The sequence below is a fragment of the Pseudomonas sp. GW821-FHT02H06 genome, assembly GCF_059421525.1.
Genome location: NZ_JBWKVD010000010.1, coordinates 1 through 211,039, shown reverse-complemented (window position 1 = coordinate 211,039; position 211,039 = coordinate 1). Strand labels below are relative to the sequence as shown.

192 protein-coding genes, 1 tRNA gene and 5 pseudogenes are annotated in these 211,039 nt (G+C 60.8%); 99 read left to right on the top strand and 99 right to left on the bottom strand.

What is annotated here, in order from left to right:
* Nucleotides 1-355: 355 nt before the first annotated feature.
* Nucleotides 356-2,017, bottom strand: coding sequence for a VRR-NUC domain-containing protein (locus tag AC07VF_RS17825; RefSeq protein ID WP_495009026.1), 1,662 nt, complete (start codon nt 2,015-2,017; stop codon nt 356-358).
* A gap of 163 nt (nt 2,018-2,180) precedes the next feature.
* Between AC07VF_RS17825 and AC07VF_RS17820 the strand changes: the two genes are divergently transcribed.
* On the top strand, nt 2,181-2,684 hold the full coding sequence (locus AC07VF_RS17820; protein ID WP_495009025.1) for a nucleoside 2-deoxyribosyltransferase: 504 nt from the start codon (nt 2,181-2,183) through the stop codon (nt 2,682-2,684).
* 178 nt (nt 2,685-2,862) lie between these two features.
* On the opposite strand, the gene AC07VF_RS17815 is transcribed toward AC07VF_RS17820, so the two are convergent.
* Nucleotides 2,863-3,072, bottom strand: a complete 210-nt coding sequence (locus tag AC07VF_RS17815) for a hypothetical protein (protein WP_495009024.1) — start codon at nt 3,070-3,072, stop codon at nt 2,863-2,865.
* A 65-nt stretch (nt 3,073-3,137) separates the two neighbouring features.
* Nucleotides 3,138-4,040 carry a LysR family transcriptional regulator gene (locus AC07VF_RS17810; RefSeq protein WP_495009023.1) on the bottom strand — a complete coding sequence of 301 codons (903 nt, stop codon included), beginning with the start codon at nt 4,038-4,040 and terminating at the stop codon, nt 3,138-3,140.
* A gap of 130 nt (nt 4,041-4,170) precedes the next feature.
* On the opposite strand from AC07VF_RS17810, the gene AC07VF_RS17805 reads away from it, so the two are divergent.
* On the top strand, nt 4,171-5,268 hold the full coding sequence (locus AC07VF_RS17805) for an AbrB family transcriptional regulator (protein ID WP_495009022.1): 1,098 nt from the start codon (nt 4,171-4,173) through the stop codon (nt 5,266-5,268).
* A 107-nt stretch (nt 5,269-5,375) separates the two neighbouring features.
* Nucleotides 5,376-6,158, top strand: coding sequence for an exodeoxyribonuclease III (locus tag AC07VF_RS17800; protein ID WP_495009021.1), 783 nt, complete (start codon nt 5,376-5,378; stop codon nt 6,156-6,158).
* A 225-nt stretch (nt 6,159-6,383) separates the two neighbouring features.
* On the opposite strand, the gene AC07VF_RS17795 is transcribed toward AC07VF_RS17800, so the two are convergent.
* The 3 genes and pseudogenes from AC07VF_RS17795 to AC07VF_RS17785 form a co-directional block, all read right to left on the bottom strand.
* Nucleotides 6,384-7,628 (bottom strand): D-mannose isomerase, encoded by a 1,245-nt coding sequence (locus AC07VF_RS17795; RefSeq protein ID WP_495009020.1) that lies wholly within the window; start codon nt 7,626-7,628, stop codon nt 6,384-6,386.
* A gap of 261 nt (nt 7,629-7,889) precedes the next feature.
* Nucleotides 7,890-8,753 carry a methyl-accepting chemotaxis protein gene (locus tag AC07VF_RS17790; protein WP_495009069.1) on the bottom strand — a complete coding sequence of 288 codons (864 nt, stop codon included), beginning with the start codon at nt 8,751-8,753 and terminating at the stop codon, nt 7,890-7,892.
* Nucleotides 8,748-9,515 (bottom strand): annotated as a pseudogene (locus AC07VF_RS17785) (MCP four helix bundle domain-containing protein); the annotation flags it as partial. The gene AC07VF_RS17790 and the pseudogene AC07VF_RS17785, both read right to left, overlap by 6 nt.
* A gap of 192 nt (nt 9,516-9,707) precedes the next feature.
* On the opposite strand from AC07VF_RS17785, the gene AC07VF_RS17780 reads away from it, so the two are divergent.
* The 3 genes from AC07VF_RS17780 to AC07VF_RS17770 all read left to right on the top strand — a co-directional run bounded on the left by AC07VF_RS17780 (nt 9,708) and on the right by AC07VF_RS17770 (nt 12,111).
* Nucleotides 9,708-10,196, top strand: a complete 489-nt coding sequence (locus tag AC07VF_RS17780) for a GFA family protein (protein ID WP_282373496.1) — start codon at nt 9,708-9,710, stop codon at nt 10,194-10,196.
* A 165-nt stretch (nt 10,197-10,361) separates the two neighbouring features.
* A complete protein-coding gene (locus AC07VF_RS17775) occupies nt 10,362-11,909 on the top strand; it encodes an FAD-dependent oxidoreductase (protein WP_495009019.1) in 1,548 nt (515 codons plus the stop codon).
* 46 nt (nt 11,910-11,955) lie between these two features.
* A complete protein-coding gene (locus tag AC07VF_RS17770) occupies nt 11,956-12,111 on the top strand; it encodes a hypothetical protein (RefSeq protein WP_495009018.1) in 156 nt (51 codons plus the stop codon).
* A 10-nt stretch (nt 12,112-12,121) separates the two neighbouring features.
* On the opposite strand, the gene AC07VF_RS17765 is transcribed toward AC07VF_RS17770, so the two are convergent.
* Nucleotides 12,122-13,219, bottom strand: a complete 1,098-nt coding sequence (locus tag AC07VF_RS17765; RefSeq protein WP_495009017.1) for an MBL fold metallo-hydrolase — start codon at nt 13,217-13,219, stop codon at nt 12,122-12,124.
* Between the two features lie 236 nt (nt 13,220-13,455).
* Here AC07VF_RS17765 and AC07VF_RS17760 point away from each other — a divergent pair, with 236 nt between their 5' ends.
* The gene (locus AC07VF_RS17760) at nt 13,456-14,085 is read left to right on the top strand and encodes a TetR/AcrR family transcriptional regulator (RefSeq protein ID WP_463583530.1); all 630 of its coding nucleotides are present in this window, start codon (nt 13,456-13,458) and stop codon (nt 14,083-14,085) included.
* A 9-nt stretch (nt 14,086-14,094) separates the two neighbouring features.
* Here AC07VF_RS17760 and AC07VF_RS17755 read toward each other — a convergent pair whose 3' ends face one another.
* Entirely contained in the window at nt 14,095-14,775 is a 681-nt protein-coding gene (locus AC07VF_RS17755; RefSeq protein ID WP_495009016.1) for a DJ-1/PfpI family protein, read from the bottom strand.
* A gap of 160 nt (nt 14,776-14,935) precedes the next feature.
* Here AC07VF_RS17755 and AC07VF_RS17750 point away from each other — a divergent pair, with 160 nt between their 5' ends.
* The 4 genes from AC07VF_RS17750 (at nt 14,936) to AC07VF_RS17735 (ending at nt 20,322) form a co-directional block, all read left to right on the top strand.
* Complete coding sequence (locus AC07VF_RS17750; RefSeq protein WP_495009015.1) at nt 14,936-15,919, top strand: GlxA family transcriptional regulator; 984 nt, start codon at nt 14,936-14,938, stop codon at nt 15,917-15,919.
* Nucleotides 15,920-16,649: 730 nt separating this feature from the next.
* Nucleotides 16,650-17,999 (top strand): GntT/GntP/DsdX family permease, encoded by a 1,350-nt coding sequence (locus tag AC07VF_RS17745; protein ID WP_495009014.1) that lies wholly within the window; start codon nt 16,650-16,652, stop codon nt 17,997-17,999.
* Nucleotides 18,000-18,860, top strand: a complete 861-nt coding sequence (locus AC07VF_RS17740) for a MurR/RpiR family transcriptional regulator (RefSeq protein WP_237253794.1) — start codon at nt 18,000-18,002, stop codon at nt 18,858-18,860. It abuts the gene before it with no gap.
* Nucleotides 18,861-18,864: 4 nt separating this feature from the next.
* Nucleotides 18,865-20,322 carry an N-acyl-D-amino-acid deacylase family protein gene (locus AC07VF_RS17735; protein ID WP_495009013.1) on the top strand — a complete coding sequence of 486 codons (1,458 nt, stop codon included), beginning with the start codon at nt 18,865-18,867 and terminating at the stop codon, nt 20,320-20,322.
* 125 nt (nt 20,323-20,447) lie between these two features.
* On the opposite strand, the gene fahA is transcribed toward AC07VF_RS17735, so the two are convergent.
* On the bottom strand, nt 20,448-21,746 hold the full coding sequence (gene fahA / locus AC07VF_RS17730; protein ID WP_495009012.1) for a fumarylacetoacetase: 1,299 nt from the start codon (nt 21,744-21,746) through the stop codon (nt 20,448-20,450).
* Nucleotides 21,743-23,059, bottom strand: coding sequence for a homogentisate 1,2-dioxygenase (hmgA, locus tag AC07VF_RS17725; protein ID WP_495009011.1), 1,317 nt, complete (start codon nt 23,057-23,059; stop codon nt 21,743-21,745). The genes fahA and hmgA overlap by 4 nt, the downstream gene beginning before the upstream one ends.
* Before the next feature lie 108 nt (nt 23,060-23,167).
* Between hmgA and AC07VF_RS17720 the strand changes: the two genes are divergently transcribed.
* Nucleotides 23,168-23,962 (top strand): IclR family transcriptional regulator, encoded by a 795-nt coding sequence (locus AC07VF_RS17720; protein WP_495009010.1) that lies wholly within the window; start codon nt 23,168-23,170, stop codon nt 23,960-23,962.
* Between the two features lie 130 nt (nt 23,963-24,092).
* Here AC07VF_RS17720 and hppD read toward each other — a convergent pair whose 3' ends face one another.
* The 3 genes from hppD to glcC form a co-directional block, all read right to left on the bottom strand.
* Nucleotides 24,093-25,169 (bottom strand): 4-hydroxyphenylpyruvate dioxygenase, encoded by a 1,077-nt coding sequence (gene hppD, locus AC07VF_RS17715; protein ID WP_282370896.1) that lies wholly within the window; start codon nt 25,167-25,169, stop codon nt 24,093-24,095.
* Nucleotides 25,170-25,311: 142 nt separating this feature from the next.
* Nucleotides 25,312-25,944 (bottom strand): maleylacetoacetate isomerase, encoded by a 633-nt coding sequence (gene maiA / locus AC07VF_RS17710; RefSeq protein ID WP_346626463.1) that lies wholly within the window; start codon nt 25,942-25,944, stop codon nt 25,312-25,314.
* Between the two features lie 136 nt (nt 25,945-26,080).
* Nucleotides 26,081-26,866: a transcriptional regulator GlcC gene (glcC, locus tag AC07VF_RS17705; protein ID WP_282370892.1), complete on the bottom strand. Its 786-nt coding sequence runs from the start codon at nt 26,864-26,866 to the stop codon at nt 26,081-26,083.
* 286 nt (nt 26,867-27,152) lie between these two features.
* Between glcC and glcD the strand changes: the two genes are divergently transcribed.
* From glcD to AC07VF_RS17680, 5 genes are all read left to right on the top strand, one after another.
* The gene (gene glcD / locus AC07VF_RS17700) at nt 27,153-28,652 is read left to right on the top strand and encodes a glycolate oxidase subunit GlcD (RefSeq protein WP_346629644.1); all 1,500 of its coding nucleotides are present in this window, start codon (nt 27,153-27,155) and stop codon (nt 28,650-28,652) included.
* The gene (glcE, locus tag AC07VF_RS17695; RefSeq protein ID WP_495009009.1) at nt 28,652-29,749 is read left to right on the top strand and encodes a glycolate oxidase subunit GlcE; all 1,098 of its coding nucleotides are present in this window, start codon (nt 28,652-28,654) and stop codon (nt 29,747-29,749) included. The genes glcD and glcE overlap by 1 nt, the downstream gene beginning before the upstream one ends.
* 3 nt (nt 29,750-29,752) lie before the next feature.
* Nucleotides 29,753-30,976, top strand: coding sequence for a glycolate oxidase subunit GlcF (gene glcF, locus AC07VF_RS17690; RefSeq protein ID WP_495009008.1), 1,224 nt, complete (start codon nt 29,753-29,755; stop codon nt 30,974-30,976).
* A 66-nt stretch (nt 30,977-31,042) separates the two neighbouring features.
* Entirely contained in the window at nt 31,043-31,450 is a 408-nt protein-coding gene (locus AC07VF_RS17685; RefSeq protein ID WP_122625337.1) for a heme-binding protein, read from the top strand.
* A gap of 58 nt (nt 31,451-31,508) precedes the next feature.
* Complete coding sequence (locus AC07VF_RS17680) at nt 31,509-33,686, top strand: malate synthase G (RefSeq protein WP_495009007.1); 2,178 nt, start codon at nt 31,509-31,511, stop codon at nt 33,684-33,686.
* A 343-nt stretch (nt 33,687-34,029) separates the two neighbouring features.
* Here the strand turns inward: AC07VF_RS17680 and gntR are convergent, their stop codons facing one another.
* A complete protein-coding gene (gene gntR, locus AC07VF_RS17675) occupies nt 34,030-35,046 on the bottom strand; it encodes an HTH-type transcriptional regulator GntR (protein WP_192174334.1) in 1,017 nt (338 codons plus the stop codon).
* A 268-nt stretch (nt 35,047-35,314) separates the two neighbouring features.
* On the opposite strand from gntR, the gene AC07VF_RS17670 reads away from it, so the two are divergent.
* The 3 genes from AC07VF_RS17670 (at nt 35,315) to csrA (ending at nt 38,101) form a co-directional block, all read left to right on the top strand.
* The gene (locus tag AC07VF_RS17670) at nt 35,315-35,842 is read left to right on the top strand and encodes a gluconokinase (protein ID WP_192174361.1); all 528 of its coding nucleotides are present in this window, start codon (nt 35,315-35,317) and stop codon (nt 35,840-35,842) included.
* Nucleotides 35,843-35,970: 128 nt separating this feature from the next.
* Complete coding sequence (locus AC07VF_RS17665; protein ID WP_192174335.1) at nt 35,971-37,323, top strand: GntP family permease; 1,353 nt, start codon at nt 35,971-35,973, stop codon at nt 37,321-37,323.
* A gap of 589 nt (nt 37,324-37,912) precedes the next feature.
* The gene (gene csrA, locus AC07VF_RS17660; RefSeq protein WP_037012727.1) at nt 37,913-38,101 is read left to right on the top strand and encodes a carbon storage regulator CsrA; all 189 of its coding nucleotides are present in this window, start codon (nt 37,913-37,915) and stop codon (nt 38,099-38,101) included.
* 279 nt (nt 38,102-38,380) lie between these two features.
* On the opposite strand, the gene AC07VF_RS17655 is transcribed toward csrA, so the two are convergent.
* A complete protein-coding gene (locus AC07VF_RS17655; RefSeq protein ID WP_282370873.1) occupies nt 38,381-38,617 on the bottom strand; it encodes a DUF465 domain-containing protein in 237 nt (78 codons plus the stop codon).
* A gap of 163 nt (nt 38,618-38,780) precedes the next feature.
* Between AC07VF_RS17655 and AC07VF_RS17650 the strand changes: the two genes are divergently transcribed.
* Nucleotides 38,781-40,034, top strand: a complete 1,254-nt coding sequence (locus tag AC07VF_RS17650) for a M20/M25/M40 family metallo-hydrolase (RefSeq protein WP_495009006.1) — start codon at nt 38,781-38,783, stop codon at nt 40,032-40,034.
* 22 nt (nt 40,035-40,056) lie between these two features.
* Here the strand turns inward: AC07VF_RS17650 and AC07VF_RS17645 are convergent, their stop codons facing one another.
* Complete coding sequence (locus tag AC07VF_RS17645) at nt 40,057-40,989, bottom strand: ketopantoate reductase family protein (protein ID WP_495009005.1); 933 nt, start codon at nt 40,987-40,989, stop codon at nt 40,057-40,059.
* Nucleotides 40,990-41,169: 180 nt separating this feature from the next.
* Complete coding sequence (locus tag AC07VF_RS17640; protein WP_495009004.1) at nt 41,170-42,537, bottom strand: pyridine nucleotide-disulfide oxidoreductase; 1,368 nt, start codon at nt 42,535-42,537, stop codon at nt 41,170-41,172.
* Between the two features lie 952 nt (nt 42,538-43,489).
* Between AC07VF_RS17640 and AC07VF_RS17635 the strand changes: the two genes are divergently transcribed.
* Nucleotides 43,490-43,804: a hypothetical protein gene (locus AC07VF_RS17635; protein WP_463583545.1), complete on the top strand. Its 315-nt coding sequence runs from the start codon at nt 43,490-43,492 to the stop codon at nt 43,802-43,804.
* Between the two features lie 11 nt (nt 43,805-43,815).
* Here AC07VF_RS17635 and AC07VF_RS17630 read toward each other — a convergent pair whose 3' ends face one another.
* The 3 genes from AC07VF_RS17630 to AC07VF_RS17620 all read right to left on the bottom strand — a co-directional run bounded on the left by AC07VF_RS17630 (nt 43,816) and on the right by AC07VF_RS17620 (nt 45,470).
* Nucleotides 43,816-44,289, bottom strand: coding sequence for a hypothetical protein (locus tag AC07VF_RS17630; protein WP_423574782.1), 474 nt, complete (start codon nt 44,287-44,289; stop codon nt 43,816-43,818).
* Between the two features lie 86 nt (nt 44,290-44,375).
* Nucleotides 44,376-44,636, bottom strand: a complete 261-nt coding sequence (locus AC07VF_RS17625) for a DUF1652 domain-containing protein (RefSeq protein ID WP_282370862.1) — start codon at nt 44,634-44,636, stop codon at nt 44,376-44,378.
* Between the two features lie 357 nt (nt 44,637-44,993).
* Nucleotides 44,994-45,470: a GNAT family N-acetyltransferase gene (locus AC07VF_RS17620; protein WP_192174343.1), complete on the bottom strand. Its 477-nt coding sequence runs from the start codon at nt 45,468-45,470 to the stop codon at nt 44,994-44,996.
* A 343-nt stretch (nt 45,471-45,813) separates the two neighbouring features.
* Here AC07VF_RS17620 and AC07VF_RS17615 point away from each other — a divergent pair, with 343 nt between their 5' ends.
* Nucleotides 45,814-46,746: a hypothetical protein gene (locus AC07VF_RS17615; protein WP_192174344.1), complete on the top strand. Its 933-nt coding sequence runs from the start codon at nt 45,814-45,816 to the stop codon at nt 46,744-46,746.
* A gap of 1,082 nt (nt 46,747-47,828) precedes the next feature.
* Here AC07VF_RS17615 and dctM read toward each other — a convergent pair.
* The 8 genes from dctM to AC07VF_RS17575 all read right to left on the bottom strand — a co-directional run bounded on the left by dctM (nt 47,829) and on the right by AC07VF_RS17575 (nt 56,692).
* Nucleotides 47,829-49,112, bottom strand: coding sequence for a C4-dicarboxylate TRAP transporter large permease protein DctM (dctM, locus tag AC07VF_RS17610; protein ID WP_065989499.1), 1,284 nt, complete (start codon nt 49,110-49,112; stop codon nt 47,829-47,831).
* Entirely contained in the window at nt 49,112-49,744 is a 633-nt protein-coding gene (locus tag AC07VF_RS17605) for a TRAP transporter small permease (protein ID WP_192174346.1), read from the bottom strand. Before AC07VF_RS17605 ends, dctM begins: the two co-directional genes overlap by 1 nt.
* A gap of 120 nt (nt 49,745-49,864) precedes the next feature.
* Nucleotides 49,865-50,863: a TRAP transporter substrate-binding protein gene (locus AC07VF_RS17600; RefSeq protein ID WP_495009003.1), complete on the bottom strand. Its 999-nt coding sequence runs from the start codon at nt 50,861-50,863 to the stop codon at nt 49,865-49,867.
* 178 nt (nt 50,864-51,041) lie between these two features.
* Nucleotides 51,042-51,866, bottom strand: a complete 825-nt coding sequence (locus AC07VF_RS17595) for an HpcH/HpaI aldolase/citrate lyase family protein (protein ID WP_495009002.1) — start codon at nt 51,864-51,866, stop codon at nt 51,042-51,044.
* A 69-nt stretch (nt 51,867-51,935) separates the two neighbouring features.
* On the bottom strand, nt 51,936-53,135 hold the full coding sequence (locus AC07VF_RS17590) for a CaiB/BaiF CoA transferase family protein (RefSeq protein ID WP_346628269.1): 1,200 nt from the start codon (nt 53,133-53,135) through the stop codon (nt 51,936-51,938).
* A gap of 129 nt (nt 53,136-53,264) precedes the next feature.
* Nucleotides 53,265-54,614: an MmgE/PrpD family protein gene (locus tag AC07VF_RS17585; protein WP_495009001.1), complete on the bottom strand. Its 1,350-nt coding sequence runs from the start codon at nt 54,612-54,614 to the stop codon at nt 53,265-53,267.
* Between the two features lie 10 nt (nt 54,615-54,624).
* Nucleotides 54,625-55,788: an acyl-CoA dehydrogenase family protein gene (locus tag AC07VF_RS17580; protein WP_495009000.1), complete on the bottom strand. Its 1,164-nt coding sequence runs from the start codon at nt 55,786-55,788 to the stop codon at nt 54,625-54,627.
* A 64-nt stretch (nt 55,789-55,852) separates the two neighbouring features.
* Nucleotides 55,853-56,692 (bottom strand): HTD2 family dehydratase, encoded by an 840-nt coding sequence (locus tag AC07VF_RS17575; RefSeq protein ID WP_495008999.1) that lies wholly within the window; start codon nt 56,690-56,692, stop codon nt 55,853-55,855.
* A 129-nt stretch (nt 56,693-56,821) separates the two neighbouring features.
* Here AC07VF_RS17575 and AC07VF_RS17570 point away from each other — a divergent pair, with 129 nt between their 5' ends.
* Complete coding sequence (locus AC07VF_RS17570; RefSeq protein WP_463583657.1) at nt 56,822-57,742, top strand: LysR family transcriptional regulator; 921 nt, start codon at nt 56,822-56,824, stop codon at nt 57,740-57,742.
* On the opposite strand, the gene AC07VF_RS17565 is transcribed toward AC07VF_RS17570, so the two are convergent.
* The 4 genes from AC07VF_RS17565 to deoC all read right to left on the bottom strand — a co-directional run bounded on the left by AC07VF_RS17565 (nt 57,743) and on the right by deoC (nt 61,545).
* Nucleotides 57,743-58,123 (bottom strand): cupin domain-containing protein, encoded by a 381-nt coding sequence (locus AC07VF_RS17565; protein WP_495008998.1) that lies wholly within the window; start codon nt 58,121-58,123, stop codon nt 57,743-57,745.
* Nucleotides 58,124-58,841: 718 nt separating this feature from the next.
* The gene (locus AC07VF_RS17560) at nt 58,842-59,681 is read right to left on the bottom strand and encodes an AraC family transcriptional regulator (RefSeq protein ID WP_495008997.1); all 840 of its coding nucleotides are present in this window, start codon (nt 59,679-59,681) and stop codon (nt 58,842-58,844) included.
* Nucleotides 59,682-59,748: 67 nt separating this feature from the next.
* Nucleotides 59,749-60,702: an alpha/beta hydrolase gene (locus AC07VF_RS17555; RefSeq protein WP_495008996.1), complete on the bottom strand. Its 954-nt coding sequence runs from the start codon at nt 60,700-60,702 to the stop codon at nt 59,749-59,751.
* A 162-nt stretch (nt 60,703-60,864) separates the two neighbouring features.
* Nucleotides 60,865-61,545, bottom strand: a complete 681-nt coding sequence (deoC, locus tag AC07VF_RS17550; RefSeq protein ID WP_495008995.1) for a deoxyribose-phosphate aldolase — start codon at nt 61,543-61,545, stop codon at nt 60,865-60,867.
* A gap of 130 nt (nt 61,546-61,675) precedes the next feature.
* Here deoC and deoR point away from each other — a divergent pair, with 130 nt between their 5' ends.
* A complete protein-coding gene (gene deoR, locus AC07VF_RS17545) occupies nt 61,676-62,446 on the top strand; it encodes a DNA-binding transcriptional repressor DeoR (RefSeq protein ID WP_495008994.1) in 771 nt (256 codons plus the stop codon).
* Nucleotides 62,447-62,688: 242 nt separating this feature from the next.
* Here deoR and AC07VF_RS17540 read toward each other — a convergent pair whose 3' ends face one another.
* The 5 genes from AC07VF_RS17540 to AC07VF_RS17520 all read right to left on the bottom strand — a co-directional run bounded on the left by AC07VF_RS17540 (nt 62,689) and on the right by AC07VF_RS17520 (nt 68,254).
* Nucleotides 62,689-63,774, bottom strand: coding sequence for an aldose 1-epimerase family protein (locus AC07VF_RS17540; RefSeq protein ID WP_495008993.1), 1,086 nt, complete (start codon nt 63,772-63,774; stop codon nt 62,689-62,691).
* Nucleotides 63,771-65,102: an L-fucose:H+ symporter permease gene (gene fucP, locus AC07VF_RS17535; protein ID WP_192175007.1), complete on the bottom strand. Its 1,332-nt coding sequence runs from the start codon at nt 65,100-65,102 to the stop codon at nt 63,771-63,773. Before fucP ends, AC07VF_RS17540 begins: the two co-directional genes overlap by 4 nt.
* A gap of 68 nt (nt 65,103-65,170) precedes the next feature.
* The gene (gene rbsK / locus AC07VF_RS17530) at nt 65,171-66,091 is read right to left on the bottom strand and encodes a ribokinase (RefSeq protein ID WP_495008992.1); all 921 of its coding nucleotides are present in this window, start codon (nt 66,089-66,091) and stop codon (nt 65,171-65,173) included.
* A gap of 487 nt (nt 66,092-66,578) precedes the next feature.
* Nucleotides 66,579-67,529, bottom strand: a complete 951-nt coding sequence (locus AC07VF_RS17525; RefSeq protein WP_495008991.1) for a DUF979 domain-containing protein — start codon at nt 67,527-67,529, stop codon at nt 66,579-66,581.
* Nucleotides 67,526-68,254 (bottom strand): DUF969 domain-containing protein, encoded by a 729-nt coding sequence (locus AC07VF_RS17520; protein ID WP_423574797.1) that lies wholly within the window; start codon nt 68,252-68,254, stop codon nt 67,526-67,528. The genes AC07VF_RS17525 and AC07VF_RS17520 overlap by 4 nt, the downstream gene beginning before the upstream one ends.
* A gap of 306 nt (nt 68,255-68,560) precedes the next feature.
* Here AC07VF_RS17520 and AC07VF_RS17515 point away from each other — a divergent pair, with 306 nt between their 5' ends.
* Nucleotides 68,561-69,487, top strand: a complete 927-nt coding sequence (locus tag AC07VF_RS17515) for a LysR family transcriptional regulator (protein ID WP_495008990.1) — start codon at nt 68,561-68,563, stop codon at nt 69,485-69,487.
* Between the two features lie 6 nt (nt 69,488-69,493).
* Here the strand turns inward: AC07VF_RS17515 and AC07VF_RS17510 are convergent, their stop codons facing one another.
* On the bottom strand, nt 69,494-70,381 hold the full coding sequence (locus tag AC07VF_RS17510; protein ID WP_495008989.1) for a LysR family transcriptional regulator: 888 nt from the start codon (nt 70,379-70,381) through the stop codon (nt 69,494-69,496).
* A gap of 120 nt (nt 70,382-70,501) precedes the next feature.
* Here AC07VF_RS17510 and AC07VF_RS17505 point away from each other — a divergent pair, with 120 nt between their 5' ends.
* Nucleotides 70,502-70,990, top strand: a complete 489-nt coding sequence (locus tag AC07VF_RS17505) for a multidrug/biocide efflux PACE transporter (protein ID WP_495008988.1) — start codon at nt 70,502-70,504, stop codon at nt 70,988-70,990.
* A 119-nt stretch (nt 70,991-71,109) separates the two neighbouring features.
* Complete coding sequence (locus AC07VF_RS17500; RefSeq protein ID WP_495008987.1) at nt 71,110-71,547, top strand: carboxymuconolactone decarboxylase family protein; 438 nt, start codon at nt 71,110-71,112, stop codon at nt 71,545-71,547.
* A 15-nt stretch (nt 71,548-71,562) separates the two neighbouring features.
* On the opposite strand, the gene AC07VF_RS17495 is transcribed toward AC07VF_RS17500, so the two are convergent.
* Together AC07VF_RS17495 and AC07VF_RS17490 are read right to left on the bottom strand one after the other, a co-directional pair.
* Nucleotides 71,563-72,714 (bottom strand): MFS transporter, encoded by a 1,152-nt coding sequence (locus AC07VF_RS17495; protein WP_495008986.1) that lies wholly within the window; start codon nt 72,712-72,714, stop codon nt 71,563-71,565.
* Between the two features lie 683 nt (nt 72,715-73,397).
* Nucleotides 73,398-74,039, bottom strand: a complete 642-nt coding sequence (locus AC07VF_RS17490) for an HD domain-containing protein (RefSeq protein ID WP_495008985.1) — start codon at nt 74,037-74,039, stop codon at nt 73,398-73,400.
* A 304-nt stretch (nt 74,040-74,343) separates the two neighbouring features.
* Here AC07VF_RS17490 and rarD point away from each other — a divergent pair, with 304 nt between their 5' ends.
* Complete coding sequence (gene rarD, locus AC07VF_RS17485) at nt 74,344-75,228, top strand: EamA family transporter RarD (protein ID WP_495008984.1); 885 nt, start codon at nt 74,344-74,346, stop codon at nt 75,226-75,228.
* Nucleotides 75,229-75,252: 24 nt separating this feature from the next.
* Here rarD and zapE read toward each other — a convergent pair whose 3' ends face one another.
* Both zapE and AC07VF_RS17475 read right to left on the bottom strand, forming a co-directional pair.
* Nucleotides 75,253-76,374, bottom strand: coding sequence for a cell division protein ZapE (gene zapE / locus AC07VF_RS17480; protein ID WP_495008983.1), 1,122 nt, complete (start codon nt 76,372-76,374; stop codon nt 75,253-75,255).
* A 9-nt stretch (nt 76,375-76,383) separates the two neighbouring features.
* The gene (locus tag AC07VF_RS17475; RefSeq protein WP_495008982.1) at nt 76,384-77,592 is read right to left on the bottom strand and encodes an MFS transporter; all 1,209 of its coding nucleotides are present in this window, start codon (nt 77,590-77,592) and stop codon (nt 76,384-76,386) included.
* Nucleotides 77,593-77,795: 203 nt separating this feature from the next.
* On the opposite strand from AC07VF_RS17475, the gene AC07VF_RS17470 reads away from it, so the two are divergent.
* The 3 genes and pseudogenes from AC07VF_RS17470 (at nt 77,796) to AC07VF_RS17460 (ending at nt 81,518) form a co-directional block, all read left to right on the top strand.
* Complete coding sequence (locus AC07VF_RS17470; RefSeq protein ID WP_495008981.1) at nt 77,796-79,241, top strand: SulP family inorganic anion transporter; 1,446 nt, start codon at nt 77,796-77,798, stop codon at nt 79,239-79,241.
* 339 nt (nt 79,242-79,580) lie between these two features.
* Nucleotides 79,581-80,660, top strand: a pseudogene (locus tag AC07VF_RS17465) (sensor histidine kinase); the annotation flags it as partial.
* A gap of 105 nt (nt 80,661-80,765) precedes the next feature.
* Nucleotides 80,766-81,518 carry a methyl-accepting chemotaxis protein gene (locus tag AC07VF_RS17460; protein ID WP_442969493.1) on the top strand — a complete coding sequence of 251 codons (753 nt, stop codon included), beginning with the start codon at nt 80,766-80,768 and terminating at the stop codon, nt 81,516-81,518.
* Nucleotides 81,519-81,524: 6 nt separating this feature from the next.
* On the opposite strand, the gene AC07VF_RS17455 is transcribed toward AC07VF_RS17460, so the two are convergent.
* Together AC07VF_RS17455 and AC07VF_RS17450 are read right to left on the bottom strand one after the other, a co-directional pair.
* On the bottom strand, nt 81,525-82,088 hold the full coding sequence (locus AC07VF_RS17455) for an isochorismatase family protein (protein ID WP_192175021.1): 564 nt from the start codon (nt 82,086-82,088) through the stop codon (nt 81,525-81,527).
* Nucleotides 82,089-82,360: 272 nt separating this feature from the next.
* A pseudogene (locus tag AC07VF_RS17450) lies at nt 82,361-83,260 on the bottom strand (LysR family transcriptional regulator).
* Nucleotides 83,261-83,379: 119 nt separating this feature from the next.
* Between AC07VF_RS17450 and AC07VF_RS17445 the strand changes: the two are divergent.
* The 10 genes from AC07VF_RS17445 to AC07VF_RS17400 all read left to right on the top strand — a co-directional run bounded on the left by AC07VF_RS17445 (nt 83,380) and on the right by AC07VF_RS17400 (nt 91,437).
* Complete coding sequence (locus AC07VF_RS17445; RefSeq protein ID WP_495008980.1) at nt 83,380-84,129, top strand: 3-oxoacyl-ACP reductase family protein; 750 nt, start codon at nt 83,380-83,382, stop codon at nt 84,127-84,129.
* Between the two features lie 164 nt (nt 84,130-84,293).
* Nucleotides 84,294-84,383, top strand: a tRNA-Ser gene (locus tag AC07VF_RS17440).
* Nucleotides 84,384-84,854: 471 nt separating this feature from the next.
* Entirely contained in the window at nt 84,855-85,349 is a 495-nt protein-coding gene (locus AC07VF_RS17435; RefSeq protein WP_192175023.1) for a helix-turn-helix domain-containing protein, read from the top strand.
* Between the two features lie 67 nt (nt 85,350-85,416).
* Entirely contained in the window at nt 85,417-85,851 is a 435-nt protein-coding gene (locus AC07VF_RS17430; RefSeq protein WP_495008979.1) for a DUF4124 domain-containing protein, read from the top strand.
* Between the two features lie 211 nt (nt 85,852-86,062).
* On the top strand, nt 86,063-86,461 hold the full coding sequence (locus AC07VF_RS17425) for a YybH family protein (RefSeq protein ID WP_495008978.1): 399 nt from the start codon (nt 86,063-86,065) through the stop codon (nt 86,459-86,461).
* A 185-nt stretch (nt 86,462-86,646) separates the two neighbouring features.
* On the top strand, nt 86,647-88,149 hold the full coding sequence (locus AC07VF_RS17420; protein WP_495008977.1) for a purine-cytosine permease family protein: 1,503 nt from the start codon (nt 86,647-86,649) through the stop codon (nt 88,147-88,149).
* A gap of 193 nt (nt 88,150-88,342) precedes the next feature.
* Nucleotides 88,343-88,636 (top strand): DUF6388 family protein, encoded by a 294-nt coding sequence (locus AC07VF_RS17415; RefSeq protein WP_122537871.1) that lies wholly within the window; start codon nt 88,343-88,345, stop codon nt 88,634-88,636.
* Between the two features lie 139 nt (nt 88,637-88,775).
* A complete protein-coding gene (locus AC07VF_RS17410; protein WP_346628296.1) occupies nt 88,776-89,465 on the top strand; it encodes a crotonase/enoyl-CoA hydratase family protein in 690 nt (229 codons plus the stop codon).
* A gap of 152 nt (nt 89,466-89,617) precedes the next feature.
* Nucleotides 89,618-90,373 (top strand): lysophospholipid acyltransferase family protein, encoded by a 756-nt coding sequence (locus tag AC07VF_RS17405; protein ID WP_495008976.1) that lies wholly within the window; start codon nt 89,618-89,620, stop codon nt 90,371-90,373.
* A 92-nt stretch (nt 90,374-90,465) separates the two neighbouring features.
* Nucleotides 90,466-91,437 (top strand): magnesium and cobalt transport protein CorA, encoded by a 972-nt coding sequence (locus tag AC07VF_RS17400; RefSeq protein ID WP_192175029.1) that lies wholly within the window; start codon nt 90,466-90,468, stop codon nt 91,435-91,437.
* Between the two features lie 289 nt (nt 91,438-91,726).
* On the opposite strand, the gene AC07VF_RS17395 is transcribed toward AC07VF_RS17400, so the two are convergent.
* From AC07VF_RS17395 to AC07VF_RS17355, 9 genes are all read right to left on the bottom strand, one after another.
* On the bottom strand, nt 91,727-92,449 hold the full coding sequence (locus AC07VF_RS17395) for an amidotransferase (protein ID WP_495008975.1): 723 nt from the start codon (nt 92,447-92,449) through the stop codon (nt 91,727-91,729).
* 149 nt (nt 92,450-92,598) lie between these two features.
* Nucleotides 92,599-94,740 (bottom strand): 3-hydroxyacyl-CoA dehydrogenase NAD-binding domain-containing protein, encoded by a 2,142-nt coding sequence (locus tag AC07VF_RS17390; protein WP_346628299.1) that lies wholly within the window; start codon nt 94,738-94,740, stop codon nt 92,599-92,601.
* A gap of 67 nt (nt 94,741-94,807) precedes the next feature.
* Nucleotides 94,808-96,013, bottom strand: coding sequence for an acetyl-CoA C-acetyltransferase (locus AC07VF_RS17385; protein WP_495008974.1), 1,206 nt, complete (start codon nt 96,011-96,013; stop codon nt 94,808-94,810).
* Between the two features lie 805 nt (nt 96,014-96,818).
* Nucleotides 96,819-97,673: a transglutaminase family protein gene (locus AC07VF_RS17380; protein ID WP_192175033.1), complete on the bottom strand. Its 855-nt coding sequence runs from the start codon at nt 97,671-97,673 to the stop codon at nt 96,819-96,821.
* A complete protein-coding gene (locus AC07VF_RS17375; RefSeq protein ID WP_065989404.1) occupies nt 97,670-98,629 on the bottom strand; it encodes an alpha-E domain-containing protein in 960 nt (319 codons plus the stop codon). Before AC07VF_RS17375 ends, AC07VF_RS17380 begins: the two co-directional genes overlap by 4 nt.
* A gap of 12 nt (nt 98,630-98,641) precedes the next feature.
* A complete protein-coding gene (locus AC07VF_RS17370; protein WP_074891898.1) occupies nt 98,642-100,051 on the bottom strand; it encodes a circularly permuted type 2 ATP-grasp protein in 1,410 nt (469 codons plus the stop codon).
* Nucleotides 100,052-100,510: 459 nt separating this feature from the next.
* A complete protein-coding gene (locus AC07VF_RS17365) occupies nt 100,511-100,849 on the bottom strand; it encodes a ribonuclease E inhibitor RraB (protein WP_192175034.1) in 339 nt (112 codons plus the stop codon).
* A 249-nt stretch (nt 100,850-101,098) separates the two neighbouring features.
* On the bottom strand, nt 101,099-101,335 hold the full coding sequence (locus AC07VF_RS17360) for a hypothetical protein (protein ID WP_192175035.1): 237 nt from the start codon (nt 101,333-101,335) through the stop codon (nt 101,099-101,101).
* A 168-nt stretch (nt 101,336-101,503) separates the two neighbouring features.
* Entirely contained in the window at nt 101,504-103,576 is a 2,073-nt protein-coding gene (locus tag AC07VF_RS17355) for an LTA synthase family protein (protein ID WP_495008973.1), read from the bottom strand.
* 3 nt (nt 103,577-103,579) lie between these two features.
* On the opposite strand from AC07VF_RS17355, the gene AC07VF_RS17350 reads away from it, so the two are divergent.
* Nucleotides 103,580-103,843 (top strand): hypothetical protein, encoded by a 264-nt coding sequence (locus tag AC07VF_RS17350; RefSeq protein ID WP_495008972.1) that lies wholly within the window; start codon nt 103,580-103,582, stop codon nt 103,841-103,843.
* Nucleotides 103,844-103,846: 3 nt separating this feature from the next.
* Here AC07VF_RS17350 and AC07VF_RS17345 read toward each other — a convergent pair whose 3' ends face one another.
* The 6 genes from AC07VF_RS17345 to AC07VF_RS17320 all read right to left on the bottom strand — a co-directional run bounded on the left by AC07VF_RS17345 (nt 103,847) and on the right by AC07VF_RS17320 (nt 107,919).
* Entirely contained in the window at nt 103,847-105,049 is a 1,203-nt protein-coding gene (locus AC07VF_RS17345) for a type II toxin-antitoxin system HipA family toxin (RefSeq protein ID WP_495009068.1), read from the bottom strand.
* A 5-nt stretch (nt 105,050-105,054) separates the two neighbouring features.
* The gene (locus AC07VF_RS17340; RefSeq protein WP_495008971.1) at nt 105,055-105,306 is read right to left on the bottom strand and encodes a helix-turn-helix domain-containing protein; all 252 of its coding nucleotides are present in this window, start codon (nt 105,304-105,306) and stop codon (nt 105,055-105,057) included.
* 125 nt (nt 105,307-105,431) lie between these two features.
* Entirely contained in the window at nt 105,432-106,292 is an 861-nt protein-coding gene (gene speE, locus AC07VF_RS17335) for a polyamine aminopropyltransferase (protein ID WP_346629596.1), read from the bottom strand.
* Between the two features lie 197 nt (nt 106,293-106,489).
* Nucleotides 106,490-106,681, bottom strand: coding sequence for a PLDc N-terminal domain-containing protein (locus tag AC07VF_RS17330; RefSeq protein ID WP_037009073.1), 192 nt, complete (start codon nt 106,679-106,681; stop codon nt 106,490-106,492).
* 109 nt (nt 106,682-106,790) lie between these two features.
* Nucleotides 106,791-107,315 carry a hypothetical protein gene (locus AC07VF_RS17325; RefSeq protein WP_495008970.1) on the bottom strand — a complete coding sequence of 175 codons (525 nt, stop codon included), beginning with the start codon at nt 107,313-107,315 and terminating at the stop codon, nt 106,791-106,793.
* A gap of 67 nt (nt 107,316-107,382) precedes the next feature.
* Nucleotides 107,383-107,919, bottom strand: a complete 537-nt coding sequence (locus AC07VF_RS17320; RefSeq protein ID WP_122624151.1) for an ankyrin repeat domain-containing protein — start codon at nt 107,917-107,919, stop codon at nt 107,383-107,385.
* Between the two features lie 518 nt (nt 107,920-108,437).
* Here AC07VF_RS17320 and AC07VF_RS17315 point away from each other — a divergent pair.
* On the top strand, nt 108,438-108,716 hold the full coding sequence (locus AC07VF_RS17315) for a DUF3509 domain-containing protein (protein WP_074891912.1): 279 nt from the start codon (nt 108,438-108,440) through the stop codon (nt 108,714-108,716).
* Between the two features lie 155 nt (nt 108,717-108,871).
* Here AC07VF_RS17315 and AC07VF_RS17310 read toward each other — a convergent pair whose 3' ends face one another.
* From AC07VF_RS17310 to aroC, 6 genes are all read right to left on the bottom strand, one after another.
* Nucleotides 108,872-109,588 carry a helix-turn-helix transcriptional regulator gene (locus AC07VF_RS17310; RefSeq protein WP_282373315.1) on the bottom strand — a complete coding sequence of 239 codons (717 nt, stop codon included), beginning with the start codon at nt 109,586-109,588 and terminating at the stop codon, nt 108,872-108,874.
* Between the two features lie 322 nt (nt 109,589-109,910).
* Entirely contained in the window at nt 109,911-110,594 is a 684-nt protein-coding gene (gene mtnC, locus AC07VF_RS17305; protein ID WP_495008969.1) for an acireductone synthase, read from the bottom strand.
* A gap of 5 nt (nt 110,595-110,599) precedes the next feature.
* Nucleotides 110,600-111,145, bottom strand: a complete 546-nt coding sequence (locus AC07VF_RS17300; protein WP_074891918.1) for a 1,2-dihydroxy-3-keto-5-methylthiopentene dioxygenase — start codon at nt 111,143-111,145, stop codon at nt 110,600-110,602.
* Between the two features lie 106 nt (nt 111,146-111,251).
* Nucleotides 111,252-111,866 (bottom strand): methylthioribulose 1-phosphate dehydratase, encoded by a 615-nt coding sequence (locus AC07VF_RS17295; protein ID WP_495008968.1) that lies wholly within the window; start codon nt 111,864-111,866, stop codon nt 111,252-111,254.
* A complete protein-coding gene (locus AC07VF_RS17290; protein ID WP_346628333.1) occupies nt 111,863-113,017 on the bottom strand; it encodes an MFS transporter in 1,155 nt (384 codons plus the stop codon). Before AC07VF_RS17290 ends, AC07VF_RS17295 begins: the two co-directional genes overlap by 4 nt.
* A 31-nt stretch (nt 113,018-113,048) precedes the next feature.
* The gene (gene aroC, locus AC07VF_RS17285; RefSeq protein ID WP_192175043.1) at nt 113,049-114,140 is read right to left on the bottom strand and encodes a chorismate synthase; all 1,092 of its coding nucleotides are present in this window, start codon (nt 114,138-114,140) and stop codon (nt 113,049-113,051) included.
* A gap of 127 nt (nt 114,141-114,267) precedes the next feature.
* Here aroC and AC07VF_RS17280 point away from each other — a divergent pair, with 127 nt between their 5' ends.
* Together AC07VF_RS17280 and AC07VF_RS17275 are read left to right on the top strand one after the other, a co-directional pair.
* Nucleotides 114,268-115,263 carry an alpha/beta hydrolase gene (locus AC07VF_RS17280; RefSeq protein WP_346629591.1) on the top strand — a complete coding sequence of 332 codons (996 nt, stop codon included), beginning with the start codon at nt 114,268-114,270 and terminating at the stop codon, nt 115,261-115,263.
* 134 nt (nt 115,264-115,397) lie between these two features.
* Nucleotides 115,398-116,198, top strand: coding sequence for a hypothetical protein (locus AC07VF_RS17275; RefSeq protein ID WP_346629590.1), 801 nt, complete (start codon nt 115,398-115,400; stop codon nt 116,196-116,198).
* Nucleotides 116,199-116,461: 263 nt separating this feature from the next.
* Here AC07VF_RS17275 and prmB read toward each other — a convergent pair whose 3' ends face one another.
* Complete coding sequence (gene prmB / locus AC07VF_RS17270; RefSeq protein ID WP_346629589.1) at nt 116,462-117,370, bottom strand: 50S ribosomal protein L3 N(5)-glutamine methyltransferase; 909 nt, start codon at nt 117,368-117,370, stop codon at nt 116,462-116,464.
* Between the two features lie 254 nt (nt 117,371-117,624).
* Here prmB and AC07VF_RS17265 point away from each other — a divergent pair, with 254 nt between their 5' ends.
* The 3 genes from AC07VF_RS17265 to AC07VF_RS17255 all read left to right on the top strand — a co-directional run bounded on the left by AC07VF_RS17265 (nt 117,625) and on the right by AC07VF_RS17255 (nt 119,470).
* Nucleotides 117,625-118,248 carry a cysteine hydrolase family protein gene (locus AC07VF_RS17265; protein WP_192175047.1) on the top strand — a complete coding sequence of 208 codons (624 nt, stop codon included), beginning with the start codon at nt 117,625-117,627 and terminating at the stop codon, nt 118,246-118,248.
* A gap of 234 nt (nt 118,249-118,482) precedes the next feature.
* Nucleotides 118,483-118,803, top strand: a complete 321-nt coding sequence (locus AC07VF_RS17260) for a hypothetical protein (protein WP_192175048.1) — start codon at nt 118,483-118,485, stop codon at nt 118,801-118,803.
* Nucleotides 118,804-118,909: 106 nt separating this feature from the next.
* Nucleotides 118,910-119,470 (top strand): Smr/MutS family protein, encoded by a 561-nt coding sequence (locus tag AC07VF_RS17255; protein ID WP_065989376.1) that lies wholly within the window; start codon nt 118,910-118,912, stop codon nt 119,468-119,470.
* Between the two features lie 76 nt (nt 119,471-119,546).
* Here AC07VF_RS17255 and AC07VF_RS17250 read toward each other — a convergent pair whose 3' ends face one another.
* On the bottom strand, nt 119,547-119,732 hold the full coding sequence (locus AC07VF_RS17250) for a hypothetical protein (RefSeq protein WP_192175049.1): 186 nt from the start codon (nt 119,730-119,732) through the stop codon (nt 119,547-119,549).
* 626 nt (nt 119,733-120,358) lie between these two features.
* On the opposite strand from AC07VF_RS17250, the gene folE reads away from it, so the two are divergent.
* Nucleotides 120,359-120,904, top strand: coding sequence for a GTP cyclohydrolase I FolE (gene folE, locus AC07VF_RS17245; protein ID WP_065989346.1), 546 nt, complete (start codon nt 120,359-120,361; stop codon nt 120,902-120,904).
* A gap of 79 nt (nt 120,905-120,983) precedes the next feature.
* Entirely contained in the window at nt 120,984-121,349 is a 366-nt protein-coding gene (locus AC07VF_RS17240; RefSeq protein ID WP_282373082.1) for a glutathione S-transferase N-terminal domain-containing protein, read from the top strand.
* A 442-nt stretch (nt 121,350-121,791) separates the two neighbouring features.
* On the opposite strand, the gene AC07VF_RS17235 is transcribed toward AC07VF_RS17240, so the two are convergent.
* The 3 genes from AC07VF_RS17235 to AC07VF_RS17225 are packed head-to-tail and all read right to left on the bottom strand — an operon-like array spanning nt 121,792 to nt 124,041.
* A complete protein-coding gene (locus AC07VF_RS17235) occupies nt 121,792-122,178 on the bottom strand; it encodes a lysozyme inhibitor LprI family protein (protein WP_495008967.1) in 387 nt (128 codons plus the stop codon).
* Between the two features lie 33 nt (nt 122,179-122,211).
* Entirely contained in the window at nt 122,212-122,814 is a 603-nt protein-coding gene (locus AC07VF_RS17230) for a glutathione S-transferase family protein (RefSeq protein WP_369306134.1), read from the bottom strand.
* Nucleotides 122,815-122,874: 60 nt separating this feature from the next.
* Nucleotides 122,875-124,041, bottom strand: coding sequence for an aminotransferase-like domain-containing protein (locus tag AC07VF_RS17225; protein WP_495008966.1), 1,167 nt, complete (start codon nt 124,039-124,041; stop codon nt 122,875-122,877).
* An 81-nt stretch (nt 124,042-124,122) separates the two neighbouring features.
* On the opposite strand from AC07VF_RS17225, the gene AC07VF_RS17220 reads away from it, so the two are divergent.
* Together AC07VF_RS17220 and AC07VF_RS17215 are read left to right on the top strand one after the other, a co-directional pair.
* Nucleotides 124,123-124,566, top strand: coding sequence for a MarR family transcriptional regulator (locus tag AC07VF_RS17220; RefSeq protein WP_192175054.1), 444 nt, complete (start codon nt 124,123-124,125; stop codon nt 124,564-124,566).
* Between the two features lie 128 nt (nt 124,567-124,694).
* A complete protein-coding gene (locus tag AC07VF_RS17215) occupies nt 124,695-125,882 on the top strand; it encodes a benzoate/H(+) symporter BenE family transporter (protein WP_495008965.1) in 1,188 nt (395 codons plus the stop codon).
* Between the two features lie 412 nt (nt 125,883-126,294).
* On the opposite strand, the gene AC07VF_RS17210 is transcribed toward AC07VF_RS17215, so the two are convergent.
* The 3 genes and pseudogenes from AC07VF_RS17210 to AC07VF_RS17200 form a co-directional block, all read right to left on the bottom strand.
* Entirely contained in the window at nt 126,295-126,999 is a 705-nt protein-coding gene (locus AC07VF_RS17210) for a methyl-accepting chemotaxis protein (RefSeq protein WP_495009067.1), read from the bottom strand.
* A gap of 204 nt (nt 127,000-127,203) precedes the next feature.
* A pseudogene (locus tag AC07VF_RS17205) lies at nt 127,204-127,350 on the bottom strand (HAMP domain-containing protein); the annotation flags it as partial.
* Nucleotides 127,351-128,430: 1,080 nt separating this feature from the next.
* Nucleotides 128,431-129,360 carry a S66 peptidase family protein gene (locus AC07VF_RS17200; protein ID WP_495008964.1) on the bottom strand — a complete coding sequence of 310 codons (930 nt, stop codon included), beginning with the start codon at nt 129,358-129,360 and terminating at the stop codon, nt 128,431-128,433.
* Nucleotides 129,361-129,793: 433 nt separating this feature from the next.
* Here AC07VF_RS17200 and AC07VF_RS17195 point away from each other — a divergent pair, with 433 nt between their 5' ends.
* The 10 genes from AC07VF_RS17195 to AC07VF_RS17150 all read left to right on the top strand — a co-directional run bounded on the left by AC07VF_RS17195 (nt 129,794) and on the right by AC07VF_RS17150 (nt 139,272).
* On the top strand, nt 129,794-131,596 hold the full coding sequence (locus tag AC07VF_RS17195) for a KAP family P-loop NTPase fold protein (protein ID WP_495008963.1): 1,803 nt from the start codon (nt 129,794-129,796) through the stop codon (nt 131,594-131,596).
* Nucleotides 131,596-132,351: a Qat anti-phage system associated protein QatB gene (locus tag AC07VF_RS17190; protein WP_495008962.1), complete on the top strand. Its 756-nt coding sequence runs from the start codon at nt 131,596-131,598 to the stop codon at nt 132,349-132,351. The genes AC07VF_RS17195 and AC07VF_RS17190 overlap by 1 nt, the downstream gene beginning before the upstream one ends.
* Nucleotides 132,348-133,658, top strand: a complete 1,311-nt coding sequence (gene qatC / locus AC07VF_RS17185; RefSeq protein ID WP_495008961.1) for a Qat anti-phage system QueC-like protein QatC — start codon at nt 132,348-132,350, stop codon at nt 133,656-133,658. The genes AC07VF_RS17190 and qatC overlap by 4 nt, the downstream gene beginning before the upstream one ends.
* A gap of 122 nt (nt 133,659-133,780) precedes the next feature.
* On the top strand, nt 133,781-134,620 hold the full coding sequence (locus tag AC07VF_RS17180; protein WP_495008960.1) for a hypothetical protein: 840 nt from the start codon (nt 133,781-133,783) through the stop codon (nt 134,618-134,620).
* A 103-nt stretch (nt 134,621-134,723) separates the two neighbouring features.
* A complete protein-coding gene (locus tag AC07VF_RS17175) occupies nt 134,724-135,593 on the top strand; it encodes a hypothetical protein (RefSeq protein ID WP_495008959.1) in 870 nt (289 codons plus the stop codon).
* 194 nt (nt 135,594-135,787) lie between these two features.
* The gene (locus AC07VF_RS17170; RefSeq protein WP_495008958.1) at nt 135,788-137,515 is read left to right on the top strand and encodes a hypothetical protein; all 1,728 of its coding nucleotides are present in this window, start codon (nt 135,788-135,790) and stop codon (nt 137,513-137,515) included.
* Between the two features lie 312 nt (nt 137,516-137,827).
* Nucleotides 137,828-138,034, top strand: a complete 207-nt coding sequence (locus AC07VF_RS17165; protein WP_495008957.1) for a hypothetical protein — start codon at nt 137,828-137,830, stop codon at nt 138,032-138,034.
* Between the two features lie 3 nt (nt 138,035-138,037).
* The gene (locus AC07VF_RS17160; RefSeq protein WP_282372086.1) at nt 138,038-138,313 is read left to right on the top strand and encodes a YrhB domain-containing protein; all 276 of its coding nucleotides are present in this window, start codon (nt 138,038-138,040) and stop codon (nt 138,311-138,313) included.
* A gap of 121 nt (nt 138,314-138,434) precedes the next feature.
* Nucleotides 138,435-138,740, top strand: a complete 306-nt coding sequence (locus AC07VF_RS17155) for a hypothetical protein (protein ID WP_282372085.1) — start codon at nt 138,435-138,437, stop codon at nt 138,738-138,740.
* A 193-nt stretch (nt 138,741-138,933) separates the two neighbouring features.
* Nucleotides 138,934-139,272, top strand: a complete 339-nt coding sequence (locus tag AC07VF_RS17150) for a hypothetical protein (RefSeq protein ID WP_495008956.1) — start codon at nt 138,934-138,936, stop codon at nt 139,270-139,272.
* Nucleotides 139,273-139,797: 525 nt separating this feature from the next.
* Here AC07VF_RS17150 and AC07VF_RS17145 read toward each other — a convergent pair.
* From AC07VF_RS17145 to sseB, 5 genes are all read right to left on the bottom strand, one after another.
* Nucleotides 139,798-140,088, bottom strand: a complete 291-nt coding sequence (locus tag AC07VF_RS17145) for a T6SS immunity protein Tdi1 domain-containing protein (protein WP_282372082.1) — start codon at nt 140,086-140,088, stop codon at nt 139,798-139,800.
* A 402-nt stretch (nt 140,089-140,490) separates the two neighbouring features.
* A complete protein-coding gene (locus tag AC07VF_RS17140; RefSeq protein ID WP_423574226.1) occupies nt 140,491-141,054 on the bottom strand; it encodes a hypothetical protein in 564 nt (187 codons plus the stop codon).
* Between the two features lie 151 nt (nt 141,055-141,205).
* Nucleotides 141,206-141,652 carry a GNAT family N-acetyltransferase gene (locus AC07VF_RS17135; protein ID WP_495008955.1) on the bottom strand — a complete coding sequence of 149 codons (447 nt, stop codon included), beginning with the start codon at nt 141,650-141,652 and terminating at the stop codon, nt 141,206-141,208.
* Nucleotides 141,653-141,796: 144 nt separating this feature from the next.
* Nucleotides 141,797-142,237 (bottom strand): hypothetical protein, encoded by a 441-nt coding sequence (locus tag AC07VF_RS17130; RefSeq protein WP_495008954.1) that lies wholly within the window; start codon nt 142,235-142,237, stop codon nt 141,797-141,799.
* 82 nt (nt 142,238-142,319) lie between these two features.
* Nucleotides 142,320-143,237, bottom strand: a complete 918-nt coding sequence (gene sseB / locus AC07VF_RS17125; RefSeq protein WP_495008953.1) for an enhanced serine sensitivity protein SseB — start codon at nt 143,235-143,237, stop codon at nt 142,320-142,322.
* A 143-nt stretch (nt 143,238-143,380) separates the two neighbouring features.
* Here sseB and AC07VF_RS17120 point away from each other — a divergent pair, with 143 nt between their 5' ends.
* Nucleotides 143,381-145,582 carry a TonB-dependent receptor gene (locus AC07VF_RS17120; protein WP_282372077.1) on the top strand — a complete coding sequence of 734 codons (2,202 nt, stop codon included), beginning with the start codon at nt 143,381-143,383 and terminating at the stop codon, nt 145,580-145,582.
* A gap of 200 nt (nt 145,583-145,782) precedes the next feature.
* On the opposite strand, the gene AC07VF_RS17115 is transcribed toward AC07VF_RS17120, so the two are convergent.
* A complete protein-coding gene (locus AC07VF_RS17115) occupies nt 145,783-147,255 on the bottom strand; it encodes a mechanosensitive ion channel domain-containing protein (protein ID WP_495008952.1) in 1,473 nt (490 codons plus the stop codon).
* Nucleotides 147,256-147,346: 91 nt separating this feature from the next.
* Nucleotides 147,347-148,108, bottom strand: a complete 762-nt coding sequence (locus tag AC07VF_RS17110; protein ID WP_495008951.1) for an SDR family oxidoreductase — start codon at nt 148,106-148,108, stop codon at nt 147,347-147,349.
* A gap of 251 nt (nt 148,109-148,359) precedes the next feature.
* Between AC07VF_RS17110 and AC07VF_RS17105 the strand changes: the two genes are divergently transcribed.
* The 3 genes from AC07VF_RS17105 (at nt 148,360) to AC07VF_RS17095 (ending at nt 151,484) form a co-directional block, all read left to right on the top strand.
* Nucleotides 148,360-149,364, top strand: a complete 1,005-nt coding sequence (locus AC07VF_RS17105; protein ID WP_495008950.1) for an NADP-dependent oxidoreductase — start codon at nt 148,360-148,362, stop codon at nt 149,362-149,364.
* Nucleotides 149,365-149,490: 126 nt separating this feature from the next.
* Nucleotides 149,491-150,834: a CDP-diacylglycerol--serine O-phosphatidyltransferase gene (pssA, locus tag AC07VF_RS17100; protein WP_346629570.1), complete on the top strand. Its 1,344-nt coding sequence runs from the start codon at nt 149,491-149,493 to the stop codon at nt 150,832-150,834.
* Nucleotides 150,835-150,839: 5 nt separating this feature from the next.
* Nucleotides 150,840-151,484 (top strand): TetR family transcriptional regulator, encoded by a 645-nt coding sequence (locus AC07VF_RS17095; protein WP_346628331.1) that lies wholly within the window; start codon nt 150,840-150,842, stop codon nt 151,482-151,484.
* A gap of 245 nt (nt 151,485-151,729) precedes the next feature.
* On the opposite strand, the gene AC07VF_RS17090 is transcribed toward AC07VF_RS17095, so the two are convergent.
* The 4 genes from AC07VF_RS17090 to AC07VF_RS17075 form a co-directional block, all read right to left on the bottom strand.
* Nucleotides 151,730-155,311: a molybdopterin cofactor-binding domain-containing protein gene (locus tag AC07VF_RS17090; RefSeq protein WP_495008949.1), complete on the bottom strand. Its 3,582-nt coding sequence runs from the start codon at nt 155,309-155,311 to the stop codon at nt 151,730-151,732.
* Nucleotides 155,308-155,826, bottom strand: coding sequence for a (2Fe-2S)-binding protein (locus tag AC07VF_RS17085; protein ID WP_495008948.1), 519 nt, complete (start codon nt 155,824-155,826; stop codon nt 155,308-155,310). The genes AC07VF_RS17090 and AC07VF_RS17085 overlap by 4 nt, the downstream gene beginning before the upstream one ends.
* Nucleotides 155,827-155,965: 139 nt before the next feature.
* Nucleotides 155,966-156,424, bottom strand: coding sequence for a MarR family winged helix-turn-helix transcriptional regulator (locus AC07VF_RS17080; protein ID WP_495008947.1), 459 nt, complete (start codon nt 156,422-156,424; stop codon nt 155,966-155,968).
* A 427-nt stretch (nt 156,425-156,851) separates the two neighbouring features.
* Nucleotides 156,852-157,901 carry a 2,5-dihydroxypyridine 5,6-dioxygenase gene (locus AC07VF_RS17075; RefSeq protein ID WP_495008946.1) on the bottom strand — a complete coding sequence of 350 codons (1,050 nt, stop codon included), beginning with the start codon at nt 157,899-157,901 and terminating at the stop codon, nt 156,852-156,854.
* A gap of 360 nt (nt 157,902-158,261) precedes the next feature.
* Here AC07VF_RS17075 and AC07VF_RS17070 point away from each other — a divergent pair, with 360 nt between their 5' ends.
* The 5 genes from AC07VF_RS17070 to AC07VF_RS17050 all read left to right on the top strand — a co-directional run bounded on the left by AC07VF_RS17070 (nt 158,262) and on the right by AC07VF_RS17050 (nt 163,594).
* Entirely contained in the window at nt 158,262-159,410 is a 1,149-nt protein-coding gene (locus tag AC07VF_RS17070) for an FAD-dependent monooxygenase (RefSeq protein WP_192174749.1), read from the top strand.
* Nucleotides 159,407-160,225, top strand: coding sequence for an alpha/beta fold hydrolase (locus AC07VF_RS17065; RefSeq protein WP_495008945.1), 819 nt, complete (start codon nt 159,407-159,409; stop codon nt 160,223-160,225). The genes AC07VF_RS17070 and AC07VF_RS17065 overlap by 4 nt, the downstream gene beginning before the upstream one ends.
* A 35-nt stretch (nt 160,226-160,260) precedes the next feature.
* Nucleotides 160,261-160,908: an N-carbamoylsarcosine amidohydrolase gene (locus AC07VF_RS17060; protein WP_495008944.1), complete on the top strand. Its 648-nt coding sequence runs from the start codon at nt 160,261-160,263 to the stop codon at nt 160,906-160,908.
* A gap of 139 nt (nt 160,909-161,047) precedes the next feature.
* The gene (locus tag AC07VF_RS17055; RefSeq protein ID WP_423574212.1) at nt 161,048-162,361 is read left to right on the top strand and encodes an MFS transporter; all 1,314 of its coding nucleotides are present in this window, start codon (nt 161,048-161,050) and stop codon (nt 162,359-162,361) included.
* 156 nt (nt 162,362-162,517) lie between these two features.
* Nucleotides 162,518-163,594 (top strand): nucleoside hydrolase, encoded by a 1,077-nt coding sequence (locus AC07VF_RS17050; RefSeq protein WP_282373055.1) that lies wholly within the window; start codon nt 162,518-162,520, stop codon nt 163,592-163,594.
* A 53-nt stretch (nt 163,595-163,647) separates the two neighbouring features.
* Here AC07VF_RS17050 and AC07VF_RS17045 read toward each other — a convergent pair whose 3' ends face one another.
* A complete protein-coding gene (locus AC07VF_RS17045; protein WP_495008943.1) occupies nt 163,648-164,643 on the bottom strand; it encodes an aldo/keto reductase in 996 nt (331 codons plus the stop codon).
* Between the two features lie 452 nt (nt 164,644-165,095).
* On the opposite strand from AC07VF_RS17045, the gene AC07VF_RS17040 reads away from it, so the two are divergent.
* Nucleotides 165,096-165,431: a hypothetical protein gene (locus AC07VF_RS17040; protein ID WP_192174754.1), complete on the top strand. Its 336-nt coding sequence runs from the start codon at nt 165,096-165,098 to the stop codon at nt 165,429-165,431.
* Between the two features lie 79 nt (nt 165,432-165,510).
* Here the strand turns inward: AC07VF_RS17040 and AC07VF_RS17035 are convergent.
* The 3 genes and pseudogenes from AC07VF_RS17035 to ku all read right to left on the bottom strand — a co-directional run.
* A pseudogene (locus AC07VF_RS17035) lies at nt 165,511-165,678 on the bottom strand (carboxymuconolactone decarboxylase family protein); the annotation flags it as partial.
* Nucleotides 165,679-165,691: 13 nt separating this feature from the next.
* Entirely contained in the window at nt 165,692-168,367 is a 2,676-nt protein-coding gene (gene ligD / locus AC07VF_RS17030) for a DNA ligase D (protein WP_495008942.1), read from the bottom strand.
* A gap of 60 nt (nt 168,368-168,427) precedes the next feature.
* On the bottom strand, nt 168,428-169,348 hold the full coding sequence (gene ku / locus AC07VF_RS17025; RefSeq protein ID WP_495008941.1) for a non-homologous end joining protein Ku: 921 nt from the start codon (nt 169,346-169,348) through the stop codon (nt 168,428-168,430).
* A 281-nt stretch (nt 169,349-169,629) separates the two neighbouring features.
* Between ku and AC07VF_RS17020 the strand changes: the two genes are divergently transcribed.
* A complete protein-coding gene (locus AC07VF_RS17020; protein ID WP_495008940.1) occupies nt 169,630-170,814 on the top strand; it encodes an MFS transporter in 1,185 nt (394 codons plus the stop codon).
* A 102-nt stretch (nt 170,815-170,916) separates the two neighbouring features.
* Here AC07VF_RS17020 and AC07VF_RS17015 read toward each other — a convergent pair whose 3' ends face one another.
* The 6 genes from AC07VF_RS17015 to AC07VF_RS16990 all read right to left on the bottom strand — a co-directional run bounded on the left by AC07VF_RS17015 (nt 170,917) and on the right by AC07VF_RS16990 (nt 175,260).
* Nucleotides 170,917-171,087, bottom strand: coding sequence for a hypothetical protein (locus tag AC07VF_RS17015; RefSeq protein ID WP_423574207.1), 171 nt, complete (start codon nt 171,085-171,087; stop codon nt 170,917-170,919).
* 33 nt (nt 171,088-171,120) lie between these two features.
* Nucleotides 171,121-171,519: an N-acetyltransferase gene (locus tag AC07VF_RS17010; RefSeq protein ID WP_495008939.1), complete on the bottom strand. Its 399-nt coding sequence runs from the start codon at nt 171,517-171,519 to the stop codon at nt 171,121-171,123.
* A 355-nt stretch (nt 171,520-171,874) separates the two neighbouring features.
* Nucleotides 171,875-172,045, bottom strand: coding sequence for a hypothetical protein (locus AC07VF_RS17005; RefSeq protein WP_495008938.1), 171 nt, complete (start codon nt 172,043-172,045; stop codon nt 171,875-171,877).
* A gap of 83 nt (nt 172,046-172,128) precedes the next feature.
* Nucleotides 172,129-172,851 (bottom strand): alpha/beta hydrolase, encoded by a 723-nt coding sequence (locus tag AC07VF_RS17000; RefSeq protein WP_495008937.1) that lies wholly within the window; start codon nt 172,849-172,851, stop codon nt 172,129-172,131.
* A gap of 126 nt (nt 172,852-172,977) precedes the next feature.
* The gene (locus AC07VF_RS16995) at nt 172,978-174,303 is read right to left on the bottom strand and encodes an LLM class flavin-dependent oxidoreductase (RefSeq protein WP_495008936.1); all 1,326 of its coding nucleotides are present in this window, start codon (nt 174,301-174,303) and stop codon (nt 172,978-172,980) included.
* Between the two features lie 15 nt (nt 174,304-174,318).
* Nucleotides 174,319-175,260, bottom strand: a complete 942-nt coding sequence (locus AC07VF_RS16990) for an aliphatic sulfonate ABC transporter substrate-binding protein (RefSeq protein ID WP_495008935.1) — start codon at nt 175,258-175,260, stop codon at nt 174,319-174,321.
* Between the two features lie 208 nt (nt 175,261-175,468).
* Between AC07VF_RS16990 and AC07VF_RS16985 the strand changes: the two genes are divergently transcribed.
* The 5 genes from AC07VF_RS16985 to AC07VF_RS16965 all read left to right on the top strand — a co-directional run bounded on the left by AC07VF_RS16985 (nt 175,469) and on the right by AC07VF_RS16965 (nt 183,006).
* Nucleotides 175,469-175,912 carry a hemerythrin domain-containing protein gene (locus tag AC07VF_RS16985; RefSeq protein ID WP_192174772.1) on the top strand — a complete coding sequence of 148 codons (444 nt, stop codon included), beginning with the start codon at nt 175,469-175,471 and terminating at the stop codon, nt 175,910-175,912.
* 464 nt (nt 175,913-176,376) lie between these two features.
* Nucleotides 176,377-180,987: an RHS repeat-associated core domain-containing protein gene (locus AC07VF_RS16980; RefSeq protein WP_495008934.1), complete on the top strand. Its 4,611-nt coding sequence runs from the start codon at nt 176,377-176,379 to the stop codon at nt 180,985-180,987.
* Nucleotides 180,988-180,991: 4 nt separating this feature from the next.
* The gene (locus AC07VF_RS16975; RefSeq protein WP_495008933.1) at nt 180,992-181,342 is read left to right on the top strand and encodes a hypothetical protein; all 351 of its coding nucleotides are present in this window, start codon (nt 180,992-180,994) and stop codon (nt 181,340-181,342) included.
* A 386-nt stretch (nt 181,343-181,728) separates the two neighbouring features.
* A complete protein-coding gene (locus tag AC07VF_RS16970) occupies nt 181,729-182,361 on the top strand; it encodes a hypothetical protein (protein WP_463583082.1) in 633 nt (210 codons plus the stop codon).
* A 312-nt stretch (nt 182,362-182,673) separates the two neighbouring features.
* Nucleotides 182,674-183,006, top strand: coding sequence for a hypothetical protein (locus AC07VF_RS16965; RefSeq protein ID WP_495008932.1), 333 nt, complete (start codon nt 182,674-182,676; stop codon nt 183,004-183,006).
* A gap of 127 nt (nt 183,007-183,133) precedes the next feature.
* Here AC07VF_RS16965 and AC07VF_RS16960 read toward each other — a convergent pair whose 3' ends face one another.
* Entirely contained in the window at nt 183,134-184,132 is a 999-nt protein-coding gene (locus tag AC07VF_RS16960) for a bile acid:sodium symporter family protein (RefSeq protein ID WP_423574192.1), read from the bottom strand.
* 220 nt (nt 184,133-184,352) lie between these two features.
* A complete protein-coding gene (locus AC07VF_RS16955; protein WP_192174776.1) occupies nt 184,353-184,583 on the bottom strand; it encodes a hypothetical protein in 231 nt (76 codons plus the stop codon).
* A gap of 470 nt (nt 184,584-185,053) precedes the next feature.
* On the opposite strand from AC07VF_RS16955, the gene AC07VF_RS16950 reads away from it, so the two are divergent.
* The 8 genes from AC07VF_RS16950 to AC07VF_RS16915 all read left to right on the top strand — a co-directional run bounded on the left by AC07VF_RS16950 (nt 185,054) and on the right by AC07VF_RS16915 (nt 193,899).
* Entirely contained in the window at nt 185,054-186,469 is a 1,416-nt protein-coding gene (locus tag AC07VF_RS16950) for a serralysin family metalloprotease (RefSeq protein WP_495008931.1), read from the top strand.
* Between the two features lie 115 nt (nt 186,470-186,584).
* Nucleotides 186,585-186,914: an AprI/Inh family metalloprotease inhibitor gene (locus tag AC07VF_RS16945; protein ID WP_192174778.1), complete on the top strand. Its 330-nt coding sequence runs from the start codon at nt 186,585-186,587 to the stop codon at nt 186,912-186,914.
* Nucleotides 186,915-186,937: 23 nt separating this feature from the next.
* Entirely contained in the window at nt 186,938-188,716 is a 1,779-nt protein-coding gene (locus AC07VF_RS16940; protein WP_495008930.1) for a type I secretion system permease/ATPase, read from the top strand.
* Nucleotides 188,709-190,013, top strand: coding sequence for an HlyD family type I secretion periplasmic adaptor subunit (locus AC07VF_RS16935; RefSeq protein ID WP_192174780.1), 1,305 nt, complete (start codon nt 188,709-188,711; stop codon nt 190,011-190,013). Before AC07VF_RS16940 ends, AC07VF_RS16935 begins: the two co-directional genes overlap by 8 nt.
* 13 nt (nt 190,014-190,026) lie before the next feature.
* The gene (locus AC07VF_RS16930; RefSeq protein ID WP_282371961.1) at nt 190,027-191,373 is read left to right on the top strand and encodes a TolC family outer membrane protein; all 1,347 of its coding nucleotides are present in this window, start codon (nt 190,027-190,029) and stop codon (nt 191,371-191,373) included.
* Nucleotides 191,374-191,569: 196 nt separating this feature from the next.
* Nucleotides 191,570-191,998: a DUF2231 domain-containing protein gene (locus AC07VF_RS16925; protein WP_495008929.1), complete on the top strand. Its 429-nt coding sequence runs from the start codon at nt 191,570-191,572 to the stop codon at nt 191,996-191,998.
* Entirely contained in the window at nt 191,995-193,287 is a 1,293-nt protein-coding gene (locus AC07VF_RS16920; protein WP_495008928.1) for a PQQ-dependent sugar dehydrogenase, read from the top strand. Before AC07VF_RS16925 ends, AC07VF_RS16920 begins: the two co-directional genes overlap by 4 nt.
* 147 nt (nt 193,288-193,434) lie before the next feature.
* Nucleotides 193,435-193,899 (top strand): GNAT family N-acetyltransferase, encoded by a 465-nt coding sequence (locus tag AC07VF_RS16915; protein WP_495008927.1) that lies wholly within the window; start codon nt 193,435-193,437, stop codon nt 193,897-193,899.
* 84 nt (nt 193,900-193,983) lie between these two features.
* Here the strand turns inward: AC07VF_RS16915 and AC07VF_RS16910 are convergent, their stop codons facing one another.
* The 3 genes from AC07VF_RS16910 to AC07VF_RS16900 all read right to left on the bottom strand — a co-directional run bounded on the left by AC07VF_RS16910 (nt 193,984) and on the right by AC07VF_RS16900 (nt 199,044).
* Nucleotides 193,984-194,979 carry a transglycosylase SLT domain-containing protein gene (locus AC07VF_RS16910; RefSeq protein ID WP_495008926.1) on the bottom strand — a complete coding sequence of 332 codons (996 nt, stop codon included), beginning with the start codon at nt 194,977-194,979 and terminating at the stop codon, nt 193,984-193,986.
* Between the two features lie 30 nt (nt 194,980-195,009).
* Nucleotides 195,010-197,418, bottom strand: a complete 2,409-nt coding sequence (locus AC07VF_RS16905) for a type III effector HrpK domain-containing protein (RefSeq protein WP_495008925.1) — start codon at nt 197,416-197,418, stop codon at nt 195,010-195,012.
* 1,074 nt (nt 197,419-198,492) lie between these two features.
* Nucleotides 198,493-199,044: an RNA polymerase sigma factor gene (locus AC07VF_RS16900; protein WP_122622931.1), complete on the bottom strand. Its 552-nt coding sequence runs from the start codon at nt 199,042-199,044 to the stop codon at nt 198,493-198,495.
* Nucleotides 199,045-199,314: 270 nt separating this feature from the next.
* Here AC07VF_RS16900 and sctW point away from each other — a divergent pair, with 270 nt between their 5' ends.
* The 12 genes from sctW to sctU all read left to right on the top strand — a co-directional run bounded on the left by sctW (nt 199,315) and on the right by sctU (nt 210,069).
* Nucleotides 199,315-200,424 (top strand): type III secretion system gatekeeper subunit SctW, encoded by a 1,110-nt coding sequence (gene sctW, locus AC07VF_RS16895; protein WP_495008924.1) that lies wholly within the window; start codon nt 199,315-199,317, stop codon nt 200,422-200,424.
* The gene (sctV, locus tag AC07VF_RS16890; RefSeq protein ID WP_192174787.1) at nt 200,424-202,559 is read left to right on the top strand and encodes a type III secretion system export apparatus subunit SctV; all 2,136 of its coding nucleotides are present in this window, start codon (nt 200,424-200,426) and stop codon (nt 202,557-202,559) included. Before sctW ends, sctV begins: the two co-directional genes overlap by 1 nt.
* Before the next feature lie 18 nt (nt 202,560-202,577).
* Nucleotides 202,578-203,564, top strand: a complete 987-nt coding sequence (gene sctD / locus AC07VF_RS16885; protein WP_495008923.1) for a type III secretion system inner membrane ring subunit SctD — start codon at nt 202,578-202,580, stop codon at nt 203,562-203,564.
* Entirely contained in the window at nt 203,561-204,910 is a 1,350-nt protein-coding gene (locus tag AC07VF_RS16880) for a FliI/YscN family ATPase (protein ID WP_495008922.1), read from the top strand. The genes sctD and AC07VF_RS16880 overlap by 4 nt, the downstream gene beginning before the upstream one ends.
* Nucleotides 204,911-204,914: 4 nt before the next feature.
* A complete protein-coding gene (locus AC07VF_RS16875; protein WP_282373569.1) occupies nt 204,915-205,370 on the top strand; it encodes a type III secretion protein in 456 nt (151 codons plus the stop codon).
* Entirely contained in the window at nt 205,367-205,912 is a 546-nt protein-coding gene (locus tag AC07VF_RS16870; protein ID WP_495008921.1) for a type III secretion system HrpP C-terminal domain-containing protein, read from the top strand. The genes AC07VF_RS16875 and AC07VF_RS16870 overlap by 4 nt, the downstream gene beginning before the upstream one ends.
* Before the next feature lie 131 nt (nt 205,913-206,043).
* Entirely contained in the window at nt 206,044-206,811 is a 768-nt protein-coding gene (locus tag AC07VF_RS16865; RefSeq protein ID WP_495009066.1) for a type III secretion system protein, read from the top strand.
* The gene (locus tag AC07VF_RS16860; RefSeq protein WP_495008920.1) at nt 206,801-207,277 is read left to right on the top strand and encodes a FliM/FliN family flagellar motor switch protein; all 477 of its coding nucleotides are present in this window, start codon (nt 206,801-206,803) and stop codon (nt 207,275-207,277) included. Before AC07VF_RS16865 ends, AC07VF_RS16860 begins: the two co-directional genes overlap by 11 nt.
* Nucleotides 207,274-207,927, top strand: a complete 654-nt coding sequence (gene sctR / locus AC07VF_RS16855) for a type III secretion system export apparatus subunit SctR (protein WP_346631358.1) — start codon at nt 207,274-207,276, stop codon at nt 207,925-207,927. Before AC07VF_RS16860 ends, sctR begins: the two co-directional genes overlap by 4 nt.
* Nucleotides 207,928-207,934: 7 nt before the next feature.
* Nucleotides 207,935-208,201: a type III secretion system export apparatus subunit SctS gene (sctS, locus tag AC07VF_RS16850; RefSeq protein ID WP_093458684.1), complete on the top strand. Its 267-nt coding sequence runs from the start codon at nt 207,935-207,937 to the stop codon at nt 208,199-208,201.
* Nucleotides 208,202-208,996 (top strand): type III secretion system export apparatus subunit SctT, encoded by a 795-nt coding sequence (gene sctT, locus AC07VF_RS16845; RefSeq protein ID WP_495008919.1) that lies wholly within the window; start codon nt 208,202-208,204, stop codon nt 208,994-208,996.
* Nucleotides 208,993-210,069 carry a type III secretion system export apparatus subunit SctU gene (sctU, locus tag AC07VF_RS16840; RefSeq protein ID WP_495008918.1) on the top strand — a complete coding sequence of 359 codons (1,077 nt, stop codon included), beginning with the start codon at nt 208,993-208,995 and terminating at the stop codon, nt 210,067-210,069. The genes sctT and sctU overlap by 4 nt, the downstream gene beginning before the upstream one ends.
* Nucleotides 210,070-211,039: the final 970 nt, after the last annotated feature.

Genomic DNA, 211,039 nt, shown 5'->3' with positions numbered 1-211,039 from the left:
TGACGGCGCTCTCGCCGCATCCATGCGGCTCGGCCCACTCCGCGTCGTCTGCGTTCGGCCTGCACCAAAGTCGCGATTGGCGGCGGCTGAACTTTCTCGGTGGAAGATCAACATCAACAGCACAATCCTTACCCCTCAACCTGATCTTAATCGTTCCCACGCTCTGCGTGCGAATGCATCCTCTGACGCTCTGCGTCACCGGTCTCACTGATACAACGCGCGCTGTTAGTGGAACCGGCTTTAGCCGGGAAGAGGCCAGCTGAGGCGCCGGGATTGTTGGCTGTGTTTGAAGGGGACTGATTTATTTACAGCGCTTCACCGTAAATTAATCTGTCCCGCCTAAGCCAATTCCGTTTCACCCCGCCGCCCGCACGTCTTCTTCCGCCCATTTCACGTAGCACACCACCACCGGCATTTCATGTTCGGCGCAGAAGTCGATCCAGCGCAGTTGGTTGTCTTGCAGGCGGTCGCCGGGGCCTTTGACTTCGATCATTCGGTAGCGGCGTTGTTCGGGGTAGAACTGGATGAGGTCGGGCATGCCGGTGCGGTTGGCTTTGATGTCTTGCAGCAGCCGTCGGAACCAGCGTTTGAGGTGTTGCGCGGGCAGGCAGTGCAGCGCTTGATCCAGCAACTCCGGGGTCAGGGTGCCCCAGAACACGAAGGGCGATTGCAGGCCGAATTTACTGACGTAGGTGTCGCGGATCACTGCTTCGTAGCGCTGGTCGTCGAGTTGTGCCAGGCACTCGTCGAACAGGGCCGCGCGGCGCTGGTAGAAGTCCGGGCTGTAGAGGTCACTCGGTGCGCTGTGGAACGGGTGGAAAAACGCGCCGGGTAGCGGCGCAAAGATCGCCCGCCAACAGAGCAGACCGAACAGCGAATTGACCAGCGCGTTCTCCACGTAGTGCACCTCGCTGCCCTCTTCCGCCAGGTGCTGCTGGATCAGCCGTTCGACGCTGTGATCGGGAAGCGGCAGCACGCTCAAATCAAGCCGAGTGACGGTGCGTTTCATCCTCTTTTGCACGCAGCCCTCGCCCAACTTGCGCTTCAGACGCGGCTGTATGCGCAGCAGGTGTTGGGTTTCTTCGTCGTTTTCCGGCGCCGATTGCGCTTCCAGCAACAGCGTCATCGCGTCGAGGAATTGCTCGCTGCGTTCGAGCACGCGGATCCTGCGCACACGGGCGCCGGGGTAGCTGGACTGCGCGTAGACGCTCAATGCCAGCGGCCAGTCCTGCTCGCGTTCGGCCTGCTGGCCGATCTTGAACAAGAGCTTGGCGCGACGCATGGCCAGCCAGGGATTGTCGGTCTCGACGGCCAGCGCTTGAGGCGCCAGGTCGGCCAGTGCCATGCCGTCGTCCAGCGCCTGCCGGCAGGTGTGCAGGTGCAGGCAGATGTCGATGTCGGCGCGTTGGTTGATGCCACGGGACTCGACGGAAAATTCGACTTTTTCGTAGCGATAGATGCCCAGGTCCGCCAGCACGAACTCCGACCACTCCTGGTAGAGATTGCCGAAGTACAGCAAGCGAAGCCGGTCGCACAGGGGCATGACCTGGAGGGCGAAGATCACCTCTTCGAACCCGGCAAACCAGTGCTCAAGACGTTGAGGCGATTCGTAGATCGGCAGCAGGCGCTGCAGAAGGTCGGATTTTTTCTCGGCGCTTTTGACGCCGTGGGCCTTGAAGCACTGACCCAGTTCGTCTTTGCGCAGCAACGCAAACAAGGCGCGGAGATCCAGATGGGGTTGGCCGTCCACCCAACCGGACTCCAACAAGGGCGCGGCGGCCAGTCGGACGTCGCCGATCTCGGCGTAATCCAGTTTGCTGGCGCGAAACAGCGTGCCTTTGCGCATGACCATGCGCACCAGCAGCGCCTGTGCAGGCTGCGGCAGTTGGGCAAAGTCGTCGATGAAATGCCGCTCGTCTTCATCGAGCAGGTCGTCGTAGCGCTGGGCGATCCAGTTCAGCACCTGGCGGAAGTTTTCCAGGTAGTAAAACGGATTGTCGAGGGGGGAAAGGCTCACGGCGAGGTCACGTAAAGGCTGACGGGAGAGCGTCAGGATACTGGTTATCCGTACAGATTCCAGCCCTGCCTGCTGTAGGATGGCGCCGGCCCGATCAACGGCGCGGACCAAAGAGCACTGCTCACCCGTTAGACTCGCTCCACGCATTTTCCAGGAGATCGCCATGCCTTCCACCAGCCAACCCCTTGTCTATCTCGCGGGCTTCGACGTATTTCGCGCCGACGCCATCGAGCACGGCCGCTATCTGAAAGCCCTGTGCGACCAGCACGGTCTTGAGGGTTTGTACCCTTTTGACAACGAAGTGCCGCAGGGGATGACGCCTGAAGAAGCCGCCGCCGTCATTTGCAACGCCAACATTGCGATGATCAAACGCTGCGACGCGGTGCTGGCCAACCTGAACCCCTTTCGCGGCGCCGAACCGGATTCAGGCACGGCCTTCGAAGTGGGCATGGCGGTTGCCCTAGGCAAACCGGTGTGGGCGTATTTCGCAGCGAATGGCGCGTTGCGTGAGCAGATTGCCCATGATGCGGCGGGCTTTGATGGGCAAGGGTTTCAGGTGGAAGATTTCGGCCTGCCGCGCAATCTGATGCTGGCGTGTACCTGGGTTGGCAGTAGCGAAACGGCCGAAAAAGCGATTGAGGCATTGGCTGAGCATCTGGCTGGCTGAACCCAAACCCTGTAGGAGTGAGCTTGCTCGCGATGGCGTCGTATTTACCACTGAATATCCAGCGGATGTACTGGCCTCTCCGCGAGCAAGCTCGCTCCCACAAGGTTTGCATCTGCTGCGAGACCGTGGAACGGTTCACGACTGGAGATCTCCGACAATCGAGCGCCAACGCCCTCACCTATTCCAGATTCGACGAACTGATGTCCAGCTTGTCGGCATCGGCAAACTCGTCCAGGTCCAGTTCGCTCAAATCCAGCTCGCCCTCCGGATCGCGGTCTTCGTCGGAATCGGCGTCGTTGAGGGGCGACTGATCGCCGCCGAAATGCTCGCCGTCGTGTGCCAAATAGCTCGTTGCGTGGATGTCCGGCTGGTTTGTCTGTAGCTGCATCGTTGACGCTCCGTAGGTGAATGTCGTTAAGCAGGCTAACCCACCCGGCGGGGTAAAAGCACAGGTCACGACCAATTGAGGAAGGATCCGCCGTCATCGCGCAGCATCTGCACCATGGCGTGGGCGGCAGGCGACAGATAGCCTTCGCGGCGCAGCATGACGCAAATGGTCCGCGTCATGGTGGTCTGCTCCAGCGGCACCTCGCGCAGGTCCTGCATGTTCTTGCCGAACTCCAGCGTCTCCCGGGCGATGAAACTCAGCAGGCTGGTCTGGGCAATCAACCGGGGCAGCAGGGAGATCGAGTTGGATTCTATCTGCACTTCCGGCAGCGGCAGGTCGTGGCGGGCGAAGGCGTCGTCGACCCAGATGCGCGACGACACGCCGGAAGGCGGCAGCACCCAGCGGCAACGGCACAGGTCGCGCATCTCGAACGGCGCCTGGAAGATCGGATGGTTGCGGCTGGCGATCACCACGGCTTCGTCGGTCAGGATCGGGTAGAACGAGAATTCCTCCTCGGCACTGCGCTGGGCGCAGATGATCATGTCCAGGTGCCCGGAGCGCAGTTGCTCGCGCAGCATGTCGTCCTGACCGATCACCAGCTTGAGCGTGACCTGCGGCGAGCGTTTGAGCAGCGCGCTGGTCAGTTCCGGCAGCAGGTACTCGGCCATGGTCGCCGCACAGCCCAGCCGGATATCCCCTACCGCGCCACTGGCGAAATCCCGCACCTCGCGCTGGGTCTGGGCAATGCTTTGCTGCAGCACCTTGCCCCGCGCCTGCAGCAGTTCGCCGACCGGCGTGAGCTTGATTCGGCGGCCGTCGCGCTGGAACAGCTTGGTGCCGAAGGATTCCTCCAGCCGCTGAATGCTCTTGGTCAAGGCCGGCTGGCTGCGGTTGAGCTTTTCAGCCGCGCGCCCGAGGTGACCGAGTTCGGCGATGGTTTCGAAATAGGTCAGGTCACGCAGGTCCATATATCAACCAAAGTTATCGATTCATGATTATTAGAAAATAGACTTGATCGATTGCGCTGTCGATACTGGGCGTCATTGGAAATGCACTCGGCAGGGAAGCACTCAGGTCACTCCTTATCAGGAAATGCCAATGCTCTGGAGATCCGCGTTGCCACGCCCCGCCTCGTTTGCCCTCGCCCACCAGCACCCGCTGACCCAATGGCTGCTGCTCATCCTCATGGCCGGTAGCGCCGGCCAACTGTTCAAATACTCCCACATCCCCGCCGCACTGTTTCTCGGGCCCATGCTGGTGGCGATCGGCTTCGGCGTCGCCGGGGCCAGCGTTCGTCTGAACAAGCAGGTGTTCCGCCTCGGCCAGGGCACGGTCGGCGTGCTGGTCGCCCACTCCATGACCGTCGGCGTGCTGCTCGCAGCGATGCAGTCCTGGCATGTCATGGTGTTCGCCACCTTGCTCACCGTCGCGTTGAGTGCGGTGGTCGGCATCGCCATGGCGCGCTGGGGCGGCATTCAGAGCAGTACCGCAGCGTGGGGCACTTCGCCGGGCGCGGCGTCGGCGATGGTCGCGATGGCCGAGGATGACGGCGCCGACTCTCGAGTGGTCGCCACCATGCAATACGTGCGAGTGGTCTGCGTGGTGATGGTCGGCGCGCTGGTCAGTCGGCTGATTGGTGCCGATGCCGGCGGTTCGGAGGCCCACAGCACGGACGCGCTGTTGCACGGGATGAACCTGCTCAATCTGGGCCTGAGCCTGCTGGTGATCGGGGTCGGCGTGCTGCTCGGCAGTCGCTTGCCGGCCGGCGCCTTGCTGGTGCCCTTGCTGCTCGGCGGCGCGCTGCAGTTGAGCGGCCTGCTGCAGATCACACTGCCTGCCTGGGTGCTGGCGATCGCCTATGGCGCGATCGGCAGTTACATCGGCCTGCGCTTTGATCGCGTGACCATCAGCTACGTCTGGCGGCGGCTGCCCGCGATGATCGCCGGGGCGCTGGTGCTGATCCTGCTCTGCGCCCTGTCGGCCTGGGGCATCGCGGAAATCATGGGCAAGGACTTTCTCTCGGTGTACCTGGCCACCAGCCCGGGCGGTCTTGATGCCATGGCGATCATTGCCATCGACACCCATTCGGACGTCGGCTTCGTGCTGGCGATGCAGACCCTGCGACTCTTTGCTGTGATCGTGACGGGGACCTATATCGCCCGGCAGGTGATTCGTGTGTCGCAACGCTTTGCCTGACGGAGCGAAGCCGGCTGATTGACGAGAAAGGCAGCGGCGCGCACACCGATGGAATCTTCGGCCAGCAGGCGACCTCCAACGCTGCACACTCATTGGAGGCGAACGCCATGGCCACGCTGAAAATCGCCACGTTCAACATCAACGGCATCCGCGCGCGTTTGCCCATTCTGTTGCAGTGGCTGGAAAAGGAAGCGCCCGACATCGTCTGCCTGCAGGAACTGAAAGCGGCCGACACGGCCTTCCCCGCCGACGATATCCGCAATGCCGGCTACGGCGTGATCTGGCAGGGCGAGCCGTCGTGGAACGGCGTGGCGATCCTGTCCCGGGACAGTGAGCCGCTGGAAATTCGTCGGGGTTTGCCGGGCAATGAAAAGGACAAGCACAGCCGCTATCTGGAGGCGGCCGTTCAGGGCGTGATCGTCGGCTGCCTGTACCTGCCCAACGGCAACCCGCAGCCGGGGCCGAAGTTCGACTACAAGCTGGACTGGTTCGAGCACTTCATCACGCACGCCGACTCACTGTTCAAGAGCGAGCATCCGGTGGTGCTGGCCGGGGACTACAACGTCATCCCTACCGACAATGACATCTACAACACGCGTTCATGGCTGAAGGATGCCTTGCTGCAACCGGAAAGCCGCGCGTGCTTTGAGCGGTTGCTGGACCAGGGCTGGACCGACGCCCTGCGCGCGAAATTCCCGGACGAGCGGATTTACACGTTCTGGGATTATTTCCGCAAGCACTGGAAAACCAACTCCGGCCTGCGCATTGACCACCTGCTGTTGAGCAAGGATCTGAAGCCCAAGCTAAAAAACGCGGGGGTGGACCGCTGGGTCAGGGACCTGCCCCACGCCAGTGACCATGCACCGACGTGGATTGAGTTGAAGGTGTGAGGTTGATGCGCGGCTGGCCGACCCACTGCCCTTAATCAACATGACCACACTGCCGATGTACCTGCTGAAAACGGGACTGTGGGAGTGAGCTTGCTCACGAAGGCGGCAGTTCGGGCGCTAAAGATATAGCGGATGTACTGGCCTCTTCGCGAGCAAGGTGGAGCGCCACCCCGGTCGCTCCTACACAGATCGCGTTGGCCTCGAGACCGCGCAGGATCCCGCGGACTAGGCCCGGCTCGCCAACGCCGTTGCCAGACTTTGTTCCAGCGGCAACACCGGCAGCAGCGTCGCCTGATAGGCGTGGTACAGGTCCGGCTTGCCGGCCCAGATATCGGCGCTGGGTTTGTTTTCAGGGTTGAGCTCGTGGCGCCAGCTGCCGTTTTCGTAGTCGATGAACAGCGTCTCGCTGAATTCCCAGAACGTCCGGTACCAGTCTTCGTATTGCTGCTCGTGGGTGCGTTGCAACAACGCCGCGGAGGCGGCCGCGGCTTCGGCGTGGGTCCAGTGCAGGCGATGGCGGACCACCGGGCGGTTTTCCCAGTCGAGGGTGTAGACGATCCCCGGCGCGCCATCGACGTCCCAGCCAAAGCGGCAGGCGTTTTCGAATAAACCGCGAGCGTCTTCCAGCAACCAGGCCGGCGTTTCAAGCCCGGCCTTGCGCCGCGCGGCTTCCAGGTGCAGCACCAGCCGTGCCCACTCGAAGGCGTGGCCGGGCGTGGTGCCGTAGGGGCGGAAACCGTCGTCGGGCTTGTCGACGTTGTAGTCGAGGATCGGCTGCCACTGCAGGGTGAAATGCTCGATCACTTGATGGTTGTTGCCAGCGGCGTGCTGATGAATGACCCGCTCGACGATGCTCAGCGCCCGATCCAGCCAGCGCGCATCGCCGGTGACGTCGGCCAGGGCGAGGAACGCCTCGGTGCTGTGCATGTTGCTGTTGGCGCCGCGGTAGGGTTCTTCGTTGCTCCATTCGCGGTCGAAGGATTCACGCATGGCGCCTTCCTCCTCGCTCCAGAAATGCCCGGTGATCACCTGAATCGCCTGTTCCAGCAACGCCTGGGCGCCGGGGCGACGGGCGACGACTGCCGAGCTGGCGGCCAGGGCGACGAACGCGTGCAGGTAAGCGTTCTTGCCGGTGTCGGCACTGTGCTCCAGGGGTTTGGCGAACCAGCCGCCGTATTCGGCGTCACGCAACGGCCCGGCCAGCGCCGCAATGCCGTGATCGACCAGCGCGGCGCAACCGGGAATGCCGTTGATGTGGGCCACGGCGAAACTGTGGGTCATGCGTGCGGTGTTCATGGTTTCGGCCACGGCATCGGCGGGGAGCCGGCCGAGGTCATCCAGATTGCCGAAGCCCTGGGGCAGCTTCGAGGCCTTGGCAAACGCCAGCAGCCGGTTGCCCTCCTGCATCAGCCAGGCCGTGTGGCCCGGGGAGCGCAGCCAACTGCTGAAATCGCGATTCACATCATCCATTGCCCTTCACCTATCTCGTCGGCAGGTTCGGCCCGCCAGGAATTATTAGTCGGGGCGAATCATGCAAGCCGAGGGCAGCGACAGGCAAGTGAATGAGGTGAAACGTTTGCGCCGCGAGGTAGGCTGCGTCATCCATTTGTGGGAGTGAGCTTGCTCACGAAGAGGCCGGTAAATCCGCTGAGTAATGCAGCGCTTGGACTTAAGCCTTCGCGAGCAAGGTGCGCCACCCCGGTCGCTCCCACAAAAGCGGTGTTGCAACCCCTAGACCCGAAAGCGCGTGACCACCTGGTTCAACTCCGCCGCCAGCCGGGACAGTTCGTTGCTCGACGCGCTGATCTGATTGGCGCCGGACGACGACTGCATCGACAGGTCGCGGATATTGACGATGTTGCGGTCCACTTCCCGCGCGACTTGCGCCTGCTCTTCGGCGGTGCTGGCGATGACCAGATTGCGTTCGGAAATCTCGTTGATCGACGTAGTGATGCGGCTCAGCGACTCGCCGGCACCCTGGGCCAACCCCAGTGTTTCGGTCGCCCGTGAGCGGCTGATCGACATCGAATCCACTGCTTCGGTGGAACCGCTGCGCATGGTCGTCACCATTTTGTCGATTTCCAGGGTCGACTGCTGGGTGCGGTGGGCCAGGGCGCGCACTTCATCAGCGACCACGGCGAACCCGCGTCCGGACTCACTGGCCCGTGCAGCTTCGATGGCAGCGTTCAATGCCAGCAGGTTGGTCTGCTCGGCGATGGAACGAATCACGTCCAGCACCTTGCCGATGTCCTTGGACTGATCGGCCAGGTTCTGCACCAGATCAGAGGTGTGCTGCACGTTGCCGGACAGGGTCTGGATCGAATTGACCGTGTCGATGACACGGCTCTGGCCGTCGCGGGCCGCCGCGTTCGATTCGCTTGACGCCTGGGACGTCGACACCGCGTTGCGCGCGACTTCCTCGACCGCCGAAGTCATCTCGTTCACCGCCGTGGCGGCCTGTTCGATTTCGGCGTTCTGCTGATGCAGGCCGCGATGGCTGTCTTCGGTCACCGAGTTCAGCTCGGTGGCGGCCGACGCCAGCTGACTCGCCGAATTGCCGATCAGGCTCAGGGTCGAGCGCAGGTTGGTTTGCATCTGCTGCAACGCGCTCTGCAAGCGCGTGACTTCGTCATTGCCCTCGACGCGAATGTCATGGGTCAAATCGCCCTTGACCACGTATTCGGCGGCATCAACCGCTTCCTGGAGCGGGCGAACGATGCTGCGGGTCAGCCACACCGCGAGCACCACGGTGGCCAGTGCTGCGATCAGCACGAATACCAGCACCACGTTTCGGGAGTTGCCGTATTGCGCTTCGGCGGCAGCGCCTTCGAGCTCGACCTGATGGGAGTAGAAATCACCCAGATCGCCCAATTGCGCGCCGGAGTTGTCGACGGCGGTTTTCATGTCCACCAGCAGCAGTTTGTTCAGCGCCTTGAAGTCACCGCTCTCGGCGAGCACAAAAGACTGGGTCAAACCGCGCTGATAATCGACCAGGGTCGCGCGGAATTTGCCGTACAGCGCCTTCTCTTCCGGGGTATCGATAAAGGCGTCAAGGCTGGCGAGTTTCTCGTCGAGGATCTTCGCGCGCGCGTCCATCTGACCTTTGTAGACGCTGACGTTTTTCGGATCGGTGTCAAGGACAACCCGCAGCGAGATCGTGCGAATGCGCAGCATGGCATCGCGGATGTCATTGACCAGACGCATGCTTGGCATCCAGTTGCTTTCAACCGCCACCTCGCTCTGTCGGATCGTCGACATCTGGCTCAGGGCGAACCAGCCCAGCAACGCGACCAACAGGGAAATCAGGGTAAACCCAAGGCCGGCGCGGCGGGCGATGGTCAGGTTGCGTAGGCTCATAACGGTCGGCTCATTCTTGTAGGGGCGGGACGCTAAGTCGTCATATGACTACCGCTTATCGACGCTGCCGCGGGCTTCTTGAGCCGCCGGTCCGTGAATAATCCGAACGCCCGTTCGAGAAAACATCGAACCCCGCCCGCTTGAGCGGTCTAGACCCTTAGGCCCGACATCACATTCAAGCGGAGGTGAATCATGCATCTGGAAGGCTCCTGCCATTGCGGCGCCGTCGAATTCAGCCTGACAAGCGCCCATCCCTACCCCTATCAACGCTGCTACTGCTCGATCTGCCGCAAGACCCAGGGCGGTGGCGGCTACGCGATCAACCTGGGCGGCGATGCGAAAAGTCTCGACGTCAAAGGCAAGGACAACATCGCCATCTACCACGCCAAGATGCGCGACGATGAGGGTCACCAAACCCGCATCAGCAGCGCTGAACGGCATTTCTGCAAACGGTGCGGCAGCGGGCTGTGGCTGTTCAGCCCCGAGTGGCCGGAGCTGATCCACCCGTTTGCGTCGGCCATCGACACGCCGTTGCCGACCCCGCCGGAGCACACGCACTTGCTGCTGAACTCCAAGGCGCCGTGGGTGGAAGTGGCCGCAGGACCGAATGACCAGCAGTTCGAGGCATTTCCTGAAGAGTCGATTGCCGACTGGCATGAGCGGCTGAAGTTGACGCAATAGCCAGACGCAGTGAAATGACCTCGGATTGTGGGCGTTCCTCCGGCAGTTGAAGCGAACGGAACGCCCGCCCAACTGGCCACCCGATAATTCCCTGAACCTCTCCCCCGACGGCCGACTCCCAACTAAAAGCCCCTACGTCCAATAAAAGCCCACAAGGAAGCGCACATGCCTCTGCATCGAGTCGCCCCCCTGACCGATATTCAGCAAGACCGCGGTCTCCAGGTCGAGTTTGGCGAAACCAAGGCGCTGCTGGTTCTGCACGGCGACGAAGTCCGCGCGTTTCAAGCCTTCTGCCCCCATGCCGGCGCGCCACTGGCCGACGGCGCCATCTGCAACGGTCATCTGATCTGTCCCTGGCACAAGGCCGAATTTTCCATCGACGACGGCCATCTCTGCGAACCGCCTGCGCTGGATGCCCTGACTCGTTACCCCGTCCACGTCATTGATGGCCATGTGCATGTCGATGACCAGCCCATCACCGCCGACACGCCTACGCTGGCCGAGGACAGCCGCTGCTTCGTCATCATCGGCGCCGGCGCGGCGGGTACAGCGGCTGCCTGCGCGCTGAGGGAAAAAGGCTTCAACGGTCAATTACGGCTCATCGACAGAGAAGCCGCGGCCGGGTACGACCGCACGGCGCTGAGCAAATTTGTCTTGTCCGCCGAAATGGATACCGATGGGATCCCGGCTCTGCGCGACGACGGGTTCTACCTGAGCAACCGCATCGAACGGGTGCACGGCGAAGTGATGAAGCTGGACGTCGTCAACAAGCGCGTCACCTTGGCGGACGGGCGCCGCTTTGACTACGACGCGGCGCTGGTCACCACCGGTGGCGAGCCCCGCGCGTTGACTCTAGAGGGCGCGGACCTGCCGCAAGTGCTGACCCTGCGCAGCCGCGGTGACGCCAGCCGGATTCTCGCGGCGGTCCAGCCCGGTAGCCATGCGCTGATCGTCGGCGACAGTTTTATCGGGCTGGAAGCGGCATCGGCGTTGCGCACACAGGGTGTGAATGTGACGGTTCTGGCCCGTCATGAAGTGCCGTTTGCCGGTCAGCTGGGTGAGCGTATCGGCAAAGCCCTGCGGGCGCTGCATGAACAGAACGGCGTGCTGTTCCGCACCCACGTGGACGTCACTCGGTTCGAGGGTGATGAAAAAGATGGCCAGCAGCTGCTGAAGACGGCGGTGCTCAGCAATGGCGAACGACTGCAGGTGGATCTGGCGTTGGTCGGCGTCGGCGTGAGCCCGGTGACGCATTTCATCGACGGCGTTCAACTGGAGGACGACGGTTCACTGGCGGTCGACGACGGCATGCGCGCGGGCAAGGATCTGTGGGCGGCCGGCGACATTGCCACCTTTCCGCTCAACCATCAGCCCCGGCGCATCGAGCACTGGCGCCTGGCCCAACAACAGGCACGCATTGCGGCGGGCAACATGCTCGGCGAGAACCTGCGATACACCGATGTGCCGTACTTCTGGACCTACCATTTTGAGAAGCGTCTGGATTACCTCGGCCACGCCGAAAACTGGGACGACGTCGTCTACATGGGCGAGCCGGAACGCTTCGATTTCCTGGCGCTTATCTGCAAACAGGGCGTTGTCGCGGCGGTGGTCAGCTGTGAGCGGGAACGGCCCATGGCGATGCTCGCCGAACGCATGAAACGACCGCTGTTCAAAGACGAAGCGCTGATGCTGATCAACCAGATCGACCATTGAGCACGTGCTGTAAATCAACCATTCACCCTGCACACCGGAGGGCGCCATGCCTGATAAAGAGTCCAATCGCGAAGACCTCGACCACAAGGCTGAAAATGCAGGCAAGGTCGGTGAGGAACACAAACAAGCCAATCAGAGCGGTGAACAACAGCGACCGCCGGAAACGGAGCATCCGGCAGATTCCACTGACGCCAAACCCTGAAACAGCCGGGCTAACCGCGACTGGTGACCTGCTGGCGATCGTCCCGCCGTTTCGAGCAGCGGTCGGTCGCAGGCTCGGCAGCCTTGTCCACTTTCAGCCACCACGCCTCGCCTCGGCTGGGGTACTGAACGTAAAACGGCTGGCCCATTTCTGGCGTGGTGATGGAAATGCTGCGGTCCCACGCCAGCGCGAGAATCCGGTCGAACGGCTCATGCCAGGCGTGCATCGCCAGGTCGAAGGTGCCGTTGTGGATCGGCAGCAGCCACTTCCCGCGCAGGTCAATGTGCGCCTGCAGCGTCTCTTCGGGCTGCATGTGCACGTCCGGCCAGTCTTCGTTGTACGCGCCGGTCTCCATCAGGGTCAGGTCGAACGGGCCGTACTGCTCGCCGATCAGCTTGAAACCGGCGTGATAACCGGTGTCACCGCTGAAAAAGATGCGCTGCTCGCCATCAAGCATCACCCACGATGCCCACAGGGTCTGGTTGCCGTCACGCAGCGTACGGCCCGAGAAGTGCTGCGCCGGGGTCGCCACAAAGCGAATGCCATGGATCTCCGTCGACTGCCACCAGTTCAACTGTTGGACCTTGGCGGCCGGCACGCCCCACTCGATCAGCGTGTCCCCTACCCCCAGCGGCGTAATGAAATGCTCTGACTTGTCCTTGAGCACCTGAATGGTCATGTGATCGAGGTGGTCATAGTGGTTGTGGGAGAGGATCACGGCCTTGAGCGGCGGCAGGTCTTCCAGGCGGATCGGCGGCTGATGGAACCGCTGCGGACCGGCCCATTGCACCGGCGAAGCACGCTCGGCGAATACGGGGTCGGTCAGGAAGTATTCACCGCGCAGTTTCAGCAGCACCGTGGAGTGGCCCAGCCGGTAGACCGTGTTATCGGGCGCCGCGAACAGTTGCTGGCGCGACAGCGGCTGAACCGGGATCTCCCCGGCCGGGCGCGTGTGGTGGGGTTTATTGAACAGCGCATTCCAGAAGATGCGCAGGGTTTTGCCCACGCTCGAGCGCGCCATCGGCTTGTGATTGAAATAGCGACCTTCACGCCGAGTCAGGACGGGCAGCGCAGGATTTGAATCAAGGTTTTTTTCGATCGAGGCCATGAGGGTGCTGACTCCATGAAACGGGTGAAGGTGGCGTTGCGGGAGCTGCAAGCTGCAAGAGCATGCTGTACGCCGTAAGCTTGCGACTTGAAGCTTACAGCTTGAAGCTCTTGTCTGCTTCTACACTACACAGTGTAGTTTCAAGCTTGCACGATGAGCAAAGAGAAGTAAACTGCCCGGTGTAATTTTCCTGTCGGGCGGTTGAGCCGTCCGCGCCACCTCACAGAAGCGAATCCATGACTGCCCCACTGCGACTGACCGACCGTAAACGCGAAGCCATTGTTCAGGCGGCGATCGCCGAGTTCCGCGATAACGGTTTCGAGGTCACGAGCATGGACCGGATTGCCGCCCGGGCCGAGGTCTCCAAGCGCACGGTCTACAACCACTTCCCCAGCAAGGAAGAACTGTTCTCCGAAATGCTCCATCGCCTGTGGTCCTCCGCCGCGACGCAGACCGATGCAGTGTACAAACCCGGCGTGCCCCTGCGCGATCAACTGCGCGAATTGCTCGACGCGAAGATGAAAACCCTCGGTGACAGCAACTTCATCGACCTGGCCCGCGTGGCCATCGGCGCAACGATTCACTCTCCCGATCGTGCGCAGATCTGGGTCAGCCGACTCAATCAACGGGAAGAAACCTTCACCGTCTGGGTGCGCGGCGCCCAGCAGGACGGCCGCCTCAAGGCCGTCGAGCCGGTGTTCGCCGCGTCGCAGATCCATGCATTGCTCAAGGCCTTCGCCTTCTGGCCGCAAGTCACCCTCAACGAGCCCCTGCTCGCGCCGGATAAGCAGCGCGAAGTGGTCGAGTCGGCGCTGGACCTGTTCCTCTGCTGGTATGAAATCCCGCTCACTGCATCTCCGATCTAGTCCCGCCCGTTAATCCATGGCCGCCGTGACGCGTTCGACAATCTGCCGACGCGCCAGCAAACCCTGCATGGCGCGATCGGTGGCGACGGCGAGGATGTTCGCCGGTGCGGTGTCCGGTCGGCCGGAATCGTAGGGCGGTGCCGGCGCGTACTCCAATTGCAGCTGAATGGTCCGGGCGGTATCCGCGTCAAACACTTCGCCGATCAGCGTCAGCGCAAAATCGATACCCGCCGTTACGCCGCCACCGGTCATCAGGTTGCCGTCGCGCACCACGCGTTCATGCACCGGAATCGCACCGAACTGCTCCAGCAATGAATGGGACGCCCAGTGGGTGGTGGCGCGGCGGCCTTTCAACAGCCCTGCTGCGCCGAGCACCAGCGCGCCGGTGCAGACGGAAGTCACGTACTGCGCCGTGGCCGCCTGATGCTGAATGAAGGCCAGGGTTTCGGGGTCTTCCATCAATGCATCAACCCCTACCCCGCCCGGCACGCAGATCACGTCCAGGTCTATGCAGTCGGCGAAGGTCGCGGTCGGCACCAGGGTCAGGCCGGTGCTGGACTGCAGCGGCTCAAGGTTTTTCCAGACCAGATGCACGACCACGCCGGGCATGGTGGCGAAAACATCGTAGGGACCGGTGAGGTCCAGTTGCTGGACTTTGGGGAATACCAGCAGGCCGATATGCAGGGTCATGGTGTGTTTCCTTGTACTGAAAGTGATTCATCTGACGGTATGAAGTGACGCGGCCGATGGGGCTCGGCCAGCGACTGGACGAAACCACTGTAGCGAGCTAGCCTCTGGCGGATACGCCATAAAGCCGACAATTCACGCCAATCTTCACAGCGAGAGCGCCATGCCCCATCAGCCCAGGCCGGTTCATGTTCTGGCCTTTCCCAATGTTCAGTTACTCGACGTCACCGGACCGCTGCAGGTATTTGCCTCGGCCAACGTCATGGCCCAGGAAGCCGGCCTGAACAAAATCCCATACCGGCCCGAGGTCATCGCTCGCGAACCCGGCAGCGTGGTCTCCTCCGCCGGGCTCGGGCTGCTTACCCACCCGCTGCCGTCCACGGCTTCGGATACCCTGATCATCGCCGGGGGCGGCGGCGTGCATACGGCGCTGCTGGATCCGGTTCTGGTGGACTGGGTGCGAACGCAATCCGCCAGTGCCCGGCGAGTGGCGTCGGTGTGTACCGGCGCATTTTTACTGGCGGCGGCGGGCGTGCTGGACGGCCATCGGGTGGTCACCCACTGGGACAGTTGCGACGAACTGGCGCGGCGTTTTCCGCAACTGCGCGTCGACCCGGACCCGATCTTCATCAACGAGAACACACGGTGGACGTCCGCCGGGGTGACCGCGGGTATTGATCTGGCCCTGGCGATGGTCGAGGCGGATCTGGGCCGGGACATCGCCCTGGCCGTGGCGCGGGATCTGGTGGTGTTTCTCAAGCGCCCGGGTGGGCAGTCGCAGTTCAGCACGGCGCTGTCGATGCAGCACCAGACCCGTGATCAAGGCAGCCGGTTTGGCGACCTTCACGCCTGGATTCTCGACAATCTGGCCAGTGACCTGTCGGTTGCCACACTGGCGGCGCAGGTGGGCATGAGCGAGCGCAGTTTCGTCCGCCACTACCGCGCCCACACCGGGAACACGCCGGCGCGGGCCATCGAGCAATTGCGCGTCGAAGCGGCGCGGCGCCTGCTGGGGGACAGCGCGCTGCCGATCAAGCGCATCGCCGACCGCTGCGGTTTTGGTACGGAAGAAACGTTGCGGCGCAGCTTCATGCGTGCGGTATCGGTGACACCCCAGGCGTATCGGGAGCGGTTCACTGCGGCATGAAGCGGCCGCGAAGGCTGACTGTCCTTCCCCAGAGAAAGTGCCTGGCTGTCCTGGCCTCTTCGCGAGCAAGCTCGCTCCCACGAGTCTCGGCATGGTTCGAAATCCCAAGTCACCCACGATCTGTGGGAGCGAGCTTGCTCGCGAAGGCTGACTGTCCTTCCCCAGAGAAAGTGGCTGGCTGTCCTGGCCTCTTCGCGAGCAAGCTCACTCCTACAAATTGACTGCATCGACCGGGAAATAAAGGTCGCGCACAGAGACCTGTAGGAGTGAGCTTGCTCGCGAAGAAGGCAGTTCAGCCAATGAATTTTCTTCGCGGGATAAACCGCATTCGCCAGCAAGGTGGAACGCCACCCCGGTCACTCCCACACGTCCAACCAACCGGCCGAAATCCTGAGGCAACCCGTGCTCCCACAAATGGATGGGGCGCAAGGCAAAACATCTGAGCGAAATTAATTTTCATGAATTGATCTTTTTATCCTGCTTCGTGTAATTTACTTTCCATCACGAAATCAGAGATAACAATAATGACTGCCTGTGATCGTCCCGCCCCTGCTCTTCTTTCGCCGTTCATGGCGCTTGCAACACCCACTGCCGAGATCGTTTTCACCGCCTGGTTGCGCGCCGGTTAACGCCATTGCGCGGGTGAGTCCTGCTTTGTTGTAGCTCGACAGGCTCAGCCCCGCCGCCGCCCAAGCCCTGACCCCCTCATTCTCAGCAAGGAATCCGTTGCATGCCTCCGTCAACCGGCCTGTCTCTGTTGGTCTATGCCGCCGTCGCGATCATCGCCCTGATCGTGCTCATCGCGCGCTTTCGTCTCAATCCGTTCATCGTCATCACCCTGGTGTCCGTCGGCCTCGCGCTGGTCGCCGGCATGCCGGCCAATGCCGTCGTCGCGTCCTATGAGGGCGGCGTCGGCAAGACGCTGGGGCACATCGCACTGGTCGTGGCGCTGGGCACCATGCTCGGCAAAATGATGGCCGAGTCCGGCGGTGCCGAGCAGGTGGCGCGCACCTTGATCGACCGCTTCGGCGAGCGCAACGCGCACTGGGCAATGGTCTGCATCGCGTTTCTGGTAGGGCTGCCGCTGTTCTTCGAAGTGGGTTTCGTGCTGCTGGTGCCGATCGCGTTCACTGTGGCGCGCACGGTCGGCGTGTCGATTCTGATGGTCGGCCTGCCGATGGTCGCCGGCCTCTCGGTGGTCCACGCCCTGGTGCCGCCGCACCCTGCCGCGATGCTGGCGGTGCAGGCCTATCAGGCGTCGGTGGGCCAGACCCTGTTTTACGCCATCCTCATCGGCATCCCTACCGCGATCATTGCCGGCCCGATCTACGCGCGCTTCATCGTGCCGCACATTCACTTGCCCGATGAAAACCCGCTCGCCAAACAATTTCTCGACCGTGAACCCCGCGCCCAACTGCCGAGCTTCGGCATCACCATGGCGACCATTCTGTTGCCGGTGGTGCTGATGCTGCTGGGTGGCTGGGCCAACCTCATTTCCACGCCGGGCAGCGGCTTCAACAGCTTCCTGCTGTTCATCGGCAACTCGGTGATCGCGCTGCTGCTGGCCACGTTGCTAAGCTTCTGGACGTTGGGCATTGCACAGGGGTTCTCCCGGGATTCGATCCTGAAATTCACCCAGGAATGCCTGGCGCCAACGGCCAGCATTACGTTGCTGGTAGGCGCGGGCGGCGGTCTGAACCGGATTTTGGTCGACAGCGGCGTGACCAACGAGATCGTCGGCCTGGCGCAGGACTGGCATCTGTCGCCGCTGCTGATGGGCTGGCTGTTCGCCGCATTGATGCGCGTCGCCACCGGGTCGGCCACCGTGGCAATGACCACTGCTTCCGGCATCGTGGCACCCGTAGCGCTGGGCCTGGGCTATCCCCATCCAGAGCTGCTGGTGCTTGCGACCGGCGCCGGCTCGGTGATTTTTTCCCACGTCAACGACGGCGGGTTCTGGCTGATCAAGGAGTATTTCAACATGACCGTGGCACAGACCTTCAAAACCTGGACGGTGCTGGAGACGCTGATTTCGGTGATCGCTTTCGTCCTGACCCTCGGGCTGGCACAGGTGATCTGAGTGGACATTCTTTACCAGATCCGCGCCCGGCAGGAGTCGTTCAGCGCCGGCGAAGGCCGTATCGCCAGACTGGTGCTCAGCGACGTGGCGTTTGCCGCCAGCGCCAGCCTCGACGACCTCGCCGCCCGCGCCGAGGTCAGCAGCGCCACGCTGTCGCGCTTCGCACGCACGGTCGGCTGCAAGGACCTGCGCGACCTGCGTCTGCAACTGGCCCAGGCCAGCGCCGTGGGCAACCGCTTCCTCACCCCGGAGCAGGCGCCGGAGCAGTCGGCGTTTTTCACTCAGATCGTCGGCGACATCGAGTCCACCCTGCGTCAGCACCTAGCCGGTTTCGATGAATCACGCTTCCAGGCGGCGGTGGCCCTGCTGGCGCCGGCGCGGATGATTCACAGCTTCGGCATGGGCGGCGCGTCCAGCCTGTGCAGCGAAGAGCTGCAGACCCGGCTGGTGCGCCTCGGTTACCCGATTGCCGCCAGCCGTGACCCGGTGATGATGCGCCTGATCGCCGCGACCCTGGGTCCCGAGCACAGCGTGATCGTCTGCTCGCTGAGCGGGCGCACTCCTGAACTGCTCGACGCGGTGGATCTCGCCCGCAGCTATGGCGCGAAGATTCTCGCCATCACCCTGCCCGGCTCCCCGCTGGCGGAGCGGGCGGATGTCCTGCTGCCGCTGCAGATCGCCGAAACCAATTTCATCTACAAACCCACGGCCGCGCGCTACGGCATGCTGCTGACCATCGACGTGCTGGCCACCGAGCTGGCACTGACCGCGCCCGACGCCAACCGCGAACGGCTGCGACGGATCAAGCTCGCGCTGGATGACTACCGCGGCGGCGACGACGGCCTGCCCCTTGGAGACTGACCCCATGCTTTACGACCTGATCATTCGCGACGCGCTGGTGATCGACGGTAGCGATACGCCCGGCTACCGCGCCGACGTGGCCCTCCGCGACGGCCGCATCCAGCGCATCGGCGACCTCCACGACGTCTCCGCCCGCGAGGAGATCAACGCCGCCGGCCGCGTGCTGGCGCCGGGTTTCATCGACGTGCACACCCACGACGACACCGTGGTGATTCGTCAGCCGGCGATGCTGCCGAAGATTACCCAGGGCGTGACCACCGTGATTGTCGGCAACTGCGGCATCAGCGCGTCACCCGTTTCCCTGGCAGGCGACCCGCCGGATCCGATGAACCTGCTGGGCCCCGCCGCTGCATTCGTTTATCCGCGCTTTGTCGATTACCGCAACGCGGTGGACGCGGCGCGGCCGGCGGTCAACGTCGCGGCGCTGATCGGCCACACCGCGCTGCGCAGCAATCACATGGATGATCTTTTTCGAACGGCGCGCGCTGATGAAATCAGCGCTATGCGCGGGCAATTGCGCGACAGTCTGGCGGACGGCGCGCTGGGCCTGTCCACCGGCCTGGCCTATGCCTCGGCTTTCGCCGCCGAAACCGACGAAGTCAAACAGCTGGCCGAGGAGCTCACAGCGTTCGGCGCGGTGTACACGACGCACCTGCGCAGCGAGTTCGAACCGGTGCTGGAGGCCATGGACGAGGCGTTCGAGATCGGCCGTCACGCCAGATCCCCGGTGGTGATCTCCCACATGAAATGCGCAGGCGCAGGCAACTGGGGCCGCAGTCCGCAGCTGCTGGCCTCATTGGAAAATGCCGCCCTGACCCACCCGGTGGGCTGCGATTGCTATCCGTATGCGGCCAGTTCTTCGACGCTGGATTTGAAACAGGTCACCGATGCGTTTCCGATCACCATCACCTGGTCAACGCCACACCCGGAACAGGGCGGCCGTGAGCTGAAAGAAATCGCCGCCGACTGGGGCCTTTCACTGATGGACGCCGCGCGGAAGCTGCAGCCGGCTGGCGCCGTGTATTACGGGATGGACGAGAACGACGTGCAGCGGATCATGAAGCACCCGCTGTCGATGATCGGTTCTGACGGACTGCCGGAAGATCCGTTTCCGCACCCGCGCCTGTGGGGTGCGTTCCCCCGGGTGCTCGGGCATTTCAGTCGGGATCTGGGGCTGTTTCCGCTGCACACCGCCGTGCACAAGATGACCGGACTGACCGCCACACGCTTCGGGCTGCATGAGCGTGGCTTCGTGCGCGAAGGGTATTGCGCGGACCTGGTGCTGTTCAACGCCGACACCGTGCGCGATGTGGCGGATTTCAAAGAGCCCAAACGCGCGGCCGAGGGGATCGATGCGGTGTGGGTCAACGGGCATTTGAGCTACGCCGAGGGCAAGCCTCGGGGGGAACGGCAAGGGAGGTTCTTGCCGCGCAGTGGATCTCTGGTGGGTGGGTTTGGTTAATTTCTGTAGGACTGGCTTTAGCCGGGAAGGCGTCAGGCGGCACACCGCAAATCTGGGCTGTACACACTGGCCTCTTCCCGGCTGAAGCCGGTCCCACTAAAAGCATGCGGTCTGTAGGACTGGCTTTAGCCCACCACCACCCCACGGCATTCGCCAAAGCCGATACTCACTTCGCCCTCCTTGCGGCAGCGCGCTTTGAGGATCACCTCATCGCCGGCCTCCAGAAAGGTTCGCGTCTCGCCGTTGGGCAATTCAACGGCGCGCTTACCGCCCTCGGTCATTTCCAGCAGGCTGCCGAGTTGGCCGGGCTGCGGGCCTGACAAGGTGCCGGTGCCGAACAGATCCCCCGCCTGCAGCTTGCAGCCGTTGACGCTGTGGTGGGCCACCATCTGCGCGACGGTCCAGTACATGTTCAGCGTGTTGCTCAGAGACAGACGCTGGGGCGCGACGCCTTGCTCTCTCATCTGCGCGGTGAGCAGCAGCACTTCCAGCTCGATGTCCAGCGCGCCGCCGGCCTGATCCTGCTCGTCGAACAGATAAGGCATCGGCTGCGGGTCACCCTCGGGGCGCGCCGGTTGAGCCGCGCGAAACGGCGCAAGGGCTTCGGCCGTGACCACCCACGGCGAAATGCTGGTGGCAAAACTCTTCGACAGAAACGGCCCCAGTGGCTGGTACTCCCAGGCTTGCAGGTCGCGAGCCGACCAGTCGTTGAGCAGACAGAAACCGGCGATGTGCTCGCCCGCCTTGCTGATGGCGACAGGCTCGCCCGCCTCGTTGCCCTGCCCGATCCATACGCCCACTTCCAGTTCGTAATCCAGGCGCTTGCTCGGCCCGAAATCCGGTGTCTCGGCACCCGGTTTCAAGGTCTGCCCGCTGGGGCGCTTGACCGGCATCCCGGACACACCCAGGGTCGACGCGCGCCCGTGATAAGCGATGGGCACGTATTTGTAGTTCGGCAGCAGCGGGTTGTCCGGGCGGAACAGCTTGCCGACGTTCATCGCGTGATGAATGCCGACGTAGAAATCAGTGTAGTCGCCGACCTGCGCCGGCATGTGCATCTGGCAGTCAGCCATTGGCACCAGCAGACGGTCGCCCATGGCCTGCAAGCGTTCACGCTGCAGGGTTCTTTCGTCGAGCAGGTGCAGCAATTCATGGCGCAGCGCCTGCCGCGACGAACCGCCCAGGGCGAAAAAGTCGTTCAGTTGCCCGCGGCTGGCGGCCTCCACGGCCACCCGCGCGGCGCCGTTGAACAGGCTGGCCTCAAGGGCCGTTTGCAGATCGAGAATGAAATCGCCGATGGCAACGCCGCCGCGCTTGCCGAAACCGGGGCGGCTGAACACGCCCAAGGGCAGGTTTTGCAGGGGGAAATCGGGATGGTCGTTGGCGCTGGCAACCCAACTGCGCGGGTGGTGTGAAGTGTTCATCGTTGGCTGTCCGTGTCGAAAGGCTTGAACGTTCTGGCGATGCCATCCCAGCAGGCATCGTAGTCGCTTTGCAACTGTGGGCATTCCAGCGCGTGGTAGCTGGGGCGCAGGACTTTGCCGGTCTCGAACATGAACGCCATGGTCTGCTCGATCTTGTGCGGCGTGAGTTCAGCGGCGATGGCTTTCTCGGCGCTGGCGTTGTCCGGGCCGTGGGCGCTCATGCAGTTGTGCAGCGACGCGCCGCCCGGCATGAACCCTGCGGCCTTGGCGTCGTAGGCCCCGTCGATCAGGCCCATGAATTCGTTCATCAGGTTGCGGTGGAACCACGGCGGTCGGAAGGTGTTTTCCGCCACCATCCAGCGCGGCGGGAAGATCACAAAATCGACGTTCGCCTGACCTTTGACAGCGCCCGGAGACGTCAGCACAGTAAAGATCGACGGATCGGGGTGGTCGTAACTCACCGTGCCCATGGTGTTGAACAGGCGCAGGTCGTATTTGTACGGGACGTTGTTGCCGTGCCACGCAACGACGTCGAAGGGGGAATGACCGAGCGTGGTCGCCCACAGTTCGCCGAGAAATTTCTGCACTAGCACAGTGGGCTGCGCGCTGTCTTCAAAATGCGCGTGGGGCACCTGGAAATCCCGCGGATTGGCCAGGCCATTGCTGCCAATGGGCCCAAGGTCAGGCAGGCGCAGGGCGCAGCCGTGATTCTCGCAGATGTAGCCCCGCGCTGTGCCGTCGAGCAGCTCGACGCTGAATTTCAAACCACGGGGGAGCACGGCGATTTCCTGCGGCTCAAGGTCGAGCAGGCCCAGTTCGGTGGTGATGCGCAGCCGGCCCTGCTGGGGGACGATCAGCCACTCGCCGTCGGCGTTGAAGAACGCGCGCTGCATGGAACGGTTGGCGGTGTAGACGTAGACGCTCACGCCCTCGGCCTGCTCGGCGGACGAGGTGCTGGCCAGCGCGTGCAGGCCATCGATGAAATCGGTCGGCTCGGCGGGGATGTCGAAGGCATCCCAGCGCAGGCGATTGGGTGTCACGGGGCCTTGCTGTTGGCCCGTGATCTGGCGCTCAAGGCGCTGAAAGCGGGGGTGCGCCGCGGACGGTTGAATGCGGTAGAGCCAAGTGCGCCGGGCTTCAGCGCGGGGGACCGTGAACGCGGTCCCGGAAAATTGCTCGGCGTACAGGCCCAGCGGGTGACGTTGCGGCGAGTTCTGTCCGTGGGGCAAACCGCCCGGCATCGCCTCGCTGCTGAATTGATTGCCGAAGCCGCGCTGGTAGCGCAGGGGCTCGGACCGGGGTGTTGTCGACATGACGACCTCTTATTGTTTTTATCGTAAGCGTGTTACGCATAACGTAATTTGAGTTTGAGGAAGGGTCAAGCTATAAAGCAGCCTTTCCAGACCGGGGGCCTCCCTTCCATGACCGACGATTCCACCCCCGCCACTGCGCCGCGCCAGCAGAAAGTCCAGTCGGCTGAAGTCGGCGTCGGCATCCTCAAGGCGCTGGCCGAACTGGCGCCCGCCACGTCACTGTCGAAACTCGCCGAATACGTCGGCATGCCCGCGAGCAAGGTGCATCGCTACCTGCAGGCGCTGGTGGACAGCGAATTTGCCGAGCAGGACCCGGCCAGCAATCATTACCGTCTGGGGCGCTCGGCCTTGCAGGTCGGCCTGGCAGCGCTGAGCCAGCTGGATGTGCTGAAGACCTCCGCGCCGGCATTGATCGCGCTGCGCGACGAACTCAACGAAACCTGTTTTCTGGCGGTGTGGGGCAATAAAGGCCCGACAGTCGTGTATGTCGAACAGTCGCTGGGGGCGGTCACCCTGGTCACGCAGATCGGCTCGGTGCTGCCGCTGCTCAGTTCGTCCACCGGGCTGGTGTTCGAGACCTTTCTGTCGCCGACCGAAACCTCGGCGCTGAGAGAGGCGGAATCTGCCACGTTGAACGCGGCGCAGTTGAAGGAGATCAACCGGCACGTCCGCGAAATTCGCAGCACGGGGGTGCATCAGATTCATGGCTTGTTGATGGCTGGCGTCAACGCGGTGTCGTCGCCGGTGTTTGCCATGGGCAACAAGCTGGTGGGTGTGGTGACAGTGGTGGGTTCAGCGTCGGTGTTTACCGATCAGCGCCAGGCCCTCGCCGCGCAAAAACTGCTGCAGAAGGCCCAGGCGATCAGCGCGCGGATGGGTGGGGAAATGCCGCAGGATCAGTAGCACCGCTCGCATCGAGTAGGACCGGCTTTAGCCGGGAAGGCGTCGGCAGCCACACCACACAACTGATGGTGTTCAGACTGCCCTCTTCCCGGCTGAAGCCGGTCCTACTAACAGCGCGCGTGCACCTACTTCAATCCACCGCCAACACCCCGCGTCGCACTTGATCGCGCTCGATCGATTCAAACAGCGCCTTGAAGTTGCCCTCGCCGAATCCATCGTCGCCCTTGCGCTGGATGAATTCGAAGAACACCGGCCCCATCAGGGTTTCCGAGAAGATCTGCAGCAGCAGGCGCTTGTTTCCGCCGTCGGAGTTGCCGTCCAGCAGAATCCCCCGCGCCTTCAGCTCGTGCTCCGGTTCGCCATGGTTAGGCAGCCGGCCTTCGAGCATTTCGTAATAGGTGTCCGGCGGCGGGGTCATGAAGCGCATGCCCAGCGCCTTGAGCCGGTCCCAGGTGTCGATGAGGTTTTCGGTGAAGAACGCGACGTGCTGAATGCCTTCGCCGTTGAACTTCATCAAAAATTCTTCGATCTGCCCGGCGCCCTTGGACGATTCCTCGTTCAGCGGGATGCGGATCATGCCGTCCGGCGCGGTCATCGCTTTCGAGGTCAGGCCGGTGTACTCGCCCTTGATGTCGAAATAGCGCAGCTCGCGGAAGTTGAACAGCTTCTCGTAGAAGTTCGCCCAATACGCCATCCGCCCGCGATAGACGTTGTGGGTCAGGTGATCGATGAATTGCAGGCCGGCGCCCTTGGGATGGCGGTCGACGCCTTCGAGGTACACGAAGTCAATGTCGTAGATCGAGGTGCCTTCACCGAAACGGTCGATCAGGTACAACGGCGCGCCGCCAATGCCCTTGATCGCGGGCAGGCGCAGTTCCATGGGCCCGGTGCCGATCTCGACAGGCTGGGCGCCCAGTTCCAGGGCGCGCTTGTAGGCCATCTGCGAATCCTTGACCCGGAAGGCCATGCCGCACACCGAAGGACCGTGCTCCGCAGCGAAGTAGGACGCTTCACTGTTGGGCTCGTTGTTGAGGATGATGTTGATCGCGCCCTGGCGGTACAGCGACACGTTCTTCGAGCGGTGTTGGGCGACTTTGGTGAAGCCCATGATCTGGAACACAGGCTCCAGCACATTAGGGGTGGGCGAGGCGAATTCGATGAATTCAAAGCCCATCAGGCCCATCGGGTTTTCGTAGAGATCAGTCACGGTCTGGCTCCTGCTAAATAGTGAGAGGCACAGCGGCTCGGATCACGATTCAGCGGGTGGCGCGCAGGAAATCCCCCGCACGCTGCGGGCGAGGAAGTCGCCGAAGATCAGTTGCAGACCGAAGATTTTCATGTGGGAAAGATTACTCCGGCTTGTCCGATTGCGCATCGGGATGAGCGGTCTGAAACGCTGGATGCTGCAACGCCAGCCCTTCGACCCGGCAAATTCGCGGGTACGGGCTCATGTCGACGTTGAAGCGCCGCGCCGCATACACCTGAGGCAGCAGGTACACATCGGCCAGGCCAACCGCGCCAAAACAAAATCCAGTATCGCCAATCAGGGCTTCCACGGCGGCGAAGCCTTGGTTGATCCAGTGGCCGATCCACGCCGTCACATCGCCTTCGTCATGGCCCATGCCGCGCAAACGATTGAGCACCGCGACATTGTGCAGCGGATGAATGTCGCAACCGATCAGGGCGGCAATCTGCCGATGGCGCGCACGGTCGAGCAGCGCGTCGGGGAGCAATGCAGGTTCCGGGGAGAATTCTTCGAGGTATTCGATGATCGCCATCGACTGGATGATCACTTCACCGTCGTCCAGCTTCAGGGCAGGAACCCGGCCCTGGGGGTTGATCGCCAGGTAGTCGGGCTGGTGATGTTCGCCGCCGTCGCGAATCAGGTTGACGGGGATGGCGTCGAACGCGAGACCTTTCAGCGCCAGGGCAATGCGCACCCGGTAGCTGGAGGTCGATCGGTAGTAGGTGAAAAGATCCACGGGAATGGCCTGTTATTGTTGTTTTGGTTTTTCACTACGGCGTAAGCGGCTTACGCAATGCGTAAACTGCGGCAATGGGTGAGGTCTGTCAAGCGAAGGTCCTATCAAGCGGAGCTGCAGGCGAAGCTCCGTTGACTCAAGCCCAACCCTCCAGCCGCAACGTGGCGCGCACCAGCCGCTGCTCTTCGCTTTCGATCTCCCGCAGGTTGTCGCAGATGTTCTGGATGTGCGCCACAGCGGCCTTGCGCGCCTGCTCGGGCAATCGCCCGGTCACCGCGTTATAGAGCCGGGCGTGATGGCGGTCGATCTGCCGTTTCTGCGCGTCGCGGTGATAGAGGTTGTTGACCGAGGCGAATACCGTGTTCAGCAGCAGATCCGTCAATGAACGCAGGGTCTGCACCAGCACCGGGTTGTGCGAGGCCTCGCAGATGGCCAGGTGAAACGCATGGTCGAGCCGTGCGTGTTCGGACGCTGGCAACGGGTGGTCATGGCCGGCAACCAAGGCGTCGTAGGCCCGGGTGATCAGAACAAAATCCGCGTCGGTGCCGCGCAGCGCCGCCAGCCGCGCGGACTCCCCTTCCAGCAGGCTGCGCACTTCAAACAGGTCGTACAGCGTGCGCGGCTGGGAAGCGAACAGGTGCATCAGCGGTGAATTGGCGGTCAGCCCCAGCCCGCCCATTTGCGCGACGAACGAGCCCTTGCCCTGACGGGTTTCGATGATGCCCCTGGCGCGCAGCAACTGCAGCCCTTCGCGCAGCGCAGTGCGCGACACCCCCAGCTTTTCGGTCAGTCGCCGTTCGGAAGGCAACAGCTGACCGACCTTGAGCACCCCGTCGACGATCAGCCGCTCGATGCGCTCGCTGACGACATCGGCGACCTGCTGCGGGCGTTTGGTGTGGGACTGGGCCTGAGTGATTTCCATGGATCGGACCTGCTTCATTGCGTTGGATGAGTGGGCGCTTATTGCTTGCCCTCACTGGTATGACCATGGACGGCGGTAAAAACCACAAGAATTGGCGTGGGATCTATCTCACTGATAACCAAGTCTTTTAGTCGTTTATTTGATTCAGCCCTATCGCGAAACTGGTTCGACCCCTGCTCCACCCGGTAGACACTAAGCCCGGCTAAGCCAATGATGCAAGCCAGCCATTCACGTTCCGCCACGGAACGGGCCTCCAATAAAAACAAGACAGGGTTGCGAACCCATCATGAATATCCTGTACGACGAACGCGTCGACGGCGTGCTGCCGGTCATCGACAAACAACAGCTGCTCCAAGCGCTGCAATCCCGCCTGCCTGATCTGGACATCCTCCACCGCGAGGAAGAACTGCGCCCCTACGAATGCGACGGCCTCTCCGCCTACCGTACGACGCCGATGCTGGTGGTGCTGCCCCAGCGCATCGAGCAGGTGCAGACGCTGCTGAAGGTCTGCCATGAGCGCGGCGTGCCGGTGGTGGCGCGGGGTGCCGGGACCGGACTGTCCGGCGGCGCCCTGCCCCTGGAAAAAGGCGTGCTGCTGGTGATGGCGCGCTTCAACAAAATCCTCCACATCGACCCCGCCGGGCGTTACGCCCGCGTGCAGCCCGGCGTGCGCAACCTGGCCATTTCCCAGGCCGCAGCGCCTTACGACCTTTATTACGCGCCGGACCCCTCCTCGCAAATTGCCTGTTCCATCGGCGGCAACGTCGCGGAGAACGCTGGCGGCGTGCATTGCCTGAAATACGGCCTGACCGTGCACAACCTGCTCAAGGTCGACATCCTCACGGTCGAGGGCGAGCACATGGTGTTGGGCTCCGACGCACTGGACTCGCCAGGCTTCGATCTGTTGGCGCTGTTTACCGGATCCGAAGGCATGCTCGGCGTGATCACTGAAGTGACGGTCAAACTATTGCCCAAACCGCAGGTGGCGAGGGTGTTGCTGGCCGCCTTCGACTCGGTGGAGAAAGCCGGTCGCGCGGTGGGTGACATCATCGCCGAAGGCATCATCCCCGGCGGCCTGGAAATGATGGACAACCTCGCCATTCGCGCCGCTGAAGACTTCATTCATGCCGGCTACCCGGTGGACGCCGAAGCCATTCTGCTGTGCGAACTCGATGGCGTGGAAGCCGACGTGCACGCCGATTGCGACCGGGTTCGCGCGGTGCTGGAAAACGCCGGGGCGACCGAAATACGCCAGGCGAAGGACGAAGCCGAACGCGTGCGTTTCTGGGCCGGGCGCAAGAACGCCTTCCCGGCAGTCGGACGGCTGTCGCCGGATTACTACTGCATGGACGGCACCATTCCGCGTCGGGAATTGCCCGGCGTGCTGAAGGGCATTTCCGCGCTGTCGGAAGAATACGGCCTGCGCGTCGCCAACGTTTTCCACGCTGGCGACGGCAACATGCACCCGCTGATCCTCTTCGATGCCAATCAACCCGGTGAACTGGACCGCGCCGAAGCGCTGGGCGGAAAGATTCTGGAGCTGTGCGTGAAAGTCGGCGGCAGCATCACCGGCGAGCACGGCGTGGGCCGCGAGAAGATCAATCAGATGTGTGCGCAATTCAACAGTGACGAGCTGACGTTGTTTCACGCCGTAAAAGCCGCGTTCGACCCGGCCGGCACCCTCAACCCCGGCAAGAACATCCCGACCCTGCACCGCTGCGCCGAATTCGGCGCCATGCACGTGCACATGGGCAAGCTGCCCTTCCCTGAACTGGAGCGTTTCTGATGGATGCCCAACGTCAGCCAGCCTTTGTGGCCCAGGACCGCGACGCCAGCGACGCACTGCTGGAACAGGTCAATCAGGCGATTCAGTCCGCCCTGCCGCTGCGCATTCAAGGCGCCAACAGCAAGGCATTCCTTGGTCGCGAGGTGGCGGGTGAAGTGCTCGATACCCGCCTGCACTCCGGCATCGTCACCTACGACCCGACCGAACTGGTGATCACCGCCCGCGCCGGCACGCCGTTGTCGGTGCTGAACGCCGCGCTGGAAGAAGCCGGTCAGATGCTGCCCTGCGAGCCGCCCAGCTACAGCGACAGCAGCGCAGGCGATGGCACCGTGGGCGGGATGGTCGCGGCAGGCTTGTCCGGGCCCCGCCGGCCATGGTCAGGCTCGGTGCGTGACTTCGTGCTGGGCACGCGGGTGATCACCGGCCTGGGCAAGCACTTGCGCTTCGGCGGCGAGGTGATGAAAAACGTTGCCGGCTACGACCTGTCGCGCCTGATGGCCGGGAGTTTTGGTTGCCTGGGCCTGATCACCGAAGTCTCGTTGAAAGTCCTGCCCAAGCCGCGACTGTGCACCAGCATCGCCCTGGAAATGGACAGTGCCACCGCCCTCGCCCGCCTGGCGCAATGGGGTCAGGAGCCGCTGCCGATCAGCGCCGCCAGCCACGACGGCCGCGTGCTGCTTTTGCGTCTTGAAGGCGGCGAAGGTTCGGTCGCGGCGGCCCATGACCGCCTGGGCGGCGAATCCATCGACCCGGCTTACTGGCGCGAATTGAACGAACACCGTCTGGATTTCTTCACCGATGGCCGTCCGTTGTGGCGCCTGTCATTGCCTGTCAGCACCGCTGAGCTGGACCTGCCGGGGGAGCAATTGATCGACTGGGCCGGCGCGCAACGCTGGCTCAAATCCGACGCCAGCGGCAGCGAGATTCGTCGCATCGTCAGCGCCGCAGGCGGGCACGCCACCTGCTACAGCCACGGCCTCGACGACAGCCCGTTTCAGCCGTTGGCCACGCCGTTGCTGCGCTACCACCGCCAGCTCAAGGCACAACTCGATCCGCACGGAATTTTCAATCCGGGCCGAATGTACGCGGAGATCTGAACCATGCAGACGACCCTGAGCGAACACGCCAAAAGCCTGTCCCGTGGCGAAGAAGCGGAAAGCATTCTGCGCAGCTGCGTGCACTGCGGTTTCTGTAACGCCACCTGCCCGACCTATCAGTTGCTCGGCGACGAGCTGGATGGCCCTCGTGGGCGCATCTACCTGATCAAGCAAGTGCTGGAAGGCAAGGAAGTCACCGAGAAAACCCAGCTGCACCTGGACCGCTGCCTGTCCTGCCGCAACTGTGAAACCACCTGCCCTTCCGGGGTCGATTACCACAACCTGCTGGACATTGGCCGCGAGGTGGTCGACGCCGCCGTGCCGCGCCCGCTGGGCCAACGGTTGCTGCGCGACAGCCTGCGCGCCGTGGTCCCCAATGCCGGTCTGTTCAAGTCGCTGACCCAATTGGGCAACTCCTTCAGGCCGCTGCTGCCGGTTGCGCTGAAGACCAAGCTGCCGGGCAACATTCGTCCCGCCAAGGCTCGGCCGACCCGGCAGCACGCGCGGCAGATGTTGATTCTCGAAGGCTGCGTGCAACCCGGGTTGTCGCCCAACACCAACGCCGCCACGGCGCGAGTGCTGGATCGACTGGGCATCAGCGTCACCTCCATCGCCCAGGCCGGTTGCTGCGGCGCCGTGGATTACCACTTGAATGCGCAGGAACAAGGCCTGCAGCGGGCGCGGCGGAATATCGATGCGTGGTGGCCCAGCATTCAAGCCGGTGCCGAAGCCATCGTCCAGACGGCCAGCGGCTGCGGCGCCTTCGTTAAAGACTACGGCCACCTGCTGCGCAACGACCCGGCTTACGCCCAAAAAGCAGCCGCCATCAGCGAACGCACCAGGGACCTGGTCGAAGTGCTGCGCGCCGAACCCCTGGAGCAGCTCGGCGGTTGCACGCGCCAGACCCTGGCCTTCCATTGCCCGTGTACGCTGCAGCACGCGCAGAAACTTGGCGGCGCCGTTGAGTCGGTGTTGACCCGACTGGGCTTCAATCTCACACCGGTGCCCGACAGTCACTTATGCTGCGGCTCGGCCGGCACCTATTCGATCACCCAGCCGGTGCTGGCGAAACAGCTGCGGGACAACAAGATGAACGCGCTGGAAAGCGGCAACCCGGACGTGATCGCGACGGCCAACATTGGCTGTCAGACCCATCTGGCCAGCGCCAACCGCACGCCGGTCAAACACTGGATCGAACTCATCGAGGACGCCCTGCCTCCAAGTTGATTGCAGGCGCACTGGCTCCGTATCAGACCGACACGCATGACACCCTTTGCCCTTCAGGAGAACTGCATGAAAACCAAATCCGTACTGACCCAGACCGAAGTCACCCAGATCCTCGCCGCGGCCCGCACCGAGGCGCAGAACAACGGCTGGGCAGTGTCCATCGCCGTCACCGATGACGGCGGTCACCTGCTGGGCTTCGAGCGCCTCGACGGCTGCGCGCCCATCGGTGGCTACATCGCCATCGAAAAAGCCCGCACCTCGGCGCTGGGTCGTCGCGAATCCAAGGGTTATGAGGAAATGGTCAACGGCGGGCGCACCGCATTCGTGACCGCCCCGCTGCTGACTTCGCTGGAAGGTGGCGTGCCGGTGATCATCGACGGCCAGACCATCGGCGCGGTGGGCGTGTCCGGGGTGAAAGCCGATCAGGATGCGCAAGTGGCCAAGGCCGGGGTTGCGGCGGTAAGCGCGCAGTAACGTCCGCAGCGATCGCCTGCAGCAATGCTGCAAACCCAATTCATGATGGAGACCCCAGATGACCGAGTTCGTCAATTGCCACAACCTCAAGGTGGCGGCCAACCTCAAGCGTTTCGTCGACGAGGAAGTGATCCCCGGGACAGGCCTGACCCCGGAACTGTTCTGGGCCGATTTCGATTCGCTGGTCCACGACCTCGCCCCGGTCAACCGCGAGCTGCTGAAAGAGCGTGACCGCATACAGGCTCAGTTGGACAAGTGGCACAAGTCCAATCCCGGCCCGGTCACCGACATGCCGGCGTACATCGCGTTTCTCGACAGCATCGGCTATCTCAAGCAGGTGCCGGCGCAGGTTCAGGTGTCCACCCACAAAGTGGACATCGAAGTCAGCGAACAGGCCGGTCCGCAACTGGTGGTGCCCGCTGCCAACGCCCGTTACGCCCTGAACGCCGCCAATGCGCGCTGGGGTTCGCTGTACGACGCGCTCTACGGCACCGATGCCATTTCCTCGGCCAACGGCGCCGAAATCAAGGCCGGGTACAACCCGCTGCGTGGCGAGAAAGTCATCGCCTTCGCCCGCGCCCTGCTCGATGAAGCCGCGCCCCTGGCGTCGGGTTCCCACGTCGGCGCCAAAGCCTACGCGGTGGACAGCGGCGAGTTGCTGGTCACCCTGGCGGACGGCAGCCAGTCGCGCCTTTCCCAGCCCGAGAAATACGTCGGCTATCAGGGCGAGCCGCGCCAGCCGAATGCAATCCTGCTGAAGAACAACGGCCTGCACATCGAAATCCAGATCGACCCGGCCAGCCCGATAGGCGCTACTGACCCGGCCGGGATCAAGGACCTGCTGCTGGAAGCCGCGCTGTCGACCATCATCGACTGCGAAGACTCGGTCGCCGCCGTGGATGCCGACGACAAGCTGGTGATCTACCGCAACTGGCTGGGGTTGATGAAGGGCGACTTGACCGAAGCTTTGGTCAAGAACGGCAAGACCATCACCCGTCGCCTGAACGCCGACCGCCAGTACACCGCCGCCGACGGCAACGCGATCACCCTGCACGGGCGCTCGCTGTTGTTCATCCGCAACGTTGGTCACCTGATGACCAACCCGGCGATTCTCTACGACGGCAACAAGGAAATCCCCGAAGGCATTCTCGACGGCGTCATCACCAGCCTGATTGCCTTGCACGACCTGCATAACCGCACCAACTCCCGCGCTGGCAGCGTTTATATCGTCAAACCAAAGATGCACGGCCCGGACGAAGTGGCGTTCGCCGACACGCTGTTCAGCCGCATCGAAGACGCGCTGAAGATCCCGCGCTACACCCTCAAGATGGGGATCATGGACGAAGAACGGCGCACCAGCGTCAACCTCAAGGCGTGCATCGAAGCGGCATCGTCGCGGGTGGCGTTCATCAACACCGGCTTCCTCGACCGCACCGGCGACGAGATGCACAGCTCGATGGAAGCCGGGCCGATGCTGCGCAAGGGCGACATGAAAGCCACGCCGTGGATCAAGGCGTATGAGCGCAACAACGTGCTGGTCGGCCTGGCGTGCGGGCTGCGCGGTCGTGCGCAGATCGGCAAGGGTATGTGGGCGATGCCGGACCTGATGGCCGACATGCTGGAGCAGAAGATCGCGCACCCGAAAGCCGGCGCGACCACGGCGTGGGTGCCCTCGCCGACGGCGGCCACCTTGCACGCATTGCACTACCACAAGGTGGACGTGAAGGCGGTGCAGCAGGAACTGGAACAGGTTGATCTAGACAGCATCAGCGAAGACATTCTGCTGGACCTGCTGAGCATTCCCGTCGTCGAAAAGGCGGAATGGAACGAGGATCAAATTCGTGAAGAAGTGGAAAACAATGCCCAGGGGCTGCTGGGTTATGTGGTGCGCTGGGTGGAGCAAGGCGTTGGCTGCTCCAAGGTGCCGGACATCCACAATGTCGGCCTGATGGAAGACCGCGCGACGTTGCGCATTTCCAGCCAGCACATCGCCAACTGGCTGCGCCACGGCGTTATCTCCGAGGACTATGTGAAAGACGCTTTGAAACGTATGGCGAAGGTGGTCGACCGGCAAAACGCCGGTGACTCGGCTTACACGCCGATGGCCGGCAATTTCGAGAAGTCAGTGGCCTTTCAGGCCGCCAGCGCGCTGGTGTTTAAAGGTCGTGAGCAGCCGAGCGGCTACACCGAACCGCTGTTGCACGAGTTCCGGTTGGCGTTCAAGAAGGAGCATTGATCGAGCGGAAGCGCTGGGGATTGAAGTGGGGGTGACTTGCTCACGAATGGGGTGTGTCAGCGATGCTCAGGCTGGCTGACAGATTGCCTTCGCGAGCAAGCTCGCTCCCACAGGTTCAGCGCCTGACTCACGCTTTGGGGTGGATGGAGAAATTGTGGGAGTGACCGGGGCGTTCCACCTTGCTCACGAAGGGGCCAGTGCAGCCACTGCATCTCTGGCGGCTGGAATTCAGCATTCGCGAGCGAGCTCACTCCTACAGGATCAGCGTCTGATTTTGGTTCGGGGCTGCTCGAGGATTTGCGGGAGTGACCGGGGTGGCGCGCCACCTTACTCACGAAAGCACCTATGTGCTTTCCCGCACCACCAGTTCAAACCCGAGATCCACCTGGGCCTCATGAACCGTGCCGTCCAGCAAGCCGAGCAATAGTTGCGCGGCGCGCTGGCCGACCTGTTCGCGCGGGGTGCGGATGGAGGTCAGGCGCGGGACCATGTGCGCCGAGCCCGGCAGGTCGTTGAAGCCGATCAGCGACACCTGTTGCGGAATGCGGATGCCCTGCCGCAGGGCTTCCAGCGATGCGCCCTGGGCCAGGTCGTCGTTGCAGAAAAACACCCCGTCGACGTCCGGATGCGCTTCCAGCAATCGGGCGAACAGCTCGCTGCCCAGGCCAATGGACGACGGCAGCGGCGATGCCATCTGCAGCCCTTCGTCATACAGCCCTTCCTGCTCCAGCACGCCGCGAAAACCGACGCCCCGTTGAATCACCCGTGGATCGAGCTGCGCCGACACGTACGCCAGTCGCCGTCGTCCACGACTCAACAGATGCCGCGCCGCCTCGGCACCCGCCTGTTGCTGGGAAAACCCCACGCAGGGTTCGGCCCGGGTCGGGTCAAGTTCCATCATGTGCACGCAGGGCACGCCGCTGGACGCCAGCAATTGCTGCGCCGCCACGCTGCGGTCAAAGCCGGTCAGCAGAATGCCGCGCGGTCGGTGAGACAGATGGCTGCGCAGCAGGTTCTCTTCTTCTATAGGCGAGTAGTGATAATTACCGATCACCACTTCCAGCCCGCGCGGACGCAAAACCGTCTGGATGGCTTCGAGGGTTTCGATGAACAGCTGGTTGGACAGCGACGGCACCAGCACTACCACCGACTGGCTTTGCGAAGAGGCCAGCGCCCGTGCGGCAGGATTGGCGACATAGCCTAGACTCAGCGCAGCAGCGCGAACCTTCTCTACCAGTTCAGGCGCCACGGTGGCCACGCCACGCAAGGCTCGGGACGCGGTAATCGGCGAGACGGCGGCCAGTTTGGCGACTTCGTTGAGAGTGGGACGACCGGTGGAGCGGGAACCAATACGTGTCATGCGTTGCCAACTGATTGGAAGGAAGCTGCGGGGGTTGCGATTGTGTGGGATGGGCTCTAAGGTAGCGCTATCTCACGGAGGCCCGCAACTTTTCGATCGTCTAAACGACTGGATTGATGCATCTCATGGATCAGCGAGATACCCATAACAATGACTACACCTGGAAACAGTCTCGCCGGACTTGCACACCATTCGGCGAAGACAGCGCTGTCTCCGGGACGAGGTTTTTATGACTACTGCTCCACATGCTATTTCCGCCATCGTGGTAATGGGTGTTTCCGGCTGCGGCAAGAGTGCCGTCGGCGAGGCCATCGCTAAAAACAGCGGCGGCCGCCTGATCGAGGGTGATGCGTTCCATCCTCAAGCCAACATCGACAAGATGAGCGCGGGCCATCCCCTCGACGACAACGACCGCGCTGGCTGGCTGACCCGCCTCGGCGAAGAAGTTGCCGCCGCGGTAAAGAACGGCGAAAAGCCCGTTCTCACCTGCTCCTCCCTCAAGCTCATCTACCGCGAACGTCTGCGTGCAGCCGTCCCGGAGCTGGGCTTCGTGTTTCTGGAGCTGACCAAAGAACTCGCCACCGAACGCTGCTCCCATCGCCCGGGGCACTTCATGCCGGCCAGTCTGGTCGACAGCCAGTTTGCGACCCTCGAGCCTCCGTACAACGAAGACCGCACACTGGTGGTGGACGCAACCAAATCGATCGAGACCATCGGTAAGGAAGCGGCCACCTGGTGGAGCGAGTCTGGCTCCGAATCTCACACCCCATCTGTCACCGCGCGCACCGGCTCTTGATCCTCGATCAGGCGTGAGCGGCAAAGGTAGCGCTGTCTCTGATGACGCTGCCCTCGCTTCACAGGGCAGAGAGCAACAGCGTCAAGCAGTAGCTCCAAAAAAACAAAATACAACGGAGAGACACCCCCATGTTCGGCATGACTCAAGACACGTATCTGCTGGTCGATGCGTTGGTGACCATCATTGGCCTTGTGCTTCTGATCACCAAGTTCAAAGTCCACCCCTTTATTGCATTGACCATCGCTGCAGGCTTTCTCGGGCTGACCTCCGGAATGCCGGTCGACAAAGTGATGAAATCGTTCCAGGACGGTTTCGGCGGCGTGCTCGGTTTCGTCGGCATCATCCTTGGCCTGGGCACCATGCTCGGCAAGCTGATGGCCGATTCCGGCGGTGCTGACCAGATCGCCCAGACGCTGATCCGTCGCTTCGGCAAGGACCGCGTGCACTGGGCCATGATGTTTTCGGCGTTTCTGGTGGGTATCCCGCTTTTCTTCGAAATCGGCTTCGTGCTGTTGATCCCGCTGGTGTTCATCGTTGCCCGTCGCAGCGGTGTGTCCATCGTCAAAATCGGTATCCCGTTGCTGGCAGGTCTGTCGGCCGTCCACGGCCTGGTGCCACCGCACCCGGGTCCGCTGCTGGCCATCGGCATCTTCAACGCAGACATCGGCAAGACCATTTTCTACGGTCTGATCGTGGCGTTCCCGACTGCAATCATCGCAGGTCCCATCTACGGCAAGTGGATTGCCAAGCGCATTCCGGGCAACCCGTCGAAAGAGCTGATGGACCAGATTGCCAAAGAATCAACCAACGAAAACCTGCCGAGCTTCGCCATCACCCTGGTGACGATCCTGCTGCCGGTGTTCCTGATGCTGCTGAAGACGTTCGCCGACGTCGCGCTGCCAGCCGGTCACATCTTCCGCATCTGGATGGACTTCATCGGTCACCCGATCGCTGCCCTGTTGTTCGCCCTGCTGCTGGCGTTCTACACCTTCGGTTCGGCCCGTGGTTTCAGCCGCGACCACATCATCAAGCTGCTCGACCAGAGCCTGGCGCCCGTGGCCGCGATCGTGCTGATCGTCGGCGCCGGCGGTGGCTTCAAGCAGATGCTGGTGGACAGCGGCGTGGGTAACCTGATCGGCCACATGGCCGTGCAGGCGCAGATCTCGCCGATTCTGCTGGCGTGGCTGGTGGCTGCGGTGATCCGGATTGCTACCGGTTCTGCGACCGTCGCCACCATCACCGGTGCCGGGATTGTGGCCCCTGTGGTGGGCATGATCCCGGGCGTGAACCGTGAGCTGCTGGTTCTGGCAACCGGTGCCGGTTCCCTGATCCTGTCCCACGTGAACGACGCAGGCTTCTGGCTGGTCAAGCAGTACTTCAACATGACCGTGGCCGAAACCCTGAAAACCTGGACCGTGATGGAAACCATCCTGTCGGTGGTAGGCATCATCCTGATCATGCTGTTGTCGCTGGTCGTCTGATGCTTTGATCGCGGCAAATTGACGCTGCGGTTTCTCCGCTGTTCCCATGCCCACCCTCGCGGTGGGCATGTCGTTTCTGCCCCCCTCAAACCATTCACCGCCACGCTCCGGATGCTGAGGCTAGCAGTCTGCAGGGCAGGTGAACCGGGCCTGATACAAAACCGTTCACACATGCCGTCATCAATTCGATTAAAGTTACCGCGTTTTGCCGGTACTCATTTGGGAAGTCTCCTACACTCCTTTCAGAGAACTCGTACTCAGCAATCTAATGAAAATTTCATCGCTGCCCGGCATGAGTTCTTTGCAATAAAGCTCAAAGGAGTGTGGAATAGGCGCCGCCCGGAATTCGGCTATCAGCCCGATAGCCGATTCGCGCGGGAATTTCCCGCCAGCATCAGGCAAGATTCACCTGCCGTTCGACCCAGGAGCCACGCTAACTGTGACGAGACGATGAACCTGGGGAATTAAAATCGTACCAATGGCGTCATACTGATGACCGCATTTGGATGCATTCGGCAATTACCATCACCCAAAGGCTCACGCCAGCCTCCCGGTAGAGGCGCTTCATGAGGCCATCAAGGAAAAGATTATGTTGATACTCACCCGCAAAGTCGGCGAAAGCATAAACATTGGTGACGACATCACCGTCACCATTCTGGGCGTTCAGGGCCTCCAGGTTCGTCTTGGCATCAACGCTCCGAAAGATGTTTCCGTGCACCGCGAAGAAATCTACAAGCGCATCAAGGCCGAGACTGCACCTGACCAGGATCCGCAATAAACCCACCGGTTTATGCTTATTCGATAACTGTCAGCGGCCACCCGGTGCTGACAGATCGGCGACGGCGACTGACCAGACGCCGTTTTTTTTCGTCTGAACTTTGGATCCATGGAAATCGCCCCGCGGACAACTAAGCCCGAGCGAAGACACTGATTCAGCGTAATTGACGATGCACTTCCGGATGTCGAGGCAAGTTGTCAGACATCGGGAATCGCCAACTAAAAACGGCCGACCTCCATAAGAGATCGGCCGTTTTAGTAACTGACCCGTTTAACCCGATCAGTTCGGGGTGTTCAGGTGACTGGCGATGGTGTCTTTTGCCTGCAACCGTTTTTCCTTGAGTTTCTTCAACTCCTCGTCGGGGATATCGCCCGCCTCTTCGGCGCTGACAATCTGGATGTCCAGCTCATCATAGTGCTCGACCAGGGCATTGAGCTTCGCGTCGCTGCCTTTGCGCTTGGCAAGCTCTTCTTTGGTGATGCTCAGGTCCGCGTACAAATCGTGCTTAACCGGCATGGGATGCCTCTCCTCTGATGGCTGATGTAGGAATGTTGAGGGTAGCCCACTGGAAAGGTTCGACGTTTTTGCCGACGTGAATAACGCGTTTTGACATGCACGATCCTGTGCAACGGGCTAGGGTGTCGATCGAGCCCTCTTCATGCCATTACAAGGATCGACAATGACCTCACCCTTTTCCCGCTCCCTCCTCGCCAGCGCGCTGGCCTTCGGTATCGCTTTTTCAGCGGCAGCGCCTGCGTTCGCCGAGCCCGACAAGCAGGTTCAGGCCGATGCCGAGCAATACAAGGACGAAGCGCTGAAGCTGCTGGAGCAGCTGGTCAATATCGATACGGGCTCCGGCTACGAGCCGGGACTGACCCAGGTGCGGGACATCGTCGTCGCCCAGCTCAAGGCGCTGGGCGCAACCATCGAGATGATCCCCAATACCGCGCCGGACAAAAGCCAGCATGTGGTCGCGACGCTCAAAGGCACCGGCAAGGCGAAGATCTTGCTGATGGCGCACATGGACACCGTATTCAAGGAAGGCTCCGCCGCGGCCCGGCCTTTCCACATCAAGGACGGTCGCGCGTACGGGCCGGGGGTGATGGACGACAAGGGCGGCATCGTCGCTGGTCTCTACGCGCTGAAGATTCTGAAGAAACTCGACTTCAAGGACTACGCGCAGATTACCTTCCTGCTGGACGCCAGCGAAGAAACCGGCTCGGCTGCCGCCACCGCGCTGATTCAGAAAGTCGCCAAACAGCACGATGTGACCCTGAACCTGGAGCCGGGACGTCCCGCCGATGGTTTGGTGGTCTGGCGCAAAGGCAGCGCCACCGCCGTGGTCGAGGTCAAGGGCAAGGCGTCCCACGCCGGCGTCGCGCCGGAGCTGGGGCGTAACGCGGCCATGGAGGTGGCGCATCAGATTCTGCAACTGGGCAAACTGGGCGATGCCGAGAAGAAGACCACGATCAACTTCACCGTGCTCAACGCGGGCGATCGTACCAACGTGATCCCCGATCAGGCCACCGCCAAGGCCGATGTGCGCGCCGCCGTGCCGGAGGAATTCGACCGCATCGAGAAGGACCTAGCCCGCGTCTCGGCTGACAAACTGATCCCGGACACCCAAGTGACGACCCGTCTGGAGCGCGGTTTGCCGCCCATGCCGCAGACGCCGGAAACCGACAAACTGGTCGATATCGCCCAGGGCATCTATGGCGAGATCGGCCGCAAGCTGACCATCGAAGGCAGTGGCGGCGCGGCCGATGCGAGCCTCTCGGCCGGGGTCGGTGTGCCAACGCTGGATGGCTTCGGCATCGTCGGCGGCAACATTCACACGCCCGAGGAATATGCCGAAGTCGACAGCGTGTCGCCGCGCATTTACCTGCTGACGCGGATGATCATGGAGCTGGCGACGCACACCCCGGCCAAATGACTGACACCTGCTCCCTGCGCTGTCACGCGAGGCGCCGCGCCTCATACGCGCGCAGGTGCAGAGACACGTAATCGAGTGCCGACAGTGAACCTTCAGGTGACCTGTCGGCACCTGGCCGCCGGGCAATCAGCTCACCGAACACATGCTCCACTTCAATCGGCGCGCCGCGCTCGATGTCCCTGAGCATTGAGGCGGTCATCTTCGAGCCGGGGGTGGTCAGCATGTTCTCGAAGCGCTGGCGGACTTCACTGCGCAGCGGGTGCCCGGCGTGCTCTGCCACTTGGGCGCACTCATCCAGCAACTTCAGAATCAGCCCTTCCCCGCCACTTGCGACCACATCGCCGATGCTCGCGCGCATCGATCCGGTAATGCCGGCCCCGGTCGCGATGAAGCACCATTTTTCCCACATCTCCTGAGTAATCTGCTCACTCAGAATCGCGTCGAACCCTGCATTGCCCAGCGCCTCGGCGACCTGCTGAATGCGCGGCGTCAGCCCACCGTCCCGTTCGCCAAACGAGAGCTGGTTAGTCTCGTTCAAGTGAAGGATGGCGCCCGAGGCATCGCGATCCAGCGAGATCAGGCATTGGCCGCCGAGCACGTTTGCGGGGGAGAACCGCTCGGCAAGGCGATCCAGATGCGCCATGCCATTGAGCAGCGGCAGGATCAACGTCTCTGGGCCGACCGCTGGCGCGAAGGATTCCATGGCGGTGTCAAGGTCGTAGGCCTTGCAGCTGAGGACGATCAGGTCGAATGGCGTGTCCAGCATCGCCGCCATGACCTGCGGCGGCGACGGGTATTCGATGTTACCCAGCGGGCTGCGCACGATCAGCCCGTCACGCTCCAGTTCCTGCGCCCGTCCTTCGCGCACCAGAAACGTCACGTCTCGCCCGGCGTCCAGCAATCGGCCGCCGAAATAGCCGCCGATCGCGCCCGCGCCCACCATCAAAATACGCATTGGTCAGTTCCTGTTCGATGCAACGTCGAGGGTCAGGCAAGCAGAATAGATCAGCGGCCGGACTCTGGCGAACTGCTTATATGGCGGCCAACATCTAGTTTGCGCGACGGCATCACGGGCAAAAAAAATCCCGGGCTGCCTAACCAAAGGAGCGCCGGGATTAGGGTGTTGCAAGGAGCATCAGGACTGCGCGTTGACCAGCACCGGCCACAGGAATGGCAGGCGTTCTTCGCTGCGACTGGACACCAGCCGTGGCGCAGCAGGGATGGGCTGCACGGCCGGGGTCTGCAAGCGGGTCAGGACCGAGTCGATCACCACGCCGCTGGCGTCGTGATGGAACTGCCAGACGCCGTAGATGCGGCCGTCAAACGACGCTTCGCTCCCCAGTCGCGGATCAACCCCCAGCCCTGCCCCCAGACCGAACAGGTGCAGGCCGTGCAGGCGCTGACCGCTGGCATCCAGCGGACAGCCCGACGGGTCGGAATCCAGTCCGCCCTTGACCTCCATCAGCGTGATGGCCTCCCCCCCGGCATGACTCAATGCCGGCAGCACCGGCTGATAACCGGTGCACTGCACGACAATGTCGGCTTCCGCCAGCGCCTGACGGGCGCGCTCGAACTGATCGGCCGGGCCCTGATGGGTCTGCAGCAACTGCACGCGGACGCCGGTCTTGCCAATCTGGCCTTTGGACAGGGCTTCACGCCCCACGTCCAGCGCCCGGTAGCGCAAACCGCCCGAGCGGTTGACCCGGCCCGAAACCGGGCAGACATCCCTGGCCGCATCGAACGCATAGCCGGCGTCAAGCGCGGCCTGGGCAGTTTCGTAAAACAGGCGGATCGGCGAACGGTGGACCAGCGTCACTTCCTCCAGGCCGGCGAATTCCAGCGCGTCGGCCAGGTTTTCCAGCACCGAGAACGCGCTGTGGGAGCCACCCACGACGCACACCCGGCCCTTGGACGCCAGCGTGGTCGCGAAAAGGTGGCGCAGTTGCACGGCATTCATCCTCAACAGTGCGTCGGCGCTCTCGATCCGCGCGGAAGGTGGTACCGCGAGGCCTTGATCCGCCAGGCTGTCGAGCAGGTGCTGCGGGTCCTGCCAGCCACCCAGATTGAGGACGACGGCGCGGCTGCGAATACGCCGACTGCGGCCTTCGGACTCGACCCACACTTGGTAATCGTCACCTTCGCGCACGATCTCGGTAATCGTCGTGCTGCTCCATAGCTTCACGCCGTAGCGCTCGACGATAAAGTCGAGCACCAGCTTCGAGGCTTCCGCCAGCAGTTCAGCGACGTCCGCCAACTGCGGCGCGCTTTGCGCCTGACGACGGATGCGCCAGTAGGCGGGCGAATGCTCGAGGGGCTCGAATACATCACGCAAAGCCGGGTCGCGCAGACAATCAAGGAACACATCGCCCACTGAGTTGGCGGTGATCCGGTAATCGCCCAAACGACCCGTGCCCGGCGTGGGACTGGCGTCGACAATGATTAAACCTTCCTTGGCCAGTTCTGGCATGGCGCCACTTTTCAAGGCGTTGAAAAGCAGCCCCATCCCCGCAGGTCCGGCACCTCCTACTACGCAACCGCAAACGGTTTCCAGATGATCTCCTTGCATAACTGTCACTCCACGCTGGGTCGTTACCGTATCGCCACGTGCGTTAAAAACCGCCCCACTTACGTGGGCGTTCAACCGCTACCGCTGAAGCGACGTCTGGACTTTCAAGTTGAAAAATAAATGAGCAATGACTGAACTACTGCACTTCTGGCAGACACAACTACCGCAGTGATTTGCATCACGTCGGTGGTGATAAAGGGTCGGATGACCGACGCGAGGTCGATCGATTGGCGCAGGCTCTGGGACGCCGCTTCCGGGGCAGCAGCTCGTTTCATGAGCCGGCCGCTCGCCACCTGTTGAGGCTTCCCTTCGTCAGATTTCTTAGAGGGACGCTACCGCCAACTCATCGCGCGTCTGAAAGGAATAAACATGAAACGAGACGTGTCGGGCGCTTGCACTAAGCGCGGGTTATCTAAGTTGAAAACGTAACGTGATGTTTGCAGGGATCAGATGAAGTGTCAATTTTTTGAGAAAACGCTGCATCAGCCTAACCTGAGACATAAACCATTGTTTTTAAAGGAATTATCAAATATGACGCCATTATTATGTCGCCTCATCAGAGCCCCATGTATTTATAAAATAAGAAGGCTTGGCAATTTAGCTGCAAAACTCAGGTCGCCGATGGATAAGTGCTCTTATTCGCAATAAGGCATTGGGGTAAGCGTCATCCTTAGTTGCAGTTGCCAATCACCGGGGACGTCTTGCAGCGTTTATTGACGTCAGAAGTTTTTCAGCCTCATATACATTTACTTCCCCTTGAAGAGCAGAGTCACTCTCTGGCGTATCCGATGAATGGGGAATTATCGTGAGCGGCGATGAGAACTATTCCGCCCTGGCATGTCTCCATTGTCATGCTGAGCACTTTCCCACGGACAGAGAGGTGACCCTGATGAATGCTGATAAAAACCGTCGGTCCAGCATTGCCGAAATTGATTATTCGCGAGATACGCTGTTTGGCCCTATTCCCATGCAGGCCACCTGCCGAGTGCGACTGGCCACCATCGAACATGACGGTCACAGCCTGCGCGAGCTGACGATCATCGGCGACGTGCCGGATTATTTGCACAAATCAGCGATCATTCGCGTTGCGATGGATGGACGCGTGGAAGCAGGGCCTGTGCGAGAACACTATGCGGTTCAAGACAACGGCGAAGAGCAGTTCAAACTGCTCTTCGAAAACGAGCACCGTCGCCGGATGCATTGAGAAAGGTAGGATTACTGCTGGCCGATGTGCACGTGAATGGCCTGAGCGATGCCCAGCGGTTTGCTGGATCGAGTCTCTGAAGCACCCAGCGCTGAGGGGCTCAGCGGTGCAGGCGTCAGTGGTGGTGAGCTGAAGAGCAGCGCCGCTGCGGAGGCAGACGCCTCTTCTGACGTAGCGGACGTGCCGCTCTCCGGCTGACCTGCCGGCGCGATTGCGGCGCCGTAGCGCAGGCCTTCTACTTGGGGTTTGACTTCCAGCACCGGCTCGGCGGGAAGAAGCTGTTGTCGCTCCAGGGATGTCATGGGCGGCCGGAAGCTGGCATTTCGCGTCTCCAGATGCTCCAGCATCGTGACGATCGTCGCCGCGCCCACCACAACAATCCCCAGCAGGCAGCCGACGCCGATCATGACCTTGCGACGGCGGCGCAGAGGCGCCACTCGTTCCTGCTCTCGTATCACCTCGATCCCGGGTTGCGCGTGCGCCATGCAAATCCTCAATATCCCGCCTGGCCGCTTTGGGCCGATACAGACCAACATAAGGCCGAATGGCGATTATTGCTAGAGCCCCGCGCTCACCCCGCCAATGCATGGGGGTAATGCCTGGCCCTTTCGAGCTCGGCCTGGAGATCTCGAATCAGTACGCACAAGGCGTGGCTGTTATCGAGGGAATCCAGGGCAATGTTGGAAGCGAACAATTCGACGTGCTCGGTGACGGGGTCGATGACTTCAACCGTCATCACATCCTCCAGCACCGTGCAGTTGCAGCGCAGAGGCAGAAACGCACTTTCTATGATGCTGCGCAGTTCAAGGTTAGAGAGCGTACAGGCAATCATCGTCAATCCTCCACAGGCAGGACTGGGTGATGCGTTCAGCCACTCGCCTGACTATAAGTAACCACTTCCAGGACGCTGGAAATGTTTCCCGTGCCTGCCCGCCCTTCGGCAAACAGGAATATCCAAGTTATACGCCGCGCCCCAAAGTGAAGCAAACAACCGCGATTGCCCGCACTCAATTGCGCCAGACACAGGTTGGCCGAGCAAAATCGATTCATCGGAATAGAACCTTCCCCGTTAATCGTTTAACTAGCGGGGTCAGTGGATCAATCGACACGATCAGGCGGCGAGCATGCGCTCAGCCATTCGTCGGGCGTCCTTGGGCAGCCCGACGAGTGACGTTATTTGCTGATGGGATCAGCTGCGTGGCAACTTGAGATGAATGAGGGCAACGCGAGCGCCCTTTTTGTCCTGACGCTCTTCAATGGCGAAGGGTTTGAATCCCAGCTTGGGGTAGAAGAGCAATCCGGGAACGTTATGGTTGAAGCAGGAAGCGGTCAGTTCCGCCGCTTCATGTTTGCCAAACGCCAGTTCCATCATGCAGCCAATCATGTAGCGGCCAACGCCCTTGGAGCGAAAGCGCGGGTCGATGATGACGTTGCCCATGGAGCACCGGCCTCTGAAATCGTAGCGGGAGAAATTGGCGAATCCTACCACTTGGCCGTCCAGCTCGATGACGGTGTTGTCCGAGCGCTGCGCGATGGATTCATTGAGCTGCTCCGGTGTCAGCGGGAATACCGCCTTCGGAAACATATAGAAGAGCTCGTCAATGCTCTGGGGCATATCGCAAATGAAAGGGACGTCTTTTTCTTCCAGGGGGCGATGGACAAACATGCTGGGTTACCTCTCGAAGAAACAGGGGCTGTGGGCGGACTATAGCTGTCAACCTGCGGGGCTGACGTTATAAGACACCATCCAGGCATAAATGTGCCGGAATGTTGCGCATTGACGGAATCCGTCGCAGAAGATTGTCGCAAACCTCTGACAGCCATGGAAATCCCGTCACCGGGCAGAACGCATCCGCACTTTTGGGACGTTCATGCATTTTGCACGGCCTCTTTAGGTAGCTTAATTTACAGGTCATTGATTTTTAAGAGTTTTTATTCTAATCCGCAGCTGGCACAGGCAGTGCACCGTAATGGGGAGAAGCACAACATCATTCGCACGGAGCAGCACAATGAACGTCTCACCTGATTCTTATCCTGCCGCTGTAGAAGAGTCCTCCTCGGTCTCGGGCGTGTCCTGGGGCGCCATCTTTGCTGGCGCCGCCGGTGCCGCCGCGTTGTCCCTTATCCTGGTTCTGCTGGGTTCGGGTCTTGGTTTCTCGGCGATGTCGCCCTGGGCCAACGAAGGCGCGAGCGCCAAGACCATCGGCATCTCGACGGTCGTCTGGCTGGCGCTAACGCAGATCGTGGCATCCGGTCTTGGCGGTTACCTCGCCGGTCGTCTGCGCGTCAAATGGGCCAACATGCACGGTGACGAAGTCTACTTCCGTGACACCGCACACGGCTTCCTGTCGTGGGCTGTCGCTACGCTGGTGGCCGCCGTGTTGATCGTCGGTTCGGTCAGCGGCATCGTCGGCAGCGGCGTGAAAGCCGGTGCTACCGCGGTTGCCGGTGTTGCAGGTACTGCCGCTACTGCGGCCGGTTCTGCCGCGGGCAATACCAGCAGTGACCAATACGGTTATTACATCGATTCGCTGTTCCGCGATGATCGTCCTGCTGCTGTCAGCGATGATGCTGCCCACGGCGTGGTGGTGCGTATCTTCACCAAGACCATGGCCAACGATGGTCAGCTGGCTCCGGAAGACCGTACCTATCTGGCACAGCTGGTCGCTCAGCGTACCAACCTGAGCCAGGCCGATGCCCAGGCGCGTGTTGATCAGGTTTACGGTCAGGCCAAGCAAGCTGTTGCCGATGCCAAGCTGAAAGCTCAACAGGCTGCCGATGCTGCCGCCAAAGCCGCTGCAACGGCTTCGCTGTGGACATTCGTTTCGCTGCTGTGCGGTGCGTTCGTGGCCAGCCTTGCCGCTATCTGGGGTGGTCGTCGCCGTGATGCGGTGACTTACGTCGAAACCCGTGCTTATTCCACTACTTCCAGCATTCGCTGATTAAGGAGAGTCATCATGCGTTCACTACTTCTGTGGTTCCTCGGCATTCCAATCCCGATCATTATTTTGATTGCACTGTTTGTGCATTGATTGAGTGATTAAAGATCCGCGCTGTTCTCCCCGAGGCAGCGCGGATTTTTTTCGTCTGTTGGAAATATCAAAAGCGTCTGCCTAAGGGCAGACATTTCGCCTTCGGCGAGTTACTTGGAAAAGCACCCCAAGTAACCAAGGGTGCCTGCTCCTGGCTGGGCTCCTCCTTCGTCGGAGTACCTTCACTCCGGTCTCGCTCCGTGGGCCCGCGCCGAACGGGCATCCATGCCCTGACGGCGCTCTCGCCGCATCCATGCGGCTCGACCCACTCCACGAGACCTGCGTTCAGCCTGCACCCGAGTCGCGATTAGTGTTGTTTGGACTTCCTGCGTACGAAGATCAAAAGCGCGTTTAAGCAGATCAAGAGCTTCCCGGCTGAAGCCGGTCCTACAAGAGCCGATCGCGCTGACTGCAAAGGTTGCCTTTAGTGGGACCGGCTTTAGCCGGGAAGAGGCCAGTCCAGGCGCCAACAATTTGCTGAGCGCCCCCTACCTGTGGGAGCGAGCTTGCTCGCGAATGCCGTATTTCAAACACCAGATATTCGGGGAATGTACTGCCCCCTTCGTGAGCAAGCTCACTCCCACAAGTCCCAGCGTTGATCTACCCTCAATCTGTCCTTGATCTGCCCTTGATCTGCCCTTGATTTGCTCTTGATCTGCTGTTGATCTTGATCTTCATGCACAGAAAGCTCAGACGCCGCCAATTCGCGACTTGGGTGCAGGCCGAACGCAGACGACGCGGAGTGGGCCGAGCGGCATGGATGCCGCGAGAGCGCCGCTAGGACATGGATGTCCGTTCGGCGCGGGCCCACGGAGCGTCGTCGGAGTGAGGGAACCCTGAGGAACGAAGGGCCCAACCAAGAGCAGGCACCCTTGGTTACTTGGGGATGGTGCGACTCTCGACTTTTCCAAGTAACTCGCCGAAGGCGAAACGTCTGCCCCTAGGCAGACGCTTGTGATCTTGATCTTAAGCGCATTCAGCCACGCCATGAATCATGGCATCCCCAACCAGTTCGGCAGCGCCAGCGAAATGTACGGCACGTACGTCACCAGCAGCAGGAACACCAGCAGGATCGACAGCCACGGCAACGCTGCGCGAATGGTCTCGCCCAACGTCAGGCCCGTCACCGCAGACGTCACGAACAGATTGAGCCCCACCGGCGGGTGGACCAATCCGATCTCCATGTTGACCACCATGACGATGCCCAGGTGAATCGGATCAATGCCGAGCTTCATCGCGATCGGGAAGAAAATCGGCGCCAGAATCAGGATGATTGCCGACGGCTCCATGAAGCTGCCCGCGACAAGCAACACAATGTTCACCATGATCAGGAAGCCGATCGGAGTCAGGCCTTCGGAGATGACCCACGCGGTAATCTGCTGTGGGATTTGCTCTGTGGTCAGAACGTGGGCAAACAGCATGGCGTTGGCGATGATGAACATCAGCATGATCGACAGCCGGCCCGACTCCAGCAGCACCTTCGGGCAGTCCTTGAAGCTCATGTCCTTGTAGACGAACAGCGCGATGAACGCCGAATACACCGCCGCCACCGCCGCGGCTTCGGTCGGGGTGAACATGCCGCTGTAGATCCCGCCGAGGATGATGACCAGCAGCATCAGGCCCCAGAACGCCCGTTGCGCTGTGTGCAGCCATTGGCGGAAGGTCACCCGTGGCTGGGCCGGGAGTTTCTTGACCCGGGCGACGATGTAGATCACCACCATCAGGATCACGCCGAGCAGAATCCCGGGGACCACACCGGCAATGAACAGTTTGCCGACCGAGGTCTCCGTCGCAGCGGCGTAGACCACCATCACGATCGAAGGCGGGATCAGAATGCCCAGCGTACCGGCGTTGCAGATGATGCCCGCGCCGAATGCCTTCGGGTAACCGGAGCGCACCATGCCGGCGACGGCTATCGAACCCACGGCTGCAACGGTCGCGGGCGATGAACCGGACAGCGCCGCAAACAGCATGCACGCCAGCACCGCCGCAATCGCCAGACCGCCGCGGATGTGACCGACGCAGGCGTTGGCAAAGTCGATCAGCCGCTGCGCGACCCCGCCCGTGGTCATGAAGGCGCCGGACAAGAGGAAGAACGGGATCGCCAGAAAGGTGTAGCTGTCGGAGGTTTCGAACAGCTTGATCGCCAGCGAACTCAACGAGTCCGGGCTGAACAGCAGGATCGAAACGGCGCCGGACAAGCCCAGGGAAATGGCGATGGGCACGCCCAGGAACATGAAAACGAACAGCAGCAGGAACAGGCAGATAACAGTCATCAGTGCTGCTCCTCGGCAGGGTTGGCGAGTTTGCTCGCTTCAGCCGCTTCGTCGGCCAGACCCAGCCCGGTCTGCCGGTGCGTCCAGATGCGGTAGAGGATTTCCAGGTAACGGGCGATCACCAGAGCAAAGCCGATCGGCACGATGACCGCGATGTACGCGACCTTGATGCCGTAACGATCCAGGTCTTCGGCACCGATGCCGGCCACGAACAGCGCTGACACCCACTTGTAACTGGCAACGAGGAACAGACCGGCGTACGCCAGGCAGCAGGCACAGGCCAGCATCGCCAGAATTCGCTGAACCGGCTTGCTGGTTTTCTTGACCAGCGCGTCGACCCCCAGGTGGCCCGCCGTGCGCACGCCGTAGGAAATCCCGAAGAAGATCAGCCAGCCAAACAGCGCTTTGGTCAGCGCCACGCTCCAGGTCATGCCTTGGGCGTAGCCCATCAGGTGGTCGCCGATGGCGGCGAAAAAGTCGCTGCTCACCGTCCATTGATCGCTGAGGGAATAAAACAGGGTGTAGATGTTGTTCAACGCCACGTAGACGAAAGTCACGAGGGTCATGGCAGCCAGCAGGAAGGCAATGATGCCCTCCTCCAGATGCTCCCAGAGTCGCGTCAGCGGGTGCATAAGCATTCTCCGAACGAAGCCGAATGTAGCCGGGCAGAGCGACGGCCGTGGAGGCAGACCACCCGCGAAACGGGTGGCCGCCGGGCCGTCACGGTCTGTATCGAGAAGCGTAGGAAGGGCTCAAGGCGCCTTGTTCGAATCGTCGGCGGCCTTGATCAGGTCGGCACCGATCTCTTCGGAGAATTTGTCCCAGACCGGCTTCATGACGTCACGCCATTTGGCGCGCTGCTCGGGGGTGAGCGTCACGATTTCGCTCGTTTTGGAATCGATGATTTTCTGCTTGGCCGTCTGGTTCAGCGCTTCGGCCTGCTTGTTCACCTCGACGGTGACCTGATCCATGATCTTTTGCAGTTCGTCACGCATGTCCGCCGGCAGGCCGTTCCAGAACTTGGAATTGGTGATCACCATGTAGTCGATCAAGCCATGGTTGGACTCGGTGAAGAACGGCTGCACCTCGTTGACCTTCTGGCTCTCGTAGTTCGACCAGGTGTTTTCGGTGCCGTTGACGGTGCCGGTCTGCAGGCCCTGATAGACCTCGGCGAAGCTCATCTTGCGCGGGTTGGCGTGCAGGGCGACGAATTGGGCTTCGAGCACGCTGGAGGCTTGAACGCGGAACTTCAGGCCACGGGCATCTTTCGGTTCAACCAGCTTTTTGTTGGCGGACAGTTGCTTGAGGCCGTTGTGCCAATAGGCCAGGCCATGAATGCCCTTGTCGTCCATTGCGGTCAGCAGCGCTTTGCCTTGAGGGCCCTGCTGGAAGCGGTCAACGGCGGCGAGGTCGTTGAACAGGAACGGCAGGTCGAAGATCTGCACTTTCTTGGTGTACTGCTCGAATTTCGCCAGGGACGGCGCCAGCATCTGCACGTCGCCGAGCAGCAGGGCTTCCATTTCCTTGCCGTCACCGAACAGCGAAGAGTTGGGATAGACCTCGACTTTGACCTTGTCCTTCAAGGCCGGGTCGGCGGCGACCATCTTCTGGAAAAGCAGCGCGCCCTGCCCCTTCGGCGTGTTTTCCGCCACCACGTGGGCGAACTTGATCGTGATCGGGTCAGCGGCCTGTGCAAGGCCGGCCATAGACACCGCAGCCGCGCAGAAGAGCGCTTGGGTCAGCTTCAACATCGATATCACCTTTTTATTTTTGTAGGAGCTTATGTTTGAAGGAGCAGGTGGAGCGCATGAGCATAGTGCAACCCCACGATGACGAAGCCCCGGTGTTTAGAGAATCAGCATTTGTGTAAGCCGGCGTTCGGGGTTGATGAACGCGATGACGCGTTAACGCGATCGCCGGAGATGGGATTTACCCTGCCGCCAGCGCCAGCAACCGTTGAGCCCTGAGCAGCACCGGCGCGTCGACCATCTGCCCTTCCAGCTGAAACGCACCTGCCCCCTTGGCCGCCGCGCTGGCCTTGATCACCTTTTGTGCCCAGTTCAGGTCATCAGCGCTGGGGGTCAGGGCGGCATGGATCACCGGCACCTGGGCGGGATGGATGCACAGCGCGCCGCCGTAACCCATGTCGTAGGCGTGGCGAATGGCGCGGTGCAGGCCTTGGGGGTCGCCGATGGCCGGGTGCACACCGTCCAGCGGTGGCAGCAAATCCGCGCCTCGTGAATGCAGTTGCACCGACATCCGCGCCTGATCGAGAAACATCTGCGCGGCGTGGGTGCCGCTGTTGAGGTTCAGGTCCAGCGCCAGGTCGAGCCCGCCAAATGACAAACGCTCGACACCCTGGGCACGGGCGATCTGCTCCAGGGCCAGCAGGCCCTTGGCGCTTTCGATGATCGGCAGGACCGGTTTGCCTGTCTGCCAGACCGCCGCGACGTGAGCAGCGCTTTCGACCTTCGGCAGCAGCACCCCGGCGACGCCCGAGTGGTGTCGGCAAAACCCTAGATCATCGGCGTGCTCGGCGTGAGTCGGCGCATTGACCCGCACCCATACGCAGGCTTGCGGGTTGTCGTTCAGGAAGGCCGCGAGATTGTCCCGCGCCTGCCGCTTGAGAGGTTCTTCGACGGCGTCTTCGAAATCGACGATCACCGCATCGGCGCCTGCCGCCAAGGCTTTGGCAAAGCGATCGGGGCGACTGCCGGGGACGAACAGGGCGGAGCGGATGAGGGTGTGGGCCATGTCGGTGTCCTGAGAGTGTCCTGTAGGAAGGGGTGCGCCGCGCAAAACAGCCTTTTGCAGAAACAGGCGCTAGACCACTCCGCCCGCCGCCATCCGCGTCTGGTCTTCGGCCGAAAACCCCAGCTCGCCAAGAATGCTGCCGGTGTGTTGGCCCAATCCCGGCACGCCGTCCATGCGCGGTGTGAACGCGGTGTTATGGCCCGGCGGCAGCAGCGACGGCAGCGGGCCGGACGGGCTGTCAACTTCGCGCCAGCGATCGCGGGCCTTGAGCTGCGGGTGGTCCCAGACACCTTGCATGTCGTTGACCCGCGCATTGGCGATTTGCGCGTCTTCCAGACGGGCAACCACGTCATCGACGCTCAAGGACGCGAAGCCGTCGACGATGATCTGCCGCAGCACCTCACGGTTTTCCGAGCGTTTGAAATTCGCCGAAAAGCGTTCGTCGGTGGCCAGCGCCGGATCGAGCAGGACCTTCTCGCAGAACAACGCCCATTCGCGCTCGTTCTGCAGGCCCAGCATGATCGTGCCACCGCCGCCGGTGGGAAACGGCCCGTAAGGATAGATCGTCGAGTGGGACGCACCGGCCCGTGGCGGTGGCGGCGCGCCGTTGTAGGCGTAATACATCGGGTAGCCCATCCACTCCACCAGACTTTCCAGCATGCTGACGTCGATGCGGCTGCCCTCCCCGGTCTTGTCCCGCAGCATCAGCGCCGACAGAATTCCGGTGTAGGCGTACATGCCGGCAGCGATGTCGGCGATGGAACAACCGGCCTTGGCCATCTCGTTTTCGCCGGGCCCACCGGTGACCGACAAAAAGCCGCCCTCGCTCTGGATCAACAGGTCGTAGGCCTTCTTCTTCTCGTAGGGCCCGCCTTCGCCGTAGCCGGAAATGTCGCAGACGATCAGGCGCGGGAAGCGTTCGTGCAGGGCATCGAACGACAAGCCCATGCGTGCAGCGGCGCCCGGCGCCAGGTTCTGCACCAGCACGTCGGCCTTGGCGAGCAGCGACTCCAGAATGTCGCCGGCCTCGTCCTGCTTGAGGTCCAGGGTCAGGCTTTCCTTGGAGCGGTTGGTCCAGACGAAATGCGAGGCCAGGCCGTCGACGCGCTGGTCGTAGCCACGGGCGAAATCACCGACGCCGGGCCGCTCGATCTTGATCACGCGGGCGCCCAGATCCGCCAGTTGGCGGGTGCAGAACGGCGCCGCGATGGCGTGCTCGAGACTGACGACGGTGATGCCGTCCAGAGGACGCGGGGGTTGTTGAGTCATGTTCGTAAACCTCTTCAAATCCCCTGTAGGAGTGAGCTTGCTCGCGATAGCATTTTGTCAGTCAGGGCTGATGGGGCTGACACACTGCAATCGCGAGCAAGCTCACTCCTACAAGGGTTGGCGTTCGCCCTAGATCAAAGTGACCAAATCCTGCGCATCGCGCAGCTGCCAGACCCGCTGAATCAATGCCGTACCCTGCTCCACCGTGCGTGCGCCGGAGAACGCCAGCAGGCGCTGAAACTTGTCCTCCAGCTCAGGCCGCGACAGGGTGTTGCCCGGATCGCCTTTCGGCTCATCAATGCCAGCGCTAAGGGTGCGGCCATCGGTGGTGGTCACGATCACTCGACCCAACCAGCGCCCGGGATAGGCGCCATCGACTTCGGGGTCCAGCTCCATCGTGACCTTTTCGCGGAAGGCGGCGACGTCGGCATCGGTCAGGGCGAGGTCGCGGAATTCGATCAATTGCGCGCTGCCGTGAACCGCAATCAGCCCGAGCACCGCGCCCATGGAAAACTTCGCCTGGTGCACGGTCTGCGGCACATCGACCCGGCCGAGCACATCGATGGCCCCTTGATGAACCCGCGTGACCACCTTGGCGATCTGCTCATGGCGCAGGCCTTCGCGCTGCATCAGGTGGAGCAGCGCATCCGCGGCCGGATGGGTGTGGCGACACGAAGCGTGAAACTTGAACGACGTCTCGACCAGCGCCCAACGGCTGCCGAGACGATCGGACAGCTTCGCCGGATCGCTGTCGCTGGACATCCCTGCGGCCATGCCCTGATCGCCTTCGAGAATATTGCGCGCGCCGGTGAGGCCGTCTTCGGTGAGGTACGCTGCCAGCAGGCCATCGGCCGCCGCCTTGGCGGTGTGCAGCTGTTTGGAATCCGCCGCGTCACGCAGGAATTCCCACAGCCCGGAGGCCTGGGTGCCCGCCGTGCCCAGCAGGTTGATGAACTGCTCTTTGTCGAAGTTCAGCAGCTTGCCCACGCCCACCGCCGCCGCGAGGGTGCCGACCGTCGCGGTGGTGTGAAAGATGCGGTAGTGGGAGCGGCCCATGAATTCGCCGATGCGGATGCCTGCTTCATAACCGGCGACCGACGCCAGCAATAAATCCTGGCCGGTTTTGCCGAGGTCCTGAGCCGCTGCCAGTACGGCCGAGAACACCACTGTCGCGGGGTGCAGCACCGAGCTGTTGTGCAAATCGTCCTGCTCAACCAGGTGCGAAGACGCCCCGTTGACCAGCGCGGCGAAGTACGCCGAGGTGCCGCGACCGCTGACCAGAATCTTCGCCTTGCCCTGTTGCGGGCCCATGCGTTCGGCGTAGCGCTCAAACAGCGGGATGGGCCGCGCGCCCTGACTGGCCAGCGCAGAACCGATCCAGTCCAGGAACAGGTCTTCGGTGCGGTCCAGCACGACGCCGGGAATCTGCTCGTAGGTCAGCTCGGCGAGGAAACCCGCCAATGCCTGGGTATGGCTCATTTCGGCGTCCTCAGAAGCTGCGTGGCAGGTCGAGCAGGTGCTCGGCGACGTAGGAAAGAATCAGGTTGGTGGAGATCGGCGCCACCTGATACAGACGGGTCTCGCGGAATTTGCGCTCCACGTCGTACTCGCAGGCGAAGCCAAAACCGCCATGGGTTTGCAGGCAGGCATTGGCCGCTTCCCACGACGCTTTTGCCGCGAGGTATTTGGCCATGTTGGCGCTGGCACCGGCGTTCTTGCCGCTGTCGTATTCCTCGCAGGCGCGCCAGCGCATCAGGTCCGCCGCTTCGATTTCGATGTGCGCTTCGGCGATGGGGAACTGCACGCCCTGGTTCTGCCCGATCGGGCGGCCAAACACCACGCGATCACGGGCGTAGGCGGCGGACTTTTCAATGAACCAGCGGCCGTCGCCAATGCACTCGGCGGCAATCAATGTGCGCTCGGCGTTGAGGCCGTCGAGGATGTAGCGGAACCCTTTGCCTTCCTCGCCAATCAAGCTGTCGGCGGGCAGTTCCAGGTTGTCGAAGAACAGTTCGTTTGTTTCGTGGTTGACCATGTTGGCGATGGGCTGAACGGTCAGGCCGTTGCCGATGGCGTCGCGCAGGTCGACGATGAAGATCGACATGCCTTCGGACTTTTTCGTCACTTCCGCCAGCGGCGTGGTGCGCGCCAGGAGGATCATCAAATCGGAATGCTGCACGCGGGAGATCCAGACCTTCTGGCCGTTGATCACATACTTGTCGCCCTGCTTCACCGCCGTGGTCTTGATCTTGGTGGTGTCGGTGCCGGTGCTGGGTTCGGTCACGCCCATGGATTGCAGGCGCAGTTCGCCGCTGGCAAGTTTGGGCAGGTAATAGCTTTTCTGCGCGTCGCTGCCGTGACGCAACAGGGTGAACATGTTGTACATCTGGCCGTGCACGGTGCCGGAATTGCCGCCGCAGGCGTTCACTTCTTCGAGGATCACCGAGGCTTCCGCCAAGCCCAGCCCGGAGCCGCCGTATTCCTCGGGGATCATCGCCGACAGCCAGCCCTCATCGGTCAGCGCCTTGACGAAGGTTTCCGGGAAGCCTTTCTGCTCATCGAGCTTGCGCCAGTATTCGGCCGGAAACTGGGCACACAGCGCACGCACGCCGTCACGGATGGCATTGAGGTCTTCGTTTTCGTAGGGATTCATGGTGTCCACTCGCATCGGCCGGCGGCCATGGGATCGGCGCGCCTGGCTGGATAGAAAGAAGGGTTCAGTCAAAAACGACTTCGGCGCTCTGGGCGACGCCGGCGTCATTGCCGGCCCACAGCTGCGCCTTGCCCGGCTCGACGACTCGCCCACCGACGCGGAAGGCAGCAGGCACGTTCAACGGGCGCACGCCGCGATAGGCGAAATGCCGCACGCGCTTATCGGGGTTGGCGCGAATGAAGGCGCGCAGGTTGAAGGTGGCGATCATCGGCCCGTGCACGACCAGCCCGGAATAACCCTCGGTGTCGGTGACGTAGGGGTAGTCGTAGTGAATGCGGTGGCCGTTGAAGGTCACGGCGGAGTAGCGAAACAGCAGCGTCGGTGTCGGCTCAATGACTTCGCTCCACTCGCCCTGCTCAGGAGCGTCACCGCTGTTGAGCTTGGGTGGATTGGGCTCGCGGTAAACGATGTCCTGCTCTTCACGCACGCACAGCTCGCCGTGTTGTGAGTAGTCGTGGCGCACGGTCACGAACAGCAGTGAGCCGGTACGGCCGTGCTTTTCTTCGATGTGCAGAATGGTCGACTGGCGATGGGCATCGGCGCCGACTTTCAGCGGCTGAATGAACTCGACGCGGCCACCGGCCCACATGCGGTTGCGGTTGTCCGCGGGGGGCAGAAAGCCGCCACGGGCCGGGTGGCCGTCAGCGCCGAGTTGCGCTTCGAACACCGGCTCCTGGAAAAAGCACCACTGCCACAGCGGCGGCAACGGGTCGCCGACAGCGGGCGTGGGCTCGCCAAAGGTGGCTGCAATGCGCTTGATCAGGTTGACGCTCAGATGATCCTGGGCTTCTTCGGTGCGGCCAATCCAGTCCGTCAAATTCACGGATGACTCTGCAGCGCTCATGGGCGGGGACCCTCTGGGTTTGTTGTTATGGCCCGATCATGGAAGTGCGCCGGCATTCTGTGAATTTGCATTTGCGTATAGCGGCGTTCGGGTATGCTGAACGCCTCCTGCAACGTCCGGACACCTCCCATGCATTTCGACCTGGCTGACTTGCGCCTCTTCATTCATATCGGCGAATCACCGAGCCTGACCCAGGGTGCGCGCCGAGCGTTTCTCTCTCCAGCAGCTGCCAGCGCGCGGATCAAGGCGCTGGAAGGCCAACTCGGCACGCGCCTGCTGTACCGCGACAGCCGCGGCGTCGAACTGACCCCGGCCGGCCAGCGCCTGCTCAAACACGCGCGGCTGATCATGAGCCAGGTGGATTACCTGAAAAGCGAGTTCACCCGGTACGGGACTGATTCGGCCGGGCACATCCGAATCTTCGCCAACACCACCGCTGTCACCGAGTTTCTGCCCGAAGTGCTGGCCGGGTTTCTGGCGAAACGGCCCGGCGTCACGGTGGACCTGCAGGAGCGTCTGTCCCGGGACATCGTGCGCGGCGTGCTCGACGGCAGCACCGACATGGGCATCATCGCCGGGCCGGTGGAAGCGGCGGGTTTGCAGGTCATCCACTTCAGCACCGACCGGCTGGTACTGATCGTGCCCGTGGGCCATGAGCTGGCGGCCGAGAAGAAAGTCACGTTCAAGCAGACCCTGGCGTTCCAGCACATCGGCCTGCACGAAGGCAGCACGCTGCTGAGTTTTCTGCGCGATCACGTTGAGCGGCTGGGGCAGAGCCTGTCGCTGCGGATTCAGGTATCGAGCTTCGAGGCAATCTGCCGGATGGTGGAAGCCGGGGTGGGCATCGGGGTGATCCCGGAGTCAGCAGCGTCACGGCACAGCCGGACGATGGAGCTGGTGACCATCGAACTCGACGAGCCCTGGGCGGTGCGCGAGCGGAGCATTCTGGTCCGCGAACTGGACGCCCTGCCGGGGGTGGTCAGGGCGTTGATTTCGGTTTTGTTGCCTGCGCCCGAAGCTGAAACCGAGCCCGCAACGCCCGAGGCGTAATCAGATCCAGACGTCGTTCTGCGCAGTGCGCTCGTTGGTGTCGTCACCGGTGTTGATCACGCCGCTGGGCTCGATCAGCATCAGCTTCACTTCCTTTTCGGCATAGGGTTTGTGCTCGACACCCTTAGGGACTACGTACAGCTCGCCCGCATTGAGCTCGACGAAACCGTCGCGGAAATCGATACGCAAACGGCCATCGAGCACAATGAAGGTTTCGTCGGTGTCCGCGTGGCTGTGCCAGAGAAACTCCCCTTCCAGCCGCGCCAGCTTGAACTGGTAGTCGTTCATCTGCGCGACGACTTTCGGCTGCCACTGCTCGGTGAACAGGCTGTATTTCTGGGCGAAATTGACGGGGGTGTGTTGGGTGGTGGACGTGGACACGAGGGCGGCTCCGAAGGGGTTGATGTGGGGCCAATCTAGAGCGCGGGGGTGGGTGGGGTCTTGTACGTTATTGCAGGGTGGCGGGTGGGTTGGTGTGGCGGTGCTTCAACTGACGCCTTCCCGGCTAAAGCCAGTCCTACAAAAAGCGCGCGGTGTGTCAGGAGGGATTTTGCGGTGTGGCAACTGACGCCTTCCCGGCTGAAGCCGGTCCCACTGAAACACCGCGCACTCATAGTGGGACCGGCTTCGGCCGGGAAGAGGCCCTGCGTACGCCATCCATTCTGCGGTGTGGCAAATGACGCTTTCCCGGCTGAAGCCGGTCCCACTGAAACACCGCGCACTCATAGTGGGACCGGCTTCAGCCGGGAAGAGGCCGGTGTGTACGCTATCCATTCTGCGGCATGACGTCTGACGCCTTCCCGGCTAAAGCCGAACCCACTGAAACACCGCGCACTCATAGTGGGACCGGTTCTAGCCCGGAAGAGGCCCTCATGGACGCCATCCATTCTGCGGCGTGACACCTGACGCCTTCCCGGATGAAGCCGGTCCCACTGAAACACCGCGCACTCATAGTGGGACCGGCTTTAGCCGGGAAGAGGCCCTCATGGACGCCATCCATTCTGCGGCGTGACACCTGACGCTTTCCCGGCTGAAGCCGGTCCCACGAGGTGTACAGCCTTCCCAGCCAAGGCCAGTCCCACCAAGGGCGTTCGATCCGCTATGCGCCTGCTCGCAACATCTTCAACCACCGCCCAGGCGGATAGCCGAAGGTCTTCACGAAATGCCGCGTCATGTGGCTCTGGTCGGAGAACCCCGCCATCACCGATGCGTCGCTCAGCGAAACTCCCAACGCTATCGAATGCCGCACCAGGTCCAGCCGGCGCAGGGTCAGGTAGCGATAGGGCGTGGTGCCGAACAGCACGCGGAAATCCCGTGACAGGCGCCAGCGATCGGTGTCGCTGGCCTGTTCCAGATCGGTGAGGCTCACGCCCTGCTCCAGACTGGCCATGAGCATTTCCCGCGCAGTTTGCGCGCCGGCGTAGTTGACGCTCTGGCGGCATTTGCGCACTCCGGCGGCCCCTTGCAGCGCAACAGCGAGGTCGTAGATCGCGTCGTCCAGTTCCAGAGGATCCAGCGCGTTATTCAGGTCGGAAAGCAGCGCCTGAGTGGCCCTGAACAGGCGCGGATCGTTCGACGCCCCGCCCTTGATAAACGGCAGCGGCTTGCCACCGAGCACCTGCTGAATCATCGCCGGTTCCAGATAGAACATCCGGTAGCGAAAGCCGTCTTCGGTCCCGGCGTGGCCGTCATGGGCTTCGTCGGGGTGCAATACCATCGTTTGCCCCGGCAGGTTGTTTACCTGTTCCTTGCCGTACTGAAAGCTCTGCACCCCCGACATCGTGTGGCCGATGGCGTAGGTGTCGTGGCGGTGCATCTCGAAGCCGTGGCCATGAAAGTACGCCTCGATCCGCTCGATCTGCGGCAGCGGCGCGGCACGCAGTACCCAGTCCCGCGTGGAAGGGGTCAGGTGGGCGTCTTCGTCTGCATGGGTGTCCATCGGCAGCGCTCGCGGCAGTGGACGGCAGGTGCATTGAGAGGACACCGGCCGCCGTCGTGAAAAAGGCCTAACCGGGTTGCTTGAGCAACGCCGCCGATGCACTGGACGCATGCACCGCCGGTGGCTTCTCGTTGAGCAAATTCTGGATCGCCTGGCTGTAGGCCTCGCGCCCCAGATTCATGCTGTTGTTGTGGTTGCCGCCCGGCACCATCAGCAGGTTCTTCGGCTCCTGCGCCGCGTCGAACAGCGCTTCGCTGAACTGCGGCGCGACGAACTGATCCGCCGTGCCATGCACGATCAGCACCGGCATGTGCACGTCGGCGATCTTGTCGATGGAGTCGAATTTCTGCGAGACCAGCCAGCGCACCGGCAACGAGGTGCGTTTGCTGGCGACGGAGGACGCAGCGTCGGCGAGGTTGGTGAAGGTCGATTCGATGATCAGCCCCCGCGCCTGAATGGGCTCATCACCTTTTTGCGCATCCCGGCCCAGTTCGGCGGCGAGGTCAACGGCCACGGCGCCACCGAGGGAATGCCCGTAGATCAGGCGCTTTTGCGGGTCGGGTTGAATCTGCTTCAAGCGTGCCCAGGCAATGCGCGCGTCTTCATAAACCGACGCTTCCGACGGCAACTGGCCCTTGCTCTGGCCGAAGCCGCGGTAATCGATGGCGAGGATGGAAAAGCCCAGCGCGCGCAGCTGTTCGATGCGGAACAGTTGACCGGTGAGGTTCCAGCGCGAGCCGTGCAAATAAAGAATGGCGGGAGCGTCCTTCTTATCCGAAGGCCACCACCATGCATGGATGTTCTGCCCGAGGCCGAACGATGGCCCCTTGAGCTCAAGCTCTTGCACGTCGGACGGCAGGCCGTGGTACCAGCTCGCCGTGCCGGGCTCGATCATGAAGACCAGTTCACGCTCCTTGTGCTGCAGCGCTGCGCAACCGACCGGCAGACCAACGACGATCAGCACCATGCACAGCCAGAAGAACCAGCGGGCCTTGAGCCGCGCCAGGGAGAATGTTCGCATTGAGAAAGGTGTCCGGTGCAGAAGTGAGTGCACCGGCAGTTTGCCATTCATTGGCGGGGCGGGTCCTGCTCTTTTCGGCGAACGGCTTCTGTCGAAGGCCGTCGCCTGATTGGGGACGGTGTCACGCCTCAGGCTGCACCGAACCCTGACTCCGCAGCAGAATCAGTAACCCGAGCCCGACGCCGCCGCGCCACTGACGATCGCGATCCCGGAGCTGGTGCCCAGTCGTGTCGCGCCCGCTTCGATCATCGCCACGGCCGTTGCATAGTCACGCACGCCGCCGGACGCTTTCACGCCAACGCCCTGCCGCACGACCTTACGCATCAGGGCGACGTCTTCCAGGGTCGCGCCGCTGCGGCTGAAGCCGGTGGAGGTCTTGACGAAGGCCACGTTGAGGTCGCGGCAGATCTCGGCAGCGCGGGTTTTCTGCGCGTCGTCCAGCAGGCAGGTTTCGAAGATAACTTTCAGCGGCACCGCGCCACAGGCATCTTTGACGGCAGCGATGTCGTCGCGCACCTCGTCAAACAGGCCGTCCTTCAGCCAGCCGATGTTCAGGACCATGTCGATCTCGCCCGCGCCGGCCGCGATGGCCTGCTTCGCCTCGAAAGCCTTGGTGTCGCTCAGCCCGGCGCCCAGTGGAAAGCCGACCACGGCGCAGACCTTGACGGCCTGGCCTTCCAGCAACGAGGCGGCATAGGGCACCTGGCCAGAATTCACGCACACCGAATAGAATCCGTGCTCTTGCGCCTCGCGGCACAGGGTTGCGATCTGCTCTCGGCTGGCGTCGGCGGCCAGCAAGGTGTGGTCGATGTACTGGGCGAGTGCTGCGGGTTCGATCTTCATGGCCAATCGTTTCCTGATAGTGAGGCGGTAACCAGCGACACGCTTTAAGCTTCATGCCTGAGCGCATCATTTTATGTTGTAAATATAACAATGAATGTTATTTTTTTACCATATCCATTCGACAATCGGAATGCCCGTGGACAGTAAAAAATCCGACCGTATCAAGTTGATCCAGCAAGCCCTGCAAGATCAGAAGGCCATTCACCTGAAGGAAATGGCCGCCCTGCTGGACGTTTCGGAGATGACCCTGCGTCGCGACCTGACCCGGCACCCCGACAAATTCCACCTGTTGGGCGGGCATATCACCCTGGCGTTTGATCCGTCAGAGGCCAGTGATTACAAGGTCACCGAGCAAGGTACCCGCCACGTCGAAGAAAAGCGCCGGGTCGGCAAGCTCGCCGCCGCATTCATTCAACCCGGCGACACGGTATTTTTCGACTGCGGCACGACGATCCCTTTTGTCATCGACTTCATCCCGGACGAGCTGGAATTCACCGCCGTGTGCAATTCCCTCAACGTGTTGCTCAAGCTGCAGCAGAAGCCCAACTGCTCGATCGTGCTGTGCGGCGGCACCTTTCATCGCAAGAATCAGGTGTTCGAGCACCACAGCGAAGCGACCATTCTGGACGGCATCCGCCTGACCTGGGCGTTCGTGTCAGCGGCCGGGGTCAGCGACGAGCTGGGCGTGACCTGCTTCAACTTCAACGAAGTGGAGGTCAAGCAAAAGGTCCTGCGGCAAGCCCGGCACTCCATGTTGCTGGCCGATCATTCCAAATTCGATGCCGTGCGCACGGCGCACTTCGCAACGCTGCAGGACTTTCATGTGGTGGTGAGCGACAAGAAGCTGCCCAAGGTTTATCGGGATTTGATTGAGGGGTATGGGGCGCGGTGGGTGGTGTAATCGGCCCTAAATCTGCGTTGCCTGGACCACCGCATTCGTGAGCAAGCTCACTCTCACAGGGTCGATGTCTATCGCCAGATAAAGCAGCGACCCACGCAACGGTGGTCGCTGCCTGATCACCGATTCAGCAGCACGAGCAAGTTAACTCCCACAGGGTGTCGCGTACAGCCAGATTCCCGCGTCGGATACAACATTTGTGGGAGCGACCGGGGTGGCGCTCCACCTTGCTCGCGAAGAGTCCTTCAGCGTTTCAGATCGCTTTCCAGCTGCAACACCTCTTCAGCGCCCAGATACCCCGTCGTCACGCTGAACGATGCGCTCTCCCCCGCGCCCAACAAACGCACATTGCCTTTGGCCTTTTCCGCCAGATACCCCTCGGGCTCACAGCTCGCCGGCAGCACAAATGCGGCCACCTGCTGATCAGCGTTGTGCAGGATCCACCGCGCCGCGTGATCGAACTGCGCCGGCTGATAGCGCGTGTAGAACGCCGGGCCTTCCGGGTGCTTGAGCAGGAAATGCGCATGGCCCTGGGCGTCCGCGTGCACGCCGTCGAAGAAGCAGACAATCTCCGGATCGTACAACTCAGGCGTGCTCAGGCTCTCCAGCCGCGAAGGGTCTTCCGTCAGTTCGGCCATGTACGCCGACCACGCCGGCGTCGGCTTGACGTGGGCCGGCACGCTGCTGCGAATCCGCGTACGCGCCATGCCCAACGGCTCGACGAAACGTCCGCCGTCGACGTAGGCGTAGTTCATGTGGGCCATATACATCAGCTCCATCGGCTTGCCGGCCAGGTTGCGCACGTCCATGCCGATGTCGAACAGCGCCGAACCCGGGCGCAAGGTCACGCTGGGCCTGGCGCGATAGTGGTCGCCAAAGCCCATCACGTATTCGTACTCGCCGCCGATGCGCAGAAACGCGCCGCCCGCGTCCTCGCCGACTTCCAGCCAGGCACTGTCCATCGGCGCGCAGGGCATTTCACCGTGCAGCGGATGATCGTCTTCCGGCGTCGGGCAGCCGTTGCGCAAAATCCCGCTGTGGAACATGAAGCAGCCGTAGGTGCCGATCACCGTCGGGCTCGGGCGTGGCTGCTCGAACATGTTGCGCATGGTCAGGTCGCAGCCATCGAAGACCGCTGACCAGACCATTTGCCCCTGATACGGCAGCACCACGACCCGGCCGCGATCGTTCTCCAGCGCCAGGGCTTTCACGCCGCTGGGATAGGTCCAGGCCAACACGCGAAAGTCCGCGGATTCAAGCAGCGTCTTTTCATCGCCACTGAACAGCTCCGGGTACAGCGAAATCGTGGTGCGCTTTTCGGCCGTTCTCATGATGCCGTCACCGCGCCCACCGGTGCCTGGGCCGGCAGCGGATCACGCATGCATTTGATGGCGTAGGCGACGATCGCCACAAAGCACAGCAGTGGCACGGTGTAGGCAATCTGCATGTTGCCGCCGGTGGCGTCGGAGAGCAGGCCCTGGAAGATCGGCATCACGCCGCCGCCCACAATACTCATCACCAACAGCGAACCGCCGACACCGGTGTCTTCGCCCAGACCGTCGATGGTCAGGCCATAAATGGTCGGCCAGCATGGGCCCAGGAAAATACTCACGCCAACGGCCGCGTACACCGCGCTGATGTTCGGCACCAGAATCGTGTAGGCCAGCAGCACGATGGCCAGCACGCCGTAGATCGCCAGCACTTTGGCCGGGGACATTTTGCGCATCAGCAGGTTGGCGATCATCTTGCCGACGAAGTAGGCGGCGAAGGTGGTTAGCAGGAACCACGACGCGCTGCGCTCGTTCATCCCGCCCATCTGCATCGCCAGGCGAATGGTGAAACTCCACACGCCCACTTGCGCGCCCACGTACAGAAACTGCGCCAGCACGCCGAAGGTGAAGCGCGGGTTGCGCCACAGACGCGACAGGCTCTGGCCAATGCTGCTCGATTTGACGTTAGCCGTGACCTTGCCCTTGCACGCCGGGAACTTGGTGAACGCGATTAGCACGAACATCAGCACCAGCACCGCGATCATCCATTTGTACGGCAGCAGCGTCGACTGGATCATCTGCAGTTGCTGGACTGCGGCTTCCGAGGCGCTCATCTGCGTCAACTGCTCGCGGGTGGCGTCGGTGTCCTTGAACATCACGAAGCTGCCGACGTACACGCCGGTCATCGCGCCGAACGGGTGGAACGTCTGGGAGATGTTCAGGCGGCGGGTGCCGGTTTCACGCGGGCCCATCAGCGTCGAGTAGGTGTTGCAGGCGGTTTCGAGGAAGGCCAGGCCGGCCGCGATGACGAACAGCGCCATCAGGAACATGCCGTATTTGGCCATCGACGCTGCGGGAAAGAACAGCGAGCAGCCTGCCATGTACAGCACCAGACCGATGAGGATGGTGGTCTTGTAGCTGAAACGTCTGACGACCATCGCCGCTGGAATCGCCACGAAGAAATAACCGAGGTAGAACGCCGATTGCACGAAGGAGGTCTGCACATCGCTGAGCAGGAAGGCTTTCTTGAAGTGGGCGATGAGCACGTCGTTCATGCTCGCGGCCGCTGCCCACAGCGCGAAGCAGCAGCACAGCAGCAGGAAGGCGAACCACGGCGTGCGGTTCAGGTAGAACCCGTCCGGTGATTGTTGGAGCGCGGGCTTTGTCATTGTTGTTCTCCGGGAAGTACAGGGAATACCCCGCCCCACCGATCAGGCGATCGGCAGGGCGCGGCGGCTCAAAGGGTGTCGAGAAAGTGGCCGAACGCGGCAGCGTCCGGGTAGGAACTCTGGGTGCCGAGGCCGGTGACCGAGCAGGCGGAATAGGCCACCGCGCGGGTCATGGCGTTGCGCATGTCGCCGTCTTCGCTCCAGTGGCGGGCGAAGCAACCAATGAACGCGTCCCCGGCGCCCGTGGTGTCGCGTGCATCGACCTTGATGCCTTCGACGCGAAATTCGCCTTCTTCGCCGACGTACAGCGCGCCCTTTTCACCCAGGGTGACGATGACGTGACGAATCCCGTCCTGCACCAGCTGCAGGGCGGCCGCGCGGGCGGATTCGATGGAGTCGACAGTCTGGCCAGTGATCAACGCCAGTTCGGTTTCGTTGGGAATGAAGAAATCCAGCTGTGAAAGGTGCTCGCGGCTCAAGCCCTTCACGGCAGGCGCAGGGTTGAGCAGCACCGGGATGCCGTTGGCCTTGGCGAATTCGATGGCGTAGTAGACGGTTTCCAGCTCGATTTCCAGTTGCAGCACGAGGAGCGTGCAGTCGCGCAAGGCGGCCTGGGCAGCGTCGATGTCCGCAGGTTTCAGGTCCGCGTTGGCGCCTTTGACGATGAGGATGCTGTTGTGGGAATCGCTCTGCACGAAGATCGGCGCCACGCCGCTGGAGACGCCGGGAACGCGCTGGACGAACTGGGTATCGATGCCATAACGCTTAAAATTGGCCAGGGTGTTGTCGGCAAACATGTCGTCGCCGACCTTGCTCAGCATCAACACGTCAGCGCCCAGCTTGGCCGCCGCAACCGCCTGATTGGCGCCCTTGCCGCCGCAGCCCATGGCGAAATTCGGTGCTTCGAGGGTCTCGCCCTGCGCCGGCATCCGGTCGATGTAGGTGATCAAATCCACCATGTTGCTGCCGATGACCGCGATCTTGTTCATGTGTGTGAGTACCTTGTTCACGCGCCGGGCCCGAAAGACGAGCCACCTTCGCGGTTTTATTTTTGTTATTTAAATAACATTTTGTGTGACTATTCAACCTATTTCTTCCAAGGCGGACATGCGGCTTGGCGCCTGAGACACATGTCGTTCAAAGGAAGCGGGTTGGAAGCCCTGAGGCAGAGGGTTTGCAGCCACTGGTCGTACAGACCATGGATTCGCGCAAACGTTTGCGATGAGGAGCAGACAATGCCGAATTTGAACTGTGGGAGCGAGCTTGCTCGCGAAGAGGCTGGGGCATCCGATACAACTGCGGCGGCTGAACTACCGCCTTCGCGAGCAAGCTCACTCCCACAGGTGGGTGTTCACTCCCCAGCCTCGTGGCGCCTGCACACCAGTGGATTTGCTGAATAAAATGGCGATCAACCGAGGTAGCGCGCTTGCCCGCGAAAGCCTGCGGGCCTGGCGCTGATACCACATCAGGAAATAACTACATCAGGAAATACAGCAGCAGAATATTCGCCACCAGCATCGCCAGCGCGGTCGGGATTTGCGCTTTGATCACGGCGTACTTGTCGGACAGTTCCAGCAACGCTGCGGGAATCAGGTTGTAGTTCGCGGCCATCGGCGTCATCAGCGTGCCGCAGTAGCCCGAGAACATCCCGATCGCGGCCATGACCGCCGGGTTGGCGCCGTACATGCCCACCAGCACCGGCACGCCGATACCGCCGGTCATCACCGGAAACGCCGCGAAACCGTTGCCCATGACGATGGTGAACAGCGCCATGCCGAGCACATACACCATCACCGCGACGAGGCGAAAATCCAGGTTGATGTAAGCCGTTGCCAGATGCGCCACGGCCTTGCCGACGCCCGCGTCATTGAACACCAGCCCGAGCATCGCCAGCATCTGCGGCAGCACCAGCGCCCAACCCAGCGCTTCGGTCAGCCGCCGCGATTCGCGCATGGCCTGCACCGGCGTGTCACGGGTCAGCCAGCAGGCCAGGGCCAACGCCACCAGACTGCCAATGCCCAGGGACACGAAGGTGCTGTTGGCCGGGTCCAGCAGAAAGACGTCGCCAAACTTGATGTTCTTCAGCAGCACCGCGCCAATCACCGTCACCAGAGGAATCGCCAGCGCCGGAATGAACAGCTTGTTCTTCAAGCGCCCTGCACTCTCCCGCCGCGCCCGGTCGTTGAGGTTCTCATGCTGACCAAAACCCACGCCGCCGAACCCGGCGATCACCGCCATGACGATCACGCCGACGCCCACCCACACCGGCGGCAGCTTCTCGCCTACCAGAAACGCAATGGCGAACAGGCCCCAGAACAGTCCCGTTGACCAGCGTTTGGGATTGGTCCGATCGGTCGCGGTCATGAACGCGGTGATCGCCAGGATCACGCCCGCCAGCCAGTACAGGTATTGAATGGAAATGATCATCGCGCCAGCTCCTTGTCGACAGCGGAGGCCGGCGGCAGCGCCGTCAATTCATGATTCAGGCGTTGATCGAAACGGTGCAGGCGGATGGCGTGGATGACGAATGCGCAGATGGCTGTCGGGATCCCCCAGAAGGCAATGTGCATCGGGTCGACATCAATGCCGGAGCCGAGCAGGAAGGTGTGCATCAACGCAATCGCACCGAAGGCGACGAAGATGTCTTCGCCGAAGAACAGCCCGACGTTGTCGGTCGCCGCGCACAACGCCAGCAGCTTGATGCGCAATGCCTCGGGCAGCTTGCCGAAGCGCGATTCAGCGGCGCCTTCGGCCATGGGCGCGAGCAACGGCCGCACCATCTGCGGATGGCCGCCGAGGCTGGTCAGCCCCAGGGCTGCGGTGGTTTCACGCACGAACAGATACGCGATCAACAGGCGTCCGGCCGTGGCACCGGTGAACCGGGCGATCCAGTTCTGCGCGTGCAGACGCAGCCCGTGGCGTTCAAGCAAACCGATCACCGCCAGCGGCAGAAGGATGATCAACGGCAGCGTGCGGGTTTTGATGAAGCCCGTGCCGATGGTCGCCAGGATGGTCTCCAGCGGCATGCTCGCGGCAAGGCCGGTGGCCAGGGCGGCGAGCGCCACGACCAGCATCGGGTTGAAACGCAGGACGAAGCCCAGAACGATGACCAGCACGCCAAGCAGCGGCCAGAGGTTAATAGCGGTTTGCATGATGGGGTTCTCGTTGGCAGTGGCGGTACCTTGCTGGGGCACGAATAAGAAACGTGTTCGAGAAACGAGCGGTCGCGGCGCCTGTGCTTAACGAAGTGACAGTGCCGCTGCCCCATGGCACCGCAGTCAACGCCGGGCCGTCCAACGGGAAAAACCCGCTATGGCCCATAAGATTTTCTGTTGCCGGGGTGGCATGCAACCTGCTGTTCCAGTGCTCAGTCTGCACAGGTCGTGCCTGCAACGCTGTGACGCTCCCCCGTCATCATGTAGGTGCGCCGGCGCTCAATTGCTCAAGGAAATCCCTCGGTGAATCTCAAGTTTCTGGAAACCTTCGTCTGGGTCGCGCGGCTGAAAAGCTTTCGTCTGACGGCGGAAAAACTGTTCAGCACCCAGGCCTCCATCTCCAGCCGCATCGCCGCGCTGGAGGACGAAATGGGCGTGCGCCTGTTCGTCCGGGATTCCAGGGGCGTGTCGCTGACGCAAGAAGGAGCGCGCGTGCTCGAATACGCCGAGCACATCATGGACACGATGCAAAGCATGAAGGCGGCGATCAAAGACCCCAGCCAGGTGCGCGGCCGCATCCGCATCGGCGCCATGGATACGGTGATACACACCTGGCTCAGCCCCCTGGTAACACGCCTGATGAAGTGTTACCCGAATCTGGAAATCGAGCTCACCGCCGAGACCGCCAGCAACCTCTGCTCGCAGCTGGAAAAGGGTTATCAGGACATCATTTTCCAGACCGACGTGCTGCGTTTCGACAGCGTGCGCAACGCGGTGCTGGCGCGTTATCCCCTGCGCTGGGTTGTGCCGACCGGCTCGGCATTCGACCGCCCGGACGTGACCCTGGAGGAAATCGCCGAAGCGCGCATCGTCACGTTCTCGCGCAATTCGCGGCCGCACCAGGACATCCTCAACATGCTGCACACCGCCAACATCGTCACGCCACGGATCAACTGCGTGAACTCGGCGTCAGCCATTACCCGGCTGGTGCGCGACGGCTTCGGCATCGGCGCGCTGCCGGTGACGCTGGTGCATGGGGAACTGGCCCAAGGCGCATTGACGCTGATCGAGCACGTCCCGCTGCCGCCGCTGATGGACATCGTCGCCAGTTGGCGCACCGGCGCGGGAATGGAGCTGGTGGAAGACATCGTCAGCCTGACCCGCGAGGTCGTGAGCGCCTTTGCTCAGGAAATGCCGGAGGGGTTTGTGCTCGAGGGCGGACCGGAGTGAGCCGGATCAATACCCTCCTCGCCCCTCCAGCAACGTGTCCAGCAACCAGGTCCCGGCCGGTCCCAGGCTTTTTTGCCGGGACCAGATCACGTCGACCGCCGAGCTGCGCGGCCAGCCCGGCACTTTGAGTTCCTTCAAGCGGTCCTGCCCGCAGGTGCTGACCAGCCAGCGCGGCAGTGCCGACCAGCCGAAACCGAAGATCGCCATGTCCATCAACAGCAGGTAATTAGGTGCTGACCAACTGCGTCGCGCGCCGCTGGGCAGGTCGTCGGTGGGCACGCTCTCGTCGACGATGGTGTTCAGGCGCAACGCCCGATGCTGCGAGAGATGGCGGTAATCGACGGCTTCCTCAGCGGCCAGCGGGTGGTTGTGGGACACGAAGATGCCGAAGTCCGCGCGCTCGACGATGGTCGCGTAGCCCACTTCCGGCGGGTACGACGCCTGGGCGGACAGCAGACCCAACGACGCGCGACCGCTCTGGATCAAGTTGATCGCGTCACCGTGTTCGGCAAACACGCACTCCAGTTCCAGCTCCGGAAAGCGCTGATCGAGTTCGGTCATGCGCGCCTGGAATTCGGCGAACTGGTTGGCGTCGGACAGCACCAGCGTCAAGCGCGGCTCCATGCCCTCGGCCAGACGCCCCGCCGCGCGGCGCAGTGTGTCGGACGCTGCGAGCACGTCCTCGATGCGCCCTTCCAGCGCCCTGCCCGCTTCAGTCAACGCGGGATGGCGGGTCGAGCGGTCAAACAATTCCAGGCCCAGGTCGATCTCCAGCCGCGAAATGGCCTCGCTGATGGTCGACTGGCTCTTGCCCAGGCGCCGGGCGGCGGCGCTGAACGAACCCAGCGCGATGGTCTGGGCAAACGCTTCAAGTGCTTCGGGGGAATAGCTCACGGGTGGATACCTCTGAGGCGCATGCGACGTCGCCATCGGTTTTTCCGATGGGACCGATTTTCACTCTAGCCCATCGCGCCCCGACAATGCACACCTGCCCGCGACAAAGTGATCACCGCCATGCCTCTGCACACCCTCACGCCCCCCAAGACCGCGAAGCCGGTCGTTGCGCCGAAATCCGTCAAAGAACGCGCCCTGCATGCGCTGCTGTTCGAGCTCATCGGCGTGCTGATGTTCGCGCCCGGGCTGGCCTGGGTGCTCGGCCAGTCCATCGGCAAGATGGGCGCGATGACGGTGATGATTTCCACGGTCGCCATGCTCTGGAACATGGTCTTCAACGCCGGGTTCGACCGTCTGCGCGCACGGTTGGGTTTCGTCCTGAATTTCAAGGCGCGGGCGCTTCATGCCATCGGCTTTGAAGCGGGACTGATTTTCCTGGTGGTGCCGATGGTGGCGTGGTGGTTGTCGGTCACATTGCTGGAAGCCTTCCTGCTGGACATCGGTCTGGTGCTCTTGTATCTGCCGTACACGATGCTGTTCAACCTGGCCTACGACGGTGTTCGCGAGCGTCTGCTCGCCCGTCCCCAGCTATGCGCTGCTGATCGATAGCGGCACAATTGGTCTCCCCTAAACCTCCTTCATTGGCTATTCGACGGGTCGCAGCGCGGGCGTAACATTTCGCCACGTCCCGCGGCTTGCGCCGGCAACCTTTGAAAGAGAGCACTGACATGAACCACCGAATCAACTGGGCCCAGAAATCGCCGGAAGCCTACAAAGCCATGGTCGGCCTGGAGACAGCGCTGAGTAAATCCGGGCTGGATCATTCCCTGCTGGAGCTGATCCGTCTGCGGTCGTCGCAGCTCAACGGCTGTGCATATTGCGTGAACATGCACGCCGATGACGCACGCAAGGCCGGCGAAAGCGAGGCCCGTCTGCAAACCCTCAGCGTGTGGGAAGAAACCGAATTCTTCACAGAGAAGGAAAAAGTCGTACTCGCCTGGGTTGAAAGCCTGACCCTGCTGCCTGTGCACCGTGCGCCGCAACATCAGTACGAAGCGTTGCTCAAGCATTACAGCGAAGCCGACGTGGTCAACATTACCTTGGCCGCCGCCACCATCAACGCCTGGAATCGCTTCGGCGTGGGGTTTGCGATGATGCCGAGCTGATTCCCGTTATTGGCCTCACACCCGCAAAAACCGTCCGCTGATCGCCACACCCAACAGCATCACGGCGATGATCATGAACGCCGCGCCGAGGCTGCTGAGGTGGGCGACGAACCCGATGCCAGCCGGCCCCATCAGAATGCCGATGTAGCCCAGCGTCGTGATCGCCGGCACCGCCACGTTCTCCGGCATGGTCTTCTGCCGACCGACCGCGCTGTAAAACACCGGCACGATGTTGGAACAGCCGATTCCCACCAGCGCGTAGCCGCACAGCGCCGCTTGCCAGACCGGGATCAACGTCGCGACGGTCATCCCGGCGGCCGCGCACAGCCCGCCAAACAGGACGATTTTGTGCACGCCCAAGCGCCGGACAATCGGATCGCCGCACAGACGCCCGATCGCCATGGCCAACGCGAATACCGCATAACCGAATCCAGCGTAGGACGGTTCGACGCCGCGCTGGGCGCTGAGGAACACCGCACTCCAGTCGAGCATCGCGCCTTCGGTGAGGAACACCGTGAAGCACATCAAGCCGATGAACAGCACCACGCCCCGGGGAATCGCAAATGCCGGGCCGCCCGGTTCACCGCCGTACGGCAACAAGTGAGGCGCGGCTTTGTACAGCGCAATCGCAATGAACAACGCAACGACGGCCATTGCCAGCCACGGCCAGACGCCGACGCTCAACAACGCCGACACCCCCGCCGCGCCCAGAATCCCGCCGCAACTGAACAGCCCGTGAAACCCGGACATCATGGTCTTGCCGCTGGCCCGCTCGACGATGATCGCCTGAATGTTGGTCACACACCCCAGCGCACCCATGCTCGCGCCGTAGACAAACAGCGTGGCGACCATCAGCGGCACCGAGCTGAGGGTGGCCAATAGAGGCAGACACACACAGGCGATCACGCCCGTCATCACGATCAAACGCCGACAGCCATAACGCACCGTCATCGCCCCGGCCAACGGCATGGAAACGATCGAGCCAATGCCCAGACACAACAGCAACAACCCGAGGCCGGCGTCGTCCAGACCCAGACGGCTTTTCGCATAAGGCACCAGCGGCGCCCAGGCCGACATACTGAACCCGGTGACAAAAAAAGCGATCCGCGTCGAAAACTGCTCCAGCCGCCCCGGTACCACAGGCGCTGCGGTGCTGATGGAAGTCATTGCCGCTCCGTTGAAAACAGCGGCCCGGCATGGCCCGCTCGGGACCAGCCTAACAAAGCTTGAAACAATGCCGAAGAAGGGATGTTGCAGGCAGTGGCCTCAGGAACGCCTCACTCGCCCTCGAAGACATCGACGCGGAGCGTCAAAGGATGCATTCCCACGCGGAGCGTGGGAACGATCGATTGCTTCAGTGGGACCGGCTTCAGCCGGAAAAGAGGCCTGTGCGTACACCCATCATTTTGCAGCGCGGCGCCCAACGCCTTCCCGGCTAAAGCCGGTCCCACTATTCGAACGCGCACCTCGTAGGACCGGCTTTAGCCGGGAAGCCCTTGATCTGCTTTTGATCTGATCTTGATCTTGATCTTCAAACACAAAAGGCCCAGACGACACCAATCGCGACTTTGGTGCAGGCCGAACGCAGACGACGCGCAGTGGGCCGAGCCGCATGGATGCGGCGAGAGCGCCGTCAGGACATGGATGTCCGTTCGGCGCGGGCCCACGGAGCGTCGTCGGAGTGAGGGTATTCCGACGAAGGAGGAACCCAACCAGAAGCAAGCACCCTTGGTTACTTGGGGTGCTTTTCCAAGTAACTCGCCGAAGGCGAAACCCGAGGCCGTTAGGCCGACGCCCTTGATCTTGATCTTGATCTTGATCTTGATCTTGATCTTGATCTTGATGAAGGATCACGCCTTCCAAGGCGACCGCCGAATGATCTCCACAAAATTCAGCGGCTTGAACGTCGGATCCTCATCCACCAACACATCCGCATTCACCGTCCCGAACGTCGTATCAGGCTTATGCCGAAACCCATCAGCAAACGCACACAAAATGCACCCCTTGAAGTCCTCCCCGCGCGGGTGAGCATGGGTCACCACCTCCCGCTGCTCATCACTGAACTCCCCGTAATTGATGCCCAACACATCCATCTCCACGCCCGCCGTCACCAACGCCACGTTCGGCCGCAAATGCTCCGGCACGCCCGGCGTCGTGTGCAGCGCAATCGACAACCACACCTGCTCCACATCCCCCTCGGACAACCCAAACGGCTGCATGAACGCCCGCGCCGCATTGGCCGAATCCACCTCGAAACGCAGGTCCGCACTGCGATGCCGCACCACCAGCCCCACGTCATGAAACATCGCCCCGACGTAAAGCTGCTCGGCGTCATATTTCAGCCCCTTGCGCTCCCCCGTCAGCGCCCCCCACAAAAACACCCGGCGCGAGTGATGGAACAGCAAATCGTCCTCCTGCTCGCGGATGTACTCGGTCGTAGCGCGGGCCAGCGCGCTGTCGGGGATCTTGATGCCAGCAATTGATTGAGTCATGGGAAGTCTCTCCAGCGGCCGCGCCGGTGTGGCGCGTTGAAGAGAAGTCTGGGCGACAGCGCATACCGGCTCAATCGGCACGCGGTCTCGATCTCTGCCAAACGTACATCGTTTACTGCCAACCCACCTGCGGTTTACCAGATTGCTGCGGACCGCCCGCCTGACCTCGGATAAACTCTGCGCCGTTGCAGTGCGCTACGCCTCAAAAAGCGCTTTAAAAAGTGCCCTCAAAGCGCGCCGTCAGAGCCCGCCGATCAAAGCATTCCTGCACCCACACCCAATGCATCGAAAACAAGGAGCCCCCGTGTACAAGGGCGTTGCGTTATCGGTCATGGCCTCCTGCCTGTTCGCGGTCATGTACTACTACACCTCACTCCTCACGCCGTTGAGCGGTGAAGAAATCTTCGGTTGGCGCATGCTGCTGACCCTGCCCTGCGTGACCCTGTTCATGCTCTCCAGCGGCGACTGGAGACTGGCCCGCGCCCTCGGCGTCCGGGTGCGCCAGACGCCTGCATTGCTGGCGGGCATGGCGCTGTCGGCGACGTTGATGGGCGCGCAGTTGTTGCTGTTCATGTGGGCGCCGCTGCACGGCCGCAGTCTGGAGGTGTCGCTCGGGTATTTTCTCCTGCCGCTGACCATGATCCTCACCGGACGCGTGGTGTACGGCGAGCACCTGTCGCACCTGCAGAAAATCGCCGCCTGCTGCGCGCTGGTTGGTGTGGGCAACGAGCTGCTGCGCCTGGGCAGTTTTTCCTGGGAAACCCTGGTCGTCTGCCTGGGTTATCCGCTGTACTTCGTGCTGCGGCGCAAGCTCAAGACCGACAACCTCGGCGGTCTGTGGTGGGACATGCTGCTGATCCTGCCCGTCGCCGTGCTGTTCATCTGCCAGGGCAACCCGTCTGTGGTGGAACAATTCCCACGCTTCTATGTGCTGATTCCGGTACTGGGGGCGATCAGTGCGTCGGCCCTGGTCAGCTACATTCTCGCCAGCCGCCTGCTGGCGTTCAGCGTGTTCGGCCTGCTGAGCTACGTCGAGCCGGTGCTGCTGGTCGGTGTCGCCCTGCTGCTGGGCGAATCCATCGGCCGCGACGAATGGATGACCTACCTGCCCATCTGGCTGGCGGTCATGGTCCTGGTGGGGGAAGGCGCCAAGCATGTGTTGGCCCAGCGCCGACGCAACAGCGTGTGAATTGAAGTTTGCGCCTTAGCAGCGTTAATGACCGAACCGCGCCAGCTGCATCTCCTGCAAGCGGCTCAGCGTGCGTCGAAACGCGAACGCCAGATAGCCTTCGGTGTACAGCTCGGCCATCGGCATCGCGGCTTCGATGTACAGCGGCACCTTGCGGTCATAACACTCGTCCACCAGCGCAATGAAACGCCGCACGCCATCGTCATAGGGCGACAGCTGCGGCAGTTCGCGGTCCCCCGCGGTGACCTGTTCAACGCCATCCTCGGTACCACGGGCAATGCGCCCCTCGCGCTGGGGGGCGCTCAACGCCGGCACCTCACTCAACAAAACGGCCTTGTAGCGATCGCACAGCTCAATGAAATCCATCGCCGCCAGCGGTTGCTCGCACAAGTCGGCATAGCGGCACCAGACCACCGTTCGACTGCTGCGCACCACCGGCACATGGCGACGACCCAGCGGCACCGGCTGAATCGACACCGACTCGCCGCTGCTCAACGTCTCGAACACCTCGACCAACGCGCTCGGCCCCTGCTCCGTCTTCACCCAGTAGCGCTGCTGCGCCTGACCGGGATGCAGCCGGTGGTCCTCGCCGCCGTCGACCGACACCACCTCCATGAACTGGTTGATCGCCGTGATCGCGGGCACGAAACGCTCGCGGTTATGACCCGTGGCGTACAGCTGCTCGGGCAATTGATTGGAGGTGCACACCAGCACCACGCCCTCGTCGAACATTGCGCGCAGCAGGCCGCCGAGAATCACCGCATCGCCGATGTCGTTGACGAACAACTCGTCGAAGCACAACACGCGCACGTCCTGGGCCAGTTCCCGCGCCAGCACCTGCAGCGGTTTGGCCACGCCGGTGAGCTGGAACAGGCGTTGATGCACCCATCGCATGAAGTGATGAAAATGCTGGCGCCGGGCCGGAACCTGCAGGCTGTCGTAAAAACGGTCCATGAGCCAGGTCTTGCCGCGCCCCACCGGGCCCCACAGGTAAACGCCTTTGACCGCGCCGCCGCGCTTGCCATCATTCAGCGCCTGCCAGCACGCCTGCAAGTGCAGCGCGGCATTGCGCTGCGCCTCGTCCGGCTGAAAATCCCGGGCATCAACGGCCTGCTGCCAGGCTTCAAGTGGAGACAGAACGGTCATCGAAACGCTTCATTCGGCAGTGGAAGATTGATCGTGGCGTCTGGAATAAGAGGCGCCCAGCAGATAAAAACAGCCGCCGGCAATGATGAACGCCGCCAGCATGTAAAACATGAAATGCGCCGACCGGGTCGCCAGGGCGAAACCGCACAACACCGGCCCCAGTGCGCCGCCGAGGTTGGAGAGGTTCTGCGCGCCGTAATACATCCCGCGCAAATGGGTCGGCGCGATGCGGTCGATGAACATGTACTCGGCCGGGAACACGATGATCTCGCCGAGGGTGAACACCGCCACCGCCAGCGACCAGTGCAGCACCGTGGTCGAAAGCGCAAACCCGACCACGCCCATCAGGAACAGGCTGAAACCTGCGGTCAGCCACTGGTTCAGGTACTGATGGCTGATGCGTTTGCCGACCAGGTACTGCAAGCAGATCACCACCGCCGCGTTTACCGCGACCACCGAGCTGATGACCTGATAGGTGAATTCCGGCGTGCTGGTGGTGACCAGGTATTGCGACAGGTACGCGGTGAACTGCCCGAACACCACCGCGCTGAGCACGCCGCCGACGGTGAAGCACACCAATCGGTAGTCCTTGAGCAGGATGCGTCCGACGGCGATGAAGGAAACTGGCGCATTGGCCGGGTCCGCTGAACTCAGCTTGGGGTCCCCGTACATTGCGTAGACCAGCAAGAAGCCCAGGCCCAGCGCCGCCGACATCACAAATGGCAGCTTCATGTTCCAGTGGGCCAACCCGGCGCCAATGAACGGCCCGACCGCATAGCCGATGTTGATCAGCGTGTAGCGCACCGAGAAGACTTTGCTCTGATCGCCCACCGGCAACAGCTTGCCGAACGCCGCCTTGACCACGATATCGATGACCGAATACGCGAAATTGAACGACACCAGAAACAGGAAAAACAGCCACAGCTTGTTGGTCACGCACATGCCGATGAAGCCGGCGACGAAGAACCCGGTGAAGCACAGAATCAACCGGTAGCTGGACAGTTTGTCGGTGAGGTAGCCGCCGTAGAGGCTCAGCAACGAGCCGACAATCAGCGCCCCGCCGACGACCATGCCGATGTCGCTCATGCTCAATACGAAATTCGAAGACAGGTAAATCACCAGATACGGCAGGGTGATCGCCCTGCCCAGCGTCAGAAACAACGACGACGAAAGCAGGAGATTGACTGAAGCCGGGTAGTGTCTGAGCGCAGCGAGCATCCGTGTTCTGTCCTTCGTGACGTGCCGAGCCTTGATCACAGGAATCGGCGAGCTGTTTGAGTCAAACATCGTTACACAATCGGCCGCGACAGGACACCTGAAGAATGAGTGGACCTGGCAGGGTGCGGCATTTCCCCAACTGGCCGTCTGCGTTCACATTCCGTAACATCCCCTCCTTTTGCACGCCGCCCGCTAGGTACTCAATGAAACCCGCCCGTCTTCGCGCCGATGTCCTCGCCGGACTCACCACCTCTTTCGCTCTGGTGCCCGAGTGCATCGCCTTCGCGCTGGTCGCGCACCTCAATCCACTGATGGGCCTGTATGGGGCCTTTATCATCTGCACGCTGACCGCTCTGTTCGGCGGGCGTCCCGGCATGGTCTCGGGTGCGGCGGGTTCGATGGCCGTGGTCATCGTGGCGCTGGTGGTGCAGCACGGCGTGCAGTACCTGCTGGCGACGGTGTTGCTGGGCGGCTTGGTGATGATCGCGTTCGGATTGCTTAGGCTGGGCAAGCTGGTGCGGATGGTGCCGTATCCGGTCATGCTCGGGTTCGTCAACGGCCTCGCGATCGTCATCGCCATGGCGCAGCTGGAGCATTTCAAAAGCGGCGAAACCTGGCTCAGTGGTACGCCGCTGTACCTGATGATTGGCCTGGTGGCGATGACCATGGCGGTGGTGTACCTGCTGCCGCGCCTGACCCGATCGGTGCCGCCGGCGCTGGTCGCCATCCTCGGCGTCGGTCTGCTGGTGTATCTGTTCGACCTGCCGACGCGCACCCTCGGCGACATGGCGCACATCGCCGGCGGTCTGCCGGCCCTGTCGCTGCCGGACGTGCCGTGGAATCTGGAGACCCTGCGCATCATCGCGCCCTACGCGATTTTGATGGCGCTGGTCGGCCTGCTGGAAACCCTGCTGACCCTGAACCTCACCGATGAAATCACCGAAAGCCGCGGCTACCCCGACCGCGAGTGCGTCGCCCTCGGCGTCGCCAACCTGGCGTCCGGCCTGTGCGGCGGCATGGGCGGCTGCGCAATGATCGGCCAGACCGTGATCAACCTGAGTTCCGGCGGCCGCGGTCGCCTGTCCGGCATCGTCGCCGGCGTGATGATCCTGATGTTCGTGCTGTTCCTCTCGCCCCTCATCGAGCGCATTCCGCTGGCGGCGCTGGTCGGCGTGATGTTCGTGGTCGCTCAGCAGACTTTCGCCTGGGCCTCCCTGCGGGTGCTGCGCAAAGTGCCGCTGAACGATGTCTTCGCAATCATCGCCGTGACCATCGTGACTGTCCTCACCGACCTGGCCACGGCCGTGCTGTTCGGCATCCTCATCGCGGCGCTGAACTTCGCCTGGCAACAGGCCCGCGAGCTGTACGCCGACAGCCACATCGAGCCCGACGGCAGCAAGATGTATCACCTCCACGGCACGCTGTTCTTCGCCTCCACCACGCCATTCCTCGATCAGTTCGATCACCTCAACGATCCGCAGCAGGTCACGCTGGATTGCCGACATCTGATCTTCGTGGACTATTCGGCGATCGCCGCGCTGAAAACCCTGCGCGAGCGGTATCAAAAGGCGGGCAAGCACCTGCGCGTGGTGCATCTGTCGGAGCGTTGCAAAAAACTGCTCAAGCGCGCGGGCGTGCAGCACGCTTGAGGCGAGTCACCCGCCGAATGATGGGCGGCGCAGGGCCTGAAGGCTCGGCACTGCGCGTCAGGTAACTGGCGCAGGGCTCATCCAGCGACGAGGGATCGCCACTTTTCTGCGCACCGGCCAAGCATTTGTTCCAAAAAGACTCACTTCTTGTACACAACCCGCCGCATAGTCTTTTCATAATCATCCGCAACGCCCTCACATTCAGGCCCCAAGTGGCGCAAGGCCAGCCGCCCGGGGCAACTTGACCACTTGATCAGCTCCGTGGCCCGGTAATTGCTCCGGGCAAGCCATCAGCACTGTTCCGTTCTGGTTGTGCGCTTTGGTTTTGCGGAGTTTTCTATGCCTGTCTGGCGAAAGAGTATTCAGTGGCAGCTGACACTGAGCATGGGGGCCGCGCTGGTGATCAGCAGCCTGATCGTGATCGCCATCTACGCCTTCGCGTTGAACAAACTGACCGACCGCTACCTGCTGCAGCAGGCGATGCCAGCCAGCGTCGACGCGATCCGCAACGATCTCGAACGGTTACTGGCGGCTCCCCTGACGGCAGCCAGCGACATCGGTGACAACACGCTGGTTTCCGAATGGCTCGCCAACGGCGAGGATGCCGCCCAGCAGCCTGCATTCATTCGTTATCTGGCGAAGGTGCAGCAACAGCACAACGCGCTGACGACCTTCATCGTCGCCAAGGACAGCGGCCACTACATCACCAACAAAGGCGCCGATCGCACCCTCCAGCGCGGCCCGGCGGAGAACGGCTGGTTCTACGGGTTTCTCGACAGCAACAAGCAGCGCTCGCTGGAGATCGATATTGATGCCACGACCAAGGTGCCGACGCTGTTCATTAATCAGCGCATCGAGCACAACGGCACCGTGGTCGGCGTGGCCGGACTGGGTTTCAGCATGAGCGCGCTGTCGCAGATGGTCCGTGACTTCCACTTCGGCGAGCACGGCCAGGTGTATCTGGTCAGCCAGGACGGACAGGTCAAGGTCCACCCGAACGCCGAGCTGAACGATCGCCAATCCCTCACCCAATTGGTGGGCGACGCTGCAGCGCGCAACCTGCTGGCAGGCAACGGAAACGGTCAGGCGCTGGAATTCGAACGCAATGGCGAGGCCTACGTGGCGGTCGCCAAACCCGTCGCCTCGCTGGGGTGGACGCTGGTGAGCGAGGTGCCACTGGCCGAAGTCTATGGCCCGGCCAAGGATGCGTTGAGGACCATTTCGGCGATCAGTCTGGCGGTGGTGTTGTGCTTCCTCGGCTTCGTCGCCTGGATTGCCCGCGGCATTGTCCGTCCGATCCAGCAGGTGACGACGGCGCTGGTGGACATCGGCGGCGGCCAGGGCGACCTGACCCGACGTCTGGATGACAGCCGTGCGAACGAGCTGGGCGATCTGGCCCGTGGCTTCAATCGATTCATCGAAAGCCTGCGTTTGCTGATCGGCGATGCGCTCAGGACCAGCGAGCAATTGCGCCACAGCGTGGTGGACGTCACCCGCGTGGTCGACAGCACGTCCACCCGTGCGATGCAGCAACAGCAGATGACTGACATGGTCGCCACCGCCGTTCATGAAATGGGCCTGACCGTGCAGGAAATCGCGCGAAATGCGGGCGCCGCTGCCGACGTCTCGCGTAGTACCCATCAGGAAGCGATGTCCGCGAAAAAGGTGGTGGGTGAATCCCTCGGGCATATTCAGAGCATGTCCGACGGCGTCGGCACGGCGGCTGGCGCGGTGGAAACCCTGGCGACGCAGATTTCCACCATCGATCAGGTGCTCAGTGTCATTCGCAGCATCTCCGAGCAGACCAACCTGCTGGCGCTGAACGCGGCCATTGAAGCGGCCCGTGCCGGCGAGATGGGCCGGGGCTTCGCGGTGGTCGCCGATGAAGTTCGCACCCTCGCCGGCCGTACCCAGAGCGCCACCTCGGAGATCCAGCAAATGATGGGCGAGCTCAAGAGCGGCGCCGACCAGGCTGTCACCTCGATGCGCGCCGGACAAGCCGCGACCGGCACCGGCGTCGAAGCCAGCCGTCGCACCGGTAATTCGCTGGATGCGATTGCCGGCCATGTCGAAGAACTCACCGATCGCAACCAGCAGGTCGCCGCCGCCACCGAGGAACAAAGCACCGTGACGGAAGAGATCAACCGCAACGTGCAAGGCATTGCCGACCTGGCGCAGTCAACGGTCAGCGATGTCAAAGCCTGTCGGGAAGATTGCCTGAAGCTGTCGGAACAGGCCGAACACCTTGGGGCGCAGATGGCGCGCTTCCGTCTCTGAACACGGTCACGGTGCGCAGGCGCGCAGAATAGCCTCGGTCGCCACCACCTGCGCGTACTCACCGTGCAGGTTGGCCAGCGACATGGCGTGGATGTCCTCGGCAGTGCGTGGCTGACCGAAGAAGTCCGCGCCGTCGAAGGTGAAGCAGGCGTCATGGGGCACGATGACCTCAAAACCGAGATTGCCGCCGGTGCGCGCGGTCGACTCCACGGAGTTGTTGGTCACCACGCCGACAATCACCACCTGATTGATCCCGTCCGCACGCAACCAACCTTCCAGCGCCGAATGGCAGAACGCATCGGGCACCTGTTTGTGCAGCTCGCCTTCGTCGTCCCACGGCATAAACGCCGGTTGAAACTCGACACCTGATTGCTGCGGCCAGAACACCGACTCCGGTGAGCGGGAGAAATGCCGCACATGAATCACCGTGCGCCCGCTGTCGCGCCAGGCGCTCAGCAGTTCCAGCATCCGCTGCTCGGCGTCAGGGTTGTTGCGTCGCCCCAGCTTGGGGTGGTTGATGCCCTGCTGCATGTCGATGAGGACCAGCGCGGCTTTCGGTTGGATGTCCACTGCTCTTCCTTTCATGACTGGAGGGGCGTACCCCGCTTTGCTGATCGTTTGACGCTGAATTCACTGTGACCGCACTCTCTGTAGAAGTGAGCTTTCTCGCGATTCCATTTTTTCAGCAACATCAATGTCTGCTGAAAGAACCTCTTCGCGGGCAAGCGCGCACCTACAGATATTTTGTCGCTCACTGACCGCAATCGCGAGCAAGCTCACTCCTACAGGGGCTGCGTCAGCAGCTATTGTTAGCCTAATTAAACGGCACTGAAATGCCGCGCCTATTGCTGTTCGGCGAACTGCTCGATGATGAAGTCGACGAATGCACGGGTCTTGCCCGGCAGTAGCTTGTGCCCACTGTAATAGATGGAAATGTTTCCGTCCTCGACATACCACTCCGGGAGCACCCGTTGCAGCGCACCGCTGCGCAGGTACGGCAGGGCAAACGGCATGCTCACCAGCGCGACGCCCAAACCCTGACTCGCCGCGCGGCAGGCAGCCTCGGAATCACTCAGGGTCATGCGCACCCTCATGCGCAACGGGCTTTGCTAATGACTGCGATGGCTCAACGGCCAGGACCGAATCCGCCCGGTTTGCGGCGAACGGATCAGAATGCCGTCGCAGTGGTGCAAATCGTCCGGGTGTGTGATGCCGTCGTGGGCGTGCAGCCATTCCGGAGACGCCACCAGCACGCGGTGAGCGGGCGCCAGTTTGCGCGCGACAACGCCCTGGGGCAGATCGAAGCCACCGCCGATGGCGGCGTCGAAGCCCTGCCCGATCAAATCCACTTGCCGGTTATCGAAATGCCAGTCCGGGGTGATAGCCGGGTAGCGCTGCAGAAAATCGGTCAGCAGCGGCACTACATACAGGCATCCGAATACAGTGCCGACGCTGACTTTCAACGTGCCGGCGGGACTGCCCTCGGCGCTGGCCAGGTTGGCGACAGCGCTCTGGATGGTGTTGAGGCTGGCGCTGACTTCGCCGAGAAACCGATGGCCCGCTTCTGTGAGCGTCAACTTGCGCGTGCTGCGCTGGAACAGTCTCACGCCCAGCTTCGCCTCAAGCTTGGCGACACTCTTGCCCACGGCGGCAGGCGTCAGGCTCAGGCGGCGCGCCGCCTCGGCAAAGCTGCCGACCTCGGCACTGCGCACGAAGCATTCGATGCTGTTGAAGTTCTCCATCGCACTCACTCACAACTTCCGGTTTACACAGACTATCTTGATTACCGGCTACCGCGCGGGTAATCGTCGACAGATACTTGTGTCCATCCACCCACTCCTCACATTCATCGGAGATCGACATGACGCATCCCACCAATTTGATCGGCAAAACAGCACTGGTCCAAGGCGGCTCACGCGGCATCGGCGCTGCGATCGTCAAACGGCTGGTCGAACAAGGCGCAGCAGTGGCCTTCACCTTCGTCAGCTCGGAAGCCAAGGCGCAGGAGTTGCAGGACAGCATCATCGCAGCCGGCGGCAAAGCCCTGGCCATCAAGGCCGACAGCGCCAACGCCGAAGACATCCGCAGCGCCGTCGCCAAGACCGTTGGAACGTTCGGCGGCCTCGACATCCTCGTCAACAACGCCGGTGTGCTGGCCATTGCGCCGCTCGAAGCGTTCACCCTCGAAGATTTCGACCGAACCCTGGCCATCAACGTACGCAGCGTGTTCATCGCCAGTCAGGAAGCGGCGCGACACATGAAAGAAGGCGGTCGCATCATCAACATCGGCAGCACCAACGCCGACCGCATGCCCTTCGCCGGTGGCGGCGTCTACGCCATGAGCAAGTCGGCGCTGGTCGGCCTGACCAAAGGCCTGGCCCGCGACCTCGGCCCGCGCGGCATCACCATCAACAACGTCCAGCCCGGCCCGGTCGACACCGACATGAACCCGGCGGACAGCGACTTCGCTGAAACACTGATGGGCCTGATGGCCGTCCCGCGCTACGGTAAATCCGAAGAAATCGCCGCTATGGTCGCCTACCTCGCCGGCCCCGAAGCGGGCTACGTCACCGGCGCCAGCCTGACCATCGACGGCGGCTTCGGCGCCTGATCCCGGCGCTCTCGCCATCAACGCAAAGCCCCGGGCCATGGCAAGGAGTCGGGGCTTCGCGCTTTTTGCTTAACCGCATGAAAATTCTGAAAAAAAGTTTTGCCTTCGCCAAAGCTTTCGACTACATTAGCGCGCCTCGACAGACTGAACGTCTGAAGAGATACGGTGAAGTGTCCGAGTGGCTTAAGGAGCACGCCTGGAAAGTGTGTATACAAGAAATTGTATCGAGAGTTCGAATCTCTCCTTCACCGCCACATTAAAAAGATCCCCGCAGCGCTTATGGCGTGCGGGGATTTTTGTTTGTGTCTCTCGACACATTTCGTCTATGTGGGAGTGAGCTTGCTCACGAAGACGGCATGTCGACCGCCAGATCTTCTCCGGCCAAAACTTCTCTTCGCGAGCAAGCTCGCCCCCCCAGTTCCTGCATCGACTGGTAGACCAGTGATGTGTCTGCTCTTGCCCCGCGCCACCCCACCCAGCAAACGACCACGTGACCCCACCCACCGGACTAACTAGAATCGTCCCGCGTTGATTTTTCCACGCAAAGCGTCGGAAAAATCGCCATTTGGGTGTCTGAGCAGCTAAGGTCTACCCGTCGTACTGTGTGAATGAATTCAATTCCCGTACACGACTAGCGCTACACCCAAAAAAAACAGTCCGTATTCCGGCCCCCATTGCGCACCCGCGAGAGACACACGCAGGGTGCGAATTCGCAGGAGAAGGTGATGAATGGCATCGGTAAACGTTTGCGCCAAGAAAGAAAACGTCTGAAATTGACACAAAGCGCACTGGGCGCCATCGGTGGCGTGGAAGCCAACGCTCAGGGGCATTACGAAAGCGGGCAGCGACTGCCCAGGGCGGATTATCTGTTCAAGATCGCCGCCGCCGGCGTGGACATTACCCGCGTCGTCACGGGAGTAGAGGCCTCGGCCCGCGTTGAATTGCCCTCGTTTTCGACGATGCAGACCCATGAGGAGTCGGAGAGTGAAGCCGATCTCGACAGCTCGGAAAGCATGGTGAAAATCATCAGCCAATTGCGCCAGAGCCTGTGGATCACGGCGAATGCGTTGTGCGAAGTGACCCGACTGGTTGACTCCGAAGCGCCGCGCTCGAGCGCCGATCATGTCGAAGATCACCTGAAGGTGTTGCAGGGCGACGCTGACATGTTCGCGGCCCTGGCGTTGGCGAAAGTCCAGAAAGCCGCCCACGAAACCCACTGATCCCGATCAGGGTCACTGACAACCGCACCTCCCGGATGGTAGCCTTGCGCCATCCAGGGAGGTTTCGATGATCAGATTTCCAGCATTGTCCGCAGCGGTCATCACGTTGCTCTTGTGCGACGTGACGCACGCCGACGTATTCAAGTGCGTCGCCGCCAACGGCGCGATCAGTTTCGCCCAAAGCCCTTGCCCGACCTACGTGGGCGAATCCACAGCTCTGCGCCCGCCTCCGTCTCGACTTTCCAGCGAATGGGAGGAGACCGACTTCCCCTATCGCCTGAACAAGAACGCTACCGAGATTTTGCAGGTCAGCCGGCGCAGAAAGCTGATCATCACCAACGAGCGGGAAATCGCCGATCGCCTGCAAAGCATTCGCCCGCCTCCCCCTGGCCTGCCCTCGACGTACGTCGCCCCTCGCTATGAAAGCGCCTGCTTCGATCCTTCCGGCGGCCGTGTTCGTCAGCCCGTCAAAAGCGGACTGATGAAATCCTCGGGAAACTGACTGCGCACCGCTGCTCACCACTTGCAGCTTGTCGCTTGTCGCTTGTCGCTTGTCGCTTGTCGCTTGTCGCTTGTCGCTTGTCGCTTAAGGCTTGCCGCTCACCATTACTTCTCAATTTTCTGAACTAAGTTTTTACCGGCGCCGATGTGACGCCCCGTGAGAGCTGCTTACAGTCGGGCCCCATCGCCAGAATCACAAAAACGAGCCGGCCATGACCTCCACCGACACCCGCCACGACGCCGTTCAACACGCCGCACAAGCGCTGATCGACGCGTTCGCCCGCAACGACACCGAGACCTACTTCGCCGCATTCGCCGAAGACGCCACCTTCCTCTTTCACACCCTCCCCGCCCCCCTGCTGTCCCGCGCCGCTTACCGCGATGTGTGGGCGGGCTGGCAGGCAGACGGCTTTGCGGTGCTTGGTTGCCAATCGCGCAACGTGCACATCAGCGTCCAGGGTGATGTGGCGATTTTCATGCACGACGTCGACACCCACGTCCGCTTCGGCGATGAAGAAAGCCATTTCAGCGAGCGCGAAACCATTGTCTTTCGGCAATATTGCGCGCGCTGGCTGGCCTGCCACGAACACCTGTCGGTGAAAACGGGCTAGCCCGGACGTGCCATCAAATGGCGAGTGGCCCTGAGAGACTGCCGCCCGCACAACCACTGCTTGACCTGATTCATGGTCGCAATGCCGACCACTGCCAATGCCACGATCGGGTTCACCGGTCGAGACAACGGGCCAGCGCTTGTGCGCCGGGCTTATAACAACACGACAGCGCGCAGGAACATCCCATGGCTCACCCCACCACCACGATCGAAACCTTCGGGGTCGAACAGATCCCTGACCATCAGCGCGACGCTGCGCCCCTCGACTTGTTTCGTCTGACCTTTGGCGGCGCCAACACCTTCGCCACCGCCGTGCTCGGCAGCTTTCCGGTGCTGTTCGGCCTGTCGTTCCAGGCCGGCGTCTGGTCAATCCTGCTGGGGGTCGTGCTCGGGTCGATCATCCTGGCGCCAATGGGTCTGTTCGGCGCCCTCAACGGCACCAACAATGCGGTTTCTTCCGGCGCGCACTTTGGCGTTCACGGGCGCATCGTCGGCTCGTTTCTGTCACTGCTCACGGCGGTGGCGTTCTTCTCGCTGTCGGTCTGGAGCTCGGGCGATGCGTTGATCGGCGGCGCCAAACGCATGGTCGGCCTGCCGGAAAACGACTTCACCCTGGCGTTGGCCTACGGCGTTTTCGCCGTGCTGGTGCTGGTGGTGTGCATCTACGGTTTCCGCTTCATGCTGTGGGTCAACAAGATCGCGGTGTTCGCTTCAAGCCTGTTGTTCCTGCTCGGCCTCTTTGCGTTTGGTGGCAGCTTCGATGTGGGCTTCGCCGGCACGGTCAATCGTGGCAGCGAGGGCTTCTGGGCGGCGTTCATCGGAGCGGCGCTTCTGGCGATGAGCAATCCGGTGTCGTTCGGCGCATTTCTCGGTGACTGGTCGCGCTACATCCCACGCCAGACATCGAAAAAACGCATCATGGCGTCAGTGTTTCTGGCACAGATCTGCACGCTGATTCCGTTTCTGTTCGGGCTCTGCACGGCGACCATCGTGGCCACCCTGGCGCCGCAGTACATCACCGACAACAACTACGTCGGCGGCCTGCTGGCAGTCTCGCCCAGCTGGTTCTTTCTGCCGGTGTGCCTGATCGCGATCATCGGCGGGATGTCGACCGGCACGACGTCGCTCTATGGCACCGGGCTGGACATGTCGAGCATGTTTCCGCGCCTGCTCAATCGTGCTCAGGCAACGATTCTGATCGGCATCGCGGCCATCGCTTTCATCTTCATCGGCCGTTTCGCGTTCAATCTGGTGCAAAGCGTCTCGACCTTCGCGGTGCTGATCGTCACCTGCACCTCGCCGTGGATCGTCATCATGGTGCTCGGCCTGATCGTTCGCCGTGGCTTCTATCACCCGGCGGACCTGCAAGTGTTCACGCGGGGCCAGAGCGGCGGCCATTACTGGTTCGAACACGGCTGGAACTGGCGCGGCCTGGGCGCGTGGCTTCCGAGCGCGGCGGTGGGCCTGTGCTTCGTCAACTTGCCAGGGCAGTTTGTCGGTCCACTGGGCAATCTGGCGGGCGGCATCGACATCAGCCTGCCGATCACCCTTGGCCTGGCTGCGCTGCTGTACATCACCTTGCTGCGCACCTTTCCGGAACCGGTTGGGGTGTATGGCCCCCACGGCCCTCACCCGCTGCTGGGCGATAACGCACACCGGAACGTGAAGAAGCCGATGGCGATCGATTGATATTCCGACGCCGTTGACCGAGGGCTCGCTGCAAAGCGGGCCCTTTTTGTTCGGCGGCCTGCACACGGGGCTACCCCGACCGACGGGGCGTGTGCCGCTGGCGCCAGTGATTTACATCACGCACAATCGCCCCTCACCTCAGCATCCCACCCACAGCAACACGTCAGCTCGACCCACAGGAGATCACCCCCGCATGAACGCAAACGACTGGACCGAAGCTGCCTTGGCGAAGTACATCGTGACCAATCCGATGTTGCAGGCTGAGATCCAGGATTTGAGCCCGAAAGAGCAGCAACAGCAGACCCTCTGGGCCTTCGAAGACGAAGCCGAAAATCTGGGGATCCCGACCTGGGAGCTGGCGCTGACTTTCATTGCCGAAACCCCCGAGCAGTTGAAGGAGTTGCGCCTTGCTGCACACAAGGAAGCGGCCGAGGCACTCGACATGGACTGGGAAGAGTACTGCGAACTGAACGAAGTCGAGGTTTAACCGCGCGCTCTCCGCTTGATCTCAGGGTCGCCAGGCCTGGCGACCCGCCCCCTGACTTGCCAGTCATCCTTTGCGCTTTACCTTGCCCTGCCGGGTGGGTAACGTCTGCGCCACTTCAAAACAAAAAAGGACTCGCTCCATGAGTGATTTGGTCGCCTATCAACTGGATGACGGCGTTGCGACGCTGACCCTGGCCAACGGCAAGGTCAACGCCATCAGCAACGAGGTGGTCGCCGCGTTCAATGCCGCACTCGACCGCGCCGAGCAGGACCGCGCCGTGGTGATCATCACCGGCCAGCCGGGGATTCTCTCGGGCGGGTACGATCTGAAAATCATGACCTCGTCGCCGGAAGCCGCCATGGCCCTGGTCGCCGAAGGCTCCACGCTGGCGCGGCGCATGCTGTCGTTCCCGTTCCCCATCGTGGTCGCGTGCGGCGGCCATGCTGTCGCGAAAGGTGCCTTCCTGCTGCTGTCGGCGGATTACCGCATCGGCGTTGAAGGTCCGTTCAGCATTGGTCTGAACGAGGTGCAAATCGGCATGACCATGCACCACGCCGGCATCGAACTGGCCCGTGACCGCCTGCGCAAAAGTGCCTTCGGCCGCTCGGTGATCTGCGGCGAGATGTTCGACCCCAAGGGCGCGCTGCAAGCCGGCTTCTTCGACAAAGTGGTCGCTCCGGAAGAACTCACCGAAGCCGCGCGTACCGTCGCGCTGCAGATGAAGAAGATCAACATGCGCGCCCACAAGCAGACCAAGTTGAAAGTGCGCAAGGAATTCCTCGAGACCCTCGACCGGGCGATCGAGCTGGATCGTCAGATCCCGCTCTGAGGCATCACCGACAACGCGCTGCATTCCCCTGCAGCGCATCCCCTCGAAACATCCCGTTAAATTCCTGACCCTCCGCCCGGCCCGTGGCCGATTGCCGATTCCAGTGCACATCCGTACACTGCGCGGCTTTTCGCCTACCGGGTGGTTTTTGCATGCTGTTCGTATTGCGTATGTTGTTGATGGGCCTGCACTTTCTTGTCGCTGGCGCGCTGGGGCTTTTGCTTGGCTTGTGCCGCCCGTTCAACCCTGACAACAGCCGCCTGTGTGCTCGCCTCTACGCCCTCCCCGCCATGGGGATTCTCGGGCTGCGCCTGAATGCGCAGCTCAGCCCGCAGTTCGAGCACGCCAGGCCTTGCGTGATCATCTGTAATCACCAGTCCAATTACGATCTGTTTGTCCTCGGCAACATCGTGCCGCCGCGCACGGTCTGCATCGGCAAGAAGAGCCTCAAGTGGGTGCCGTTCTTTGGCCAGCTGTTCTGGCTGGCGGGCAACGTGCTGATCGATCGCGGCAACCCGCAGCGGGCACGCCGCGCCATTCTCCAGACCACCGAAACCCTGCAGCACAAAGACACTTCAATCTGGGTGTTCCCCGAAGGCACACGCAACGAAGGCGCGGAATTACTGCCGTTCAAACGCGGCGCATTTCAAATGGCGATCGAGGCCGGCGTGCCCATCGTGCCCGTGTGCGTAAGCACCTACGTGCGCAGCATGGATTTGAATCGATGGAACAGTGGCGAGGTGATCATCCGCACGCTGCCCGCGATCCCGACAGCGGGCCTGACCAGCGAAGACATTCCGCAGCTCATCGGGCTCTGTCACGGCAAGATGCAGATCTGCATCGCCAGCATGGACGCGCAGGTCCGCGGGTCCGCTGCTGCCATCCGAACAGACGCTGAACAGCACTGAAAAAACCTGCGAACTCGTTTAAATCCGCCGACTCTGATCAGGGAGCGCGCTAAGCTGCGCGTCAGTTTTTCCTAAAAGAAGAAGCAGACATTATGGGTCGAGTGGTTGCCGCTGCCGTTTACAGTGCCGGAAAGAAAGTCACCAACATCTCCCTCGACGAAGGCGCGGCCTGGGCGGCGAAACCCGGGCATTTCGTCTGGATCGGCCTTGAGCAGCCAGACCTCGAACAACTGACCACGCTGCAGCGGCAGTTCAATCTGCACGAACTGGCCATCGAAGACGCGCTGGAAGTCCACAGCCGGCCGAAACTGGAGACCTTCGGCGACGCGCTGTTCATCGTGACCTACGCGCCGATCCGCGAGAACGGCAAGCTGATCTTCATCGAAACCCACATCTTCGCGGGCAAGGGCTACGTCATCACCTCGCGCAACGGCGATTCGAAGTCCTACGGGGTGGTGCGTCAGCGCTGCGAGGCTCGGCCATTGCTGCTGGAGCACGGGGAAGACTTCGTCCTGTATGCGCTGCTGGATTTCGTCACCGAGAACTATCAGCCGGTCACCGAATCGATTCACTGCGAGCTGGAAGAGCTTGAGCACAACGTGCTGCGCAAGGACCTCAACGAAGCCGACATCCACCGCATCCACGCCCTGCGTCGTGACCTGCTGCGCCTGCGCCGTTACGTGGCGCCGATGGTGGAGATTGGCGAGGAGTTGCAGAAGCTGAGCTTTCCCTTCATCGACAAGAACATGCGGCCGTACTTCCGCGACGTGGAGATCCACGTCAAACGGCAGATGGAAGACCTCTCCAACCTGCGCGACATCGCCAGCCAGACCATCGAAATCAGCCTGCTGCTGGAGTCCTCGCGGCAGAGCCTGACCCAGCGCAAATTTGCCGCCTGGGCCGCGATTCTGGCCTTCCCCACCGCCATCGCCGGGATCTACGGCATGAATTTCCAGAACATGCCGGAGCTGACCTGGCATTACGGGTATTACATGGTGTTGGGCGTGATCGTCGGCGGGTGCGGGATTTTGTTCGCGAGCTTCAAGCGGTCGGGTTGGCTTTGAGGTTTTTGAATGTGCTTACGACTGTGTCACCGGCTTTGAATACACCTACGACTGTAGGACCGGCTTTAGCCGGGAAGTGGCCGGTGTGAGCACCCTCAATTTTGCAGCGTGGCAACTGACGCCTTCCCGGCTGAAGCCGGTCCCACAGGTGGAATACTTGCTGTCAGTAGGACCGGCTTTAGCCGGGAAGAGGCCGGTGTGAGCGCCATCCATTTTGCAGCGTGGCGACTGACGCCTTCCCGGCTGAAGCCGGTCCTACAATGATCACATAACCCGGCAAAACAGCGCTTTAGCTCACCGGACGCTTGTTCGCCACAAACCGCATCATCCATTCCGCCACCGCCTTGCCGTGATGGTCTTCTTCCAGGCTGGCGATGCCCTTCCCGTAGACCTGCTCACCCAGCGCGTCCTGACGGATGTCGAGCAAGGTGCGCGAGTAGTCGTGGATGAATTCCGGATGACCCTGGAAGCACAGCACCTGATCGTTGATGTGATACGCGGCGAATGGGCAGAACTCACTGGTGGCAATGACCGTTGCGCCTTCGGGCAACGCCGTGACCTGATCCTGATGGCTGATCAGCAGCGTGAGTTTGTCCAGCGCCGGCGTCATCCATGGCTGGGTCGGTGAGAGGTTGTAGTGATGAATGCCGACGCCCCAGCCTTGGGATGCGCGCTCGGTCTTGCCGCCCAGCAGCAGCGCCAGCAATTGATGGCCGAAACACACGCCCAGCAATTTGTCGCCGCGCTTGTAGCGTTCGAGCAGATACGTCTTGAGGGTTTCGATCCATGGATCGGTGCCGAAGGAATCGGCCTTGGAGCCGGTGATCAGATAGGCGTCGAATTGCTCGTCATCCGGCGGGTAATCGCCCTGCATGACGTTGTAGACGACGAACTCCGCAGGCACCGGCTGTTGAGCAAAGAGTTTTTCGAACATCCGCCCGTAACCCTGGTATTGATCGACCAGCTCCGGGCGAAGTACGTCGGTTTCCAGAATGCAGATGCGTAACGACATAAAAATTCCTGAAGCGACAAAGCGAAAATGCGTGGGCTCAAGCCTGCCTTGAAGGCCGGGGCAAGGCAAGGCCCAGTTGTGGCCGCGCGCGGTCTTCAACTGAACCCCGGCTGTCGCGGCACTACATCCGCCACAACCGGGAGCCGGCGCTAGAACAGCGTCCCCTCCTCCGCTTTCTCCAATAGCAACGCAGGCGGCTGAAAACGTTCGCCATAGCGCTCGGCCAAGGCCCGGGCGCGGGTGATAAACGGCTTCAGTCCGTATTGATTGACGAATTGCAACGCCCCGCCAGTCCAGGCCGGAAAGCCGATGCCAAGCATCGAACCCACGTTGGCGTCCGCCGTCGATCGCAGCACACCCTCCTCCATGCAACGCACGGTTTCAAGGGCCTGAATGAACAGCAGGCGGTCGCGAATATCCTGGCCGCTGATCTGTGCGTCGGGCTTCTCGAACCGGGTTTTCAACTCCGGCCACAAGTGCTTGGGCCCGCCGTCGGGGTAGTCGTAAAAACCGCCGCCGGAGGTTTTCCCTGCGCGATCGAATTCATGCAACAGCTGCTCGATCAGCGCGTCGGCCGGATGCCCGGCAAGCTCGACGCCCTGTTCTGCCAGGTCCTTGCGCGTTTGCTGGCGAATCTGGCTCATCAGCCGCAACGACACTTCATCGGACACTGCCAGCGGCCCCACGGGCATCCCGGCCTTGCGCGCCTCGGTCTCTATCATCGGCGCACTGACGCCCTCGCCGAGCATGGCAATGCCTTCGTCGGCGTAGGTGGCGAACACCCGCGAGGTGAAGAAGCCGCGCGTGTCATTGACCAGAATCGCGGTCTTGCCGATCTGGCGAACGAAGTCGAAGGCCCGCGCCAGGGTCATGTCGTTGGTGCGTGCGCCCTTGATGATTTCCACCAGGCGCATCTTCTCCACCGGGCTGAAGAAATGCAGACCAATGAAACGCTCCTGCCGGCTGATGGCGCTGGCAAGGCCTGTGATTGGCAGCGTCGAGGTATTGGACGCAATTACCGCATTGGGCACGACCACTTGCTCGGCGGCGGCGCTGACCTGAGCTTTCAACTCGCGGTTCTCGAACACCGCCTCGATGATCAGGTCGCAGCCTTCAAGGTCGCTGTCGCGGCCTGTCGGCTTGATACGGCCCAGCACGGCATCGCGCTGAGCCTCGGTGATGCGGCCTCTGGCAAGCTGCTTGTTCAGCAGTCGCGCCGAGTAATCCTTGCCCTTCTGTGCCGCGGCCAGATTGATGTCCTTGAGGACCACGCTGACGCCCGCCACCGCCGTGACATAGGCAATGCCGCTGCCCATCAGCCCGGCCCCGAGGATGCCGACCTTGCGCATGTTGAACACCGGCGGCGCCTTGGGCCGCGCCTCTGCCGCCTTGACCCGGTTGAGCTGAAACCAGCTGCCGATCATGTTCTTCGCGACAAGTCCCGTGGCGAGCTCGGTGAAGTAACGCGCCTCGATTTTTTCTGCCGTGTGGAAATCCACCTGGGCGCCTTCCACGGCTGCGGCCAGGATCTTCTCCGGCGCCGGATAGCAGCCCCAGGTTTTGCTGCGCAACATCGACGGCGCGATGGCCAGCATCTGCGCCACTTTCGGGTGCGCAGGCGTGCCGCCGGGCAATTCAAACCCCGGTTGATCCCACGCTTTGATCGGCGCCGGATTGGCCAGAATCCATTCACGCGCCTTGGCCATCAGGTCATCGGCATCGCTGGCCAGTTGATCAATCAAACCTGTTTTCAAGGCGTGCTCGACGCCCATGGTCCGGCCTTCCATCAGCAACGGCAGCGCTTTCTCCAGCCCCAACATGCGCACCAGCCGCACGGTGCCGCCCCCTCCCGGAAGCAAACCGAGGGTGACCTCCGGCAGGCCCAGTCTCACGTGGCCACCGTTGATTGCGATGCGATGGTGACAGGCCAGGCACAGCTCCAGCCCGCCGCCCAATGCAGAACCCTCGATGGCGGCCACCACCGGTTTGCCGAATGTTTCCAGCGCGCGAAGCTGGGCCTTGAGGTCCATGGTCATCTGGTAGAAGGCGGCGGCGCGGGTGGCGTCGACCTGACTCAGCTCATTGAGGTCGCCGCCGGCAAAGAAGGTCTTCTTCGCCGAGCGGATGATCACACCGGCGATGGCCTCTTTGTCCGCCTGCAGGCGCTCGAGCGTCTCGGCCATGGCCTGGCGATACGCCGCGTTCATGGTATTGGCTTGCTGGCCGGGCATGTCGAGGGTCAGCGTAACGATCTGATCCGTGCCGGTTTCGTAGCGGATGGCATCGCTCATGCGGTCGTTCTTCCTGAAACGGTTATCGGGTAAAGGCGGTCGGCGTAGCGGTTATCGTGCTCCACGTTCATACCCGCTCGATGATCGTCGCGATGCCCATCCCGCCGCCGACGCACAGCGTCGCCAGGCCGTAACGCAACTGCCGGGCTTCCAGCTCGTCGAGCAGCGTGCCGAGAATGATGCAACCCGTGGCGCCCAGCGGGTGGCCGAGGGCAATCGAGCCGCCGTTGACGTTGACCTTGTCGGGGTCGACACCCATGTCCTTGATGAACTTGAGCACCACCGAGGCGAAGGCTTCGTTGACCTCGAACAGGTCGATGTCATCAATGGTCAGCCCCGCCCGCGCCAGGGCTTTGCGCGTGGCGGGCGCGGGTCCTGTGAGCATGATGGTCGGATCGGTGCTGGTCACCGCCGTGACCACGATGCGCGCCCGAGGCCGCAGGCCCAGCGCCTGACCTTTTTGCGCGGTGCCGAGCAGCATCAACGCGGCGCCATCAACGATGCCGGAGCTGTTGCCCGGCGTGTGCACATGCTCGATGCGTTCGACATGGCTGTAGACCCGCAGCGCCGTGGCGTCATAGCCCATTTTGCCGATGGCCTCGAAACTCGGGCGCAGGTTGCCCAGCGCCTCCAGTGTGGTGTCGGGGCGGATGAACTCGTCATGGTCGAGCAAAAGCAGGCCGATCTGGTCCCTGACCGGCACCAGCGAACGGCGAAACGCACCCCGCTCCCGGGCCAGCGCCGCCTTGTGCTGGGATTGCACGGCGAACAGGTCCACGTCATCGCGGCTGAAGCCTTCGAGGGTGGCGATCAGATCGGCGCCGATCCCCTGAGGCGTGAAGTGGGTGTGCAGGTTGGTGTGCGGATCAAGTACCCAGGCGCCGCCGTCACTGCCCATCGGCACGCGCGACATCGACTCGACCCCGCCGACCACCACCAGATCCTCGAACCCGGAACGGAGCTTCATCGCTCCCAGATTCACCGCTTCAAGCCCCGATGCGCAGAACCGGTTGATCTGAACCCCGGCCACGCTGACGGCCCAATCGGCGACCAGCGCTGCGGTTTTGGCGATGTCGGCCCCCTGATCGCCGATGGGCGTAACGCAGCCCAGCACAATGTCATCGACGTGGTGGGTGTCGAGGTGATTGCGCACTTGCAGTTCTTTCAACAGCCCTGCCACCAGATCCACCGGTTTGACGCTGTACAACGCGCCATCCGGCTTGCCCCTGCCCCGCGGCGTGCGCAAGGCATCGTAAATAAACGCTTCGGTCATGCTGTCCTCGCTAAACCGATGATCTGTCTTCTTATATGTCCGGCCGATAGTCGAACTGTCATGGGAGCACTGTCTATCACAAGCGATATCACAGAGCGCGCTCTTTCGCCGGATCGATTGACAGGGTAGCTGGTTGTGAGAAGTTTCGGACTCGGACGAACGGTAGCGGGCTATTGAAAGCAGGCAGTTTTGGTCGCAGGTGTCTAGCAGGCGAATATCTGAGCGATGGCTATTCGCCAATCCTAACGAAGTTATAAGAATTGGACTGGATAATCCTCAATGATCTAAACCGCACAGCACGCGGGCTCTAAGGTTAAGTCAGTAGCAGTGGCGCCATAACAAAATCGATTCACCCAGCGCCCGCCGTCCACGATCTGCTGATCGGGGCACCTGCTCTTTTGCCTCACCTTTGCCAACCCCCGTCTTGGTCTCGGCCAAAGCCCATGGGTTTCTGTCGCTCAGGAATAACAAGAAAAGGCATTTACCATGTTCAAGTTCAAGTTCAAGCGCTCGAAAATACGTCAGGCCGGACTTATCGTTTTCGCCACTACGCTGCTGCTGATCTTGCCGAACATGACTCGGTTGTTTGGCTGAGCAGCCCGCGCTCGGCACGTGCAGCATCCTGAGACGGCGTCACCTGATTCCCTGTCTCATACAAGGTGAGCGGCGGTCGTATGGGTATCAGGTCGTTGTGTTGCGGAGTGTCGGCTTTTTCTGTGGCGGGGGGAGTGGCTGCCTAGCGCACTGAATAGCGCGCAAGGGGTGGGAAGGCGGCCGAGCTGAACGCCCGACCGCTAGGGACTGATCAACCCTGGCGTTGCACCTGAATCATCGGCGCCGGGACGGGCTTTTTCTTCGCAGCGGCCGGAACAGCAATCGGCGATGAGGGCGACACGACCACCTTGGCGTGCATCTGCTCGCAACCACCGCCACGGCGCATGCCGCGCACCGGGCAGGCGTCCAGGTAATCCAGGCCAACCGCCAGCTTCAGATGCCGTTCCGGGATCGCCAACTGATTGGTCACGTCAAAGCTGTACCACGCGTCGTCAATCCACGCTTCTGCCCACGCATGGCTGGACAGGTGTTCGCTGCTGTCACTGTAGAGATAACCCGACACATAGCGCGCCGGCACCCCGAGACTGCGGGCGCAGGCCAGAAACGCGTGGGTGTGATCCTGACAGACGCCAACACGGCTGGCGAACGCTTGGGCGGCGCTGGTATCGACGGCGGTCGAGCCTGGCGTATAGGTGATGTGCTCGTTGAGCGCGTGCATCATATCGATCAGCGCGGTGCGGTCGGTGCGCTTGTGGGTCTGCGCGATGGCAAAGGCGCGAATCGCTTCGTCAGCCTCGGTCAGGCGGGTGAAGCGCAGAAACGGCAGCGACGACTGAGTCTCGTGTTCCGCCTCGCGCTTCTCGTCGATCTCGACCTGGCCGCGCGCACCGATGACGATGGCTTCGTGGGGTTCGTCCAGGGTCAGCACGTGGAGAATATTGCCGAACGGATCGATCTGCGCACGCACCGGGCGCGGCAATGCCAACTGCCAGCTCAACACCTGCTGGCGCTCGCTGTCGTGGGGGGTCAGACGCAAATACTGGATGCTGGCGCGGACCTGATCGTCGTAGTGATAGGTGGTCTCGTGGCTAATTGAGAGTCTCATGCAGCCTCCAGGTAAGAAGTGTGAATGACGCTTCCCAGTTGGGCCAGAAGTGGAATGAATTCGTTCAACCACTCATGCAGGCCTTCATCGAGGATCTCGTCGATGCCGGTGTAGCGCAGGCGAGCGTCCAGCTCGGCGGCCAGACGCTGGGCGGGACGGCCATTGGCCCCCGGCAGACTGGCGAGAATGATGTCCAGCTCCTCAAGGCACGCGCGCAATGAGCGCGGAATGTCCGCACGCAACAGCAGCAATTCGGCGACCTGACGGGCACCCGGTGCATCGCGATAAACCTCTGTGTACGCCTCGAAGGACGACAATGCGCGCAACAGCGCACTCCATTGATAGTAGCCAGCGGCGGAACTGTCTGCCGCCGCGTTGGCGGACGGGCCGCGCAATTCGAGCATTTCATAGCGCGCATCGAGCATGCGCAGGGTGTTGTCGGCGCGCTCGATGAACGTCCCCAGACGAATAAAACGGAACGCGTCGTTGCGCATGATGGTGCCGTAAGTCGCGCCGCGGAACAGGTGCGAACGCTCCTTGACCCACTCACAGAAACGGCTCATGCCGTAGCGGCTCAAACCCTGCTCGGCGATGCCGCGAATTTCAAGATACGTGGCGTTGATGTTTTCCCACATGTCCGCAGTAATGCGCCCACGCACCGCATGGGCACTGGCCCGCGCCGCGCCCAGGCAACTGAAGATGCTCGCAGGGTTCTCGGCGTCCAGCGCGAAAAAGTGCAGCAAGCGCTCGGCATGCAGGTCGCCGTGGCGCTCCAGGTAATCGTCCAGGGTTCCGGTGATCAGCAGGGGCATGGCGATTTCATTGAGGCCATCCCCGCGTCCGTCCTGGGGCATCAGCGACAGCGAGTAACTGACGTCGAGCATCCGCGCGAGGTTCTCGGCGCGCTCCAGGTACCGCGACATCCAATATAAATCCGAGGCAGTTCTACTTAGCATTGGCAGGCATCCTTAATCCTCGACCACCCAGGTGTCCTTGGTTCCGCCACCCTGCGACGAGTTCACCACCAGCGAGCCTTCGCGCAGGGCAACACGCGTGAGACCACCGGGCACTACACGGGTTTCGCGGCCAGCCAGGACGAACGGGCGGAGGTCGATGTGGCGCGGGGCGATGCCGTTCTCGACGAAGGTCGGACAGGTCGACAGACACAAGGTCGGTTGCGCGATATACGCGTGGGGCTTGGCTTTGAGCCGCGCCCGGAACGACTCGATTTCGGCGGCGGTGGCTGCGGGGCCCACGAGCATGCCGTAACCGCCGGAGCCCTGGGTTTCCTTGACCACCAGATCGCCCAGATTGGCGAGCACGTGGGACAGCTCTTCGGGCTTGCGGCACTGCCAGGTCGGCACGTTTTTGAGGATCGGTTCTTCGTCGAGGTAAAAACGGATCATGTCGGTGACGAAGGGGTAGACCGACTTGTCGTCCGCCACGCCGGTGCCAATGGCATTGGCCAGCACCACATTGCCCGACCGGTACGCCGCCAGCAGGCCCGGCACGCCGAGCATCGAATCCGGATTGAACGCCAGCGGATCGAGAAACGCGTCGTCGAGCCGGCGGTAAATCACGTCGACCGCTTTCGGGCCGTCGGTGGTGCGCATGAACACGCGGTCATCGCGCACGAACAGGTCAGCGCCTTCCACCAGCTCGACACCCATTTCCCGGGCCAGAAACGCGTGCTCGAAAAACGCGCTGTTGAAGCGCCCGGGGGTCAGCACGACGACGCTGGGGTTATCCAGCGGGCTAGAGCTCTTCAGGGTGTCCAGCAACAGGTTCGGGTAGTGATCGATCGGCGCAATGCGTTGCGCGGCAAACAGTTCGGGGAACAGCCGCATCATCATCTTGCGGTCTTCGAGCATGTAGCTCACGCCGCTTGGCGTGCGCAGGTTGTCTTCGAGCACGTAATACGTGCCGTCGCCGTCACGCACCAGGTCGACGCCGGAGATGTGCGAATACAGGTCGCGATGCAGATTCAGGCCCTGCATCGCCAACTGGTATTGCTCGTTGGCAAGGACCTGTTCGGCAGGAATGATCCCGGCCTTGATGATGCGCTGATCGTGATAGAGGTCAGCGAGAAACATGTTCAGCGCCTTGACGCGCTGAATGCAGCCGCGCTCCACCACCCGCCATTCGCTGGCCGGAATGCTCCGCGGAATGGTGTCGAAGGGGATCAGCCGCTCGGTGCCCTGCTCGTCGCCGTACAGCGTGAATGTGATCCCGGCGCGATGAAACAATAAATCGGCCTCACGCCGACGCTGAGCGAGCAACTCAGGCGGCGCTTCACCCAACCAGCGGGCGAATTCCCGATAATGCGGACGAACTATGCCGCCCGCATCGTACATCTCGTCATAAAAGGTGCGGATCATGCCGTACTCCTTGTCACCATGGACACCAGAGCCTTCGCAAGGCCCGTGCCATCGGCATAAACGCTTTAATATCAATGGGTTGAATTAAACAGCCGGAGCGTCCGCACCGTTCCTGTGCACGATGCGCCCTAACCCGTTCACCAACGCTTCATGGCGAAGCGTCGTTCACTCTGAAAATCTATCGCTGGCATAGCGACAGTTCATTTCCGTGCGATTCAGGGGCTGAGCATAATCGCCCCATACCGCAGACCAACCCGCCGGATCACACAAGGCGATTGGCTCAAAACCTTATTGGCAACGCCACCCGATATTCCCTTTCCGCCGCTCCCAAGAGAGCGGCTTTTTTTTGCCTGTGATTCAGCTCGGTGCATCTCCCGCTCCACACTTGGTCGTGAAGGCGGGAGACAATTTTCAACGATCGGCGCCTCGCTTCGGCGCATCGCTGTTGATCAAACCCGCTCAATGAAGGCGCTTGAGCTCCTGTTTGACGCCCCAGCCTTCAACCTCTCCGTCCAGACCGAAAATCGCCGTCTGGAAATCCTGCTCGAAGTCGCCTATCCCGTCGTAGGTTGCGTACATCAACTTGCTCAGTTCCAGGTGCCAAGCACCGTCTTCCAGTGCATTGAGCTGGACATTCACTGACTCGCCACGAAATTTTTCCGCAGCCTGACGCGCCCGGTCCTCATCCGGAAAGGTGGCATAGAACTCGATGGGGTGAATGCGTGCGAAGTCGAAACCGCCTTCTTTCATGCAGCGCAGAACATGGCTGCTGATGTCTTCTTGATAGGCTGTGCTCATGAAACGTCCTCCTATGCAACGATAGATAGAGTTTCAACTATCCCGAAACACCCCTCGATGGCGAGGCGTGTAGCGGCAGGTCATCTGCCGCCCGGGACTCAAGCATGTCGCTGACAAGGCCGGTGCGTTTTACAAAACGGGCATACGTACGCGAGCGGACTCGGGTAGATGCATCACCGACCTCGCTCGCAGAGTACGCCCATTGCCAGTGCGTTGCCAATTGGCAGGATGGCGGGAAATACAGGCTTCTTACGAAGCCTCGATGATGGAGATGATCTGTACCGCGTTCTGCTCTTTGAGTGTCTTCACGGTGGGCTCGGCAGTGCGACCGTCGAGGTCGTTCAGATCAAGATCACTGGCGACCGGAAACAGGATCGGACGGAGTTGCTGCGCAGCCTCTTCTTCACTGGGACGGTGATCGGATTCAAGATCGAGGGTTTGCTGCACACCGTCTTTGTCCAGAAACGAAATAGTCCACACTTTCATCAATGTCTCCTCAGTAAAGGCCTGACAACGGCCTGATGATCTTGACCCTTGCAGCGCAACGACGTTCAACCCGAATCGTCAGCGCACAGCTGACGTTGGCAGCCTGAAGCCATGGATTCGCAGGCAAAAAAAACGCCCCGGTCTCGGGGCGTTTTCATCAGGCTGCGGTCATTGTGGCTTGGCGTCTTTGACCCCTGCCGTGTTGTCCAGCAGGCTCTTGGTCGCGGTCTGCAGGAAGCTGTCGAGCTTCTTGCGCAACTCGGCGACGTCCGGCGCATCCGGCATCAGCTCGGCATGGGGCTTGGTGCCCAACTCGTAGCTGTAGACCTTCGGCTCCATTTCCTTGGGTTCGATCAGGATCCGGTTGCCGGTGACCAGCGCCACGGTCTGCTCGCTGCCCGATGGCTTGATTACGCCAAAGCCCTCGTCTCCCGCCGGCAAATTGAGCAGGTCGCGGCCCCAGCACTGGTGCACGGTGTCGCCACCCAGGCGGCCCATGATGGTCGGCACGATGTCAATCTGCGTACCGACGATGCTGCTGCGCTTGCCGAACTTGTCCTGCAGGCCCGGGGCGATCATCAGCATCGGCACGTTGAAGCGGCCCAGGTCCATCTCGGTGATCTGCTCGTTGTTGCCGAAGCCGTGGTCACCGACGACCACAAACAGCGTGTCCTTGTAGTACGGCTCTTTCTTGGCCTTCTCGAAGAACTGACCCAGCGCCCAGTCCGAATAACGCATGGCGGTGAGGTGTTCATCCAGCGTGCCATGCCCGGTGACGCGCTCGACCGGCAGATTGGCCGGCAGTGCGTACGGCGTGTGGTTGGACAGGGTTTGCAGCAAGGCATAGAACGGCTTGCCTTTGGCCTCGCGGGCTTTCAGCTCCTCGGCGCCACGGTCGAACATGTCCTGATCGGACACGCCCCAGGTCGGGTCCGAGAACACCGGGTTGACGAAGTCGTTGCGGCCAATGAAGTTGGTCATGCCCTGGTTGCTGAAGAAGCCTGACTGGTTGTCCCAGGCGAAGTCACCGTTGTAGACGTACACGTCGTCGTACTTGCGCGCGCTGAGCAGCTGCGGCAGACCCGACAGCTTGTGGCTGCCTTCCGGTGTCTGCATCAGGTATTCAAAGCCCGGCAGGTTCGGGAAGCACGCCATAGTGGCGAACATGCCCTGATGGGTGTGCGTACCGTTGGAGAAGAAGCGATCAAACAGCAGACCTTCCTGGGACAGTTTGTCGAAGTAAGGCGTGATGTTCGATTCGTCACCCAGCGCACCCACCGAATGGCCGGCGAAGCTTTCCATCAGGATCACAACGACATTCTTGATCGGCAGCGTGTTGGCCGCCGGCGGTGTGAAATCACGACGGACAGCGGCTTTCTCAGGATCGATCAGCTTGTCGTTGGCGGTCAGCAGCATGTCGCGGACCGTCTGCTGGGCTTCAGCCACAGGCAGGGTCGCTTTCCAGATGTTGTCGCGGTCCTCGGACATCCGGCTCTTCGCCGCCGCGATCAGCGTCAGCGTGCCGTTCAGGCCAAGGGTGTTGGCGAAGTTGGAGTCCGTGGTGTAGGCATCGCCCCAGCGCAGCGGCGGGCCCTGGCGCAAGGTGCCGCGAGCGGCGATGACGGCCACCACCAGACACAGCAGGAAGACCACGGCGCGTTTGTACAACGGCGCGACCACACGGTTGTCGGCGCTGGCGACGTTGAACCCGCCACGGGGACGGGTCACGCGATCGACGCCTTTGAAGACCAGGCTCAGCAGCCAGGTCACCAGTGCCCACGCCAACAGATAACGAACCACCGGGTAGCCGTACCAGATCATGCTCAGAACGGTTTTCGGGTCTTCTTTGACGTACTGGAAAACCAGGCCGTTCAGGCGCTGGTGGAATTCACGGTAGAAGTCCATCTCCATCAGGCCGAAGAACGCGGTCAGGCTCGCAACCAGCGTCAGCCAGAAGCGAAACACCCCACGGGCCGCCATCAGGCGCGCGCTGAACAGGGACAGCAGAAGGGGAATCAGGATGTACACGACCAGACGCAGATCGAATCGCAGGCCATTGCCGAACGCCTCGACAAACGTCGAAGCCGGCGTCGCGCCGATGCCTTCGCGGTTATAGACCAGCAGCGCAACGCGCAAAAGGGTGTACAGGACCATCAGCACCAGGCCGCTCAGGAGCGTATAGGCCAGGTGCGATTTGACGGTAGGTTGCGGCGCGCGCGCCGGGGCGTCCGTTTTGGCCATGTGTTGTGGGATCCGTTGGATTCAGGTTTAGGTTCAAAAAGCGGTGCGCCCGACCACATCGAAATGCCGGTCCGGGCTGCGGGGGCCAAATATTACGTGAACCCTCGCGGTTTACCACCGATCCCGCGCATTCTTCATGACGGATCGGCTCAAACATTTATCTCAATCAGTGGGCAGCCTTGGAACGGCGCGAATCTTCCCGAAGAAACGGTGAAAATTCCGTTCATTAACGACGCCAATCATATTTTCTTACAAAGCCTTGAATAGCGCTCACACCTTGAATGTCTGGGCATACCGCTCGACGGCGTGTTCGATCGCGTCGAAAACAGGGGGTGCGTGGGCGTTGAGCGAGGCGTTTTCCTGCAGCGACGCCTGCACCGCTGCGATCAGCCGTTCGATGCGCACGTTCGGTTTGCGGATGTCGCAGGTCGACGCGAGGGTCAGGATGCCGAGCCTCGAGCCGAACAGGCTCTTCGAGCCATCCAGGCGCAGGGCGAGCGCGTCGTCCTTGATGTACGCGGTGGTGTTGACGATGTCGTAGGCGGGCGCCAATTGAGCGTCCGCCCCCAGCGGGTCGCGATACAGCACCCCGAAGTTCTTCAAATGGGCATCGCCGTTGCCGACCATGCAACTGAGCGCGACGATGTCGAAGAACCGATCCAGCGAATCACGCACGTGCTCAGGCGCGCAGAACAAGCGAATGGCCTTGGCGATGTTTTCGTAGCTGGAGTCGTATTTCTGCTCCGTGCCCAGGCCCATCAGCACGGCCATGTCCTCGAAGCCGATGGCACGCTGGTCAGCGTCCCGATCAAAGCGACGCATGACGAACAGCTGACGGTTATCCGACAGATAAAATTCAGGTACCGGCATGCCGGCTCTGCGCGCCGCGTCCATGCACACGTATTCGTTGACGGCCAGCCCGGGGAAGTCCGCCCTCCCCGACTTGACGATCAATTCGGGCATCAACAGTGTGGCTTTAGGGTCCGTAACGAAGTCCGAATCGGGCACGATGACCTTGGGCTGAACGCCTGAAATCCCCGTGCGCAAAATGTATTGATCGACCAGTTCGGCAAACAGATCCTGCGTCCCGTCCCAACTGAGTATCTGCCCCAGGCTTTTGCCTGCAACGGGGCCCGCCCCACCCAGCAAGTCGTCGATCATCGGAGACGCCACGGCGACGCGGCCGACGGGCGAACCGCTACCGGTCAATGCCATGAGCAGCATGGGGTTGACGGGCGTGGTTTTGGCGAGGCGATTGCGCAACTGCTCCAGCACGAAGCCTTCGGGCAGGTTCATCTGGAAGACGGGATGCAGGCTGCGCGAGACGTAAGCCGCATCGCGAACGCCCATGGTCAGGCTGATCTGCGACGCCGGGCTGGCGTCCAGGCCATAGCGAAACAGGTAGTCGCCGGACTCAGACGCCGACAGCTCACCACTCTCACCCTCCGGGGTAAAAATGCGTACACGATCCAGCGGTTTCACTGGAACACCTCGCGCAGCTCTTCAAACGTCGGGCGTCGGGCGGAAACGACTTTTATTTCGGCATTCAACGCGGCCAGCACCTTTGCGTAGAAATTTACCGCCACGGTCGGGCTGCCTTTTTCGACTTCTGAAAGCTTTTGCCGTGTCATGCCCGACTGGTAGGCCAGCTGCACTTGAGTAAGGCCGCGGGATTTGCGCATCTCTTCGATCTGGCTGCCCAAGCGCTCGAGCAATAACGTCGCGTCCATTTGTCACGCCTGCATAACATTAAACAATCAATGGAATGTATACGTGACATGACTGGCGAGCAAGGAGAAGTTACGCAAACCTGACATCGCCTGGAGGATGTCAGGTTTACGTAACATACCCGCCGTCAGGCGTTGCTGGGCTTGCTGATCGCCTGAAGCACATACTGCGGCAACGCAAAGGCGCCGATGTGGACCTCAGGGTTGTAATAACGGGTAACGATACCGCTGCCGGCGAATCGCTGACGCAGGGTATCCAGCGAAACTTTGCGGTGCTCGGAATCCGTCGAGCCCCAGGCAAACGTCATCGCGCCACCAATATAGGTGGGCACCGCTGCCTGATAGAAATGCCAGTCCGCGAACAGGCCATTCATGCGCCCTGCCGTGGTCTGCACTTCGCTCAGCTGCATGAACGGCGTGCCGTTCTGCGTGACCAGAATCCCGCCTTCGTTAAGGCAGCGATGGCAGGCCTGATAGAAGTTTTCCGAAAACAGCACTTCGCCCGGCCCGATCGGGTCCGTCGAATCGGAAATGATGACGTCAAATTTTTCCTGAGTGGTGGCAACGAAGCGCATGCCGTCGTCGATGACCAGGTTCAGACGCGCATCATCGAAAGCGCCTTTGGAGTGGTTCGGCAGGTACTCCTTGCACATCTCGACCACAGTGCCGTCGATCTCGACCATGGTGATGTGCTCGACCGTCGCGTGCTTGGCGACTTCGCGCAGCATGCCGCCATCGCCACCGCCGATGATCAGCACACGTTTGGCGCGGCCGTGGGCCAGGATCGGCACGTGGGTGAGCATCTCGTGATAGATGAACTCGTCGGCTTCGGTCGTCTGAATCACGCCGTCCAGCGCCATGACCCGGCCCATGCGCGGGTTCTGAAAAATCACCAGATGCTGATGCTCGGTGCGCACCTCATGCAGCATCTTTTCCATGCGAAAGCGCTGGCCATAGCCTTCATACAACGTTTCTTGATAATCGCTCATGGATGGAGTCCCCGATAACTACTGATGACAGGACGGCAGGCCGCCCACAAGAAGGCGCGCATTCTACGTCGCGGAGCATGACAGGTCGAATGTCGTGGTGGCGCGGGTGATCTGGCAAAACAAAAACGCCCGACTGGCCAGGCCAGTCGGGCGTCATATGTTCTGAAGCCTTGCTGCGCTACTAGACAGGCACGCTACTAGATACGCACGTTGCCACGCGGGCCAGCGATTGCCCAGATGATCAGGCCCAGCACCGGCAGGATGACGATCAGCAAAATCCAGAGAATTTTCTTCCCGGTTTCCGCGCCGCTTTTCAGCACGTTGATGATGGCCCAGATATCCAGCGCCAGAATGATCAGGCCAATCAGACCGTTGAAGGTAGAACCCATGGTGTTGCTCCTAATTGAAGGCTTGCTCACTTGAGAGTGGCGGGTTGCAATCAGGGTTCCGTTGGTCGGGAGGGATATTTCTCGGCGCAGCAAAACGCGGTGCCGGAGATCAAACCTGCGCCTTGAGCGCCTCCAGCGCGGGCTCTATCAATATGCCGAGCTCGACGCCGAGTGCCATGACCCGCTCAACGTCAGCGCCGTAGACCAGCACCGTTTGCAACACGTGGTCCAGCGGCTCGCTGATGTCCATCAGCACATACCCGCCCATGTCCTTGTTCATGCTGGAAAGCTGAATCTGAATACGGTTAAGCGCGGCCAGGGGTTCAGCTTTGGTCAGCTGTTTGGGCTTGATGTTGAACGGCACGTTGGGGCCGAACGACGCCATGATCTCGGTGAGCAGATCAGGATAGGTATCAGCCTGAAGCAAGACGGTATCAGGCAGGCTGCCGATGACGACCCACTCGCCCAGCGGGATCGGGAAGGTGTCGTCGAAATTGATGTCGGGGTTGGCGGTCAGAAATGCGTCGGGATCGGCGTAAGCCTGGGCGGCTTCGTCGGCGATTTTTTCGATTTCTTCATCGCTCATGCAGCCGGAGCTGATCTTGCTGATGAATTCGATGAGTGAAGCTTTCATGGCAGATCGTCCGGGGGCTGAAAAACAGGCGCGCAGGATAGCTGGAAATGCTGCGCGCCTCTATCGCTTACGCCCCCAGACGTGTGAGCTGTTCGGCGGTCTCGGTCGCGCCCATGGTCTGTGCGGCCATCAGCGGGGTGACGCCCTTGGCATCCTGGATGTGAGGGTTGGCCCCCTTGGAGATCAGGTAGTCGACGATCGCGGTACGGTTGAACATCGCCGCCATCATCAATGCGGTACGGCCGTCGGCTGATGCGCCTTCCACGTCTGCACCGCCTTCCACAAGGATCTTCACGGTTTCCAGATCGCCCTTGAACGCAGCGCCGGCGATCGGGCTCTGGCCATTGTCGTTGCGCAGTTCCGGGTCAGCCTTGTGCTTGAGCAGCACCCGCACGGCATCTTGATGACCGTGGTAGCTGGCCAGCATCAACAACGTGTCGCCTTTATGGTTGCGAAGATTGGGGGTCAAGCCGTTTTCCAGCAGCCGGTCGAGCATCGGGGCGTCACCGGCACGAGCCCGGTCGAACACCTGCTCGGCAAATTCCAGTGCCTCTTCGTCTGTCATGCGCGTGGCAGAACCGGGCGTGGTGGGGGCTTCTGACATTTCTTAACTCCAGTAGCGCAAGGCATTGCGCGGGACAAAATCAAAGGATGCGGCGATTCACGGGCCAGGCAATCTATGAGCCGTGGATAAAGCCTGTAGTTCCACTGATGACGCCATCACTCATGGCGCACCGTCGACAGCGCCGCCGCAGATGACACCAACGATGCCAGCTTCATCAACCGGCGCCAAACGATCAGTTTCAATGAGCCCGATAGCGCAAGCTGACAGCCCGGCGAGAAAATTTCGCACCAAAACGAAATAAATCCCGGATACCGCTGTCTCAGTTATGTCCGCAAAGCGCGACTCCCGCCCCGCGGCCCCCCTTCACCCCCCCCCCCCCCAACTCCGGTAAATTGCAGGATGCACGAGAGGCATTCATGCAAATTGCACGAAGCAGAATTTTTGTAAAACCTTTAAGTCCTTGATTTTATTGACATTTATTTAGCATCAAAAGCTGGCACAGTCACTGCACTAGTCATTCCAAGCTTGTTATCCCATGAGCAATGGAGCCTCTAGACATGACTTTCATCCAAGAAAAATTCGCATCCGTATTTTCCGATTTCGAAGTCACCACCCAGCCGCGTCCGGACGGTGGCGTTCTGTTGACTCTGCGCAACGAAGAAGGCACCAACATCCGCCGCTGCGTGTCCTACGCTCAACTGCACACTCCAGTGCAACTGGAATGGGTGATCAGCGCGATTCGTCGCGACCTGGCCGCACAAGCCAGCGAGCTGCCCGCTATCTCGATGTTGCAAAGCCAGCACCGTTTTGATCTGCCTACTTATCACACCCGATAAGTACGAAGCCGGAACCTGGCGTTCCGGCAGCAACACGTTTCACTCTCATCGAAGCATCCCTTGTAGATTCCCGCGATAGTCGATGCTATCGCGGTTTTTTTTGGGCTTTTTTTGCTGAGGGCGACATTAGATGCTGGCGCGCATCCAGCTTCCTCCTACTGAATGATCCCCCGACACAATGCCTCGCCCACGGCCTGAGCGCGGTTGGTGACCCCGAGCTTGGCGTAGATGCTCTTGAAGTGATGCTTGACGGTTGCCTCCGAGACTTCTTTTATCAGCCCGATCTCCCATGCCGTTTTGCCCTCCCGCGCCCATTTGAGGATCTCCAGTTCTTTCGGAGACAGCGCCCGCGTCTGCAATTGTCGGCCCTTCCCCGCCACGTGAAGCATCGGCACCAGACTGGTGAGCAGGTAGCGATCGTTGTGGCTCAGCGGTCGCTCCATGCCGTTGAGCGTGCAGATGGTGACGACGCCCTGATTGGCGCGCGTCTGGCTGCTGTAGCCATAGGAAAACGCCGGAAGCAGGTCGCAATCCTCCACGGCAGCCATGTAGGCAGCAGACGGCGGGTAGGTCTTGAAGGCCTCTTCCCAATTCAGAAAGCCCATGGTGTGGCGGTAGCAACGGATAACCGGGTCTTCGATCATCAGGCGTCCCTGGCAATAAAGATCCTTCCAGTAGCTGTCGACGTTGGACGTGATGCAACTGAGCAGCACGCCGTTGCGATACTGATAAAGCATGGCCCGTTCGCTGCGGCATTCAGCCCGTAGCCAGTCAAGTGCGTTGGCAATGGCCGCATCGCCGTCCTGTTCAGTGATGCTGGTGACCATTTGTTGTATCAACGGACTCAGCGTCCCTGTCTGTGCGTTTTTCATGTTCCCCTCCCGTTTAAAACCATCAAATTCGCAGCCCTGATGCCCCTTGGATTTTTTATGCATGGCAGCTGAAAACGGCGTCAGGTGCTGTCGTCAACACGACCGCACGAGGCTCATTCAAAAGCTGTCAGGGTGCGACAGGCGAAGGGTTACACAGTCGAGGAGGGTTAAACACAGCGTCGAAAACAAACAGGCATGCCTGACCGTGAAACAAGCAACTTCCCACAAACGAACAAAAACCAACTTACATTTTTCCGCATTTGGATACAAAAACGGCCAATGTCAGAGACATCGGCCGTCGGTTTTCAGCACACCTGATGCGTCAGAAAGCGCTGGGCTCTATCGCCGTAAAATTGCTCACGTTGATGTGCACGTTCAGTTCTCCGCCATCGCGCACCAGTGCGCAAGTGGCCATGCCGGCCTGTTGCGCGGCATCGAGTTCTTCGACGATGTCGGACAGAAACAGGATCGCTTCCGCCGGATGCCCGATGCTCGAAGCAATCGATCGATAGGACGCCTCCTCGCGCTTGGGCCCTGAAGTGGTGTCGAAATAGCCGCTGAACAGCCCGGACAGATCGCCCGCCTCGGAGCAGCCGAAGATCAACTTCTGCGCCTGGATCGAGCCCGAGGAGTAGACGTACAACGCGTACCCCGCCTGATGCCAGCGTTTCAGCGCCTCGACGGCATCCGGGTAAACGTGTCCCTTGAGCTGCCCGGCCTGGTAACCCTGCTGCCAGACCATGCCCTGCAACGCCTTGAGCGGCGTGGCTTTACGGTCTTCAGCGATCCATTGCAACAGGATCTCGATGACCCGGTCGACACTCGCGTCAGGTTCAGCACTGTCGTTGCGCACGGCCTGCAACTGCGCGGCCACGTCGGGTTCGCCGGCATGCTGCCGAACGAACCCGGGCAGATGCTGCTTGGCGTACGGAAAGAGCACGTCGAAGACGAAGCTCACCGCGCTGGTGGTGCCTTCGATGTCAGTCAGGATCGCTTTGATGGTCATGGTGATCAGTCTTCCAGACGCGGGAACTGGCTGGCGATGCTTTCGCCGGTGAACTTGGCCACCCAGCCTTCCGGGTTGTTGAACAGGCGAATGGCAACGAAATGCGGATGCTCGCCCATGTCGAACCAGTGACGGGTGCCGGCCGGAACCGAGATCAGGTCGTTTTTCTCGCACAGCACGGCGTAGACGAAGTCGTCGATGTGCAGGGTAAACAGCCCGCGGCCGGCGACGAAGAACCGCACTTCATCTTCGCCATGCTGATGCTCCTCGAGGAACTTGGCGCGCAGTTCGGCCTTCTGCGGGTGGTCACTGTTGAGGCTGATCACATCGACGGTCACGTAACCCCGCTCGGTCATCAGCCTGTCGATCTGGGTGCGGTAGGCCGCGATGACCTCCTCCTGGCTGGCGCCGGGGGTAATCGGCGTTGCCGCCTGCCAGCGGTCAAACGCCACGCCGTGCTCGGCCAGGGTCGAGGCAATGTCCTCCAGATGGGTCAGGACCTTGTTGGGCAGTTCGGGGGATGACACGTGGTAAACGGACAGACTGCTCATTGCGGGGCTTCCTCGGTTCGGTCCGCGTCTGTCGGCTCTGGGGCCGATCAGATGCGTTTGATTCAGGCAGTGGGGACGCTGCGTGCAACCATCAACGCTGCAGCAATCAGCGGTTGAGCACGGACAGGGTCTTGAGCTCGCATTCGAACAGGAATTCGAACGCTTCGATCTGGCGCAAGGCATCGCTCATCTTCGCGCCCCAAGTGTACAAACCATGACCGCGAATCAGGTAACCGGCGCAGTCAGGGTGCTGATCCAGCCAGGGCTGAACCTTGTCTGCCAGCCGTGCGATGTCCTGATCGTTGTCGAAAATCGGCACCAACACTTTTGATTCATGGGTGGAAACGCCGCTGAAGGCTTTTTGCAGCTCGTAGTCCTCGAACACCAGGTGGTCGCCGGCAGTGAGCCGGGACAGCACGGTGGCGTTGACCGAGTGAGTGTGCAGCACAGCCCCCACCGCCGGCTTGCAGCTATAAAGCTGTGTGTGCAGCAGTGTTTCGGCCGACGGCTTTTTGCCCGGTTCCAGGCTGTTGCCGGCCAGGTCGGTGGCCAGCACGTCGTCGATGCCCAACTGGCCCTTGTGCTTGCCGGAGACGGTCAGCAGCGCTTCGGTCGGCGACAGGCGCACGGAATAATTGCTGCTGGTGGCGGGCGACCAGCCCCGGGCGTACAGAAACTGCCCCGCTTCGATGATTTCCCGAGCCAGTGCTTCGCGACTCATACGCGCTCCTCTTTCATACATGTGGCGGTCAGGACGGCAGCGGCCACGGCCGCCAGACTCGCAATGGCAAAGGTCCAGCTGGCGCCCAGCGCGTTCCAGCTGTAACCGGAATACAAAGCGCCCATCGCCCCGCCGGTGCCGGAAAGGGCGGCGTACAACGCTTGACCCTGACCTTGCTGGCGTGGGCCAAAACTGCGTTGCACGTAATGCACGGCCGACGCATGAAAGCTGCCGAAGGTGGCTGCGTGCATCAGTTGGGCGACGATCAGAATCGCCAGATGATCGGCCAGATTACCCAGCAAAAGCCAGCGCAATGCGGCGATCACGAAGCTGGTGATCAGCACCTGACGGACACTGAAGCGCTGCAGCACACGGCTCATCGCCATGAACATCAACACTTCAGCGATCACCCCCAGCGCCCACAGCAGGCCAATCATCCCGCGGCTGTAGCCGAGGTGTTCCAGGTGCAGCGTTAGAAAGGTGTTATACGGCCCGTGGCTCAGTTGTATCAATGCGACGCTGACATAAAACGCCAGCACACCCGGCCTGATCAGCTGCCTGAGAAAGCCCTCGCCCGCGACCCGCACGCCCGAGACCACCGGCTGCGCGTTTGGCACCCACCAACTGCTGGCGATAATGCCGAGCAGGATCAATAGCAGCAGTTGCGGGTAGTAATCCAGGCTGAACCACTCCAGCATCCGGCCCAACACGACCACCGAAAGAATGAAGCCGATGGATCCCCACAGCCGGATCTGGCTGTAGCGGGAAGTCTGGCCCTGCAAATGCGTCAGCGTGATGACTTCGAATTGCGGCAGCACCGCGTGCCAGAAAAACGCATAGAGGGCCATGACCATCGCCAGCCAGGCGTAGGACGTGTCGACGAGAATCAGGCTGAAACAGGCCAGTCCGCAAATGGCGCCGAAGCGCACGATGGTCAGGCGTCGGCCGGTGTAATCGCCGAGCCAGCCCCAGACGTTGGGCGCAACACAGCGCATCAGCATCGGGATCGCGACCAACTCGCCGATGCGCGCGGCGGAAAATCCCAGGTGGCTGAAATACAGCGCCATGTAGGGCGCCGTGGCCCCAAGCAGGGCGAAATAGAAGAGGTAGAAGCTGGCGAGCCGCCAGTAAGGGAGCGCCGCCACGCTCAGATGACCGCGGCGGCAACGCGCGGCTCAGGCATTACAGCTGACCCAGAATCGGCGTGGTGACGCGCACGTCAGCGTTTTGCCCGCGGTGGCGCAGCAGATGGTCAACCAGGACTATGGCCATCATCGCTTCGGCAATGGGCGTGGCGCGGATGCCGACGCAAGGGTCGTGGCGGCCTTTGGTGATGACCTCGACGGAGTTGCCATCGACGTCGATCGAGTGCCCCGGCGTGGTGATGCTGGAGGTCGCTTTCAGGGCCAGATGCGCAACGATCGGCTGGCCGGACGAAATCCCGCCGAGGATGCCGCCGGCGTTGTTCGACAGAAAACCTTCGGGGCTCATTTCGTCACGATGCTCGGTGCCGCGCTGGGCCACGCAGGCAAAGCCGGCGCCGATCTCGACGCCCTTGACCGCGTTGATGCTCATCAACGCATGGGCCAGTTCGGCATCGAGACGGTCGAAGATCGGCTCGCCCAGCCCCGGCATCACGCCGTCGGCCACGACCGTGATCTTCGCGCCCACCGAGTCTTGATCGCGACGCAGCTGGTCCATGTAGGCTTCCAGCTCCGGCACCTTGCTCGGGTCAGGGCTGAAGAAGGCGTTGTCTTCCACCGAATCCCAGGTCTTGAACGGGATTTCGATCGGGCCGAGCTGGCTCATGTAGCCGCGAACGGTAATGCCCTGGGTGGCGAGAAACTTCTTGGCGATGGCCCCGGCGGCGACGCGCATGGCCGTTTCCCGCGCAGAGCTGCGACCGCCGCCACGGTAGTCGCGGATGCCGTATTTATGGTGGTAGGTGTAATCGGCGTGGGCGGGGCGGAACAGGTCCTTGATCGCCGAGTAGTCCTTGGACTTCTGATCGGTGTTGCGAATCAGCAGGCCGATGGACGCGCCGGTGGTCTTGCCTTCGAAGACGCCGGACAGGATCTCGACCTCGTCGGGCTCCTGACGCTGGGTGGTGTGGCGGCTGGTCCCCGGCTTGCGGCGGTCGAGGTCACGCTGCAGGTCTTCCAGCGACAGCTCGATGCCCGGCGGGCAGCCGTCAACGATGGCAACCAGTGCCGGACCGTGGCTTTCGCCGGCAGTGGTGACAGTGAACAGCTTGCCGTAGGTATTGCCGGACATGCGGGAGGCTCCGAGGACGTTCAAAAACTCAAGCGCGCCAGTATACGCAGGCTTATGGCGCAGTTCATCCTCGAACCTTATTCATTTGCCCGCGTCCAATTGACACTTTATTGATGACGGTCCTGCAATGCTAAGCGCCTTACCCCTGATTCGCGGCTTCTGGCCGCTGCGAGCGATCATCTTGAGCCTGACCCTGCTGTCATCCATCGCCCACGCCGGAACGCCCGTCGTGCTGCAGCGCCCCATCAGCCTGGACACCGGCACCGGCGAGCTGTTCGGCACGCTGCTGCTGCCCAAATCGGCGAAACCGGTGCCCGTGGTGTTGATCATCGCCGGCTCAGGGCCGACCGACCGTGATGGCAACAACTCCGACGGCGGACGCAACGACAGCATGAAGCGTCTCGCCCTGATCCTCGCCAAGCACAACATTGCCAGCGTGCGTTACGACAAGCGCGGCGTCGCGGCCAGTCGCCCTGCCACCCCGGACGAGCGCGATCTGAGCATCGAGAAGTACGTCGACGACGCGGTCGCCTGGGCCGCCAAACTCAAGACCGACTCGCGCCTGGGCCCTCTGGTTCTGATGGGCCACAGTGAAGGCGCACTGGTCGCCACCCTGGCGGCAGAACGTGCGGGCGCCGTCGCGTTGATCTCGGTAGCCGGCACCGGTCGCCCGGTGGATCAAGTGGTCCGCGAGCAACTGCAGGATCGCCTCCCTCCTCCGCTGCTGGCGCGCAGCGAGCAACTGATCGAAGAGATCAAGGCCGGCAAGACTGACAACGACGTGCCCGAACCCCTTCAGGTGGTGTTCCGCCCAAGCGTGCAGCCTTATCTGATTTCGTTGTTCCGGCAGAACCCGACGGCAGCGTTCGGGCAACTGAAAATCCCGACACTGATCATTCAGGGCCGCAACGACATGCAAGTGGGCGTGGGCGACGCCGAGCTGCTGCACAAGGCCAAACCCGACTCGCAACTGGCGATCATCGACGGCATGAACCACGTGCTGCGCATCGTGCCGATGGACATCAAGCGGCAGTTGGCGTCCTACAAGGATCCGCAGTTGCCGTTGGCCAGCGAAGTGACCGACCGCATCCTGAAATTTCTCGACTCGGTACCGGCCGCCTGAGGCCGGTGCTCTTCTCGTTGACGCGGAAGTCGACGCACGATCCCTTTAGCTTCGTCAGAAACGGCCGATAGCTGTCTGCTGGCATCGTGTGCCGGTGCCATGTGCCGGGCAATGTCGATAACAGGATCGCCGTGATGACAGAAGCAACCATGCAAACCGACGCGGTCGAGCCGACCGAAGCCAAAGAAGGCGAAGTCGCCGCGCCTGTCTTGTGGGAAGAAGTACACGCGGAGCACTTCTCGATGCTGCGTCTGGCGCCCCTGCCGACCGACCGCGCGACCGGCGCCCGCCCGCTGCGCTTCGTTGAATTCGGCAAGGCCGAGCGCCACAACAAGGAATTCAGCCTGCTGCGCATGACCTATCAGTTGCCGGGGCAGAAGACCCGCAAAGAACAGAATTGTCTGGATATCTGGGTGGATCATGCCAATCGCAGCGTTCGCGTGGGCCCGGCGTCCGGCTTGCAGATCGATCCGTGGAACCGGGGGCTGGGCCGTTTCATGCTGGCCCAGGGCATCGCCTGGGCGCAGAAACGATGCGCCGAGTACAAGATTGAAGGCGTCGCACTGGCGAATAAGGATGCGCTCAACGAGGACACGCGCCTGCGTCGCGATCACTTCCTCAAGACCCAGGGTTTCGAAGTCGTCTACGCCGATGCGCAGCACCTGAAAGGCGCCATCAAGGACGCCAAGGTCGGCAACCTCAATAACACCTGGAACGCCGACAAAATCCAGATCGTGCAGATCCTCGACGCCGCGCAGATGTTGCAACAGGCCGAACAGAGGATTCAGGAACAGGACGTCACGATCAAGAAGTCCGAAGACAAGGTCAGCAAATACCGCCGGGACGACGCCGGCTTGCGCTTCACCATCGCCTGCCTGGTCACCTTCGCCGTGTTTCAGGCCGGCCTGCTGATCTGGATTGCGACCCATCGGTGACCCGGCGTTAACAGGGCAAAGGCCGGTGTGTTCGAAATCAGATTTAGGGTGTAACGACCGACGCCTTCCCGGCTGAAGCCGTCCCACTGTTTGACCGCGTATCCATAGTGGGACCGGCTTTAGCCGGGAAGAGGCCGGTGTGTTCGCCATCAGATTTGCGGTGTGACGTCCGACGCCTTCCCGGCTGAAGCCGGTCCCACTGTTTGACCGCGTATCCATAGCAGGACCGGCTGTAGCCGGGAAGAGGCCCGCCGATTATCTGATTAGATCCGCGCTGCAAAGACGTCTTGATGATTGCGGCACTGCTCTGCCGTCAGCATGAACACGCCGTGGCCGCCGCGTTCGAATTCCAGCCAGGCGAAGTCCACTTCCGGGTACAGCGCTTCGACGTGAACCTGGCTGTTGCCGACTTCCACGATCAACAAGCCCTTCTCGTTCAGATGGTTTGCGGCCCGGGCCAGCATGCGCCGCACCAGATTCAAGCCGTCGTCACCGCAGGCCAGCGCCAGCTCGGGTTCGTGCTGGTATTCGTCAGGCATGTCGGCGAAATCTTCGGCATCGACGTACGGCGGGTTGGACACGATCAGGTCAAAACGCTGGCCCGGCAGGCCGTCGAAACCATCGCCCTGCACGGTATACACGCGCTGGTCCACGCCATGGCGCTCGATGTTCTGATTCGCCACTTCCAGCGCCTCGAACGACAGGTCGGACAACACCACCTCAGCGTCGGGGAACACGTCGGCGCAGGCGATGCCAATGCAGCCGGAGCCGGTGCACAGGTCGAGAATGCGGGCCGGATCGCTGGCCAGCCAGGGTGCAAACCGCTGCTCGATCAGTTCACCGATGGGCGAGCGCGGAATCAGCACGCGCTCGTCGACGATGAATGACATCCCGCAGAACCACGCTTCACCCAGCAGATACGCCGTGGGCACACGCTCTTCGATGCGTCGCTTGATCAGGTGTTGCACCGCCACCAGCTCTTCGTCTTCAAGGTTGCAGTCCAGGTAACTGTCGGCAATTTCCCACGGCAGGTGCAGGGCGCCGAGCACAAGTTGGCGGGCTTCGTCCCACGCGTTGTCGGTGCCATGGCCGAAAAACAGGTCTTCCCCGTGGAAACGGCTGACAGCCCAACGGATATGATCGCGCAGGGTGCGCAGGCGGGAAGTGATCACGGCAGACTCCTTGAAAAAACGACGGGCGATTCTATCAGCCATCCACGCAACAAACGATCCCGCACCGGGCGCAGCGGCCTCGCGCAAAAACTTTCCACAGTCTTTACCTCGTTTTGCAGGCACTATGACAGCAACCGCGACCTGCTCGACGGCTTGAAGCCCGGCAGAAAAGCGAGGTCTGTGAGCATGGCGATTCACAGAATCGCTCTGCCAGTGGACAATGTGGCAAAAGCCCCACTCGAAGGAGCCCCCCGATGTCTGTTTCAAACACTGGTCCCAAGACCATGTTTCAACTCAGTGGCCGTGAATACGCAGCGGCCACATTAAGTAATGCCACCCTGATCATCATCGATGCGCAGAAGGAATACCTCAGCGGCCCTCTCGCCCTGACCGGCGTTCAGGACGCCATCAACAACATCGTCAAACTGGTCGCCGCCGCGCGTGCAGCGAAGTCGCCGATCATTCACGTGCGTCATCTGGGCACCGTGGGCGGAATGTTCGATCCCCAGGGCGAGCGCGGGCAATTCGTGCCTGAACTGCAGCCGCAGGGTGACGAAATCATCATCGAAAAACGCCTGCCGAACGCGCTGAACGGGACCGTCTCCACCGACGACCGCACCACGCTGCACAGCTTGCTGGAGAGCCGTGGCCGGCTGGACCTGGTGGTGTGCGGTTTCATGAGCCACTCCAGCGTCAGCACTACCGTGCGCGCGGCCAAGGACTACGGGTTTCGCTGCACGCTGGTGGAGGACGCCTGCGCCACCCGCGATCTGCCGACCCCGAGCGGCGTCATCAAGGCCGAGCTGGTGCAGCAGGCGGAGATGGCAATCATGAACGACAACTTCGCCAAACTGGCGCTGACCAAAGACCTGATCTGAATCCTCCCTCGACAGGAGCTGTTGCAACGAGCTGACTGCGCATGCCCCTCGCGCGGATCATTTTCCGGCAGTTCCTGAAGAAAAGGCGTACAAATGCAGTCGTCAGGCGGGGTTAACCCTGTTCACCTGACCGCCTATCCGTAATCGATTCGTAATGCCCCTGAAACCTGGCCAGGCGGGAACCACCCCCACGCTGTGCGGGTCAGAGCGCCGATACCCATAGAGGAAATCGGAATGAAAATATCCGATGGTTTTGATGCCCGTCGCCTGCGCCCCAAGGGCCAGGGCAGCTGGCGGATGCGCATTATTGCAGCGATGTCGGCCGTTCTGGCCACCGCTGGCGTGCTGCTGGCAATGGCCGGTGTCGCCAGCCTGATCGGCAACCCCGTCGCACTGGGCGAACTCAACGCCAGTCCAGCGGGCGCTGCGGTCACAGTCATCGTCGGTTTGTTGATGCTGTATGTCGGCATCTGGTTCTGGCGCCGCAGTCGCCGCCGCCGCCGTCGTGCCGGCGAACTGAACATGTCTCCCCACCTGATGAAGAAGCACGACTGACCTTCGCGTCATCCGCTGCCGTTTAATCATCGAAAGCCCTGATCATCGATAGTCGCGCCGATTCTGGCGTGACGCGGTTAAACTGGCCCCCTTCGCGGAGACCACCATGCAAGACGACGATTTTTCCCTGTTCAGAAGTGAGATTCGCGGCGTAAAGCCCATCAAGACTGAACATGCGGACGTAGGAAAACCCAAAACCGACCGTAAGAACCTGGCCAAGCTGCGTCAGGCGGCCACCGTGCGCTCCGATGCGACGATTACCGTTGATGGTCTGTCAGACCAGTTCGTGATCGATGTCGGCCCTGAAGACACGCTGTACTGGGCCCGTGACGGGGTGCAGGAAGGCCAGATGCGCAAGCTCAAGCTGGGGCAGATCAGCTTTGAAGGCAGCCTGGACCTGCATGGCATGAGCGTCGAAATGGCGCGCGAGACGATGTGGGAATTTCTCGCCGAGGCGGCCAAGCTGGAAGTGCGCTGCGTGCGGATTACCCACGGCAAGGCGGTGCGGCTGGACGGCAAGCGGCCGATGATCAAGAGCCACGTCAACACGTGGTTGCGTCAGCACCAGCAGGTATTGGGATTTGCTTCGTGCATCGCCAAGCATGGCGGCGCAGGCGCGGTGTACGTGATCCTCAAGCGGACCATGATGGAAGGACGTGACGAGTAAGGCAGGCGTCTGCCGACCAGTCCTTGTGGGAGCGACACCCCCGGTCGCTCCCACCGCTCATTAAGCGCTTATCCGATCAACGCGGGCCAGGACCGCCGCCACCGCCACCGCCGCCACCCGGGCCACCGCCTTCATAGTGACCGCCACCACCGCCTCCGTGACCGCCGTGGCCTCCCCCGCCCGGGCCCCAGAATGGCCAGCATCCGGACATGGCCGACATCACCGCGATGACCATCGCGACTTTCGCTATACGACTCAACATTTCGATTTCTCTCTTAAAGCGGGCTTGATCACAGGTATTCATCACCTGTTGCTTCTGACAGCACAAGCCTGCGAATCCGCGTCGTGGTTTGGTACCGATCAGGTATCGAGCCTGATACGAAACTTGCACCCAACAAAAAGGCCGCGAGGGATGGGTCTTCCCTTCGCGGCCTGTGCTTCATGCGTCAAATGATCAGTAAAAATCAGCGGCGGTAGTAACCAGGTCCAGGGCCGTAACCGCCCCGTCCGCCATCGTATGGGCCACCGTCGTAATAGCGGTGTTCATGCCAGCCACCGCCGTGGCGGCCCCAACCCGGTCCGAAAAAACACCCCGAAACCGACGACGCCAGGGCAATCACCAGTGCGATTTTCGCGATTCGGCTAAACATCATAAGCACTCTCTTCATCCGGGCATCTGTCACCCGTTACTTCAGACATCAAGCCGACACATTCCGACATATCCCCTCGGTAAAGGTTGGGTAAAGGTCGGCTGACACAGTCACGGCGGCGCCATGCCGCAGGCGTCTCGGCCGCCTGCCGTACCCCTGCGCGTCCAGCTACGCTACTATGTGCGCCTTTGCAGGCCCGCAACCCTGCGTTTTTTGAACCCACACGGAACACACCCCTGTGACTCTGGAACAGAACTACACCGCCATCCTCGGTCAACTCGGCGAAGACGTCTCCCGCGAAGGCTTGCGCGACACCCCGAAACGCGCAGCCAAAGCCATGCAGTACCTTTGCCGCGGCTATGAGCAAACCCTCGAAGAAGTCACCAACGGTGCGCTGTTCAGCTCCGACAACAGCGAAATGGTGGTGGTCAAGGACATCGAGTTGTATTCGCTCTGCGAACACCATTTGCTGCCCTTCATCGGCAAGGCCCACGTCGCCTATATCCCGAGCGGCAAAGTGCTGGGCCTGTCGAAGGTCGCGCGCATCGTCGACATGTACGCTCGTCGCCTGCAGATCCAGGAAAACCTCAGCCGCCAGATCGCCGAAGCCATCCAGCAGGTCACCGGCGCGCTGGGTGTGGCAGTGGTCATCGAAGCCAAGCACATGTGCATGATGATGCGCGGCGTCGAGAAGCAGAATTCGTCGATGATCACTTCGGTGATGCTGGGTGAATTCCGCGAAAACGCTGCGACCCGCACCGAGTTTCTCAGCCTGATCAAGTGATCCCGGCGTCCTGAAGGCCGCAGCATCAGGCTGCGGCTGTCTGGCGGTTCGTGCCGCCGAGTGAGGTTTTAGCGTGTTGATGAAAGCAGTGAGAGTCGGTCTCGGCCAGCTCGTAATCGCGGGCGATTTCCTGACGCGGCCGAGCAAAAAGAAGCGTTCTCCCGAAGCCCAGGCTGCCGTCGATGCGTCGGCGAAAGCGCTGACGCTGTATCAGTTCCACGCCTGCCCGTTCTGCGTGAAAACCCGCCGGGCGCTGCGCCGTTTGAACGTGCCTGTGGCCCTTCGTGACGCGAAGAACAACGAGCCCGATCGTCAGGCGCTGCTCAGCGGCGGCGGCCGGATCAAGGTGCCGTGCCTGCGGATCGAGGAAGAAGGCCAGACGGTGTGGATGTATGAATCGAAAGTGATCGTTGATTACCTGGAGAAGCGATTCTCGGCGGTTTGATGCAGTCCACTCCCACGGGATCGGGGGTCGGCTCACCCTCTCAGCCATCCCGCAAAACCTGTGGGAGTGAGCTTGCTCGCGAAGGCGGCGTGCCTGCCGATGGAAATTCAGTGCGTTGACTGGCCAATTCGCGAGCAAGCTCGCTCCCACGGGATCGGGGGTCGGCTCACCCTCTCAGCCATTCCGCAAAACCTGTGGGATCCGGGGTCAACTCACCCTCTCAGCCATCCCGCAAAACCTGTGGGATCCGGGGTCAACTCATCCTCTCAGCCATTTCCCAAAACCTGTGGGAGTGAGCTTGCTCACGAAGGCGGCGTTTCAATCGCTGAAGATTTAGTGAATGTACCGCCATATTCGCGAGCAAGCTCGCTCCTACAGGAGTTGCGTCATCGGCGGGCCAACGTGGTGTCAAAGCCACAAAGCCAGCCTAAAAATTGAGCAGTTACCTCGGGCAGCCTTCCTGGCGACACGCCGTATACGCCTTCAATTGCTCAACCCGCACTTTGGTCTGCGCTGACAGGCATTGCGCCTGAGCCAGCGGCCACATGCTCCCGCCCTCCTCCCGCTTGCCGGCCTGATACTGGCAATCGGCGTCGCGAAACGCGATCCACTTCTTCTGCGCATCCTGCAGCGCTTTCTTGCGCGCCGGGGTCTTCAGGTAGCTCATCTGCGAGTTGTATTGGGTGTTCAATTCAGCGTCCAGCGCCTTGTATTCCTGGCTCGCGCACTGGTTCATCGACGCCTGATTGGCGTCGCAGTCCTGAGCCTGGGCCGAGCAGCCGATGCCCAGCGCCATCAACATTCCGACCGCGATCATCCTGTACTGCATGTCTCATCTCCTTATAACTGAACAACGCTGAAGTCAGTCCAGCATGCCGACGTAACCCGGTTGCTGTTTGACCCGCGCGAGCCAGGCTTGAATCGCCGGGAACTGCGTCAGGTCGAAGCCGCCCTGATCGGCGACGTGGGTGTAGGCGTACAGCGCGATGTCGGCGATGGAGAAGTTGTCGCCCACCAGAAACGGCGTGCGCAGCAGCTGTTGCTCCATGACTTTCAGCGCCTTGTTACCGCGCCGGTGCAACGAGTGGTATTCCTCCATCCGCTCCTCTGGCATCCCCAGATAAAACTGAATGAAGCGTGCCACCGCCAGCGTCGGCTCGTGGCTGTATTGCTCGAAGAACTGCCATTGCAGCATTTGCGTGCGCAGGCGGGGCTCGGTCAGCAGGTAAGGCGTGCCTTCGGCGAGGAAGTTGAGAATCGCGTTGGACTCCCACAGGCAGGTGCCGTCTTCGAGCTCAAGGACCGGAATCTTGCCGTTCGGGTTCTTCGCCAGAAACGCTTCGGTTTCGGTCTCGCCCTTGAGGATGTCCACCGGCACCCACTCGTATTCCGCGCCGAGCAGGTTGAGCATCAACTTGATCTTGTAGCAGTTGCCCGAGTTGTAATCGCCGTAAACCTTGTACATCAGCCCTCTCCCCTCAATCGTATGCCGTCAGTCGTGCCGGTCGTGCGTGTGCGTAATGTATCAGGCCGCCTGTGAAAGCTGTGTGTGCCGAATGACGGCGGCCAGTCGTTTCAAGCCTTCGTCCAGGCGCTCGGGGTCGATGTGACTGAAATTGAGCCGCAGATACCCCGGGTTCGCGTCCGGATCCGCAAAGAACGGCTCGCCCGGCATGAACGCCACATTCTGCGCCAGCGCGCTGTCGAGCAATGTGCGGGTGTCGAGCTTGTGCTTGAGGGTCAGCCAGAAAAACAGACCGCCTTGTGGGCTGTTCCACTCGGCCAGATCAGCGAAATGCCGCTGCAGCGCGGCTTCGAACGCATCGCGACGGGTGCGGTAGAAGCTGCGCAACTCCAGCAGATGTTGCTCGTAGTGCTCGCTGCCGATCCACTGCAACGCCTGCCACTGGCCGACTCGATTGGTGTGCAAATCCGCCGATTGCTTGAGCTTGAGCAAATGCGGGAACAGGTCGGGCGTGGCGATCAGGTAGCCGACGCGCAAGCCCGGCATCAGGGTTTTCGACACGGTGCCGGTGTAGATCCAGCTGGCTTTTTTCAGGCGGCTGACGATGGGCCGGGCGCTGCCGCCATCAAACGTCAGCTCGCGGTAGGGCTCGTCTTCGATCAGGGTGACGCCAAACTCGTCGAGCAACGCCGCCACCGCATCCCGCGCGGTTTCGCTGTAACGTACCGCCGACGGATTCTGGAACGTGGGAATCAGGTAGGCGAACGAGGGCGAGTGCTGCTCCAGTCGCTGGCGCAGCGCTGCAAGGTCCGGGCCTTCGGCGAGCAGCGGCACGGTCAGGCAGTCGGCGCCGAACAGCTGGAAGATCTGCAGTGCGGCCAGATAGGTCGGCGCCTCGAGCAGGATCTCGGTGCCCTTGTCGATGTAGAGCTTGGCGGCCAGGTCCAGCGTTTGCTGGGAACCGCTGACGATCATCACCTGACTCGCTTCGCAATCGATGCCCAGCACCCGCGCCTGAGCGGCCAACGCCTCACGCAACTGCGGCTCGCCTTCGCTCATGCCGTACTGGCCGATACTGCTCGGCATGTCAGACCATTCACTCTTCGGCAACATGGCTTCGGCCGGCAATCCGCCCGCGAAGGACATCATCTCCGGACGCTGGGCGGCGGCGAGGATTTCGCGAATCAGTGAACTCTTCAAACGGGTAACGCGTTCGGAAAATGGCATGGGATCACCGCTGGCGGAAAGAAAGGGGAATACGTCAAACTGGTTGACCGAAATTACGATGCCGCACACGGATACGTCAATATGCTTGACCTTAAAAATTCATCCACACAGCAAATTGCCATGGAAGCGTTTTTCTTCGGCTACCAGGCGTTCACCGCCAAGGCCGATGAAATGCTCGACCGTCGTGGCCTGAGTCGGGTGCACCAGCGCATCGTGTTTTTCATCGCTCGCTACCCTGGCCTGAGCGTGAAGGAATTGCTCGGCAAGCTCGGGGTGAGCAAGCAGGCGCTGAACACGCCGCTGCGGCAGTTGATTGAGATGGAGCTGGTGCTGAGCGTTGCGCCCGAGGACGACAAACGTAAGCGCCTGCTGGAGCTGACCGCCGAGGGACGCAAATTTGAAGAGTCGTTGCGCCGCGAGCAGGTCAAGCTGCTGCAACGGGTGTTCGCCGAAGCCGGGCAAGACGCGGTGGATGGCTGGATGGCGGTGAATCAGGCGTTGGGCAACACGATGACCCGCGGCTGACCCGCCGGTTTGCAGACCGCGGCCGAAACTGTGCCGACCATTGCGCCGATGGCTGTATTGCAACGGGGCATGACCACTGCGTATAGGCTGGCAGCTCTGTTCAACCGCTGCGCCAAGGATAGACCCGCATGACTGACGTGCCCCTCGCGCCATTGCGACCGCTGACCGACTCCTCGCCCTCCTCAATCGTCGCCGGCTTCATCGCCATGATGACCGGCGTCACCAGTTCGCTGGTGCTGATGTTTCAGGCCGGTCAGGCCGCCGGGCTGACCTCGGCGCAGATTTCCTCGTGGATCTGGGCGCTGTTCATGGGCATGGCGGTGTGCAGCATCGGCCTGTCGTTGCGCTATCGCTCGCCCATCACCGTGGCATGGTCGACGCCGGGCGCGGCATTGCTGATCACCAGCCTGGGTGGCGTCGCCTACCCCGAAGCCATCGGCGCGTTCATCACCTGCGCGGTATTGGTGATCATTTGCGGCGTGACCGGCAGCTTTGAACGGCTGGTCAAGCGCCTGCCGACATCACTGGCAGCGGCCCTACTGGCGGGGATTCTGTTCAAGATCGGCAGCGAAATCTTCGTCGCCGCGCAACACCGCACCGGCCTGGTGCTGGGCATGTTTTTCACCTACCTGATCGTCAAACGCTATTCGCCGCGCTACGCCGTGCTGGTCACCTTGCTGGTCGGCGTCGCGCTGTCGGGCATGCTCGGCCTGCTGAACTTCAGCGGCTTCGCCCTGGAAGTGGCGATGCCGGTGTGGACCACGCCGTCGTTCTCCATCGCTGCGACCGTCAGCATCGGCATTCCGCTGTTCGTCGTCGCCATGACCTCGCAGAACATGCCGGGCGTCGCGGTGTTGCGCGCAGACGGTTATCAGGTCCCGGCCTCGCCGCTGATTACCGCCACCGGGATCATCTCGCTGATCACCGCGCCCTTTGGCGCCCACGGCATCAACCTCGCGGCCATCAGCGCCGCCATCTGCACCGGCCCCCACGCCCACGAAGACCGCGACAAGCGCTACACGGCGGCGATCTGGTGCGGGATTTTCTACGCCATCGCGGGGGTGTTCGGCGCGACGCTGGCGGCACTGTTCGCGGCGTTTCCCAGGGAACTGGTGCTGTCGATCGCTGCCCTGGCGCTGTTCGGCTCGATCATCAACGGCCTGACCGTGGCCATGAACGAGCCGAAGGAGCGCGAAGCCGCGCTGATCACCTTCATGGTCACAGCGTCAGGCCTGACGCTGTTTTCCATCGGTTCGGCGTTCTGGGGGATCGTCGCGGGGGTGTTGACGCTGGTGATTTTGAACTATCGCAAATGAGCGCGCGCGGCATGCCACTCTTATGCAGGAGCGCGCTTACCCGCGATTCGCGGTGAGTCAGTCGACATCAATGGCAGCAGGCAGATTGCATTCACGGGCAAGCGCGCGCTCGTCAAACATACCAAATCCGCCGATGTATCTGGCGACCTACGGATTGTGGGAGCGAGCTTGCTCGCGAAGAGGCCGGGATATCCGCTGAGTCTTCAGTGGCTGAAATGCCGTCTTTGCGAGCAAGCTCGCTCCCACAGGAATTGCGTTTACTGCGCCACAGCGCGGCTGTCTGGACGATGGGGATCATCTACAGGTTGCACGTTGGAAACCGGGTTCGGGGGTGGACCTCAGCGACGACTGAACTGCAAAGGCGCGGGATCATCCTCCGGCCGAGCAGCGGAGCATGGCTTGCAAGCCCGACTCATAATTTGAAATGCCCGACCATGCCTTTCAGTTCCAACCCCAGCGAGGCCAGTTCGATGCTTGACGCCGCGTTGCCCTGCATCGCCAGCGCGGATTGATCGGCACTGGCGCGAATGCTGGTGACGCTGCGGTTGATCTCTTCCGCCACCGAACTCTGCTCTTCCGCCGCAGCGGCAATCTGTTGGTTCATCTGCTGAATCATCGACACGGCCGCGGCAATGCTGCCCAGCGCGCTCTCGGTCTGCAGCGCATCACTCACCGCCAGTTTGACCAGCTCGCCGCTGCTGCGGATTTGCACCACCGACGCCTGGGCACCGCTTTGCAGACGGCTGACCAGCCGCTCGATTTCTTCCGTGGACTGTTGCGTGCGCTTGGCCAGCGCGCGGACTTCATCGGCCACCACCGCAAAGCCCCTGCCCTGCTCCCCCGCCCGCGCGGCTTCGATGGCGGCGTTCAGTGCCAGCAGGTTGGTCTGCTCGGCGACGCTTTTGATCACGCCGAGCACGGTGCCGATGTTCTGGATTTCCGCGCTGAGGTTCTCGATGGAATCGCTGGCGGAACGGGACGACGAGGCCAACTGTTCGATCCGCTGCATGCTCTGGCGCACCACGGCCTGGCCCGAATCGACCTTGTCGTCGGCGGTCTGCGCCGCGAGCGCGGCTTCTTCCGCGTTGCGTGCAACGTCGTGGACGGTGGCGGTCATCTGGTTCATCGCCGTCGCCACCTGCTCGGTTTCTTCCTTCTGGCTGCTGACTTCCAGATTGGTCTGCTCGGTGACGGCCGACAGGGAATGGGCGGACGTCGCCAACTGTTCAATGCCCGCCTGCAACCCGCTGACGATAGTGCTCAAGCCCGCGCCCATCTGCTGCATCGCCTGCATCAGCTGGCCGATTTCGTCCTTGCGGGTGACATTCACGGTGCGGCTCAGGTCGCCGGCCGCAATCCGCTGAGCCGTGGCAATCACGCTGCGCAGCGGCGCGACGATCAGGCGCGTAATCACCAGCGCCGCGATCAGCCCGACCACCAGCGCCAGCACGGAAGAACCGATGATCATCATCGAGTTGGCCTGCAACTCACTCTGCATCGACTGGCCTTCGGCGTCATAGGCCTGATTGACCTGCTGAACGACGATTTTGGCGTTGCTCGCCAGTTGTTGCGAGACCTTCGCTTCCGACTCCAGCAGCCCGGTGTATTCGTTGAGCTTGTCGCTGAAATTGCTGATGTGCCCGCCGACCTCGGTCAGCACCGTGAGGTAACCGGCGTCCTTGATCACGCCCTTGAGCTGCTCGGCCAGTTCCTGCGCCTGAACCGCCTGCTCGATCTTGCCGGTCTTGACCTCCTCGCCCGAGCCCGTCTTGCGGCTCTTGTCGAGGCGCACCCGGGCCTCGTCCATGGCCTGCATCATCAGTTTGGACACCTGGCTGACCTGACCGGCCTGCTCGATGAACTCCGCGCCCTGCTGGCCCTGGGAATCCTTCAGCGTGTAGGCGCCATCATCGGCCAGCCCCGCCTGCAACACATCGAGATTATTGGCGACGCTAGACACCGACCAACTGGCCATTTCCAGCGCCAGGTCCTTGCTCTGACTGATGCTAACGAACTCGTCAAACGACGCACGATAGGCCGCCAGCGCCTGCTGCACCTGGCCCATCACCTGCTCGTTGATCGGCGCGCCGGCCTTGAGCTGCTCCGCCTGGGCATTCAAACCATCGAGCCCGGCGTGAACCTGATCGACCACCTTCGGGTCGCCGTGCAAGGCGTAATCCTGCTCCAGCAGCCGCACGCGATTCACATCACTGTTGAGTGCGGTCATCGCCTTAAGGCTGTCGAAATGCGCACTGATCGAGCGCAGCGACCAGACCCCGATGGCCGCGACCAGCGCCGTCAACAGCAGCACCAGCACGAACCCGAAGCCAAGCTTCTTGGCCATCCCCAGATTGGCGAAACGCGTCTTCACGGCCGACATCATCAGTTTCCGCTCCACAGCTTGAGGGCGCACATGGCAAGGCCATCCGCGCACGGCCAATCAATATTCGTAAAGATTCGCAATGCACACGGGGCAAAACAAGCTCTTGACGTCAGAATGATGGCAAATAGCTAGAGCGAGGTCGCTTACAGAACGGTGATCGTCGTACTAGCGCGTGGCCGGGGCCACCGTCAGCGTGCCCGCATCGGTATCCAGAACCGCATGACTGCCCAATGCCACCGCCAGATTGCGGTCGCCATGGCCGATGGACAGACCGCCAAGCACCGGAATGCCCAGGTTGCCCAGACGCTCGATCAAGACATCGGGCGGCCGGATCGGGTTATTGCCATGACCCGGCTCGCTGAACTGACCCAACGCGATACCGCCGAGTCGTTGCAGAATCCCGCAATTGAGCAGGTGAGTGATATTGCGGTCCACCCGATACGCCAGCTCGCCGACGTCTTCGAGCAGCAAGATCGCGCCCTCGAGATCCGGCATGAACGGCGTGCCGATGCAGGTGCTCAGCATGCTCAGATTGCCGCCCAGCAACACGCCCTCCACCGTCCCCGACGTACGCACGGTGAAGGTGGGTTCTGCCGGGTCGGCATGGATGACGGAAGGCTCGGTACTCATCAATGCCTGCTTGAGCGTGCTGGCAAAGATGCCGCCTTTTTCCAACTGAGCCGCCACCGGGCCGTGAACCGTGGATAGACCTGTGTGGGTCCAGAGTGCGGCGTGCAAGGCGGTGATGTCAGAGAAGCCGACGACCAGTTTTGGGTCGCGGAGGACGGCATCGTAGTCGAGTTGGCCGAGGATGCGCTGAACGCCGTAGCCGCCGCGGTTGCAGAAAACGGCGCGGATCTCGGGGTCGGCCAGGGCGTCGTTGAGGTCGGAAATGCGATTGGCGTCAGTGCCTGCCAGGAAACCGATGTTGTCCAGTGCGTGGGGGTAGACGCGGGGGCGTAATCCCCAGGACGTGAGCTCCCGCACTGCGGCCTCGACCCGGGCTTCGGCGACTGGGCCGGCTGGTGACACCAGCGCTACGGCGTCGCCAGCGCGGAGGGGTTGGGGGTGGAGGGTTGGGCGGGAGGCAGGCATTTTGGGGGCTCGGCGGGTGTTTGGTGATGGTGCAATGTAGAGCAGTGGGGGGAGTGAATCTAGTGGGGGGTGCCGACATAGCGAGTAGGACATGCCGGAGACACGGTTGCCAATTGGTGGGTGCGCGCCGGAGTGGACTTCGAGGAACCGAAGCTGTTGCGGGGTGAATCGGAGATCGGCGGCACGCAGCTTGATCGCGGAGAGGACCGGCGGGGTGAACGACATTTACGGGATGGCCCTATAGCTAGGGGTCCTGTGAATTCGGAATCTCGCATCGCGTTTAGGCCGAAATTATCGTGGATTGTGCAAGCAGTATCGAAATGATGGCATCCGTTGGAGATTTAGAGAATGATACTGTACATCTCGGTTGAATCTGTGCTGCTTCAGGTAGTCAGCGCGTGCTAGGAAAGCAGTTACAAACAAGGAGGATCAGATGTGGGCTGATGTCGATACGAACAAGGATTTTCTCAACTATTCGGAGGTCGCCGACCTCGTGGTCAATGTTATCCGTGACCCGTCAATGCGGCCGGTAACGGTAGGCGTTTTCGGGTCATGGGGTACTGGGAAATCTACCCTTTTGAACCTGATTGAGGGCGAGTTAAGTCCACCCGGCAGCGCTTCGGACTTTATCGTGGTTCGCTTCGATGCTTGGCTTTATCAAGGGTTTGACGATTCCCGTGCAGCGCTGATGGAGGTCATTGCTTCAACCTTGATCGAAGCAGCCCGGGAGTCAGAAACCGTTCTTCCCAAAGCCCAAAAGCTTTTTTCACGTGTGAACAAAATGCGTGCGTTGGGGCTTCTGGTTGAGGGCAGTGCTTTGGCGATGGGGATGCCTGCGTTTGGGTTTGGCGCCAAGGGGATAGAAGCACTGGGTAAGATTTTCTCTGGTGATGTTGATGGCGAGTCAATCGGTACACTGAGAGATGAAGGCGCGAAAGCCAAAGACCATCTCAAGGGTTTGCTGGCTGAGGAGAAGCAGCAGACTCCCCCTAAGCAAATTGCTGCTTTCCGCTCTGAATTTTCTGAAGTGTTGACCGGGCTGAATAAGACGCTAGTCGTCTTCGTTGACAACCTAGACCGCTGCCTACCCAAACAGACTATTCATACCTTAGAAGCTTTGCGACTTTTCCTGTTCATGAACGATACGGCATTTGTGGTCGCCGCTGACGAAGAAATGGTCCGGCATTCTGTAAGCGAGCATTTTATAGATCCAGGGGATCGGCATATAACCGATTATCTCGACAAGCTCATTCAAGTACCTGTGCGTGTGCCAATGCTGGGTGTGCAGGAGGTGAGGGCCTACCTTTTCATGCTTTTCGCCTCTGCTGGCAACAAGGTCGCTCCCAAACAAGTAGAAGCACTTCGTGCCGGGCTTGAAGAAAATCTACGCAAAGCTTGGAAAGATGAGCCGTTAACTACAGAGATAGCGCTTGGCCTACTGGGCGCTGATTTACCGATTGAAGTTAAAGAGGCTTTTCCTATCGCCGACCGAATGGCACCGATGTTGGCCAACTCAGGATCTGTTCTTGGCAACCCCAGAATTGTGAAACGGATGCTGAACGTAGTGCGCATGAGGGTTCGTGTCGCGAAGCTCCGTGGAATGCCAATAAACGAGGCCCTCATCGCCAAGATCGCGCTTTTTGAACGCTGTATGGATGAGAAAGCTGTCGCTCATCTTTATTCAGTGATTAATAGGGCCGCTGGTGGTAAACCTCAAGTTCTTGCAAATCTAGAAGGCCTTGTCGAAGATGCTGACGGGTTTGAAACTGAGTGCCCAGAGGCATGGAAAACAAAGGACAATCTGTTGAAAGACTGGGTTCGCCTCGAACCTTTGCTGTCGACCGAAGATTTGAGGCCCATTGTTTACCTGAGCCGAGAGACAACTCCTTTAAGGATTCTTCGTGCAGGTTTGTCGTCAGAAGCTGCGGAAGCTCTCGCAGTACTTAAGCGGATCTCAAATACATCCTCCCCTTCGGCAAAATCGGCCCTACAATCGATACCGTCAGATGAACACATTGCAGTCATGGTTCAGTTGATCGAGTCAATGCGTGCCCATTCGGATTGGTCTAGTAAAGCTGCTGGCTTCGATGGCGCCCAGCTTCTTGCAGACAAGTCGCAGGAGGCGGGTACGCTTTTATCCGACTTCATCCATACGATCATGCCTGGCAGGCTCAAGCCTTGGATGAGTTCCACGGTCAAAGGCAAGCGTTGGTTCAGGCCACTGGAGCGTAAGTGATGGGAACCTCCACGTCGAGCAAAGGGCCTGGCGGCAACTCCCCGTATGTCCCTGGTTGGGTTGATACTGACGGGCAACCGCCAATACCGGAAGCCCCACCACAAAGGTTCAAGGATTTCCGGACTAACCTAGGAAGGTTCGTTTCCAGCGGAGACAGCTCTTACCTCCGCGCCGCCATAGGTAGCTATGCGGGAAGAGCCACTGGTGGTAGTGCAGCTGGATCTGCACGTTTCGGTTCAATGGCCGGAGCAGGTGGTGCGCTGTTCGGTGCAATGGCCGCACTCAGGGAAGGACAGTCCCCGCCAGGACTAGATTTAGCGTCGCTGAATGGTCAGGACACCGACATAGCGATCGATATGATCGTTGAAGCGCTTACTCCTGAAGATGGCGACTCGGACCGAGTTCGAGTAGCGATGAATGAGGCACTAGCAGAATGCCTCGATGGCTACGATGAGTTCGATTTCGAGAGCATTTCGGGCGAGATGTTGGTTCAGATGATGGTGGTGTACGTCACCAAGTGCGTGTTTGGCCAAGTGGTTTTGGACTCAAACGATGCATTCGCGAAAGCAGATACACCGGTCAAGGTGGAGCAAGCTGAGAAGGATTTGTATGCTCTCGTTGAGTCAGTCACGGACAAACATATGCGGCCTCTTCTATCAGGCAATCTAAAGTCATTTTCCAACGTGCAGGTTCAAAACATTCAGCTAGCCGCCATACGAGAAGTGTGGAGTGAGTGGGAGATGTACCAAGAGTGACTGATTTAATTTTCAATCATGACGCAGATTTGCTCCCGATACCCTCCGATGGAACCATTCCGGTATTGATGTACGGAACTCGTCCTCCGGCACAGGGAACTTGCTCCATTGGTGGTCCTGCGCGCGCAGCAGTTCGTCGTTTAGGAGCTCCAGTCCATCGGACCGGTTTCGATCTGCTCACTATAGCGATGGCGGTCACGGCAGCTGATACCTTTGTCGACAAGGCAGCAGCTGACGATGGCTGGGCCCGCAATCTAAGTCTGACGATACCAATTGCTGATCCGGCTCGTTGGCAGCCTGCTGTGCCGTTGCTAGAGAAAGCCCTCCATTTTCTGAGCGGTGATATTTGGAAAATTACGCTGCTGCCAGATGGGCCTAGGCAGCTCACGCCACAGAATCGTGGTCATATCACAGTCATGGCAGGCCATGACTGTGTGAGCCTGTTTTCAGGGGGTATGGACAGTGGGATAGGGGCTTTGGACTTGTTGGCCAAAGGTCGTCGTCCACTGTTGATTAGTCACGCCTACAGAGGTGATGCGGAAAAACAAATATTTATCCGTGACCACCTCCCGGTGAAAGTTTCCAGGTTTGCCCCAGTCGCACATCCATTGTCGCTGCTTGGCAAACCTACGGATGTGCAAATGCGGACCCGAAGTTTCAACTTCCTTGCCTATGGTGCGTTGGTTGGGTCGACACTCGCTCAATTGCGGGTCGCAGGAAAACCTGTCGAGCTATTCGTTCCTGAAAATGGGCTTATCGCCCTAAACCCGCCGATGACTCCGCGTCGGATAGGGGCACTGAGCACTCGAACGACTCACCCCCATTTCCTAGGGCTGTTTCAGCAAATTCTTGATGTGGTAGGACTGCCTGTACTAGTGAATAATCCTTATTCATTGAAAACCAAGGGCGAGATGCTGGTCGAATGTTTAGACCGAGCAAGCCTAAGCTTTCTAGTATCGGAGACTGTGTCGTGCGGGAAGTGGAAAAGGTCTCATCAGCAGTGCGGGAAATGTGTTCCTTGCATAATAAGGCGGGCGTCCTTTCATGCTGCTGGCATGTCTGATCTCACCGATTATCATGCCAAAGGCAAAGACCTCACGGCAGTCATTCGGGATGCCAATGGAAGGGATGATTTGATGGCGATGATTCTCGCAGCCCGTCGACTGCCTTCGGAAAATGTCGCGAGATGGATCTCGAAAGCGGGACCGCTACCCTTTGATCGTAATGCGAGAGACCAGTTTTACGGAGTAGCAAGAAGAGGTATGAACGAAGTCAGCGCGTATTTGAGTAACCAAGGGCTGGTGTGAGTTAGTAGAGGCGGGTCTATCAGACTCGGGTCGCGATCAGGGCACTAAGTCCTCGTTTAGCTTATAAAAATTACGTAAAACATTATCTCGTCCATGTCGTCCACTTAAACACTAGGGTTCAAATGCAAAGTTACTGGGCACCATCAAAGATTATCGGCCTTTTCAGTATCGCATTTAGTTTTTTGGGGGTAATCACCAGCTATATAGGCCTAAACAATCCACTATTGATACTGAATGAAAACCAAATTCTTTACCTATTTTCTACTTCAGCACAAGTGCTTGCTGGGGTATACGGCTTGACCCTCACAGGTTTCATTTTTTTCAGGAATGAGCTTAGTCGTGAAGAGCTTGAGGATGAGACGTTAGTCGAGGCTGTAGAAAGCCTTAAAAAAAGATATTTCACCTTACTAATATTTGTGACTTTATCTTCAATTTTTACGCTGCTGCTCTCAAACCTAGCTATATCTTACGGCAGCACGGGGACATCGCTTAGCGCGATAACTATAAATTTGGCACAATCTGCATTTGTAACTACCTTACTGGCCGTCACCTATTTCATTTTTGAAGTGATATTCCCTAAACGGATTGAAAGAGAAAGCAGAAAGCTTCAAAGCCAAGTAGATCCTGCAAGAAAGGAAGCAGACAAAGGAAGCCTCGAAGAATTCTTGAAACACTACAATCAAATTGAAGAAATCATTGCGAAATATGGTTCGATATATCAAAAAACGCCGTCGCTGGAATACACCAGTCGACCTCGTCGCTATATTTCCAATGCAAAACTAGCCGAAATCCTCTTCCGAAATGAGAAAATTAGCGAGTCGCTGTATCGTGAGATCAGAGCTTTAATCACTCTTCGCAATTCGATAATCCATGGCGCCGAGCCGGTTGTCAGCGACCACATTGTAATCAACTCCTCTACTATTTTGAGTGAGCTAAGGAATGCCCTGGGCCTAGATAATTGACTAGAACCTACTGACTTAAGTAGTCCAATTCGCTCACTCGGTGCAGGTTAAAGCCAGCTCCTTAACCAAGCGCCACCTGTCATGGCATTTTTCGAGTTCAGTTATGAAACCAAAATACGAAGAAAAAACATTCGAGAGCTATTTCAATACCGAGCTTGATCGCAGAGCTTCAATCTATTTTCCTTTTGGACAAGTGCAAGAAGGAGGGATTGGTGCAGACGCTTCAGGTTTCTCTCGGAGTCGTTGGCTTTGGCGGCGTCTTGGCTATCCTTATCTTTTACGAATGCCATTTGAAGGTGTAGATCTCCGCGAAGCTGCCGACGAGATGGAATTCTATATTGATCGAGAAATCAACAACATACCCAGTATCAAAGTCAACCTTTTTTTTCAATACAAAAGACCAGAACTGATCACCTCAAAACATGGATCTGAGTGGGTGCAATGGCACCAAAAATATTTCAGATATGACATTTATAAAGAGCAACAAGAGTTACTAACGCATCTAGCCTCGAAATTGGGAACTAAGGCGCTTGTTCTTTACGCGTCTCCTGCTCTCGATAGCGTGAACGACCTTGTAAATGCCAAGCAGCGTAAATGCTTGATCGAGAATACCAATTTCAGACCCGCGACTCAACTGGCGGGCCATCATCGAAACACTTACATCAAGGCAGGAGCATATTCTATTGCTTGTAGCGAGCCAGAACGTATGGAGGATTTCAATTTGCTCCGCCAGCTTGAAGCCGTAAAAGATAGCAGCAATATTAGGGATTCAGATAGCGTAATTAAGACTGCAAATACAGTAAGGAATATCGCCTTACAGGATTCGGTTTTTGGCATAGCATATAGTCGCGAGTTGAATGTTTATGCCGAGGCAGGCATTGATAGCTTCCCACTGCTATTTTCTATTGTCTCCATGAGTGTCTTCAGGGAGCTTAGCGGCATTCAATGGGTTCTCGCCATAGATAATAAATAATATAGCGCTGAAACTGCTCGCTTTTTAGTACGCAAGCCGTCGACAGAAAATCGTCATCATCTTGAAACACAACCGTCAAATACCGCCGTTCCAACAGGAACCGGAACACCGCATTCAGCCACACACCCTCTGGAAAACCATCCTTGATAGCAGTGCTGTCATCCTGCATCCCCAGAACCAGAGAGGACCTCACCATGCGCGTGTCTGGCCAGCAACCCCCCATTACCTCGCCCTCCATTGAACTTCAGCAACGGTCAAACTCGACCGCCGCCACCGGCCACGCTTCCGTCGGGCAGGGTCATCCTCAATCCGGTGAGGTCAGCGCAGCGGCGCTGACCCAAGCCCGTGAGATGAAGCATTTGCTCACGACCTACGTGAGCAGTCAGTTCCAGCCCTACAAAGATCGTCTGGATCCGGAATCGGGGCACCGGGGAGAAATCGATCGAATCATAGAGAGCCGAGTCAACAAGCTGATGGAGGAGAACATCTCCTTCAAGGAACTTGGAGACTTGATGGAAAAGGCCAAGAATATGGACTGCAACGCTTCAATGGTGTCGGGTACAACGGGCGGCGTGCCGTTTGCGGTGGCGTCGTCGCTCCAGGCAGCCATTCCTGTGATCACGGGCATCGGGGCAAACATACAAAACCCGGTGGCAAAAGCTGCAGCCCTGGGCACGATTTCACTCGCGGCGGCGTCGGTGGGGGATCAGGTCGGCGGCGCTTCCATTAAAAAGCTTCGGGAAGACGCGTACTACCTGCATGCGCCCGCGGACAAACTGCATGAGTCGTTGAATGCCGCGCTGGCGACTATCGATACCACCGCGAACCTGGCCATCCAGAACGCCAAGGAGGCGCAGACGTTCACGATGCGAAACGCATTAAGGACGGTTGTCAGCCCGGTGGTGGCGGCGATCAATCCGAAGGCCGAGCCCATTGTGGACACAGCCATTGCCATTGCGGGTGGACTCGCTGCCGGGACCGGCACCGGGTACCTCGCCAACAGTCGGCGCACCGAGCAAGGCACCAGTGGACCCGCGCTGCTGTTGGGACGAAGAGATGCCGAGGCCAAAGAGGATCTGAGTCAGGAAACCGAATGGATCGACACGTTGAAGGCATTGCGGGACGCGACAACCATTCGTACGCCGCTTGCCAATGGAGTGGGACGTCTGGCCGACGCCGGCCGCACCCTGGTAACCGATCCGCTCGGAGCAGTATCGAGAACCGCCAAAGCCACGTTCACACCTTCCGGCGCCGCCAATGTCACCACGCTGACCGCTGGCTTCACCGCACTGGAAGCCGGTAAGGGCGCTGCGGTCAACGCCTTGAGCAAACAGCACCCTGCCCTGAGTTCATTCGCAAAACATGCCGTCAATACAGTGGGCGGCGCCGCGGTGTTCGGCGGCAACGCTGCCAGTGTCGCGGTCGCAGACAAGCTGGTTGACGACTTTAAGTCGCGACGCAAGACAACGGCGGAACCCACAACTGACGCTACCGAGACCGCTCAATCCGTGCATGAAGATCCGGTCGAAACGCTCGGCGAGGAGCCAGGCCGTGTCAGCAGACCGTCCAGTCAACGGTCCCAACGCGCGGGGTCAGATGCGGGCTCTCTTCCGCGAACCAGCCTCACCGGCAACCGGATCACGAATGCCGAGAACTCGGCGCTCGCCTCTGCCAAGTCTCCAGTGGGCAGTGCCCGGGCAAGCCTCAAGGGCGAACAAGCGCAACCCACGATCAGCGCCGGACCCTCCAGCGAGGCGGCGCGGCCTGGGTCGGCATCTTCGGCGGCACCTGCCCCGCTCCAGGTTCAAACCCCGGTGCCGGTGGATGATTCCTCGGATGACGACGCCAGCTTCCACACTGCGACGTCGGATTCTTCAGATAACGGATCGGTCTACCACACTCCGCCGCAATCGCCGGCTTGAGCGAGTCATACAACTAAAGAGTGAAACCGCCGGCCGCCGTCGTCAGAGGGCTGCTGGCAGGTCTGATGTTCCTGCAGCCAGACCCGAGCCCCCGTGTGCAGCGGCAGACGCGAAGGTTTAGCGATCCAGGAAATCCAGATGTGGCACATTCTATTGCTTAAGTTCAGAAGCTTCCTACGTCCTCCCGGGAGGTTGGGACCTAGGGTGCCCGCTTGGGTCATGAAATACTCGCTTTCCAAATTTCTTGCACTCGCTTAACCATGATAAAAAGCGAGCGGCGTCCCAAGCTGGGAATTGTCAGGGAGACGTTGAATGTTCTTTTGGCACATCCTGCCCTCTTGGCATCAGATCGAAGATCGGATAAGGCAAGAAATGGGCTACCAAGGTGGTGCCCAGTTTAGAAACCATTGGGGCGAGCCTGCCCCGTCCCTCAGCCTGAATATCCGCCGCGTCGAGAGCGTCAGCTCTGCGTTTCATCAAGCGGAATGGCAGGCGGGCATTGCAGTTGTTGAGGACTAATTGATGTTCGACTATGAATATGCTCTGACTAAGGCGAAAGAGTATCTTGAGGATTCAGAGATACCCTTGCAGATTACGTATGAAGGTGAGTTCGCGGAGGGATGGTTCTTTTGCTATCAGTCAGCTGAGTATTTACGAACTGGTGATTCGTCTGATCAGTTAGCGGGAAATAGCCCATTTCTGATTGACCGGAATACCGGTGAGTTGTTCGAATTGGGTACGGTTAAGCCTATAACAGAGTACATTGACGATTACCTTCAGGAGCGCTATGCGTCGTAAATATGAGCGGCTACATGACAGCTCTTCGAGGCACGAGGGTGTAGGTATAAGAGTGGTTTATGCAACGGCGATAGACCGGGTAGTGACCGGACACCCGGCCGACACTTAAAGAACATATGCTATGAAGACAGATTACCGATTCATTGAAAACAACCTCAGCTTCGTCCTTGCAGAGCTCGGATCTCAGCCGGAGGTAGGTTCGTTCTTTCCCCCTGAATCCTTATCTTATCAGGAGCAAATTGGTCAATTATATGAGTGGGTGAATGACGCGGGAGAGTATGGTCTGGCGTATGAAAACGTCGTTTCTATGCTTGAAGTGTTTCCTTTTAAGTTATCTGGAAAGGCGGCAATAAAACTTCTGGAGGTCGGTTTGATTTTTGGTTTCAAGACTGAGTCAGAGTCAGATAAAGGCTTCGACCGACGTTAATCGCAGAAATCGTGATTCGCTCTGTGTGCCAGACAGCGCGCACCCGTGCCGCGTGGATCGCTAGCCTTGGATCATTTAGATAGAAAAGGCAAAAGCGATTCAGAGGCTGGAGGCTGGAGGCTGGAGGCTGGAGGCTGCGCAGTTTGGAACAAGAAGACCCCTTAAGTGACTAGGAAGCGAATTTTAAGTCGATATGATGATAAAAAAATATACGGCAGCCTTTTTGATTCCTGTCGGCGCATGTAGAACTTTAGGCGAGGATGGTTGGGAGTTTGACAGCCCTGAGCGGCTATCCAAGGAGGTTTCAGAACACCTGATTGCGGCATTCAGGCTCAACTTTGTTGAGATGTACTCAGGGATCAAAAGATACGTAGGCGACGATATTGGTATGTCTATATTTCTTGATGACATGAATGAGGTGGAGAATATTTACTTTCAAGTTTCCGGGGATTCGCTGAAAGCGCTTGCAGAGCTATGCCGAGATACCCAAGTTTTTTCTAAAGCAGAAATGTTCGTGCCTGAGAAAGAATGAATACCGTCTGCGGGTCCCAGCTGTACAGAATTGCAGGACGAGATAAGGGGACTGATTTATTTTGGTTGAAAAATCAATCCGTCCCTTTTTGCTCGTCTGAGTTAGCTGTTGCTTAAGCACATTACGTGGGTTGCATGGTCATAGTCTGTTCGCATGAAGCCGCACTTCAGATAAAACGCGTCGCCGGCGGCGGTATCGGTGAATAGGCATAGGTTCTGGAACCGCAGAGCGGCATGTGCAACAAGCGCATTTACCATCTTCTGTCCCACGTGCTGCCTCTTTGACCCTGGGTTCCACTCGTCAATTAGACGGGAAAGGAACCTGAAGCCTTGTCCAATCGCCTCTTTCGCTAGCCTGAGTTTGCGGGGGAGATGGGTGATCACTTGAATGTCGACTTGGCCCATGCATCGTCCTTGATGGGAGCAGACCTATCTTGCTGACAAGGGGTCTTGCGGACTGGTCACACAGGATAGGATGCCCGGCCGCATATGATCCCAACGTCTTTCGGCGTCATTGGGCGGCTTTTTAGGCGCCGCCGTCGAGACGATGCATGTGGGCGACAACGTGCATAAAGACCCAGGCATCACCTTTTTCGTACGTCTCGAGGGCTTCGCTGCCGCCAAGAAACGGGTACGGCTGCGGGATATAGACCTGGTTTTCAGCAAGGGGGCCCAGGTGCCGGAACAACTCGGCGACGTGATCCGAGTCTAGGACATACAGTTCGAACCCCGGCTCTTTCAGTACCTCCGCTTCAAAGTCTTCGACTGACGGGTGGCTTCCGTACGACTTCGCCGCGCACTTGAAAGGGTGCAGCACGAGGTACTCCGAGTCGTGTGGATTGCGAAGAAAGAAATGGCCGAGGCTTGAGTAACCAACAACCTCTGTATGGTTCGGGAAGCTGGCGGCCCACGCTCCCAAGTCGCTCGAGGGTCGAACCGAAAAGAGTGTGTAGAGAACAGGTCCGGTTGGCTTTCCGAATATTTTGGAGAAAAGTCCCAAGGTGAAACCTCAAGTTGAGCGCTTGGTAGCAAGAACGCGCGTGTAAATTTTGTGGTCGAAAACGACGGGAATTCCTATTCGATTTGGCGGCCTGCCGCAGATCTCACGTTTCGTCGCAACGACTTTGAAGTCGTCCTGGCTTGAGCCTGAAACCGCGATTTGCTTTGCAAAGCCACATGCCGATGCTCGGGCTCCTTAAGGCGATTACCCAGCGGGGTCCTAACGCAACTCCACCTCAAAGCGATAGTTGATATCCACCTTGCTGGCATCTACCGGCAGAGCGGTTTTGGTCAGTACAAACTCGAATGCCGGCTCGAAGTATTCATCACGCAGGATTTCACCCGCCAGCACTTCAACCTCATACCAACCATTCTCGACTTCAATAGTCGGCCTGTTTGATTGCTCATAACGCTCGAGCAACTCATCGAGATTCTCATCCGTGAACGCCTGCAGAATGCGCCACGTGAACAAATGTATGCGACCGTGCTCGACACGCAGCGAATAACCGCCGCGACGATGCTGCACCCGACCTTCGTGCCGGGGCATTTGAGGCTCAACGCCGGCCAACGTGAAAACAACGGTGTAAGGATGGTTTTCCACACCGGCGAGCGGGATGAGGACGCCATCAAGAACGGCCTTGTCGCCGCTTTCACTGGACACAAACTCACCAGCCAGATCGTCTGCAAGTTGATGCTCTTGCTTGAAGCGCCTCAACAGTTGAAGGTCACCGAGCAGGAAGTAGTCGATGAGGTCATTAAGGACGTCGGAAAACACATACTGCATGAGGGGGTATCCTTGGTCTCACAGTGCCAAAGTAAAAATGCAGCCAGTCAGCACTATCCCGCTAATTCATCGCCTAATATGGGTGTACATGCACCCTAACGGTCCAGGCACCCGCGCTGCAATCATCAGTCTTAACCTACAATTGCTTGAGTCAGATGTTGCTCAAACACATCACGTGCGTGGCATGCTCATCATCGGTTCGCATGAAGCCACACTTCAAATAAAACGCGTCGCCAACAGCGGTATCGGTGAAAAGGCACACGCTCTGAAAGCGCTGCGCGGCATGTGCAACAAGCGCCTTGACCAACGTCTGTCCCACGTGATGCCGCCTTGATGAAGCGCTGACGTAGACCCGTCGCAACCTCGCCATGTCCTTTTCGGCGTAGGGATCAACTGAGAGGCCTCCGATGCCTGTTAGCTGCTGGTTTCGGTATGCGGCCATTAGACATTCTCCAGGGGCATTGAAGCGATTGATCCCGGAGTCCCACTCGGTAATCAGCCGGGTCAGAAACTTGAAACCTTCTTCAACAGCCTCTTTTTCCAGCACCCGAATCTGCGGGGGCAGATGGGTGGTCAGTTGAATGTCAATTTGGCCCATGGATCTTCCTTGATTGGGTGGAGAGCTATCTGGCTTATGTAGAGGCTCTTGAAGTGCGTTGCTATTGGTAATGCAGATAGCGGCTGTTCGACTCAGAAGACCCGCGTTCAATTTGAGGTCGGCACGCTTCTTCAGAGTGAGGCGTCAGTACAGGCCTGTGGCACTATCAGGTTCGCGTACCGGAACCTGGTGCACGCTGACCATGTTGTAGTTGAGCATGAAGCCGACCCCACCCTCGGACTCCATCACCTGAGCCACCCAGCCAATAGGATTGATGAACAAAGAGTTGTCGTGGTTGAGCACTCCTACAGCAGCAGTCGTCTCATCATAATCCCAAACGACATCGCCCCAGTGCCAGCCCTGGCCTTCTACGTACTGGTTACCTAGCAACGCTCCAAGCGCGTACATTTCCTCCTCGGACAGCGTTGTGCCAGTCGCTTTGCAATTGCGCACCCGCTCCGTAATCGCCGCAACCACATCGGCCGGCGCATCATCCCCGGTAAGGCCGAGTAAGGCGAGTCCCTCGCGGCTCAGCACTTTGATCTGCTCTACCAACTCGCCGGACACTTTGCTTATTTCAGCCATTCTTGTTCCTCCATTAAAAAACTGCACAGCCCAACCAAGATTTCGCAAGCCTGCTCTGCGCTTAGCCCGGGCTTGATCGCCGTCACGCTTTGCCAATACCAAGCAATGATCGCAGCCACCCTGCCGACTTCCGTTCATAGAAAGGCGTGGTTTCCTTGAGGAAGTAGTCGCTAAGGCCTTCCCCTCCTTCGGTCACGCGATAGAGGTCGACGGGTTCGCCTTCCGGGGCGGTATCTCCGGCAACGTTACCGGCCTCGCGCATGACCCGTTCAAAATCTCCGTCCGCTTCAATACCAATGATCAGATGGGGCTTTTGATCAACCGATGGGTCATGCATCAACGCCAGAAATGCACGTTTTACGTTGCGATGTTTGGCGAGTAACTGCGTGAGTGAGTGGATCATCCTGGACGGGTATTGCGACGGCTGTCCGAGCAGCACGGTCGTGTCTTTTTCGACCGTGCGCTGCGCTGGCTTCTGGCCGATCCCGTCGGAGAGCAGATGGCGCACTTCCTCCGGCAAAAACTCCTTCCCGTACGGAGACTTAGGATTGAGAAAAAGAGGGGCGCCCCGTGTGATTTCAAAGAGCGATCTGGCCGGAATCTCGACGTAGGATTCTTGGCTGTCTATGGACCCTTGCAATATTCTCAACGAAGAAAAAAACGGGATGACAGGTGAGCCGTCAGCCTTGTGCCAATTCGCGATGCTGATGTTGCTACCCGCTTCGAGCGTGACATGACCTCCCCCAGTCCCGGCAGTGCCAAGCACGTAGACGGTGGAGTCCAACAGCGTCTTGAAGAAGTCGGGTCGATGGGCCGGCTCATCCGCCGCCAGCCTGAGTGCTTGTTCGAGGGCGTTTTCTTGCTGGTTGTTCATGATTTCCATCCGTGGCTCCATCAAAACAGACAAAAAATGAGTGCAAAGCGCGCGTAGTTTTCCACGGGACTGTGAAAACAGGAAGAACAGGCGGTTCTGCTGATGGCAGCGCTTTGCATTCAACATCGTCAGGGCGTTTCACGCGATGTGAAAAATGTGTCGTCAATGGCAACAAACTTGAAAGCCCTCTGATATCATTCTCACCTGCGAATACTTCGCATTGCCAAGGAGGCTTCTAACCTTTCTGATCACCTTCCTGGTAGCCCGTAATGTTCCTTTCGCATCCGTTTCGCCCCACCGTGCTTGCGCTTTGCTGCTCTGCGAGCTTCATCGCCAATGCTGCCGACTCTGCGGTGGAGCTCGGTGCTACTGACATCAACGCGGATGCCGTCAAGGCCAATTCCAACACGCTGCCTGAGGTCTATGCGGGTGGTCAGGTCGCTCGTGGCGGGCAGATGGGTGTTCTGGGTAATCAGGACACCATGAACGTCCCCTTCACCATGACCAGCTATACCTCCCAGCTTATCGAGGATCAGCAGGCTGAAGATGTGGGAGATGTACTCCTTAACGACCCGTCGGTGCGCCAGTCTTACGGCTTCGGTAATCAGTCGCAGATATTCGTGATCCGCGGTTTGCCGCTGGCAGGTGACGATATCTCCTACGGCGGTCTGTACGGCGTCCTTCCCCGGCAAATTCTCTCCACGGACGCGATTGAGCGGGTGGAAGTATTCAAAGGTCCCAACGCTTTTATCAACGGCGTGAGCCCCACCGGTACGGGCTTGGGTGGCAGCGTGAATCTGCAGCCCAAGCGTGCTGAAGACGTGCCGACTCGCCGTTACACCCAAGACATCAGTTCCGATGGCCGAATTGGTGAGCACCTGGACCTTGGCCAACGCTTCGGCGAGGGCAATCGATTCGGAGCGCGAGTCAACCTTAGCCAACGCGAAGGCGACACTGCGATTGATGACGAAAACCAGCGCACCAAGTTGTTCGTCGCGGGACTCGATTATCGGGGTGACACCTTTCGCGTCTCTACCGACTTTGGCTACCAAAAACAGCGCATCAACGGTTTACGCAACACCGTGCAATTGGGTAATGCGACCAAAATCCCGACCGCCCCGGACGCCAGCCATAACTACGGCCAGGACTGGACTAATACCGAAACCGAAGACACGTTCGGCATGATGCGTGGCGACTGGGACCTGAATGAAAACTGGACTGCCTACCTTGCAGGGGGCGCCAAGCATACGCGTGAAACTGGCGTATACGGCACGCCAACCCTCGTAGGTAATAACGGAGTTGCAACTGTCGGCGGCTCCGAGATCCCGCACAATGAGGAAAACACCAGCTTTGCAGCGGGGCTTAACGGTCATGTTCAAACCGGGCCGGTGAGTCATCAGATCGCGATTGGCGCCTCCACCATCTGGACCCAGCAAGAGAACGCCTACACCTTCTACCGCTCGGTCACCGGGAATACCAATATCTACACCACACCTGACCTGCCCAAGCCAACGGCGGTTTCCCTCACCGGCGGCGATATGGGCGATCCGGGTGTCACCGGCAAAACCCGCAACCGAAGCCTGGCCGTTTCCGACACAGTTGGCTTGTTCGACGATAGTTTGCTGCTGACATATGGCGTGCGCCGTCAGCAGCTGCGCGTAGAGAACTACTCGTACGACGGCACCACCTCCAACGGCGTGGCTAATCCGGCCAATGACGGCAGCCGTACTTCGCTTTACGACGAATCCATCACCACTCCGGTGTACGGCATCGTCTATAAACCGAATGACACCGTTTCCCTGTATGCAAACCGCATTGAAGGCCTGGCCAAAGGGCCGGTCGCGTCCGGTACCAACGTCACCAACCTTGGGGAGGCCTTCCCGCCTGGCCGCACCAAGCAACTGGAAGCGGGTATCAAGCTGGACATGCAATCGTTCGGCGCAAATCTTGGCGTGTTCCGGATCGAGAAGCCCAGCGATGGCTACGTCGATGCGACCCAGCGCCTCTATATTCGCGACGGCGAGCAGGTGAACAAAGGTGTTGAGCTGAGCGTGTTTGGTGAGCCCATCGAAGGCCTTCGCCTGATGGCAGGCGGCACGCGCATGACCTCGGAGCTGAAGAACACCGCGGGCGGGCTCACTGATGGCAATCATGCGATCGGGGTGCCCACCTTCCAGCTAAATGCGAGCGTCGACTGGGACGTTCCTGGCCTGGAGGGAGCTGCCCTCAGCGCCCGTATGCTGCGTACTGGAGGCCAGTATGCGGATCAGGCCAATAACCTGAGCCTTCCCACCTGGAATCGGTTCGATGCCGGGGCGCGCTACAAACTTAAAGTCGATCAAAGGGACCTGACGTTGCGCGTCAATGTGGAGAACATCACCGACAAGAACTACTGGGCTTCAGCCAACGGTGGCTATCTCAGCCAGGGCGACCCGCGTCTGGTCAAACTCTCGGGCACCATAGACTTCTGAGTCAACGCTCCCAAGGGATAGGCATCATGATTCCCTCGGATCAAACGGCTTTCGATGAGTCGAATTCAGGGTCAGCCAGCAGGTTGGCCCAAGCGCCCAAGGCATAGCTCAGATCAGGCGTTCAGCAGCATCCAAGGTACGCCTCGGGCGGGTGTCAGTTGCCTGCGAGAGTTTTACTTCTCGACAACCCGCTGTCTTGGTTAGCGCTTTTTGTCATCCGGCCCCTGCCCGCGCGTCACCTCAAATCGCCTGACATTCTTGCGCAACCAACTAACAAACCCACCCGAATCGGCCACCACCGGCTTGGCCTCCAACATCGCCGCCCTCGCCTTCGCCCGAAACTTAGCCAACCCCGCCAGCGCCCCAATCAATTCCGGATGCTCCGCCAGCCACGGCTCCAGATCGGCCTTGTCGATCCGGTAAATCATGCAATCGGTGTATGCGCAGAACCGCGCCAGCGTCGGCGTGCCGTCAACAAACCCGCTTTCACCCAGCAGCTCACCCGGCCCCATGCGCCCCACTTCCAGCCAGCCGTCCGGCCGTTGCAGCGACGCCGACACCACCCCGGACTCAATAATGAACAGCGCATCAGGCACCACGCCCTCGGCGAGCACGATGTCTTTCGCCGGATACGCGCCCAGGCGCATGTGCTGTTCCAGTTGCGCGCGGTCGGCGTCGCTGAGCATGCGCAGCGCATTGACGGTGTTGAGCACCGCAGACTGTCGCGTCGAAGGGCGTTGCTGGTCCTGGCGGGTTTCGGTCGAGGCGAGCTGCCGGTGAATCAGGTCGAACAGTTGGTTACGCACCGCTGAGCGCCGGTCCCGGGATTTTACGTAGCCGGTGACTTCGTATTCGACGATACGCAGGCCGGACTTGACCACCACCGCCGACGGCGCGGGCTGGGCCAGCAGTTCGCGACAGCCGAGCAGCGCTTTCTCCAGGGAGTCCAGCACCAGGCTGGGCCGCAGGCGGGTCAACAGTTCGATGGACAGTGTGACCGAATGGAAATGGTCCGGTCGGCTGAAGTTGACGATGCGGGTCTTGGCGGCCATGGCGTTGGGGATCACGGCCATGCTGCCTTCGGAGGTCAGCAGATGGGTGGAGCGCCAGTCGATTTCGATGACTTTACCTTCGATGTCGTCGACGCGAATCCAGTCGTCCACCCGGAACGGCTTGGTCGCGTTGAGGACGATGCCGGAGAACACGTCGCCCAGCGTGCTTTGCACGGCAAGGCCGAAGATGATCGCGACTGCGCCGGAGGTGGCCAGCAGCCCTTTGACCGGCAGGTCCAGCACGTAGCCGGCCGCCGCCACTGATGCGACGAGGAAGATGATCGCGCCCATGACGTCTTGCAGCAGATGACCCTTGCCGCCGATGCGCGGCTCCATGACCACGACGGCGAGCACGGTGAGTGTCCGCGCGCCGAACAGCCACCAGGCGATGGTCAGGATGGTGCCCAGCACATGCCGGGGAACGGACCAGTCGGCGGGCACCGGATACAGCGGGCTGAGTCCGCCATCGAGCAGCGCCATGCTGAACAGCACGAACAGCACCAGCCGGCACGCCAGCTTGCGCCGCAGCCAGCGCGGGTGCAGCCATTGCCAGAGCGTGAGGTCGATGACCAGCAGCACGGCAGCGCTGATCAGCGGATAGGCGAACCACAAATGATTCATCGACATTCCCTGGGGGGTGGACAGCCCGTGGAGCTTAGCTGAATACCTCGCAGGAGCGCCGGTCTGCTTTTTCGCTGAACGGTCTGACCGATCAGAACGCCGTGACGCCCCCATCCACTGCCAGTGAATGCCCGGTAGTGAACGCGGCGCCGTCGCTGCACAGGTAGAGCACGGCGGCGGCGATTTCTTCGACTTTGCCGATGCGGCCGACCGGGTGCATGGTCGCGGCGAATTCGGCCTTGCGCGGGTCGGCTTCGTGGGCGCGGCGAAACATGTCGGTGTCGATCACCGCCGGGCACACGGCGTTCACGCGGATGTGTTTCTTGGCGTATTCGATGGCGGCCGATTTGGTCAGGCCGATCACCGCGTGCTTGGACGCGCTGTAGATGCTCATCTTCGGCGCCGCGCCCAGCCCTGCGACTGACGCGGTGTTGACGATCGCCCCGCCGCCCTGGGCCAGCATCAGCGGCAACTGGTATTTCATGCACAGCCAGACGCCTTTGACGTTGACGCCCATGATCGCGTCGAACTCGGCTTCGCTGCCTTCGGCGAGGCGGCCCTTCTCGATTTCGATGCCGGCGTTGTTGAAGGCGTAATCGACGCGGCCGTAGGCGTCCACGGCCTGGGCCATCATCTGCTGCACCTGAACGTCCTTGGTCACGTCGCACGGCAGAAACAGCGCTTCGCCGCCCGCGTGACGAATCAACTCGGCCGTGCCCTCGCCGCCCTCGCTGTCCAGATCCACCACCAGCACTTTCAGACCGTGTTCGGCAAACGCCAGCGCGGTCGCTCGGCCAATACCCGCCGCGGCGCCGGTGACCAACGCGACCTGGCCGGAAAACGTCATGCTCATGGGATCGTCCTTTTTGTACTTATTAATTGAAGAGCTCGGCAAACGCCTGATAGGCCGCAGCTTAGCGGTCGCGACACAGTCAGCGTCAGCACTATCAAGAGGCCGGTTGCCGGGCCATTGGTGGCGATGATGATCCGTGAAGCGCGCCATCATCAGCATGGATCGGCGGGCATTCGGTGCAGTGGCAATCCTTGCTGTCCAAGCCGTTCCGGTCTATCACTGCCGCTTCGCCGATAATCGAGAGCCCTGCCATGACCGCCTTGAACAACCGCCAATTCCTCCTCGCGCGCCGCCCGGTGGGTGCCGCCAGCCGTGAAGATTTCACCTTCCAGACCGTGCCCGTTGCCGACCTCGCTCCCGGCCAGATCCTGGTGAAGAGCGAATACCTGTCCCTGGACCCGGCCATGCGCGGGTGGATGAACGAAGGCAAGTCGTACATCGCGCCGGTCGAGCTGGGTGCGGTGATGCGCGCGTTGGGCGCGGGCAAGGTCATTGAGTCGCAACACCCGAAATTCGCCGTGGGCGATTACGTTCAGGGCGTGCTCGGGGTGCAGGATTATTTCGTCGGTGAGCCCAAGGGCTTCAACAAGGTCGACCCCAAACTGGTGCCACTGCCGGTGTACCTGGCGGCGTTGGGCATGACCGGCATGTCGGCCTACTTCGCTTTGCTCGAAGTCGGCCAGCCCAAAGCCGGTGATACCGTGGTGATTTCCGGCGCGGCCGGTGCGGTCGGCAGCATTGCCGGTCAGATCGCCAAAATCAAAGGCTGCCGGGTCATCGGTATCGCCGGCGGCAAGGAAAAGTGCCAGACCCTGATTGATGAGTTCGGCTTCGACGGCGCCATCGACTACAAGAACGAAGACATTCATGCGGCGCTGAAACGCGAATGCCCCAAAGGCGTGGACGTGTATTTCGATAACGTCGGCGGCGACATCCTCGATGCGGTCCTGACCCGCCTGGCGTTGAGGGCGCGGGTGGTGATCTGCGGCGCCATCAGCCAGTACAACAACAAGGAAGCCGTCAAAGGCCCGGCCAACTACCTGTCGCTGCTGGTCAATCGCGCGCGCATGGAAGGTTTCGTGGTGATGGACCATGCGGAACACTTCGCCAAGGCCGGAATGGAAATGGCCGGCTGGCTGGCCCAGGGCAAGCTGAAAAGCAAAGAACACATCGTTGAGGGCCTTGAGACCTTCCCCGAAACCCTGCAGATGCTGTTCAAGGGCGAGAACAGCGGCAAGCTGGTTCTGAAGGTATGAGGACCTCCAAGTGTGAGCCCTCGCTGATAATCCGCTGAACAACTCACGGATAACACTGCCAAAACCACCAGAGGGCGCACTCTGGTGTAAGCTCGTGCGCTGTTGATCCGACCCATCGAGAGGCTTATGCGGGCTCCCTTCCGACGTTCTACCCTTGCAGCGCTGCGTGGTTTTGAATCCTCCGGCACGGCGATCACGATTCTGCCGAGTGCGGCCGATTACCGGCAAACACTGCTGGCGAAGATTGCCGCCGCCACCCGACGGATCTACATCGTCGCCCTGTACTTGCAGCAGGACGAAGCCGGTCAGGAAATTCTCGATGCGTTGTATGCCGCCAAGGCTGCGCGACCGGAGCTGGACGTCGTGGTGCTGGTCGACTGGTTCCGCGCCCAACGCGGCCTGATCGGCGCCGGCAAGCAGGCCGGGAACTCGGCGTGGTACCAGGCACAAAACCTGGAACACGATCAGGAAGTGCCGGTGTACGGCGTGCCCGTGCAAACCCGCGAGCTGTTCGGCGTCTTGCACCTCAAGGGCAGTGTCATCGATGACTGCGTCATCTACAGCGGCGCCAGCATCAATAACGTCTATCTGCACAAGCTCGGCAAATACCGGCTCGATCGCTATCACCTGATTGACAGCAAAGGCCTGGCCGACTCGTTCCAGCGTCTGGTCCAGCAGGACATTCTGCCGTCCGACGCGGTGCATCGCCTCGACCTGCCCTCGCCGCCCAGCTCTCGCAGCCTGCGCGGGGAGATTCGTCAGTTCCGCCAGCACCTCAAGCGCGCCAGTTACGACGTCAATGATGGCGTGCGAGACAACGGCGAGATGCGCGTCATCCCGCTGCTGGGCATCGGCAACAAGAACCCGCTGAGCAAAACCCTCTGTGATCTGATCGCCGCGACCGATGAGCAACTGACGCTGTGCACGCCGTATTTCAACATGCCGCTGGTGGTGAAGCGCGAGATCAATCGCGCGCTGAAGCGGGGCGTTAAGGTCGACATCATCATCGGCGACAAGACCGCCAACGACTTCTTCATTTCGCCGGAGGAGCCATTCAAGGTGATCTCCGCGCTGCCGTATCTGTACGAGATCAGCCTGCGTCGCTTCATGCAGAAGCATCAGACGGCGATCGCCAAGCACCAGTTGAACATCCATTTGTGGAAAGACGGCGACAACACCTATCACCTCAAGGGCCTGTGGTCGGACGACCGCTATACCCTGCTGACCGGCAACAACCTGAATCCGCGGGCCTTTCAGCTGGACCTGGAAAACGCCGTGCTGATCGATGACCCCAAGGGCGAATGGCTGAAGCCGCGCGCCGAGGAAATCGCGCTGCTGATGCGCAATACCCATCGGGTCGGCAAGTTTGACGAGCTCGATACTCTGAGCGAATACCCGGTTGGCGTGCGCACCTTTCTGCGGCGGGTCAGCCGGGTCCGCGTCGAGCGCCTGCTCTACCGGATTCTCTGACCACCATGGGCAAAAGTACTGGCGTTCGCGCGCAACAGGCCGATCAAACCCGCGCGCGCATTCTTCAGGCGGCGATCACGGTGTTCACCCGCGACGGGTATTCCGGCGGGCGCATCGAAAAGATCTCCGCCGAAGCCGAGTCCAACGACCGGATGATTTATTACTATTTCGGCAGCAAGGAGAAACTGTTCGTCAAAGTGCTTGAGCACACCTACGAGCAGTTCAACCGCGCCGAAAGCCTGCTGTCACTGGACCCGTCGACGCCGGTGCAGACGCTGCGCCAGTTGGTGGCGTTTGTCTGGGACTATTACGTCAGCCACCCGGAATTCGTCGCCATCCTCAGCATCGAAAACCTGCACAAGGGCAGGCACGCGCGCCAGTCCGGTGAGCTGCGACGCCTGTCAGGCGAAGCCGTCGGCGTGCTCAGACCGATCATCGACGCTGGTCAGGCACAGGGTCTGTTTCGGCAGGACCTGGACATCAAGCACGTGTATTTGATGATCGCGTCGCTTTGCTACTTCTATAACTCCAACCTGCACACCCTCAGCTCTTTCCTGGGTCAGGACATGGCCGCGGAGGGAGAGCGGACGGATTGGCTGGCGTTTATTCAGGACCTGGTGATGCGGGGTGTGAGGGTGTTGCCGGAGTAGGCCGACTGGTGCAGCACGTGTGGGAGCGAGCTTGCTCGCGAAGGCGCCGGTACATCCGCTAAATATTCTGTGGCTGAGATACCGCTTTCGTGAGCAAGCTCACTCCCACAGGGGCCAGTACACCCGCTAGATATTTAGCGGTTGAAATGCAGTCTTCGTGAGCAAGCTCACTCCCACGGGACCGTATTTTGCCGGGCGTCAGCGTGTTGCCTGAAGCGGGATGTCACCCAAAGAGGCTCGCCGAGTCAGTGCGTTCCGGGATTGGCTTTCAAATGCGCCACCTTGTCTTTCAACCCTTCCCACTGCGGCTCATTCGGCGCGAAGCGGCTGCGCAGGTACGCGGCCAGGTCGCTGATCTGGGTGTCGGACAGGCTGTCCTTGAAGCCCGGCATGTAACCCAGATCTGCCGTCGCCGGCTTGTCGATCCCTTGCTGAATCACTTTGATCAGGTTGTCCGGCAGCGCGCTGTGGACATTGGTATTGGTCGCCAGCGACGGGCTCACGCCAAACAGCTTCGGTCCCAGACCGTCGGCATGACAACCCTGACACGAGCCTTCGAACACCCGCTGGCCATTGCTCAATGACTGAGGCGAAACGCTCGGTTTCTCTGCCAGACCGCTCACTGTCGCAGGACGGATGTCAGCACTACCAGACGCAGGCTCATTCAACGCCGCCAGATACACCGCAATCGCCCGCACATCACTCTTCGGCAGTTTCGCCAGCTCCGACACCACCGGCCCCATCGGCCCAGCCGCCACACCATGGGCATCGGAATACCCGCTGCTTAAATAATTAAACAGCTGATCCTCGGTCCAGGGCGTCGGCGCCTTCGACAGGCTGTTGAGCGCCGGCGCTTCCCAGCCGTCCACCGTGCCGCCCGCAAGAAACGACGTGCCGCCCTTCTCCGCCCCCAGCAAGTCCCGGGGTGAATGGCAGGCGGCGCAATGCCCCAATCCATTGACCAGATACTGACCGCGATTCCACTGAGCGCTTTGCTGCGGCTGCGTCTGCACCTCGCCTTTGCGCAGGTACAGCGCGTTCCAGCCAGCCATCAGCGGCCGCACATTGAACGGGAAACGCATGTCGTTGGCGGGCTGGACCTGTTTCACCGGCGTCTGCGACATGAGGTACGCGTACAGCGCCTGCATGTCGGCGTCCTCGATGTTTCTGAAGGCCGTGTAGGGAAACGCCGGGTAAAGGTGTTTGCCATCGCGACTGATGCCGTCACGCATCGCCCGCTCGAACGCCGGATACGACCAGTTGCCGATGCCGGTCTCCGGGTCCGGGGTGATGTTGCTGCTATATAAAGTGCCGAATGGCGTTTGCATCGCCAGCCCGCCGGCATTGCTGGCGCCATTCGGGGCGGTGTGGCAGACCGCGCAGTCGCCGACCGCTGCCAGCAATCGCCCGCGTTCCAGGGTCGCCGATGACCAGGTGCCCGCTGCGGGCGGCGTGATCGGCGCGATTTCCGCGCGCCAGGGCAACGCGGTCGCGGCCATGCCCAGCAACGCGCCGAACGCAGCAAACAAGGAACCGAACAGCCACTTTGAGCGTTTGGCTTTCGGCGACTGCGGCGGCTGGCTGTTGGATTCCACGCCAGCGCTGTTCAGCGCGGCGAGAATGCGTTCCGCCGTGATCGGCAGCTCGCGAAAGCGAATCCCGGTCGCGTCATACACGGCATTGGCAATGGCCGCCGCACTCGGGACCGACGCCGATTCCCCGGCGCCCATGGGCGGCTCGGCCTGGCGCGGCATCATCATGACGTCGACTTTCGGCACTTCGGGGAACGTCAGAATCGGGTAGCCGCCCCACTCCTTGCTCGCCACGGTGGATTCCTCGAACGTCACCCGCTCCTTGAGCACGCGGCTGGTGGACTGGATGACGTTGCCGTGGATCTGATGCTGCACGCCGGCGGGGTTGACCATCATGCCGGCGTCGTGGCCGATTACCACGCGAGTCACCGACACATCGCCGGTGTGCTTGTCGATCGCCACGTCCGCGACCCATGCCGCCCACGCCGCGCCGAAGCCGGGAAACTTGCTGTGGATGTAGCGCGCGTAGGCAAAACCGCGCCCGCGCAGGACGCCGTCTTCTTCGGGGATCTGCATCGGTTGGGTGCGCGGCGCCCAGTCAGCCCGGGCGGCGGTGGCGCGAACCAGTTCGGCGGCGCGCTCGTCGTGCAGATAACGAAGCCGGTATTCGATCGGGTCAACGCCAGCCGCGAACGCCAACTCGTCGATGTAGGACTCGTGAGCGAAGGTATTGGGAAGCGCCGACACACCGCGCATCCACGACGCCCGCACAATCGGCGCCATGTCGTGAATGGTGACGCGCATGTGTTCGATGTCGTAGGGCGGGATCGAGGTGCGATCGCCCATTTCAAACATGGTCGCCACCGGCTCCACGCGCCCGGTCAACAGCAAGGCCAGGGTCGGTGAGTTGTTCGACGGGTAGCGGGTGCTGAAGTCATAACCGGCGATGCCGCCATCGGCGTTAATCCCGCCGTCGACTTCCATCAACTGGGCGGTGCCTTTCGGCTCCCAGGCATGTTCCTGCTCGCGGGTCAGTTGCACCCGCACCGGCCGGCCCACGGCGCGGGACAGCAACACGGCATCGGCGCAGACGTCATCAGCGCAATTGCGCCCGTAACAGCCGGCCGCTTCCATGCGGATGATGTCGATCCGTTCTTCGGGGTATTCCAGCAGCCAGGCCAGATCGGCGCGCAGCATGTGGGGATTCTGCGTGCCGGACCAGACCCGAATGCCTTCTTCGCTGTAGTCCGCCAACCCGCACGAAGGTCCGATGGAGCCGTGAATCTGGTAGGGCCACAGATAGGTTCGCGTCATCCGCTCGCTGGCCTGGGCCAATGCCTCATCGACATTGCCCTGATCGAGCACCACCCGCTGAATGCTGGGGTTGTCGCGAATCGCCTGCTCGATGTTGCTCATGTCCGGCAAATTGTGCTGCCAGGGCTTCCAGGTGACCTTGAGTTCCCGCGCCGCCTTGGCCGCCTGCTCTTCGCGCATCGCGACGATGCCGACGAAATCGCGAATCACCACCACGCGGACGATGCCGGGAATGTGGGCGATGGAGGATTCATCCACGTCCAAGAGGCTGGTGCCGACGAAGTCGCCGGTGTCGTAACCGGCGTAGGGCGGACGTACGACACGGCCGTGGAGCATGTCCGGCAAACGCATGTCGTGGACGTAGGTCAATTCGCCGGTGGCCTTGCCCGGAATGTCCACACGGGCGGCGCCCTGCCCCACCAGTTTGTAGTCCTCCAGCCGCTTGAGTGGTGCGTTGCCGGAAATGCGCAGCTCCACGCGCTGATCCACCAGCAGTTGGCCAAAGGTCAGTTCGCGACCGTCCTGCGCCTTGATCACGCCGCTGTCGATGACCAGTGAATCCACATCGACCGACCACTGCAGCGCGGCCTGTTGCAGCAGGTAGCGCCGCGCCTCGGCCGCCGCATTGCGCAACGGGATGGCGGAAATCTGCAAAGTGGCGCTTGCGATGGTCGCGCCCTGATTCGGCGCACGCTCGGTGTCGCCCAGAATCATCGTCACCTGATCCATCTGCAGGTCCAGCTCTTCGGCGACGATCTGCGTCAGCGAGGTGCGAATGCCGGTGCCCAGATCCACATGGCCGTTGAAGGCATAGACGCGGCTGTCCTGATCGATGGCAATGAACAGCCCCAATTCCATGGGCCTGACCGTAGGGGTGCCGCCTTTGGCGACCGGGCCGGACGGCGGCAGGATGTCGTCGACGATCAACAGCACGCCGTTTTGGGCGAGCAATTCATCGCGCGTGGGCAGAGTCTGGGTCATTGGGCGGGATCCGGGCTGGGCTGATGACGCGCGGCACGCATGACCGCACTGAGGATTTCAAGGTGCGTGCCGCAGCGGCACAGGTTGGCTGACAGTTCGTTGCGAATCTGCGCTTCGGTGGGGTGCGGGTTGCGGTCGAGCAAGGCCTTGGCGGTCATGATCATGCCGTTCATGCAGTAGCCGCATTGCGCAGCCTGTTCGTCGATGAAGGCTTGCTGCACCGGATGCGGGCGGTCTCGCGAACCGATGCCTTCCAGCGTGGTGACCTCGCGCCCTTGGGCGCCGGCCAGTGGAAACACGCAGGAGCGTGCGGCGACGCCGTCGATGATCACCGTGCAGGCGCCGCACTCGCCCAGGCCGCAGCCGTATTTGGGGCCGTTGAGGTGCAGATCGTTGCGCAGGATCAGTAACAGCGGCGTGTCAGGCATTGCCGTGACACGTGTGGCCTGACCGTTGACGTTCAGGGTCACGGTCTTCTCCGCCGCCCGCTGCAGCTCGCTTGTGTCAGCCTTCATGTGTTACCCGCTGTAGCTTGCATTTGATGAAGTGATTACTTCATGAAACGAGAGCAGGAAGCATGCCAGCTGAGAAAAGGCTGTAGGACGTTGGGGTTTTCAGGAGGGAGATGACGCCTGACGAGGGGGTCAGGCGGCGTTATTCATCGCCCTCGTCGATCAGTTTGCGCAGCAGAAACAGTACCGCCACGCGTTCGGCGGGGTTGAGTTTGCTCAGGGTCAGCTCGCTGATCTGCGCAGCGCGGGGCACGGTTTCCTGCACCAGTTGCAGACCGCTGTCGGTCAGGCTGCAGATGACTTTGCGGCGATCCTGCGGGTCCGGGTCGAGGCTGATCAGGTCCCGTGCTTTCAGGCGATCGACGATGCCGCGAATGGTCGCCTGATCCACGGCCGTGGCCTTGACCAGCTCGGTTTGCGAACTGGGGCCGTGATCGCGCAGAGCGCACAGGGTCACGAACTGCACCGCCGTGAGCTGCGAATCGCCGACGTTCTGCTGGAAGATCGCCAGATGCCGCTGGTAGGCGTTGCGCAGCAGATGGCCCACTTGCTCGGAAAAGGTGTAGGACGGATTGTTATTGGAAGGGTTGTCAGTGGACACGGGTGGCTCGTTCGGCAGGATCTGGAAAGTGGTGGCTACAGTAACGTCTGCGGGGGGTTGAGGGGAATCTTCGGAATGAGTGAGTTGTGTCGCTGGTGTATCCGCCGACAGATGAATAGTGGGAGCGACCGGGGTGGCGCTTCAACTTGCTCGCGAAAAGGACGGTACATCCTCCAGAATTTCGGCAGCTGGCATGCCGTCTTCGTGAGCAAGCTCACTCCCACAAGGTTGCTGTGCGCGGAAGATCCCGGGACGTATGCAAAACCTGTGGGAGCGAGCTTGCTCGCGAAGAAGTAGGTAAGGACCCTAAATCTTCATCTACAGGAATGCCGCCTTCGTGAGCAAGGTGGAGCGCCACCCCGGTCACTCCCACAAGTTTTGCGTACAACCTGAGTCCCGCGTAGCGCAAGCCAAATGCAGGCCTGCGTCAGGCTTTCGACGCCTCGGGCGCCACCACTTCCCCCGCCAGCACCACGGCCTGGTCGTCCAGATAAATGTCGCAACGACGCAGCGGGATATCCAGATGGCACGGGGTTTTGCGGGTGCCGCCGACTTCAGTATTCGGCCCCGTGGAAAACAGGAAGTTGCCGTAGAACGCCCGGGCGTCCATGCACATGCCGTCGTTCTTGTCGTGCAGGCCCATGGCCGTCCACTGGGCGCGGGGTTGCAGGCCCCAGCCAATGTGGGAAATGCCGTAGACCTCAGGGTCATTGAAGTATTTCAGGTAATCACGCAGGTACTCGGCCTCGAAACCACCGTGAATCCCGGTGATAAACCCCTTGTCGATTTCCAGGGTGATCTGCTCGCGGGAATAGGTCTTGAACGGCAGCACGATGTCACCGACATCGATGACCAGCGTGCCTTCGGCGGTCTCTTCGTTCGGCCAGGAAAACAGAAACCCGCTGGGCCAGTGGTCCCAACGCCCCGGCTCGTCGGCGAAACCGTACTCGGTGACGGAAGGATATTGCCCAAGTTGCGCACGGAAATCGCTGCCGGCCCGTGACTTCACCTGAATCGACCGCGCCCCCTTAAGCACCTGTTCGGCGGCCAACACCCGCTCCTTGTCCGCCACCGTCGGCAGCATCCGCGCCAGCACTTCCGGGGGCTCCACTGCCAGCAGAATCCGCGTTCCGGTCTTGAGGATCTGCTCCTGCTCCGGCGAGTGCAGCAGCATCATCGTGTCGACGATCAGGTCCGCCGCCTCAAGGGCACGTTGCGCCGCGATGTTGCCGGTCAGCGCGGTGTCGCCGCAGTAGGCGGTCATGTCGTTGCCCATGGCTTTGGGGTGATTGAACGACGGCAGCTCCACCGCATAGACCTTGGCGCCCAAACGTTGAGCGGCGTCCATCGCGGCACGCACCGTACGCGCATCTGAGTAATGGCTCTTGAGCACCGCCACGCTCTGGGTCGCATCCACTTTCGACAGTTTTAGGACGTGCTCGAACATCTGGGTCAATTCGCAATCGCTAACCGGCATCTCTTTTCTCCTCTGGGGCGGATGACGAGCCGGATGCACCATTGCAAGGCGTCGCGCATCAGACCAGTGCATTTTTTAAAGCGTACACACTTATTAAAAGCGATAAGACATCAATCCGCACGCCGCTGCAATAGGCACGCCACTCTGTTACCCAACCACACAGATCCCAATGAATAAAGGTTACAGCAGGTGACATGCCTGTTTGCGACACCGCCTGCCGTTTCTGGAAATATCGGTTCACTTTTAAAAATATCAGCGTATACACTTTAAAAACCCAGCGACGCGATACATTCTTTTCGCCTCGCCGTCATCCAGAGCTCCGGTCATTCAGAGCTCATGAAACACAAAGGAATGCGCGCCATGCCAACCACGCAAAAAATCGCCATCGTCGGATCCGGTCTGGGGGGCGCTGCGGCTGCGACGCTGTTGCAGAAAGCCGGCTTCCACGTCGATATCTACGAACAAGCCCCCGCGTTTTCTCGTATCGGTGCTGGTATCCACATGGGCCCGAACATCATGAAAATCTTCCGGCGCATGGGCATCGAGCAACAGCTCAGCGACATGGGTTCGCACCCGGATTTCTGGTTCAGCCGCGACGGTGCGACCGGCGATTACCTGTCGCGCATCGCCCTGGGCGAGTTCTCCCTCAAGGAGTACGGCGCGGCCTACATCACCGTGCACCGCGGTGATCTGCACGCGCTGCAAATGTCGACGCTGGCGCCGGGCAGCGTGCACTTCAGCAAATGCCTGACCACGCTGGAAGAACGCGACAACGGCGTGCGCCTGAATTTTGCCGACGGCACCCACGCCGACGCCGACATCGTGATCGGCGCCGACGGCATCAACTCCAAGATTCGCGAAGAGCTGCTGGGCCATGAAAAACCGCTGTACAGCGGCTGGGTCGCCCACCGCGCGCTGATCCCCAGCGAGGTGCTGACCAAATACAACCTGGAGTTCGAGAACTGCGTGAAATGGTGGAGCGAGGACCGTCACATGATGGTTTATCACACCACCGGCAAGCGCGATGAGTATTACTACGTCACCGGCGTGCCCCATGCAGCGTGGGACTTCGAGGGCAATTGGGTCGACAGCAGCCGGGACGAAATGTACGAAGCCTTCGCCGGTTATCACCCCACTGTGCAGGCCTTGATCGAGTCCACCGACAGCGTGACCAAGTGGCCGCTGCTCAACCGCAACCCGTTGCCTTTGTGGAGTCGCGGTCGCCTTGTTTTGCTGGGCGATGCCTGCCACCCGATGAAGCCGCACATGGCCCAGGGCGCCGGCATGGCCATTGAAGACGCCGCGATGCTCACCCGCTGCCTGCAGGAAACCGGCCTCACTGACTACCGCACGGCGTTCCAGCTCTACGAAGCCAATCGCAAGGAACGCGCCTCTCGGGTGCAAGCGGTTTCCAACGCCAACACCTGGCTGCGCACCCAGGAAGATCCGGCCTGGGTCTACGGTTACGACCTGTATGGCCAGGAGCTGAAATCGGGGGTGGCGGCGTGAGCACATTCATCCATGGCGGCAACGTCCAGGCCAACGGCATCCGTCAGCATTACCTGCGCTACGGCGGCGACATTCACTCCGGCAAACCGGCGCTGATCCTGATCCCGGGCATCACCAGCCCGGCGATCACCTGGGGTTTCGTCGCCGAACGTTTGGGTCAGTCGTTCGACACCTACGTACTGGATGCGCGCGGTCGCGGGCTTTCTTCCACGGGGCCGGATCTGGATTACAGCGTCGACACCTGCGCCGACGACATCGGTGCGTTCGCCGCCGCCATGGGCATCGACAGCTATAACTTGGCCGGTCACTCCATGGGAGCGCGTTTTGCCGTTCGGGCTTCGATTCGTTGCCCCCAGGGCCTGAAAAGCCTGGTGCTGATTGATCCGCCGGTGTCCGGGCCGGGCCGTCGTGAATACCCGGCGAAGTTGCCGTGGTACGTCGACTCCATCCGCCAGTCGCAACAGGGCATGAGCGCCGAACACATGCGCGCGTTCTGCCCGACCTGGACCGAGGAACAACTGCAACTACGCGCCGAGTGGCTGCACACCTGCTACGAGCCCGCCATCGTCCGCGCCTTCAATGACTTCCACGACGTGGATTTCCACCAGGACCTGCCGAACCTTCCGGTCCCTGCCCTGCTCATCGTCGCTGGCCGCGGCGGCGTGATTCAGCCGGAAGACGAAGCCGAAATCCGACAGCTGCAACCGAACATCCTGATCGCGCGAGTGGAAAACGCCGGACACATGATTCCGTGGGACAACCTGCCGGGCTTCTTCGCCGCGTTCGGTGACTTTCTCGGTACGCCGCTGACCTGACGGTCCTTGCTTAAAACGATGAACAGGAGAACGCAATGACCGACCCACAAAGCGCGGACGCCAACTATCAGGGCGTCTGGGGCAATCGCATCGGTTTTGGTGCGAAACCGGCCTTGCTGATGATCGATTTCATGCAGGGCTACACCCAACCCGGCGCGCCTTTATATGCGCCCGGCGTGGTCAGTGCGGTGGCCGAAAGCGTCGAGCTGCTGGCCTGCGCGCGGGAACACGGCATCGCGGTGGTGCACACCAACATCCGCTACCACCCCACGCATTTCGCGGACGGCGGCATGTGGGTGAAAAAAGCGCCGGTGATGAAGGACATGGTCGAAGGCAACCCGCTGGCCGCGTTCTGCGAGGCCGTGCAGCCATTGCCCGAAGAGGTCGTGATCAGCAAGCAGTACGCCAGTTCGTTCTTCGGCACGTCACTGGCATCAATGCTGCACGCCCAAGGGATCGACACCGTCGTGCTGGCCGGTTGCTCCACCAGCGGCTGTATCCGGGCGACCGCGGTGGATGCCGTGCAGTATGGCTTCCGGACCATCGTCGTGCGCGAATGCGTGGGCGACCGGCATCCCGATCCCCATGAAGCGAACCTGTTCGACATCGACAGCAAGTACGGAGATGTGGTGAGCAAGCAGGAGGCGATGACACAGTTGCGAGCTGCAAGCTTCAAGCGATAAGCCGCAAGTCAAGAGCATGCGGTCCCCTCTTGCAGCTTGAAGCTTGGCGCTTGCCGCTTCGTCCCCATATGACAACACCGCAAACGCAGGCAAAATCAGCCGCCGCGCTCACCGGTCGAAGAAACGCCAGGAGACACCCATGCCCTCTGCGAATGTAGAAACCTCCGCGAACTTAGCCGCGGACCCGATCAAAGCGCTGTACACCAAGATCACCTGGAAGCTCATCCCCTTCCTGTGTTTCTGCTACCTGGCCGCTTACCTGGACCGCATCAACATCGGTTTCGCCAAGCTGCAGATGCTCGACCAGTTGCACTTCAGCGAGACCGCGTTCGGGTTGGGCGCCGGGCTGTTTTTCGTCGGCTATATCCTCTTCGAAGTGCCGAGCAACCTGGTGCTGGAGAAGGTCGGCGCGAAGATCTGGATCGCGCGGATCATGATCACCTGGGGCTTGCTGTCATCCTGCACGTTGTTCGTCAGCACGCCGACGCAGTTTTACGTGCTGCGGTTTCTCCTCGGCGCCGCTGAAGCGGGCTTCCTGCCCGGCGTGCTGTTTTACCTGACCACCTGGTTCCCGACCTACCGCCGTGGCCGCATCATCGCGCTGTTCATGATCGGCCTGCCGCTTTCCAGCGTCATTGGCGGCCCGCTGTCGGGCTGGATCATGGGCCATTTCGACCAGACTGCCGGGCTGCGTGGCTGGCAGTGGCTGTTCCTGATCGAGGGCATTCCCAGCGTGCTGCTCGGGGTGATGACGTTCTGGGCGCTGCCGAACAATCCGAAAGAAGCCAAATGGCTGAACAGCGCCGAACAAACCTTGCTGGAAAGCGAACTGCGCCTGGACGACGTTGAGGGCAAGGACAGCAAGCACAGCTTTCGCGACGGTTTTTTCAATCTGAAAGTGTGGATGCTCGGGGGCATCGATTTCTCGATCTTGCTCAGCGCCTACGCCATGGGCTTCTGGATGCCGACGTTCATCAAGAACGCCGGGGTCACCGACACCTTCCACATCGGCGTGTTGACCGCGTTGCCCAGCGTCGCGGCGCTGATCGGCATGCTGATGATCGGCGCCAGCTCCGACCGTCGTCGCGAACGGCGCTGGCACATCATCGTGCCGTTCTGGATCGGCGCCGTGGCCATGGCCGCCAGCCCGTTCTTCACCCATAACGTGGTCGCGACCGTCGCGCTGTTTGCCGTCGCTTCGGCCGCGATCATTGGCGCGGTGCCGGTGTTCTTCAGCCTGCCGGCAACGTTCCTCAAGGGCCGGGCGGCGGCGACGGGTTTCGCGTTGGCCTGCTCGCTGGCGAACATCGCCGGGCTGGTGAGCAACTCGATGATGGGCATCGCCATCGACGTCACCGGCAGCAGCGCCGGGGCGTTGTGGTTCTTTGCCGGGTGCCTGATTTTGAGCAGCCTGCTGGTGGTTGCGCTGCCGGCAAAGCTGGTGAATCGGTAACTCGTCGCGCTGGACGCCTATCCCGGGGGAGCCAGCTTGCTGGCGAATGCGGTGGGTCAGTCAACGTTTTACTGACTGACCCACCGCGTTCGCGGGACACGCCGCGCTCCTGCATTGCGAATCCCATTCATCCCCTCACAACTGTGGAATCCGACCATGCAGGCGTTTGTGAAAAGCTGTGCCCTGGCCCTGACGCTGGGGCTGTCCGCGACCTCCTTGCAGGCCGCGGAAAAGGTCATCTTCGACACCGATTTCAACGTGCTCAACGACGACGGCCAGGCTTTCATCATGCTGGCGCAACTGCACGCGCAAAAGCGCATCGACCTGCTGGGCATGACCCTCGTCAGTGGCAACGCGTGGGTTGATCAGGAACAGGTCGATGCGCTGAAGGCTGTCGAGCGCATGGGCGTGGAAAAGGACATCGGCGTGTACTCCGGCGCGGCCTACCCGCTGCTGCACGACTTCGCCACGTATGACCAGGAAAAAGCCCTGTTCGGCGCAGGCTGGCCGGGGGCGTTCAAGACCCCGCGTCCGACCTCGGCCTCGCAACTGGTTTCGCCGCCGGACGGGCTTGCGACGCACACTGCATTGCGCAGCGAATCCGCCGCGCAGTTCATCGTCGACAGCGTGAAGAAAAACCCCCACGAGGTGACCATTCTCGCCGTTGGCCCATTGACCAACATCGCTCTGGCGATTCGCAGCGCCCCGGAAATCGTGCCGCTGATCAAACGCATCGTGTACATGGGCGGCGCCATCGAGATCCCCGGCAACACGACGCCAGCGGCGGAATTCAACTGGTGGTTCGACCCCGAGGCCGCAAAAATCGTCCTGCGCTCGCCCATCGAACACGTGATTTTTCCCAACGATGTCTGCGAAAAGGTCATCTTCGACAGCTCGGTCTACCAGCGCATCGTCGCCAGCAAAGGCGTGATTCCCAACCTGTACAAAACGGTGCTGGGGCCTGAGTTCGACAAGGACCCGAACCATCACAGCTTCACCTGGGACAGCCTGCCTGCGCTGTACCTGGTGCATCCGGAACTGGTCACCGAGTCCAAAGACCTGTGGGTCGATGTCGACGCCCACTTCGGACCGGATTACGGCCGCTCCATGGGCTACAAGAAGGGCGCGCCCGTCGGCACACAGAAGGCGAAAGTGGTGTACGCCGTGGATCAGAAGAAGTTCTGGGATGCGTACGTGGATCTGGTCACTCTGCCTGCGCCGGTCAAACGCTGATCGCCTCAGTTCGCGCCGTTCATATGAAACGGCCCAACCGGAGGTAGGCAAAATTAGCCGATCAGGGCAATCAGCTGCTGGCGCTGGGCATCGGTAAGCAAAGGCCCTCTGGCGGCTTCGGCGTTTTCCTTCATGTATTTCGGATTTCCCGTACCGGGAATCGCGCACGTTACTGCCGGGTGCGAGATCAGAAACTTCAGCGCCAGTTGCGCCCAGCTCCTGGCCTGAACTTCCCCCGCCCACCCCGGCAGCGGCGTGTTGCGCAAGCGGCCAAGCAGACCGCCGCCACCGAACGGCCGATTGCAGAGCACCGCCACCCCTCGCTCACGACACAGCGGCAGCAGCCGCGCCTCGACCGCGCGATCGTCCAGCGCGTAGTTGATCTGCAGAAAATCGAACGCCTCGGCCTTCAGCGCAGCTTCCACCTCAGCGTAGGCCGACGGGGTGTAGTGCGTCAGACCGACGTAGCGAATGCGCCCTTCTTCTTTCCACTGACGCAGCGTCGGCAGATGGGTTTTCCAGTCCAGCAGGTTGTGGATCTGCATGAGGTCGATGCGCTGGGTCCGCAACAGCCGGAACGACGCTTCCATCTGGGCAATGCCTTCGTCGCGTCCCCGGGTCCAGACCTTGGTCGCCAGAAACGCTGGCGATGACGGCTGATGGATCGCCAGCAACTCGCCGGTGGTTTCCTCGGCGCGGCCGTACATGGGTGAGCTGTCGATCACCGTGCCGCCGGCGTGGAACAGCTGATCCACCACGGCGGGCAGCAGTTTGTACGCATCGCTGCCGGGCTCGACATCGAACCCGCGATACGTGCCGAGGCCGATCATCGGCAACGCTTCGCCGCTGGATGGAATGTCTCGCGTGAGCATGTTCCGCTCTCCTGATTGAACGGGCGAAGGGCCGGGGTGTGGCGGTTCGGATGCTGTGGCGTGGACGCCTGCACTTGCATCACCGACCGCTGAGTCAAACACCAGCGCCGCCGACGCACCTGCCGCCAGGGTAAGCAATCGTCTGCGGGTGAGCAGGTGTGGGTCGGTCACGGGCATGTCTCCGGGTCGGGCTGACGTGAGCGCACAGTGAATGGTCGACCCTACGCAGGCGGCCTCGGTTCAAGTCCGCACGACCATCAGCGCAGATCGCGGGTTGGCGCTGGAACTCAGTCATTCCTCCTATCGGCCCGGAATGACGCAGAGCGCCTCGGGATGCATTCCCACGCAGAGCGTGGGAACGATCGGACATCAGCGCCTGGAATGGCCTCTTCCCGGCTGAAGCCGGTCCCACTAAACAGCAGCGCGTGCATCCCATGGCATCGGCGGCGCACTGTAGGCCCGGCTTTAGCCGGGAAGCTCTTGATCTGCGCAGCGCTTTTGATCTTCACAGTCTGCCTCCGGGCAGACGCTCTTAATCTCGGCAGATACTGCGACCATCTGCGCAGATCGCGGGAACGCTGGGCAGCCCCATGCGTCACAACTCCATCTTGAACACTGGAGGACACAAAATGAAAACCGTTATCACCCTGAACGAACTCGCCAACGCCGACCTGCGCCCCTACACCGAGATCTGGCTGACCTCACCGACCGCCGTTCGCGAACCCCATCACACCGATGACGAACTGTGCCTGTGGCGCGCCAACCAAGTGTTCTCCCACGACATGCTCAGCGAAGGCACCCATGGTCAGAACGTCATGCCGGTCTGGCTGGTGGTTGACGACATCGACGACTCTGAGCAGGTGCTTGAAGTCGAAACACAAGTGCGTGAACGCCTGCTGACCGCGGGGCTTGAAGGGGAGTTTTATCCAGCGGAGGTGGGCGAGCGGACTGACGGGGTCAAGTGATTTAACCGAGTGCGGAAGCGACGCGTAAGGCCGGCAAGCACCCGGCCAGCCTTTGCGTATCGCCGCGAGTTACCGCGATTTATGGCTTCAGCGCGTCATACGCTTCCAGCGCGTGCATCGAGTAGATATACGCGGCGCCGGCATTCAACGAGATCGCGGTAGCCAGGGCGGCGGCGACTTCTTCACGGGTCGCGCCCGCGGCGATGGCGGCCTGGGCATGGCTGGCCAGACAGCCGTCACAGCGCGAGTGACTCAACGCTTCACGCTGGCGGCGTGGCGCCCAGACGCTTCCACATCGGTTTTGTCAGCCGCTGGGTGTTCTTGTAACCGGCCCACGGATCCGCTTTCAGCTTGCGCAAACGCTGCTGCAGGTTGGCGATGGTCCACTGCGCCGAGGACTTCACCTCGGTCAGCTCGTCACGGCTGATCGGCACCGACACCGGCAACCCCGGCCGCGCCCTCGCCGAATAGGCCACGACCGTACTGGCACCCCGGCTGTTACGCAGGTAATCGATGAAAATCTTTCCGACGCGGTTCTTCGGCCCGGACGTGGCGGTGAATCGGTCCGGCAGCTCCCGCGACATGAATTGCGCCAGCGCCTTGGCGAAGGCTTTGACCGACTCCCAATCCGCCCGGCGCGCCAGCGGCACGACGATGTGCATGCCCTTGCCTCCACTGGTCTTGACGTACGCATCCAGGCCAAGCTCGTCGAGGGTCGACAACGTCAGTTGCGTGGCTTCGATCATGGTGCGCCAGGGCAACTGGTCGTCCGGGTCGAGATCGAGAACGAAGTGGTCCGGCAGCTCGATCTGGTCGTAGGTCGCGCCCCAGGTGTGCAGTTCGATGGTGCCCATCTGCGCCGCACCGACCAGCGCCTTGACGCTGTCGATCTCCATCAAACGCGCGTGTCCGGGGTCGAGCTTGGGCTCCAGTTGCTTGATGTTGGGGATCGCCATGCGCTCGGAATGTTTCTGGAAAAACTGCTCGCCCGCCACGCCTTCGGGGCAGCGCAACAGCGCCACGGGGCGATGGTCGAGGTGCGGCAAAATCCAGTCCGCCACTGATTCGTAATACTGCGCCAGCTCGATCTTGTGCAGGCCGCTCTCCGCGTCGATCACCCGTTCGGGATGGCTGACCATCACGCCGGCCACGTCGATGCGGTCCTTGCCTGCACGCTTGCTGGCCGGCTTTGGCTTCTCGGCTGAAGGATCGGCGCGGGTCGCGGATTTCTTGCTCGGCGCTTTGGCTTTGGCGGCGCTGGGTTTGAACGGTGCCTTGATGTCTTTCGGGGTCCTGGGGTATTCGTGGACCACTTCACTGGCCGGCTTGTCGCAGCGCAACGAGACAAACGCCGAGTGACGAATGATGCCGTCACGGGTCCATTCGCCGAACTCGACCTCCGCCACCAAGGTCGGCTTTATCCAGTGCACACCCCGGCCCTGGGCGCTGGTAACCTTCTTCGCCAGCGGCGAGGCGTCCTGTTCCAGCGGCTTCATCTGCTCAAGCACGTCGCCGAGCATCTGCTGATTGAACCCCGTGCCGACCCGACCGGCATACACCAGACCCGCGCCCTCCTCGTTCACCGCCAGCAGCAGCGCGCCAAAACCATTGCGCGCGCCCTGAGGTTTGGTGAAGCCGACGACGACGAACTCCTGGCGCAGCTTGCATTTGAGCTTGATCCAGTCGGCATTGCGTTTGGACTGGTACACGCTGCCGGCGCGCTTGCCGATGACGCCTTCGAGGGACATCAGGCTCGCGCTTTCAATGATGTCGCGATGGCCGGCAGAGAAGGCTTCGGAGAACCGCAGCAGGCCCTTTTTCTGTCGCCCCAGCACTTTCTTCAGCGCCGCGCGACGGTCTTCGACCGGCGTCTCCCGCAGGTCTTCACCGTTCAGGAACGGCACGTCAAACAGGTAATAAATGATGTCCATGCTGCGGTCGATGTCGAATGCGTTCTGCAGCGCCTGAAAGTCCGGCAACCCGGCGTCGTTGAGCACCACCACCTCGCCGTCCAGCCAGGTGTTGTCCAGTTTCAAATCGCCAACGGCTTTGGCCTGCAGCGGCAATCGATCGGTCCAGTCATTGCCGTTGCGGGTAAAGAACTTCACCTCACCATCGATGATGCGGGTCAGCATCCGGTAACCGTCGTACTTGATTTCGTAGAGCCATGTGCCTTCGGGCGGGGTGTCCATGAGCGTCGCCAACTGCGGCGAGAGCTTGGCCGGCACGCCGCTCTTTTTGGGCGAAGGCGTTTTGGCTTTTTTTTGCATTGGCTTTTTTGCGGGCGTCTTCGCGGCAGAGGTGTCGGCAGCGGGTTCAGATGCCGCCGATTTACGTTTGGCATTCTTGGCCGGCTTGCGTCCTTTGCCCACCGTTGCGCCACTGACCACGCTTTCCGGCTTGTCGACGACGATGTCGTATTCCTCGCCCGAGCGCACGGCATCGTCCTTTTCCTTGATCAACAGCCACTGCTCCTTGTCGCTGTTGCCCGGCAAGCGGGTCCGCACCAGCGCCCAGTCGCCGGTGAGCTTTTCGCCGATCAGGGTGAATTTGAGCTTGCCGGCCTTGTAGGTTTCCTGAGGGTCGCCGTGGGGCTGCCAAATGCCGCGGTCCCAGACGATCACGTCGCCTGCGCCGTATTCGCCCTCGGGAATGCTGCCCTCAAACGTGCCGTAGCCCAGCGGGTGGTCTTCGACGTGCACCGCCAGGCGTTTGTTCTTCGGGTCCAGGCTCGGCCCTTTCGGCACCGCCCAGCTTTTAAGTGTGCCATCCAGTTCAAGGCGAAAATCGTAATGCAGGTTGCGCGCGTCGTGCTTGTGAATGACGAAACTCAGCGCCTTGCCTTTCTTGCTTCGCGTCTTGCCCTCGCTTTCGGCCGGCTCGGACGTGACATCGAAGTTGCGCTTGCGGGTGTATTCACTCACAGGTTTTGTCATGACGATGAACCTCTGCGCATTGGAACGGTGCATCTTTTAACGCTACTACAGGACACGCGTTCAAGAGGCCTTGGTGGTCTTCTTACGGGGCGGAGCACGGCGCTTCGCCGGCGCATCGTCCTTGGACTCGGCTTTGCTTTTGCTCGCCGCTTTGGCTTTGGCAGGCGCCGCCTTCGCTGCAGTGCCGCGACCGCCCAGGCTGCGCTTGAGCAGTTCGGTCAGATCGATGACATCAGCCGACTTACGCTCAGTGTCGCCAGCATCGGTCTCGACGTTCTCGATCTTGCCTTCGCGGGCCTTGGTTTCCACCAGCGACATGATCTGGTCCTGAAAGGTGTCGCGGTATTCTTCGGCGTCCGGCGTCCACTCGGTGCTCATGTCCTTGATCAGCCGCTTGGCCATGTCCAGTTCGCTCTTGCTGAGCTTGACGTCGGTGGCTTCCTTGGGCAGCTCGAGGCTGTCGAGCCCGCGCACTTCCGAGGGCCAGCGCAGCAGCACGAGCACGATCGCCGACTCCAGCGGCATCACCGCCGCCAGGTGCTGACTGGTGCGGATCACCACATGGGCCAGCGCCACCTTGCCGGTATCGACCAGCGCCTGGCGCAACAACGCGTAGACCTTTTCGCCGCGCTTGTCGGGGGCGAGAAAGTACGGGGTGTCGATGTGCTGCAGCGGTATCTGGTCGCTGTCGACGAAACCGAAGATGTCGATGGTCTGGGTTGATTTGGGGTGCGCCGAGCGAATTTCGTCCTCGCTGATGACGACGTAACGCCCTTTCTCGTACTGCACGCCCTTGACGATGTTTTCCTTATTGATCTCCTTGCCGGAGACCTTGTTGATGCGCTTATAACCGACCGGGTCCATGCTGCGCTTGTCCAGCCAGTCGAAGTCGACACCCTGGCGGGACGTCGCCGACACCAGCGCCACAGGAATATGCACCAGCCCAAAACTGATCGCGCCTTTCCAGATTGCCCGAGGCATATTTTTTTATTTCCGATGGGGTGTGAGGGGGGTATGTGTAAGCAGTGACCGAAGCGCACGTGGAAAAGTTTCGGCCGAGCGACCGGAGCGTCGCTATCGTCGTGGGCTGCACGGCTTTGGTGCGGGTAAGGCGTCACTCCATAACGTGCACCGACCAACGCTGCGCCATTCCACCGCCACCCCTTCTTAACGCAACGAAAAAGCGTTAACCTCGCGCCACTCTTTTCTGCACGCCGTACCAGAATCGTTCTGCCGAGCCTGCAACCTCTCCAGGTATTCCCATGACGTCCATTTCTCCCGCGACCCACGGCGCCACCATGACCAAGGGCCTGGCGATGCTGTTCGCGTTCTGCTGCGGCGCGATCGTTGCCAACCTGTATTACGCCCAGCCCATCATTGGCTTGATCGCACCGGACATCGGCCTGTCCGGCACACTCGCCAGCTTCATCGTGTCGCTGACCCAGATCGGCTACGCCCTCGGCCTGTTCTTCCTCGTGCCGCTGGGCGACTTGCTGGAAAACCGTCGCCTGATGATCGTCACCACCGGCGTCGCCATGCTCAGTCTGCTCAGCGCCGCGTTCGCGCAGACGCCCAACCTGTTCCTGATCGCTTCGTTGCTGGTGGGCTTCAGTTCGGTGGCGGTACAGATTCTGGTGCCGCTGGCCGCCAACCTCGCGCCGGAAGAAACACGCGGGCGCGTGGTCGGCAGCATCATGGGCGGCCTGCTGCTGGGGATTCTGCTGGCCAGACCCGCTGCCAGCCTGATCGCCGACCATTTCGGCTGGCGCGCGGTGTTCGGCACGGCCGCCGTGGTGATGCTGCTGATCAGCGTGGTGCTGGCGACCACCATTCCGAAACATCAGCCTGCCCACAGCGCCACCTATGGCCAGTTGCTCAAATCGTTATGGACACTGCTGCGCAAACAGCCGGTCCTGCGCCAGCGCGCCTTTTATCAGGCGTGCATGTTCGCCACCTTCAGCCTGTTCTGGACCGCCGTGCCGCTGGAACTGGCGCGCAATCACGGCTTGTCGCAAAGCCAGATCGCCCTCTTCGCCCTGGTCGGGGCCATCGGCGCCATCGCCGCGCCCATCGCCGGCCGCCTGGCCGATGCCGGTCACACCCGCGTCGCCAGCCTGTGCGCCATGCTGTTCGCCGCACTGAGCTTTCTGCCCAGCCTGATCGAACCGGCATACGCCGTGATCGGCATGGCAGTCACCGGGGTCATCCTCGATTTCTGCGTGCAGATGAACATGGTCCTCGGCCAGCGCGCGGTCTACGCCCTCGACGCCAAAAGCCGCAGCCGGCTCAACGCGCTGTACATGACCAGCATCTTTATCGGCGGCGCGATTGGATCGGTGGTCGCCAGTGCGCTGTATGACCATGGTGGCTGGGTGTGGATTGTGATCGTGGGGAGTGTATTTCCGGTGTTGGCGTTATTAGGGTTTTTGAAGAACTCACGGCCATGAAGAATGGAACACAGCACCTCACGAATGCTGAGGCCATAGGGGTGAGGCGCTGATTGCCGCTCAAGAAAAAACCGCCGATGTCGGCGGTTTTCTTTTGAGGATTCAGTTCCTGAACCCAGCCATCGGGCCAGCTGGTTCAAGGTCTCTTCCAATTTCGATTGCTACGCGCAGAAAATGCAGCTGAGCTTGAGCATACTCCGCAGCACGCTTGTGCGCTTCGGCACTGAATTCCGTCATTTCCCGAATCTTGGCCTTGCGTTTTTTGATGTTCATAAGCACCTCCCTGCTGTGGTCTTGGGGGACATCCTAGAAACGATCGGCTGAAATAACAAGGCATCCAGCCGTATCGAACTCGAACCCCAGTGCCTGATAGTAGTTCACCACGCCTGGCTCGGGGCGTTCGATCTGGATGACTTTGCATCTCAGCAACTGCGCGTAAACCTTCACCGCCATCAACATCAATGGGGCAACCGACCCTTTCAGGGGATGAGTCCCGGTCGGTTGATCTTCCAGCAAGATAATCTTGATCCGCAAACGGCTCCGGCGCGGTGTTGCGTAACATAAACCGCAAAGCTCCTGAGCATGCCACAGGGCGAGGTCAAGACCTTTAGGATCTTTTAGCTTCCATTCCGGCACCGCCCGCCAAGGATAGGGGCAGCGTTCCCATTCATCGCTGATTTCCAGCGCCGCGGGGTCAATAGGCATAAATCTCACAGCGCCACTGTCTATGCCAAGCGATCGTACTTGCACTGACCTCTTGAGGGTTTGGTTAACCAGTTCGCGCGCTTTCGACTTGAGGACCTGATTGCGCAGATCAGTCCCCTTTCCCTGTCTCCTCATTGCCAGATTCACCACATAACAAAGCAGCGAATGATGACGGAGGTATCCGGTCCATCTGCGGTACATAGTTATAGCGACCAACTTCATGTCCAACGAACCAGAGAGCCAAAAAGCTCATGCCGCCCCCGCTTGGCCCCGCAGACCATTGGCTGGACACATGCATCCCCCCTGAATGAACCCAAGAAAAAACCGCCGATATCGGCGGTTTTCTATTGAAGCGTCAGCATCTGATCCCAGCCATGGGGCCGACTGGTTCAAGGTCTCTATCAACTTCGAGCGCTCCGCGCAGAAAGTGCATTTGCAAGGGGATTATTTCAGCCGCGCGCTTGCGCGCTTCGGCACGGAATTCAGCAATAGCCTGAAGTTTTTCTCTGCGTTTCCTTGTTTTCATAAGCACCTCCTTGCTCTCACGGGCGTATGCAGTGATTCGTAGACGTCAGGGCTTGCAACAGCCCTGGCCTCTTCAACGTCGACTTAGTTTTGCAGCTGACCTTCCAGCCAGTGCTTCAAGTCCGCCACTTCAGCCGTTGTAATCGTATGCCCCGCCCCGGCGTAGGAATGAAACTCCGGAACGATCAGCAGATTCTCCAGCACCGCCTTGGCATCGGTTGCGCCCGAGTAAGGCACGCGGGTGTCGGCCGAGCCGTGGCCGATGAACACTTTCAGCGATTTCAGGCGCTCATCGGGCTTCAGGCGTGAATGGAGGGACGCGAGAATCTTGCCGCTCAGCGGTGCGATGCCTTGTACCAGTTCCGGGTATTGCAGGCCGATCTGGTAGCTCATCATCGCGCCCTGGCTGAAGCCGACCAGGATCACTTTGTCGGGCTGGGTCTGGTATTTCTCGGTGGCCTGCTGGATGAAGGTCCGCAGCAAGTCGGTGCTTTTGTCGACATCGCTGGTCACGCCTTCGTATTCGGCTTGGTCGGTGTCCTGGGTGAACCACTTGTACCCGCCGCCGTCGACTTCCTGCGGCGCGCGCACGGAGAGGTAGGTGTAACCCGGGGAGAGATCGTTTTTGATGTCGAGCAGGTCGCGCTCGTCGCTGCCATAGCCGTGCAGGAAAATGATCAGGGGTTTGTCTCTGGATTCAGCGGGCGCCGCCGCCAGATACGGCAGCGCGAGATCCGTGAGCAGCGCGGGTTCTGCGTGGGCCATGCCGGTAAACACACACAGCAGCGCGGCGAAAAACTTCATCATGAGCGTGAGCCTTTTGCGAAAAACGTCGGGCTCATCATACGCAGCATGTCGCGAATGTCAGCCCGTCAATGATCGCGCAAAGCTGTCAGGTGGCTGTACGGAGTATGAATTTCTCAGGCGCAGGGTTCAGGAGTCCAGCGCCTCCAACCCCAGATGCTCACGCAGGGTCGAGCCTTCATACGCTGTGCGAAACAGCCCTTTGCGTTGCAGGTGTGGAATGACGCTTTCGACAAACTCGCTGAACGAGCCCGGCAGATATGCCGGGGAAATGACGAACCCGTCGCAGCCGCCCAGGGTGAACATCTCCGCCAGTTGATCGGCAATCTGTGCCCCCGTGCCGACCAGTTGCGGCACCCGTACGCTGCTGGCGAAAATCCGGCCCAGTTCCTCCAGCGTCGTGTCCGGCCCCTGCATCAGCAGCTTCTCCGCCGCAGCAGGCGGTATAGACGGCGAGCGTGCGATCTCTGCCAGTGTCGCCGACAGTGGAAACGGAGAGAGATCGACGTTCAGTTGCGACGCCAGGGTGACCAGACCCAGTTCCGGACGCGCCAATGCGTTGTGCTTGTCGCGCTTGGCCCGCGCCTCGGCTTCGCTGCCACCAATAAACGGCATCACCGCCGTCAGCACCTTGCAGCTGTCGGCGTGGCGGCCTTGCTCGACGACCTGTTCGCGCACGTCCTGGCGAAACGCGTGCATGGCCTTGAGGTGCGGGTGAATGGTGAAAATCGCTTCGGCCCAGCGCGCGCCGAACCGCCGTCCACGCCCCGACGAACCGGCCTGAATCAGCACTGGACGACCCTGGGGCGTGCGCGGAATGTTCAGCGGCCCTTCAACCTTGAACCACTCGCCGTGATGCTGCACCGACGTGATCTTCGACGGGTCGGCCAGCACGCCGCTTTCCCGGTCCAGCTTCAGCGCATCCGGCGCCCAGCTGCGCCACAACTTCAGCGCCACTTCGACGAACTCGTCAGCGCGGTCATAGCGCAGGTCGTGCTCAAGGTGCTTGTCCTTGCCGAACAGGCGCCCTTCGCTGTCATTCATCGACGTGACGATGTTCCAGGCAGCGCGGCCTTTGGACAGATGATCCAGCGTGGCGAACTCCCGAGCGATGTGCGCCGGCTCGTAGTACGTCGTCGAGCGGGTAGCGCCCAGGCCGAGCTTGCTCGTTTGCCCGACCAGGTAGGACAGAATCGGCAGCGGGTCCAGACGCGTCGCATCCTGCGCGCCATACCGCAGGGCCACGTCCCGCGAGCCGCCCATCTGGTCACCCACCGCCAGCCGGTCGGCGAAGAACAGAAAATCGAACAGGCCCTCCTCCACCACCCGCGCCGTGCGGGCGTAATACTCGGGATCCAGGTAATGGCCGACCGTTTCGGGATGGCGCCAGACCGCATGACTGTGAATAACCGGCCCGGTCAGCAGGAACGCCGACAGGTGAATGTGACGACTCATGATCGCGCTCCTGACTTATTGGGCGTGCGGGGTCCAGACAGCGATGTCGGACACCTTCAGCGCTTTGGGGATCATCCCGGCTTCAAAATAGAAGTCGGCGATGCGCTGCTGCTCGGCCAGCTCATCCACCTTGACCGGAACGATGTCGTAGCTGCGTCGGCTGTTGGCCAGCTCGACGGTCTCAGGCGGGATGTTGCCCCACAGCGGCGCCAGATTCGCCGCGGCTTCCTGGGGATGACCTTTCACCCACTGCCCGGCCTGATGCAAGGTTTCGAACACCACTTGCAGCACCTCGGGATGGGCCTTGGCGAAGCTCGTGTTGGCCACGTAAAAACGGTTGTAGTTGGCAATGCCGCCGGAGCCGTCGGTCAGCACGCGAACATGATGCTCACGCTGCTGGGTCGCCAGGAACGGGTCCCAGATCGCCCAGGCGTCGACGTTGCCGCTGGCAAACGCGGCGACACCGTCGGGCGCCTCCAGGTAAATCGGCTTGATGTCCTTGAGGGTCAGCCCGGCGCTCTTCAGGGCCGAAATCAACAGAAAATGACTGCCCGAGCCCTTCGACACCGCGACGGTTTTGCCCTTGAGGTCGGCAACGCTGCGAATCGGTGAGCTGTCCGGGACGATGATGGCCTGCGCTGTCGGGGAAGGATTCTCACGGGCGTAGTAGGTCAGCGGCGCATTCGCCGCTTGCGTGAACAAGGCAAACGCATCGGCGACATCGGCATGCAGGTCCACACTGCCGGCGTTCATTGCACTCAAGAGCCCGCTGCTGAATTCATGCCAGTTGACGGTGAAGCCCAGCGGCTTGAGCCGTTCCTCCAACTGGCCGTCGTTCTTGAGCAGAATCCACAGCGTGGACGAGCGCTGATAGCCGATGTTGATGACCTGCTCGGCGTGAGCGGTGAGGGTCGCCAGCATTAATGCGGCGGCCACGATGATCTTTCGCAGGGACATGAGGATCCTTGAACGGGCACAGGAGGAGCGCTCAGCGCAAAAACGAATGAGCACATCGAAACAGCTTCACTTTCATTATAAAAAACGACGTTGGTTATGAAAGAAACTTATAGATCTATGCATATGCCCGAAGCGCGACGGAACGGCTGAATACCCGCTGCGGTCTAGGGATAAGCACATCAGTCCGTCGCCGAACCAAGGAGCACCCGTGAACATTTTTGAAGCCCTGAGAGAGAGTCATGACCGGCAACGCGGCTATGCCGATGCCTTGATCCAAACCCATGGCGACAGCGAGGAGCGTGTCGAGGTCTACAAACAGCTGAAAGCTGAACTGCAGGCCCATGAAACCGCCGAAGAGCGCTTCTTCTATATTCCGTTGATGCAGTTCGACAACGGCGTCGACCTCAGCCGCCATGCCATTTCCGAGCACCATGAAATGGATGAGATGATGGAAGAGCTCGACGAAACCGAGATGTCCAGCCCGTCCTGGATGGCCACGGCCAAGAAGCTGTCGGAGAAGGTCCATCACCACCTGAAGGAAGAAGAGCAGAAGTTCTTCCAGTCAGCGGGCAAACTGCTGGACGACAAGCAGAAGCAATCGCTGGCCCGTGAGTATCACAAGGAATACGAGGAGCAATTGGCCAAAGCTTAAGCCGCTCTGAATGCTAAAAGCCCCGAATTTTCGGGGCTTTTTTTTGGTCGTTTTTCGCTGCCGCATTTTGTTGGCGATGCCGTCTTTCGGGTGAAGAGCGGTTGGGTGCGGGTCTGGTGGAGTGCGCAAGAAGTTGCGCACTTGATTGCGTGCTTTAGAGGCCCTACAGCTCTAGAAGCCACGTCGTTTTTGGCCTCCAGGCGACTGCGCAAGAAGTTGCACAGCACTGCGCAATTTCTTGCGCAAGCTGTATGGGTTCTCTGGTTTGGCGTTCGCTCAAACCTTCCGCATTCCTACTTAAATCATTGATTTTTATCGACTAAATCATAGCTGGCACAGCCCTTGATATCTCCGTGGCCCCCGGATTGGCATTCAGGCCTTTTCGGATGGTTTCTTGAGCACGGAGAGCATCGTTGGCAAACCCCGCAGTTACGTCCGGCAGTGACGCAAAAAACGAGCCTCAGGTGGCGATCGTTCCGCTTGATCTGATTCAGCTTGAGGACGTTGGCGCCGGTGCGGCGAACGTCGATGCCTGGCTGCAGGACATCAGCGGCGGGGTCGTTTCGCTTGAGCGGATCAAGAACGCTGCGGGATTTTTGCCCGTGGTGGGCAACGTCATGGCGCTGGTCGATGCGCTGAATGACATCGTTCGGCTGGCGACCAGTGACAAGCGCGACCCGCTGGACTGGGTGAGTTTGGGCATCAATCTGATCGGGATGATTCCCATCCCGCCGGGCATGGCGGCGGCGCGAATGACCCTGCGGCCGATGCTGTTTCTGGTGCGTCAGGAGATGCGTCAGGCGGGGAAATTGGTGCTTGGCGATTCACTGATCGAGGTGCTGATCGGGCACCTCAATGCGGACATCGTTGGGACGCTTGATGACTTTGTGACCCAGGCGCAGGGGAAGCTTCCGGGGATTCTTGAGGATGCCGGGAAACTTGGGGAAGGCGTGCTCCTTGAGATCGCTGCCGGTCTTGAACAGCTGGTTGACCCGAAGCTGAACGCCAAGGCTGATTTGCTTGAGGCCGAGCAGTTGGTTCAGGCCGCTGGGGATCAGTGGGCCTATGACCCAAAGGCTGCGATTGGCAATATTTTTGCGGCGGCTGCAGATGTTTGTGTTGCTGCGGGTAAGGGGGCGGTTAACGGGGCCGTCGAGCATCTGGTGCCTGACGCGGTTAAGGCGGAGGTGGTCAGACAGGCCGACTTGTTGCGCGCCATGGGGCCGGAGCTTCGCACTAGGATTACTGGTCTGGCGGATCCAGGGGTTCAGAACTCGATTGGAGCGTTGCTGCAGACACTGGCCGGCGCGGTTGTCAGTTGGCGCTCCCGCAACGGGCACGGGCAGTCGTTCAACATCAAGCCGGGGGTTGTTAATCAGGCCAGGCGCCAGGGCGGCGAAGGGAAGCTGGAGGCGGTTGGTTTCGAGAAGCCTGCGAAAGCCCGGCCTAACAAGCGGAAGAACTGTACGTGTCCGTGCCCTTGTGAATGTGCCTGTGGGTCGACGGCGAGGAGCATCAGCTTTGCGATGGGCTCGGAGTCGGTTAGCCATACCGATTTCAGTCTGCCGGGGCCGTTTCCGATTGAGTGGACGCGCACCTATTGTTCGAGTCTGGATGCGTTTGATGATGATGTTATCGGTGCGCGCTGGATCACGCCGTTTACTACACGTTTCGATCTCGTTGACGACGGTTTGGTCTTCCACGACGCCGATGGCCGCAGCCACGAATTCCCCCTTCCCAAGGTCAAACTGTTCCACTTCAACGCCATTGAAAATCTGACCGTCATTCGACTTAGCAAGGATCGGTTGGTGCTAATGCGTGGGCTTGAGCACAGGGAAACCTATGTTCGCCGGGGTGACCATTTTGTTCTGATCAACAAGGTTTTGCCGAATGGTGCCGGGGTGATGCTGCATTACGAGCATCGGCACGGTGGGGGGTTGGTGCTCTCCGAGCTGGTCACTTATCGGGAGAAGGACGCCCGTAAAGTCCACTTGCGCCTTGGCACTTTGATTGACGATCAGGGGCGGTTGACGGGGCTCTGGGAAATACGTGATGGCGACGTTAAACGCCAACTGTGCGCGTATCAGTACGACGATTTCGGTGACCTTGTTCTGGCTCAGGATGTGAACGGCGCTGCGTGGCGCTATCAGTATCAAAACCACCTGATCACCCGCTATACCGACCGCACCAATCGTGGTTTGAACCTGCAATGGCAAGGCACGGGCCCCGACGCGAAAGCCATCCGCGAATGGGCGGACGACGGCAGTTTTGATACGCGGCTGGCGTGGGACGAAAATATCCGCCTGACCTACGTGACCGATGCGCTCGGTCATGAAACCCGGCACTACTACGACAGCCTCGGTTGCACCTATCGCATTGGCCACGCGGACGGGCGTTCCGAGTGGTTCTTCCGCGACGCCGCGAAGAACATCATCCGCCACGTCCACACCGACGGCAGCACGGATCGGTATCGCTACGACAAGCTCAGTAACCTGACCGAGCACACTCGCGCTGATCACAGCGTGATCAATTACGCCTACGACGATAAAAGTCATCTGATCAAGATCAATGATGGCGAAGGTGGGCTGTGGAAACGGGAATACGACCTTTGCGGCAATCTCGTTGAGGCGATTGATCCGCTAGAGAACGTTACCGAGTACGCTTACAACACGTTCGGTCTTCCTACGGCGATCAAGGACGCCAACGGCAACAAGAAGGCGTTGGGCTACAACGACGCCGGACAACTCGTTAAGTACACCGACTGCTCGGGGAAGGTGAGTAGCTGGGAATACGACGATCGCGGCCAGATGGTTCGCTTCACCGACCCTGCTGGCCACAGCACCGCGTACGAATACAAAGCCGGTCAGTTGGTTCTGATAAAGCATCCGGACAAAACCGAAGAACGCTTTAGCCGCGACGCTGAAGGCCGTTTGCTGGCTCATTCTGATGGGCTTGAACGCTGCACGACGTGGCGCTACACCGCCGCCGGCTTCATCGCCGAACGCGTCGACGCAGCGGAGCAAACCCTGCGCTACCGCTGGGACAAGCTTGGCCGCCTCGTTGCGCTGGAAAACGAAAATGAACGCCGCGCCGACTTTCACTACGATCCAGTCGGGCGACTTTTGGAAGAGCGCGGCTTCGACGGTCGCTCGACTCGCTATCAGTACGACCCGGAAACCGGGCGCCTTGCCGAGACTATCAACGGCCAGCGCTCCATTGCGTTGACATTCGACCCGATGGGCCGCCTCACCGAACGCCGGGCCACGCTAGGAAAGCAATCCCAAAGCGAGACGTTTGCTTATGACGGCAACGGCCATCTGGTCATGGCGACCAACGCCATCAGCAAACTGCAATGGTTCCACGATCCCGCTGGAAACTTGCTGCGAGAGCACCAGCATTACTCGAACCTGGATAAACCACTGGTTGCCGTCTGGCAGCATGAGTACGACGCCCTTAATAATCGCGTCGCGACCATCCGCCCGGACGGACATCGCGTCAGTTGGCTGACCTACGGCAGCGGGCATCTGCTCGGCTTGAAGCTGGACGAGCACGAACTGCTCAGTTACGAACGCGATGATCTGCATCGCGAAGTTGCCCGCCATCAGGGCAACCAACTGCTGCAAACCCAAAGCTGGGATCCGGCAGGACGCCTTCAAGAACAGCTACTGGGCCGAGCAGACGACAAATCCACGCTCATCAAACGCACCTACACCTACGACGCTGCTGGCCAACTCACCGACATCAACGACAGCCGTCGAGGCCCGCTCTCATACCGCTACGACCCAGTCAGCCGCCTGCTCAGTGCCACGAGCCGCCTAGGCACAGAAACCTTCGCCTTCGACCCGGCCAGCAACCTGCTCGATGACAGCGCCGCACCCGCGCGCCGCCCACTAGACCCCGAGCCGGCTCAAAACAAACTCGTCGACAACCTGCTGCGCGACTACGCCGGCAACCACTACGAATACGACGAACGCGGCAACCAGACCGAGCGCTGGACCAACGGCCTGCGCAGCGAACTGCACTGGGACCTCTTTGATCGCCTTGTGCATTTTCGAGATCCGCGTCTGACTGTGGACTTCGGCTACGACCCCCTCGGACGCCGCCTCTACAAATTCTCGAAAGCGCAATACAGGCCACGTCCCGAAGCCGGCACAGGCTGGAACGAAAACGAACACGCCAGCAAAGAGCGCGAACTCGGCTGCGGCTTCACCCTGTACGGCTGGGACGGCGACAACATCGCCTGGGAAAGCAGCCCGCCACCCTACGCCGGCGCACTCGGCCGGACCGTCCACTACATCCACGAGCCCGGCACATTCGTCCCGGTGGCCCAAGCCATCCGCCACGAAACGATTCGTCTCGTCAGCCAACCGACCTACGAAGGCCGCTACAACTTCAAGGAAGACCCGCTCTGGACCTACAAACCGGTCGCGCTACCGATTGATGCGTTGGCGTGGTACCAGTGCGACCACCTCGGCACGCCCCAGGAAATAACCGACCAAAACGGCAACACCGCCTGGAGCGCCCAATACAAAGCGTGGGGTGAAGCACAAGAACAGCGCTCGGACTTAGCCCAGCAAGTCGGCCTGACCAATCCCATCCGCTTCCAAGGCCAATACCACGACCACGAAACCGGCCTGCACTACAACCGGCATCGGTACTATGATCCAGGAGTTGGCCGCTTCATCAGCAAGGATCCGATTGGTTATGAGGGTGGCATTAATGTTTATCAATACGCGCCGAACTCCTCAGGCTGGACAGATCCGTTGGGGTTGGCTGCCCATCGTGGTCGGATCCAGGCTCAAGGTGCGAAACTCGAGGAGTCGGTCGCCTGGAACCAGGACAAGCCCCTGACCGTGAATGAGGCCAAGCAAAAGCTATGTGAGCTTAAGGGTAAACTTAATAAGAGAGATCTCGCCGCTCGTGAGGACGCTTTCAAAAAGGCAACTAAGTACATTGATAATGCGGCCAAAGGTGGTGGAGCAAATTCCTATATCAACCGTACGTTTATGGTGAAGGACACCAAACATGAGCGGGTCGACATTGAGGTTATAACCGGTAAGGCTTTCGTGGAGTAAACATATGTTCAACAGCTACCTAGATAACGCGCAATCCTACATTGGCCTGGAACGGCATTTATATGAGTTATTTTATTCGGAGGCGCAGGAGCACGGACTGGACGCTGGCAAATTTAAAGTGCCGTACTGCAATACGAAATTTTCGGATGGGACGCCGTGTCAAGACGGCAACCCAATATTCTCTACAAAAAATGAAAGCAATGGTCAAATTCTAAGAATAGTGCTTGATGAGGATATCGATACGTTGGTGTCGTATCATGACAAAGAAATGAACCGTGAACTCGTTCTAGTAGGAAAAGTGGCTTTACTGGATGAAATCAAAAAAGAAATGTGTAAATGGATTAGATCTCAATAACCAAACTTGCATATAGACGTCGCAGTGATGGAATGGAACTGATCTGGAGAGTTAAAGGGAACTCCCCCTTTGACTCCCAGAGGAATTTAGTATGCGGATGTAGCTGATCATGGGCGATAGTGCATGAAAGATTTTTATCCTTGATAGCGAATCATCAAACCTACGCCGATGTCTACGGAGATCGAATAATCAAACACAAAGCAACATAGATAAAAAACATCAACTTCAAACCGCCTAAATATAAAACAGTCAAACAGATAAACTATTTAACCAGCAGCCACTCAATAGATCGCATGTAAATATTATGGTTATACACCGGAATTTGATTAGCGTTAACAACAGTTATTCCGTGTCTGGCTTGTCTGAGAGGAATATCAGAAAGCAACATGAAAACCTATAGAATTCTATGCTACACGTCAGAATTCAGTGAATTCAAACATCATGCTAATGACCCCATAGCGGAGCTGTCTGCAAATGAGCAAGATCAATTTGCCTTAATTATGGCCGTCAGTTTGGATGGTGGGATTGGATTTAACAGAACGCCTTACGGTGACGCAGCGATCGACGCCCTCGTCTCAAAATGCTTTTGGGTTGAGCACCACAAGATGACCATCAAGCCACCTGTTCATAAGCGTTCAGGACACATGCCTTGCCTAATGTTCAGAGCTAAGAATGACGGTTTTAAGAAACTGCTTGAGGACCATGAAAAGTACGACAGGAATCTTAGAAAACATCAGGTCCTCATCAGGCACAGACATGCCGAAAGTCCCAACCCCACTATACTCTCAAGTATTTTGCAGAGCACTCACCTCCGGATCCGGGGCAAGGAGCTATATGACGCCCTGCAAGACACTTGTCACTATGTGACGGTACCAGACGGAACCGGAGAGCACGGCAATGGCGCATTTATCGTATTCTCACGCAACCTTGACTTCTTCTTTAAAGAGTTTGATGCCGCGGTTGAAGGCTATGCGGAGATTGATTTTGTCGATAGCCCACGGAAATTAATTCATTGGTAGCAAAATAACAGTCGATGGTTCGCATTTCGAGCGTTAGCGCTCAAATATGTGGGGATGGCCCTTTAACCAGATTGGTCCCTCTGGTGAGGCGTGCTTGCCGACGTGCGCAACAAGTTGCGCAGAGGTGTGCAACTTATTGCGCATATGAGGACTAAAAGGGACGGCCCCCTTTAATGCTTTTAACCTGAGGTTAAACGGCTTAGCCCATCGACATCCAAAAATTTTATATGCAAGGCAAACAAGATCACATCGGCCGAAGAATTTGTAACCCTACGCGCTAGCCGTCTCAAGGCTGAATACGACAGGTCTGCCATGGAGGACGCGCCTCTTGCTGTATGGCGTGAAGTGATCAAGAGATATCCCGACTACGTGCAATGGGTAATACACAACAAAACAATTCCACTTGTGATCCTGGAAGAGTTATGCGAGTCCCATCCTGAAAGCAGGTATTTCATAGCAAGTAAGCGAAAACTGTCGCTGGAGTTGTTCGCGTTCCTTTCGCAAGATCCTGATCCTATGGTGAGAAGTGGAATAGCTCTGAACAAAAAGACTCCTTTGGAAGTCCTTGTAAACCTGTTAAGTGATGAGAATGAAGACGTGGCTGACGCTGCAAGGAGGCAATACGAAACCAGGAAATCAGTCTGACGGGGACAGTCCTTTTAGACTGATGCAATCAACCATTCCACACTAACTGACCATTGCCCCCCTCCAAACGCAAAAAGCCCCGAATCATCGGGGCTTTTCCATCACGCCAATTAGTTGATCACCAGAATCAAGGATCAACCTGCGCCATCAACTCCGCTACTGGCTCTGCTCGCTTCGCATACCGCTGCGCCACCACCGCACACACCATCAGTTGAATCTGGTGAAACAACATCAGCGGCAAGATCAACAGCCCAATCGTGCTCCCCGCAAACAGCACTTGCGCCATCGGCACGCCGGTCGCCAGACTTTTCTTGGAGCCGCAGAACAGGATGGTGATGCGGTCTTCCTGATTGAAGCCGAACAACTTGGACAGCAAGGTCGCAGCCACGAGCACCAGCGTCAGCAGCAGGCAGCACACCAACACCAGCCCCGCCAGATCCCAGACCGGCGTCTTCTGCCAGATGCCTTCGTTCACGGCTTCGCTAAACGCCCCGTAGACCACCAGAAGGATCGAGCCCTGATCGACGAATTTCAGCCAGTTCTTGTTGCGTCCGACCCAAGCGCCGATCCAGCGCCGCATGATCTGGCCGGCAATGAACGGCAGCAGCAACTGCACGCTGATCTTGACGATCGCATCGAGGGTCGAGCCGCCTTCGCCGTGGACGTTCAGCAACAGCGTGACCAGCAGCGGGGTCAGGAATATCCCGAACAGGCTGGAGGCCGCCGCGCTGCAGATCGCCGCCGGAATATTGCCGCGCGCCAGTGAGGTGAAAGCGATCGCCGACTGCACCGTCGCCGGCAGCGCGCACAGGTACAGAATGCCCATGTACAAGTCTTTGCCGATCAGGGGCGACAGCACGGGTTTGAGTGCCAGGCCGAGCAAGGGGAACAGGACGAATGTCAGCCCGAACACCAGCAAGTGCAGGCGCCAGTGCCCCGCGCCGGCGATGATTGATTCGCGGGACAGTTTGGCGCCGTGAAGAAAGAACAACAGCGCGATGGCGATGTTGGTCAGCCAGCCGAAGCCGACGGCCACCTGCCCGGTGGCCGGCAGGAAGCTGGCGATGATCACCACGGTGATCAGCATGAGGGTGAAATTGTCAGGGAGAAAACGGGGGCGGGTCATCTGCGTCATCCGAAGGTGCCAGGAACATGCCCGTCACTTTAGCGCGCAATGTACCTGCCGACTAACGCCAATATGTCGATCAATAGCGGCTAACGGACACTCCAGACGGTCTGGACCTACCGATGACCCATTCCCGGCTAAAGCCGGTCCCACTAGAAGCAGCGGGAGCCGCTTGCGAGACATTGCGTCGACAAGCGGACCAACCACACCCCGGGTAATGTCAGGCCAGACCGCCCTGAATCACGCGCATCACGGTCACTCGACGCTGACCGGGATTGTCTGCAATGAGCCGGGACAACGCGGCCTGCCACTTCACGATGTCTTTCTCTTTCGAGAGCATCATCAGTTGTTCCCAACCCATCGGTCCACGGGGGCCAGCCTGCGCAGCGGCTTTCTCGGGACTGTCTTCGCGTTTCAAAAGGTTTGCTGCAATTTCCGAGAGAGTACTCATGGCCGGCTCCGGGCATGCGCGTCGTAGGGCATGCCGATTCAAAACTAAAGGTAATTTCAGGAGTGCCTTCGCGCCAATTTTCTGTGATCGAGGCCGCCTGTAACAGGGCTGTAGCAAAGTTCAGACCAACAGAAGCATGGCCATCCATTACTCGTTTGCCCCATCAAAGCGGTCTGGGAAAGACCGGTTAATCACCCTCAATTTCCCCGTCGCTGACAACCCTGTCGCACAGGGCTGCTGACCACCCCAATTCTTAAAAGGTGTAACGCCAGCGTGTCACCTGAGTACAAATTTTTGTCGAATTTGTTACAGATTTGAGAAATCTTGATACATTTTCGATGAAATCGCTGGACCATCGTCCCAACCCTGTGCCAGTTTTTCCTCGCTTCATGCACCAAGCGAGTGATTGGATGACCTCGCACCTGAGGTCATTCGGTCGTTTTTTTTCACGCAGACAAGGATATGTCTGAATGTCGAAACTTAAACTCAATGCCCTCAGCGTCACGCCACAGGGCCCAAGCGCTGCATACAACCAGATCAACACGTTCAGCCACCAGTACGACCGAGGCGGTAGCCCGATCAATGGAAAACCGTCGTACACGGTGGACCAGGCAGCCGACTACATCTTGCGCGACCATGCCGCATGGGCAGACTCAAACAGGAGCGGCACCATCGAGTTGACCTACACCTTCCTGACCAGCCGACCCGCCGATTTCGATCGCACCCTGGGCACGTTCAGCGCCTTTTCGGCACTGCAACAATCCCAGGCCAAGCTTTCGATGCAGTCGTGGGCCGATGTAGCGAAAGTCACCTTCACCCAAGCCAACTCCGGCGGTGACGGGCACATGACGTTCGGCAACTACAGCGGTGACAACGGCGGCGCGGCGTTTGCCTATCTCCCGGATAGCGGTTCGTATGCAGGTCAGTCCTGGTACATGATCAACAGCAGCTACCAGGTCAACGCCAACCCTGGCACCAACAATTACGGGCGCCAGACCCTCACCCACGAAATCGGCCATACCCTGGGCCTGTCGCACCCCGGCGATTACAACGCCGGCAACGGCAACCCGACCTATGCCGATGCCACCTACGCCCAGGACACTCGCGGCTACAGCGTGATGAGCTACTGGAGCGAAACCAACACCGGCCAGAACGCCAAAGGGGCCTACGCTTCGGCACCCCTGCTCGACGATATTACCGCCGTACAAAAGCTGTACGGTGCCAATCTCGCGACACGCGCCGCAGACACCACCTACGGGTTCAACTCCACGGCAGATCGTGACTACTACTCGGCGACGTCTTCGTCGTCCAAGTTGGTGTTCGCGGTGTGGGATGGCGGTGGCAAGGACACCCTGGACTTCTCCGGCTACACCAACAACCAGAAAATCAACCTCAACGAGGCTTCGTTTTCGGATGTCGGCGGCCTGGTGGGCAACGTGTCCATTGCCAAAGGTGTGGTCATCGAGAACGCCATTGGCGGCTCGGGCAATGACCTGATCATTGGCAATGGCGCAGCCAACGAACTCCGTGGCGGTGCCGGCAACGACATCATCTTCGGTGGCGGCGGTGCCGATAAACTGTGGGGCGGTACGGGGGCGGATACGTTTGTATTCGCGGCCAGCAGCGACTCACGGCCGTCGGCCCCGGACCAGATCATGGACTTTGTCAGCGGTCAGGACAAAATCGATCTGTCGGCCATGCCGGAGTTTGCGACAAGCCACATTCCGCTGACGTTCGTCAGTGCGTTCAGCGGCACGGCAGGTCAGGCCGTGTTGTCCCAGATCAGCACCGGCAGCACCTTGTCGATTGACTTCACGGGTGACCGTGCGGCCGATTTCCTGGTTAACACCGTAGGCCAGGCCGCCACGACAGACATCGTGGTTTAAGCCTGAGGGGGCGGCGTGCAAACGCCGTCCCTGCCTGATCCGGAGCAGATCAATGAACTGGAAGACCGCGGCGTGTCTGTTCACGACGCTTTTCACCTTAAGCGGAGCCCCCCTCATGGCCAGCAGCCTACGTCTCGCGAGCCCCGCCGAACTGGCCGGTCCCTGGCAGTTTTACCCCAAGGACGATGCGCAGAAACCCTGCACATTGATTCTGCAAGAACAGGACGGACAGCTTGCCGGGGATCTGGCCTGCGCCGGACACTGGCTGGGCGGCACACCGGCCACCTGGTACCCGACGCCTGATGGCATCGCGCTGGTCGACAACCACGATGAACTCCTGGTGCACATGGGTCGCCAGCGAGAAGGGTTCTACATGGCCCGACTGCCCGACGGCCGCACCCTTTTTCTGCAACGCGACGCCGCAAGCACCACCCCACGCTCCTGACTCTTTTTCAAGGATGAACCCCCATGACCCAAGGCCGGCCAAGCCCCCTGCCGCGCGCGCCCATGTGGGCCACGCTCAAGGCCTACAAAGGCATCCTGCTCAGCATCGGCGCCTTCACCGCGCTGATCAACGTGTTAATGCTGGTGCCCTCGGTCTACATGTTGCAGGTTTACGACCGGGTGCTGTCATCGCAAAACGAAACCACGCTGGCGATGCTGACCGTGATGGTCGTCGCCTTTTTCATGTTCATCGGGCTGATGGAAGCCATACGCAGCTTTGTGGTGATCCGTATCGGCAGCGATATGGAGCGACGCCTGAACCTGCAGGTGTACCAGGCGGCTTTCGAACGCAACCTCAGCCTGGGCGAAGGCAATGCCGCACAGGCCCTGGGCGATTTGACCCTGGTCCGGCAGTTCGCCACCGGCCCGGCGTTGTTCGCCTTCTTCGATGCGCCGTGGTTCCCCATCTACCTGGCGGTAATCTTTCTCTTCAACCCCTGGCTGGGCGTGTTTGCCACTGTGGGTGCGGTGATCTTGATCGCCCTCGCGTGGCTGAATGAAACCCTGACCCGCAAGCCACTGGCCCAGGCCGGGCACTTTTCTGTTGCATCGAGCCAGTTGTCCGGCAGCCACCTGAATAATGCTGAAGCGATCCAGGCCATGGGCATGCTGGTACCGTTGCGCCAGCGCTGGTTCGCCGTGCACAGCCGTTTTCTGGAGCGGCAAAACCGGGCGAGCGACATCGGCGCGCTGATCGGTTCGTTCAGCAAATGCCTGCGTTTGTGCCTGCAATCACTGGTGCTGGGGCTGGGTGCCCTGCTGGTCATCGAAGGCCAGATGAGCGGCGGCATGATGATCGCCGGCTCCATCCTGATGGGTCGTGCGCTGGCCCCGATCGATCAACTCATCGCGGTCTGGAAACAGTGGAGTTCCGCGCGCCTGGCATGGCAGCGCCTCGACGCCCTGCTGATCGCCCACCCCGAACGTCCGACGCCCATGCCCCTGCCCGCTCCCACCGGGCATATCAGTGTCGAGCAACTCAGTGCCGCACCACCGGGGCGGACCACCGTGACGCTGCAGCAACTGAGTTTCACCGTGAATGCCGGAGAAACCCTCGGTGTGCTGGGGGCGTCCGGCTCTGGCAAGTCAACCTTGGCCCGGGTGTTGATCGGGGTCTGGCAACCCCTGGCCGGGGTGGTTCGTCTGGACGGTGCTGAGTTGCACCGCTGGGACCGGACCGCGCTGGGAGCCCATGTCGGTTATCTGCCCCAGGATATCGAACTGTTCAGTGGCAGCATTGCCGACAACATCGCACGCTTTACCAGCGCCGATCCGCACCAGGTGGTGACCGCAGCCCGACTGGCAGGCGTGCACGAAATGATCCTGCGTCTGCCCCAAGGCTATGACACGCAGTTAGGCGATGGCGGCTCCGGGCTGTCCGGTGGTCAGAAGCAGCGCGTGGCGCTGGCCCGTGCGCTGTACGGTGAGCCGAAGCTGGTGGTGCTCGACGAACCCAACTCCAACCTCGACAGCAACGGCGAAGCCGCATTGGCCGCTGCCATCGCGCAGCTCAAGGCTCGCGGTTGCACGGTGATTCTGATTACCCATGGCTCTGCCGTACTGAATCAGGCTGACCGTCTGCTGGTGCTCAACGACGGACGGCTGCAATTGTTCGGCCCGGCGCGTGATGTTTTGAAAGCGCTCTCCGGTAGCCAGCCTGCGCCTGAACGGTCGCAAGGGGTGCAAGGGGTAAGTACCAGTCGCCAGCTTGGCGCGCAGCAAGGAGGCCAGCGCCATGAATGAACACATCATCAAACCCGAACGCAGTGCACAGTTTTTCGTCAGCGCAGGCTGGTGGCTGGCCCTGCTCGGTGCCGGCAGCTTTTTCCTCTGGGCTGCACTTGCCCCGCTCGACCAAGGCATCGCCGTGCCTGGCACAGTGGTGGTCTCCGGCAAGCGCAAAGCGGTGCAGTCGGTGGACAGCGGCGTGGTCAGTCGCATCATGGTGCGCGAGGGCCAATTAGTGCATCAGGGCCAACCGCTGTTCCAGCTTGACCACACCCAGGTGCAGGCCGACGTGCAATCGTTGCGTGCCCAGTACGAACTGGCCCAGGCCAGCATCGCCAGGCTCCAGGCCGAACGAGACGGCAGTGTGCAGGTACGCTTTCCCGAGGCCCTGTTACAGCAAGCGTCTCCACAGCTGCTCGGCGTGCTGGAAGGCCAGCGGCAGTTGTTCAGCAGCCGTCATCAGGCGTTTCAGCGATCCCAGGCAGGCATCCATGCAAGCATCGAAGGTGGCATTGCCCAACTCGCCGGCATGCGCCAGGCGCGCAATGACCTTCAAGCCCAGGCCGAGTCCTTGCGCCAGCAACTGGAAAACCTCCGGCCGCTGGCCGAACGAGGCTACATCGCCCGCAACCGCTTGATGGACTACGACCGGCAACTGTCTCAGGTGCAACGTGATCTGGCACAGAACACCGGTGACACAGGCCGGGTCGCTCAGCAAATCGAGCAATCACGGCTGAGCCTGCAGCAAGGTGTCGAGGAGTATCAAAAGGAAGTGCGCGGGCAACTGGCCGATGCCGAGCTGAAAAGCATCACGCTGAGCCAGCAACTGGCCTCGGCACAATTCAGTCTGACCCACAGTGAAATCAACGCTCCGGCCGATGGCATTGCCGTGAACCTCTCGGTGCACACCGAAGGCGCGGTGGTGCATGGCGGTGAATCGCTGCTGGAAATCGTGCCCCAGGGCGAGGGCCTCGAGATCGAAGGCCACCTGCCGGTGAACATGGTCGACAAGGTGGCCGAACAGCTGCCAGTGGATGTGCTCTTCACCGCGTTCAATCAGAGCCGTACGCCGCGCGTGAATGCCACGGTCAGCCTGATTTCCGCCGATCAGTTGCTCGACGAGCGCAGTGGTCAGCCGTACTACATCGTGCGCAGCACTGTCACCGACCAGGCGCTGGCCACACTCAAGGGCCTTGTGATCAAACCCGGCATGCCGGCGCAGATGTTCGTGCGCACAGGCGAGCGCTCTCTTCTCAATTACCTGTTCAAGCCTTTGATGGATCGCGCAGGAATGGCACTGACCGAGGAATAGGATGTTTCGGTACATGAAAATCTGGCTGGCAGCACTGCTGTGGATCAGCGCCAACATGCAGGCCCAGGCAATGGGTTTGTTTGACGTTTATGAGCAGGCCTTGCGTAACGACCCGGTGTTCCTCGGCGCCATGAAGGAGCGTGACGCGGGGCTGGAGAATCGTAATATCGGCCGTGCCGGGCTCTTGCCCCACGTGGCCTGGAACTACAACAAGGGACGCAACGACTCGAGGGCCACCTACAAAAGCGACGATCGCCCCAACTCCCGCGAGGACCGTCACTACAACAGTTTCGGTTCGACGCTGAGCGTGCAGCAGCCGATCATCGACTACGAGGCCTACGCCAACTACCGCAAGGGTGTGGCACAGGCCTTGTTTGCCGACCAGGCCTTTCGAGGCAAAAGTCAGGAGTTGCTGGTGCGGGTGTTGTCCGCTTACAGCCAGGCGCTGTTCAGTCGCGATCAGATCGAGATTGCCGAGGCAAAGAAGAAGGCGTTCGAGCGGCAGTTCGAGCAAAACCGACAGATGTTCGATCAGGGCGAAGGCACCCGCACCGACATCCTGGAAGCCGAATCCCGTTACGAATTAGCCGGTGCCGAGGAAATCGAAGCGCAGAATGAGCAAGACGCAGCGTTGCGCGAGCTCGGGGCCTTGATCGGCGTGCCTGAGGTGCGCATCGACGAACTGGCGCCTCTGCGTACGCCGTTCAACTTCCTTGCGCTGACGCCCACCACGTACGAAGCGTGGAATGCCATCGCCTTGAGTGAGAACGCCGACCTCGCCTCCCAGCGCCAGCTGCTGGAAGTCGCGCATCAGGAGGTGAAACGCAACGTCGCCGGGCATCTGCCCAAGCTCAACGCTTACGCCACGGTGCGCAGCATGGAATCCGACAGCGGCAATACCTACAACCAGCGTTACGACACCAATACCATTGGCCTGGAAATCAGCCTGCCGCTGTACGCAGGTGGTGGGGTCAGCGCCTCCAGCCGCCAGGCCAGTCGTAGCCTGGAGCAAGCGGAGTATGACCTTGAGGGCAAAACCCGTGAGACGTTGATCCAGTTGCGCCGACAGTTCAACGCTTGCGCCACGGGCGTACGGAAAATCCGCGCTTACGACAAGGCGTTGGCTTCAGCGGAGGCATTGGTGGTGTCCACGCAATACAGCATCAAGGGTGGCGAGCGGGTCAACCTGGACGAACTGAATGCGCAACAACAGCTTTACAGCACCCGTCAGGACCTGGCCAAGACTCGATATGAGTACTTGATGGCCTGGATCAAGCTGCATTACTACGCAGGCACCCTGACCGGTGAGCAGTTGGCGCGGGTCGATGAGGCATTTGGCGCGGGTCGGCCGTCACGCTAAACATCAGTGGCCATATGGGTAACGTCCGGTTCACCTCCGTGGCCACCGAATGCGCAGTTGTAACTGCATATTCGGAACGCCCAAATAACGTGAACTATGTGCCTGACCAATTGATCCCAAACGATGCGCACCCTGCGCGGCCCTGATGGGTCAGTTCATCTGCGCAGCATAAGCCTCAGTAAAATAGGGAGCCGTCGTGAACACTACCGCCCATCTTGTCTGCCGAAACCCGCCAGGCCCGCTACACGCGATATTGCTGGCCGGCACCGTCCCGCTGTTCCTCGGCGCATTGCTGAGCGACATCACCTACTACCAGACCTATCAGATCCAATGGAGCAACTTCGCCTCCTGGCTTATCGCCGGGGGGCTGGTGTTCTGCGGACTCGCCGTACTGTTCGCGCTGGTCAATCTGATCCGGGCCGATCGCAAAGCCGGGCGCCCCGTGGTCTACCTCGTCTTGTTGGTGGTGACGTGGGCACTGGGGCTCGTCAACGCCTTTGAACACGCCAAGGATGCCTTCGCCACCATGCCGTCGGGCCTCATTCTCTCCGCACTGACCACGCTGCTGATTGCCGTGACGGCGTGGCTGGGACTCACCAGCATCCGTTCGGGAGAAGGACAATGAGCCACTCGATCAAACTGACCGCGATCAGCGTCGCGTTGTTGTTAAGTGGCTGCGGTGACGCCGGGGATGCCACCCAGGCATTGGGGCCCGATCCAAAATTGCCGGCTGCCCAGCGCGGTCTTTTACCCAGCATGAAGATTGCCGAACCGGCGTTGTGGGGCGACCAGAAGCCCACCGTACCTGAGGGCTATAGCGTGACGGCCATCGCCGCCGACTTGCAGATTCCCCGCCAGACGCTTGTGCTGCCCAACGGCGATATCCTCGTGGCTGAAGGCCGTGGCGGAAACGCCGCGAAACTCAAACCCAAGGACGTGATCGCGGGGTACATCAAGGCCCAAGGCAACACCAAGGTCAAAGGCGGCAATCGCCTGACCTTGCTGCGGGATGCAGACGGTGACGGCGTCTTCGAGACGAAGACGGTGTTCGCGGAAAACCTCAACGCGCCCTACGGGCTGGCGTTTGCCAACGGCAAATTGTACGTGGCCAACCAGGACGAATTGGTCCGTTTCGATTATCAAGAGGGCCAGACCAAGGCCAGCGGCCCACCGATCAAAGTCACTGACTTGCCCGCTGAAATCAACCACCACTGGACCAAGTCACTGGCTGTTAGTGACGACGGGCGCACCTTGTATGTCGGCATCGGTTCGAACAGCAACGTGACCGAGCGCGGTATGGAGGTCGAACTCGACCGGGCCAGGGTCTGGCAGGTAGATGCCGAGACCGGTGCTCACAGAGCTTACGCCACCGGCATTCGCAACCCGACGGCCTTAACCATCCAGCCGCAAACCGGGAAGTTATGGGCGGTGGTCAATGAGCGCGATGAACTCGGTCCGGATCTGGTTCCGGACTACCTGACCTCGGTTCGCGAGGGTGGATTTTACGGGTGGCCTTACAGCTATTGGGGTCAAAACGTCGACACCCGAGCCCAACCGCAGAACCCGAAAATGGTCGCTGCCGCCATCAAACCCGACTACAGCCTCGGTTCCCACGCCGCTGCCCTTGGTGTGGATTTTTCCATCCCGGCGATGGGCGAGAAGTACGCCGAAGGGGTGTTCATTGGAGAACACGGCAGTTGGAACCGGGAAAATCCGGTGGGGTACAAAGTCGTTTTCGTACCGTTCAGCAATGGCCGTCCGAACGGCGCGCCGATTGACTTTGCGACCGGCTTTCGGGGCGCCGATGGAAAAACCCGCGGGCGGCCGGTCGGCGTGACGGTGGACCCGCGCGGCGCACTCATCATCGCCGACGACCTGGCGAATACCGTGTGGAGGGTCACTCGTAATCGATGAAGCATAAATTCCAGGCAGGGCAATCCTGCCTGGAATGCACAAAGGCGGTTAGTGCTCCACTGGCGTGGATTGATTCATGGGACGTGATCGGGCGAATGTCCGTTGCATCCCCATTAATCTTGCATCTGGCCAACGGAGCGCAGGCTTTTGAATCCACCCACCGTTTCCCTTGAATCACCCGACCAGCCGGAAGTCATCGCCCTCATTGAAGCGCTTGATGCCTATCAGGTGCCTCTCTACCCGGCTGAGAGTCATCATGGCATCGATATAAAAGCGCTTTCTTCGAAAAATACAGGCTTCGCCGTTGCCCGCTCCAGCGATGGAGAGGCCGTAGCGTGCGGGGCGCTGGTGGTGCACGCGACTCACGGCGAGCTGAAGCGGATGTTCACCCAACCTGCCTTCCGCGGGCAGGGCCTTGCCGGCAGGATTCTGGGTGTTCTGGAAGATGAGGCTCGGAGACGAGGCTGCGGGCGAGTCATGCTTGAGACCGGGTATCTGCAACACGAAGCCATCTCGTTTTACGAGCGCAACGGGTATCAGCGTCGAGGGCCATTCGGTGATTACCAGGACGATCCCAACAGCGTGTTCATGGAAAAGGCTCTAATCTCTTAACGCCCATGTGGGTCGGTGGCACTTCACGCTGTGGAAGGAGCGCGACATCTGCGCGCCCCGCCCCCTGTGGATTCACACCAAAAATCAGGCCGGCAATTGCCCCTGACCGCTTTCGATGATTTTTGCGAAGTTCATGACGTTCTCGACGTACTTCGAATCGCCCACGCCGCCGGCATCCGCGAGGTTGCCCTTGTTGACCTTGTCCGGGCCCGAGTTGTAGGCGCGCAGCGCCGAATCCCAGTCACCGAAGGTCGCTTTCTGATCACGCATGTACAGCGCGCCGGCCATGATGTTGTCGTGTGCATTGTTCACGTCGGCGTTGCCGAGCTCTTTGGGGTTGTCCCGCTTGAGGGCCGCAAACGTGTCGGCGTTGACCTGCATCACGCCCGCATCGGTCTTGCCGTTGACGTTGGTGGTGTCTTGGCCCAACTGGCCACGGGACTCTGCCCAGATCTGTCCGGCCAGAATGCTCGGCGGTACGCCGGTGGCCTTGGACGCATCCATGATGTCGTTGCGATAGGGCTCGAGCTGTTGTGGCAGGTGCAAATCGCCCGAGCCGCTGAGAGAAGTATCGTTCGACACCGCACCAGCATTGGCCGCAGGCGCTGCAGCCGCCTGAGCAGCGCCAGCACCTTCGGCACCACCGCCGGCACCTTCCGCCACGCCAGCACCATCGCCACCGCCTGCACCCTCGGTCGCGCCGCCACCACCTCCCCCGCCGCCGGTCACTGCATTATTCTGCGCAGCGGGATTGCCGGTCTGATTGGGGTTGTTCTGCATCAACATTTGCATCAACTGGATGATCAACGCCATGAGTTGCTGGGCGATGCCGTTCTGATCTGCGCCACTTGTGAGGGGATTAGCGGCGTTGGTCGTCGGGTCCTGATTTTGAGGGGAACCGAAGTTGACCTGGGACTGCCCGGCATGGGCAAACAGGATCGAACTGGCGTCGAGGGCCTGACCGGCGCCGCCGCCACCGCCCAGGGAATTGCTCTGGCCGGGCTTGCCGCTCAGGGAGGAGAAATCCGGGTGGGCGGCGGGATCGCTCAACGGCCGAACCTGGGAAATACCGATACTCATGATCACTTACCTCTTTCGGGTCAGGAAACATCAATGGGCTTTGGGGATGCCGAACTGATCGAGGACCGGGTCGACGTTGTGATCAAAGGCCTTCTGGGCCTTGTGTTTCTTGACGGCTTCGATGATGGCGGAGATGCCGAAACCCAGGCTCATCGCGGCGTCGGCGATCCAGCCGATCACCGGAATGGACGCACCAATGGCAGCGCCAGCGGCCAAACCTGCTGCCTCTCCCACGACCATGCCGGCAACGCGACCGCCAACTTTCGCTGCCACCTCGCCCAGCCCCGCCCGCCCGGCGGATTTCGCCACGGCGTCATAACCGTGCTTAGCCGCAGAGAGGCCGGATTTGGTGCTGTCGTAAATGGTCTTGGCGGCATCGGTCTTGTCGCCGCGGGCGAGCATGTCTGACACCGAGGCAAAGCCTGCCACCGAGCGCAGCGCCGAAGGACCCATATTCGAGGCGATCTGTGCGGCCATCGACGGCGCGTGGTCTTTATCGCCCTTGGCGTTTTCCAGCACCTTGCGACCGCTCTTGGTGTCTTCCAGATGGTGGAAGGTCGAATCCACATAGCGCGATTGCTGGCTCTGCACGAAGGTGTCGGGCAGCACGCTGTCGTAGGCGGCCTTCTGCGCGTCGGCGGTTTGCAATGCCTCTTCACCATCAGCTTTCTTCTGATCGAGCAACTGCCGGACGGCGCCGCCTTCGCTGAAGTTGCGCACGTACGAATCCTGAACCTTACCCTGCAGATCAGGCCGCTGACCGAGTACCTGCTGCGCGGTCGGCACCTTCGCGGTGTCACCGAGCAGGTCTTTCTGCATCTGCAACTGCGCCGACAATCCGCCCAAAGCGCTGCTGTAATCGGCGTTCGGCTTGTCCTTCTTGGTGGCCTTGTCAGCCGTGTTCAGGTCCGCTTGCAGGGCCTCGCCGCTGTTGACCTTCTGCATCTGCTCGTTGACGGCCTTCTGCAACGACGGCGTGCTGGCAACCAGCGCCCGCGACTGCTGCGGTATCTGTTTGGCGAGGAAGGCTTGCACCTCAGGATCGGCCTGGAGCTGGCCGATCTTCTCGTTCAACGCCTCTTCGGTCTTGCCGGTCTTGCGCAGGTCCTGGCCGGCGACGACGCTCTGCTGGGTCTGTTGCAGCTTGATCATGACGGCGGCTTTCTGTTCGCCGCTGTAGGCGGACGGGTTGTCGAACACGTCCTTGCCCAACTTGGAAATATCGACCTTGGCCACTGAGTTGAGGGTGGCGGCATCGCTGAGCACACTGGCAAATTCGCCGCCGTTAGTGGGGGCCTGCTTGCTGATCCAGTCGCTGATGTTCTTGGCGTTGAACAGCTTGTCCGGGCTGTGGGCCGCCAGCGAACGACCGCTCAGGCCGCCCTGATCGATCTGCGTGAGAAAGCCCGGCTGCGACCAGGTCTTCGCCGCCTGCTTCAAAGGCCCGGCCAGGCCCGGGTTGTCGTTCTGAATCGCCTTGAGGCCGTCGGCGCTGGTCAGGCCATCGACCTTGGTTTTGCCGTCGGCGCCCAAGGCATGCTTGGGATCGGCGGCTTTGGTCAGGGGTTCGTTGGCGCGCATCAACGCGGCGCTGCGGACCATTTCCAGGGATTGAGGGTCGGCGTCCGGATGGTCTTTCTGGTAGTTGGCAATGTCCTTGTCCGCGCTGTCGGCAGCTTTTTGCATGTTCTTGGCGAAGGCCTTGAGGTCGCCGTCGGTGATCTTGCCGTCCGCTTTGCCGCCGTGTTTGCCGGTGTCGACTGCCGTTTTCAGCGACGGGTTCGCGTTGATGAAGTCCATGGCCTTGGCCGCATCCGGGCCTTTTTCAGCGGCCATGCGCGCGGCGGCGATGGGTCGATTCAGCTCTTTGGCCGCCTGCTCGCGCTGGTCCGGCGGGAGGTTGGCAACCATCGGCGCCCAACGCTCAAGCTCCTTGGGCGACGAGTATTTCGAGTCATCGAGAAACGCTGCTTCGCTGGCTTTGGGTGCTTCGGATTGAGTAGCTTCAGCGGGTTTTGCAGCCTCGACCGGCGCTGCGGGGGCAGCGGCCGTGACTGGAGCGACAGGTTGCGGACTGGCTGCGGGAACGGCACCGGAAGCAGGAGCGTTTTGCGCGGCGGCGTTAGGGGATGACGTGGCGGATTCGGGCGACGATGGCGCCTGCCCCTTGAACAGCTGCGTGAGCTGGGTCAGCAATGAAAGCAGTTGCTGTTCGATGCTCTGAGCCTTGCCCGCAGCGCTTGTGCTGCCAAGGCTATTGCCGGCAAATGCACCGTTCGCCGGCGATGGCTGGGTCGACGCGCCGAAGCGAATAGTGGGATCGACGCCCCCCTTCAGTAACAGCGCTGGCTTGGCGTCAGTCAGCGGCAATCCCTGGGCGGCATCGGCGCCAGCAGATTGGGAAGCAGCGGCGTTGGGAGGAGTGCTTAAGATACGCATGAGTCGTCATCCGGGCGTGAAGGATGGCAACTGTGTGGCTGCTGCGCCGCGTCGGTTCCGATAAATGTTTCAGCTTGTTACTCGGACACGGAGCAGGCTGCTGCTTTTTAGTGGGACCGGCTTCAGCCGGGAAGAGGCCTGTGTGAACACCATCCATGCTGCGGCGTGACGCCTGACGCCTTCCCGGCTGAAGCCGGTCCTACACAGTTCGCGTCCAGCCAGCCCCACTGGATGCACGCCACGCTTTTTAGTGGGACCGGCTTCAGCCGGGAAGAGGCCTGCGTGAACACCCTCAATTTTGCAGCGTGACGCCTGACGTCTTCCCGGCTAAAGCCGGTCCCACACAGTCCGCGTTCAGCCAGTCCCACTGGATGCACACGATGCTTTTTAGTGGGACCGGCTTCAGCCGGGAAGAGGCCTGCTTGAACACCCTCAATTTTGCAGCGTGACGCCCGACACCTTCCCGGCTAAAGCCGGTCCCACAAAGTCCGCGTTCAGCCAGTCCCACTGGATGCACGCCATGCTTTTTAGTGGGACCGGCTTCAGCCGGGAAGAGACCTGCTCGAACACCATCAATTTTGCAGCGTGACGCCCGACACCTTCCCGGCTAAAGCCGGTCCCACACAGTCCGCGTTCAGCCAGTCCCACTGGATGCACGCCATGCTTTTTAGTGGGACCGGCTTCAGCCGGGAAGAGGCCTGCGTGAACACATCAATTCTGCGGCGTGACGCCTGACGCCTTCCCGGCTAAAGCCGGTCCCACAAAGTGCGCGTTCAGCCAGTCCCACTGGATGCACGCCATGCTTTTTAGTGGGAACGGCTTCAGCCGGGAAGAGGCCTGTGTGAACACCATCCATCCTGCGGCGTGACGCATGACGCCTTCCCGGCTAAAGCCGGTCCTACACAGTTCGCGTCCAGCCAGTCCCACTGGATGCACGCGATGCTTTTTAGTGGGACCGGCTTCAGCCGGGAAGAGGCCCGCGTGAACACCATCCATCCTGCGGCGTGACGCCCGACGTCTTCCCGGCTGAAGCCGGTCCTACACAGTTCGCGTTCAGCCAGTCCCACTGGATACTCAGGCAAACGGGTCCATCTGCCGCTTGAGTTGCTCCCGGGCCCGGGACAGGCGTGAGCGCACGGTGCCGATCGGCACGCCGAGGGACGACGCGGTTTCCTGATAATTGCCGTCCATCTCCAGCGACACTTCGATCACCCGCTGCATGTTCGACGGCAGCGTGCCGATGGCCCTGACCACCTGCATCAACTGACGATGGCCGTCGACTTGATGGCCGATGTCGCCATGGCTGTCGGGTTCGGAGTGGGTGTGGTCTTCCCAGCTTTCCTGATACGGCTGGCGGTACATCTTGCGAAAGTGATTGCGGATCAGGTTCAGCGCAATGCCGCACAGCCAGGTCTGGGGTTTGCTTGCGTGTTGAAACTTGTGCTCGCTGCGCAGCGCTTCCAGAAAGGTGCTTTGCAGAATGTCGTCGACATCTTCCGGGTTCATGACCCGCTTCTGAATGAAGCCGCGAATCATCTTGATCTGATCACTGGTCAGGTGACGTATCCCCTGGGCGGGACGGCGCACTGGGGAGTCAATATCGAGAATCGCAAGGTTGGAAAACATCAGGGCTCTTCCTTGTTTTGAGTGTAATAGCCCTATAGCGATATGCGTGCCATCCATGGTAATCATTTAAGTCATTGATTTTTATATATAAATAAAAATAACAAGAACAACGCTGTGCAAATCTTTGCGCGAACACACTGTTTCTCCGACGAGATTTGGCACAGATCGGTCTGCCCCACGTCCGCGCACAAATAGATGGAACCGCATTGCGGCCGCGCTCCACTCAGGACCCATGACCAGGCCCCGAACCGAGCTATCCAGAGCCGACTTATGAAGATCGCCGCCCCCATTGCCCCACAGGCATTGCAAACACCCGCGATCGCGCCGGCAAAAATGCAGGCGCCTGCGCCCGCGCCGCTGCATGTCAATCCGCCGAACGTCAACGGCACCTCGCCGCAACAGGTCGCGCGGTTCGCCTCGGCACTGGTTCAGCAGAGCCGCAGCCTCAGCCAGCGGGAGCTGCTGGCCAGCGGCAACGCGCTGCAATCCCGGGCGGTGAAACTGGGCGAGCTGTATCAGCTGTTGATGGGCAGCCAGGACAAAGGCCTCGACGACGCCGCGCGCAACTTGCGCAAGCATCTGCAAAACCAGAATGCGTCGAGCCTGGCGCAGATTCTGAGCTACACCGACGGCGACCCGGCCAAGGCCCATGTGATGCTGCAGGCGGCGAGAAAGCAGGCCCAGGCCGACGGCGAAATGGGCGAGCACGTGGTGCTGAGCCAGCAGCTCAAGCAACTGCGTCGCCAATACGGCAAGCGCACCCGGGCCGGCATCAATAGCGCCAAGGCGTTTTCCCGGCCGACCTCGGAAAAACGCCGCGGCGCCCTGCGCAATCTGTACAGCGTGGCGGTGGCCGGGCAGCAGAACATCACCGGGCTGATCGACGCGCTGATCAACGAACAGGAAGAACCCGGCGAATTCGAGCTGAACCTGCGGGACATGCGCAGCGCCCTTGCCGACGATCTTTCATCCCTCACGCCGTCCACCTCGCCGGCGCAACTGCGCACCTTGATGCATGGCCTGAACACCGCGCGGCACGTCACCACCCTGCTGCGCAGTTGCGAGCATCTGCTGGGCCGCATGCGCAACAAGAATCCCGGGCTGCAAGTGGATGCGGCGGCCTTTCTCAAACACCTGCTGGCGCTGTCGGGCAAGGGCATGAGCCTGGGCGAAACCCTGCAGCTGACGCAACACATCGGAGGCAAGCAGCTCAAGCATCAACTGGCGTTTCTCAACGGGCTGCGGCCCATGCTGCAACAGCTGCCGATTCTGCTCTGGCGCGACCTGAAAAGCCGCCAGAACGCCTTGGGCAACCTGCTCATTCTCATGGCCGAACTGACTCGGCAGGAACAGAACCAGCTCCAGGGGGGCCTCGCCTGATGGATCGTGTCATTAACCTGCTCAATGCGATCGCGCTTGCCGCCATGCGCCGCTCGGAAATCGTCGGTGCGTTCGTGGTCATCGCCATCGTGTTCATGATGATCACCCCGCTGCCCACCGGCTTGGTGGACGTGCTGATCGCCATCAACATCTGCATTTCCTGCCTGTTGATCATGCTGGCGATGCACCTGCCGCGCCCCTTGGCGTTCTCGACCTTTCCGGCGGTGCTATTGCTGACGACGATGTTTCGTCTGGCGCTGTCAATTTCCACCACCCGCCTGATCCTGCTCAATCAGGACGCCGGGCACATCGTCGAAGCGTTCGGGCAGTTCGTGGTCGGCGGCAACCTGGCGGTAGGCCTGGTGATCTTCCTGATCCTCACCGTGGTCAACTTTCTGGTGATCACCAAGGGCTCGGAGCGGGTGGCGGAAGTCGGCGCGCGGTTCACCCTCGACGCGATGCCGGGCAAGCAGATGTCCATCGACAGCGACCTGCGCGCCAACCTGATCAGCGTCCACGAAGCGCGCAAGCGGCGCGCCGAACTGGGCAAGGAAAGCCAGCTGTTCGGCGCCATGGACGGGGCCATGAAGTTCGTCAACGGCGACGCCATCGCCAGCCTGATCATCGTCGCCATCAACATGATCGGCGGCATCGCCATCGGCGTGGTACAGCACAACATGACCGCCGGCGACGCCTTGCAGGTCTATACCGTGCTGACCATCGGCGACGGCCTGATCGCGCAGATTCCGGCCCTGCTGATTTCGGTCACCTGCGGCATGATCATCACCCGCGTGCCGAGTGGCGAGAACGGCGTTGAAGCCAACATCGGCCGGGAAATCGCCGAGCAGATCACCAGCCAGCCCAAGGCGTGGATCATCGCGGCGGTGGCAATGCTCGGCTTCGCGGCGTTGCCGGGCATGCCGACGGCGGTGTTCGTGGTCATCTCGATCATCTGCGGCGTCGGCGGCCTGCTCCAGCTGCACCGCGCCAAGCCCAAGGCCGAGCAGGCCCAGGCGGTGGCCGTCGCGCCGGAAATGAACGGCCGTGAGGACTTGCGTACCTTCTCCCCGAGCCGTCAGTTCGTGATGCAGTTTCACCCCAGCCAGAACCCTGCTCAGATCGAAGCACTGGTCAGCGAAATCCGTCAGCGACGCAATCGGCTGGTCGTGCAATACGGCCTGACCCTGCCCTCGTTCATCATCGAAACCAGCGAGCTGTTGCCGCCGGATGAGTTTCGCTTTTCGGTCTACGAAGTCCCCCTGCTCCGGGCCACGCTCAGCCAGACCCACGTGGCGGTCGATGCGCGTTCAGTGGAAGGCCTGCCGGAGTCGGCCTCGCTGGAGTCAGCGGTGTACGGCAGCCTCGAGCGCGAGGAAGGCCAATGGTTGTGGCTGCCGACCGACGCGCCGCAACTGCAGGAAGCCCACATCGAACGCATCGACGCGACGACGCTGATCATCGAGCGCATGGAGCGCGCGCTACAGTCGTGCGGCCCGCAGTTCATCGGCCTGCAGGAAACCAAAGCGATTCTCGGCTGGCTGGAATCGGAGCAGCCGGAGCTTGCCCAGGAAATGCAGCGCGTGCTGCCGCTGGCGCGCTTCTCGGCGGTGCTGCAACGCCTGGCCTCGGAGTGCGTGCCGCTGCGGGCGATCCGTGTCATCGCCGAAACCCTCATCGAACACGGCCAGCACGAGCGCGAAGTCACGGTGCTCGCCGACTACGTGCGCATCGCCCTGAAATCGCAGATCTACCACCAGTATTGCGGCCCCGAAGGCTTGCTGGTCTGGGTACTGACGCCGGAAAGCGAAGGCATTCTGCGGGACGGCCTGCGTCAGACCCAGACCGAAACCTTCTTCGCGCTGGACAACGAAACCAGCCAGTTGCTGGTGCAGCAGCTGCACATCGCCTTCCCGCTGCGCACCGCCCAGCGCGCGGTGTTGCTGGTCGCCCAGGATTTGCGCAGCCCGCTGCGGACCTTGCTGCAGGAGGAGTTCTATCACGTGCCGGTGCTGTCGTTTGCCGAAATCAGCAATGCGGCGCAGGTGAAAGTGCTAGGGCGCTTCGACCTGGAAGACGACTTCGAGAGCGATCACGAAGACGACCCGCACGCGCTGGATAACGAGTACGCCGCTTGAGTGCCTGGAGAGCGTCACATGTTTGAATTACGCGTATTGACCGGCCTGCACCAGGGCGCCGCGCTGCCGCTGGTGGGTGAGCAATGGGGCATTGGCGCTGACGCCGATCAGGATCTGGCGCTGCACGATCCCGGCGTCGAACAGCTGCACTGTCGCCTGCAACGCCAGGGTGAAGGCTGGCGGCTCAACGCTGCCGACGGTTCTATCGCCGATGAAGAGGGACACCTTCATGCCAGCACCCTGCTCACCCCCAACACCGCCTTTGTGCTGGGTTCGGTCTGGCTGTGCGTGTCTCCGGCGCAAGATCCGTGGCCTTCGCTGCCTGCCGTGATCCCTCAAGCGCGGTCCGAGCAGACGGCGCAGGCCGAAGCGCCGGCCAGCGCGCCGCTGGAAAAGGTCGAGTCGCGCTCGCGCTTTTTCAACCGCACCACCGGCGTGGTCATCGGCGTGTTGCTGGGCATCGCCGGCAGTGCCTGGAGCCTGAGCCGCAGCGGCACGCCTTCGTCAGACGCGATGGCAATCAGTTCACCGGCGCAGCAGCTCGCTAAACAAGAGCCCGTCAGGCCCTCGACCACGAAGGGCAAAACAACCGATCAGCCGGCGAGCAAGCGCATACGGCTGACCAGCGTCGACGACGTCAAACGCCAGCTCAACACCATGCTCAGCGAGCGTCTGCTCAGCGATGTCAGCGTGGAGCAGACCCCGGAAGGCCTGGTGTTGAGCGGCAACCTCAAGCCTGAATCGCAATTGGTGTATCAGCGCATGCTTCAGCGCTTCAAGGACCGCTACGACACGCCGGTCACGCTGATCGACAACGTCGCCGCCGGCACCAGTGGCCTGCCGTTCACCATCGTGCAGATCATGTCCGGGCCCCACGCCCATCTGGTCACGGCGGACGGTCGGCGGCTGTACGTCGGCGACGAGTTGGCCGGGCTGCGCCTGACGCGCATCGATGACAACCGCATCCAGTTCGACGGCGATCGCCACTACGAGGTGAGCTGGTGAACGCGGCGCTGGATCAATGGAAATCCGCCCACCGTCAGCGCCTGAAGGGCTTTTCTGCGGTGAAGGTCAGCGGCCGTGTCAGCGCCGTCAGCGGCATTTTGCTGGAGTGCCAGATCCCCGCAGCCAAGGTCGGCGACCTGTGTGAAGTGAGCAAATCCGACGGCAGCACCATGCTCGCGGAAATCGTCGGTTTTACCCGGGATTGCACGCTGCTCAGTGCCCTCGGCACCCCGGACGGCATTCAGGTCGGCGCGCACATTCGGCCGCTGGGCATGGCCCACCGCATCGGCGTCGACGACCGTTTACTGGGCAGCGTGCTCGACGGTTTCGGCCGGCCGCTGCTGGGGGATTCAGAAGGCGCATTCGCCGGCCCCGGTGATCGGCGCGTCACCCTGCCGGTAATCGCCGACGCCCTGCCGCCGACCCAGCGACCACGGATCAGCAGAGCGTTGCCCACCGGCGTGCGCGCCATCGACAGCGCGATTCTGCTCGGCGAAGGCCAGCGCGTCGGCTTGTTCGCCGGGGCCGGTTGCGGCAAGACCACCTTGATGGCCGAGCTGGCGCGCAACATGGACTGCGACGTGATCGTCTTCGGCCTTATCGGCGAGCGGGGGCGTGAGCTGCGCGAGTTTCTCGACCACGAACTGGACGCCACCTTGCGCGCACGTTCGGTGCTGGTCTGCGCCACATCGGACCGATCGAGCATGGAACGGGCCCGCGCGGCGTTCACCGCCACGGCCATCGCCGAAGCCTTTCGTGAGCGCGGCCTGAAAGTGTTGTTGCTGCTCGATTCCCTGACCCGTTTCGCCCGGGCCCAGCGCGAGATCGGCATTGCCGCCGGCGAACCCCTCGGGCGCGGCGGCCTGCCGCCTTCGGTCTACACCCTGCTGCCGCGCCTGGTTGAACGGGCCGGCATGAGCGAAAACGGCTCGATCACCGCGCTGTACACCGTGCTGATCGAACAGGATTCGATGAACGACCCGGTCGCCGACGAGGTGCGTTCGCTGCTCGACGGCCACATCGTGTTGTCGCGCAAACTGGCCGAGCGCGGGCATTACCCGGCCATCGACGTGCAGGCCAGCATCAGCCGGATCATCAGCAACGTCACCGGCCGCGAGCATCAGCAGGCGAACAACCGGTTGCGCCGCTTGATGGCGGCCTACAAGCAGGTGGAAATGCTCCTGCGCCTGGGCGAATACCAGCCCGGCAGCGACCCGGTGACCGACTGCGCGGTACGGCTGAACGAGCCAATCAATGCGTTTCTGCGCCAGGACCTGCGCGAGCCGGTGCCGCTTGAGGAAACCCTCGCCGCACTGATGCAACTCACCTCGCAACTGCCGGAGTGATGGCGTGGAAGAAGAGCTTGAAGTCGATCCGCAAACCCTCGCCATGGAGCAGGTCATCAGCGTGCTTACGCCGCTGCGTCAGCATCGCCAGGCCAGCGCCGAACGGGCGCAACGGCAGGCGCAAAAAACCCTGGAGCACTTGCACGAACACCTGCAGCAGACTCGCGATTCCTACGCGCAGGAACGCCATAACCAGCGCGAACGCCGGCAGGTGCTGAGCAGCGCCCACGTCAACAAGTCGATGTCGCTGGACGACCTCGAACGCTGGCATGAGAAAGAAAACCGCATGCTCGACCGGCTGGCCTATATCCGCCAGGACATGGCGCGGCAGCAGTTGGGTATCGAGGAGCAACAGCAGCGGCTGGCCGAGGCCAAAAACGCAGCGAAAGCGTCCCAACGGGCCGTGGAAAAACTTGCCTGCCTGGCCGAGGCCCTCAACGAAGAAGGTGAATCGTCATGAACAGCCCGGTGCAACACCCGCCTCGCCCGCAGCCGCAGCCCCGTGCCGAAACGTCGCGCGCGCCCTCGCCATCCCCTGCCGCGCCGGGCGACACGCGCCAGCCGTCGTCGCCTGTGCGTCGCGCCGATGCCGAACGCCTGCGCCGGCTGTGCGATGAATCCGCCTCGCCTGCCTCGTTGAGTGCTGACGGGATGTTTTTCTCCCAACTGTTGGTGCCGCCGGTGACGGAGCAGCAGAGCGAATCGGGTTTCGCCGGCAGCAGCTTCAGCACGTTGTTTCCCACCGAAGGCGTGCCAACGCAGCTCATCGACGAGCTCGCCCAACGCCTGCCCCAGCAACCGGACGGCCCGTTGAGCCTGACCTTGCTGATGCCCAATCTCGGCAAGGTGCAGGTCAACGCCAACAAGCGCGACAACCAGTGGAGCATCGAACTGGGCTTCACCCGACGTGGCGTGCTGAAACGCTTGCAGCCCCATCAACGCAACTGCGAAAGCGCGCTGGAGCAGGCGCTGGGTTGTGACGTTGATCTGTCCTTTGAGTAGGCGCAGGGATGACGCCGGACATGAACTCGACCATGAATTCGGAGAGGAACTCGGGCATGAACGTGGGCACGAGCGACCTGAACACCGTAGGACCGGCTATAGCCGGGAACCCGCCATTCAGTCCGCTGAAGATGCGGGAAGTCAGCGGCGATCTTGCCGAGGCCTCGCGTTTGCTGGGCGCCGGCGTGAGCTGCGGCTACACCGCCCAGGGTCAGCGCGGCGAGCTAACTCTGCGATCGATGCCCAACGATGCAAACCGGGATGGCTCGCTCCTCGTAGGGCCGGCTTCAGCCGGGAGCGCGTCGTCGCTGACGTGGTTCGCCAGCGCCCTCGGCCCCTTCGCCCTGAGCGACGCCGAAGCGGTGCTGAGCCTGCTCGGCGAACTGCCGGTCACCCTCGGCGGCGAACATCAGCTGTGGTACTGGCAACTGGTGAATCAACGCATGAGTCCCGAACTGGCGGAACTGCTTTGCCCTCTGCGGCCACTCAGCGATATCACTGCGCTGTCCGCCGAAGGCGAAAGTCCGAATACCGCGCCGATGACCTGCCGATTGCAACTGCGATTGGGTTCGCAGGTGTTGCACGCACAGCTCTGGGCCGAGGCGCGGGTTTTGCTGCAACTGCTCGGCAGCCATCACTGGCAGCCGCACCGGCAGAACGTCGCGTCAGACTGGCCCATCCGTCAGCCTCTGGTGCTGGGCGAGCTGTCGTTGAGCCTCGATCAGTTGGCGTCGCTGCAACCGGGGGACGTGCTGCTGCCGTCGTTGTGTCATTTCGACGAAGAAGGCGGCGGCCGCCTGCAACTGGCGGGTCGGCAATGGGCAGTGCAGACGGACAGCCGCGCCAAGCAGCTGTATGTACGGTTCAGCCACGAGGAAGACTTGGGACATGGTCAATGAAGAATTATACGAAGACGAGATCGAGGACCTTGCCGACGATGAGTCGACCGAGCACGCACTGAGCAATGGCGCCGGCTACAGCCCTGAAACTGTCGACCGTGGGACCGGCTTTAGCCGGGAAGCTTTTGACGACGCCAAGCATCACGCCACCGAAAACGAGTGGCAGGATGAAACCGCCTCCGATGGCTACGCGGACGAACCTTACGAGCCTCAATCAACAGAAACCCAGACATCCCTCGATTCCCTTGACCAACTGCCGCTGGCCCTGACCCTGCGCTGCGGCAGCCTCGAACTGACCCTCGGCGACCTGCGCCGCATCGCCGCCGGCACCGTATTGCCCGTCAACGGCGTCACGCCCGGCTTCGCCACCCTGTGCCACGGCGAGCGCGTCGTCGCGGAGGGCGAGCTGGTCAGCGTCGAGGGCCGCCTCGGTCTGCAGATCACCCGCATGGCGTCTCAAGCATGATCATGGACGGGATGAACCCGGTGATGCTGGCGCTGTTCCTCGGCGCCCTGTCGTTGATTCCGTTTCTGCTGATCGTCTGCACGGCCTTCCTCAAAATTTCCATGACCCTGCTGATCACCCGCAACGCCATCGGCGTGCAGCAAGTGCCACCGAACATGGCGCTGTACGGCATCGCCCTGGCCGCGACCATGTTCGTCATGGCGCCGGTCGCCCACGAAATCCAGCAGCGGGTTCACGACCACCCGTTGGAGATGGGCAGCACCGAGAAATTGCAGGCCAGCGCCAACACCGTCATCGAGCCGTTGCAACGGTTCATGAGCCGTAACACTGACCCGGAAGTCGTTGCCCACCTGCTCGACAACACCCAGCGCATGTGGCCCAAGGACATGGCCGATCAGGCCAGCAAAAGCGACCTGCTGCTGGCCGTGCCCGCCTTCGTTTTGTCCGAGTTGCAGGCCGGTTTTCAGATCGGCTTTCTGATCTACATCCCGTTCATTGTCATCGACCTGATCGTCTCCAACCTGCTGCTGGCGCTGGGCATGCAGATGGTTTCGCCGATGACCATTTCGCTGCCCCTCAAACTGCTGCTGTTCGTGCTGGTGCAAGGCTGGACGCGCCTGCTCGACAGCCTCTTCTACTCGTACATGTGAGGCGGTGATGGAAGCGCTGGCATTGTTCAAACAGGGCATGTTTCTGGTGGTGATTCTCACGGCTCCGCCGTTGGGAGTCGCCGTGCTGGTCGGCGTCATCACCTCGCTGCTGCAGGCGCTGATGCAGATCCAGGACCAGACCCTGCCCTTCGGCATCAAGCTCGCCGCCGTCGGCCTGACTCTGGCCATGACCGGGCGCTGGATCGGTGTCGAACTGATTCAGTTCATCAACATGGCCTTCGACCTGATCGCCCGCTCCGGCGGCGCACACTAGATGCCCTTCGACGCCCAAGGCCTGTTCGAACTGATGCTGGGCATGGGCCTGGCGGCCGCGCGCATCCTGCCGTGCATGATTCTGGTGCCGGCGTTCTGCTTCAAATACCTCAAGGGCCCGCTGCGTTACGCGGTGGTGCTGGTGGTGTCGATGATCCCGGCGCCGAGCATCAGCCGCGCCCTGTCGGGCATGAACGACGACTGGTTTTCCATCGGCGCGCTGCTGCTCAAAGAGGCCGTGCTCGGCACCCTCCTCGGCCTGTTGCTGTACGCGCCGTTCTGGATGTTCGCCTCGGTGGGCGCATTGCTCGACAGCCAGCGCGGCGCCTTGAGCGGCGGTCAACTGAACCCGGCGCTGGGGCCTGACGCGACGCCGCTGGGCGAGCTGTTTCAAGAGACGTTGATCATGCTGGTGATCCTGTCCGGCGGGTTGTCGCTGATCACCCAGGTGATCTGGGACAGTTATCAGGTCTGGCCGCCCACCGCCTGGCTGCCCGGCATGACCGTCGACGGGCTGGACCTGTTTCTCGAACAACTCAACCAGACCCTCCAGCACATGATGCTCTACGCCGCGCCGTTCATTGGCTTGCTGCTGTTGATCGAGGCCGCGCTGGCGATCATCGGCCTGTACGCGCAGCAACTGAACGTGTCGATCCTGGCCATGCCGGCCAAGAGCATGGCGGGCATCGCCTTCCTGCTCATCTACCTGCCGACGCTGCTGGAACTGGGCAACGGCCAGATCACGCAACTCGCCGATCTGAAGCACCTGCTCGGCCAACTGGTGCATGTGCCGTGAGCGAAAAAACCGAAAAGGCCACGCCCAAACAACTGCGCGACGCCCGCGAAAAAGGCCAGGTCGGGCAGAGCCAGGACCTGAGCAAACTGCTGGTGTTGCTGGTCGTCAGCGAAGTGACCTTCGGCCTGGCGGACGAAAGCGTCGCGCGCTTGCTGCACTTGATGACGCTGTCGTTCCAAGGCGTTGGCCAGCCCTTCATGCACACACTGGAACAGGTCGCCAGCGAAGGCGCGAGCGTGTTGGTCGGCTTCATTCTGAGCAGCGTCGGCATCGCGATGTTGATGCGGCTGGTGGGCAGCTGGATACAGATCGGGTTTCTGTTCGCGCCCAAGGCGCTGAAGCTGGACCTCAACAAACTCAACCCGTTCGCCCACGCCAAGCAGATGTTTTCGGCGCAAAGCCTGACCACCTTGCTGCTCAGCATCCTGAAAGCCACGGCCATCGCGGCTACGCTGTATGTGGTGGTGAAGCCGTCGCTGGGCACGCTGATTTTGCTGTCGAGCACCGACCTGACGACCTACTGGCATGCGCTGTTGCAGGTGTTCCGGCACATCTTGCGGGCGACGCTGGGGCTGCTTTTGGTGATCGGCGCGGTGGACTTTGCGCTGCAGAAGTACTTCCACGCCAAGAAGCTGCGGATGAGCCATGAGGACATCAAGAAGGAGTACAAGCAGTCAGAGGGCGACCCCCATGTGAAGGGGCATCGGCGGCAGCTGGCCCATGAGTTGTTGAACCAGGCGCCGACCGCGCCGGCCAAGCCGGTGGAAGATGCGGACATGCTGGTGGTGAATCCGACCCACTATGCGGTGGCGCTCTATTACCGGCCCGGCACGACGCCGCTGCCGCAGATTCACTGCAAGGGTGAGGATGATGAGGCGCTGGCGTTGATCGCGCGGGCAAAAAAGGCGGGGATTCCGGTGGTGCAGAGTATCTGGCTGGCGCGGACGCTGTATAAGGTCAAGGCCGGCAAGTACATCCCGAGGACGACGCTGTTGGCGGTGGCGAATATTTATCAGATCGTGCGGCAGCTTGAGGAAGTGACGGACGAAGTCATTCGGATTGAAGATGTTTGACCTGCGTCTGGCAAGATCACGATCTAAAGCAAGATCAAGGGCGTCTGCCTAAGGGCAGACTGTTTCGCCTTCGGCGAGTTACTTGATAAAGCCCCAAGTAACCAAGGGCTTGTGCTCCTGGTTGGGCCCCTCCTGCGTCGGGGTTCCTTCACTCCGGTCTCGCTCCGTGGGCCCGCGCCGAACGGACATCCATGTCCTGACGGCGCTCTCGCCGCATCCATGCGGCTCGACCCACTGCGCGAGACCTGCGTTCAGCCTGCACCCAAGTCGCGATTGGTGTCGCTTGAACTTCCTGCGTAGAAGATCAAAGGCAAAGGCCAGAGCAAAAGCTTCCCGGCTGAAGCCGGTCCTACAGGGGTACGCGGTGCTTGCTGTTGATGGGACCGGCTTTAGCCGGGAAGAGGCCGGTATGGGCTCTGGCAGTTTTGCAGACACAACTACCTCCTGGTGGGAGCGAGCTTGCTTGCGAAGGCATTGGTACATCCGCCGAATAGTTGGTGTTTGCAATGCAGCATTCGCGAGCAAGCTCGACTCCCACAGGATGGGTGTCCGACCGCAGATTACTGATCGTTCCCACGCTCCGCGTGGTAACGCCACCCCGGACGCTCCGCGTCCCGCAGACGACGCGCATTCAGGCCTTGGGAGGTGACGCGGAGCGTCACGGGATGCATTCCCACGCGGAGCGTGGGGAACGATCATCAGCGCCTAAACGGGCCTCTTCCCGGCTAAAGCCGGTCCCACTAACCCCACCGCGTGCAGTCAGTGAAACCGGCGGCGCCTCCGTAGGACCGGCTTCAGCCGGGAAGCTTTTGATCCGCTTTTGATCTGCTTTTGATCTTCAAACACAAATAGCCCAAACACCGCCAATCGCGACTTTGGTGCAGGCTGAACGGAGGTCTCGCGGAGTGGGCCGAGCGGCATGGATGCCGCGAGAGCCGCCCCCCGCCATGGATGGCGGATGGCGGCGGGC

Bases quoted from the DNA above. Each gene is read 5' to 3' on its own strand.
- AC07VF_RS16870 (WP_495008921.1), top strand. From the start codon at position 205,367: ATGAACAGCCCGGTGCAACACCCGCCTCGCCCGCAGCCGCAGCCCCGT.
- AC07VF_RS17520 (WP_423574797.1), bottom strand. From the start codon at position 68,254: ATGCAAACCGCTATTAACCTCTGGCCGCTGCTTGGCGTGCTGGTCATC.
- AC07VF_RS17570 (WP_463583657.1), top strand. From the start codon at position 56,822: ATGCATTTCGACCTGGCTGACTTGCGCCTCTTCATTCATATCGGCGAA.
- AC07VF_RS17020 (WP_495008940.1), top strand. From the start codon at position 169,630: ATGACGTCCATTTCTCCCGCGACCCACGGCGCCACCATGACCAAGGGC.
- AC07VF_RS17430 (WP_495008979.1), top strand. From the start codon at position 85,417: ATGATCAGATTTCCAGCATTGTCCGCAGCGGTCATCACGTTGCTCTTG.
- AC07VF_RS17250 (WP_192175049.1), bottom strand. From the start codon at position 119,732: ATGTTGAGTCGTATAGCGAAAGTCGCGATGGTCATCGCGGTGATGTCG.
- AC07VF_RS17075 (WP_495008946.1), bottom strand. From the start codon at position 157,901: ATGCCGGTTAGCGATTGCGAATTGACCCAGATGTTCGAGCACGTCCTA.
- AC07VF_RS17060 (WP_495008944.1), top strand. From the start codon at position 160,261: ATGACCGACCCACAAAGCGCGGACGCCAACTATCAGGGCGTCTGGGGC.
- AC07VF_RS17720 (WP_495009010.1), top strand. From the start codon at position 23,168: ATGACCGACGATTCCACCCCCGCCACTGCGCCGCGCCAGCAGAAAGTC.
- AC07VF_RS17495 (WP_495008986.1), bottom strand. From the start codon at position 72,714: ATGACTTCCATCAGCACCGCAGCGCCTGTGGTACCGGGGCGGCTGGAG.
- speE (WP_346629596.1), bottom strand. From the start codon at position 106,292: ATGAGCGATTATCAAGAAACGTTGTATGAAGGCTATGGCCAGCGCTTT.
- AC07VF_RS16965 (WP_495008932.1), top strand. From the start codon at position 182,674: ATGGAGGACGCGCCTCTTGCTGTATGGCGTGAAGTGATCAAGAGATAT.
- fucP (WP_192175007.1), bottom strand. From the start codon at position 65,102: ATGACAAAGCCCGCGCTCCAACAATCACCGGACGGGTTCTACCTGAAC.
- AC07VF_RS17460 (WP_442969493.1), top strand. From the start codon at position 80,766: ATGCAGCAACAGCAGATGACTGACATGGTCGCCACCGCCGTTCATGAA.
- AC07VF_RS17090 (WP_495008949.1), bottom strand. From the start codon at position 155,311: ATGACCCAGACTCTGCCCACGCGCGATGAATTGCTCGCCCAAAACGGC.
- AC07VF_RS17005 (WP_495008938.1), bottom strand. From the start codon at position 172,045: ATGAAAACAAGGAAACGCAGAGAAAAACTTCAGGCTATTGCTGAATTC.
- AC07VF_RS17795 (WP_495009020.1), bottom strand. From the start codon at position 7,628: ATGGATGATGTGAATCGCGATTTCAGCAGTTGGCTGCGCTCCCCGGGC.
- AC07VF_RS17265 (WP_192175047.1), top strand. From the start codon at position 117,625: ATGTCTGTTTCAAACACTGGTCCCAAGACCATGTTTCAACTCAGTGGC.
- AC07VF_RS17615 (WP_192174344.1), top strand. From the start codon at position 45,814: ATGAACGTCTCACCTGATTCTTATCCTGCCGCTGTAGAAGAGTCCTCC.
- AC07VF_RS16910 (WP_495008926.1), bottom strand. From the start codon at position 194,979: ATGAGTATCGGTATTTCCCAGGTTCGGCCGTTGAGCGATCCCGCCGCC.
- AC07VF_RS17320 (WP_122624151.1), bottom strand. From the start codon at position 107,919: ATGTCAGAAGCCCCCACCACGCCCGGTTCTGCCACGCGCATGACAGAC.
- AC07VF_RS17115 (WP_495008952.1), bottom strand. From the start codon at position 147,255: ATGAATCATTTGTGGTTCGCCTATCCGCTGATCAGCGCTGCCGTGCTG.
- AC07VF_RS17235 (WP_495008967.1), bottom strand. From the start codon at position 122,178: ATGCAGTACAGGATGATCGCGGTCGGAATGTTGATGGCGCTGGGCATC.
- AC07VF_RS17680 (WP_495009007.1), top strand. From the start codon at position 31,509: ATGACCGAGTTCGTCAATTGCCACAACCTCAAGGTGGCGGCCAACCTC.
- AC07VF_RS17040 (WP_192174754.1), top strand. From the start codon at position 165,096: ATGAAAACCGTTATCACCCTGAACGAACTCGCCAACGCCGACCTGCGC.
- AC07VF_RS17670 (WP_192174361.1), top strand. From the start codon at position 35,315: ATGGGTGTTTCCGGCTGCGGCAAGAGTGCCGTCGGCGAGGCCATCGCT.
- ligD (WP_495008942.1), bottom strand. From the start codon at position 168,367: ATGACAAAACCTGTGAGTGAATACACCCGCAAGCGCAACTTCGATGTC.
- AC07VF_RS17800 (WP_495009021.1), top strand. From the start codon at position 5,376: ATGGCCACGCTGAAAATCGCCACGTTCAACATCAACGGCATCCGCGCG.
- AC07VF_RS17210 (WP_495009067.1), bottom strand. From the start codon at position 126,999: ATGACCGCCACCGTCCACGACGTTGCACGCAACGCGGAAGAAGCCGCG.
- AC07VF_RS16900 (WP_122622931.1), bottom strand. From the start codon at position 199,044: ATGTTTTCCAACCTTGCGATTCTCGATATTGACTCCCCAGTGCGCCGT.
- AC07VF_RS17070 (WP_192174749.1), top strand. From the start codon at position 158,262: ATGCCAACCACGCAAAAAATCGCCATCGTCGGATCCGGTCTGGGGGGC.
- AC07VF_RS17310 (WP_282373315.1), bottom strand. From the start codon at position 109,588: ATGAAAAACGCACAGACAGGGACGCTGAGTCCGTTGATACAACAAATG.
- AC07VF_RS17000 (WP_495008937.1), bottom strand. From the start codon at position 172,851: ATGATGAAGTTTTTCGCCGCGCTGCTGTGTGTGTTTACCGGCATGGCC.
- AC07VF_RS17470 (WP_495008981.1), top strand. From the start codon at position 77,796: ATGAAACCCGCCCGTCTTCGCGCCGATGTCCTCGCCGGACTCACCACC.
- AC07VF_RS17390 (WP_346628299.1), bottom strand. From the start codon at position 94,740: ATGAGCGATGCCATCCGCTACGAAACCGGCACGGATCAGATCGTTACG.
- AC07VF_RS16970 (WP_463583082.1), top strand. From the start codon at position 181,729: ATGAAAACCTATAGAATTCTATGCTACACGTCAGAATTCAGTGAATTC.
- AC07VF_RS17630 (WP_423574782.1), bottom strand. From the start codon at position 44,289: ATGGCGCACGCGCAACCCGGGATCGAGGTGATACGAGAGCAGGAACGA.
- mtnC (WP_495008969.1), bottom strand. From the start codon at position 110,594: ATGACCATCAAAGCGATCCTGACTGACATCGAAGGCACCACCAGCGCG.
- glcE (WP_495009009.1), top strand. From the start codon at position 28,652: ATGGATGCCCAACGTCAGCCAGCCTTTGTGGCCCAGGACCGCGACGCC.
- AC07VF_RS17395 (WP_495008975.1), bottom strand. From the start codon at position 92,449: ATGTCGTTACGCATCTGCATTCTGGAAACCGACGTACTTCGCCCGGAG.
- AC07VF_RS17380 (WP_192175033.1), bottom strand. From the start codon at position 97,673: ATGAGACTCTCAATTAGCCACGAGACCACCTATCACTACGACGATCAG.
- AC07VF_RS16955 (WP_192174776.1), bottom strand. From the start codon at position 184,583: ATGAGTACTCTCTCGGAAATTGCAGCAAACCTTTTGAAACGCGAAGAC.
- ku (WP_495008941.1), bottom strand. From the start codon at position 169,348: ATGCCTCGGGCAATCTGGAAAGGCGCGATCAGTTTTGGGCTGGTGCAT.
- AC07VF_RS17150 (WP_495008956.1), top strand. From the start codon at position 138,934: ATGATGATAAAAAAATATACGGCAGCCTTTTTGATTCCTGTCGGCGCA.
- AC07VF_RS16940 (WP_495008930.1), top strand. From the start codon at position 186,938: ATGACCCAAGGCCGGCCAAGCCCCCTGCCGCGCGCGCCCATGTGGGCC.
- AC07VF_RS17445 (WP_495008980.1), top strand. From the start codon at position 83,380: ATGACGCATCCCACCAATTTGATCGGCAAAACAGCACTGGTCCAAGGC.
- AC07VF_RS16905 (WP_495008925.1), bottom strand. From the start codon at position 197,418: ATGCGTATCTTAAGCACTCCTCCCAACGCCGCTGCTTCCCAATCTGCT.
- fahA (WP_495009012.1), bottom strand. From the start codon at position 21,746: ATGAACACTTCACACCACCCGCGCAGTTGGGTTGCCAGCGCCAACGAC.
- AC07VF_RS17140 (WP_423574226.1), bottom strand. From the start codon at position 141,054: ATGCAGTATGTGTTTTCCGACGTCCTTAATGACCTCATCGACTACTTC.
- gntR (WP_192174334.1), bottom strand. From the start codon at position 35,046: ATGACACGTATTGGTTCCCGCTCCACCGGTCGTCCCACTCTCAACGAA.
- AC07VF_RS16950 (WP_495008931.1), top strand. From the start codon at position 185,054: ATGTCGAAACTTAAACTCAATGCCCTCAGCGTCACGCCACAGGGCCCA.
- AC07VF_RS17790 (WP_495009069.1), bottom strand. From the start codon at position 8,753: ATGCAAACCAACCTGCGCTCGACCCTGAGCCTGATCGGCAATTCGGCG.
- deoR (WP_495008994.1), top strand. From the start codon at position 61,676: ATGCCCGTGGACAGTAAAAAATCCGACCGTATCAAGTTGATCCAGCAA.
- AC07VF_RS17625 (WP_282370862.1), bottom strand. From the start codon at position 44,636: ATGATTGCCTGTACGCTCTCTAACCTTGAACTGCGCAGCATCATAGAA.
- AC07VF_RS17300 (WP_074891918.1), bottom strand. From the start codon at position 111,145: ATGAGCAGTCTGTCCGTTTACCACGTGTCATCCCCCGAACTGCCCAAC.
- AC07VF_RS17355 (WP_495008973.1), bottom strand. From the start codon at position 103,576: ATGGCCAAAACGGACGCCCCGGCGCGCGCGCCGCAACCTACCGTCAAA.
- AC07VF_RS17280 (WP_346629591.1), top strand. From the start codon at position 114,268: ATGCTAAGCGCCTTACCCCTGATTCGCGGCTTCTGGCCGCTGCGAGCG.
- AC07VF_RS16935 (WP_192174780.1), top strand. From the start codon at position 188,709: ATGAATGAACACATCATCAAACCCGAACGCAGTGCACAGTTTTTCGTC.
- AC07VF_RS17015 (WP_423574207.1), bottom strand. From the start codon at position 171,087: ATGAACATCAAAAAACGCAAGGCCAAGATTCGGGAAATGACGGAATTC.
- glcF (WP_495009008.1), top strand. From the start codon at position 29,753: ATGCAGACGACCCTGAGCGAACACGCCAAAAGCCTGTCCCGTGGCGAA.
- AC07VF_RS17525 (WP_495008991.1), bottom strand. From the start codon at position 67,529: ATGATCATTTCCATTCAATACCTGTACTGGCTGGCGGGCGTGATCCTG.
- AC07VF_RS17170 (WP_495008958.1), top strand. From the start codon at position 135,788: ATGCGCGTGTCTGGCCAGCAACCCCCCATTACCTCGCCCTCCATTGAA.
- AC07VF_RS17760 (WP_463583530.1), top strand. From the start codon at position 13,456: ATGACTGCCCCACTGCGACTGACCGACCGTAAACGCGAAGCCATTGTT.
- AC07VF_RS16865 (WP_495009066.1), top strand. From the start codon at position 206,044: ATGCGGGAAGTCAGCGGCGATCTTGCCGAGGCCTCGCGTTTGCTGGGC.
- sctT (WP_495008919.1), top strand. From the start codon at position 208,202: ATGCCCTTCGACGCCCAAGGCCTGTTCGAACTGATGCTGGGCATGGGC.
- glcC (WP_282370892.1), bottom strand. From the start codon at position 26,866: ATGGAAATCACTCAGGCCCAGTCCCACACCAAACGCCCGCAGCAGGTC.
- sctD (WP_495008923.1), top strand. From the start codon at position 202,578: ATGTTTGAATTACGCGTATTGACCGGCCTGCACCAGGGCGCCGCGCTG.
- AC07VF_RS17155 (WP_282372085.1), top strand. From the start codon at position 138,435: ATGAAGACAGATTACCGATTCATTGAAAACAACCTCAGCTTCGTCCTT.
- AC07VF_RS16975 (WP_495008933.1), top strand. From the start codon at position 180,992: ATGTTCAACAGCTACCTAGATAACGCGCAATCCTACATTGGCCTGGAA.
- AC07VF_RS17620 (WP_192174343.1), bottom strand. From the start codon at position 45,470: ATGTTTGTCCATCGCCCCCTGGAAGAAAAAGACGTCCCTTTCATTTGC.
- AC07VF_RS17120 (WP_282372077.1), top strand. From the start codon at position 143,381: ATGTTCCTTTCGCATCCGTTTCGCCCCACCGTGCTTGCGCTTTGCTGC.
- rbsK (WP_495008992.1), bottom strand. From the start codon at position 66,091: ATGAACAAGATCGCGGTCATCGGCAGCAACATGGTGGATTTGATCACC.
- sctS (WP_093458684.1), top strand. From the start codon at position 207,935: ATGGAAGCGCTGGCATTGTTCAAACAGGGCATGTTTCTGGTGGTGATT.
- AC07VF_RS17315 (WP_074891912.1), top strand. From the start codon at position 108,438: ATGACTTTCATCCAAGAAAAATTCGCATCCGTATTTTCCGATTTCGAA.
- AC07VF_RS17605 (WP_192174346.1), bottom strand. From the start codon at position 49,744: ATGCACCCGCTGACGCGACTCTGGGAGCATCTGGAGGAGGGCATCATT.
- AC07VF_RS17775 (WP_495009019.1), top strand. From the start codon at position 10,362: ATGCCTCTGCATCGAGTCGCCCCCCTGACCGATATTCAGCAAGACCGC.
- AC07VF_RS17225 (WP_495008966.1), bottom strand. From the start codon at position 124,041: ATGCCATTTTCCGAACGCGTTACCCGTTTGAAGAGTTCACTGATTCGC.
- AC07VF_RS17385 (WP_495008974.1), bottom strand. From the start codon at position 96,013: ATGACCGAAGCGTTTATTTACGATGCCTTGCGCACGCCGCGGGGCAGG.
- AC07VF_RS17640 (WP_495009004.1), bottom strand. From the start codon at position 42,537: ATGGGGCTGCTTTTCAACGCCTTGAAAAGTGGCGCCATGCCAGAACTG.
- AC07VF_RS17165 (WP_495008957.1), top strand. From the start codon at position 137,828: ATGTTCTTTTGGCACATCCTGCCCTCTTGGCATCAGATCGAAGATCGG.
- AC07VF_RS17635 (WP_463583545.1), top strand. From the start codon at position 43,490: ATGAATGCTGATAAAAACCGTCGGTCCAGCATTGCCGAAATTGATTAT.
- AC07VF_RS17645 (WP_495009005.1), bottom strand. From the start codon at position 40,989: ATGCGTATTTTGATGGTGGGCGCGGGCGCGATCGGCGGCTATTTCGGC.
- AC07VF_RS17360 (WP_192175035.1), bottom strand. From the start codon at position 101,335: ATGAAAGTGTGGACTATTTCGTTTCTGGACAAAGACGGTGTGCAGCAA.
- AC07VF_RS17195 (WP_495008963.1), top strand. From the start codon at position 129,794: ATGTGGGCTGATGTCGATACGAACAAGGATTTTCTCAACTATTCGGAG.
- AC07VF_RS17585 (WP_495009001.1), bottom strand. From the start codon at position 54,614: ATGAGCCATACCCAGGCATTGGCGGGTTTCCTCGCCGAGCTGACCTAC.
- AC07VF_RS17770 (WP_495009018.1), top strand. From the start codon at position 11,956: ATGCCTGATAAAGAGTCCAATCGCGAAGACCTCGACCACAAGGCTGAA.
- AC07VF_RS17295 (WP_495008968.1), bottom strand. From the start codon at position 111,866: ATGAGTCGCGAAGCACTGGCTCGGGAAATCATCGAAGCGGGGCAGTTT.
- aroC (WP_192175043.1), bottom strand. From the start codon at position 114,140: ATGTCCGGCAATACCTACGGCAAGCTGTTCACTGTCACCACTGCCGGC.
- AC07VF_RS17420 (WP_495008977.1), top strand. From the start codon at position 86,647: ATGGCTCACCCCACCACCACGATCGAAACCTTCGGGGTCGAACAGATC.
- AC07VF_RS17095 (WP_346628331.1), top strand. From the start codon at position 150,840: ATGGGCAAAAGTACTGGCGTTCGCGCGCAACAGGCCGATCAAACCCGC.
- AC07VF_RS17590 (WP_346628269.1), bottom strand. From the start codon at position 53,135: ATGACTCAACAACCCCCGCGTCCTCTGGACGGCATCACCGTCGTCAGT.
- AC07VF_RS17325 (WP_495008970.1), bottom strand. From the start codon at position 107,315: ATGAAAGCTTCACTCATCGAATTCATCAGCAAGATCAGCTCCGGCTGC.
- AC07VF_RS17375 (WP_065989404.1), bottom strand. From the start codon at position 98,629: ATGCTAAGTAGAACTGCCTCGGATTTATATTGGATGTCGCGGTACCTG.
- AC07VF_RS16960 (WP_423574192.1), bottom strand. From the start codon at position 184,132: ATGACCCGCCCCCGTTTTCTCCCTGACAATTTCACCCTCATGCTGATC.
- AC07VF_RS17110 (WP_495008951.1), bottom strand. From the start codon at position 148,108: ATGAGCATGACGTTTTCCGGCCAGGTCGCGTTGGTCACCGGCGCCGCG.
- AC07VF_RS17130 (WP_495008954.1), bottom strand. From the start codon at position 142,237: ATGGCTGAAATAAGCAAAGTGTCCGGCGAGTTGGTAGAGCAGATCAAA.
- AC07VF_RS17665 (WP_192174335.1), top strand. From the start codon at position 35,971: ATGTTCGGCATGACTCAAGACACGTATCTGCTGGTCGATGCGTTGGTG.
- AC07VF_RS16995 (WP_495008936.1), bottom strand. From the start codon at position 174,303: ATGAGTCGTCACATTCACCTGTCGGCGTTCCTGCTGACCGGGCCGGTT.
- AC07VF_RS17190 (WP_495008962.1), top strand. From the start codon at position 131,596: ATGGGAACCTCCACGTCGAGCAAAGGGCCTGGCGGCAACTCCCCGTAT.
- AC07VF_RS17540 (WP_495008993.1), bottom strand. From the start codon at position 63,774: ATGAGAACGGCCGAAAAGCGCACCACGATTTCGCTGTACCCGGAGCTG.
- AC07VF_RS17200 (WP_495008964.1), bottom strand. From the start codon at position 129,360: ATGCCTGCCTCCCGCCCAACCCTCCACCCCCAACCCCTCCGCGCTGGC.
- AC07VF_RS17490 (WP_495008985.1), bottom strand. From the start codon at position 74,039: ATGACTCAATCAATTGCTGGCATCAAGATCCCCGACAGCGCGCTGGCC.
- AC07VF_RS17755 (WP_495009016.1), bottom strand. From the start codon at position 14,775: ATGACCCTGCATATCGGCCTGCTGGTATTCCCCAAAGTCCAGCAACTG.
- AC07VF_RS17655 (WP_282370873.1), bottom strand. From the start codon at position 38,617: ATGCCGGTTAAGCACGATTTGTACGCGGACCTGAGCATCACCAAAGAA.
- sseB (WP_495008953.1), bottom strand. From the start codon at position 143,237: ATGTTGAATGCAAAGCGCTGCCATCAGCAGAACCGCCTGTTCTTCCTG.
- AC07VF_RS17820 (WP_495009025.1), top strand. From the start codon at position 2,181: ATGCCTTCCACCAGCCAACCCCTTGTCTATCTCGCGGGCTTCGACGTA.
- AC07VF_RS17405 (WP_495008976.1), top strand. From the start codon at position 89,618: ATGCTGTTCGTATTGCGTATGTTGTTGATGGGCCTGCACTTTCTTGTC.
- AC07VF_RS17085 (WP_495008948.1), bottom strand. From the start codon at position 155,826: ATGAAGGCTGACACAAGCGAGCTGCAGCGGGCGGCGGAGAAGACCGTG.
- AC07VF_RS17500 (WP_495008987.1), top strand. From the start codon at position 71,110: ATGAACCACCGAATCAACTGGGCCCAGAAATCGCCGGAAGCCTACAAA.
- AC07VF_RS17750 (WP_495009015.1), top strand. From the start codon at position 14,936: ATGCCCCATCAGCCCAGGCCGGTTCATGTTCTGGCCTTTCCCAATGTT.
- AC07VF_RS17815 (WP_495009024.1), bottom strand. From the start codon at position 3,072: ATGCAGCTACAGACAAACCAGCCGGACATCCACGCAACGAGCTATTTG.
- AC07VF_RS17580 (WP_495009000.1), bottom strand. From the start codon at position 55,788: ATGAATCCCTACGAAAACGAAGACCTCAATGCCATCCGTGACGGCGTG.
- AC07VF_RS17575 (WP_495008999.1), bottom strand. From the start codon at position 56,692: ATGAGCGCTGCAGAGTCATCCGTGAATTTGACGGACTGGATTGGCCGC.
- hmgA (WP_495009011.1), bottom strand. From the start codon at position 23,059: ATGTCGACAACACCCCGGTCCGAGCCCCTGCGCTACCAGCGCGGCTTC.
- csrA (WP_037012727.1), top strand. From the start codon at position 37,913: ATGTTGATACTCACCCGCAAAGTCGGCGAAAGCATAAACATTGGTGAC.
- AC07VF_RS17560 (WP_495008997.1), bottom strand. From the start codon at position 59,681: ATGGACACCCATGCAGACGAAGACGCCCACCTGACCCCTTCCACGCGG.
- AC07VF_RS17240 (WP_282373082.1), top strand. From the start codon at position 120,984: ATGAAAGCAGTGAGAGTCGGTCTCGGCCAGCTCGTAATCGCGGGCGAT.
- AC07VF_RS16990 (WP_495008935.1), bottom strand. From the start codon at position 175,260: ATGTCCCTGCGAAAGATCATCGTGGCCGCCGCATTAATGCTGGCGACC.
- AC07VF_RS17340 (WP_495008971.1), bottom strand. From the start codon at position 105,306: ATGGACGCGACGTTATTGCTCGAGCGCTTGGGCAGCCAGATCGAAGAG.
- AC07VF_RS17220 (WP_192175054.1), top strand. From the start codon at position 124,123: ATGCTTGACCTTAAAAATTCATCCACACAGCAAATTGCCATGGAAGCG.
- AC07VF_RS17650 (WP_495009006.1), top strand. From the start codon at position 38,781: ATGACCTCACCCTTTTCCCGCTCCCTCCTCGCCAGCGCGCTGGCCTTC.
- AC07VF_RS17745 (WP_495009014.1), top strand. From the start codon at position 16,650: ATGCCTCCGTCAACCGGCCTGTCTCTGTTGGTCTATGCCGCCGTCGCG.
- AC07VF_RS17055 (WP_423574212.1), top strand. From the start codon at position 161,048: ATGCCCTCTGCGAATGTAGAAACCTCCGCGAACTTAGCCGCGGACCCG.
- dctM (WP_065989499.1), bottom strand. From the start codon at position 49,112: ATGACTGTTATCTGCCTGTTCCTGCTGCTGTTCGTTTTCATGTTCCTG.
- AC07VF_RS17010 (WP_495008939.1), bottom strand. From the start codon at position 171,519: ATGCCTATTGACCCCGCGGCGCTGGAAATCAGCGATGAATGGGAACGC.
- sctW (WP_495008924.1), top strand. From the start codon at position 199,315: ATGAAGATCGCCGCCCCCATTGCCCCACAGGCATTGCAAACACCCGCG.
- AC07VF_RS17255 (WP_065989376.1), top strand. From the start codon at position 118,910: ATGCAAGACGACGATTTTTCCCTGTTCAGAAGTGAGATTCGCGGCGTA.
- AC07VF_RS16930 (WP_282371961.1), top strand. From the start codon at position 190,027: ATGAAAATCTGGCTGGCAGCACTGCTGTGGATCAGCGCCAACATGCAG.
- AC07VF_RS17370 (WP_074891898.1), bottom strand. From the start codon at position 100,051: ATGATCCGCACCTTTTATGACGAGATGTACGATGCGGGCGGCATAGTT.
- zapE (WP_495008983.1), bottom strand. From the start codon at position 76,374: ATGACCGTTCTGTCTCCACTTGAAGCCTGGCAGCAGGCCGTTGATGCC.
- AC07VF_RS17435 (WP_192175023.1), top strand. From the start codon at position 84,855: ATGAATGGCATCGGTAAACGTTTGCGCCAAGAAAGAAAACGTCTGAAA.
- AC07VF_RS17425 (WP_495008978.1), top strand. From the start codon at position 86,063: ATGACCTCCACCGACACCCGCCACGACGCCGTTCAACACGCCGCACAA.
- AC07VF_RS17505 (WP_495008988.1), top strand. From the start codon at position 70,502: ATGCCTCTGCACACCCTCACGCCCCCCAAGACCGCGAAGCCGGTCGTT.
- AC07VF_RS17105 (WP_495008950.1), top strand. From the start codon at position 148,360: ATGACCGCCTTGAACAACCGCCAATTCCTCCTCGCGCGCCGCCCGGTG.
- AC07VF_RS16860 (WP_495008920.1), top strand. From the start codon at position 206,801: ATGGTCAATGAAGAATTATACGAAGACGAGATCGAGGACCTTGCCGAC.
- AC07VF_RS17810 (WP_495009023.1), bottom strand. From the start codon at position 4,040: ATGGACCTGCGTGACCTGACCTATTTCGAAACCATCGCCGAACTCGGT.
- AC07VF_RS17175 (WP_495008959.1), top strand. From the start codon at position 134,724: ATGAAACCAAAATACGAAGAAAAAACATTCGAGAGCTATTTCAATACC.
- glcD (WP_346629644.1), top strand. From the start codon at position 27,153: ATGAATATCCTGTACGACGAACGCGTCGACGGCGTGCTGCCGGTCATC.
- AC07VF_RS16945 (WP_192174778.1), top strand. From the start codon at position 186,585: ATGGCCAGCAGCCTACGTCTCGCGAGCCCCGCCGAACTGGCCGGTCCC.
- AC07VF_RS17415 (WP_122537871.1), top strand. From the start codon at position 88,343: ATGAACGCAAACGACTGGACCGAAGCTGCCTTGGCGAAGTACATCGTG.
- AC07VF_RS17135 (WP_495008955.1), bottom strand. From the start codon at position 141,652: ATGGGCCAAATTGACATTCAACTGACCACCCATCTGCCCCCGCAGATT.
- AC07VF_RS17230 (WP_369306134.1), bottom strand. From the start codon at position 122,814: ATGTACAAGGTTTACGGCGATTACAACTCGGGCAACTGCTACAAGATC.
- AC07VF_RS17400 (WP_192175029.1), top strand. From the start codon at position 90,466: ATGGGTCGAGTGGTTGCCGCTGCCGTTTACAGTGCCGGAAAGAAAGTC.
- AC07VF_RS17215 (WP_495008965.1), top strand. From the start codon at position 124,695: ATGACTGACGTGCCCCTCGCGCCATTGCGACCGCTGACCGACTCCTCG.
- AC07VF_RS16920 (WP_495008928.1), top strand. From the start codon at position 191,995: ATGAGCCACTCGATCAAACTGACCGCGATCAGCGTCGCGTTGTTGTTA.
- AC07VF_RS17275 (WP_346629590.1), top strand. From the start codon at position 115,398: ATGACAGAAGCAACCATGCAAACCGACGCGGTCGAGCCGACCGAAGCC.
- AC07VF_RS17045 (WP_495008943.1), bottom strand. From the start codon at position 164,643: ATGCCCGTGACCGACCCACACCTGCTCACCCGCAGACGATTGCTTACC.
- AC07VF_RS17410 (WP_346628296.1), top strand. From the start codon at position 88,776: ATGAGTGATTTGGTCGCCTATCAACTGGATGACGGCGTTGCGACGCTG.
- AC07VF_RS17160 (WP_282372086.1), top strand. From the start codon at position 138,038: ATGTTCGACTATGAATATGCTCTGACTAAGGCGAAAGAGTATCTTGAG.
- AC07VF_RS17595 (WP_495009002.1), bottom strand. From the start codon at position 51,866: ATGGCCCACACCCTCATCCGCTCCGCCCTGTTCGTCCCCGGCAGTCGC.
- AC07VF_RS17780 (WP_282373496.1), top strand. From the start codon at position 9,708: ATGCATCTGGAAGGCTCCTGCCATTGCGGCGCCGTCGAATTCAGCCTG.
- sctR (WP_346631358.1), top strand. From the start codon at position 207,274: ATGATCATGGACGGGATGAACCCGGTGATGCTGGCGCTGTTCCTCGGC.
- AC07VF_RS17260 (WP_192175048.1), top strand. From the start codon at position 118,483: ATGAAAATATCCGATGGTTTTGATGCCCGTCGCCTGCGCCCCAAGGGC.
- AC07VF_RS17365 (WP_192175034.1), bottom strand. From the start codon at position 100,849: ATGAGCACAGCCTATCAAGAAGACATCAGCAGCCATGTTCTGCGCTGC.
- sctV (WP_192174787.1), top strand. From the start codon at position 200,424: ATGGATCGTGTCATTAACCTGCTCAATGCGATCGCGCTTGCCGCCATG.
- AC07VF_RS17180 (WP_495008960.1), top strand. From the start codon at position 133,781: ATGCAAAGTTACTGGGCACCATCAAAGATTATCGGCCTTTTCAGTATC.
- deoC (WP_495008995.1), bottom strand. From the start codon at position 61,545: ATGAAGATCGAACCCGCAGCACTCGCCCAGTACATCGACCACACCTTG.
- AC07VF_RS17735 (WP_495009013.1), top strand. From the start codon at position 18,865: ATGCTTTACGACCTGATCATTCGCGACGCGCTGGTGATCGACGGTAGC.
- AC07VF_RS17475 (WP_495008982.1), bottom strand. From the start codon at position 77,592: ATGCTCGCTGCGCTCAGACACTACCCGGCTTCAGTCAATCTCCTGCTT.
- AC07VF_RS17765 (WP_495009017.1), bottom strand. From the start codon at position 13,219: ATGGCCTCGATCGAAAAAAACCTTGATTCAAATCCTGCGCTGCCCGTC.
- AC07VF_RS17555 (WP_495008996.1), bottom strand. From the start codon at position 60,702: ATGCGAACATTCTCCCTGGCGCGGCTCAAGGCCCGCTGGTTCTTCTGG.
- AC07VF_RS17600 (WP_495009003.1), bottom strand. From the start codon at position 50,863: ATGTTGAAGCTGACCCAAGCGCTCTTCTGCGCGGCTGCGGTGTCTATG.
- AC07VF_RS17685 (WP_122625337.1), top strand. From the start codon at position 31,043: ATGAAAACCAAATCCGTACTGACCCAGACCGAAGTCACCCAGATCCTC.
- AC07VF_RS17050 (WP_282373055.1), top strand. From the start codon at position 162,518: ATGCAGGCGTTTGTGAAAAGCTGTGCCCTGGCCCTGACGCTGGGGCTG.
- AC07VF_RS17330 (WP_037009073.1), bottom strand. From the start codon at position 106,681: ATGGGTTCTACCTTCAACGGTCTGATTGGCCTGATCATTCTGGCGCTG.
- pssA (WP_346629570.1), top strand. From the start codon at position 149,491: ATGCGGGCTCCCTTCCGACGTTCTACCCTTGCAGCGCTGCGTGGTTTT.
- AC07VF_RS17805 (WP_495009022.1), top strand. From the start codon at position 4,171: ATGCTCTGGAGATCCGCGTTGCCACGCCCCGCCTCGTTTGCCCTCGCC.